Source organism: Streptomyces sp. NPDC006458, from assembly GCF_040612135.1.
GTDB lineage: Bacteria > Actinomycetota > Actinomycetes > Streptomycetales > Streptomycetaceae > Streptomyces.
In genome coordinates, this window is sequence record NZ_JBEXPR010000003.1 from 1 (window position 1) to 230686 (window position 230686).

The window sequence follows — 230686 nt, forward strand, 5'->3', positions numbered from 1 at the left end:
CCCCGCTGTTCGAGGACAGGGTGTATCCCTCGGCCCCCAGGCTGGACGGGCCGTTCGGGTCGAGCACAAGGGCCTGGGACTGCGGCTGCGAGCTGGTGACCACGGGCAGCGTGTAGCCCGTGGCCGGCGCCAGCAGTCCGGACAGATAGCTGCCGACTGCGACAGCGTCGGGGTCCGTCGAGACCACGTCGACGGGGGTCTGGGCGGTGAGCGTGAACCCGCTGCCCGACACGGCGGTCTCGGACACCGGCTGCGGCACGATCGCCGGCGGCGGCGGCAGGGTGGCCGCCACGGCACGGTGCTCGTCCACACCTGCCAGGAGGGGGACGGCGAGGGTGAGAGCGGCGAGGATGCCGAAGCCGCGGCTTCGGCTGTGCGACAGGCGCATGTACGTACTCCTTCGGAAACCCAGAGCGGGGTGAGGCCGTACGGCTGGAGGGATGGAGGGTCGATGGGGACGGTCAGGTCAGCCGTGACGAAGCGAGCGGGGCGGTGCCGGAGGGCAGGGCCGTGACGACATTCTCCCCGCAGCAAGCGACATTGGACCAGACTTGTGCGTGAAACTGCTTCCAACTGCTTAGTTCCAAGCAGCTTCGATCAAAAGGTGGCAGGAGCGGGGAAGGCGAGTCAACCCGTACCCGCCCGTAGTTTTCCGCCCCGACCGCACCGGGCCCTCACTCTTCGGCCGCCGCCCGGCCCCCGGGACCTCAGCCGCACGGAAGCCGACCCGCGAGCGCGCTGACGCCAACCAGCGGGAAAGTGACGCCACATTGGATCATCACGTTGGAGTGGCCTGCGGCAGGCGCGGCTCAACCGGGCGTCGGCGCGCGGATCACCGACGAAACCCAGGAGCAGAGGGTGCGCGCGGCGGTTTGCGCGCCGGACGGTCACGCTCGCGGCCGACGTGGCCCGCGCCGAGGAGCGCGAAACAACACAGACAGGAACGGGGGCAGGGCTGAGAGCCCTGCCCCCGTCGAGGTGCCGATGCGTCGGTCAGCGTCGCACCGGCCTGGGGCACCTTTCGATGCTTCCCCGTTCCCGTTTCCGGCGGGGGTGGGTCAGGAGACCGGGGCTCCGTACACCCCCATCTCGTACAGGGAGTAACCCCAGGAGGTCTTGCGGCGGACGCCCTGCATCCGGACGTACGTCACGGGTTCGCCGCTGGTGAGGCGTACGACGTCGTTGCCGCAGCCGTCCGGCTTCTGCGTGGACACGGTCGTCCACTCCGTGCCGTCGACGGAGGTCTGGATCGTGTACTCGGCGGCACAGGCGCCTTCCCAGGCGAGTGTCACCGCGGCGACCTTCGCCGGGGCGGCGAGCCGGATCTGGACCCATGAGTCGTCCGCGTAGCCGGAGGCCCAGCGAGTGCCCATCAGACCGTCGTTGACATGCCGGGCGGCCAGCCGGTCGAGGTTCTGTTCGACGCTGGAGGCGCTCGCCGTTCCGTTCAGGGCGAGGTTCTGGCCGCCCCCGGCGATGTCCCACAGCTGGAGCCGGACGTCGGCCTGGACGAGGAAGACGTCGAGGACGCCGTCGCCGACCTTGGCCTGTGCGCTGCCCCAGGTGTTGCGGGCGGGTAGCACGCGCACGGCACGCGCCTGCTCCTGGAGGGTCCGTGACCGGGCCAGCAGGGTTTCGGCGCGCTCCTTGTCACCGGACTGCCGGGCGTCGAGCGCGTCGAGCATGCCGGTCATGGCCTCACCCCACAGCGCGGTGGCGTCGAGCCACGGGGCGGCGTCGGCGGTGAAGCCGGGTTCGACCCGGCCGGCGCGTATGACCGAGGGGGCCTGCTGGATCGCCTCGGCGTACGCGCGCAGATCCGTCACGGCCCGGGCGCGGTCGCCGGAGTCCCATTCCGACCAGAACCGGGCGATGCGCTGGGTGAGTTCGGGTGCCTGCGGCTGCCAGGGCGTGGAGCCGAACGTCGGCGCGAGATGCTGGAGGTCGCCGAAGACGAGCAGCGCGTCGGTGGACGGCTGGTCGCCGCCGGCGAGGTAGGCCATGGCGCGCCGGTGGTTCGCGGCGGCGTCGTAGGCGGCGTCGTTCCAGGTGAAGTCCGCGACGCCGAATACGGCGACCTTGGAGGCGTACGGCTGGTTCATCGGGTTCGCCACGATGCCGGACAGATGCTGGGACAGGCCGGCCTCGCGCTTGTCGTACGGGGCGAGCAGCAGCCGTCCGCTGGTGTTGCCGAAGTCGTTGACCGGGTAGTTGTCCCAGACGAACACCTTGCGTCCGAACAGCGCCGACGCCCTGTCGGCCTCCTCGTTGGTGATCTTCGGCGGGACGACGTCGGTGCCGGTCCACATCACCACGACGGCCGGGTCCAGGGCGGCGCGCAGAGTCTGCTTGTAGGTGGTGTCGGTGAGGTCGCCGTACTCCGTCGGAACCATGTGGAGCGGCTGCGTACCGGGGTGGGTGGCGACGAAGTCGCGCTGCACGTCGTTGAGGAGGTCCACCTGGGCCCGGGCGGCCGCGGTCCGGCCGGGCGACCCGTACGCGGTGCGGTCGCCGGCGCAGTTCCACCGGGTGTAGCTGATGTCGTCCAGCGGGACGGAGAAGGCCCGGGCGCCGAGGTCGTAGAGCGCCTGGAGCTTGGTCTTGAGGGCCTGGCGGTCGGCGGGGTCGGAGTAGCAGATCGACTCGCCGGGCGAGACGGCGAAGGTGAAGCGGACGTGGTTGTCCGTCGCCCGGTGTATCAGTTCGCCCAGTTCGGCGAGCTTCTCCGCCGGGTAGGGTTCGCGCCACTTGCCGCGGTGGTAGGGGTCGTCCTTGGGTGCGTAGACATAGGTGTTGGCCTTGACGTCACCGTAGAAGTCCATCTGGTCCAGGCGCTCGGCATGCGTCCAGGGCAGGCCGTAGAAGCCCTCGATGGTGCCGCGCAGCGGCATGGCGGGGAAGTCACGGACCTCGGCGCCTGCCACGGTCCACCGCTCCTCCTCGCCTTCGTCGTCGAGGACGAACAGCTGACGAAGTGTCTGTACGGCGTAGAACTGGCCGGCCTCGTCGTGGCCGCCGAGCGCGATCTGGCGGCGGCCTCCGCTGCCTCCTGCGACGCGCAGGGCGTAACCCTCGGTTCGGGCGGGCGCGGCGGTGCCTTTGAGGGCGGCGGCGATGTCGGGCCGTGCGGCCGGGCCCAGCCGCACGGTGAGCAGGCCTGCCGCGGCTGCGGGCACGGCGTCCGGGGCCACGACGTCGACGCGGTCGGCGCCGTGGGACTTGAGTTCGGCGACGAGCCGTTGGCGAGCGGCGGTGTCGGTGTCCTCGTCGGCGACGACGAGCACCCGGCCGGTGACGACCGCGTCGGCGCCGGAGCGGGCGATGGACTGGGGGTTGGGCGAGACGGGGGGCAGCGGGGCGAGGGTGGCGGCGGACGCGTCGATGGCGTGGGCGGGCGGTACGAAGGAGAGCGCACTCAGGGCGAGAGCGCTCGCCAGGGCCAGGCATGTTGCGGTGGCAGCTCTTTGCTTCTTCACAGAACCTTCCGAACTGGTCTAGACCACTTGGGGGGCGTCCATCGTAGAACGCGCCGGGCTCCGCACTCAAGAGGGCGGTATGCAAGCGATGTTGAGCCGGCACCGTGCGAGGCCGGGGTGGACGCGGACGAGCCACCCATCACGGTCCGCGCGGAGATGCCATCGGCGGCAGCTCCGCCGACGGGGCCCCGCCCGCCCCTCGCCCGCAGGTGACCCGGGCTCCGAGGACCCGCCGACGCCAGGTCACAGCGGGTCACCGGCAGAGGGGCGACCCATCCGAAGCCTCGATGGCCGGACACCTGGAAGTCACCAACCAGAAAGGCAAGAGAAACAACAGAATTCAACACACCTTTGAAGCCTGGCCCGCTGCGCCGCACGTCACAGCCGCCGGCGCGGGCAGTCGCCGACCGCGCCCTCGTCTCGACGGCCCCCTGATGGCATGCTGAACCGATTCGCGACAGCTACGTAGACATGGCCTCTACTGCGGCACCCGAGTGCGGTCCGTCAGGTACCGGGTGGCTGTCCGTATGCGCAGGCGGCTGGTGCGGCAGCGTCGACCGGGACGGTGAGGACGGCTCCCGCGATACCCGGTTCGCACAGGCCGATCCTCGCTGTGGTGACCAGCAGGCGCCCACCCGCCGGATGCAGACATACCGAGGTGGGTTGGAGGGCGGGCAGGCGCACGGTGGCGTCGAGCGCGCCGCTGTCGTCGTAGCAGTGGACGGCGCCGTTCCCCCAGATGGCCACCCAGAGGCGGCCGCTGGTGTCCACGGTCATGCCGTCGGGCGAGCCGCCGTGGCCGACGCGGGCGAACTCGTCCCGGCTCGTGAGGTTGCCCTCGGTGTCGAGAGCGCAGCGGTAGATGACGCCTGCCGCGCTGTCGGCCAGGTAGAGCGTACTGCCATCGGGGCTGAAGGCGGGCCCGTTGACGATGGTCAGGCCGTCGAGTACGCGGTGTACGGACCCGTCGACGTCGGTGCGGTAGAGCGAACCGGCGCCCGGGGTTCCGTCGTAGGGCATGCTGCCGGCCCAGAACCTGCCGCGGGAGTCGCACACGCCGTCGTTCATCCGGGTGGGAACGGGCGAATGCTCTTCGGGGCGTGCCAGCCAGTCGGACTTTCCGTCGGGCGCGAGCAGAGCGATGCCGGTTCCGGCGGCCGCGATCCAGTGGCCGGGGCGCCCGGCGACGGGGGCGACGGCGCCGAGTGGCATGTCCAGACGCAGGAGCTCCCTGGCGTGGCGAGGCGCCTCGGCGGGAAGTTCGAGGAGGCGTCCGGACAGGATGTCGACGAAGACCAGTCGGCCGTCCACCCAGCGGGCTCCTTCGGCGAGTTCGAAGTCCCCCGGCGCCCAGACTTCGGCCTGCGGCACGGGACGTCGCATGGTGCCTCTCCTTCGTGGTGAACGCGGCTAACGCAGGGTGGTACCCGCGGGGCTGTCGAGGAGAGCGAGGTCGCGCCTGCCGGGAAGGTCCTCCCAGTCGCCACGGGTGGCGACCGAGCAGGCACCGCTGTTGATGGCGCGTTGGAGGCGGCCGTCGGTGTCGAGTCCGTCGAGCAGCCCGGAGAGGTAGCCGGAGACGAACGCGTCACCCGCGCCGACGACATCACGGACGGGCACACGGCGGGCGGGGACGCCGACGGTGCCTGCGGCGGCGGTGACACTGGCTCCGTCGCCACCGCGTGTGATGACGACTTCGCGTCGCCCCTGGGCGAGAAGCGCGGTGAGCGCGTCCTTCTCGTCGAGGGCCGGGTCGTCGGTGATGAGGTGGAGTTCGTCCGCCGATGCCACGACGATGTCGGCGTTCCGGGCCAGCGGCAGCAGTGCCCGCCTGGCTTCGCCCTGGGTCCACAGCCGTGCCCGGTAGTTGACGTCCAAACAGACCGTGGCACCCAGTTCCCGGGCTCGGGAGGCCGCGGCCTCGACCGCCTGGGCGGCCGACGGACCGAGGGCCGGGGTGATGCCGGTCAGGTGCAGGATGCGCAGCCCGGGACGCAGGGCGGCGAGCACATCCGGGGTCCGGATCGCCGAGCCGGCGGAACCGGCGCGATAGTAGCGCACCGTGACAAGGTCGCCGATGCCGTCCTCTCGTACGAGCAGGCCGGTGGGCCGCCCGTCGGTGTCGGTGCGCACATGTGTGACGTCGACCTGTTCGGCGCGCAGCGTGCGCAGCACGAGCGTGCCGAACTCGTCATCCCCTACGGCGCCGACCCAGCCGACGCGGTGACCGAGCCGGGCCAGTCCGATGGCGACGTTCGATTCCGCACCGGCGATCGACAGCTCCATGGGAGGCGCCAGCGGTATGGGCCCGGTGGCCCGCAAGGCGGCCATGGCCTCACCGACGGTCACGACTTCCGGCCCCGGGGCGGCGGTCATCCTGCCACCGCCTCGGCGAGGGCGGCGCGCCACCGTGCGGCGCGGACGCGCAGCGCCGCCAGGTCACCGCCGTCCGCGGCGTCGCCGATGAGAGGCGAGCCGACACCGACGGCGACAGCACCGGCGGCGAGGTAGAGGGCGGCGGAGGCGGCGTCGATGCCGCCTACGGGCAGGAAGGGAACCGACGGGAAGGGCGCGCGCAGTGCTGTCAGGTAGCCCGGCCCGCCGAGAGAGGCGGGGAAGAGCTTGACGGCGAGCGCTCCGCGTCCGGTGGCCGAGATGACCTCACTGGGTGTCAGCGCACCCATGAGAACGGGAAGTTCGCTCGCAGCGCCGTGCTTCAGATCGTCCACGGTTCCCGGGGTGACGAGGAAGCCGGCCCCGGCGTCGGCGGCTCGGGCGGCGTCCGCGGCGGTCAGAACCGTACCCGCGCCGAGTGTGGCGAGGCAGCCGAGTTCGCGGCGGGCCTGTTCGATCACCCAGGGGGCGTCGGCGGTGGTGAGGGACACCTCGGTGGCGGTGATGCCTTCCTCCGCGAGGGTGATGACCGTGCGCAGGGCGGCGTCGCGGTTGTTTCCGCGGACGATGGCGAGGGTGCGGTACGGCAGTTCGGTGAGCTTCATCCGGTGCTCTCGTCAGGGGCGGCGGCGGGGCCGCGGTCGGCGGTGATCCACAGTTCCCAGCGCAGTTCGCCGGACGACGGCACTATGGCCGCGTCGCCCGGTCCGGCCTCGGAGAGGTCGAAGACGGCGCCCAGCATCGGCTCGACGCCGATGCTCCGGTAGGGCGTACCGGTGCGGGGGAATCCGCGCAGGTTGCGCCACAGGGCGACGGACACGGGCACGTCGGCGTCGGTGCGCAGGGAGAGCGACAGCCGGTCGGAGCCGTCGATCACGGTGATGTGACGGCATCCTGTCAGTATCGCGCCCACCGCTGTGCCGTCGTCGGGGCCCAGGCGGTCCAGGCGCACTCCGAAGGGCGCGGGCCACGGGCCGGTCACATGGCGGGCCGTCACGGGCCACGGCGTGTCGATCAGAGGGAGTGACTCGGGGAACAGTCTGGTAGGTGTCGTTTCGGGCGCGACCAGGCGTGCGTCCTCGGTCAGGTCCAGCAGGGCGTGCGCTGCCCAGACGAGTCGGTATCCGGGCTCGGCGGACAGGTGGTACGCGGCGCACAGCGCACCCGCCGGGCCCGGCCGCAGGCGTCGGCGCAGTGTGAAGTCGGTGTGGTGGAGCGCGTCCGTGTCGCCTTCCCGCCGCCAGGGGCGCGACCACGCGTCGCCGTGGTCCGGGATGCCGCGCACCGTGGGGAGGCACTCCTCCAGGCCGCCCGCGTCGACGAACGCGTCGCCGGGTCCGACCGAGGCGCGGTCGGGGTCGGGTCGGTGCCAGAGCCACTCCCGTCCGCCGCCACGCAGGCTGGTCCACCGTCCGCCGTGGTCGAGGTCGGTCTCGGCGGACAGAACGACGTGATTCACCATTCCGCGAACGCTCCGTCCTCGTGCGACCAGACGGGGTTGCGCCAGCGATGCCCGTGCTCGGCCGCTCGACGTACGGCGTCCTCGTCGATGTCGATACCGAGCCCGGGCTTGGTGGGCAGAGCGGCATGCCCGTCGGTGAAGCGGAACGGTTCCGTGTCGAGGAGGTAGTCGAGCAGGTCGTTGCCGCGGTTGTAGTGGATGCCGAGACTCTGTTCCTGGATGAGGAAGTTCGGCGTCGCGAAGCCGATCTGCATGCTTGCCGCGAGTGCTATCGGGCCGAGCGGGCAGTGGGGGGCCATGGCGACGTCATGGATCTCGGCGAGGGCGGCGATGCGCCGGACCTCGGAGATGCCACCGGCGTGCGACAGGTCGGGCTGGGCGACGGCGATCCCCGTGGTGAGCACGTCACGGAAGTCCCAGCGGGAGTAGAGCCGTTCCCCGCAGGCGAGCGGCACGGTGGTCGCATCGACGAGGCGGCGCAGATCGCGGGCGTGCTCCGGCAGGACGGGCTCCTCCACGAACAGCGGGTGCAGCGGCTCCAGCAGGGGGAGGACGCGCCGGGACATGGCGGTCGACATCCGGCCGTGGAAGTCGACCGCCACGTCCCGGTCGTCGCCGAGGACTTCACGCACGGCAGCCACCCGGTCGACGACCGCCTTCGTCTGGGCGGGGGTGTCGATGAACCGCATCTGGGCGGATCCGTTCATCTTGACCGCGGTGAAGCCGGCTTCCACCTGTTCTTGTGCGAGCTCGGCGACGTGCGTGGGGTTGTCGCCGCCGATCCACGCGTACACGCGCAGCCGGTCGCGGACCGGGCCGCCCAGCAGCTGGTGCACGGGCACCCCGTACGCTTTGCCCTTGATGTCCCACAGTGCCTGGTCGATGCCGGCGACGGCGCTGGAGAGTACCGGCCCCCCGCGATAGAAGCCGCCCTTGGTGAGCACCTGCCAGTGGTGCTCGATACGCAGGGGGTCCTCGCCGATGAGGTAGTCGGCGAGCTCGTGCACGGCGGCACGGACGGTCTCGGCACGGCCCTCCACCACGGGTTCACCCCACCCCGTGATCCCTTCGTCGGTGGCTATGCGCAGGAACTGCCAGCGTGGCGCGACGAGAAACGTCTCCAGGCCTGTGATCTTCATCCGGTCTCCCTGGCGGGGTCGTGTATCAGGCTGTCGAGGTCGGCGGCGGCCTGGGCGAGCAGACGGTGGACGGCGCGCTCGGCGGCGTCCGGGTCCCGGGACCGCACTGCGTCCAGGACAGCGCCGTGCGCGGGGACGGCGTCCGCCCACTCGTCCCTGCCGTGCACCAGGTGGTCGCGCACGCGCAGACCCGCTTCGAGGACGACCTCCATGCGGGTGAGCAGTTCGTTGTGGGCGGCGGCCAGCAGAGCCCGGTGGAAGGCTAGGTCGGCCTCGACCATGGCATCGGTGTCACCGCCTGCCGCCGCCATGCGTTCCAGGGCATCGGCGAGTTGGGCGAGGTCGTCATCGTTTCGCCGCTGGGCGGCGAGACGAGCTCCGGCCGGCTCGACGATGGACCGCACCTCGCCGAGGTTGGCCATGAAGTTCTCGTCGGGGACACCGGTGCCCTGCCAGCGCAGGAGGTCGCCGTCGAGGAGGTTCCAGTCCGCACGAGGCCGGACGAACGTGCCGCGCTTCTGCCGTGAATCGATCAGCCCCTTGGAGGCCAGGACCCGGAACGCCTCGCGGAGCACGGTCTTGCTGACCCCGAGCTCCTGCTCCAACCGGTCCGGATAGAGCGACGACCCCGGCGGGTGGACACCACCGACGATCCGCTCACCGATGATGTCGACGATCTGCTGGTAGAGGCCGCGAGACGGCTGGTTCACAGGGGCTCCCCGTCCATGCGCCCGGTCAGGCTCCGCACGACCGGCGCGTCGATCTTGATGTGTGTCACGCGGAAGCCTTGACGACGGACCAGCCGCCGTCCACGACGAGGCTCGCGCCGGTGACGAAGGAGGCGTCGGCAGAGGCGAGGAACGCGACCGTGGCTGCCACTTCTTCGGGCGTGCCGAACCGCTTCGCGACCGTCTCGGCCACGCTGTCGGCGCGGCTGTCCTCGTCCACGCGGTCCCACGCCGCCGTCATGATCGGTCCGGGCACGACGGTGTTGACCCGCACCTGCGGCCCGTATTCGACGGCCAGTTGGCGACCGAGCGCGCACAGCGCGCCCTTGGCCGCAGCGTACGCGGGATGCCCGGCCAGACCGATCAGGGCGTGAACGGAGGAGGTGAGCACCACCGAGCCGCCGCTGTCCTTCAGGGTTCCGGCGAAGGCGCGCATTCCCAGCCACGCGGCCTTCAGTGTGACTGCCAGCTGGCCGTCCCACTCCGCCTCCGTCAGATCGTGCGCGGGTTTGACGACCACCGCGTAGGCGTTGCTGTGGAGGACGTCCAGCCGCCCGTACCGCGAGACGACGTGCCGCGCCAGCTCGTCCCACATGGACGCGGCCGTCACATCGCCGTGCCAGTACTCGGCCCGGCCGCCCTGCTCCGTGATCCCTTCCACGGTCGCGCGCCCCGCGGCGTCGGCGATGTCCACGACCACGACCGCCGCGCCCTCCGCGGCCAGACGTCGCGCGGTGGCGGCGCCGATACCGGAGGAGGCACCGGTGATCACCGCCACTCGATTCTCGAACCTGCGAAGGGTCTGCTCTGGCATGCCGCCAACATACAACGATGCATTAATTATGCAAATATCTTCCCGTCGGGTGCCTCGCGCACTCGAGATCGGCAACCGAACGACCCCCGAGCCACCACCGTCGAGCGCCCCTCGCCCGGGGCAGGCGATCGAACCGGGCCGGCCGTGGCACGGTGGGCCCTTCGCGGGGTCAGCAGGCGCGCAGGGCTGCCGCGGGGCCGATCACGCCGGGGCCGTACTCGGCGCGGATCCGGTCGACGGTTCGCTCCGCGGACGGCTGGGCTTTCCGGCCGGTACCCAGGCTGATCCGCTCACCCACCCGCTCGGCCTCGGTGAAGTCATCGGCCGCGAGGCCGAGTTGCCGCATCTGGCGACTGCGATGAAATCGCCCTGCCGGAGTCCGCCCACCAGGCGACACCCCAGCTCTCCCATGGCGGGCCGGCTGTCGCCCGGATCGCCACGTCCGTTCCGAGAGCGCGGAGCTTAGCAGCTAAGCTGTCAAATGCTGGCCGGGGGCCGGACACCCAGGTGCCACGGGTGACGGAACGGATGAGAGAGTGACCGCATGACGATCAGCCGGACGACCCTGAGCCACCATGTGGTGCAGGAGATCATCGAGGAGATCAAGCAGCGGGGTCTGCGCGCGGGCGACGAGATCCCCGCCGAGGCAGAGCTCGCCGAGCGGTGCGGCGTCAACCGGCTCGCCGTGCGGGAGGCGATCCGCACGCTCGTGGCCCGGGGGGTCCTGGTATCCAGCCAGGGCAAGCGCGCGAGGGTGGCCCTGCCCACTCCGGCGGTACTGGAGCAGATCCTCGACTTCCGCCTCAGCCAGGACGCCATGGACTTCCAGGACCTGCTGGACACCCGTCGGGTGATCGAAGCTGAGCTGGCCCGGCGGGCGGCGGCGCGGGTCGCGGCCGGCGAAGGCTCGACGAAGGATGCCGAGCGTGCGCTGGACGCGATGCGCGAGGCCACCGACGCGGAGGCGTTCATCGCCGGCGATCTCGCCTTCCACCAGGCGGTGGCGGACCTGGCGGTCTCCGGTCTCTTCTCGTTCATCCTCGCGGCCATGAACGGCGTGCTCGTCGAGGCCCGCCGGGCGAGCTACCGGGGCAGGGCGCGGCGCGGCGCCCGGCAGGACGCCACCGTGGAAGCGCACCAGCGCATCCTCGACGCCGTCGCGGCCGGCGACGAGGACGGTGCGGCCAAGGCCATGACCGATCACCTCACGGAGACGGGTCATGACCTCGGCCTGTAGCGGGCGGGCCGTCACCCCAGCAGGCGCACCCGGGCCGTGCCGGTCCATCCGGCCCACAGGCTGATCGACGGGTCCACGTAGTTGCCCCAGGCGAGGTCGGGGTAGTTCACGCGGGCGCTGACGATCAGGCCGACGGCGGCCGTGTCCATGCCGAAGGGGTCCCCGCCGAGCGCCTCGACGGCGTCGAGGCTGACGTAGGCGTCGGCGGAGGCGGCGTTCTTGCGGCCGGTCACCCGGACGGTCACGGTGTGTTCGCCTTGGCTCAGGCCGGTCCGTTCGAACACCCGCTGCTGGAACTGCTTGGCAGAGGCGTACAGGTCCACCTCGGTGACGGGCCCGCCGTCGACCGAGATCGCGACGATGCCGAGGTTGGGGCCCTTGGGGCAGATCACGCGCACGCCCGTGCCGTGGAACGCGGCGGTCGCCGTGTCGTCGGCGTTGTTGCTGAACGACTCGGTGTGCCCGAGGTCTTCGCTGGTAAACGGCTCCGACGCGTCCGCGTGGGTCCACGATCCGGCGTAGCGGACGCCGGGCGACGCGTCGTCGATCACCGTGCTCACCGCGCGGAAGGCGTCGACGACCACGAAGGTGTCCTTGGACTCCGCGTTCTTGGAGCCGGTGCACTCGACGGTGATGGTGTGCCGCCCGTACGGCAGCGCCGCGCTGCGGAAGACCAGTTGGGCCGGGAGCTTGCCCGGTCCGTACAGGTCGAGCAGGGCCTCCTGCCTGCCGTCCACGGAGATCTTCACGATGCCGAGGTTGTCCGCCTTCGCGGAGTAGAACCCGACGCCGGTGCCGGTGAAGGTGAACTCCGCCTTGTCCCCGGTGACGTTGGTGAAGGACTCCGTGCCGAACAGGTCGCCCGCCGTGTACCCGGCGCTGGGGTCCGCGTGTGTCCACGCGCCGGTGTAGACGATGGCGGGGTCGGCGTCGTCGACGAGCGGCGGTTCGACCGGGGCCAGTCGTACGGCGTCCTCCCCGTCCGACTCGACCTGTACACCGGGACCCGAGGCCCCGGCAGTCGCCTTGGCGATCCTGACGTTCAGCTTGGTGCTGCGGAAGTCGTTGGTCCAGTGCGCGGGGCTGTTCTTGCCGAAGAGGAAGTACGAGTGGGTGTCCTGGGCCCACGGCCACTGGGGCTGCGTGCCGTAGCCGTCGCTTCCGGACGCGCGGTGCTTCAGCGCGGTTCCGGACGCCCGGCCGATGTGGTCGTCGGGGTAGGCCGTCCACTGTCCGTCCCGCTGCCAGGTGAGGGTGTCGGTCCCGTCCGCCAGCACGTACCGCACGCCGACGTCGGTGACCTCACCGGAAGGCGGGTTGGCGATCGTGTACGTCGTGGTCAGCAGACCCCGGCCGTCGACCGCCACCTTGATCGTGGTGTCGATGTCGCCGAAGCGCCCGGTGAGGGTGACGACCGCCTGCCCGCCGGTCGTGGTGGCCGTGGCCGAGGAACCGGTCCACCGGCCCGGGACGGCACGCGAGATCACGAGATCGGGACCGTCGGTGATCACGCGCCGGCCGGCGGCCGTGGCCTCGGTCAGCCGCGCCGTGCTCTTGTCGAACACAACCGTGAAGGGCACGTCGACTCCGGTGACCACGATCCGGTCGGCGCTCTCCTCGACGGTGGGAGCGGCGCCGCCCGCCGGCGGGACGTCCGGTGTCCTGCGGCTGTTCAGCCACAGCCGGTACTCGTCGACCAGCGCTCCGCCTCGGCGGAAGGTCAGCCGGAGGGTGTCCCCCGCCGCCCAGGGGCCGGCCGGGACGGTCAGGGACCCGGTCTGCCGGGCCGCCACGTCGACGCCGGTGAGCGTTCCCGACCTCCCGCCGATCTGCCAGGTGATGGCGAGTTCGCTCAGGTTGCTGTGGTCGTACCAGTTCGTGACGGGCACGGTGATCGCGGCGCCCGGGCTCTGTCCCGTGAGGACGCCGTCGGCGATGCGGACCGGGGAAAACGCCTTCTGGGTCAGCCAGAACTCGGGCTTGCGGCGCCGCCACAGGTCGATGACACCCCATTCGCCGTAGCCGACCGGGCCGTTGGGCAGGTGGAACACCTCGTCGATCGCGGCCCAGATCGCGCCGCCGACCACCCCGCTCGTGGTGCGGAACTTCTCCGCGAACTTGTCGATGCTGTGGCCCCAGAAGTCCCGGGCTCCGGGGTCGGCCTGAAGCGTGGCTGTGTTGTAGCAGGCGACGTGGGCGAACTCACCGTACTGGATCGGCTGGTACCAGTTGCCGTTCGCGTTCCACAGGTTGGGGTAGTGACCGGCGTAGATGTCGGTCTGGTTGCCGCCGTTGCGCTGCTGTACGTCCTCGAAGACCGTGGGGCGCGACGGATCGACCTCGTGGGCGTAGGTGTTCTCCGCGGCGAAGTTGCGGCCCATGCCGCTCTCGTTGCCGACGGACCACTCGACGACACAGGCGTGGCTGCGGTCCCGCTCGATCATCTCGGCGAACTGGGACATGTACTGCTCGGTGTACGCCGGGTCGTCCACGGTGTCGTACTGGAAGCACACGGGCGCCTCCAGCTCGACATAGAGTCCGAGGCGGTCCGCCCACTGGAGCAGCGCCGGGGTCGGGGGGTAGTGCGAGGTGCGGATGAAGTTGCAGTTGGCCTCCTTGTAGAGGCGTACCGCCTGCTCCTCCAGGAGAGGGCCCGCCGAGCGCCCCTCGCCGGGCGAGATGCTGTGGTGGCAGACGCCGAGCAGGTGCACCGGCTTGCCGTTCACCAGCAGCTGGTTGCCCTCCGCCTTGACCTGGCGGAAACCGATCTCCCGCCGCACGGTCTGCGTCTGGTTGCCGGAGGTGTACGTGGCGGTGAGCGTGTAGAGGTTCGGGTGCTCCGCGTCCCACTTGCGTGGGGCCTTGACCGAGATGGCCGCCGTGTTCTGCGGCGTCGAGCCGGTCAGCCTGATGCGGGACGGGGAGAGCGCGACCGCTCGGCCCTGCGGATCGGTGAGGGCGAGGTCGACGGTGCCGTTCTGGCTTCCGGTGAGGGCTCCGGCCGCGGTGACGGTCAGCGTGGCGTCGGTGTAGGAGGCGTCGAACGTCGTGTCGGCGTGGAGCCGGGTGAGGTGCGCCTTGGGCAGCGCCACCAGGGTCACGTCGCGAAGGATGCCGCCGATGATGTGCTTGGCGTAGGCGGACTGTGCGGCGATGCTCGTCGGACGGTCGGTCACGCCCAGGGTGATGACGGCTTCCCGGCCCGGGCTGACGAGCGAGGTGATGTCGGCGTACCAGGTGGTGAATCCGCCGTCGTGGGTGCGCACCGCGGTGCCGTTGACCCACAGACGCGCGAAGCTGTAGACGCCGTCGAAGCGGAGCATCACGCGCCGGTTCGCGAAGTCGGCGGGGATGACGACCTTGACCGCATAGGCGCATTCGGCGTTGGACGGGACGGTCTTGCCCTGGAGCGCGGGTTCGCCCGGGACGGATACCGCGTCCCAGGACGAGATGTTGGTGCCGGACGTCCAGAACGACGCCGGCGGCGTGGACGTCCAGCGCCAGCCGGAGGTGAGGGGGATGCGCGGGGCGGCGACTCCCGAGACCGTCTCGGGAAGCGGCGGCACCACCGGGAGCGCCATGGTGGCGGCACTCGCGGGAGCAGCCGTGAAGATATCGCCGACGGCGGCGAGGACACCGGCCGCGGCCATGCTCTTCAGGATGTTTCGCCTGGTCAAAGCGCTAGGTGCCGACTCGCCGTCACGGCGGCCGGGGGATGCGCAGGAATCAGATGACGTCACGGTCGTGCCTTTCTTAGCAACATGGCTGCCAGGTATGTATAGGGCCCACTCCCCCTCTCGGACAAGGGCCGTGACACAGGTCGGTGCAGTTCGCCCGAAGCGAGGGATCCATGAAGTCGCCCCGCCGTCCACGCAACAGGTCTCAACACCACCTGATGCGACCGCCAAGAACCGGTCGCGCACATTCCGGGCCCGACGAGGTCTCCGTCGCGCTCGGCGCACCCCAGGGCTGGACCGTTGAGGCCATGACACAAGCAGCGGCGAGAGCGCGGTCGGCGACGGCAAGCCGCCCTCTCCGCGGCAAGGTCGTCACCAACGCCCTTGCCGCGCACGCCTTGAGCAGCGCCGGGTCTGCCAGCGGCGGGAAGTGCTCCGCGGAGGCCGCGAAGACCGGGCCGGGGTGACGAGATCGGGGTCTCGGGACGGCGGTCTTCGAGATCCTGGCGGACGGCAGGACGGCGAACGGCAAGGAAGCGGCCGGCATCGGAGGAAGCATGACCGGGCCATGACAACACATCCAGCGGCGCGAGGGTGCCGGCCGCTCCGGCGCTGCCCGAGGCCGACTGCAGAGACCCCTCCCGGTGGGTGCCGCCCGGATCCCGGATGAGGCGGGCCCCGCCGCCGACGGCGACGTCGGCGCACCCCCTGGAAACCGTCTTGAACGGACTGGCCGCCGAACCCACGGTGGTGTCGCGGCAACACCCTTTGCTCCGCACCACATGAGGGAGCGGATGGGAAGCAACGTCTGGGACTTGACCGGTCCCGTGGCCGAGGAGGTCTGAGCTGCTGAACTCGCCGCTCCGTAGCGCCTGGCGGTCGTCGGCCGCCACCGACCGTCCACGAGGCGTTCGGTGGCGGCCGGCCGGTCAGCGGTGAACGTCTCCGCCGCCGAGCAGCGACAGCTCGTTCCTGCGCGGCAGGCCCTCCCAGTCGCCCATGACGGCGACGGAGAAGGCTCCGCAGGTCGCCGCGGTACGCAGTCGCTCGATGGGCTCGGCTCCGTCCAGGTGGGCCGCCAGGTATCCGGCGACGAAGGCGTCCCCCGCGCCGATCGGGTCTACGGCGGTGACGCGGACCACGGGCTGTTCGACGACCGCACCGTCGACGACGGCGACGGCCCCGTCCGCCCCGAGCTTGATCACCGCCTGCCGAGGGCCGAGGTCGGCCAACGCCCGCGCCATGGACAGGGGGGAGGAGCCGTCGACGAAGAGTCGCGCCTCCTCCGGGCCGGCGAACACGATGTCCGCCCGGCGCACCAGTGAGCCGAGAGCCGCGGCGGCTTCGCCGCGGGACCACAGGAGCGACCGGTAGTTGACATCGAGCGACACCGTGACGCCGGCCCGGCGGGCGATGTCTGCGGCCTGTCGCACCGCCTCCAAGGCTGTGCCGCCCAGCGCGGGAGTGATACCGGTGATGTGAAGGAGGCGAGAGCCGGCCACGAGATGTTCGTCCACGTCGTCCGGGGAGAGACTGGAGCCCGCGAGTCCCCTGCGGTAGTAGGCCACACGGGTGTGATCGCTGGTGCGGCGCTCCCGCAGCATGAGGCCGGTGGGCAGGCTCGGCTCGACGCCGGCACCGGAGACATCGACTCCCTCCGCTCGCAGGCCCGCGAGGATCATCGAGCCGGCGGCGTCGTCGCCCACCTTGCCGATCCAGGACGCGGTGTGCCCGAGCCGACGGACACCTATGGCGACGGTCGCCTCGGCACCCGCGAAGGACAGCCGCGCGCTGTGCCCGGGGGCAAGCGGTCCCAGATCGGTCGATGCGACGACCGCCATGGCCTCGCCCAGGGTCACGAGATCGGTCATACGGGGAGTCCTTCCAAGAGGTTGATGAGCCGGGCGGCACGTTCACGCAGAGCGTCGAGGTCACCGCCGGCGCAGGCGTCTCCCACCAGCGGGCCGCCCATGCCGAGCGCTGCGGCGCCCGCGGCGAGGTAGGCCGGTGCCTCGTCGAGGGAGATGCCACCGGTGGGGACGAGCGGAATGTCAGGCAGAGGCGCCCGGACAGCGCGCAGGTATTCCGGGCCGCCGACGGACGCGGGAAACAGCTTCACCATCGCGGCGCCCGCCCGCCAGGCCGAGAGGATCTCCGTCGGGGTGAGGGCGCCGGGCAGCACCGGCACACCGAGGCGGCGCCCCTCCGCGATGACCTCCAGCGACGTGGCAGGGGTGATCAAGTAGGCCGCGCCGGCGGCCACCGCGGCCTCGGCCTCGCGCGGGGTCGTGACCGTCCCGGCGCCCAGGACGGTACCGTCCGGAAGGCTCTGGGCGTATTCACGCAGCGCGTCCAGGACATGGGGCGTGCTGAGGGTGAACTCGACGGCCCGGATGCCTTCCTGGCGCAGGGTGTCGGCAACCTCCGGGAATCGACTGGCGGAGGTGGACCGCAGAATCGCTACCACGGGTGCGGCGGCGAGGGCGGCGGCGAGGGGGGTCATGGGATCTCCTGGCGTGTGAGGTCGTCGAAGGGCACTGCGGGCAGCCCGGTGGATCCCGGTCTGCACACGAACAACCGACCGGCATCAGGTTGCGCACGACGCTCGTCCCGCGTGAGACCTTCGGCGGCGGTGGTGATGATCAAGATGTCCAGCCGCGGGCCGGCGAATGTCACGCTGGAGACCTGCGACGCGGGCACCGAAACCTGCGTGTGGGCGGTGCCGTCGGACGCGTACGCCCGCACCTGTCCGGCTCCCCAGATGGCGACCCAGAGGCTTCCGTCACGGTCGACCGTGAGTCCGTCGGGAACGCCGCCGCTGACTTCCACGAACGGTCTGCGCCGACTGGGCGTGGCGGTGGCGAGATCGTAGTCGAAGACGTCCACGCGCCCTGTCGCACTGTCCGCGTAGTAGAGCAGCTGTCCGCAGGGACTCCAGGCGAGGCCGTTCGAGACGGTCACGGACTCCATGAGGACGCGCAGCCCTTGAGGCTCGAGGAGGTAGAGAGCTCCCGCGCCGGGTACCACGTCGGTGGCCATCGTCCCGACGAGCAGCCTGCCGCGGGGGTCGCACCCCGCGTCGTTGAAGCGCCGCCGTATCCCGTCCGCGGGGAGCGGTGCGGTGGCGACTTCCTCCGCACGGCCATCGGTGAGGCTCAGCATCTGGATGGAGGTGCCGACGGCGGCGATGGTCGCGCCGCTGCGACAGGGATGGACGGCGCCGACGGTGCTGTCGAGCGCGAGTGTCGTCCGGCGCACGACGTCGGGCAGACCGGTGCCGTCACCGCGGGTGCCCAGCGAACCTCGGTGAAAAAGACCCGCGGTGATGTCGACCCACAGCAACTCCTGGGACCGCTGGTCCCACACAGGTCCTTCCGTCAGGCGGCCCGGGACGGGGCCGCAGGGAACGGCGCTCAAGTGCTGCATGCCCGGCTCCTCTCCTCAGAAGGGGTCAGTGAGGGAGTCCGACAGCGCGTTCCCCGCTCCGTCGTTGCTGGATGACGACGGCGATGACGAGGAGGGCGCCCTGGGCGACGTTCTGCCAGAAGGTGTTGATGCCTTCGACGGTGAGGCCGTTCTCCAGGCAGCCGAGGAGGGCGACGGCGAGGAGGGTGCCGCCGATGGAGCCCTTGCCGCCCTTGAGGGCGCAGCCGCCGAGCGCGGCGGCGGTGATGGCCTTGAGTTCGAGGCCCTCGCTGCCGGAGACGGGCTGGCCGGAGCCGGTGCGCGCGGTGAGCAGGATGCCGGCTATGGCGGCGACGACACCGATGAGGGCGTAGACGGCGATGAGGTACTTGTTGATGTTGATGCCGGCGAGGCGGGCGGCGGTGTCGTTGCCGCCGATGGCGTACAGATTGCGGCCGATGTCCGTGTACTTCAGCATCAGGTGCACGGCCAGTGCGGTGACGACGAGGATCCAGACCATGACGGGCAGTCCGGCGATCTTGCCCCGGCCGAGGAAAACGAAGAAGTCGTTGCTGAGGACGTAACCCTGCGCGCGGCCGTCGGACAGCAACTGGGCGAGGCCCTTGTAGGCGGCGAGGCCCGCGAGGGTGGCGATGGTGGGGTTGACCCGTCCGTAGACGATGACGAGGCCGTTGACGACGCCGACGAGCACACCGACGCCGATCGCGGCGAGCATGCCGACGACGGCGTTGGAGCCGGTGCCGGTGAAGACCATGGCGCTGACGACGGAGGCGACGCCGACCTGGGAGCCGACGGAGATGTCGAGGCCGCCGCAGATGATGACCACGGTCTGGACGACCGCGAGGAGACCGGTGATGGTCGCGGCCTCGGCGATCACCTGCATGTTGGACAGGCTGAGGTAGTTCTCGTTGAGCGTCCCGAAGAGGACGAGGACGAGGAGGAGTGCTCCGATGAGGCTGAGGTTCTGCCCGCCGAGGCCGGCGAACCGCTTCGGCCGCAGAGGTTCGGAGGAGTTCGCCGGGTTCTTCGTGTCGGGCGAGGTGCTGGTGATGCTCATGCGGAGGCTCCAGAGGCGTGGGCGCCGACGATGTCGTCCGCCATCGCGAGGGCGAGTATGGATTCTTCGGTGGCTTCGCTGCGGTCGAGTTCGCCGGTGATCCGGCCGCCCTGCATGACGACGACCCGGTCGGCGAGCCCGAGGAGCTCGGGCAGTTCCGAGGAGATGACGAGGAGGGCCACGCCCTCTTCGGCCAGGTCGGCGATGATCTGGTAGATCTCCGCCTTCGCGCCGACGTCGATGCCCCGGGTGGGCTCGTCCAGGATCAGCACCTTCGGCTTGCGGGCCAGCCAGCGGGCCAGGACGACCTTCTGCTGGTTGCCTCCGGACAGCTTGCGCACCTCGTGCTCGATGGAGGGGGTACGGACCCGCAGCCGGTCCACGTACTCCTGCGCGACCTTCTTCTCCGCCGCGCGCCGGACGAGGCGGAAGCGACGCAGCCGGTCCAGCACGACGGTGGAGGTGTTGTCGCGGATCGAGCGCTGGAGGAAGAGCGCCTGTGCCTTGCGTTCCTCGGGGGCGAGGCCCAGGCCGGCCTCGATGACCTGGCCGGGGCTGCCGAAGCGCAGCGGGGTGCCGTCGAGGGTGGCGGTGCCGGAACGGACCGGCAGGTCACCGGCGAGGGCAAGGGCGAGTTCCGAGCGTCCGGCGCCGATGAGTCCGGCGAGGCCGACGACCTCGCCGGCGCGGACCTGGAGGTCGATGCCGGTGACGTCGTCGGTGGTGACACCTTGGACGTCGAGGACGATCCGGCCGGGGGTGACGCGCTCGCGGGAGAACATGGCGGACAGGTCGCGGCCGACCATGAGGCGGACGAGCGCGGCTTCGTCGGTGTCGGCCGCGTCCTGGACGCCCGCGAGGCTGCCGTCGCGCAGGACGGCGATCCGGTCGGCGAGTTGGAAGATCTCCTGCATGCGGTGGGAGACGTACACGACCGCGATGCCCTGGTCCCGCAGCCGTCGGATCAGCGTGAAGAGCGCCTCCACCTCGTGCTCGGACAGGGAGGAGGTGGGCTCGTCGAACGCGATCAGCCGGAGCTCGGAGTCCCCGGTCAGGGCCCGCATGATCTCCACCAACTGCCGCTGGGCGGGCGTGAGCTGGGAGCCGAGCAGGGCCGGGTCGAGGACGCCGCCGAAACCGAGCCGCTCCAGATCCGACTCGATGCGGCGGCGCAACTCGGCGCGGTCGAACCCGCGGCCGCGCCGGCGGGGCAGTGCGCCGGCGTAGACGTTCTCGGCGACCGAGATGTGCGGGATGATCTCGGGTTCCTGCGGAATGATCCGGATGCCGGACGCGCGGGCCTTGGCGGGGGCGTCGAGTACGACGCGCTCGCCGTCCACGACGACGTGGCCCTCGGTGGGCTGGTGGTCGCCGGTGAGGATCTTCAGCAGGGTGGACTTGCCCGCACCGTTCTCGCCCATCAGGGCGGTGATCTCGCCGGCCGGGAAGTCGAGCGTGACGCCACCGAGGGCCTGGACGGCGCCGAACCGTTTGACGACCCCTGCCACGCCGAGGGAGACGGGAGAGTGCGGAGGGTCTTTCGGACGGGGTGCTGTGGTCATGTGTCGGTTCACCTCGAAGCTGTGGTGCGGTGGAGAAGGGGCCCCTGCCCGCCGCTCGGGACGGGGCGGGCCGGGGCGGAGGCCGGTGGTCGCGGCGGAGCGCGTCACCGGCCGGCCGGGGGTCAGCCGCAGCTGAGACCGGCCGACTTCCAGGTGCTCGCGTCGACCATGGTGGTCGGGGCGAAGGCCTCCGCGGGGAAGTCCTTGCCGTTCTTGAGCTTGTCGTACATGGTCTGGACGGCCAGGGCGCCGACGTCCTTGCCGTTGATGAACAGCGCGGCCTTCATGCCGGACGGCTTGCCCGACTGCCACTCCTTGCAGGCGAGGTAGGCCCCGAGGCCGACACCGATGATGTTGTCAGGCTTGATGCCGGCGTTCTGGAGCGCGGTGACGCCACCCGCGACGTTCTCGTCGTTGCAGCCCCAGACGACCCAGTTCTTGACGCCGGGGTTGGCGGTGAGGGTGGCGGCGATCTTGTCCTGGGCGCCGGTGGGCGTGTTGTCGGTGGGGACGTCGATGTTCTTGACTCCGGGGACGGCCGCTTCGAACGCCTTCTTCGCCCCCGTCACCCGGTCGCCGCAGACCGTGACGTCCTGCTTCCAGGCGGAGATGACACGGGTGTCGGCCGCCTTCCAGCCCGCCTTCTTGAACTCGGCGGCGGCCCGCTTGCCGACCTCGTCTCCCATCTGGGCGCCGCTGAAGCCGACGCGCGGGACGAGGTCGGTCTTGGCGCACGTGGCCGGGTCAGGGCCGGTGGTGCAGATCTGGTCGTCGGAGGTGAGCAGAGCGACCTCGGCGTCCCGGGCGGTCTGGACGACCTGCGGGCCCACGGCCGGGTCGGGGACGACGACGATGACGCCGTTGGCCTTCTGGGCGATGGACGACTGGACCTCGCTGATCGTCTTGTTGGCGTCGTTGCCGAGGTTCACCACCTTGAGGTCGATGCCCAGTTCGTCGGCCTTCGCCTTCGCGCCGGCCGCCTCGCCCACGAAGTACTCCTGGTCGCCCTGCTTCTGCAGATAGGTGATCGAGATCTTGCCGTCCACCTTCGCGACGGAGTCCTCCGCGGCGGTCTCCTTGCCGGAGGAACAGGCGGTGCTCAGCCCCAGGGTGAGCAGCAGTCCGGTGGCGATCACGACGTGTCGGCGGTTGGAACGGAACATGGTGGCTCCTTTGTGCTGTACAGCGACCGCCGACGTCTTGCACGTAACGGGGTCGTATGACGTGGGGGACGGGAAATGGGACAGCCGTAGGGTCCGGGGGCAGGGGTGATCGCGGGTGATCGCCCGTCAGGCGAATCGCGCGGAGACACCCCCGTCGACGGCCCAGTCCGCGCCTGTCACGAATCCCGCCGCGTCGGACAAGAGGAACGTGACGACGGACGCGACCTGCTCGGGCGTGCCGAGGCGTCCGAGGATGTGCTTGTCCAGAGCGGCGCGACGGACCTCGGGAGGCCGGCGTTCGAAGTACTCGGCCAGCAGGTCGGTCTCGGTGTAGCCGGGGCTCACCGCGTTGACCCGCACGCCCTGGGCACCCACCTCCAGGGCGAGGCTCCGGGTGAGGCCGATGAGCCCGGACTTGGCCGCGGCGTAGGGGAACATGCCGGGACACGTGAGCGTGGCGTGCATCGAGGCGATGTTCACGATCGCGCCGTTCCTGGCGGCCAGCATGTCGGGCAGCACCGCCCGGCTCATCAGCCACGCGCCCTTGAGGTCGACCGCGAACACCTCGTCCCACTGAGCGGCCGACATCGCCACGGGGTCGCCGTAGGCGTTCTTGCCCGCGTTGTTGACGAGCCCTGTCACGGGGCCGAGTTCGTCGCGCAGGGCCGTCACGGCTCGGGCGATGGACTGCTCGTCGGTGATGTCGCACACCGCCCAGGCGGCGGCCGGTCCGATGCGGAGCGCGGTGGCGCGAACGCCTCCCTCGTCGATATCGAGCAGACCGACGCGTGCGCCGGCGTTCGCGGCCAGGGTGGCGATGGATTCTCCGATGCCGCGCGCGGCCCCCGTGACGAGCACGACACCGCCAGTCAGATCGATCATGTTGCTCTCTGTCCGTTCCGTGGAGGCCGAAGGAAGTCGTCGAACTCTGTCAGGAAGCGCTCCACCACCGCGGCCTCCTGCTCGTCCAGTCGGCGCGCCGGCTTGCGGCAGTGGGCGGTGTCGATGAGGCCGCGTCGGGCCGAGATGAGCTTCTCCACCGCGATGATCAGTTCGACTTCCTGCATCCAGTAGGCGAGGTACGGGACGAGGCGGCCGTGCAGTGCCAGCGCGCCGTCCCGGTCCCCGCGGTGCCACTGCGTCCAGATCTGCTGGTAGATCTCGGTGAACGAGCATCCTGGCTGGACCCCGGCGATTCCTCGCTGCAGCCCGTCGGAGAGTTGCAGTCCGGCATAGCCGACGAACGCACGCAGCCCGTTCGGGCCCTTGGCCAGGGCTTGCGCGAGCCTGCCGGGAAGCGCCGTCTCGATCTTGACCGCCACCAGGTTCGTGTGCCGGGCCCGGAGGTCCCCCAGCGTCTGCGGGCTGAAGGACGACCCGGTCTGGGCGGGTGCGTACTGCAGGATCACGGGAGTCGGTGCGACGGCGGTGAGGACGGCCGTGACGTGATGGCGCACTTCGTCGGCGGGCGGCGCGAGGAAGTAGGGAGGCAGCAGGTTGAGAGCGTCGGCGCCGGCCTCGACGGCTGCGGTGGCCCGTTCGACCGCCAGGCGGGTCGCGTGGTCGGGCACGGAGACGACAGCCGCGACATCGGGGCGCCGCGCCGTCATGGCGAGCAGACGCCGGGTCAGAAGGTGGCGTTCGCTGTCGCTGAGCTTGTGGAACTCGCTGGCGAAGCCGGGGAACATCACCGCGGTGACGCCCGTCCCGAGCACATGGCCCACCATCCGGTCGAAGCTGTCGAGGTCGAGGCCGCCGTCGCCGGTGAAGGGCACCTCCAGCACGGGCATCACTCCGCTGAGGCGATCCGTCGACGGGGCGGCTTCGCGACCGTCGTGGCCGGCGGTGCCCATCAGAACGGCGCCTTGGCGGGACGGTCGCCGGAGCCCCCGACGAGGAAGTCCAGGTCGCACCCTCGGTCGGCCTGCTGCACGTGGTCCACGTAGAGCCGTGTCCATCCTCGCTCGGCCCACGGCGTGCGCGGGACGAACTCAGCGGCTCGTGCCGCCAGCTCGTCCTCCCCGACATCGAGGGTGAGGCTCCGGGCCGCGACGTCGAGCTCGATGACGTCCCCGGTGCGCACCAGGGCAAGTGGACCGCCGAGGGCGGCCTCCGGTGCGACATGCAGCACGACGGTGCCGTAGGCCGTTCCGCTCATCCGGGCGTCGGATATACGGACCATGTCGGTGACTCCCTGGGCCAGCAGTTTGGCCGGCATCGGCAGGTTGCCGAGTTCGGGCATGCCCGGGTAGCCACGGGGGCCCAGATTGCGCACGACGAGCACGCTGTCGGAGTCGACCGGGAGGGCCGGGTCGTCGGCCGCCCGCAGGTACTCCTCGATGCTGTCGAAGACGAGAGCCGGGCCGCGGTGGTTGAGCAGCTCCGGGGAGGCCGCGGACTGCTTGATCACGGCCCCGGCGGGTGCCAGGTTCCCGCGCAGTACGGCGGTCCCGCTGTCCGCCGTCTGCACGGGGTTGCTCAGCGGTCGGATCACCTCGTCGTTCCAGACCTGCGCACCGGCCAGGTTCTCACCGAGGGACCTGCCGGTCACGGTCATCGTCTCGCGGTCCAGCAGATCTCCGAGCTCTCCCATGAGCGCCGGCAGTCCACCCGCGTAGGCGAAGTCCTCCATGAGGAAGCGGCCGCTGGGCATGAGGTCGGCGAGCAGCGGGGTCCGCCGGGCGACGTCGTCGAAGTCTTCAAGGGTGACGGGCACACCCGCACGCCCCGCGATCGCCAGGAGATGCAGCACCGCGTTGGTGGAGCCGCCGATCGCCGCGTTCACGACGATCGCGTTGGTGAACGCGGCCCGGGTGAGGACGGCGGAGGGGCGCAGCTCCTCGCGGGCCAGTTCGACCGCCCGCGTGCCGGACTGCTCCGCGAGCTGCGCACGCCGGGCGTCGGCGGCGGGCAGCGCCGCGGCGCCGGGGAGGGACAGGCCGAGGGCCTCGGTGACGCAGGCCATGGTGGATGCGGTCCCCATCGTCATGCAGTGGCCGGCCGAACGGGCGAGGCAGCCCTCGAACTCGTCGAAGTCGTCCTGGGTGATCCGTCCGGCCCGTAGCTCCTCGCTCATCCGCCAGATGTCGGTGCCGGATCCAACGGTGCGGCCGCGGAACCGGCCTGTCAGCATCGGTCCGCCGGACAGGGCGATGACCGGCACGTCCACGCTTACCGCGCCCATGAGCTGGGCGGGCAGCGTCTTGTCGCAGCCGCCGAGGAGGACGACGGCGTCCAGGGGGTTCGCGCGGATCGTCTCCTCGACGTCCATGCTCATCAGATTGCGGAAGAGCATGGAGGTGGGGCGCATCAGGGGTTCGCCGATGGACATGGTCGGGAACTCGAGAGCGAGTCCGCCGGCGGCGGTGATGCCCCGACGCACCGATTCGGCCAGCACTCGCAGGTGCGCGTTGCACGGCGTAAGCTCCGACCAGCTGTTACAGATTCCCACCACCGGCTTGCCGCGCAACTGATCGCGAGTGAGGCCGAGTTGCCGCATGTGATGACGGGCGATGAACCCTGACTTGCCGGGGTCGTCCCACCATGTCGCGCTGCGCAGCCGAGTCATTTCTCCTCCTTGTTCACCCCAACCGGGGCGTAAGCATGCTTCAACTTAGCAGCTATGTTGTCAAGTGGTCTGGCAGCTCGGATTCCGGGTGGTCGCGCAGGGGGCCTGCGTCGCGGCAGACGGGCGGAGGGGAAGGTGACCGAGGGATGATCGGGCGACGGCACTGAGTCACCATGCGGGGCGCGAGATCATCGAGGAGCCCCGGGCGCCGGGGCCGCGAGCGGCGACGAGATTCCCGTGGAAGGGGAGATCGCCGAGCGTTGCGGAGTGGCCGGACCGCGGGATGACGCCCACCGTGACCGCCGCGTCCACTTGTCCCGCATCTGCACCTGGCCTGACCTGGTGACTGCCGTGACCACCGCCGCCCTCGCCGGTCTGACCAACGGCCCGGGGCGCGTCGGGCCGCTCAAACCGCTCGCCGGGCCGACCGCCGCCGGAGTTGAGGCCATCGCCTGAACGTGCCGCGCCTGTTCGCCCTGGCGGGACCTGTCGCTCCGGGTCTGCTGGCGGCTCGGTCCCCTGAGAGGATCGAGTGATGGCACGTCCGTCTCCCCGCGCTCCCGAGCGTCGTGAGCGCGCGGTGCGGGACTCGCCCCAACTTCCCGACGGAGTGGGCCGCGATGGAGGCGGCCGTCGTGAGGCTGGGCATCGGCGCCGCGGAGACGGTACGGATCTGGGTCCGCGATGCCGAAGTGTCGGTGCCGGCCGGCGTCCAGGTGTGACATCGGACGAGGCCGCGGGGATCAAGCGCCTGAAGCGCCGAGAACCCTACGCCCGGACCGACCGGACGGACGGATGCGGCCGGACGTCGGCGGGGGAACGTGTTCCGCTCGTGACGTGGCGTCTTCCGCAGTCCCGGCCGCGGCGCCCGCGTGGTCCTCGGCGCCCGCGGCCGGCGGCCATCCGCTGCCGTGCCGGTATGCGGTGAGACGGCGTGTCAGTTCGGGGGTTCCACGTGGTGCCGGATCTCCTCCAAGTCGTTCATGATGAGAAGTTCCATGACGTGCCGGTCCTTCTTCGGCAGCGCGCGAAGGACCTCGCCGGGAACACTCATGACGAACGACCGGGCGAGCGTCATCGCGTCACCCAGTGCGGCGTCGTCATGCATGTGCAGGGAGCGAAGCGCGTTGCGGATGTCACGCCGGCACATGTCATCGGCGTAGGTCTCGACGAGTTCGGGTGCGAGGGTGGTGATGACATCGAAGGTCTCCACCACCGACCGCATACACGCGGCGACGTTGTCCGGCTCGCGCATCCGTTGAGTGATCGAGGGCGGTCCCCATTCCCTGATACGCCAGTAATAGACGACCTCGGGCAGGACATCGACCGCAGTCGCCTCGATGTGGGCACGGATCATCACCGGCGCGTCCTCGTAGGCCGGCAGCGAGAACGAAAGGTTCTTCGCGTCCCAGAACGAGCGGCGGAACACCTTGTTCCACGCCATGCGGTCCCGCACCAGGGCTTTGTCCTGGCGAATATGCGTACGTCGTCGTTCATGAGCGAACAAGTCGTCGTATCCGGAGTGCGCGCGAATCCCGGCACTGTCCAGTCGGCGCGCGTCTCCTGACGCCATGTCGGACCCTGTGGTCTCGACGGACTCGACAAGCAGGGCGTAGCCGTCGGGAGAGACGACGTCGTCGCTGTCGCAGAAGGCGAGGTACCGCCCCCGCGCCGCACGAACTCCCGTGTTGCGAGCCGCGCTCAATCCGGCGTTCGGCTGCCGCAGTACGCGGATGCGGCTGTCCTCGCGCTGCCAGTCGCGGGCCAGGGAAGGGCTGGAGTCGGTGGACCCGTCGTCGACAACGATGATCTCGACGTCCGCGAGCCGCTGGTTCAGGAGTGACTGCAGACAGGCGGAGACATAGTGCTCGACGTCGTACATCGGCACGACCACACTCAACGTGGGGGACATGGAGAAGCTGCCTCCAGGACAACTATGGCTGGCTCCGGCAACGGCGGGTCAATGACCGCTGCTCTGGAAATGACGCGACTGCCGGCACCAGAAGCGGTAGGCGATGAGAAGGAGCACGACGCCGACGAGCGGTGAGAACCACGCCAGTTCGGGTGGAACCGACAGCTCGCCCGTTCGGTTGAGCAGGACGGTCGAAGGCAGGTAGGCGACGAAGGCGAGAGGGAAGACGAAGGTCAGGCCGAAACGCGCCGCCGGACCGAAGACTCCCATCGGGTAGTTGCCGAACTCGTTGAAGATCCCGTCGATGAGCTGCTTGACCGGCATGGTTTTCAGCAGCCGGAAGACCAGTGCGGACGCGGCCAGTTGGGTGGAGGCCTCGACCATGGCGCCACCGACGACGGCGAGAACCAGGAAAGCCACCGCGGGTGCCGACCAGTCGACGGGAGCCTGACTGCCGGCCACGGCCAGCAGGGCCAGGCCTCCGGCGAGGTCCCCCAGGGCGATCGGCCGGAACCGGCGCGTGAGGAGCTGAAGGAGCGGCGGGACCGGTCGCACGAGGTAACGCTCGTACTCCCCCTCCACCACGACTTGGTCGACGAAGATGAGCTGGTGGCCGGGGACGACCCACAGCCCGTGGGCGGCAAGGCGGAGCCCGTAGAGAAAGGCGATCTCCCCGAGTGACCATCCGCCGAGGTCGCCGAAACGGTCGAGCACCGCCCAGATGAAGGCCAGGCCGGCGCCCTGGTAGCAGAGACCGCCCAGGATATTGGCCAGCAGATTGCCTCGGTACTGCATCTCGGCGCGCCAGGCGGCCCCGACCAGGAGTCTGTAGGTTCTGAGCAGGCGCAGTGTTCTCACCCTCCCTGCACCACCACATGCCTCTTCGCCCGTGACCAGACGAGTGCCGCGAGCCCGCCGAGCAGCACGACCCATACGAGTTGCATGCCCAGCGCCTGTTTCATGGCGTTTCCCCGGACCTCGCCCAGGAAGATCGCGACCGGCGTGTAGGCGGTGGCCTGGAAGGGGAGCGCCTCGGCCACAGCCTTGAGGGGACCGGGCATGAACCAGAGGGGCACCAGCGTGCCGGAGAGAAGCTGGGCGGTGAACCCGTAGATCATGTCGAACCCGGTGGTCTCCAGGGTCCAGAACGACAACAGCGCTTTGGTGAGGAAGAGGAGTTGGTTGACCAGCATGCCGAGGAGCAGCGCGATACCGTAGCCGATGAGCGACCCCGTCGAGGAAGGGGCTTGCGCACCGCCCACCAGGAGCGCGAACGGCAGGGCGACGACGACCGCCGGCAGTGCGGAGAGTGCCCCGCCTACCTGCGACGCGAACATCTGGAGGGGGAAACCGACCGGACGCAGCAGGTCGACGGCCACTTTGCCCTCGCGGACACGCTGCGGGATGGGCGACGCCTGCAGGGGGTTGAGCAGTGTGTACTGGACGGCCGCCAGGGTGGCGTAGGCGATCATCGTGTGGAGGGTGACGCCGTCCACCTCTTCACGGCCCGCGTACATACCTGTCCATACCGTCTTCATCAGATAGATCTGAAGCATCAGCGTGGCGAAGGTCAGCAGGTAGGACCCGCGGTAGGCGGTGGCGGTGCGCCATCCGATACGGCCGCATGCCAGGAACGCGGTCACGGGCGGTCCGCGTAGATGTTGCGGATCACTGATTCGAGTTCCGGCTCGGTGATGGACAGGTCGCTGATCGCGTGACGGGCCAGGAGCGAGCCGATGAGGTCGGCGGCGGTCATCAGCCGGGGGTCGAAGCGCATGCATACTCGCCCGTCCTCCTGTCTGGTGACCGTGGCGCCGGGCACGTCGCTCACCTGGCTGTTGGTGTGCACCACGAGCTCGCGATAGGGCGCGTAACGGGACTTGAGCGTGTCGAGTCCGCCGTCGTACATGACGGCCCCCTGGTCGATGAGCACGATCCGGTCACATAGTTGCTCCACGTCGTCCAGGTCGTGCGTGGTGAGGATGACGGTGGTGCCGGACTCCCTGTTGAGTTCGCGCACGAAGGTCCGTACGGCTTCCTTCGCCACGACGTCGAGACCGACGGTGGGTTCGTCCAGGTAGAGGATCTTCGGGGCGTAGAGCATGGCGGCCGCCAGATCCCCGCGCATGCGCTGGCCCAGGGAGAGCTGGCGCACGGGGGTGTCCATGAACGGTGCCAGTCCGAGCAGTTCGGTGAACTGGCGCAGTCGGGTCTCGAAGAGGCCGCGCGGCATCTCGTACAGTTTTCCGATCAGCCAGAGGGAGTCCCGGAGGGGAAGGTCCCACCACAGCTGACTGCGCTGACCGAAGACGACGCCGATATTCCGGGCGTTTCGCTCTCGCTCGCGCCAGGGCGTAATACCCGCGACCGTGACCGTACCGGCGGTGGGTTCGAGAATCCCGGTGAGCATCTTGATCGTCGTGGATTTCCCGGCTCCGTTCGGGCCGAGGTAGCCCACGAGTTCACCGGCCTGGACATCGAAGGAAACACCGTTCACCGCCCGTTTCACGGTGTATTCGCGGGTGAGCAACGTCCGTATGGTGCGGAAGGAGCCGTCGTACTGTCTTGGCCGGCGGAACTCTTTGACCAGGTCCTCCACGTGAATGATGGACATAGCGGCCGATCATTACAGTCCGCCACCGGTCGCGTCAACCGGGCCGTCCCCTTGGGAAGTTGCTGGTGCGAGCGGCGCCATGGACTGCGTCAGGGCGTTGGTTTTCAGCCATAGCGGCATGCTTTGCGCGGGTTCCCAGTGTCTCCTTGACGTGACGCGTGAACCGTTGTTAGCGTAAACACGCCTGAATGCAGAATGCACTCATGCGGCCTGTTCGGCTGCCCGTGCAGCCTTGATCACCCCGGTGCCGATGCGCCGATCCACCGGCATGGACCGATCCTCCGGGCTTCCAATTCCCGGACCCCTGCCGCGGATTGCGTCACGCGTACCGAATTGTGGGTGCCGCATGCCCTGAATCAGCTACTCAAGGCAAAAAGATGAGGAGGACTGTGTCGCTCCCGCCTTCCACAAGAGACCCCTGGGCGAATGTCCAGAGCGTGCGCGGCTTTCAGTGCGACGAGCTCATCTCCGCCCTGCAGAAGTACATTCGCAGGGGAAATCTCGAAGAGGCGCTTCTTGTCGCCCGGGAGATGTACGAGACCAGCCAGGAACTGGAAGCACACCTATGGACCCGGTTGATGGTGATCTCCGCGTCCGACTGCAATGACGGAACGTTTCTTCAGACGCTCGTGGTCGAGTCCCTGCACCGCGTGAGCACCCGCGTGCAGCGGGGCACGGGCGAGCGCTGGCTGTTCCTCGTCCAGGCCGTCCGCTATCTGGTCTCCTTCCCGAAGGACATGACCACGGACGAGATCTGCATGTGGTCGCGCCACACGATGAACAACCACCTTCGCGAGCCGGTCATCCCGGACTACGCGCTCGACGTGCACACCAAGTCCGGCCGCGCGATGGGGCGAGGGGTCGGCCACTTCCTCGCCGAAGGAACAGTCATCAATCACCGGTACGAGGGTGCCGATCCCCTCTTCGGTGAACGGGTCCGGGAGATCGTGGCACGAGGTGATTGGGATGAGCATGCCTGAATTACCCGACCGCGCCCCGTCCCGGGCGACGATACCCGGACCCCGGCGAGCAGCCGGGAGCACGACCGGCGGGCCGGGGCCGACCGTCACGTTCCTCGGCCACGCCGGGCTGTCCGTGGAGACCTCAGCGTTCCGGCTCGTGTGCGACCCCTGGTTCGACAGCGCCGGCGCCAACCTCGGCTCCTGGCACCAGTACCCCCGAAACGACCATCTGGATCTGGAACCGCTGAAACAGGCGGACTGGATCGCGGTGACACACGAACACCTGGACCACTTCGATCCCTGGTTCCTGGCCCAACTCCCCTCCACAGCACGGGTGCTCATACCCCGCTACGCCGCCGCGGGCTTCCGCCGCAGGATCGAGCAGGCCGGTGTTTACACCATCGTCGAACTCGCGCCCTGGCAGCCGTTCCCCCTGGACGATCGCGGTTCCTGGATCACCGCGATCCCCGAGGTCTCACCGATGTGGCATGACGCGGCCTTCCTGATCGTCACGGACGGGTTCTCCGTACTGAACTGCAACGATGCCAAGCTCACCCCTGCGCAGACCCGGCGCGCCAAGCACATGGCGGGCGGAGCCCTGTCGTTGATGGCGCTGCAGGCCTCGCGCGCCGCATGGCATCCCATGGCCTACGACCACTACTCCAGCGACGAGGTCCGGCAGATCGCCTGGGAGAAGAAGCTCTCCAAACTGCGTGCCGTCGCACGGCTGGTGGAGGCGACGGAACCCGAACTCGCCGTGCCGTTCGCCGGCCCCCCGTGCTTCCTCGACCCCGAGTTGCGCGCGTACAACTGGGTGCTCGGCCCGGGGGCCGAGGGGGCGTACACCGATCCCGAGGAAGCCCGCGCCTGGCTGTCCCGCCGCCTTCCGCGGCAGCGGTGGGAGGTCTTCCGGCCCGGGGACCGGACAGACCTGAGCGACGGGACGGTGACTCGCGATCCGGTGTCCTCCTCGTTCCGAGCCGCGGACCGCGAAACCTACCTGGCGCGGTACGCGGACGACCGCGCCTCGGCCCTCGCCGCTGTCGCGGAGAGCTGTCCGCAGCCGGGTCCTGAGCTGCGAGCGCTGTTCACCGAGCACTTTGAACACCTGGGCCGGCTCAGCAAGCACTTCAACAGCCGCATCGACATGACCGTACGGTTCACCGTGGGCGGGCCGCACGGAGGCGAGTGGGACGTCGTACTGAACCACGACGGGGTTGCCGTCGGGGAGGCCCTGACCGACAAGCCGAGCTACCACCTCACCGTCGACGGCCGGTGGTTGCTGCCCGTACTCACCGGAGAACTGAGCTGGGAGGCTCTGCTGCTGTCGCTGCGGGTGCGCTTCCATCGCGACCCCGATGTCTACAACGACTACTTGATCGGACTCCTCAAGCACGCGGACGCGCAAGCGCTCAAGGCCGTGGAGAAGTACGACACCGCGCAGGACTCCGAGGAACGCATCACCGTCAGGGACAGCGGCGGCCGCGCCTTCGAGATCAACAGATACTGCCCGCACGCGGGCGAGGACCTGGCCGTGGGAGCCGTCGTGGAGGACCAGCGCCTCACCTGCCTGCGCCACAACTTCACATTCGATCTCGCGACCGGACAGTGCCTCAACGCCCGCAGCCCGCAGCTCGCGGTCCGCCGCGTGCCGACACCCGATCCGTCCTGACCCGGGAGCCCGTCGATGAGTCAACCCACGCTCTACGACCGGCAGCACTGGCCGGAAGTTCAGGTCTGGGCCAGTTACACGGAGCAGGTCCCGCCCGAGGAACTCGTGCAGAGCGTCCATGTCGTCGCCATGGACGCGGCAGGCAACATCTGCGTGTGCCAGGACGATCGGGGAAACACGTTCCTGCCCGGCGGCACCCGTGAGCCCGGGGAATCGATACTGGACTGCGCTCTCAGAGAGCTGCGCGAGGAGGCCGGCCTCAGCGTTCAGGGGCGTCCCCTCTGGTTCGGCGCGCATCTGGCCGACGGATACAAGACCACCCCGTACCGTCCTCACCTGCCCCACCCGAGAAAGGCCTGGCTGTGGGGGGTCTGTGACGCGGTGCGCGACGGGCCTCCGACCAACCCACCTGGAGCGGAGCACGTCACCTCCGTGCGGATGCTCCCGGTGGCCGACGCACAGCAAGCCCTGTCGCGGGTGAAGCCCTGGTATCCCGAACTGATCGAGCGCGCCTGCCACTTCCATCGGCTCGGCCCGGCCGCACCGGCTTCCGAACACCGTCAGGGGGAGACACAGCAACGATGAACACCTCGGTCTCACCCGAAGTGGACCTGGTCGTCGACACTGACATCAAGGGCGTCAACGACGATGCCTTCGCCCTCCACTACCTGCTCAGCCGGGACCGCGTCCCGTCGGCCATCACCACCTGCTCCGGCAACACCCTCGCCCGCGACAGTCTCACCGACGTCCGAGCCCTTCTCGCCTCCTACGCCGTCGAGACGCACACGTGGGCCGGCCCGGACAGTCCCCGAGGATGGACTCCGCCCGTCCACGCGTACCACCTTGAGCTGCGCGAGAAGCTGGGGTCATCGGCGTACCTGGGTGAACTGGGCAGCCCGCGTACGCGTGCCGCACCGGAGGCCGAGAGCCCAACCACAGGGTGGTCCGGCGCCCAGCCCCTCACAACCCCCACGGTCGACTACCTGGCTCTCGGCCCCCTCGGCAACCTTCATGACGCCCTCGCGTCCGAGACGCTTCCCGCCGAGCGGATCCGGCACCTCGTCTTCTCCGGTGGCGCGTTCGAAGTCCAGGGCAACATCGGCCGGTACGCCGAGTTCAACGTACTGGCGGACCCTCTCGCCGCGGCCCATGTGCTCGCGGCGCCCCTCCCCCGCATCACGGTCGTACCGCTGGACGTGACCACCGAACTCACCTACGGGCTGACCGAGTTCCTGCACATCACGTCAGGGCGGGGTCCGTTCAGCCGCGATCTGGCACGCACCAAGGGCCCGACCTTCGAGGCGAGACCCGACTTCCGGGAGCCGCTGTGGGATCTCGTGGCCGCCCTGGTGATGACACACCCGGAGATCGTCACCCACAGCGTGCGCGGTGAGGTGAGCGTGGACACGTCGCTCACCGCCTCGCTCGGCGCGACGAGGCTGCGGCCGTGCGCGGACGGCCGGGCGGAGGTGGTCCTGGAGGTCGACGCCGGTCAAGTGCTGCATCACATGGCTCACGCGTTCAAGGAGGATGCGCTGTGACAGCCGGGGACGAGCTGATCAGCCGTACGTCGGTCGTGATTCCCGTGAAGGACGACCCGTTGATCTTCCGCTGTCTGGAGTCGATCGACGAACGTGTCGAGGTAGTGGTGGTGACCAACGGCAGCACGCCGGCGTTCGTGCGGTGGGTAGCCTCTTTCGACCGGTTTCCCCTGGAGATCCTTTCATTGGAGGAGGCCGGGATCGGCGCGGCCTTCAACGCGGGCGCCGAGAAGGCCTCAGGCGACTTCGTCCTGCTCATGGACTCCGACTGCGTCTTCACCCCGGGAAGCATCCGGGCCATGGCCGCCGGCCTGGGCACCGGCTCCTTTTCCCGAGGGCGCACGGTCTTCAGCAGCCACAACTGGGCGACCCGGATGACCGCCCGGACCCGTGAGTACACCGAGGACGCTCTGCGCACCCGCCGTCCGAACGCCTACAGCCCTCCACTGCTCTACCGCAAGGACGTCATCCGGCACATGGGCGGCTACCACTTCGACACCCGCCTGACCTGGCGGGAGGATCGCGACTTCGAACTGCGCAGACGCGCGGCAGGACTGCCCGTCGCGTTCGTACCGGAAGGGACGGTGATCCACAAACCGCTGACCATCCGGGCCGATCTGGCCAGTGTGCGCAACTACGGGGCAGGTCAGCACCGCGGGGAATGCCTCGGCATACTCCCCGAGAGCTCCGCTCGGCACGAGTGGGCGAAGACCCTGCGCGCCGTCGCTCGCATCGCTGCGGGAACCCGAAACCCCTTGCCGGCGGTCTATCCCGTCGTGCGCCGGCTGGCCTTCATCCACGGATACCGGACGGCGGCCCGGTCCTGCGCGCCCGCCCGCCCCGGCACGGGCGAGCCCTCGTGATCATCGCGTGTGATCTCGACGGAACACTGACCGACGACCAGGGAGTCATCTCAGCGTCGAACGCCAGCGGGCTGCGCCGGGCCAAGGAGCACGGCGCCACCTGTGTGCTGGCCACCAGCCGCCCCTCGCGGTGTCTGGACCTGCCGAAGCGGCAGCTTGCGCTCTTCGACTGCGTCCTGACGTGCGACGGGGCGGAGCGAGTCTCCCCGGATCCGGCGGGAGTTCATCTTCCGCTGGCCTCGGCCGCGGTCCAGCGCCTTTCCCACGCGCTGCGGGCCGCATCCATCACCGGTGCCTACGCGGTCGAGTTCGGCACGAACCTGGGCCACGAGGACGGCTATACGGGGTGGCCCGCCACGGACACTGGTCCGCGGTTCCTGACCGGCCCGCTGCACGCGTTGTGCGCCCAAGGTGCGGTGGCCCGCGTCTTCTTCCGCCCCGACCCCCCGAACACCGCGCGCGCGGCGGTCGAAGTACTGGCCGCCGCGGCAGGTGACGACATCACGTTCGTGACCTCGGAGCAGCCGGAATCCACGGGCCTGGTGCAGATCTCCGGGCGGGCAGCCACAAAAGGGGCCGCCTTAAGGGCCTGGCTGACCGCCACCCGCCGACAAGGACGGCTGATCGCCTTCGGCGACCAGTTGAACGATCTGTCGCTGCTCGACCTGGCCGACGACGCCTTCGCCGTCGGCGACGCGCACCCGGAGCTGCTGCGGCGGTACACCCATCTGGCCAACGACGACAGTGCGGCCGTGGCCCGGGCGATTCACCGCATCCTGACACCGCTTCCCCGACGCAGCTCAGGACGACCCCACAGGAGCTGATCATGAACGACCCTCAGGCGTCCCGGGTGACACCGCGCCCCGCGCCGACGATCCGCCCCGCGCTGACCCGTCCCGTGTCACTGGCCGTGGCAGGAGACGACTTCGGCTGGGGAAGTGTCGGGCTGCTCGCCGCGATCCTCGGCGCGCTCGGGCTCCGGGAGAACGGCCGGAACCGCTATCTGGGACTGGACACGAACGGGGGCCGCCCCGTCCTCCGCCACCACGCCGTCCATCACTGGGCGGACACCTCCTCGCTCACGGACGCAGAGCTGCGGGACCTGCTGGCCCGGCACTCCGTGGAAGCCGCCCTGGTCGTGCTGAACGCCGAACTGGCCATGCGTCTGGAGGCCTTGGACTGCCGGGTGGTCTACGTCGACACCAATCCGTTCATGTGGACCGAGCACGAACTCGTGCCGCAGCACGTCACCCGCTACTGCGCGCAGTTGTGTCCGGCCCTGCCCCAGCCGTGCTGGCCGGTACTGCGCGGGATCTCGTCACTGCACTGGGTCGGTCGGATCATCGGCCCTCACCCGTCCGAGCCGGCCGCGCCCGTACCGGGCAAAGCGGTGCTCAACTTCGGTGGCCTCCACTCCCCCGCCACCTCGTCCGGCAGCATCGAGGCCTACGTGCGGCTCGTGGCCACCGCGATGTTGAGGGCGTTCCAGGCACACGGCTACGACCAGGTCGTCATCACCGGCAATCTGGACCCCGACCGGCTGCCGCTCCCGGCGGACCTCACCCGAGGCATGAAGCTCAGCGGCGGACGCCTGCCCCGTGAACGCTTCCTGAACGAACTGGCCACCGCGGACATCGTCGCCACCTCTCCGGGGCAGACGACACTGCTGGAGCTCGGCGCCCTGGGCCGGCGGGCCGTCGTGCTACCGCCGCAGAACCTCAGTCAGATCCTGCACGCCGCCGAGGTCGCACAGGTCGTGGACCCGGGAATCGTGGTGTCGTGGCCGCCCGGCACGGTGGACCAGGACCGCGTCGCCCGTGAACGGACCCGGGGCGAGGACTGGGCCATCACCACGATGTACAGCGAGATATCGGCCGCTGCCGCCGCCCGGCCCGAGGGCATCCCCCAACTGGCCCAGGCCTGTACAAGGGCCCTGACCTATGCCCGGAACAAGCAGGTCGATCTCACCCGACTCGGCGCCGTGACCGGGAACGAGGGCGCGGACACGGTCGCCGACATCCTCCACGACCTTCTCCGGTCACGCTGAAACGGGCCGGAAAGCAGAAGGTGCGCCGGAATCGCCACCGATCCGACACGCACGGCGTTCTTGGGTACGACAGCTCCGCTGCCCACCGTGGCAGGTGGACAGCGGAGCAATCAGGTGTGATCGGTGTCACCGGCCGGGGGGCCGGTGGTCCCCGTGGGTCAGAAGGTCAGCTTCCAGCTGTCGATGTAGCCGGTGTCGACTGTCGACACGTACGCGACATTGAGCTTCCAGGTGCCGTTGGCGACCTCGCTGGAGGCGTTCACCGCGTAGGTGTCGATCACGTTGGGGTCCGAGTCGTGGAGTTCGTGGTCCTTCAGGCGGTACAGCGTGCCGTCGGGGGCCACCAGGTCGATGACCAGGTCACCGCGCCAGGCGTGCTTGATGTCGACGCCCACCTTGAGCCTCTTCGGCGCGTTGCCGCTCTGGCCTATGACGTTGATGTTGGAGAACACCGCGACGCCCGTGTCGGGGATGGTCACGTCGGTGGTGTTCTCGAAGGTGGTGATCACGCTGGCGACGTTCCAGGTGAACGTGGTGGTGGAGGAGGCACCGGTGGAGTCGGTGACCTTGACGGTGACGTTGCTGGTGCCCAGCGTGGTCGGGGTGCCGGAGATCAGGCCGGTGGAGGCGTTGATCGACAGGCCGGCCGGCAGGCCGGTGGCGGAGTAGGTCAGCGCGCTGGGGTTGGTGGTGCCGGCCTGGATCTGCAGGCTCGCGGCATTGTTGACCAGGGCGGTCTGGTTGCCCGGGTTGGTGACCGTCACGCCCTGGGCGGTGCGGGGGCCGACGTTGATGCCGGCCCAGGCGTTGGCGGCGTTGACGTAGGTGCTGCTGCCCAGACCGTACAGGTCGGCGGCGGCGTTGAGCGTCGCGGCGCGGGCGCCGGCGTAGTTGGTGATGGAGGTCATGTAGGTGGTGAGCGCCCGGTACCAGATCTTCGCGGCGGCGTCGCGGCCGATCGCGGTGACCGGCAGCCCGTCGGAGGTCGGGGAGTTGTAGCTGACGCCGTTGATCCGCCCAGCGCCACCTCATCCTTGCCGCCCGCATCACAGCGCACTCTCGCGGCGGCCGTCAGCCGGGCAGAGCCGAACCCCTCCCGCGCTGACTACGACGACGCCCCCGGCCGACCGGACTCCTTCCAGGAAGCCTCTCTGGACCAGGAGTCCGACTGCGCCTGCGCGTCATGGGCGGCCGCTGGACGCGGAGATCCACTTCCAACACCGCGTCGCCACCGGCCACCGGCAACACGCCCGCACCCACCGCGTGACCCCCGGCCACCTCGGCGGCGTCCAGGTTCAGCAGGGACGCCTCGACGAGGCGTGCGCGCCACCTGGGACCGGGCGGAACCAGGCCCTCGACGCCGTCACCCGCCGGGCCGTCCGCGTCCCGGTCGGCCCGGACGGCCCGCGGGAGAGCGACACGGCCCGTGCCGACCACGCCGGCACGACAAGCACCGGCGCGGAGACCGCCAGTGTGCCTACTTGCCGAGCACGGCCACGGTCTCCCGCAGTCGCTCGCACGCCCAGTCGTACTGGCCGGTGTCGGTGTGCCCCCGGAAGTTCGTCTCGATGACCTGGACCAGAGCGAGGTAAAGGTTGTACAGCCGTCGGCGGGTCCGCTCGGCGGCGGTGAACGGCCCGTGGCCGTAGCCGCGGATGAAAGCCGTGGAGTCCCCGTAGGCGCTCGACTCGCTGCCGGTGAAGCCGAACTCCATCAGGGGATCGCCGTAGAACGCCCGCTCGTGGTCGATGATCGCCACGATCCGGCCCTCGCGCACCATGCAGTTGCCGGGCCACAGGTCCCACTCGATGAACCGGGGCTCTGTCACCTCGTCCAGCGAATCGGCGTGGGCGGCGACGACTTCGCGGATCACGTCGTAGTCGTGGCGCAGGTCGACGCCGCGTCGCTCGCCGTCGCCCAGCAGCTCCTCGACCATCCGCAGGAAGGCCGCGCGCCACGTGCTGGCGCCCGGCCCGCCCAGCGGGCCGAAGGCGGTGCCCGTGATGCCGTTCAGCTCGTGGGTGATCGCGCCGAGCGCCTCGTCGTACGCGTTGATCTCCGCCTCGGTCAGGGTGTCCGTGATGACGCTGAGGTTGTCCGCGTCGACGTACGTCATGAAGAAGTAGTCGGCGTCACACAGCTCACGGCTCTGATCGGCGAAGTCGACGGCCGGCACGGGGACCTTCGTGTGCTCCCGGATCAGCCGCATCGCCGCCAGTTCGGTGGCCATGGCACCGCGCTCGTAGGTCATGACCTCGACGTCCGGCGGCGGCGCGATCTTGAGGACGACCCGCGCGCCGGATCGCAGCCGGATCCGATAGGCCACGTTGAACCAGCCGTGGCTCAGTTCACTGACCCAGTCCTCGCCCTCGTCGCACACCTCCTCAGGGCCGTAGGCGCGGGCGACCATCGCGCGAAGCGACTCGATGGACTGCCGGTTCTTTGTGATGCTCTCCATCAATCCTCCGCCCGAAGCATGATCGGACGGTAGCACCGGGACGGGGTGGTGCGCTCAAGTGTCCTGCGACGTCCTGCTGTTGCTGACCTCTCGGCATCGTCGATCGCGGACGTGGGTGATCTGGCCACCTGGCACGCAGCGACAATCTGGTCACAGTGTGTGGCCCGAGCGGCGAGCCCCGCAAGGTGGACCAGCACGTGGACCGCGGACTGTCCTTGGTCCCGCTGGTGTGCTCGACGCGGTCCGTGGCGCGTCCACCACTCCCAGTAACGCTTCGCAGCACCGAGGACACACCCATGTCTCGTTAGGCCCGCCAAGCTATCGGGTACTCGGCGTTCCCTGACGTTGCCAGACCATCCGTTCCTTCCGGGAGGGCCGATGCCCGACTTCGCGTTCACCGACGCGGGACTCGACTCCGCATACGTCAGCCGGATCGGCAAGGAGCGGCAGGGCTTCTTCGACTGCCGCGGCACGAAGGCACTGTCGCGGCTTCGCGGCTGACCCGCCATCTGCGCGTCACCGTTCCCAAGGATGCCGTCGCCTCCATCCACCCGAACCTCGGATCCGCCGCACTGGAAATGATGGAGCGCAACATGGGTGCCCTGATCATCACCTCGCAGCAGATCGACTTCACCCGGTCGACCGCCGAACCGTAGCCGCGGAACGTCAGCCACGGTGTACCGCGCCTGACCCGCTCGTGACGCGACCTCGTCGCCGGCACACCAGGTCGCTCGCACCGCCGACCGGGCGGAGATCGACACCGACGTGCCCGTGACCGTCAACGGTTCCGCGCGGGCGCGGTGCGGCACCTCGGGCGCCCGCGCGGCTCCCGCTACCCCGAGCGGACCCCCTGCGGATACCCACACCGGCTTTTTCGACCCGCCCGGTGTCAGCGCCTCGGTGCCGGTCGTCGGGGGTGCGGGACCACCTTGGCGGAGAGCAGGCGGCACGCCGGGGACAGGGTTCACCCCGGCCCCGGACAGTGACACCGTCGCCCTCGGCGACGCCGTACGGTGGTAGTCGAACCCGGCGAACAGTCGCCGATCGGTTGGCTCTCGGGACGCATTCCGGCTGGTGAAGCCGACTGCCGCGGAGCTGGAGGCGCACGGGCGGCTGTGTCGCGGCCCGACTGCCCGAAGCCCGCGGCTGTGACGATCTTGCGAGGTGACGGGGTGAACGCGTCGGAACGCATGCTGAAGGGGCTCACCGGGATGCTCCGCGAGGGCCATCTGGTCGGCTTCGATCAGTTGGCGGACCTGGTCGCGCGGCACGCCCGGGTGGCAGGCATGTCGGATGCCCGCATCTTCCTCACCGATCTCCGCGAGCAGGTGCTGCGGGAGGTGACCGGGCGGGGAGCGGATGCCGCGGAGGGCGGTGAGACGTTCTCGGTGGAGGGCACGCTGCCTGGCCGGGTCTTCACCGCCAACCGGCGGCAGCGGGGCGGGGCCGGTGAGGACCGCCGCTGGTGGGTGCCCGTCCTGGACGGTACGGAGCGCCTCGGCGTGCTACGGGCCGACCTGCCCGAGGACTCCGCGCCCGAGGAACTTGAGGCGGTGGCGTCACTGGTGGGCATGCTGGTCGTCACCAAGCGGCAGAGCAGCGATGCCGCCGCCCGCCTGTCCCGCACCGAGACCATGAACGTGGCCGCCGAGCTGCAGTGGAATCTGATGCCGCCCCGGGCGTTCGCCAACCGGCATGTGGTGATCTCCGCGGCGATGGAGCCCGCGTACGAGCTCGGCGGTGACGCCTTCGACTACGCCGTCGCGGGCGACCATGTACATCTCGGGATCTTCGACGCCATGGGGCACGACAGCCACGCCGGGCTGGCAGCCAACCTGGCCGTCGCGGCCTGCCGCAACCAGCGCCGCCAGGGAGCCGATCTGGTCACCGTCGGCGAGCACACCGAGGAGATCCTGGTCAGACACTTCGGCCACGACACCTACGTCACTGCCATCCTGGCCGACCTCGACGCCGCCACCGGGCAGCTGAGCTGGATCAACCGCGGACACCCTCCCCCGGTACTGATCCGCGCGGGCCGCTGGGCAGCCCCCCTGCACTGCCCACCCGCACATCCGCTCGGCACCCAGCTGGGGATCGCGGCCACGCTGGGCCGCGAGCAACTCGAACCCGGTGACCGGATCCTGCTCTACACCGACGGCGTCATCGAGGCCCGCGACGCACGTGGCCAGGAGTTCGGCCTGCACCGTTTCACCGACTTCATCATCCGCCACCACGCCGACGGCCTGCCCGTCCCCGAAACCCTGCGCCGCCTGATGCGTGCCGTCCTGAGCCACCACAGCGGCAGGCTCAGCGACGACGCCACCGTAGTCTGCCTGGAGTGGCACGGGGCCAGCCGCAACAGGGAGCTGCGCCCCACCGCGCCACCTGCGGACACCGAGTACGACACCCCGTGAGCGACGCCCTCCCCCCACCCTCTGTCCCACGGTCCGCGAACCGGCCCGGCATTTCGTGGAGGTCGTCGGCCCTGGCGTGGCCGGGCGGAGGGTCCCACTTTGGCGGGGAGCCGGACCGGGCTCTCGACGAGGTGCCGGCCGGGCTCGCCCAGCCGGCATGGACGCTGTCAGAACTCGCGGATCGCAACGTTCCCCGCGCTTCACTCGGCGGGGGCCCCACCGTCACGGATCGCGCTTACCGCCGCGCCGAACTGCGTCCGCATCGTTTCGGGCAGCGTTTGGCCACGGACCGTCCTCAGGAGTTCCTCCGCGACGTGGTGCAGCTTGGTGTTGGTGTTCTGGGAGACCCTGACCAGGACGCTCCAGGCGTCTTCTGAGCTGAGTGAGAACGTGGCCATCAGAATGCCGGTGGCCTGGTCGATCTGCGGGCGCGTGAGCATGGCACGGCGCAGCTGCACGACCTCCTCCTCCAGATCCTCCTCACCGTCGCTCAGGACGTCCTCCTCCGGTTGGGTGCGGGTCAGCAGTGACCAGGTGCCTGTACGGGTCAGAAGACCTTCGACCGCGGGGCCCGCCGCCCGCACGCTGAGGGTCTTGCCCTGTGCCGCGGCATGCCGCTGTGCGGCAAGCATCACGTTCAGCCCGGAGCAGTCGCAGAACGTGACGCCGGTCAGATCGAGCATCACGTGAGCGCATCGGTCGACGGCCGCGTCGAGGGCGCTGCGGAGTGCGGGCCCGGCGGCGATGTCGAGTTCGCCGCTCACCTTGACCCTGACGTGGCCGTTCCGCTCGGACCTGACGACAACGGGCTCGCACGGCATGAGGGCCTGCGTGCCCTTCAGGGCATCGCCTGCCCCCGCGTCGGTGGTGCCGGCCCGGCGAGGGTGTCGGTGCTGGTACATCGCTCCTCCCCGCGATGTTCAGGGATGCCCTCCCAGGTTCCCCCGCCCATTCATTCACGTCAAGCGATACCTGAAAGCTTTTTCGCCCTTTTGGATGCGTGAATCAACTGCCCTAGCCTGGAGGGATGGGACAAGTGCCAGAACCGCACACCGGATGGACGTTTCTCACCAACCACGCCCGCGTGCTGGCCGCGATCGCAGGCAATCACTCCGCCCGCATCCGCGACATCGCCGCCCGGTGCCGTCTCACCGAACGCGCCGTACAGAAGATCATCACCGACCTGGAAGCCGACGGCTACCTCACCCACACCCGTGCAGGCCGGTCCAACCTCTACCTCATCCAGCCGCACACCCTCCTGCGCCATCCCGCCGACAGCGGGCTCACCGTCGCCGAACTCCTCGTCTTCCTTCTCCAGCACGACGACGCCCGCAGCACCCAGACCTCCGTCTGACCCCGTCCGCCCCGGTGGTGGCACCGCGAGCGGCATGTCCCTACCCACGCGCACCGCGAAGGCCGACCCTCCGCCTCCGTTGCCCCCGCGTGAGCGACGGGCCCAACCGCTTCACGTCCGGGCGGCGCTCGCCCCGTACCGGCACCCGTCGACGACGGCCGCGCGGGAAGCCGTTCCTCGGACCTGCCGCGTACGCCCTCACTTCATGCGCTTGCCGATGCCGGCGGCGTGGTTCCGTACCAGCCAGGGGTGTTGAGCGGTTCCAGGCCCAGCGCGTCACCGACGGCCGTGCAGTTGACGTTCCAGCCGAGCTGGATGGGGCCGCGCCCGTGGGCAGTCCGGCCGCCCGCGTCGAGCGGGCGCATCACAGAGCGGCCCGAGCGTTCCGCTCCCCGGCGGGCCGGGCCGCGAACGCGACGCGGCGGTGAGCCCGGCGCAGCGCGCGGCGGGCCATGTAAGGGTGGACCCGGCGCACCACCGCGGAGTAGAGCCGACCGCGTGTGTTGTGCAGCCGCACGGCGGTGGCCAGCGTCACGGAGTCTTCGTCGACCAGGACCGAGGCGCGGAAGTCCAAGTGGGACCCATCCTCGCCGAGCATGAGCTCGTGACCCTGCGCGCCCCGCTCCTGCCCGCGGTTCTGGACCTGTCCTGGCAGCAGGAGACCCGCGCGCGAGGCTGGACCGTCCACGACGGACAGCTCCACCCTCCCTGGGCCGGACGACGGACATCGGTTTCGCCGTCACCGGCGAGGGGTGTCGACCCCGACGGCGCATACCGCTCGTCGGCCATGAGCGCTGCTCGCCCCCAACAAAGACAGGACACCGGTCACCGCCGACTTCGACATCGGTGATGACCGGTGCTCCTGTCATCGTCCCAGCGGGGACAACCCTTCCCGGCGGCGCCTTCTCACCACCCGGTCCGCCCACCATCACACCGCGACCGCCTGACGCCATCTCGCGCACACCGCCCATGGGCCCGGTCACCGCGTCGTCGGCGAGAACGGGTCCGGTAAGAGGTACCGGCCAGCCGCACAGGGCCTGAGGTGAGGAGCGAACTCCCGTCCGGCAACGCTGTCGCCGGCCGAACGGTCGCGGACGCTGACGCTGTCGCTGTCGCTGTCGCTGTCGCGATGACGAACTACGCTCGCATGGCTTCGTCCTGAAACACCTGCATACAGGTCAGGCAGTGTCTGTCCGTCGATTCCCCTCCGTGCGTATCCTCCTGCTTCGCCATTCCACACAGTGTCCAGGTCTTGTCCGCCATCAGGACGTGCCACACCCAGCGTCCCGAGGTGTCGACGCCACGCCACATCTCGTGCATGATCAACTCCCTCCAGATCGACGCGGAAGACGCTTTCAGGGGAACACGGCGCGCGCGGGACGGCTTGCGGAGACGTCCGAGCGGGTGACGGGCGAATACCTGACGGGGCGCCCGTCCCAGCGGGCGTGGCGGCGGAGGGCCGCCTCCGTGGACCGGCCTCCGCCGCCGGAACCTCTTTCCGGCGAATCGGAAGCCGTCCACTGGCATCTCGGTCCAGCGCATGCCGCTACGGCGGCCTGAGTCATCGGCGGATGCAGCCCCGTGCACCGGGCGAGCGCAGAGTGTCCGGCCCAGCGGGGCGTCGGGACCCTCAGCTCGCGGCGCCTGCCGCCATTTTCGGCGGTGTGGCGGAAAGCAGCGTCGCCGTCGCCCTGGCATGCAGCGAATCCAGCGTCCTGACCTGGTCTTCCGCCCTGCGCAGCAGTCGTTCCAGCTGGTCCGACTCCAGGCGCGGCTCGTGTGCCGAAGCCGAGAGCAGGGTGCGCCACAGCAATACCTTGCCCTGCACGCCCAACCGCATGGTTTCGAGCTCGATGACCATCGTGAGACCGGTGCGGCGCAGCAGCCGGCCGTTGGGTTTCACCCGACCGATCTTCTCGCCCAGCCAGGCGCCGTACACCTTGTGGTGGCTCACAGCCATGTCGAGATCCGCCATGAGCCGCAGGAGGTGTTGCCGGTCGTCCGAGATTTCACGTGCCAGGGTTTTCAGCTCGCCAGCGAAGGCCGATTCCCGATGTTCTCCGACCATACGCCGGATGAACTCGGCACCGGCTGTCGCGCCTGCGAGGTGATCGTTCAGATAGACGTCCAGGAGTTCATGCCGACCTGGTTCATCGCCCGATCCGAGTGCTGTCAGTTTCATGGATACTCCCTCCGGGCGCCGAAACCATCACCGAGTACCCCGCCTGCGTCAGGCAACCGCCGCCGCTGTGCAGCGCAACAATCCGCATGCGGTCCGCAGCATGCCTGGGCTCCGCGGCGCGCCGGGGCGCTTCGGATGGACCGGCTCAGCGCGTCGAGCGCGGAACGGGCACGCCCCACGTGAGGGACGGCCGACTCCGGCGCCTCGCCTTTGGCGGCGCCGCCAGAACCAGTGCCGGGGCCGGCGTGAATCTTTTACTCGGCCGCACCGGGCAGACGTGATCCGACTTGCTCCCCCGGCCACCGCCCGACGCTTGCTGCCGGGGCCGACAGAGCCGCAGTGCCGTGCGTGCCGAACACCCGCAGCCACTCTCAGACCGAGCGACGGGAGCGCACTGCCCGGCGCAACCGTCCACACCGGCGGCGGGTCCGGAGCAGCCCGCCCACACCGGCGGCGGGTCCGGCCTCGCGGCTCTGCCCACCCGCTGACGGGCGCCTCCCGGCCTCGGTCGTGGTGTAGGCCAGAGCCGTGCCCTGACCGCAGGACCCCGGCCACACCGCATCGCGCCCACGACGTGTCTCAGGCCCCGTCGCCGCCTGTCGTCCACCGCGGGGCCGTCCAGGTCACGTATGGACGCGGCGGGCACGGGCACCCGGTGCGAACACCAGCGTCGGGGGACGCCGACAGCGCGCCGTGGGCCCTGGCGGGCCGGGCGTGGGAGGCGCGGCTGAGCGTCCACGGCACGACCGAGGCGGCACGGGAACTGCACGCGCACTTCGACCACACCGGCGGGCTGCACCACTTTCCCCACGCCGAGGGCTACGTCGGCGCCGGTGAACTTGCGATTGCCGACCGCTCGGCGATGCTGTGGTCCCGGGTGGGGACCAAAGTGCCGTCCACGATGAGCACGGTGTCCTTCGCGAACCGCCTGCGGGGCTGGTAGGCGAGCATCGGCCCGAGGTGGTTGATGATCCGGTCCGCCGCAGACTTCGACACCGAACAACAGGTACAGCTGCCGCAGGGTCAGGTTCGTTCGCCAGTAGGCCGCGACCAGCAGGGTCCGGTCCTCCAACGGAAGGCTCCACGGTCGGCCTTTGCGGGTCGTGTCCGCCCCCGCGCGCCGCAGAACCGTCACCAGCTTTCCGAAGGCGCGAGGGCTCAGCCCGGAGAAGGGAGTTATCCAGGACGGCTCCGCCGCCGTGATCACGCTAGCCACATCAAGATCATCACATCAGGGTCAGGCGGAGGGCCCAGCCCAACTCTCGCGGCGGACACGACCTCTGGTTGCCTACGCCGCCCGACTCACCAGCCGGGAGACGCCCGTCGCTCGGTTGGCCAAGTGCCCCGGCCCGCGGTTCCGCGCGTGCCGGGGCACTGGCGCCGGTGAGAGACCGGTCAGCGTTCGAGGAGAGCGATGCGGATGGCTCGTTCGACGTGTGCGGCGGTGTTGGCGTGTCCTTCACCGTTGGGGTGAACCAGGGTGACGCGCTTCTGGATGAGACCGCAGTTCAGCACGGTGCCAGGGAGCTTTGAGGGCCAGTACTCCGCGGCGTCGCCGCAGACTCCCTCGACCCACTTCGTGCCCGCGGGCTGGCAGGCGTCGTGGCCCACGCTGGAGGAGTAGACGTCGACGTAGCGGTCGCCGAAGAACGAGGAGACCTGCTGGATCTTGCTGTTCAGCGGCTTGAGGACGTTGTCACGGAGCCAGTCGATGTCGGCGTGCTTGATCGAGCCCAGCTCGGTGAGGGAGAGGCGGTTGCAGGCGCTGCCGTCCTCCGGCAGGACGGCCGGGTAGCCGACGGTGATCACCTTGGCGTTGGGTGCGGCCTGGTGCACCTGGGCCAGCATTTCGATGTACTCGTCCTGGACCCTGGCGAGCTTGTCCTGGATGCTCTCCTCGCCCTGGGGCGGGTTGGTGTAGTACTCACGGCAGGACTCCCCGGGCTTCGCGCCCAGTTCGAGGCACTTGAGGAGCATGCCGCCGAAGGGCAGGCTGTTGCCGCCGACGCCGATCGTGACAACGTCAGTCTGGTCGCTCAGCTTGGCCCGCTGGATCTGCGGGTCGACTGCGCTCCAGCCGTCGGCGGGGGGCTCGACCGGACTGATCGGCGTCTGCTTGACCGTGGCGATGTTGTCGATGGTGGCGTTGCCGCAACTGACGTTGGTCAGGTGGACGAACTTGCCGGGCGGGAACTCGTCGAGCTCCCGCTCCACAAGGCCGGGGTAAGCGCCGGTGGTGCGGTCGCAGCCGTCCCGCGACGCGTCGCCGAGCGCGGGCCGCGGGTCGCCGACGAAACCGCCGGCAGTGTACGAGTCGCCCAGCGCGGCCCACTCGTACTGATCAGCCGCACCAGCGGAGCCCGAAGGCACCAGCGCGGCCGCAGCCAGGGCGAGCCCGACCGCCAGCGCCCGCGTCCTGAGACGAGAGACAGGGTGTCGCATCAATCCTCCAGAATCGACAAAGAACGCCCCGGAGCCTCGATATGCCCCAAATAGGTGGCGCCTCGCCCAAGATCATCCACGCCGCCGGTCTACTGCTCGACCGAATCCGGCCTATCAGCCCCGATCGAGCTAAATGATCAGATCTTCGTGGCGCCACCTGCCGCCTGCTGGCGCAGACGCCTGATAGGTGAGCCAGCCGCACGGCGACCAGGCACCCACACACGGCTTGTAGACCATTTACGGGACAACCCCAGTTAGGGTCTTTACACGGCTCCGCGGGCGAGGACCGCCTCGCGAAGACTGTTCAGCGCGACTTGCTCGCGCCCCTGACACACCATCCGAGGCCGGACGTCACTGATAGGCGCTGACCGCGGCGAAGTAGAGCCCAAGGAAGCCCCCCACGGTGGCACCGGCCGCCAGCAGTGCCGCGGACGGGCCGGCACCGCTGCGACGGGCGAGAAGGCCCGTCGCGGTGCCCAAGTGAAGAGCCAGCGAGCACGCAAGCAGCAGGCACACCAGCTGAATCGTGGTCATGATCAAAATCCTCCCGTTTCGCGGCCGGCGTCAGTGGCTTCGCCTGCGGAAAGACTCGCTGTCCGGCGGGAGTGTCCGGCGGGAGAACTGTGGAAGTGGACAGCCATCGGGGTAAATGGACAGCCCATGGCAGGACCGACAGGATGGGGAAGATTGTTCCGGACAGCGGCCTCTCGGGGGGAACGACTCCAGGCGGCTGTACGCAGTGCGGGCTGCAACGGGGGGAAGTTCGATGCCGCATCCGGAGGACCTGCGAGGCCAACTGATGCGCCTCGCCGCGTTGCGAGGCACCAAGCTGCGCGGCCAGCCGTCCCTGCGCGCCCTGGCTCGCGCCGCAAGGAGGCGCTCTCCCACCGTCCCGGACTCCTGGCTGAAGGGGGATTCGCTGCCTCGCGGCAGCGACGCCCTGCTTGGCGTCATCAGCGCGATCCGGGCGGAAGCCGACCGTGCCGGAGTGCTGGACCAGGACGTCGACGTACCCGGGCTGACAGTGAAGGACTTCCTCCAGGACAGACGCTGGCAGGACCTGTTCGACTTGGTCCTGGACGCACGTGCTGAGGCCAAGCGCGAGGAGACCCACCGCCAACAGGCACAAGCAGTGCTGGACGCAAGGGACCACTGCGAATCCAGGGCCGCGTCGGCGGACGCGCCCCGCCCGCTCCGGGAACCGGCCGACGAAGGGCAGTGGAAGCGTTCGTATGACGACGCCCGTCCCCCCGGTCGGGCCGACGGCACACCGCACGGCTTCGACGCCGCGCGCCAGGCGTACCTCGCGCGGCTGCGCCGGTGGTACGCGCCCGTCGAGGTCCTGGCCTCGCGCAGCGATCCGGGCGCCCATCCGCCGCTCCAGCTGAGTGACGTGTTCGTCGCCCCGTCGGTCCGCAGGGATCCGCCGACGGTGGAGCTGCCGTACGACCTGATGGAGCGCCTGGTTGCTGCGGGCGAGGTCCGCCGGGACGATCTGACCGCGGTCGCCGACGTCGGCTCGCTGGACCTCGTCCGGCGGCCATACCGTGACCGCCCGGCCCGCCCCGTCCTGCAGCTGCTGGCCGCGGAGTCCGCTCAGCGGATCGTGCTGCTCGGCGACCCGGGCGCGGGCAAGTCGACGCTCGCCCGGTACGTCGCGCTCGCGCTCGCGGAGACGACGGACGCCGACTCGGACCTTGCCCCGCTCGCCGAGTCGCTGCCTCTCCTCGTGGAGCTGCGCGCGTACGCCGACCCGCGGTGGCGCACGGGTACTCTCCTTGATCTCGTCGACCGCCTGCACCACACCAACGGGCGGGGCCTGCCGAAAGACATGCTCGACGGGTACCTGCGCGCCGGTGGCCGCGCGGTGGTGATCTTCGACGGGCTCGACGAGCTGTTCGACCCACGACTGCGCGAGGAAGTCACCGGCGAGCTCGCCGGGTTCGCGGAGCGCTACCCGAGCGCCCGTGTCGTGGTGACGTCCCGGGTGATCGGGTACCCGCGGACGGTGCTCGAACGCGAGGGCTTCAGCACGTACATGCTGCAGGACTTCGATCGGGCGCGGATCGACGCGTTCGTGAGCGGCTGGTACCGGTCGGCCCTCCCGGCGCGCCCGGCCGAGGCGGCCCGCCTGCGCGAGCGGCTGCTGGCGGCCATCGACGACTCACCGGCAGCGGGTGAACTGGCCGGCAACCCGTTGATGCTCACCATGCTGGCCCTGCGCGGCGAGCACCGGGATCTGCCGCGGGACCGGCGCGGGGTGTACGAGCAAGCCGTGAGTGCCTTCATCGCACAGTGGGATCCAAGCCGGTACCTGCGCGACGAGCGGATAGCCGAGGACGCGGGCCGCCTCCGTGAGTGCGACCGGCTGGAGCTGCTGCGCCGCGTAGCCCATCGGATGCAGGACGGCCCGGTCGGTATGGCCGGAAACCTCCTTCCTGACCGGGAGTTGGCAGCCGAGCTCGATGACTACCTGCGCGAAAGCCATCGACTCCCGCCTGATCGCTCGATGGCGCTCGCCCGCGCGATGCTCGATGAGTTCCGCGCGCGGAACAGCGTCCTCAGCCACTTCGGCGCGCAGATGTACGGCTTCCTCCACCGCGCGCTGCTCGAGTACCTCGCCGCGGCGGAGATCCACCACCGGCTCACCGCCGAGCGCAGCCTGACCGGGGATGCCCTCATTCACCAGGTGTACGGCAAGCGCTGGGCCGACCCCGCCTGGCACGAAACCCTCGTCCTTCTCGCGGGAATGGTCGAACCGCGCGTCGCGGGCCGGATCGTCGACCACCTCCTCGCGGCGGATCCGCTGTGGTTCGTCCGGCGTCCCGGGTCGTCCTCGGGCGAGACGCCACACCACATCGTGCTCGCCGCCCGGTGTCTCGGCGAGGTCCGTGACCCCGGCGAACTACCCGGCCAGTGTTCCGCCGTCGTCAACGCGGTGATCGCGCTGATCGAGCACATGGTCACGGAACGGACGTTCCCCAGTTCCCCGGTCACCCGCGCGGTGGTGGAGACCCTGCCGCCTGTGCTCGGCCGGCTCGGCGCGCGCGACTCCACCATCCGTCGTCGATACCACGACTGGTACCTGGCGCGTGGCCAGTTCCTGAGCGTCATGAGGGAGGGAGAGAACTTCGCCTGGTTCCAGGTGCCGCCGGCCGCGCGGGTCGGCGCCGCGCTGTTACGCGACGACAGGGAGTTCCGCGAGAGCCTGGTCAGTCGGGCGGTCTTCGGCTCCGCGCCCGCCGGCAGGGAGGAGGCGCTCCGCGCGCTCATCCAGGAATGGCCCGACGATCCGCAGGTCGCTGGACTGCTCCGCGAGTTCGCCGAGACGGACCCCGATGGAAACGTCAGATACGGCTCCGTACAGCTGTTCGCAATGATCCGCCACCAGGACCAGTCCGCCGTGGAGTGGCTGCGGACATGCCTCGCCGACGACGACCCGTACCTGCGGCGGGGGGCGCTGACCGCGCTCGCCGACGGCTGGCGCAACGAGCCGGAGACGTTCGCCGTGGTACGCCGATTCGTGACCGGTGACCGGGACCAGTGGGTCCGTCGCACCGCGGTGACATGCCTCGCGGACGGCTGGCCGGGCGACCCGGACGCCGCGGCCGTGGTACGCGAGCGCGCCGCCCGCGATCCGGACCCGCATCTGCGGACCTCCGTGTTCGACATCCTCGTCAAGGGCTGGCCCGACGATCCGCAGACCGTGGCGCTGCTGCGTTCGGTCGCCGCCGACACGGGCAGCGAGGCGTGGGTGCGAGAGGCGGCGAAGCGGGCGCTCGTCCGCGCCGAGACCCGGCCCATCGGCCCTGCCGCGGCCCGGACGACGCTCCCACCACCTGCGGAGGACCCGCGACACGCCGCGCTGAAGCACCTCGTCGTCGACCGGCGCACCGATGCGAAGACACCCATGCTGCTGCGCGAACGAGCCGAGGCCGACCCTGACGACACGGTCCGGGTGGCCGCGGTGCGGGCGCTGGCCACGGGATGGCACGCCGATCCGCGGACGCTGCCGTGGCTGTGCGACCTCGCCACCTCCGACGCGAGCGAGCCGGTGCGACAGGCCGCGTTGCGGGCCATCGGCTCCGCCTGGCCCGGCTATCCCGACGCCGCGGCACTGCTACGCGGCGTCGCCAACGGGAAGGGCAAGTCGCAGGCCCGCGAGACGGCCGTCCTCGCCCTCGCCGCCGGATGGCGCGAGGACCCGGAAACCGGGTCGCTGCTTCGCAGACTGGCAGTCGCCGACGACGCCGGGTTCGTACGGGCGACGACAGTACGGACGCTCGGAGCCGGCTGGCGCGACCGCGACACCGTCGCGCTGTTGCGCGACAGGGCCGAGAACGACCCCGATCAATACGTCCGTGGGGCCGCGGTCCAGGCCCTCGTCACAGCCCGTCGCACCCCGCAGACCGCCGTCCTGCTGCGCCGACTCGCTGTCGCCGACCCCGACGAGCATCTGCGCGCGGGCGTCATAGACCTTCTGACGGCGGGCTGGCGCGACGACCCGGAGACCGGCGCTCTGCTTCGGCGGATCGTCACCGGCCGAGGCGACTCGATCAGCCGAGGCGCGGCGATACGGGCGCTCGGGGGCGGCTGGCGCGACGACCCCGTCACCGAGGCGCTGCTACGCGAGCGGGCCGCCGACGACTCCGACTGGGGCCTGCAGAAGGCGGCCGTGGAGACACTCGCCGAACGCTGGCCGTACGACCCGGAGATCCAGTCGCTCGCCGACCGCTTCTCCGACGACTGGTAGCGGTCAGGTCGAGCGGGCCGCCGGTCAGGGGCGAGCGGGCCGCCGGCCAGGGTTGAGCCGGCCGCCGGTTCGGCCCGGTGCCGAGAGCGCGTCGAGCCTCCAGCGGGAGACGCCGAGCCTGGCGGCGACGACGGCCCGGGCTTGTCCGCCCTGCGACTGGCCGACAAGGGTCGAACGTGCCATCAACCGCCTCAAAGGCCTGCGCGCCGTCGCCACACGCTACGAGAAACGGGCCTGCACCCATCTCGGCACCAGCACCCTCGCAGCCCTCATGATCGGGCTCCGCACAGGACCCGAGGAGCAGCGCCTAGATGTCGCGCTTCTCCAGTGGCCGCACGGCAGGTCCTTGGAGGATGCGGCCGTCCGGGGCGAAGCGCGAGCCGTGGCAGGGGCATTCCCACGCCTGTTCCGCCCGGTTGAAGGCGACCAGGCAGCCGAGGTGGGTGCAGCGGGCCGAGACGGCGTGGAGTTGACCGCTGTCGTCCCGGTGGACGGCGCACCGGTGTCCGCCCACGCGCAGGACGGCACCGTCTCCCGGGGCGAGGTCCTCAGGCGAGGGCGATGTGACGGAGGGCAGCCGGTCGCCGACGAAGTGCTTGGCCACGTGGGCCTGGTGGGTGAGCAACGATCCGCCTTCGCGGACCACGGAAACCAGTCGGCGCGGGTCGTACAAGCCGGCCCACTCGACCGCGCGGCCCTCGACGAGGTCGCCGATCAGCTGCCCGGCCATGATGCCGCCGCTCAGGCCCCAGCCGCCGAAGCCGGTGGCCACGTAGGTGTGGCGGCTGCCGGGGTGCAGGTGTCCGACGAGGGGCACGGAATCGGTGGAGTCGTTGTCCTGGGTGGCCCACCGGTGGGTGAGGGTCAGGCCCGGGAAGCGGCTGTCGGCCCAGGCGGCGAGCCGGTCGAAACGCTCCTCGACGTCGGCGGTGCCGGGGGCGAAGTGCTCCCCGGTGACGACCAGCAGACGGGTCCCGTCGGCGTAGGGCGCGCTGCGCACGGACCGGGTGTTCTCCTCGGTGGTGATGTACATGTCCCTGGGGGCCCGGTCCGCGTCGAGGGTCCCGGCGACGACGAGCTCGCGGCGCGGGGAGAGCCGGGTGAACAGCAGCGCCCGGTCGAAGACGGGATAGTGCGTGGCGACCACGACCTCGCGCGCCCGCACCTTCACGCCCGTGTCGGTCGACAGGACGCAGGGTTTGCCTTCGGTGAGGCCGGTGACGCGCGTCCCCTCGTAGACGGTGCCGCCGCGCCGGCACAGCTCGTCCGCCAGCCCGAGTAGATATTTCACGGGATGGAACTGCGCCTGGCCGGTCACCCGCACCGCACCGGCCACCGGGTAGGGCAGCTCCGTCTCCGTGACGAACTCGGCCGGCAAGCCCGCCTCGCGCGCCGCCTCGGCCTCTGCCCTCATTTTCTCGACGTCCTGTTCGTTCTGCGCGTATGTGCAGGCCGCGGCCTCCTCCCAGTCGCAGTCGATGCCGAGGTCGGTGACGATCTCGGCGGCTCGGTGGATCGCCGCCGACTGCGAGCGGGCGTACAGCCGCGCGCCCTCGCGGCCGCGGGTACGGCGCAGGTGGTCGTACACGAGGGTGTGCAGCGCGGTCAGCTTGGCCGTGGTGTGGCCGGTGACCCCGCCGGCGATCCGGCCCGCCTCCAGCACCGCCACCTCGCGCCCGCGCCGGACAAGCTCCCACGCGGCACTGAGCCCCGCCATACCGCCGCCGACCACCGCGACATCGACGTCGAGGTCCCCGGCCGGCGGAGGGGCAGGCGCCCCACCCGGCGCGGTCTCGATCCAGTACGACTCCCGAAGTCCCTGCTCAGCATTCATGACCGCCGAGTTCCCGGCCTGCGGGGGTGACACGCGTCGTCGTGCCGTGTGATGGCGGCACCAGGCCGGTGCGGAGCCGGGCGAGACGGCGGTGGCGCGAGCGGTGGCCGGCGCGCGGCCGCACATCTGGCCCGGAGATCCGGCTCGCCGTGAGGCGCGCCGCCCCACCGGGGGTGCGCCGGCGCGCCCCCGGTGCGCAGAGTCCGCAGAGTCTTGGGACGACCCGGCACCCCTCACCGTTTTGACCCGTTTCGCCGGAATGGAGCGTGGGGACACGGCAGGGACGGCACCAGCCTTGTCACCTCACCTGCCCTTCGGTCGCACGGACCGGAGTGGTGCGAAAGGAGTAGCCGTGAAAGCAGCTGTGTACGAGGGCCCGCGTACGGTGACGGTCAAGGACGTTCCGGACGCGAGGATCGAGCATCCCTGCGACATCCTCGTCAGGATCACCACGACCAACATCTGCGGTTCGGACCTGCACATGTACGAGGGCCGTACGTCCTTTGAGACGGGCCGCAGCATGGGGCACGAGAACCTCGGGGAGGTCGTGGAGGTCGGCTCCGCCGTCAGCAAGGTGAAGGTCGGTGACTACGTCGTCCTGCCGTTCAACGTCGCCTGCGGCTTCTGCAAGCAGTGCGAGCAGGGCCTCACCAACTACTGCCTGACGATGCAGCCGGAACCCTCGCTGGCCGGAGCCGCCTACGGCTTCGCCGAGATGGGGCCGTACGAAGGTGGTCAGGCCGAGTACCTGCGCGTCCCGTACGGCGACTTCAACGCCCTGCGCCTCGGCGAGGACGCCTTGGAGCGGCAGAAGGACTACGTGATGCTCGCCGACATCTTCCCGACCGGCTATCACGCCACCGAGATGGCCGGTGTCCGCCCCGGCGACCAGACCGTCGTCTACGGCGCCGGGCCGGTCGGGCTGATGGCCGCCTACTCGGCGATCCTCAGGGGCGCGGGACGGGTGTGGGTCGCCGACCATCTGCAGGACCGGCTGCGCAAGGCCGAGGAGATCGGCGCCATCGCGATCGACACGACCAGCGAGGACCCGGCCGAGGTCGTGAAGGAGGCCACGCTCGGGCTCGGCGCGGACAACGGCTGCGAGTGCGTCGGCTACCAGGCCCACGACCCGAGCGGACAGGAAGACGCCGCCCTCACCCTCAACGGGCTGATCGACTGCGTCCGCTTCACCGGCTCCCTGGGCGTGGTCGGCGTGTTCCTCCCGGAGGACCCGGGCGGCGCCGAGGCGCAGGGCGAGCAGGCGGCCCAGGGCAGGATCGCGTTCGACTACGGGCTGATGTGGTTCAAGGGCCAGCGGATGGGCACCGGCCAGGCTCCGGTGAAGAGGTACAACCGCGCCCTGCGCGACCTGATCGCCTCGGGCAGGGCCGAGCCCGGCTTCATCGTGTCGCACGAACTGAGCCTCGACGAGGCCCCGTCGGCCTACGAGCACTTCGACAAGCGGGACGAGGGCTGGACCAAGGTCGTCCTGCACCCGGACGGCCACGGCTGAGACGGGGCGAGTCGGGCCGCCGCATCGGGGAACCCGAGCGGGGAAACGGCCGGCGGCCACGCCCATGGCACGGACAAGGGGACAAAGGGCGGCGGAGTGCCCCCGACCCGCGGCCCGAGCATCCCTGAAGCCGTCACACCCATGCACGACCAGAGCCAGGAGGAGCATCATGCCTGCCGGATCGAGTCCCAAGCGGGAACGGCAGTACGAGCACATCAAGAAGAGTGCCCAGGACCGGGGCGAGTCGGCCGGGCGGGCCAAGGAGATCGCCGCGCGGACGGTCAACAAGGAGCGGGCGAGGTCGGGCGAGTCGAAGACGGCGAGCAGAACCTCGACCCGTGACCCCAAGTCCGCCTCCCAGCGCGGCGGCGAGCGCTCGCACAGCGGCGCGCAGGGACCGACCAGGGACCAGCTGTACGAGGAGGCCAAGAAGCGCAACATCCACGGCCGCTCCTCGATGTCCAAGAAGCAGCTGCAGGACGCCCTCGGCCGCTGAGCGATGGGTAGCGCAGTACCGGCTCGGTGAGGCGTTCGCCGGGGAGCACCGCGGGGATCCCAGGCGGATACGGCGTAACCGTCTCGCCGGCCAGCCGCCCTGCTGCGGCGTGCGTGGGTACGTCCTCATGAGGTCCGAAGTAGGCATCGCGCGGCAAGCGGGCCTGCTCCATCCGCAGCTCGGCCGGAGACGGCACAGCGACGTCAGGCGCGTCCCGCAACTCGTCGGCGTGGTCGGCGAGATCGCGCAGAGCGGTGAGCAACTGGGCGGTGGTCCGCTCGTCGTCGGCGTGGGTGAGCTGGGCGACCACCGACTTGTGGGCGTCCCGGCCGACGAGCAGGCCGCTGCCGGGACATGTCACCGACAGCATCACGGCTTTGACGGACAGCGAACTCCCGCAAGTCGAGAAAAACGTGTGCTCCGCGTGCACCGCGTCGGCCATCAGGTGGTGAGGAGTTCCGCGAGGTCGCCGAGCTCGGCCTCGGGCACCGCCTGCTCGCGCAGTGCGTGTTCCTCGGCCCGCTCCAGCACCCGCCCCGGGCCAGATGGTCGTCCAGTCCCCCGGTGGCCAGCGCGTCACCCAGATACACCGCGTCGCCCCAGGACAGCCCGGGCCCGTGGGTCCGCGCCTCGGGCCTGCTTGCGCCCCGGAGGGGAGAACCCCAGCTCAGCAGCCTCGTGGTAGCGGACGAGGGCAGCAAGGACAGGTGCTTCCTGATGATGGAAAGCCATGCCTGCGGAGTTCCCACGACACCTGCCCGCATGCCCTCTTGCCCGGTCCGTGAGCGGTGCGCCTGCGGGCTTCAGCCCTCGACTCCGGTGGATGTGTGGGCTGACGGGGTTGCGCCCGGTGATCGGGGTACCCGGGCAGCCGATCAGGCAGTGCGGCGAGAGACCGCCGAAGGGCCCGCCTGAACCGAGGAGGAAGATGCGCACCGATGACCAGGAACGCACCGGGTTCAAGGTCCTGCTCGCCGCCATCCCGCAAGGGGTGATCTTCGCCTCGGTCAGAGCCGCCCTCGACCGCCGCGGCGTCGCCGGAACCCGCCGTCCGACCGGCACTGGCCAGGCCGGCCCGGCCCGTCGACGCCCGTCGCACCCCCGGCCCGGCGAGCTGATGGGGCTTGCAGGAGGAAGGACACCACGGTGACCGCGCAACTCCCTCTCGCCTTCGCCGCGGCGGCCGTCACCGGCGCCGTGCTGGTGGTGCGCTGGTGGGCAACGCCTCGCAGGCGGCCCAGCCCCCGTCTCCGCTCGCTCTTCCTCCCGTGGAACCCTCACGCTCGCAAACTGCCTCGGCCCGCGGCCCGGTCCAGGGGCCTTCCCGAACATCCCCGGACTCAGGGTGCCGAAGCGGAGCGGGTGCTGCGGGAAGCCGAGCAGCACGTGAGCCGGCAGTGGGACCGGCTCCAGCCCCTCTACCATTACCCGGACGCCCCGAAGCCCCGCGGCGGGTAGACACCACCATCGCTCGTCATCGGGCTGCCGGGCGGCCGTCGAGCCCGCCGCGACGTCTGACGGCTCATCCGCCCTCGTGACCGCCACGCGCTACCTGACGTCAAGTCACCAGGGCCGGTCACCTCGGCACCCGACGACCGGATCACACAGTGGCCGCAGCGACATTCTGGCCGTACCAACCCTGGCCGACCGCCGAGGCAGGACCTGAGCCCGGGATGCGGGGCGACCGACCGCGGGTGAGGCTGGGGGCATGTCCAAACACCGGGTGATCGTCTGTCCGCCGAAGCAGACCGGTGGCCGGAAGGTACGGATCGACGACCGTACCGTTGGCACCGCACGCAGCCTGCACGACCTCACCGTGCTCCTGCGGAACGTCGGCCTCGCGGGCTGGGACGAGCTCGATGTGGCCGACTCGGATCTGGTCGAGTGGCACGAAGGCGGGCCTGAGATCTGGAAAGCCTGACGCGCCGGCGTGACGTGCCCATACTCGCTTCGTAGGCTCGCCGGGTCGGGCGATGGTCTGGGACTGGGAGCCGTGCTGTCCTTTCCCTGGCCCATGAGGTGGTCGCCGGCGCGATCTTCAGGCGACGGTCGACGCCCGCTGCCGGCGAACCCGGTGGAGAGAGTGGCCGTGCCATTCACCGCCGCGCCGTACCGCTGTGCGATCGTCCGGTCGCCGACCGTACAACTTTTCACGAAACAGGTTTCGTCCTTTTCGTCACGGGCATCTGTACCACGTGCTTCGGACCGGAGGCACGACCGTGGGACACCGCGCGTCGGCCCCCGGCGTCTCCGTGAGCCTCCGCGCACACCTCCCACGGTGCCCCCTACGGCACCCACCACGCTTTGGGAGGTGCGCCTCCGTGAGTGTCACCAGCAGAACGAACCAACACCCCCACGACGACGCCCCCGACACCGCCGCCGACTTCGACCGGCTGAGGCGACTGCCCGACGGGGCGGAGCGCGAGAACCTGCGCGACGACCTGGTCAGGGCCTGGCTCCCCATGGCCGAACGCATCGCCATCCGCTTCCGCGGCCGCGGCGAGAGCCTGGAGGACCTCTACCAGGTGGCGGCCCTCGGACTCGTCAAGGCCGTCGACCACTACGACCCCGAACGCGGCCACGCCTTCGAGGCGTACGCCGTCCCGACCGTCACCGGCGAGCTCAAACGGCACTTCCGCGACCACATGTGGACCCTGCACGTACCGCGCCGCGTCCAGGAACTGCGCAACCGGGTCCGCCGGGCCGCGAAGGAACTCTCCCAGACCACCACGGGCCGGGCACCGACCGTCACCGAGATCGCCCGGCACACCGACCTGACCGAGAGCGAGGTCCGCACCGGACTGGAGGCCCTGGACTGCTTCTCGGCCCTGTCGCTGGACGCCGAGCTGCCCGGAACGGACGGCTACGCACTCGGCGACGCCATCGGCGGGCCGGACCCGGGCTTCGAGCTGGTCGTGGACCGGGTGGCCGTACGGCCCTGTCTGCAGGCCCTCCCGGAACGCGAGCGCACCATCCTCTACCTGCGCTTCTTCCAGGGCATGACACAGAGCTCTATCGCCGAGCAGCTCGGCATCTCGCAGATGCATGTGTCACGGCTGCTCAGCGGCTGCTTCGCACACCTGCGCGAGGAGCTGCTCGCCGAGGCCGGCTGAGAGGCGGGATGCCGGGAAGCCTCACGAGGGTGACGCCGTCGACGACGGCCAGGGCACTGCGACTGTCACGCGCTTGTCAGGCAGCGCCCGCGTCCTGTCGGCCCGCCCGAGTCGGCTCATGGAGTGCGGCAGCCCGCGGCTCACCGCCCCGCGGCGGCCTGTCCCCGGCCGAAGCACCAACGCGGCATCGGCGAGTCCCTGGCCGGGATGGCCTACCGCGTGAAGCGCAGGCTGCTGACGCAGGCCGCCTTGAAGCACGTCGAGGTCAGCCGAGTTGCCCGATGGCCTCCGCAGCGATGCGCTCGAACACGGCCTGGTCGGCGGCGAAGTCCGAGTCGGGGATCGGCCAGTGGATCGCGATCTCCGTGAAACCGAGCTCGCGGTGGCGGCCGGCGAAGTCGACGAAGGCGTTCACCGACTCCAGCGGGCGGCCCCGGTCAGGGGTGAAACCGGTCAGCAGGATCTTGTCGAGTTCGGTCACGTCCCGGCCGGTCTCCGCGCACGCCTTGCCGAGCTTCTCGACCTGGCCGCGCAGGGCCTGCACCGACTGCTCCGGCGTGCCCTCCTCGTAAAGCTTCGGGTCACCGGTCGTCACCCACGCCTGCCCGTACCGGGCAGCCAGCTTCAGCCCGCGCGGCCCGGTCGCCGCCACCGCGAAGGGCAGCCGGGGACGCTGGACGCAGCCGGGGATGTTCCGGGCCTCCTCCGCCGTGTAGAAGTCGCCCTGCTGCGAGACGGCGCCCTCGGTGAGGAGCCGGTCGAGCAGCGGCACGAACTCGCCGAAGCGATCCGCCCGCTCCTTCGGCGTCCACGCCTCCTGACCGAGCGCGGTGGCGTCGAAACCGTTGCCGCCGGCGCCGATGCCGAGGGTGATCCGCCCGCCGGAGATGTCGTCGAGCGAGATCAGCTCTTTGGCGAGGGTCACGGGATGCCGGAAATTGGGTGACGTGACGAGGGTGCCCAGGCGCAGGCGGTCCGTGGCCGTGGCGGCGGCGGTGAGGGTGGGAAGGGCGCCGAACCAGGGGCCGTCGCGGAAGGTCCGCCAGGTGAGGTGGTCGTAGGTGTACGCGGCGTGAAAGCCGAGCTCCTCGGCGCGCTGCCACTTGGCACGGCCTCCCTCGTGCCAGCGGTCGACGGGGAGGATCACGGTGCTCAGGTGCAGACTCATGGCACCGAGCCTACGTCGGACTCGGCAGTGTCCCTGCCCCCGGTGGGCCGGAGCGTCACGGCCTCACGCTTCGAGCAGTGCTGCCTCCCGGGCAGCGGCGATCGATCCCAGATGAGGGGTCTCGCCGCTGCGAGCGAGAACCCCTCGTGAACAGAATGCACTCGTGATCAAGATCCATAGGAGAAGCGGGTGGCGTCGCGTCTTCCCGCGCACGGCCCGGTCGACCTCCCTCTCCGGCATCACTGCCAGACACGTTGGTGAGCGGTCACCAGCGTGTGCACAGGAACGCCTTGGCGACGGTTCCGGTGGGACCCGTTGCGAGCGAGAGGCGGTCGGTGAGTGTCCGGACCAGGTCCAGGCCACGGCCGCACACGACACCGTCATCAGCCGGACTGTGCCGGGGATCGGTTCTCGTGCGCCAGTCGCCGCGGTCACGCACCGAGATGATCAGATGATGCCGTTCCATGCCGACCAGAACCGCCACCGATTGGCTGCCGCTGTGCAGGACGGCGTTGGTGATCAGTTCGCTGGCGACCAGGCACGCCGTATCCCGGAGGTCCTCCGACAGACCGAGACGCTGAACGTAGTGCCCCACGAAATGCCTCAGTGCAGGCACGCATGCCCTGTTTGCGACGGCGCTGCAGGTCGCATGCGCAAGGGCGGTGTGCGTTTCCGGTTGTGCCTGGCTCGGCGGGGCGAGCGTGAGAGCAGTCATGTCGGTCTCCGCGGTGAGCAACTGCGGTGCGCTTCGACTGGGGGGCTCGGCGCCTTCTCTGGCAGGCGCCTGCCGCGCACACGGCAAAGGCGATCGGGGTGGGAGCTGATTCCGAGCTCCGTGTCGACGGCGGTGCCAGGTCGAGGACCTTGATCTCTCGTGTGAGGCCACTGCCGAGGATTGTTTAATTTTCGATCTCTCGTGAACGTTCACGTCCACTTGATTAGGACGGTATGCCCGGCAATGAGGAGTGTCAAGGGCGCCCGGGTCCGCAGTGGAACCACAGCGATCACGCCGCCCCAGGGTTCAGACGAGGACGGGCGGCGGCGGCCCGCTTGGGCACAGCGGGTACGGGCCGATGCTCCGTTCCCGCGGGCGGGATCGTTGCCCGATCCCGCCCCCAGGACGTCCATCAGCAGGTGAGCGTCGCGTCAGCCCAGTCGGCGTGGTCGTAGGAGATTCCGTCGCCTCCGTCCGTGACCACCAGTCGCATGGTTTCGGCACCCGCGACGGCGGCGGACAGTCGCTGAGCGGGAGTGGCGTTGGTCAGGATTTCGGTCGCCGTGACCTTGCGGCCGTCCACCCAGACCTCGAACGCCGCGGTCCCCCTCGTGCCGGTCTCGTCATCGAGACCCACCATCGCCTTGAAGGAGGAGCACTCCCCGCCGAGGTAGTACTCCACGACGCTCGGGGCGTGGGCTCCCAGCCCCTTGGTGTAGCGCGTACCGCCGATGGTGATCGGTCCGCCGTCGCCCAGCGCGGACTCGCCGACACTGCGGTCCTTCTCGACCGGCCCCCAGCCGTTGCTCACACTGAGCCAGGGGGTGTCGCTGAGGTAGGAGGTACCGTCCGGCGGGAGCACCACGACGCTGACGGCCAGGGGCTGGTCATACACCCGTGTGACGCCTTTGGGCCCCTCGTAGGCCGCTGACAGCGTGACGTCGTAGGTGCCCGGCCGGGTGCTCGGCGGCGCCTTCACGCTCCATGTCGTCGTCAGGGTCTTCCCCGCACGCAGCGCGCCGGACTCCGTCGGCGACGTCGGGGTGACGGCCCACCCCGCGGGGCCCGTCAGGTCGACCGAAAGCGACTTGGCCTTCTTGCGGCCGAGGTTCGTCACCGTGGTGCTCACCTCGGCGGGCACGCCGGCCTGGGTGAACCACGCACTCGACTGGCCCGCCTCCAGGGCCGGCGGGTAGGACTTCCAGTGCCTGTCGGCCCAGAGGCGGACCAGCACGGTGCCGTGCGCGGGTACCGTCGCGGCGACGGTGCCCGCGACGCTGGTGTCGGTGTGCCGCCACAGGTCTCGCATCCTGTAGCCGGCGGACTGCGGCAGGCCCACGTCCAGCGCCGTGGTCGCGATGCGCTGCGGCCGGTCGGACTCGTTGAAGAGTGCGACGGCACGGCTTCCCTCGGTCATTTCCTTGGCGACCACCCAGCGGCCGCCGTCGGAGCTGATGACCTTGCCCTGTCTGCCGAGCGGGTCCTGGTCGACGGCGACGACCTCGCGGTTGCCGAGGATCTCGAACGCTTTCTCGTCGGCCTTGCGCAGGTCGGAGCCTATGAGCAGCGGTGCGGCCATGATGGACCACAGGGAGAACTGGGTCCGGTACTCGGTGCCGGTCATGCCGCCGTTGCCGACTTCGAGCATGTCGGGGTCGTTCCAGTTGCCGGGCTTGGCGTAGGCATGGAGCGGCAGGTTCTTCTTCATGATCGCGAGGGTGGAGCCCCAGCTGTCGTTGATGTCGCCGGTGGTGCGCCAGAGGTGGCCGACGTCGGATGCCCACTCCCAGGGCTTGCTCTCGCCCCATTCGCAGATACTGAAGACCATCGGGCGGCCGGTCGCCCTCAGGGCGTCACGCATGGTCGTGTAGCGCTGCCTCGCGTCGACGCCCTGGTTCGAGCAGTTGTCGTACTTGAGGTAGTCGACACCCCAGTCGGCGAACTGCCGCGCGTCGCTGTACTCGTGACCGAGGCCCCCGGGGAAGCCGATTCGGTCGCAGGTCTTCGTGCCGGCGCTGGTGTAGATGCCGAACTTCAGTCCCTTGGAGTGGACGTAGTCGGCGACCGCCTTGATGCCGCTCGGGAAGCGCTGGGGGTCGGGGACCAGCTTTCCTTGGGCGTCGCGTTGAGGCAGTGCCCAGCAGTCGTCGAGGTTGACGTACTCGTAGCCCACCTCCTTCAGGCCTTTCGCGACGAAGATGTCGGCGATGCCCTTGACCATCGCCTCGTTGAAGTCCGCCCGGCAGTGCGTGGAGTTCCAGTTGTTGAAGCCCATCGGCGGAGTGAGCGCCAGTCCGTCACGCTCGACGGCCGCGCCTACTCCTCCGTAGGGGGGCGCTTGAGCCGGTGCGGCGAGCGATGCCGGGGCCGTGTAGACGGCTCCGGCGAGTACGACGCAGGCCAGCCCGGCGGCAACTCTGCGACTGTGGTTGGGGGGTAATGATCGCATGAACGGTCCTCCGTGACTGAGTGGGAGGGCAGCGATGAGCGCGGAGAGCGCGTCGCCGACAGTAGGGCGTCTTCCGTTCCAGCGCCATACTTCCAACAAAAACCATGATGTTACCTGTCGACTTTTGAGTGCTTGCCGGACTGATGTCGCGTCGGAGGCGGCCATGCGACACGACGACTGGACACGCCGCCCGACAACGGTGAACATCAGAGGCAGCGGGGCGGTGCGGAGCCCAGGTCGCGCCCTCTCGTGACCATGGTCGACGGCGGCTTCCGCCCAATGTTCAACTGACGTACCAGTTCGGGATGATGAGGGGTTTCCGTGACCGACCCAGGTGTGCTCCTGGCTGATCAGCGACGCCAGTTCATCCTGGAGAGGGTACGCCGAGACGGAGCGGTGCGCGTGGCCGAACTGGTCGACCGCCTTGCCGTCTCGGACATGACGATCCGGCGGGACCTGGACATACTCGCCAGGCGCGGGGTCCTGGAGAAGGTCCACGGGGGAGCCGTCGCCCTGACCGGGGCAGCTGGGTACGAGCCCGATTTCGAAAGCAAGTCAACGCGCGAATCCGCGGCGAAGGAATCCATCGCGCAGGCTGCGGCGGCACATGTGGAACCCGGCAGCGTCGTCGCCATTTCGGCGGGAACGACGGCCTACGAGGTCGCCACCCGGCTTCTTGACGTGCCTCGCCTCACGGTCGTCACCAACTCCCTGCCCGTAGCCGATCTTTTGCGCGCCTCCGCCCATGACCGGACATCAGCCGCCGTCCCCACGCTGATTCTCACCGGGGGATCGCCGACTCCGTCGGCCTCTCTCGTGGGACCCATCGCCGACCTCGTGATCACTTCCCTGCATGTCGATCTGCTGATCATGGGGACGTTCGGAGTCACGGAGCAGGCAGGACTCACCACCCCCAACCTTGCGGAGGCGCAGACGAACCGGGCCTTCGTCTCCTCGGCGAGCCGAGTCGTGATCGTGGCAGATCACAGCAAGTGGGGCGTCCAGGGCCTCAGTAGCTTCGCTCCCCTGAACGAGATCGACTGCTTCGTCACCGACGGGCAGTTGCCGGCCACGGCGCAGGCCGTCCTCACCAGGTCGGTCGGGGAGCTCGTGATCGCGGACTGAAGCCCCCTCCTCGCACGTCGGGGCCACCGCAGCGTGCGCCCCGGCGGCCCCCCACCGCGCCGCGCTCAACTGCCTTTGCCGCGCCATCAGTTGCCGAGCATCGCCGCAGGCACGTCGGATCTCGTTGAATTCAGATGTTCTTCGTTCATTCATGTTGACTTTGTGCTTCGCCTTGCAGCACAGTGCGTTTGCGCGGCCCTGCCATCTCGCCCAGGGGCGCCCCCGGAAACACGCGACTCCCCGCCTCGCACGGTCCCTTGATCGGCACGGCCCCCGCTACGCCACCTCGCACGGTTCCGCCCCTCAGGTACAGCCGCGGCTTCGTGCACAGCACCACGCCACCGCCGACAGGACGCTCGGCCGAGCGACGCTCGAAGACCCGATCCGGACGCGCGCGACGCGTTTCCTCCCCACACGACAACGACCGGAGGTTGTCCTATGGACGAGACCGGCACGAACCCCTCCAGTGGAACAAGCCGCAGACACGTCATCGCGGCCGGCGCATCGGCCATGGCCGTGCTGAGCCTCGGCCAACCCGGGCGGGCATTCGCGGTGACCGCGCCCGCCGTCCCCGGCATCACCGGTGCCCCGGCCGAGGCACCGGAGTACGGTGACGTCATGGGCGAGTCCCTGTCCCTCGCCGGACGGTGGGACTTCAAACAGGGCGCTTACGCCGCCGGCGACGCGTCCAGGCAACTGGGTGACAGCGTGATCCTGCCCGGCACCATGAACTCCAACAAGAAGGGCACGCCGGCCCCCGCGGAATCCGCGACGCTCGACCGGCTGACCAGCCTCTACGGCTACGTCGGCCCGGCGCTCTACCAGAGGACGTTCACCGTACCCTCCTCCTGGGCGGGGCGTCGCATCACCCTCCTGCTCGAACGGACCAAGGCGACTCGGGTCTGGATCAACGGCGTCGAGCAGAGCTCGTGCAACACCGCGAACTCCTACGGCGTGGCGCACGAGTACTACCTGTCCGGTGTCGAGGCCGACAAGGAGTACGTCCTCTCGGTCGAGGTCGACAACACTCTCCGCCGGTTCATGGCCAGCAGCCACATGCACACCGAGGAGACCCAGACCAACTGGAACGGCATCCTCGGGAAGATCCGACTGGTGGCCGCCACGGATCTGTCGGTGCGGGACGTCCGCGTCTACCCCAGCGTGTCCGCGAGGAGCGCGCGCGTAGAAGTCGTCGTGGCGAACATGACGGACGAGCCCGCGTCGTTCCCGCAGATCAAGATCACCGCGAAAAGCTACAACGCGGAGCCGGACACCACGCACCGCGCACCCACTTTTCACGGGCCGGGAGGCACCGTACCCGCGCGGTCACAGGAGACTTTCCGCTACGAGCTGCCCATGGGTGACCGTGTGCTGCTGTGGAGCGAGTGGGAGCCGAACCTGTACCGGCTGACCGTCAAGGCGGGCGCGAGCACGTACAGGACGTCGTTCGGAATGCGCGACTTCGCCACCGGCGGACCCCAGAACCAGCACTTCACCATCAACGGCAAGATCACCTACCTGCGCGGCGAGGCGAACTCCGCCGTGTTTCCGCTCTCCGGCCATCCGTACATGTCCAAGGAGGACTGGCGGCAGTTCCTCTCCACCGCCCAGGAACTCGGCATCAACTTCTTCCGCTTCCACTCCTGGATGCCTCCGGAGGCGGCGTTCGCCGCCGCCGACGAACTCGGCGTCTACATGCAGCCGGAGCTCTACAACTTCGGCGGTTCCCTCGCCGACTACTACGACGCCTGCCGGGAAGAAGCGGAGCTGATCGCCGCCTATCTGGCCAACCACCCCTCGTACGTGGCGATGACTTGGGGAAACGAGGTCAACAGCGGGCCGGGTGCGAAGCGGGATGCCTCGAACAGGCTCCGCACCCGTATGCGCGAGGTCGACCCAACGAGGCTCTACGCGGAAGGCACCAACGCCAACTACTGGGCCGTATCGCTCAACGCGGGCGACGACTACTGGGTCAGCTTCGCCACCGAGAAGGACGACATCAGGCTGTCGTTCTCCCAGCTGGACCGTACGGACGGCGGCGAGGGCGAGGCACAGCAGCCGAACTCCTCCTACACCTTCGCCCGGGGAACCGCGGGGTACCGACTGCCGATCATGTCGCACGAGGTCGGCCAGTACCAGGTGTACCCCGTCTTCGAAGAGGAAGTACGCAACTACCGCGACACCTTCGTCGACGAGGCCGGCGTGGAACGCGAGGGCGTCTTCGACGCCCGCAACCTGAAGAAGTACCAGCAGTTCGCCGAAGCGGCCGGTCTCGGCGGCATGACGCACAAGTTCGCCCTGGCATCGGCACGCGTGTCAGCTCTCGGCTACAAGGCGGACATGGAGACCTCACTGCGCACGCCCGGACTGGCCGGCTACCAGCTCCTGAGCATTCAGGACTTCCCCGGCCAGAAGACCGCCCTCGTCGGCATACTCGACTGCTTCATGAAAGAGCGGAGCGGCGGCCTGCCGAACGCGGTGTACAAGGGGTTCAACAACGACGTCTCCCTCATGGCGAGGATGGACACCTACCTCTACGGCAACACCGAGACGCTCAAGCCCGTCATCACGATCGCCAACTACGGGCCCCGCACGCTGCCGCGCGTGCGCATCGAGTGGACCCTCGGCCCCGAGACCGAGTCGATCGACGGATCCGGCGTCACGACACAGAAGGGCCCCGTCTACGCCTCCGGCTCGTTCACGGTGCACCGCCTCGGCCAAGGCACGGTCACGGACGTCAGAACGCTCAGCATCGCACTCGCCGGAATCACGAGGGCGACCAAGATGGTGCTGCGTCTCGCGAGCACCGAGGGCTTCACCGGCGAGAACTTCTACAACATCTGGGTGTACCCCGGCCAGGCCCCCGCGACGCCTTCATCAGCGGTCCTGGTGACCCGCGCGTTCGACCAGGAGGCGAAGGACCGCCTTGCCGGAGGCGGCCGCGTCCTGCTGGTCCCGGACCCCGAACACATGCCCCGCAGCGTTCGGGTGCAGTGGCGTACGGACTACTGGAGCAAGTTCTTCCACACGAGGCAGCCGAGCTACGACCGCCCCCAGCGATCCGGCAAGGACGGCACCGGCGTGCCGTACGCGGAGGAGGCATACACGATGGGCATGTACGTCGAGGACGCCCACCCGGTCTTCGCGGACTTCCCCACGGAGTTCTTCAGCGACTACCAGTGGTACAACCTCATGAAGGGCTCACGGGCACTCGTCGTGGACGAACTGCCACACGATCTGCCGCTCATCGCACAGAACATCGACCACATCGACCGGCATCACCGGCTGGGCAGCATGTTCGAGGCGCGGGTCGGAGCGGGATCGCTCTTCGTCTGCAGCTTCGACATCCTGGACCACGGGAAGTCGCCCGAAGTGAAGCAGCTCTTCAACAGCGTCGTGCGCTACGTCGAGTCGGCCGAGTTCGACCCGCAGTATCGCGAGCTGACCGCGGCACACCTCAGCCACCTCTTCGAGTGGCCCGTGCGGAATCCCTACACGAGGGTGGAGGCCGAGAGCTACGACACCGGCAACAAGGCGTTCACCATCGAATCCGGCAAGACGTCCGACGGCGCGAACGCCACCGCGATCGGCGGTATCAGCGGTGGAGAGTTCGCCACCTACAAGCGGCTGGCCTTCAGCTCCGGAGTGACGCGGATAGAGGTCAACGGGGCCAACGGGAACAGCCAGTCCGCCACCATCGAGATCCGCAAGGGCGGGTCGGACGGCGAACTCATGGGCACCGTGGCCTTCGCCAACACGGGAACGAGCTGGAAGACCTACTCGTCGCAGACCTTCAGCATGGCAACCCTGTCCGGCACAGCTGACATCACCCTCGTGTTCAAGACCGGCGGGATCGCGCTCAACTACGTGCGGTTCATCTCGTAGGACCGCCCACGCCCACCCGGAATCGGTCCGCGGTCGCCATTGCGCGGACGCCCTGACCACGACCGATCCCGGGCCGAGCGCGGATTCGTAGGGGCCGGCGCACAGGGAAGCCCTCTCCCCTGCGCGCCGGCCCCTACGGCGTAGGGCATCGCGCGGGGAAGGCACAGCCCGTGCCATCGCAGCAGCGCCTCACGTGCCTCGTGAGCGCCTTCGGCAGCCGTACTCGCCCTGACGGCCGCGCTATTCCCGCGCGGCGGCGTCATCCTCGATCACAGGTGGCCGACAGGCGTCGAGCCAGCGTTCGCTCCGGGCGATGTGGGCGGCCGCCGCGTTCGCGGCCGCGGTCGGGTCGCGTCTGGCCAGCGCTTCGACAATGAGGCGGTGATCCTCGTCGCCGGCACGCTTGAACTGCGGCCCCTCGGGCAGCGCGAAGACACTGTAGTAGCGCGAGCGGGAGCGAAAGACAGTCAGCAGAGCCTCCATGGAAGGGCTGCCCCCGATCCGAGCGATCTCGGCGTGAAACCGGTGGTCGGCGTCGGCGAACTCCGCGGGGTCGTCGATGGTCTCCATCTTCTCGAGGTAACCGTAGAGCGTCCGCAGCTCCTCGGGCGTGATCCGGGCGGCAGCCGTCGCCATGACATGTGCCTCCAGGACCCGCCGGATCTCGAACAGCTCCAACAGACCGTCGAGCGGCAGCAGTTCCACCGTCAAGGACAGCCTGCTCAGAAGGTCCTGTGGTCGTAGCTCCGAGACGAAGGTGCCGGCGCCATGCCTGACCTCGACCGCACCCAGGGCGGTGAGCATGCGCAACGCCTCGCGCAACGAACCCCGGGAGACCCCCAGTTCCTCGCACAAGTCACCCTCCGGAGGAAACTGCTGACCGGCAGCCATCCTTCCGCTGGAGATCATATGGCGCAGGCCGTGAAACGCCTTCTCGACTGCCGACATCCGATTCCCCTCCGACGGACCGACACAAGCTGAGCTGATCCCAGCCATTCATCGTATGCCTGCGCGGCTCATCAGATGACTGGGCTCTTCGACCTTGCGAATTGGGCGAGTTGGCACCAAACTTGTGGCAAGTCATCACACCTCTCCCAAGCTCTGTCTGATGTCAAGGGACACGGAGTCACGTGACTACGACCGATCTCTCCCCCGCGCCCCGGCCACTGGCACTGGCGGACGGCCGTCCCGCGGCGGCCGCCTGGTCGCTCCAGCTGGCGGTCACACACCTGAACCACGCCGCCTGGGGAGCGGTGCCGCTGGTGGCTCAGACGCAGCAGAACCGGCTACGTCGCCAGATGGAAGCCTCGCCCGGGCAGTGGTTCCCGGCGCTGCCGGGAAGGGTCACGGCAGCGCGGAGGTCGGTGGCCGACTTCCTGCAGATCTCCGCCGAGGACCTCGCACTCGTCTCCGACGCCGGCGCGGGCGCGAGCGTGGTCTACGCGAATGTGCCGCCGCGACCCGGCGGCGACGTCGTGGTCACCGATCACGCCTACGGCGCCGTGACACTCGGGGCGGAACGCCTGGCCCGGCGCTGGGGCGGCAAATTACGCAGGGCCCATGTGCCGCTCGACGCGGACGCCGACACCGCCTACGCATGCGTGGTCGCGGAGTTGGGGGAGGCCACCGGGCTCCTGGTCGTCGACCACATCACATCGGCGACCGCGCGGTCGATGCCGGTGGGGCGCATCGCTCGGGAAGCCCGCGGGCTCGGCATCCCGATCCTCGTGGACGGTGCGCATGCGCCCGGTCTGATCGAGGATCCGCTCGCCGGGCTCGACTGCGACTTCTGGGTCGGCGATCTCCACACGTTCGGCTGCGCCCCACGCGGAACGGCGGCGCTGGTGGCGCGCACCGACCTGCGCGAGGAACTCTTCCCGCTGATCGACTCCAGGGGCACTCCTGCTCCCTTCCCCGACCGCTTCGATTCACAGGGGACCGGGGACGCCACGGGTTACCTGGCCGCCCCTGCCGCCCTGGGCTTCGTCGAGGAGACGTGGGGCTGGAAAGCGGCCCGTACGTATATGCGCGAACTGGCGGACTACGGTGAGGAAATCATCGGCATGGCGCTGTCGGAACTGACCGGTGACGACTGTCGCGTGGACGTGGGCATGCCCGTCAACGCCATGCGGCTGGTACGGATCCCCTCTCCGCTGGCCGGCAGCCTCGCGGAGGCCGAGGTGCTGCGTGAACGGGTGGCACAGGAGCTCGGGGTGGCGGCGGCGTTCACCAGCTTCGACGGTGTCGGCTATCTGCGCCTGTCGACGCACGTCTACAACACTCCAGCGGATGTCGAGACCTTCGCCGAGCGCTGTGTCCCCGCGCTCTGGGCGTGGGCTCGCGAGCAGTCGCAGGAATAGGCAGTCGCCTGTTGCTTTCTGTTCAGACCGCCGTGCTACCCCACACCGCCACACCCGGCATGCCCGGCATGCCGGGAGAAGCCAGGTGCGGCTCACAGAACTCGCCTGAGAAACGTTCGAGTCTGTGAAGTGCCTGCTTTCGCGTCAACTCCCTTACTGCGCACGACGGTTACGGATCGATCTCGAAGCATCACCCTTCGGTCGAAGCCCTTGACTTCCACCAGAACCGAACGTTTACCTATGCGTCACATCGTTTGAAAGCGATGGTTTCTGAGTGATCATGTTGATTTTCATGGCTCCGTACAAGCACGACACAGGAGGCCCCCCATGCACCGCTCACCGATACGGCTGGCAGCCGCAGCCGGCCTCTGCATCAGCCTGAGCCTCACGGCCTGTTCCACCGGGCGGGAGTCCAGTTCGTCCCCGGTGTCCGCCACGCCTGTCACGGGAAAGATCTCGCTCACCTACCTTCAGAAGCAGGGCGACCAGGAGTACTTCATCGGCGAAGCCCAGGGCGCGAAGGCGAAGGCCGCCGAACTGGGTGTCGACCTCAAGGTCGTCAATCTGGGCAACGACGCCAACAAGGCGGTCAGCGAGGTCCAGGCGGCTGTCGCGCAGAAGTCGAACGGCCTCATCATCGTGGTGCCCGACCCCGCGGTGGGTCCACAGGTCGTGCAGGCGGCCAAGGACGCCGGCGTCGCCCTGCTGACCTCCGACGACCAGATCTGCGCCACCGGCCCGTCCCCCGTGGAGTGCGCCAAGGAGAACCTCGTCCCCCGCATCGGCTTCAGCGGCGCCCAGATGGGCGGCGAGGTCGGCAAACGCGCCGCCGAAGACTACGTCAAGGCCGGGTGGAAGCCCGCCGACACCCGCATCATCTCGGCCTGGAAGCAGGACGTCACGGTCTGCACCGACCGGGTCGAGGCAGCCGACAGCGCGTTCACCGCCACGGCCGGAGCGAAGATCCGGAAGATCGATGTCGCCACCGACAACACCCCCACCGGGGCACAGGACAAGGTCGCGGCCACCCTCACCGCGAACCCCGGTGTGAAGAACTGGATCGTCTGGGGCTGCAACGACGAGAACGTCCAGGGCGGCGTCACCGCCCTGGAGAACGCCGGCGTCAAGGCCGACAACATCATCGGTGTCGGCCTGGGCGCCTACCTCGCCTGCAAGAACTGGAGCGGAGACAAGCCCACCGGCATGAGGGCCGCCCTGTTCATCAACGGCCACGACGTCGGCGCCCTGGCCGTACAGACCATGTACGACAGGCTCAAGAACGGCAAGCCGTTCCCGGCCGAGGCGTTCGCTCCCACCACCATGGTCGACTCCACCAGCTGGAAGAGCGCCGGCGTCACCTGCGGCTGACCACACGTCACCCTCGGACGCTCCGTAGCCCGTGTCGCCTCCTGGTCGCTTCCCCGCCGGAGGCGACTCACCAACCCCCCGATCTTCGAGGTCTCATCATGAGCAGAGCGCACCGCTCACAGGACGGCCCGTCCGACACGGCTCGACTTCGAACAGCCTCCCCTTCCGGCATCTGCGTCCGGTCCGTCACCAAGCACTTCGGCGCGGTACGGGCCCTCAGCGGCGTCACTCTGGACTTCCCCGGTGGTCAGGTCACGGCGCTGATGGGCGAGAACGGCGCGGGCAAGTCCACTCTCCTGAAGATCCTCACCGGCGACCAGCAGCCGACCGCGGGGCACGTGGAGATGGACGGCACCCGACTGGACCTGCGGTCCCCCGCCGACGCGCGCGCCGTCGGCATCAGGATCATCCCGCAGGAGCCCGAGATCATCCCGCACGTGTCCGTGGCCGAGAACGTGTACGCGGGTGCTCTCCCCCGGAGGGCTGGCCGGCGTCTGGACCGCCGTGAGCTGAAGCGGCGTATCACCAGCGACCTCAGGCGTTTCGATTTCGCCGAGGTCCTCGACCCGTCCCTGCTCGGCTCGCAGTTGACCCCCGCTCAGCGCCAACTGGTCGAGATCCTGCGCGCGCTGACGGGCGAGGCCAAGGTCATCGCCTTCGACGAGCCCACCTCCTCCTTGTCGGAGCACGAGGTGGACGCGCTCTTCGCTCTCATCCGCAACCTGCGCGACCAGGGCATCGCCGTCGTCTACGTCTCCCACCGTATGAAAGAGATCTTCCAGCTCGCCGACCGTATCGCCGTCCTGCGTGACGGCGCGCTGGCAGGCGTCCAGGACGCTGCCGACACCAGCGACGGGGAACTCGTGCGCCTCATGGTGGGGCGAGACCTGTCCACGATGTTCTCCCGCACCCGCGTCGCGACCGACCGCCTCGTCCTCGACGTACAGGACGTCACCACCGACCACGTCCGCGGCATCAACCTGCGGGTCCACGCGGGCGAGGTGGTGGGTCTCGCCGGCCTCATCGGAGCGGGCCGGTCAGAACTCGCCCTCGCCCTCGCGGGCGACCTGCCCATCCGCCACGGCACCGTCACTCTCGACGGCCGGCGACTGCGCTCCGGCCGACCCGGGGACGTCATCAGGGCGGGACTCGGCCTCGCCCCCGAAGAACGCAAGGCACAGGCACTCTTCCTGCAACGCTCGATCCGCGACAACACATCCACCGTCGTCCTGGAACGGCTGCGACGGTTCCGCTTCGTGCGCCGCGGCGCCGAACGCGAACTCGCTCAGGACTACACCGACCGCCTCCGGGTAAGTACGCCCTCGATCGAGCACGAGGTCCGGAAGCTCTCCGGCGGCAACCAGCAGAAGGTCGTGCTCGCGCGCTGGCTTGCGCGCAAGCCCAGAGTGCTCATACTCGACGAGCCCACCCGGGGCATCGACGTGGGCGCCAAGGCCGAGATCTACCAGATCATCGCCGACCTCGCGGAAGAGGGCGTCGCCGTCCTGGTGATCTCCTCCGAACTCCCGGAAGTCCTCGGTCTCGCCGACCGCGTCGTCGTCATGCAGAACGGCCGCATCACAGGCGAGCTGGACCGCCGCGAAGCATCCGAGGAAGCCATCCTCGCCCTCGCCATGGCCGACGACCTCAGCGCCACCACACCCCCCGCTGGAGCATCCGCATGAGCACCACCACGACCACGCCCCGTGCCACCGCCGAGAACGACGTGGCGAAGAGACCCGGCACCCCCGTCCTGGCCTCCATCGGGGCTCAGAACCTCAGCCTCATCGGCGCCCTCATCGCCGTCCTGGCCCTGTTCGGCCTGCTCAACGAGAACTACCTCAGCCTGTCCAACATCCAGGTGATCGCCGAGGCCGCGACCATCACCGGCCTCCTCGCGGTCGTCCAGACCGTGGTCATCATCTGCGGCGGCCTCGACATCTCCGTCGGCTCCCAGGTCGGCGTCGCCTCCGTCGTCAGCGCCATGGTCTTCACCGGCACCGGCTCCAACGCCGTCGTCGGCATGCTCGCCGCCATCGGCGTCGGCGTGCTCGTCGGCGTCGTCAACGGCCTCGTCATCGTCCACGGACGCGTCAACCCCACCATCGCCACCCTCGCGGGACTCGCCGCCTACAAGGGCCTCGCCCAGCTCTTCTCCGACGGCCGCGCCCAGGGCTACGTACTCAACGACGACGTCTTCGTCTTCCTCGGCCGCGGCAAGATCGCCGGACTGCCGGCGATGGTCTGGATACTGATCCTCACCGCCGTGGCCGTCCACATCCTGCTGAAGTACACGGACATCGGCCGCAACCTGTACGCCATCGGCGGCAACGACACCGCCGCCCGCCTCGCCGGCATCAACATCAACAAGTACCTCATCGCCGTCTACGCCCTCATCGGTGTCGTCGCCGCCATAGCCGGCATCCTGCTCACCGCACGCACCGGCTCCGGCCAGCCCGTCTCCGGCAGCGAGGGCCTCGAACTCAAGGCCATCACCGCCGCCGCGCTCGGCGGCTGCGCCCTCAAGGGCGGCAAGGGCTCCATCGGCGGCACCCTCCTCGCCGTCGCCCTCCTCGGCTGCCTGGAGAACGGCCTCACCGTCGAAGGCATCAACACCTTCTGGCAGAACGTCGCCCAGGGCGCCCTCCTCGTCATCGCCGTCACCATCCAGCAGCGCCGCAGCGGGGAACGCGCCGTCGGACTGCCCCACTGACACCGCCGCCGCAGGGTTTCTGACGCTCCGGAGCTTCGACAGGACCCTGCTTCCCCCGCATCGTCGGCAGCACAGGAACGCCATCACGACCGAGCACGAGCGGTGTGAGCGAAGGAGGACGGGGCAGCCGGTGGAGCAGAAGAGGCACGAGTGCCCGCGTCCACCAAGCCTTGGAGACTGAGATGGTCATCGGCATCGTCATAGCCGCCTGTGTGGTCCTGGCCGTACTGGCGTTCCTGCTGCCGCGTCTGTCGCGGCACCCGCAGAACGGAGCCCAGCGCGGCCTCGGCGCCGGTTCACGCGCCGGATCGAAGGCGCCCGGCTTCCTCGGCCGTCTGCTGAGCAAGCCGTTCAGCTCCAGCTCCCGGGCGATGGGCCGAAGCGGTGCCGCCGGCCGCCAGGCTCGTCGCCGTATGCCGTTCTGAGCGGGGACGCCATGAGGTCGCAGGGCAGCGGACCGAATCCGTAGGGGTTCGGTCCGCTGCCGTTGCCGGAGTCCCGACCAGGTGTCTGCCGAGGAGACCCGGCGCCCGCAGCAGTCCACACGACCCGCACCAGGTGAGCCGTGTCTCACCCCGGCGGCGTTGCTATGCAACGAGGTGCATAAGAGGATCGGGCGCATGGCGCTCGACCACGCGATCCTCGTGTCCCTGCTGGAGAAACCGGGCTCCGGCTATGAGCTGGCCCGGCGGTTCGAGCGGTCCATCGGGTACTTCTGGACCGCCACCCACCAGCAGATCTACCGCGTACTCAAGCGCATGGAGACCGACGGCTGGGTCGACGTCCGGGACGTCCCGCAGTACGGGAGGCCGGACAAGAAGGAGTACTCCGTCGCCGGGCCCGGACGGGACGCGCTCTCCGCGTGGCTCCACGAACCGACCGAACCCGAGAGCGTACGGCACGACCTGGCCGTGAAGGTCCGAGGCGCCGCCTTCGACGATCCGGCCGCCCTCATCAGCGAGGTCGAGCGGCACCGGCAGGCGCACACGGACCGCCTCGCCCACTATCTCGCGGGCGAGGCCCGTGACTTCGGGGAGCCCGCGGCGGACGGTCCGCTCGACGCCGAACGGGAACTCCAGCACGCCGTGCTGCGCGGCGGCATCGCATACGAACGCATGATGATCGCCTGGCTCGACGACGTCCTCGCCACGCTCGCCCGCTTCGGCACCGATCGCTGACCGGCCGAGCAGGCCCCCTCCGGGACTCGTGCCCGCACCCACCCTCACCCTCCCAGCTCTGGGCGCTCGGCGCGGTCCGTCGCCCGGTCGTCGATGGGGCGCGTTCGGAGCGCGTCTGGCAGCGCGTCGAAGCTCTGTCAGCGGCGTACGAGACGATGCCCTGAGCCCTCGACGCGGCCTCCGCGGAGCGGGCCGGTGAGCTGGTCGAGAATGCCGGCCGGAAGTGCCGGGGCGGCCCGCCGGGTCACCGGCGTGGTCGGCCACGCCCACGCCGGTGACCCGGCGAAGTGCCTCAGCGGTGGAGACGGTCACGGTCAGGGTGGTCACTTCGCTGTCCTGTTCACTCGTGGTCCGGTGTGCTCGCCTCTCGGTGGAATCCGCGGCTCGACTCCGGCCCGCCCCGGTGCGACGGGCCGCGGGCCGGACCGGTCACGCGGCCCCCCTGCCATGGCGCGCAGATCAACACCACGCCGGCGAACCGTCGTGCTGCGCGGGGTGCGGCGTCCGGAGCCGGTCAGGGCCTTCTCGGGCTGGCGATCAGCTTCGGCTACGCCTCCATGCCCGCCCTCATCGTCGCCAGCGTCCCCGCCGACCAGACCGGCATCGCCAACGGAATCAACTCCATCTCCCGCTCCGTCGGCAGCGCTGTCGCGAGCGCCGTGATCACATCGCTTCTGGCGTCGAAGACCATCGAACTGCCCGCGGGTATGCCCGCCCTCCCCCAGGAAAGCCAGTTCACACTGAGCTTCGCGATCGCCGGAGCGGCGTTCGCCCTGGTCACCGCCGTCGCCCTCATCGGACTCAGAACGGCGCGTGCGCCGCGCACTCCCGTGGTGCGGAAGGTCGTCGCATCCGAGACGGCGGAACCCTCGACGACTCAGCCGGGGGACAGGCCTGTGCGATCAGGCCGACTGCTCAGGCCCTGACCGGGCCGGGCGGTTCGTACGGACCAGAAGTGGACCCCTCGCTCACCGGCAGCGTCAGGGCAGAGAAGCCCAGATCTCCAGCCGCTCGACGCGGCCACCCAATCAGTCGCTCACCCAAGCCGTCCCCGCAGAAGGGCAACCTTGATGAGTCTCTCGGACCACACGGACGACGGACCGGCTCAGATCGACCATCGCGCGGCGATAGCGGCGGAGACCGCCCGATTCGCCGCAGCGCTCGAGAACGCCGATCTGCGGACTCCGGTGCCGAGCTGCCCCGGTTGGACTCTGGCCGACCTGGTCAGGCACACCGGCAGCGTCCAACGCTGGTTCTCGGCGCTCCTGCACGCGCGCGTCCAGGAGCCCCCGCGTAGCCGCGAGGTGGATCTACGGCTCCCGGACCGGCAGGACGGCTACGTGCGCTGGCTGGCCGAAAGCGCGACCGTGGCCGAGGAGGCCTTCGCGGCCACCGACCCGGACCTGCCCATGTGGGCTTGGGGCGTCGACCAGCACGCCCGCTTCTGGACCCGCCGGATGCTGTTCGAGACCCTGCTGCACCGGGCCGACGCCGACCTGGCACTCGGCCTGCGGCCCACGATCGACCGGCCGATGGCGGTGGACGGGATCGACGAGTTCCTCGTCAATCTGCCCTTCGCCACGTCCTTCGCACCCAGGGTCGCCAACCTGCGCGGTCCCGGCAGCACCATCCGCTTCCAGGCGACCGACGGCGACGGCGACTGGTTCGTCCGCCTGTGGCTCGACGGTTTCGGCCTCAACACGACCCCCGAGAAGGCCGAAACCGCCGACGCGACGGTTCGGGGAAGCGCGGCCGACCTGTTGCTGCTCGTCTACGGGCGCACGCACCACGACGCGGAGGTCCTCACGCACGAAGGAGACAAGGACCTGCTGGCACTCTCGTTCGCCAACTCCGCGTTCTGAACGGGCACCTCGGGGCGCGGCGTTGTCGATGAATTCGTCGACGGCGCCGCCGGTTCGTGAAGCCGGGACCCGGCAGCCGTGTGGCTCCATGCAGCCGTCCAGAATCCAGCCTTTCCCGCCGTCACCGGCGACACGGGCCCACGAACTCATGCGCGGTTGGCGGTGAGACGGCGGGGAGCGTCCGCGTTCCGCCCTGCGGACACGGCATCTCCGCGTCTCGGGTGCGGGCCGTGACCACCACCGAGCCGCAGTCGTCCACCAAGTCCCCGACGGCCGTCGCCGGCAGACCGGAAACCACCGCCACCACAGATAAGTTGCCATCCAGCACAAGAGATCTCGGTCCCGGACGCCGAGGGCACCGGTGCCCCAACAGGCGACGGCTACTCGGCGTCACCACCGACTGCGGGCCAGAGCCGCTCGTTTGACGGACCCCGCCCTCCCCGCAGGCGCCAGGTGGCGCGCAGACCGCCCGACTTGTGGGTCCAGCTGGTCCCGGGCCGGGCCGCCGAGCGCGGACGCCGAACGGGTGGCGCAGTCGTCGGACGACGGGATCCAGGGTTCCGTCGGACGGCGGTAGCCGTCACGGGCGGGCGGAACACCGGGTGCTCCTGCCGTTCTCGTCGTCCGCGACGGACCTGACGTGGCCGATGGGGTCGTAGACGTGATCGATGTCGCTGGTGTAACCGGCGTTGGTCCGGTCGGCGGCGCGGGTGTCGGCCGGGCGGCGGGTGCCGCCCCCGTAGCGGTCGGGGACCTGCGGCTACTTGGCGCCGGTGGGGTGCCCAGCCGGGTCTTCTCGATCTCGCCGTACCGGGAGTAGCCGATGTTGTTGAGCCAGTTTCAAAGGTTAAGCACAAATTACACACACCCTCTCTTCATACTGGCCCCGATGGTCTAGATTGACCGTGCTTCAGCTGTTCCAACATGAACCGACCAATGATGATCTATGAGTCTGGCACTGCGGAAAGCCAGCAGTCGCGTCCCGGCGCCAGACGTGGGGGTGATCAATTCTTGGGGCCCGGCAGGGGGCTTTGGGTGCGGGGGCACCCGAGGTTTCGACGGGTTCCCGCGCACCTCGATAGTCCGGCAGGACATACGAGTCCGCTGCCGTCGGGGTGAGTTGATCAAGTAGCCCTGAAATAACCGGGCTGTAATGCGGGAGGCGGGGGCCTCCCGAGGGGAGGTGCGGTACGGGGGGCGGGGGCCCCGGGGGGAGCAACAGTGTTAGGCGACCACGTCGAACCACTGGGGACCTGGGGGATTCTGTGCGGCAAGGGGGACTTGTCAGTGCGTTTCCATCTGCGCGCGAGCGTCTGGCGAACGGTGCGATCAGCCAGCCGGCGAGCGACTGGGAGCAGCGGTACCGCCGTACCGTGATCATTAGCGACACCGTGGCCACCGCCTTCGTGGTGGCGGCCATCGGCAATTTCTTCGGGGCCAGGGACGCGGCCAACTGGCATGAGAAGTGGGGAATTCTCGCATTCGGCACCGAGCTTCTGGTACTGGGGACACTTGCCGTGAGCCGCTCATGGGCTCCGGCTGTTCTCGGCCAGGGCGCCGAGGAATTCCGCCGGCTCGGACGCTCACTGTTCACGGCGACCGTCGTACTTGCGCTCGGCGGGATCGCCCTCACCTCGCGCAATATCAAACTCTGGATCTTCGTCGCGATCCCCGCGATCGCACTCGTCACCATGACCGCGCGATATCTGCTGCGCCTTTGGCTGCACAAACAGCGGAAGGAAGGACGGTGTCTGCGGCCGGTGCTCGCTGCCGGGAGCCGGGCCACCGTGCACGACCTGATCGCCCGGACCCGCAAGTTTCCGCACCTCGGCTGGCGCGTGGACGCGGTGTGCACGACGCACGGTCCCGGGCTCGACGGTGACCAACTGGACGGAGTGCCGGTCGTCGGCCGACTGGCGGACGTCGCCCACCACGTCCGCCGCGACGGCTACCGTGTCCTCGCGGTCACCCCGGACCCGCACTGGACACCGGACCGGCTGCAACGGCTGGCCTGGAACCTCGAAGGCAGCGACGCCGAGATGGTCGTGGCCCCCGTGCTGATGGAGGTGGCCGGCCCGCGGCTGCACATCGACGCGGTGCTCGGGATCCCGCTGCTGCGGGTCAGCATGCCGACCTTCACCGGGGGCCGCCGGGCGGTCAAGGAGGTCGTCGACCGGCTGGGCGCGGCGATCCTGTTGCTGCTGTTCGCGCCGCTGATGGTGTTCGTCGCGCTGCTCGTACTGGTGGACAGCCGGGGCGGGGCGTTCTACCGCCAGCGCAGAGTCGGCAAGGACGGCCGCGAGTTCACCATCCTGAAGTTCCGCACCATGGTCGCCGGGGCTGACAGGGCACGTGCCGAGCTGGCCGACCGCAACGAGGGCGCAGGACTGCTGTTCAAGCTCCGCCGGGATCCGCGGGTGACCCGGGTGGGAGCGGTACTGCGCCGGTACTCGATCGACGAGCTCCCGCAGCTGTTCAACGTACTCACCGGATCGATGTCGCTCGTCGGCCCGCGGCCGCCGTTGCCGGAGGAGTCCGCTGCGTACGGCCCGGACATCCGGCGGCGGTTGCTGGTCAAGCCCGGACTCACCGGTCTGTGGCAGATCAGCGGACGCAGCGACCTGTCGTGGGAGGAGGCGGTCCGGCTGGACCTGCGGTACGTGGAGGACTGGTCGCTCGCCCTGGACACAGTGATCTTGTGGAAGACGCTGCGTGCGGTGCTCTACGGACAGGGGGCCTACTGATGCGCGGGAGTCGTCTTCCGGCCGGCGCACGGACCGCAGGCCCGGAGGGTCTGCCTGGGGGGTCTGCCTGGGGGGAGGAACGAGTCATGAGGGTCAGTGTTTTCGGGCTCGGCTACGTGGGCTGTGTGTCGGCCGCGTGCCTGGCCAGCATGGGTCACGAGGTCATCGGGGTCGACGTGAGTCAGGTGAAGGTCGACCTGGTCAACGACGGCAAGGCCCCGGTGGTGGAGGAGCGTATCGGCGAGCTCATCGCCGAGGTCGTGCGGAGCGGGGCGTTGCGCGCCACCGGCGACGTCCGCGAGGCGATCATGGACAGCGAGGTGTCGCTGGTCTGCGTGGGCACGCCGTCGGAGCCCAACGGCAGCCTGTGCACCACCTACTTGGAGCGCGTCACGGAGCAGATCGGCGCCGCGCTGGCCGAGCGGGGCGGGCGGCACACCGTCGTGTTCCGCAGCACCATGCTCCCGGGCACCTGTCTGAACCTGCTGGTGCCGATCCTGGAGAAGTACGTCGGCGGCACGGCCGGGGTGGACATCGGGGTCGCGGTCAACCCGGAGTTCCTGCGTGAGGGCACGAGCGTGCGGGACTTCTTCGACCCGCCCAAGACCGTCATCGGCGAGCTCGACCCGGCAAGCGGCGATGCGGTGACGGCGCTGTACGACGGCCTGCCCGGCGAGGTGTTCCGGGTGCCGATCCCGACGGCCGAGGCGATCAAGTACGCGGACAACGCGTTCCACGGCCTCAAGATCGGCTTCGCGAACGAGCTGGGCGCGGTGTGCCAGGCGCTCGGCGTGGACTCGCACCAGGTGATGGACGTGTTCCTGGCCGACCGCAAGCTGAACATCAGCCCCGCCTACCTGCGGCCCGGCTTCGCCTTCGGCGGCTCCTGCCTGCCCAAGGACCTGCGCAGCCTGGTCCACGCGGCGCAGCGGGCCGACGTCTCGGTGCCCATCCTCTCCCATGTGCTGCCCTCCAACTCCGACCACCTTCAGCGCGCGGTGGAGCTGGTCGAGCGCACCGGCAAGCGCCGGGCGGGCCTGTTCGGGCTGTCCTTCAAACCCGGCACCGACGACCTCCGTGAGAGCCCGCTCGTCGAGCTGGCGGAGAGGCTCTTCGGCAAGGGCTACGACCTGCGGATCTACGACGCCAACGTGAGCCTCTCCCGGCTGCTCGGCGCGAACCGCGAGTACATCGAGACCCGGCTGCCGCATCTCGCGCAACTGCTCGCGGACTCCGTCGACGAGGTGCTCGAACACGCCGAGGTGTGCCTCGTCGGGACCCGGGATCCGGCCGTCCTGTCGGCGCTGCCCCATGGCGACGGCACGGTGATCGTCGACCTCATCCACCTCCCCGACGCCGAGGCGCGCCGGGCCGAACCGGGGTACATGGGCCTTGCTTGGTGACACGACCAGCGCCGACCGGCCGGACCGGCGTGCGCTGATCCTCGTGGAGAACCTGTCGGTGCCGTTCGACCGGCGGGTGTGGCAGGAGTGCACGACGCTGCGCGACGCGGGCTGGGATGTGCACGTCATCTGTCCGCGGGGCGTCAAGCGGGACACGGAGGCGGAGGCGGAGATCGACGGGGTGCGGATCCACCGCTACCCGTTGCGCGCGGCCACCGGAGGGCCGGCCGGCTACCTGCGCGAGTACGGGTCGGCGCTGTGGCATACGGTCCGGCTGGCCCGGAAGGTCGGCCCCGTGGACGTGGTCCACGCCTGCAACCCGCCCGACCTGCTGTTCCTGCCGGCCCTGTGGCTGAAGCGGCGCGGAGCACGGTTCGTCTTCGACCAGCACGACCTGGTACCCGAGCTGTATCTCTCCCGGTTCGGCCGCGGCGAAGATCTGCTCTACCGCGCCGTGTGCGCGCTGGAACGGCTGACCTACCGCGCCGCGGACGTCGTACTCGCCACGAACGAGAGCTACCGGGACGTCGCGGTGCGCCGTGGCGGCCGACGCCCGGAGGACGTCTTCGTGGTGCGCAGCGCACCCGACATCGACCGCTTCCATCCCGTACCGCCCGAGCCGGAGCTGAAGGGCGGCAAGCCCCATCTGCTGTGCTACCTGGGCGTCATGGGGCCGCAGGACGGCGTGGACTACGCGTTGCGGGCCCTGGCGAAGCTGCGCGACGAGTTCGGGCGGAACGACTGGCACGCGGTGTTCGTCGGCGCCGGCGACACCTTCGACGCGATGGTGGAGCTGTCCCGGCGGCTCGGGCTCTCGGAACAGGTGGAGTTCACCGGGCGCATCGCGGACGCCGATCTGGTGCGCTATCTGTCCACCGCGGACGTGTGCCTCTCCCCCGACCCGCACAATCCGCTCAACGACGTGTCGACCATGAACAAGGTCCTCGAGTACATGGTGATGGGCCGTCCGATCGTCTCGTTCGACCTCCGGGAGGCGCGAGTCTCCGCCGGTGACGCCGCCGTCTACGCGCCCGCCAACGACGAGGCCGAGTTCGCCAAGCTCATCGCGCTGCTGCTGGACGACCCGGAGAAGCGGGCCCAGATGGGCGAGACCGGCCAGGAGCGGATCAGCGGGCCGCTCTCCTGGCGCAACTCCCAGCGATCGCTGCTCGCCGCCTACGCCGCTGCCTCCCGTGACCGCACTCCGGTATCGGCGAACCGCCCGGACCGGGCAAGGAGGAGACCGCTCCATTGAACGACGACACGATACGCCTGGTCACGATCGGACGAATTGTCCGTCGGCGCTGGCGGCTTCTCACCATCCTCACCGTGGTGGGTGCGCTCGTCGGCTACGGCACCTCTGTGCTGTTCCCGCCGCGCTACACGACCTCGGCATCGGTACTGCTGCCGGGGGCATGGGAGGAGCGCGAGCTGCTGACCCAGGCGGAGATCGCGACCAGTTCGGTGGTGGTCGACCGCGCCGCCGCCACGCTCGACTGGACCGGGGGCAGCGGCATCGAGCTGCGGGACCGGGTGAGCGCCGAGGCCACCGACGGGAACATCATCAAGATCTCGGGCACGGCCGACACCCCGGAGCGCGCACAGCAACTCTCCGACGAGGTGGCCCAGCAGTTCGTCACGTTCGCCGCGCGGATCGCGGGTGAGGACACCGACCCCGAAGCGGCGGAGCGGCCCGAGGCACTGCGGCAGATGGTGGTGACGGCCAGCCGCCGCATCACCGAGCTGGCCGACACCGCCGGTCCGGGGCAGACCGTGGAGAGCGTGCAGACGCGCACCGAACTCGCGAAGCTGCGCACCGCGTTGCAGGAGGCCGTCAACAAGCTCGACGAGGCCGACCCGGCTGCCAACCAGGCCAACCTGGTCGTCATGGGGCCGGCGGCCCGGCCGACCGGTGAGGCACCGCCGACGAGGATGCAGCTCATCGTCGCCGGGGCGCTGCTGTTCTTCCTGCTCGCGGTCATCGGCCATCTCACCGCCGCGCGGATGAGCCGCCGGCTGCGCACCGAACCGGAGATCGCCGCGGCGCTGGGCTCGGCGCTGTTGGGCAGCGTCGACGTACCCGGTGAACGGCCCGTGCACCGGCCGGACGGCCGTGGCCCGCGGGCCCGGATCCGCCGGCTGCTGGGCGTCGACATCCGGTGGGACATCCCCGCCCCGCGGACGTCCGGCGGCGAGGCCGACCGGCGGATCCGCTACCGGCGGGTGTGCGCCCGCCTGCGGGGCCAGCTGCCGGCCCCCCGGCGGCTGTTGGTCGTCGTCCCGGACGGCGACGAGATCGCCGGCCGGGCCGCCGGGCTGCTCGTCGCCGAGGCCGAGAGCGATCCGCTGCTGCGGGTGGTGCGGGTCTCGGTGTCCCAGCCCATGGTGCCGGACCGCGGCAACGAGTCCGGTGCGCTGGTCGTGCTCAGCGCGGGCAGCTGGACCGCGGGGGAACTCGCCGGTATCGCCGAGGCGTGCGCGGACGCCGGACACGAGGTCGTCGGCATCGTCCTCGCCGGCACGGTCTGGGCGCCTGCGACCCGGTCCGGCGGCCATCCTCGGGATGCCGCCGCGCCGTCGCTCGCGGTCGGCAGCGACGCGACGGGAGGTTCACGGTGACGACGAGTACAACTCCCCAGCCGTCGGCCGCCGCTCCGCTGCTGGACCTGCAGGTGCTGGTGGTGGCGGTGCGCAGGCGGCGCCGCCTGTGGTGCTCCGCGGCGCTGCTGGGGCTGCTGATCGGCGTGGCGGTCGCGGTCCTGCTGCCACCGCCGCCGACCGCGGTGACCAAGGTGCTGGTCGCGCATCAGGCGGACCAGCCGAACGACCCCGGAACGCTGATCCGCACCGACGTCGCGCTGCTGCACACCACGCGGATCGCCGACGAGGCCCTGCGGTCCCTTGAGTCCCGGGAAAAGCCAGAGGACTTCATGCGGGACTACGAGGGCATCGGCCTGACCAACAACCTGCTGCAGATCACGGTGACGGGTGACAGCGACGCCCAAGCGGCGGCCCGCGCCAAGGCGCTGGCCGACGCATTCGTCGCGGACCATGTGAGGCGGATTCAGGAAGCCGCGAACGCCGAGGCCAAGAGCCTGCTCGACCAGCGTGACCGCATGCGGGACGAACTCGCCGAGGTCAACGGGGCGATCGGAGAAGGATCGCCGGAGAGCGGGCCGAAGGCGTCGGCGGACATGGAATCGCTCTTCGCCCGCCGGGCCGAACTCACCTCCCGGATCACCGATTTCGGCCAGCGCGCCGCGGAGGCGCGCGTCGGCACACCCCGGCTCATCGCCGGCACACAGATCGTGGACGCACCGCGCGCGGTGCGGTACTCCCTGCCCAGGACCGCCGCCACCAACGGCGCGATCGGGCTCGTCCTCGGGCTCGTCCTCGGGCTCGCGGTGGCAGCGGTCGGCACGGTGGTGGCGGACCGCCCCGTGCTGCGCCGGCAGATCGCGGCGAACCTCGGCGCCTCGGTCATCGCGGAGCTCCCCCGCCGGCCGGCCAGGCTGTGGCGGCGCCGGCGGGTCCGGGCCGCACGCGAACGGCTCACCACGTCCCTGGCCCGCACCGTGCGCGTCTCCGTGGAACCGGTGTCGCTGCTGGAACTGGGCTGTGCGCGCAGCACGAGCGTGATCGCCCTGGACCTCGCCAGGGCACTGGCGGCGGAGGAGCCGGTGGTCGTCATCGACTCTCTGCCCGGCCCGCAGCTCGCCAAGCGCCGCCCGAAGCCGGCAGCCCCGGCCGTGGTCAGCGGCGAGCGTGCCGCGGCCGTGGCGCGGCAGGAACGCCGGCTCGGCGTCGGCTCGGTGGCGCCCGGCACGGCGTGGACCGACCTCCAGTACCTCGGCACTCGGACCGTGCTCGTCGTGCGTGCCGGACACGGCAGCGCCGCATGGCTGCACACCGTGGCGCGGCAGCTCGCGGACCAGCGCATCGCGGTCATCGGTGTGGTGCTGATCGACCCCGACCCGCGTGACCGGACCGACGGCACGCTGTGGGACGGGCCGCACACCGCGCCGCGCGGCCAGAACGAGCGGCCCGCCCGGCAGAACGGGACGGGCCGGCGGGGGACGGAGCGGCTGCCGATGCGGGCGGCGCGGGTCCCGGACAGCGACCAGGAGGCGCGGTAGGACATGTGTGGCATCGCAGGCGCTTACCGATGGCCGGACGGGAAGGCCGTCGCCGACCGGCTCACCGATACCCTCGCCCACCGCGGTCCGGACGGGGCGGGCCGCTACAGCCACCCCGCCGGTGACGGCGAGGTGCACCTCGGGCACCGTCGGCTGGCCATCGTCGACCTGTCCGAGACCGGCGCCCAGCCGATGGTCTCGGACGGCCTCGTCCTGACGTACAACGGCGAGCTGTACAACGCGCCCGAGCTGCGTGCCGAGCTGTCGGCCGCCGGGGTGCGCTTCCGCGGTACCTCGGACACGGAGGTGCTGCTGGAGGCCTGGCGGCGCTGGGGCACGGACTGTCTGCCCCGGCTGCGCGGCATGTTCGCGTTCGGGATCTTCGACGAGCGAACCGGTGACCTGGTGCTCGCCCGCGACCAGCTCGGCATCAAGCCGCTGTTCCTGCTCCGGCGCGGCGAGGGTCTGGTGTTCGCCTCCGAGCTCAAGGCACTCGCCGCCGTGACCGGCGGGTCGCTGGAGGTGGACCACGCGGCGCTGGTGGCCTCGCTGCTGTACTACTGGGTGCCGGACTCACGGTGCGCGTTCCGCGAGGCGGAGAAGCTGCCGCCGGGGAGCTGGCTGAGGTGCCGGGCCGACGGCCGGGTGGAGCGCGGCCGGTTCTGGCATCTGAAGGACGTCGCCGCCGAGGGCCGGGAGCGGGCCCTCAGCGGTGAGCGACCGGACCTGGCCGCCATCGTCGAGGAGTCGACCCGGCGCCACCTGCTCTCCGACGTACCCGTGGCGACCTTCCTCTCCGGCGGGCTCGACTCCAGCTACCTGACCGCGCTGGCGGCCCGCCACCGACCAGGGATCTCCGCCTACACGATCGGGTTCCGCGCCGAGGACGCCAAATTCGAGGCGATGCCGGACGACCTGCGCTATGCCCGGCGGGTGGCCGAGCAGTTCGGCGTCGACCTGCACGAGATCGAGATCGCTCCCGACGTGCTCGACCTGCTGCCGCGGATGACGTACCACCTGGACGAGCCGATCGGCGACCCCGCCGCGATCAACACGTTCCTGATCTGCTCGGCCGCCCGGGAGGCCGGGGTCAAGGTGATGCTCTCGGGAATGGGTGCCGACGAACTGTTCGCCGGTTACCGCAAGCACCTGGCCAACCTGCTCGCGCTGCGCTACCAGCGCGTCCCGCGACCCCTGCGGCGCGGCCTGTCCAGGGCCGTGGACCGGCTGCCGGTCGCCACGGCCCGCCGCGGGTACCGGTCGGTGCGCTTCGCGAAGCGGTTCCTCTCCTTCGCTGACCTGCCGGAGGAGACCGCCTTCCGGCGCAGCTACACCATGTACGACCGGGACGAGCTGCTCGCCCTGATCGATCCGGACCTGGCCGGGACGGTCAACGACGTGCTGACCGAGCACGCGGACATCTACCAGGACAACGACCTCGACGACTTCGTCAACCGCATGTGCCTGGGCGACGCCCGGATGTTCCTGCCGGGCCTGAACCTCGCCTACACGGACCGGTCGAGCATGGCCGCGTCGACCGAGGTGCGGGTGCCGTACGTGGACGTCGAGGTGGTCAAGGCGGCGTTCGCCGTGCCGGGTGACCGCAAGATCGCCGGACGGCAGGGCAAGGCCGTCCTCAAGGAAGCGGCCACCTCCGTCCTGCCCCGGGAGATCGTGTACCGGCCCAAGGGCCTGTTCAGCGCCCCGCTGCGCGCCTGGATGAGCCGGGACCTGGCACCGCTGGTGCGCGAGGTGGTGCACGACGGCGTGCTCGTCGGTTCCGGGCTGCTGCGCCGCGACGCGCTGGCGCGCATGGTCGCCGAGGACGCCGCCGGGCAGCGGGACTTCTCCAAGCATCTATGGCATGTGCTGACCCTCGAGTACTGGTATCGCGGCGCGACCTCCGGGTCCGGCCAGAACGCCACGGCGTAGAAATCAAGGGGACTTCGGTTGAAACAGGTTGTGCAGAACTACAAGAGCGGCGAGCTGACGGTGCTCGACGTGCCGGTGCCGGGGTGCAAGCCGGGCGGTGTGCTGGTGCGGACCGCCTACTCGCTGATATCCACCGGGACTGAGCTCATGAAGGTGTCCGAGGCCGGCATGTCGATGCTGGGCAAGGCCCGCTCCCGGCCGGACCAGGTGGCCAAGGTCATGCAGAGCGTGGCCACCAACGGGGTCCCCGCCACCTACCGCAAGGTGATGGGCAAGCTGGACTCCTACACGCCGCTGGGCTACTCGCTGTGCGGGGTGGTCGAGCAGGTCGGCGCCGGGATCGACGACGTGAAGGTCGGCGACCTCGTGGCCTGCGCCGGCAACGAGCACGCGCTGCACGCCGAGTTGAACTGGGTACCGAAGAACCTCTACACCCCGGTGCCGGACGGTCTCGCGCCCCGGCACGCGGCCTTCGGCACCGTCGGGTCGATCGCGATGCAGGGGGTGCGCCAAGGCGAGCCGCAGCTCGGCGAGGTGGCGCTGGTCGTCGGCCTCGGGCTGATCGGGCAGCTGGTGGTGCAGCTCCTCGCAGCCTCGGGAGTCCGCGTCGTCGGGGTCGACCCCGACCCGGTGCGCTGCGAGCTCGCCGAACGCCTGGGCGCCGCGGCCTGCGGCGATCCCGCGTCCGCGGCCGTGGAGACCGCCGTCGCCGAACTCACCGACGGTCACGGGGTGGACCAGGTGTATCTGGCCGCGGGCGGCGGCAGCAACCAGCCCGTCGAGCTGGCCGCGCGGCTGAGCCGGGACCGCGGCCGGGTCGTCGACATCGGCAAGTGCCGTCTGGACCTGCCGTGGAACGCGTACTACGAGAAGGAGCTCGACGTCCGGTTCTCGCGCTCGTACGGCCCCGGGCGCTACGACCCGGAGTACGAGCTCGAAGGGCGGGACTACCCGATCGGCTACGTGCGCTGGACCGAGCGCCGCAACCTGGCGTGCTTCCTCGGTCTCCTCGCCCGCGGCAGCGTCGACGTGGAGCCCTTGGTCTCCCACATCGCCGACTTCGATGACGCCGTCGAGACGTACCAGCGCCTGAAGGACGGCGACCTGAAGGCCGTGGCTGTGCTGTTCCGGTACCCCGGACAAGCGGAGGAAGCGGAGGCCCCGGCGGTGGCGGTGCCTGCGGTGAGACGCGGCGGCGGAGCGTCCACCCCGGCCCGGTCCGCCACGTCGCCGGTGCGGCTGGCGTTCGTCGGCGCGGGCAACTACGCGACGTCGATGCTGCTGCCGCACCTGGCGCAGCGCGACGGCGTCGAGCTGTCGACGGTCGTCACCACGACGGCGCTGTCCGCGGCCAACGCCCAGCGCAAGTTCGGCTTCGCCGAGGCGACCACCGATCTCGACACCATGCTCGGCGACAAGTCCATCGACGCGGTGTTCGTCGTCACCCGGCACAGCTCGCACGCCGAACTGACCCGCAGGGCACTGCTGGCCGGCAAGGCGGTGTTCGTGGAGAAGCCGTTGGCGCTCACCGAGGACGAACTGGCCGACGTGCTCGCGGCGGTGGAGGAATCCGGCAACGACCGGCTCCAGGTGGGCTTCAACCGCCGGTTCGCGCCGCTGTTGCAGGAGGCCAGGAAGCGGTTCGGCACCCGGACCGGTCCGGCGAGCCTGCGCTACCTGGTCAACGCGGGCAGGCTCCAGCACGGCAGCTGGTACCTCCGACAGGGCACCGAGGGCTCGCGCTTCGCCGGCGAGGGCGGGCACTTCATCGACACGGCGAGCTGGCTGCTGGAGGCCGACCCGGTGTCGGTGTACGCGACCGCCACGACCGGCAACGAGGACCTTCAGCTCGTACTGCGGTACCCGGACGGCTCCACCGCCACCATCAGCTACGTCACCACCGGGCCGTCCAGCTTCCCCAAGGAGACGCTGGACCTCGTCGCGGACGGCAGGGTCCTGAAGCTCGACGACTTCGTCCGTGCCGCTGTCTACGACAACCGCCGCAAGCGGTGGGTCAGTTCGCGGCTGCCCAAGGCCCGGGACAAGGGCCAGTCCGCCGAACTGGCCGCGTTCATCAAGGCCGTGCGGACCGGCGGGCCGATGCCGGTGCCGCTGGAGTCGCTGGTCGCCACCACGGCGGCCACCCTCGCTGTCCAGGCAGGTCTGGCCGGCGGCGCGCCGGTGACGTTGGCGAGGGCTCGATGACCGTGAACTCGGGGAGTCCGGGCTGGTACCTGCGGCGGCTGTCCCGGATGGGACCGCGGGAGGTCGGCGGCCGGGTGGCCGACGCGGTGCGCAGGCGGCGTTGGCGGTCGGCGCGGCCCGACTGCCCGAGCGTGGGCGGTGCCACGTTCACCGCGGTACTGCCTGCGGGGACGATCGCCGCGGTGCCGCCGGACGCCGCGAAACGCCTCATCGCCGAGGCGGACCGGCTGATGGCCGGGCACGCCGAGTACTTCGGGGTGGACCGCGACGACCTGGCCGACCCGGACTGGTGGTACGACCCGAAGACCGGGCGCCGGGCTCCGTCGGGCTACGCCTTCGACGTGCCGTACCGCGACGAGGACGCGGTCGGGGACATCAAGCAGATCTGGGAGCTGTCCCGGCATCAGTACCTCACCGTGCTCGCCGCCGCCTACGCCGTCACCGGCGACGAACGGTACGCCGAACGGGTGGCCGAGCATCTGTGGTCGTGGTGGGATGCCAACGCGCCCCTGCGCGGAGTGCACTGGACCAGTGGCATCGAGCTGGGGATCCGGCTGCTGTCCTGGGTGTGGATCCGCCGGCTGCTCGACGGCTGGCCGGGCGCGGCCGGGCTGTTCGAGGACAACCCGGTGGCGCTGAACCAGATCTGGCACCACCAGCGCTGGCTGGCCGCCTTCCCCAGCCGGGGGTCCTCGGCGAACAACCACGTCATCGCCGAGGCCGCCGGGCAGTTCGCCGCGGCCTGCGCGTTCGGATGGTTCCCCTCCTCGGCGCGCTGGCGTGCCGACGCGCTGCGGTCGCTGGAGCGGCAACTGCGCGACAACACCTTCGACTCCGGACTCAACCGCGAGCTGGCCACCGAGTATCACGGACTGGTGCTGGAGCTGGGCCTGGCCGCGGTGGCCGAGGCGGATGCCGCCGACGTGCCGGTCCCCGAGTCGGTCCGGCTGGTGCTGCTGCGGATGACGGACGCGCTCGCGGCCGTCATGGACAACCGGCTACGGCCGCCGCGCCAGGGGGACGCGGACGATGGGCACGGGCTGATCGTGGACGGAGGCGGCACGGACCGCTGGGGCTCGCTGCTGGCCACCGGGGACACCGTGTTCGGCCGGCTCGCCTGGTGGCCTGCGGTGACCGGCACCGATGTGCGCACCCCGCTGCTGGCCGCGCTCATCCGGCCGTACCCGAAGAACGGAACCGCACCGGCCGTGTCCCGGCCGGCGAGCCGGCCGGCCCATTTCGCCGACGCGGGCATGACCATCCTGCGTGGTCCGGCGCGGATCTGGTGCCGCTGCGACGGCGGTCCGCACGGATTCCTGTCCATCGCCGCGCACGCGCACGCGGACGCGCTGTCCGTGGAGGTCCGGCACGACGGGGTGGACGTGCTCGCCGACCCGGGGACGTACTGCTACCACGGGCAGCCCGAGTGGCGGCAGTACTTCCGGTCGACGCTCGGCCACAACACCCTGCAACTGGACGGCGGTGACCAGTCCGTCTCCGGCGGCCCGTTCCTGTGGACCCGCCATGCCCGCAGCCGCGTCCTGGTCGCGGACACGTCCGACGAGGCGGTGGCCCGCTGGTGCGCCGAGCACGACGGCTACCAGCGCTCCGTGCACCGCCGCCGGGTGGAGCTGACGGCGGCGAGCCAGGAGCTGCGGGTGGTCGACGAGGTGCGCGGCCCGCGCCGGGAGGTGCGCCTTGCGTTCCACCTCGGCCCGGCGATCACCGCGGACCTGGTGGGCGACCGGGCGGAGCTCACCTGGACCCGGGACGGCGAGGACCGCTCCGCGGCGCTCGACCTGCCCGGGGAGCTGAGCTGGCAGGCGCATCGCGGCGAGAGCGACCCGCCGCTGGGCTGGTACTCCGCCGGCTTCGGACGCAGGGAACCCGCCACCACGCTGGTCGGCACCGGCTTCACGGACGGCGCGCAGGGGTTCACCACCGTACTCACGTTCCGCGGCTAGGGAGGACGCTTGGGCATCAAGTGGCGGCACCGGGCGCTGCCGGCGGCATCGCTGGCGGTGGCCCTGCTGGCGGCGACCGGCTGCGAGAACACGCCGAGCGCGCTGCCGAGGCCGACCGCTGCGCCGACCACGTCCGTGGCCCGCGTGTGCGCCAGGCCGGCGGCCGGGCCGGCGAAGGCGCCGGCGGGCGCGGTGACGGTCGACCCCGCGGTGGCCGGTGACCTGGCTGCGAAGACCAAGAGCAGCCCCCCGCACACCACGTTCTGGCTCCGGCCGGGCAGGCACCGGCTCGATCCGGACCGCTACGCCCAGGTCATCCCCAAGGAAGGGAACACCTACCTCGGCGCGCCGGGCGCGGTGCTCGACGGCCGGAAGACCAACCAGTACGCGTTCGGCGGCGGCGCCCGCGACGTGACCATCCGCCACCTGACCGTGCAGGGGTTCGTCGCGCCGCACAACGAGGGCGTGGTCAACCACGACTCGGCCGACGGGTGGGTGATCGAGCACACGACGATCCAGCACAACTCCGGCGCCGGGCTGATGGCCGGTGCCCGCCAGCAGGTCCGCGCCAGTTGTCTGCGCGGCAACGGTCAGTACGGCATGAACGCGTACAAGGCGCCCGGCCGGATCAGCGGCCTGGTGGTCGAGGGCAACGAGATCGTGGGCAACAACAGGGACGACTGGGAGCGGCGGCGGCCGGGCTGCGGCTGCGCCGGAGGTGTCAAGTTCTGGGCCGTCGACGGCGCCGACGTACGCGGCAACTGGGTGCACGACAACCGCGGACCCGGGCTGTGGGCGGACACCAACAACAACGACTTCCGCATCGAGGACAACGTGCTGGAGGCCAACGACGGTGCCGCGCTGATCTACGAGACCAGCTACAACGCGGTCATCCGGAACAACACGATCCGGCGCAACAACTGGGTCGACGGCCGCAAGCACGCCGACCGCGGCGACAACTTCCCGTTCGCGACCGTCTACCTGTCCGAGTCCGGCGGCGAACCACGCGTCCCAGCCCGCACGGACAAGATCGAGATCTACCGGAACGTGCTGGAGAACAACTGGTCCGGGATCACCCTGTGGGAGAACGCCGACCGGTTCTGCAACAGCCCGGCCAACACCTCCTCCGGCGCCTGCACGTTGCTCGTGAAGAACACCGGCCGCTGCGCCAGGCCGGGTATCGCCACCGCACCGCTCTACGCCGACTGCCGGTGGAAGACCCAGCGGGTGGACATCCACGGCAACCGCTTCGTGCTGGACAAGTCCGTCGTGGACTGCACGGTGAAATGCGACCGCATGGCGGTGCTGGCCAACTACGGCACCTATCCGGACTGGTCGCCGTACCAGGGCGACCTGGTGGCCGAGGCGATCACCCGCAGGCAGCACAACCGCTGGCACGACAACGTCTACGTCGGACCATGGAAGTTCGTCGCCCACGACCCGAGCCGGATACTCGACCCCGTCCAGTGGCAGGGCACGCCGTACCGGCAGGACGCGGGCAGTACCTTCCGCGCACGGGACGGTGGTTGAGATGCGCGCGGACCACACGTCGAAGTTCGTCGGGACGGCCTGGGGGCTGCTGATCCTCAACACGCTCGGCTCCGCCGGGGCGAAGACCATCGTCCCGCTGCCCCGCTCCCTCATCCAGATGGCCACGATGGGCGCGCTGGTCGCCGCGTTCGCGCTGGCGCTGGCCATCAACCTCCCGCTGCGTGTCCGGCCCAGCGCCTTCCTGTTCCTGCTCACCCTGCTGCTGGTGCCGAGCGTGATCTCCAGCGCGGACCTGGAGTCCGGGTTCGGCGCGCTGTTCCGCTGCGGCCGGCTGGCTCTCTTCGTCGGCACGCTGTGGCTGCTCAGCCGCTGGTGGGACGGCGGCCCGACGTTCGTCCGGCACCACATCCGGATGTACTTCGCGGTCCTCGGGTCGGTGGCCGCCGGCGCGGTCATCTCGCCGGGCGCCGCCATGCCCGAGCTCTACGGCGGGCGGCTGGTCGGCGCGTTGTGGCCGCTCACCCCGCCGCAGATCGGACAGTACGCGGCGGTGATCATCGGGCTCACCGCGCTGCTCCTGCTGGGCCGCCGGACCGACAGGACGAGCGCGGCGGTGGTCATCGTGCCGTCCCTCGTCCTGCTCGCGCTGACCCATACCCGTACGGCCACGCTCGGCCTGCTCATCGGGCTGGCGCTGGCGATCGGCTCGCTCGTCCTGACCAGCGCCGCCGCCCGCCGGTTCTTCGCCTGGGCGGTGCTGTGCGCCGCCGTGGCCGCGGTGGGGTTCGGCTCCGCGCTCCAGGCGTGGTTCCTGCGCGGGCAGAGCCAGGAGAACTTCACCAGCCTCACCGGTCGGGCCAAGGTCTGGGAAGCCCTGCTGGCAGCGCCCCGGACGACCTCGGAGTACCTGTTCGGCGCGGGCCTGGGCGACAAGTCGTTCGGCGGGCTGCCGATCGACAACAGCTGGCTGGCCGTCTACCACGAGCAGGGCATGACCGGCGTCGTCCTGGTGGCGGCGATCATCATCGTGTTGGGCGGCGTCGCGTTGCTGCGGCCACCGTCGCTGTCGAGGGCCTGCGCGATCTTCCTGATCAGCTACTGCGCGATCGCGTCGTACACCGAGGCCGGGCTGGGCGACGCCTCGCCGTATCTGCTGCATCTGACCGTGGCCGCCTCGCTGTTGGCGGCGCCTGCCGCGGCCACTCCCCTCTCGGCACCCGACGTCCCTCGACGACGCATCCCGCGATGGGCCCAGAGATCGGAGATGACCTGAGCATGCACGTCCTCGTGGTGCACAACCGCTACGCCTCGGCGCAGCCGAGCGGGGAGAACAAGGTCGTCGACCAGGAGGTGGCGCTGCTGCGCGGGGCCGGCCACCGGGTCGGGGTGTTCGAGCGGCGCAGCGACGACATCGGCGCCCGGTCCCTGCTGGGCAAGGCCGCGATACCGCTGCTGGTGCCGTGGAACCCGGCGGTCCGCGCGGAGCTCGCCGCCCGGCTTCGCGCGGAGCGGCCGGACGTGGTGCACGTCCACAACGTCTTCCCGCTCCTGTCGCCCGCGGTGCTGGCCGCCTGCGCCGACACCGGTGTGCCCGCCGTCGCCACGCTGCACAACTACACCCAGGTCTGCCCGCCCGGCACGCTGCAGCGGGACGGCCGGCCGTGCGCCGAGTGCGTCGGGTCCGCGCCGCTGCCCGCCGTGCGGCACGGCTGCTACCGCGGCTCCCGGCTGGCGACGGTGCCGCTCGCGGTGAGCCTGTCGGTCAACCGGCGGCGGTGGTGGTCCGGCGTGGAGCGGTTCCTCTGCATCTCGGCCGCGCAGCGAGACGTCCTGGTGCGGTCCGGCATGCCGGCCGAGCGGCTGGCGGTGAAGCACAACTTCGTGCCCGACCCGGCCGCCCGCCGGGAGGGCGCCGGTGAGCATCTGCTCTATCTCGGCCGGCTCGCGGAGGCCAAGGGCGTGCGGCTGCTGATGGCCGCCTGGGACGAGATCGCGGCAAGCGGCGGTGTGGGTGTGCCGCTCGTCATCGCCGGGACGGGGCCACTGGAGGCAGAGGTGGCCGCCTGGGCGGCGGACCGGGACGACGTGCGGTACGTCGGCCTGTACGACCCGGCGCAGTGCCGGCAGGCCATCGCGCGGTCGGTCGCCGTGGTGGCGCCCTCCACATGGCTGGAGGCGTTCGGCCTGGTGGTCGTGGAGGCGATGGCGGCGGGGGTCCCGGTCGTCGCCGCCGGTCACGGCGCCTTCGTCGAACTCGTCGAGGACGGGGTGACCGGGCTGCTGCACCGGCCGGGCGAGCCCGCCTCGCTCGCGTCCCGCCTGCGCCGGATCACGGCCGGGCCGGCGCGCAACCGGGAGATGGGGAAGGCGGCCCGGCGCCGTTACGAGCAGGACTTCAGTCCGGCCGTCGGGCTGGAGCGCCTGGTGGAGGAGTACCGCACCGCGATCGCGGGTCGGTCCGGCGGCGGGGACAGCCCGCCGCAGGTAGGGGACAAGAGCACTGGCTCGCTGCGGGGGCACTCGCGCGAGCGGGATGGGGGCAGTAAGTGACACGATGCCGACTCTGCGGCTCTTCGGCGCTGGCGAGCGTCGTCGACCTGGGGGCGACCCCGCCGTGCGAGAGCTTTCTCGCCGCGGACCAACTGGACCGGCCGGAGCCCGCGTACCCGCTGCACCTGCGGGTCTGCACCGACTGCTGGCTCGCGCAGATCCCTCCGCTGATCACGCCGGAGGAGACGTTCACGCAGTACGCGTACTTCTCCTCCTACTCGACCTCCTGGGTGGAGCACGCGCGCACGTTCGTCGCCGACGCCGTGCAGCGGCTGGGTCTGGGCACCGACGCCTTCGTGGTCGAGGTCGCGAGCAACGACGGGTATCTGCTGAGGCACATGGTGGACCGCGGCATCCGCTGCCTCGGCGTCGAGCCCTCGGTGAACGTCGGCGCGGCGGCGCGGGACGCGGGTGTACCCACGCTCACGGAGTTCCTGGACCCGGCCACCGGCGCCGCCGTCCGCACCGAGCACGGCCCGGCGGACCTGGTCGTGGCCAACAACGTGTACGCGCACATCCCCGACGTGGTCGGGTTCACCCAGGGGCTGCGTGCCCTGGTCGCCGACGACGGCTGGGTCTCCGTCGAGGTGCAGCATCTGCTGACCCTGATCGAGGAGAACCAGTACGACACGATCTACCACGAGCACTTCCAGTACTACACGGTCGCCTCCGCGATCCGGGCCCTGGCCAGCGGCGGACTCGCGCTCGTGGACGTCGAGCTGCTGCCCACGCACGGCGGCTCCATCCGGCTGTGGGCCCGGCCGGCCGAGGTGGCCGGTGAGCCGTCCCGGCGGGTGGCCGACGTGCTGGACCGGGAGAAGGCCGCCGGGCTGCAGGAGCTGTCCGGGTACGCCGAGTTCTCCGCTCGGGTGGCCAAGGTGCGCCGGGACCTGCTGCGGTTCCTCATCGAGGCGGCCGAGCGCGGCGAGACAGTCGTCGGCTACGGCGCCCCGGGCAAGGGCAACACCCTGCTCAACCACTGCGGCATCCGGCCCGACCTGCTCGCGTACACGGTCGACCGCAACCCCTACAAGCACGGCAGGTTCACCCCGGGCACCCGCATCCCGATCCTGCCGCCCGAGCGGATAGCCGCCGACAGACCGGACTACGTCCTCGTCCTCCCGTGGAACCTGCGGGACGAACTGATCGAGCAACTGTCCTTCGTGCACACCTGGGGCGGCCGGCTGGTCTTCCCGATCCCGGAACTGAGCATTGTCGAGGTGAAGTCGTGAAGGTCGTACTGTTCTGCGGCGGTTACGGGCTGCGAATGCGCAGCGGAAGCTCCGACGACATGCCCAAGCCGATGGCGATGGTCGGCCCGCGGCCGCTGATCTGGCACGTGATGCGCTACTACGCGTACTACGGGCACACGGAGTTCATCCTGTGCCTCGGGTACGGGGCCCACCACATCAAGGACTTCTTCCTCAACTACGAGGAGACGACGTCCAACGACTTCGTGCTGCGGGGCGGGCGCACCGAGCTGCTGTCCACCGACATCGCCTCCTGGACGATCACGTTCGCGCAGACCGGCATCGAGTCACCGATCGGGGAACGGCTGCGCCGGGTGCGGCACCACCTGGACGGCGACGAGATGTTCCTCGCCAACTACGCCGACGTGCTCACCGACGCCCCGCTGCCGGAGATGATCGACCGGTTCGCCCGGCGCGACGCCGGCGCGTCGATGATGGTCGTGCCGCCGCAGTCCTCGTTCCACTGCGTGGACCTGGGTGAGGACGGCCTGGTGGGCGGCATCACCTCGGTGAGCGACATGCCCCTGTGGGAGAACGGCGGCTACTTCGTGCTCCGCCAGGAGGTCTTCGACCACATCCCGGAGAACGGGGACCTGGTCGCCGACGGATGCACCCAACTGGCCAAGCGCGGACGGCTGGCGGCGTACCAGCACCGCGGCTTCTGGAAGCCGACCGACACCGTGAAGGAGCGGGCCGCGCTCGATGCCGCCTATGCCCGGGGCGACCGCCCGTGGGCCGTGTGGGAACACGGCGGCGCGACGGCGGGCGCGGCCTGCGGCAGGGACGGGGCCGGGGTGAGGACCGCGTGATCCGTCTCGGCGCCGGGCGCCTGGACCGGATCGTCGCGGTGGGCGCGCACTGCGACGACATCGCCATCGGCGCGGGCGGCACGCTGCTGACGCTGTGCCTCGCGCGGCCGGGTCTCCGCGTCGACGCGCTGGTGCTCTCCGGCGGTGGCAGCGAGCGGGAGCAGGAGGAGCAGGCCGCGCTCGCCGCCTTCTGCCCGGGCGCCGACCTGCGGCTGACCGTGCACAAGCTGCCGGACGGACGGCTGCCCGCGCACTGGGACGAGGCCAAGTCCGCGGTCGAGGAACTGCGCCTGCGGACCGAGCCGGATCTGGTCCTGGCCCCGCGTACCGACGACGCGCACCAGGACCACCGCGGTCTGGCGAAGCTGATGACCACCGCGTTCCGCGACCACCTCGTGCTCGGCTACGAGATCGTCAAGTGGGACGGCGATCTCGGCCGTCCGGCGGCGTACCAGCCGCTGACGCCGGAGGTCGCCGAGCAGAAGGTGCGGCTGCTGCAGGAGCACTACCCCTCGCAACGGCACCGGCCCTGGTACGACCGGGAAGCCTTCCTCGGGCTCGCCCGGATCCGCGGCATCGAAAGCCACGCGCGCTACGCCGAGGCGTTCGCCGTCACCAAACTCACTCTCGACCTGGGGGACTGAACCTTGCGCGTACTGCTGACCGGACACCAGGGCTATCTGGGCACCGTGATGGCCCCCGTCCTCGCGGCCTCCGGGCACGAGGTCGTCGGCCTGGACGCCGGCCTGTTCGCCGACTGCGTGCTGGGCCCGGCCCCCGCGGACCCGCCGGGGCACCGGGTGGACCTGCGCGACGTCACGGCCGACCACGTGGCCGGGGCCGACGCCGTGATCCACCTGGCCGCCCTGTCCAACGACCCGCTGGGATCGCTGGCGCCGGAGCTCACCTACGACATCAACCACCACGCCTCCGTGCGGCTGGCCCGGCTGGCCCGCGACGCCGGAGTGCGGCGCTTCCTGTACGCGTCCACCTGCTCCGTCTACGGCGCCGCCGGGGGCGACGACCTGGTGGCCGAGGACGCCCCGCTGCGCCCGGTGACGCCGTACGCGGAGTCCAAGGTGCGGGTGGAGGACGACCTGCATGCCCTGGCCGACGGCGACTTCAGCCCGGTGTTCATGCGCAACGCCACCGCCTTCGGCTACTCACCCCGGCTGCGCGCCGACATCGTGCTGAACAACCTCGTGGGCCACGCGCTTCTGTCCGGTGAGGTGCTGGTGCTCTCCGACGGCACCCCCTGGCGCCCGCTGGTGCACGCCGCCGACATCGCACGGGCCTTCACGGCCGCGCTGACCGCGCCGCGGGACGCGGTGCACGACCGGGCGTTCAACATCGGCAGCGAGACCAACAACGTCACGGTCGCCGAGATCGCCGAACAGGTCGCCGAGGCGGTGTCCGGTGCGAAGGTGGTGATCACCGGGGAGAACGGTGCCGATCCGCGGTCGTACCGGGTGGACTTCTCCCGCTTCCGCGCCGCCGTGCCCGGCTTCGACTGCGAGTGGACGGTGAAGCGGGGCGCGCTCGAACTCGCCGACGCCTACCGGGAACACGGCCTGACCCGGGAGGGCTTCGAGCGACGCTTCACCCGGCTGGCCGTGCTGCGCGCGGCGTCCGACGCCGGCGCCGTCGACGACACCCTGCGGTGGCGCCGATGACCACGGCGGGCGAGGAGATGTACGAGCTGGTGGAGCGGCTGTACCCGCTGTGCCGGAGCATCACCGGCGACGGTGTGCGCGCCACCCTGGACATCGTCGGCGAGTACGTCCCGCTCCAGGTGCACGAGGTGCCGACCGGGACGCAGGTGCTCGACTGGACGGTGCCGCAGGAGTGGAACATCCGGGACGCGTACATCGCCGACACCACCGGGAACCGGGTCGTCGACTTCGCCGCGTCCAGCCTGCACGTGCTCGGCTACAGCGTGCCGGTGTCGGCGACCATGCCGCTGGCCGAGCTGCGCGGACACCTGCACACCCTGCCGGAGCACCCGGCCTGGGTGCCGTACCGCACCAGCTACTACAAGCCGGAATGGGGGTTCTGCCTGTCCCAGGAGACCCTGGACGCGCTGCCGGACGGCGAGTACGAGGTGCGCATCGACTCCACACTCGCCGACGGCCACCTCACCTACGCCGAGCACGTGGTCCCCGGGCAGGTCGCCGACGAGGTGATCGTCTCCTGCCACGTCTGCCATCCGTCGCTGGCCAACGACAACCTGGCCGGCATCGCGGTCGCGACGTTCCTGGCCCGGGCCCTGGCGGAGCGGACGCCGTACTACACCTACCGGTTCATCTACGCGCCCGGCACCATCGGGGCGATCACCTGGCTCGCCCGCAACGCGGAACGGACGGAGCGGGTCAAGCACGGGCTGGTGCTGGCCTGCGCGGGCGACCCGGGCCAACTGACGTACAAGCAGAGCAGGCGCGGTGACGCGGAGATCGACCGGGTGATGCGGCATGTGCTGGCCTCCTCCGAACGCCCGCACCACATCACCGAGTTCACTCCGTACGGCTACGACGAGCGGCAGTTCTGCTCACCGGGCTTCGATCTCGGCGTGGGCTCGCTCAGCCGGACCCCGTACGCCGGTTACCCCGAGTACCACACCTCGGCGGACAACCTGGACCTCGTCTCCCCGGAGGCGATGGCGGACACGCTCGCCCTGTGCCGCGAGGCGTTCGCCGTGCTGGACGGCAACCGGCGGTACGTCAACCTCAGCCCCTACGGCGAGCCACAGCTGGGCCGACGTGGGCTGTACGACTCGCTCGGCGGCCGCAGCGACGCCAAGCAGGCCCAGATGGCCATGCTGTGGGTGCTCAGCCTCTCCGACGGCGAGCACAGTCTGCTGGACGTCGCCGAGCGGTCCGGGCTGTCGTTCGACACCGTCGCGGCCGCGGCCGGCGCCCTGCACGGCGCCGGGCTGATCAAGACGTGACGCCGATGACCACCGAGGAGGAGAAGGCGACGAGCCCGGCCGGATCCGCCCGGCGGGCCCTCGTCGGCCGGCTGTCCTGGGGACTGGCCGACCAGGCGGCCTCCAGCATGTCCAACTTCGCGGTGGGCATCTACGTGGCCCGCTCGCTGGGGGTGACCGCGTTCGGCGTGTTCAGCCTCGCCTGGGTGACGTACGGCGTGGTGCTCAACGTCTCCCGCGGGCTGGCCACCGATCCGCTCGTGGTGCGCTTCAGCGGCGTACCGAACGCCTCATGGCGCGGGGCGGTGGCCCGGTCGACGGGTACCGCGCTCGGCGTCGGTACGGCCCTCGGCGCGGCGTGTCTGGTGGCCGGGCTCGGCCTCGGCGGCCGCGTGGGGACCGCGTTCGCAGCCCTTGCGGTCATGCTGCCGGGGCTGCTGCTCCAGGACGCCTGGCGGTTCTCGTTCTTCGCCGCCGGCGCCGGACGCAAGGCGTTCGTCAACGACGTCGTGTGGGGCGTCGCGCTCGTCCCGGCCATGGTGGTGGCGGCCCGCGTGGGCAGCGTGGCCGCTTTCGTGCTCGCCTGGGGCGCGTCCGCGACGGTGGCGGCGGGGTACGGCTGCGTCCAGTCCGGCATCCGGCCCCGGACGACCGAGGCCCGCGGGTGGCTTCGCGAGCAGCGCGACCTCGGCTACCGGTACCTGGTCGAGAACGTCAGCCTCAGTGGCGCGAGCCAGCTGCGGGCGTACGGGCTCGGCGCGATCGTCGGGGTCGGCGCGGTGGGTGCGGTGCGCGGCGCCGAGCTCCTGCTCGGCCCGTTCCTGGCGGTGCTCATGGGGCTTTCGCTGGTCACCGTCCCGGAGGCGGCGCGGGTGCTGCGGCAGGCCCCGCGTCAACTGGGCAGGTTCTGCCTCCTCCTTGGCGGGGGCCAGGCCGCCGGCGCGCTGCTGTGGGGCTCGGCGCTGCTGCTGATGCCCGGCCGGCTCGGCGAGCTGGTGCTCGGCGGCGTCTGGCACTCCGCCTCGCAGCTCATCGTGCCGGTCTCCCTCGGCGTCGCGGGCGCGGGCCTCGGCACCGGCGCGGCAGCCGGGCTGCGCGCGCTCGGCGCGGCCCGGCGCAGCCTGCGCTGCCAGCTGTTCGCCTCCGCCTGCTATGTCGGCGGCGGGCTCGGCGGTGCGGCCGCCGCCGGCGCGGTCGGCTCGGCCTGGGGCGTCGCCGCCGCGACCGTCAGCGGCTCGGCCGTGTGGTGGCTGCAACTGCGGTCCGCCCTGCGCGAGCACCACCGCAATCCCATCCCCGAAGTGAGGACCTCATGACCGCCCAACCCAGGCTGAGCATCGGCCTGCCCGTGTACAACGGCGAGGAGTACCTGGCCGAGTCGCTCGACGCTCTGCTCGGCCAGACCTACGAGGACTTCGAGCTGCTCATCTCCGACAACGCCTCGACCGACGGGACGCAGGACATCTGCCGCGAGTACGCGGCTCAGGACTCACGCATCCGCTACCTCCGTCTGCCCCGGAACATCGGCGCCACGCCGAACCACAACCGTGTGCTCGCCGAGTCCCGCGGCGAGCTGTTCAAGTGGGCCTCGCACGACGACCTGTACGGCCGGGACCTGCTGCGGCGCTGCGTTCAGGCGCTGGACGAGCGACCGGACGTGATCCTCGCGCACACCGGCCAGGCGGTCATCGACGGCGACGGCCAGGTGAAGGTCCCCTACGAGTACGGGCTCGCCACCGACTCTCCGCACGCGCCGGAGCGCTTCCGCAGTCTGCTGTTCGAGCCGGGTGGCGACGACTTCTACGGGGTGATGCGGGCCGACATGCTGCGCCGGGTGAAACCGATGGACAGCTACCACCACGCGGACCGCACGTACGTCGCCGAGATCACTCTGCACGGGCCCTTCCACCAGGTGCCGGAGCTGCTGTATTTCCGCCGCGACCATCCCACCCGCGCCGAGCGGGCGAACCCCTCCAAGCGCTCCCGGTGCGTCAACCTGGATCCGCGCCGGGCCGGCTTGCTGCACCCGACGCCCCGGCTGCTCGCCGAGTACATGTGGGGCTTCGTCGCGGCGGTCCGGCGGGCGCCGTTGTCCCCGGCCGACCGGCGCGCCTGCTACCGCCACCTGGCCGCATGGGCGACCAGCCGGGTCCGGCCGGGCGCCGGCGAACGGGTCGAGGACCGCGCCCCGGTCGATCCGGCCCTGCTCACGGTCTCCGTCGACGCGCTCGTCGCCGGCCGCGAGGGGAGGCGGACATGAGGCCCGCGAACGAGACTCCGGTGCGCGTCGGGGTGTTCGGCCTGCTCGGTTCCGGCAACCTCGGCAACGACGGATCGCTCGAAGCGGTGCTCGGGTACCTCCGCGCCGAACACCCGGAGGCGGTCGTGGACGCGCTGTGCGGCGGACCCGAGGCCGTGACGACCCGGTTCGGGATCCCCGCGACGCGGCTGCACTGGTACCGCGGGGAGTACCGGACCGCGTCGCGTGCGGGCGCGATCGTGGCGAAGGGCCTGGGCAAACTCGTCGACGTCTTCCGCACCGCTGCCTGGGTGCGCCGGCACGACGTGGTGATCGTGCCGGGCATGGGCGTACTGGAGGCCACGCTGCCGCTGCGGCCGTGGGGCTTCCCGTACTCGCTGTTCCTGCTCTGCGCGAGCGGCCGGCTGCTGCGCACCCGGGTGGCGCTGGTCAGCGTCGGCGCCGCGGCCATCGGCAACCGGCCGACCCGGGCCCTGGTGCGCTGGTCGGCGCGGCTGGCCGCGTACCGGTCCTACCGGGACGCGCAGTCCCGCGACACGATGCGGGAGATGGGCGTGGACACCGCGCGCGACGAGGTCTACCCGGACCTCGCGTTCTCCCTGCCGACGCCGCGGCCGGGCGCGCCCTCGGACCCGTCGGCCCCGCCGGGCCCGGTATGCGTCGGCGTCATGGACTTCCACGGCGGCAACGACGATCGGGCCCGGGCCGATGAGATATACCGGCGCTACCTCGACGGGACGATCCGGTTCGTCCGCGCGCTGGTCGATGAGGGCAGGGCCGTCCGGCTGCTCACCGGTGACGAGTGCGACGCGTCGGTGGTCGCCGCGATCCTCGACGCGGTGGACTCGCCGCTGGTCACCCCTGCCGAGCCGTCCTCGCTGGCCGACCTGATGAAGGAGATGGCGGCTGCCGACACCGTGGTGGCGATCCGCTACCACAACCTGATCTGCGCATTGAAGACCGGCACGCCAGTGCTCGCGCTCAGCTACGCGGCGAAGAGCGACGCGCTCATGGACCGGATGGGTCTCGGCGCGTACTGCCACCCGGCTCGTGAGGTCGACGCGGACCGGCTCCTCGAACAGTTCCGGGCGCTGGAGAAGCGATCGGCACAGCTGCGGCAGACCCTCACCGAGCGGAACGTGGCCGCGGCCCGGCAACTCGAGCACCAGTTCACCGCCTTGACCGCGGCGCTGTTCCCGGCGACCGGTCAAGCCCACGATGTACGGGAGGCCTCATGAAAGCGATCGACGTCCCTGAGATCGCCGGCGCGTATCTGTTCGAGCCGACGCCGTACTCCGACGAGCGGGGCTTCTTCTGCCGCACCTTCGACGCCGACGTGGTCCGCTCGGTGGGCCTCGACCCGGCCGCCTTCGTCCAGGACAGCGTGTCCCGCTCGGTCCGGGGTGTGCTGCGGGGCCTGCATCTGCGCTCCGGCGCGGGTGAGGCCAAGCTCGTGCGGTGCTCGTACGGGGAGATCTTCGACGTCGTCGTGGACCTGCGCCCGGACTCGCCGACCTACCGCAACGTGGCCGTCTTCGAGCTGTCCGGCGAGACGCAGGCGACCTTGTACATCCCGGCGGGGTGCGCGCACGGCTTCCAGGCGCTGAGCGAGACCGCCGACACCTCCTACCGGATCGACCGCCCGCACGATCCGGCCGAGGACGTGACGATCGCCTTCGACGACCCGGAGCTCGCCATCGCCTGGCCGCTGCCGGTCACATCGACGTCCCAGCGGGACCGAGGGGCGCCGAGCCTGGCCGAGGTCCTGAAACAAAGAGAAAGTTGAGGTTGCCGTGGTCAACGAAGACACCGAGACGTTCCTCCTGCCCCGGTCACGAGAGGCGAACGAGCGGCTGCACGCCCTGATCCCCGGGGGCGCGCACACCTACGCCAAGGGCGACGACCAGTACCCCGAGAACCTGGCCCCGGTCATCAGCCACGGCCGCGGTGCCCACGTGTGGGACGTCGACGGCAACCGCTACATCGAGTACGGCTCCGGTCTGCGGTCGGTCAGCCTCGGTCACGCGCACCCACGCGTGATCGAGGCGGTGCGGCGGGAACTCGACCGCGGCAGCAACTTCGCCCGGCCGTCCATCATGGAGGTCGAGGCCGCGGAACGCTTCCTGGCCACGGTGCCGACCGCGGAGATGGTGAAGTTCGCGAAGAACGGCTCGGACGTCACCACGGCCGCGGTCCGGCTCGCGCGCGCCGTCACCGGGCGGTCGCGGGTGGCCGTCTGTAGCGACCATCCGTTCTTCTCCGTCGACGACTGGTTCATCGGCACCACGCCGATGTCCGCCGGTATCCCGGCGGCCACCACCGAGCTCACCGTGGCGTTCCCGTACGGGGACCTGGCCGCCACTGAGGAACTGCTCACCCGGTACCAGGACGAGGTGGCCTGCCTCATCCTCGAACCGGCCGCTCACAGCGAGCCGCCGCCCGGGTACCTGGCCGGCCTGCGCGAGCTGGCCGACCGGCACGGCTGCGTACTGATCTTCGACGAGATGATCACCGGTTTCCGCTGGTCCGAGGCGGGCGCCCAGGGCCTGTACGGCGTCGTCCCCGACCTCTCGACGTTCGGCAAGGCGCTCGGCAACGGGTTCGCCGTCTCCGCTCTGGCCGGGCGCCGCGACCTGATGGAGCGGGGCGGGCTGCGGCACTCCGGCGACCGGGTGTTTCTGCTGTCCACCACGCACGGTGCGGAAACGCACTCCCTGGCAGCCGCGATGGCCGTGCAGACCACCTACGTCGAGGAGGGCGTCACGGCGCGGCTGCACGCCCTCGGTGAGCGGTTGGCCGCCGGAGTCCGCGAGGCCGCGGCCGGCATGGGCGTGGGCGACCACGTCGTCGTCCGGGGCCGGGCCAGCAACCTGGTCTTCGCCACCCTCGACGAGAACCGGCAGCCGTCGCAGCGGTACCGCACCCTGTTCCTGCGCCGGCTCCTCGCGGGCGGGGTGCTGGCGCCGTCGTTCGTGGTGAGCGGCGCGCTCGACGACGCCGACATCGACCGCACCGTGGACGTGGTGGCCGAGGCGTGTGCGGTGTACCGGAAGGCGCTGGACGCCGCCGACCCCGCCGCCTGGCTGGGCGGACGACCGGTGAAGCCCGTGTTCCGCCGCCTGGCCTGACGTGACGGTCAGCGGCGCTCCCGCTGACCGACGTCGGCCTTCCAGTCCGCCGTCCGGTCGACCAGCCACGCCGTCGCCGGGACCACCGCCAGCGCGGTGCACCAGCCGCCGAGGACGTCGGTCGGGTAGTGCGCGCCCAGGGCGACCTGCGCCCAGCCCATGGCGGCGCCGGCCAGCAGCGCCGCGGCGAGCACGAGCCACGCGGCGGCCGTCCTGCCGAGGCCGAGCCTGCCGGTCGCCAGCAGCGCCACCACGAGGGCGAGCGCGGTGAGGAAGGCGGTGTGTCCGCTCGGATAGGACAGGTTGTCATCGCCGTGGATGGTGCGTCCCACCAGGTACTTGAGCAGCGTCGTCGTCCCCACGGCCATGCCGACGCCGACGACGGCGAGCACCGCTGCGCGAGGACGCCGAAGCAGCAGGCAGACCGTCACGGTGGCCACGACCAGCGTCGCCGCTCCCACGGGCTCCCCCAGGAAGTCCGTGGCCAGAGCGATGCGCCGCCACGGCGGCCCCACACCGTCCACCGCCGCCGAGATCCGCGCGTCCACCGCGCCGGGTTCGCTGTCGTCGGCGTACAGGACCCCGAGCACGACGACCACCAGCGCGGCGAGGGCCGCCATCAGCCCGGACCACGCGCGCAACGACGGGGACAGCGCCGCGGGCGCCGGCGGGCCGGTCACACCCTCACCGTGTCCGGTCGGCCCGCGGTGCTGTGCCGTGACCGGCGGAGGGTGTCCCGGATCTTGGTCCTCTGAGGCACGGTGAGCGTACGGCCCTTGATCCGACCGATGGACAGCCATGAACCGGCGGCCTCCTGTTTCCCCTGTTCCAGGCCCTCTTGAGGACGGCCCGGCCTGCTTTCGGTGACCTTCACGTCTGCCATGCGCGGCAGTGGTTCACGCCCCCGTCGGACACGGCAGTGTCTTCGGCTTCCGTCGGCGCCGACTCCCCGCCGACGAGCCTCCGTCGGTGTCCTACCTGGCCCGTCCGGGAGCCATCAGCCTGTGCGGCCCCGAACTCGCCGGCCTGTCCATCACCCTGGTCAAGGGATCGGAATCAGTCCCTGCTTGTCACCCTAGCCAACTATGCGGTCGCGGCACACCGTCGTCGGAAAGTCCACCCGTCAACGCTCCGCGAACTGTGGTTCCGGGCCGCCGCTCCCTTGCTCCCGTCAGTCCCGACGACGCTGTGCCGACCGCTACCGCGACGGAGAACCGACCAGGGGGCCGTGGCGGTGAGCGGCGTCGGCCTCGTCTCCTGGAACGGGACCCGCAGGTAGCGTCTGGCGCCGTCGGTCCCGAGTGAGGGTGAGAACCCCGTGGTGGGCCGGGCCCGGCACGGCTTCGGGGTGGGCGGCTCCCGGGCCCGTCCCCTACCGGCAGTGCGCCGGACGCCGGACCCGCTGCCCCCTGTGCTTCGCCCGCTCATCCCTCCGGCCGGGCAGGTCGCGCCCCGGCTGGGTCCGCCCGTCCGTTTGGACCACCGACGGAAGCCTTTCCGGTGATTCACACCGGACTCGTGCCGACCTCATGTGCCAGGGCGGGTACGCCGTCCCCACACGACACGGCCCCGCGAACCATGAGGAGACCAGCCATGTACGCAGTGGTCCGGCGGTACGAAGGAGTCACCGACCCCGCCGAGGCAGGACGCAGGGTCAACGACGAGTTCGTGCCGCTCCTGCAGGAGGTCCCAGGCTTCGTGGCCTACTACTGGGTCGATGCAGGCAACGGAGTGATGGTGTCGACGGGCGTCTTCCAGGACCGGGCCGGCGCCGAGGAGTCGACCGACAGGGCACGGCAGTACGTACAGGACCGCCTCGCCTCCCTGCTCCCCCAGCCGCCCCAGATCACCGCGGGTGACGTCGTCGCCCACTCGTAGCACGGAACTTGTAGCCTTGCCACATGGTGACCGCGACTGTCCGTGAGTGGCACGAAGAGGAAGGGTGGGGTGTGCTCGACTCCCCCGAAACACCTGGCGGTTGTTGGGGCCACTACTCTCACATCCAGATGGAAGGCTTCCGCACGCTGTCGCCGGATCAGCGGGTGGAACTCCGCTGGGAAGCCCCTGGCTTCAAACAAGACGGGTACGGCTATCGAGCGGTGACCATCGTGCCCCGGCAGACCTGACATGCCCCGGTCGCGCGGCTTTCCGCAGGGAAAGGGTTGCCCGTGCGCACGGCGGTGAAGCCGCCTTCGGAACGTCCGGGCAGCGACGCGACGTGGCGGCGCCGAGTGCCCCGAGCCAGTGCCTGGATCCCGGCGCCGGTCACCAGCACGTCCGCACGCCTGTACTCAGATCCTGCGTGCCGAGCAGTCCGCGCAGGACCGCGACGCGTTCCTCCGCGAGCGCCGCGCCGTCCTGGAACAGCGAGTTGCGTCGCTGAGCCGGGCCATGGACGTCCTGGACGAGAAGATCGCCTACCACGGCTGAGCGCGGGGAGCCACGCTCGCGGCCGTCATGTGTGTCGGCCCTGCCCGAGCGACCCGGAAGTTGCGTGAGCCCCGGCCAAGGCGCGGATGAGGTTTGTACGTCATGCCCGGGTGCTCGACGAGCGGCCCGGCGGACTCCCGCCGCCGCGGAAAGCGGCGGGAGTCATGAGCGGGTCAGGCATGGAACTGGTTGGCCGGGACCGGGAGTCCGTAGTGTTCGCGCAGGGTCGTGCCCTCGTACTCCTCGCGGAACAGCCCCTTGCCCCGCAGGATCGGCAGTACGTGCTCGGCGAAAGCCGCGAGGCCCGACGGCAGGGCGGGCGCCATGATGTTGAAGCCGTCCGCCGCACCGCCCTCGAACCAGGTGATGATCGTGTCCGCGACCTGCTCGGGCGTGCCGACGAACTCGAAGTGACCGCGTCCACCCCCGAGTCGGGAGATGATCTGTCGGACCGTCAGCTTCTCGCGCGACGCGAGATCGATGATCAGGTCGGAACGGCTCTGCGAGCCTTCCAGCTTCGGCCTGGCGAGGATGAAGTCCGGTAGTGCTTCGTCGAGTTCGAAGACCGACGGCTCGGTCTCGAACACGGCGGCCAGCTGACGCAGCCCGTACTCCGGTACGCGCAGCTCGTCGAACTGCCTCGCGAGCGCCCGTGCCTCCGCCTCGGTCGAGCCGATGTACGGGACGATGCCCGGCAGGACGATCACACCTCGCGGGTCGCGCCCGGCGGCCCTGGTCCGTGCCTTGATGTCGGCGTAGAAGGCGGCGGCGCGTTCGTACGTCGTGTGGGCGGTGAAGATCGCCTCGGCATGGCGGGCCGCGAAGTCCTTGCCGTCCTCGGAGGAGCCGGCCTGGACGAGCAGCGGGTAGCCCTGCGGCGGACGCTCGACGTTGAGCGGGCCGGCCACCTTGAAGTACCTGCCGTCGTGTCCGAGGCGGTGCAGACGCTCGGGGTCGGCGTAGCGTCCCGTGGTCCTGTCCGCGACGACGGCCTCGGACTCCCAGCTGTCCCACAGCCCCTTGGCGACCTTCAGGAACTCGTCGGCACGGGCGTAGCGTTCGGCGTGGCCGGGGCGGTCGGACAGGCCGAAGTTGGCGGCCTCGTCCGCCCCTGCCGAGGTGACGATGTTCCAGCCGGCGCGGCCGCCGCTGACGTGGTCGACGGACGCGAGCCGGCGGGCGAGGTTGTACGGCTCGTTGTAGGTCGATGAAACGGTCGCGATGAGGCCGATCCTGCTGGTCGCCTGGGACAGCGCGGTCAGCAGGGTCAGCGGTTCGAGCTGGCCCGGCGGCCGGAACTCGCCGGTGCCGATGAGGGCCGGGCCGTCCGCGAGGAACAGCGAGTCGAACTTGGCGTTCTCGGCCAGCTGTGCCAGCTCGATCCAGTGCCGCAGGTCGAAGTCCGCCCGGGGATTGCTGTGCGGGAGCCGCCACGCCGCCTCATGGTGGCCCGCTTCCATGAGGAAGGCGTTGAGGTGGAGCTGCCGCCGTGTCGCGCTCATGAGGTGACCTTCAGCTCGGAGCTGTCGTAACCGGCCGGGAGGAGGTTGTCGGTGATCGACTTGACGTCGACCTCCTTGGTGATCTGCCCCGCCTCCAGGAAGGTGTCGGCGAGCTTCTGCTCCAGCTCGATGTCCGACTGCTCCACCGGAGTCACCCGGTTCGAGTAGGCGGCCAGGGACGCCTTGGCATCGGCCAACGGGATGCCCTGCTCCTGGGAGAGCGCCCGCGCGTACTGGTCGGGGTGCTTGACCGCCCAGGCGAACTCTCGCGAGAGCCGCTTCAGGACGTCCGTGAGAGCCGCACGCTTGGTCTTGTCCTTCAGCGACTTGTCACTCGCGACGTAGTAGCTGCTCGTCTGGTCGATGGGCGGGAGGCCCTTCACCAGGACCCGGGCGCCGTTCTTCACCGCGATGGCCGACTGCGGGTTCCAGATCGACCAGGCGTCCACCTTGCCGGTGTTGAACGCCGTCGCGCCAGCCGCCGGGTCGAGGAAGACGAGCTCCGCGTCCTTCGGGGTGAGGCCGACGCTCTTGAGCGCGTTCAGGGCCAGACCGTGGGCCGAACTGCCCTGCGGAACGGCGATCCTCTTGCCCTTGAGGTCGGCGGCCGTCCTCAGCTTCGAACCCTTCGGCACGATGATGTTCTCCACGGCCTGGTCGGGTGTGAGCGAGCGGTTGACGGCGACGATCTTGAAGCCGTACTCCTTCGCGGCCCCGGTGATCGGCGGTACGTTGCCGACGCTGCCCAGGTCGATGTCGCCCGAGGCGGCGGCCTGCACGAGCGGCGGGCCGTAGGTGAAGCGGGCGAACTTGACCTTGTAGGGCGCGTTGTCGAACACGCCGGTCAGCTTCGCCAGGGCCTCGCTGCCGTCGCCGCCGTTGTCGCCGATGGTGAAGGTGTACTTGCTCCATTCGGGGTGCTTGGCGTCGCTCGCTTCGGCGAAGTTGCTCAGCGGCGCGGCGGTGTCCGACTCCGATCCGCAGGCGACGAGGGTACTCCCGAGGGCGAGCAGGCCGACGAGGCCGAGGACTCCGGTGGTTCTGATGCTCATGAGTTGTCGTGCTTTCTGTGCTGGGTGAGGGTGTTCGGAGGGGTCAGTGCCGGCCGGCGATGCCGAGGTCGTCCAGGAGCCGGGCGCGGAGTTCCTCGCGTGCGGCGCTCGCTTCGCGGTCCGCGGCGGAGAGGTGAACCTCGTGCGAGGTGCTGATGCGGCCGTTGCCCATGACGACGATGCGGTCCGCCAGGGCGATCGCCTCGTCGACGTCGTGGGTGACGAGCAGCATGGCGGCGTGGTGCCTGGTCCGCAGCGCGCGGACAAGGTCGTGCATGCGCAGCCGTGTGATGGCGTCGAGGGCCGCGAACGGCTCGTCGAGCAGTACGAGTTCGGGCTCCGAGACCAATGCGCGCGCGAGCGAGACGCGCTGGGCCTCCCCGCCGGAGAGTTCCTTGGGCCAGGCTTTCTCTCGGCCCGCGAGTCCGACTTCGGCGAGTACGTCGCGGGCGCGCTGTTCCGCGTCGGGTCCGTGCAGGCCGAGTGTGACGTTGCGCAGGACCCGCTGCCACGGCAGCAGCCGGTCGGCCTGGAAGACGATCGCTCGCTTCGCCGGGACCTCCACCCGGCCTCCGTCGGGCCGGTCCAGTCCGGCGAGCAGACGCAGCAGGGTGCTCTTGCCGCAGCCCGAGGGACCGAGCAGGATCACCAACTCCTCGTCGGCGATGGTGAGGTCGAGGTGGTCGAGCACCACCCGGTCGCCGAACCGGCGGACCACCTGCTCGACGACGACCCCGGTCCGGCGACGGGGCTCCGTCGCGATCGTGCTGCTCATGACGCCTCGTAACTGGGTCGCCACCGCAGCAGCACCCGCTCAAGAACCCGGACGAACTGGTCGGCGAGCAGACCGAGGAGCGAGTAGATCACCAGCCCCACGAAGACCTGGTTGGTCTGGAGATAGGTCTGCCCCTGAGTGATGAGGAAGCCAAGTCCCGTGTCGGCGTTGACCGTTTCGGCGGCGACGAGGCCCAGGACGCTGTAGGCGAGGGAGAACCGGAGGCCGACGAGGAACCCGGGCAGGGCTCCGGGCACCAGCACGCGCGTCACCAGGCGCCAGGTGCCCGCGCCCGTCGTGCGCGCCATCTCGATCAGCCGCTGGTCCACGCCCCGAATCGCGGCGAACAGGTTGAGATACATCGGGACGCCGGCTCCGAAGGAGATCAGCAGTACCTTCGTGAGTTCGTCGATGCCGAACCACACGATCATCAGCGGCAGCACCGCAAGGAGAGGGATCGTGTTGAGCACCTGCACGACGCCGTTGAACAGGTACTCACCGCTGCGCAGCAGACCGCCGAGCACTCCGGTGACGATGCCCGCCGTCAGCCCGATCGCGAGACCGATGCCCGCCCGCTGCAGCGAAATGGCCAGGTCCGGGCCGAGGACGCCCTGTTGCCACAGGTCTACCGCGGACTTCACGATCGACGTCGGCGCCGGGGCGTAGGTCTTCGTCACCACTCCCGCCCGTGCGAACACCTCCCAGGCCAGAAGGATGACGACCGGAGTCGTGTAGATGCCCAGCGGCCAGCGCAGGCGCTCGCGGAGCGTATGGAGCGTCGTCCGGCGGCGGGTGTCGCGAGGCAGGAACACCTCGCGTTCGCGCACGCTCGTCGGCTCGGCGTCCTCGCCCTTGGTGACGGCCGGTGCCTTCACGCTGAGCTCGGTCATACCGCGACCTCCAGCACCTTGCTGTAGTGCGAGGCGTCGCCGACGAGTTGCTCGCTGCGGCGGGCGTCGACACCGACCGGCACCTCTCCCGCGACCGTCACCCGGTTGAGGCGGCGCGGGTGGTCGTCGTAGTTGTCCACTCCGTAGTGCTGGGTGATCCGGTTGTCGAAGATCAGCAACTGGTTCGGGGACCAGGTCCAGCGCAGGATGTTCTCCGGTCGCGTCACGTACGACTGGAGGACACGCAGCAGATCGGCCGAGTCGCTGCCCGGCAGGCCGACGATCCGTTTGGCGAACCCGCCGATGAACAGCCCGCGTTCGCCGGTCAGCGGATGCACCCGCACAACCGGGTGTTCGGCCTCGTAGGGCGTCGAGACGAAGACACGGTCGTACTCCTGTCGCCGCGCCGTCGTGGCCGAAGGGCGGGCGTAGTCGTACTGGTTGGTGTGCACGACGCGCAGCGTGTCCGCGAGGGCGCGCAGCGGTTCGGGCAGGTCGCGGTAGGCCGCTGCGGCGTTCGCGATGAGCGTCTCACCGCCGTAGGGCGTCGCCACGATGGACCGCAGCGTGGTGAGTTGCGGCGGGTTGACCACGAAGGTGACGTCCGCGTGCCACTCGTTGGCCTTGGACGTCTCGCTGTCGACGGCGAGCACATTGGTCGTGCCGTCCGCGGCCGGCACGTTCGGGTGGGCGGTGGTGAGTTCGCCGAACCACCTGGCCACGCGCTCCTGACCGGCGTTGTCGAGGCTCACGTCGTCGAACACGATCGCCTTGTGCTCGCCGAGGGCGTCTCGCAGCGTCCTGATCGTCGAGGGGTCGGGCGGCGCCGTCAGGTCGACGCCGTCGACGACCGCGCCGATGCGGCTGGTGAGCTTGCGAAAAGACACAGGCATGAGGAGGTCCTTGTCGTGGAAGTGGGCGCACCACCGGGTGCTGACGAGCGAAAGCGAGAGGGAACGGTCGGCTCGCGGGGGACGGCCACGCCGCTTCATCGGCCTGAGACGGCCGGCGGCCTGCCCGTTGCTCATCGGCCGCGTCGGCCCGCCCGAACAGCCCCCTCGCCCGTGCGATCCCCGGTGCCGCAGGCACTTCTCCCCGTGGCCGGGAAGGAGAGCCGTACGAAAGGGTTGGAGAAGGAGGGGTTCAGGAGACGGATACGACGATCCCGCAGGGCGGCACCGCGTCACGGGCGGCTTCGCGCCGCCGCTGCCCGGCGCGCACCATCGGGGCACACCGGCTGCCGACCACGCGCAGGGTCAGCGACAACAAAACGCGCTGGAGACGTGCGCCAGATCGATGTGGCGCCGCCTGGTCAGATCCACGCGCGGCTTCATGGGACGGGAGTTCAGCAGACCTCCACCCCATTGGTCAAGAACGTCCAGGACGGGTCTTGCATCGCGGACACGGTTCCGGCGCGGCGAAACGGGCCGAACCGGTCTGCGCCAGCGGGCGGGCTCCGATGCCGACGAGGGTGAGCGAATCGCCGGAGCCCCGCGTCGGCGCCTCGATCATCGAGTGGAGCGACATCTGTCGCAACGGTGCACCGGTCAGCGGTCCACTGCGGGCAGGCGGGCCAGGCCAGTGCCGAGCATGATGCGGTCGACGGTCTCGTACAGGGCGCTGTCGGCACCGATGACGGTCTCGTGCCCGTCGGGCAGCAGATCGCGCGGCCGGTACCAGTCGCGCAGTTGCGTCTCGTCGACGTCGTCGGCGATCGGCTTGGTGGCGTGCCGGGCGAGGGTTTCGTCGAACGGTACGTCGAGGTAGTAGCCGTGGGTCGGGCCGCGGTGGTCGGCACGGAGCCGGGCGAGCATGTCGCCATAGCGGTCGGCGTAGAGGATGCCTTCGACCACCACATGGAAGCCGGCGTCCAGGGCGTAGCGGGCCGTCAGGTCGATCAGGCCGATGTTCGCGGCGCCGGGCCGGTCGCGTTCGCGGAGCACGACGCGGCGTAGGTTGTCCTGGCCGACCAGGGCCAGGCCGCGGCCGAACCTCTCGCGCAGGCCCGCCGCGACGGACGACTTGCCCGAGGCGCTGTTGCCGCGCAGTACGACCAGCCGGGTTTCTTCAGTTCCCACCATCACGGCCCGCACGCTACCGACGGCCAGTGACATCGACGGGGGCACTGTCCGGCCCCGGCAGCGCCGACGCCCGGACCGGGGGACGATGCGCTGCGGCGAGACAGAATGGTCCCATGATGAGAACCCCTCGTCTTCCCGAGGCCCCGGCCCGGAAGCCCGATCTCGACGACGACTTCACAGCTGCGACGCTGGCAGTCCTGGGATGCCTCTCACAAAGGCCGCCCGCGATACGGACCAGTAACGGTCCGTGCCTGTTGCATTCGCAGAGCGTTCCCCTTCCGGAACGCCCGGCGTGATTGTCCTGTGTCCCTGCCGCCAGCGGGGTGAGGGCATGCGGGGCATCTGTCGGTCGAGGGTGTGTCCCGGATCCGGTCGCGGGGCGGCTGCAGGTCCGGATCCGGTCGCGGGGCAGCTGTAGGTCCGGATCCGGGGTGGTCTGTGCCGTGGCGGGGCTACTTCACGGCACCTGCGGTGAGGCCGGGGGTGAGGGAGCGCTGGAAGATGAGAGACAAGACCATCGCGGCGGCCCCTGTCCGCAGTTGGGGTCGGGCAGCGAGCGTGTCAGCCGGGTGCGAGCCGCTCCCGAGTCCCCATGGGGACGACGGTCGCGGGGAGTTGAGAGACTCCACACCACGGGATCTTGGGGAACTCTGGGGTCGGCACCGTTGTCTCTGGCGGGTGTCGCACTCGGCGCCGGCGGGTCGATCTTTGGCCAGTACCTCGTGTCGCGAGAGCAACGGGTGGTCGCGGACCAGGGGGTGATGGCCGCGCGGCTTCTGTGACGCCGGCTACACGCCGGTCCCAGGGTCGGTCCGGTCCTGGTCGAAGGTGTGCATCAGCAGGCGTGCGGCGTCCGCGGCCTCACGCGCCGGCTCGGGGGTGCCGGAGATCGCCGCGGTGGTGATCGCTCCTTCGGCGAGCAGGGTGAGGTGCCCGGCCAGCGCGACGGGTCGCCCGGAGGCTGCGACCAGGCCGGCGAGGTAGTCGCGGAAGGCTGCCTTGTGGTGCCGGGCCTGGTCGGCCACTTCGGCCGAGATGCCGCCCAGTTCGCCGAAGGAGTTGATGAAGGCGCATCCTCGGTAGTCCGGCTCCGAGAACCACTTGTGGAGCCAGTCGAACACCGCCAGGAGCTGTTCGTCAGGGCTCGTGTGCCCTGCGACGTAGTCGGAGAGGGCCTGTCGCCACCGGGTGTCCCGGCGGCGCAGGAATGCCAGCACGAGTGCCTCCTTCGAGGGGAACAGCTGGTAGAGGCGCTTGAGGGACACCCCGGCGGCGTTGCGCACCGCGTCCATTCCCACGGCCTGGATGCCCTGGGCGTAGAAGAGCTCCTCGGCCGCCTCGAGTACCTGCCGCTCGGCTGTTTCCTGATCCAGCATGTCCGCCCCTTGCACGGAGAACCATCGTTCTCTACTCTACCGGACAGGATGGAGAACGAGCGTTCTCCCGTGGGACGGGTTCACCGGTCCGGTGAACCGAGAACTGAGGAGCCGACATGACCGACACGACCCGCCCGCCGGTGCCGCCGTTCACCCGGGAAACCGCCATCGAGAAGGTCCGCCTCGCCGAGGACGCCTGGAACTCCCGTGACCCGCAGCGGGTCTCGCTGGCCTACACCGTCGACTCCCGCTGGCGCAACCGGTCCGAGTTCGCCACCGGACGCGAGGCGATCGTCGCCCTGCTGAAGCGCAAGTGGAACACCGAGCACGAGTACCGCCTGATCAAGGAGCTGTGGGCCTACGACGGCAGCCGCATCGCGGTGCGCTTCGCCTACGAGCACCGCGACGACGCCGGCAACTGGTACCGCTCCTACGGCAACGAGAACTGGGAGTTCGACGGGCAGGGCCTGATGCACACCCGTCACGCCTCCATCAACACCCTCCCGATCGCCGAATCGGAGCGGAAGTACTTCTGGCCGCTGGGGCGCCGCCCCGACGACCACCCGGGCCTCAGCGACCTCGGCTTCTGACCGCTGCCGCCTCCCCCACCGCCACACGCCTGGCCGGCGCGAACCGGGCGGCACCCCTGCTGGTCCGGTCAGGACTGCTCGACGGCGGCCTTGATCCGTCCGGCGAACGCGGGTGCGTCCTTGCGGGCCGCGACGAGGGCGAGGGGGGCCAGCAGCTTGCCCACCCCGTGCCCTTCGAGGTCGTTGTAGACATGCAGCCGCGTGCGGTGGCCGTCGTCGAGCGGATCCAGGTCGTAGCCGCCCTCGGCGGCGGTGACCAGGTTCTTCGACTGCTCCTCCCACCGGATGCGGTGCGGAGGGTCGAAGGCGCTGATGCGGAATTCCCGGTCCGTGGTCATCCCGGCGTCCTTGACCTTGCTCCGGTAGACGGTGCCCACATCGGTCGGCCCGTCGGTGGTCCGGGTCATCGACTGGACGCGGGGACTGAACTTGCGGTCGTTGTCGCCGTCGGCGAGGAAGGCGAACACCTCCTCGATCGGGCGGTCGATCTCCACCGTCGCCTCGAATCGGCCCATGATCAGCTCCTTGTTCGTACCCCGAGAGGTCCGCCTGGTCCTCTCCAGAGTCGCAAGACCAGCGCCGCCAGGCCACAGCAGACGTCGGAGCGCCTGGCCGGGCGCTCACGCCCGAGGGGTCGGCAAGCCTGTCGGGCGAGGTCCTCGAATGCCTCTCGCGTCATCGTTCCCCGGACGGTCAGGACCTCCCCGGCAGGCATGTCCGCGAGTTGTCGGGCGTCAAACGTCACTGAGGCGTTGTAGACGGTAGGAGTCATCGGGATCGCCGAACGCGAGCTCGTGCGAATAGCCCGGTCGCGGAGTCTGCGGACCACGGGTCTCGGCCGCGTATCGCCGGGGCCGCCCACGCAAAGCGCCCGGCTGGGAAACCCCAGCCGGGCGCATGCACAAACTGCTCGCGGCCTCATCAACACGACCACGTGTTGCGGACCCCTGGAAGCAGCCGTCGGGGGACCCCGTCTCAACTGGAGCCCGTGCCAAGGCTCGTCAGGGCCTCAGCCGTGGGCGGGGGTTCAGGGATTCAGGGGTTGATGGTGAGGGCCACGTCGTCGATCACGAAGGACGTCTGGTACCAGTTGTCCTCCGTGCCCGTGAACTTCAGGGTGACGCTCTGCCCGGAGAAGGCGGACAGGTCGTAGGTCTTCTTCACGTAGCCCTCGTTCGCGTCCAGGTTGGAGAACGAGGCGACAGTGGTCGCGTTGGCCTGGACCGTCAGCTGGTCGCGCACCGAGGTCATGGCCTCTTCGGTGTCGATGTGCTGCCAGTACGTCAGGCTCGCGCCGCAGCCGGCCGGGATGGTCACCGTCTGGGAGAGGGTGTCGGTGTGGGTGGAGCCGTAGCCGACCAGCCACGCCCTCCACGAACCGGTGTGCGCCGGCTGGACGGAGTAGTTGTCGATGACGCCGGGCGTGGCAGTCCACACGGTCCTACCGGACTCGAAGCCGGGGTTGCCGAGCAGCTGCTTCGGGTCGCAGGGGCCGGGCGTGTAGATCTTCCAGGTGAACGTGGCGGTGCCGGTGGCGTTGGTGGAGTCCTTCGCCGTGACCGTGACGTTACTGGTGCCCAACGTGGTGGCCGTGCCGGAGATCAGGCCGGTGGAGGCGTTGATCGACAGGCCCGCGGGCAGGCCGGTGGCCGAGTAGGTCAGCGGGCCGGGGTTGGTGCTGGTGGCCTGGATCTGCAGGCTCGCGGCGGCGTTGACCGCCGTGTACTGGCTGCCCGGGTTGGTCGCCGTCACGCCGAGGACGATGCGGGGGCCGACGTTCACGGCGGCCCAGGCGTTGGTGGCGTTGTTGTAGGTGGGGCTGTATATGCCGTAGAGGTCGGCGGCGGCCTGGAGGGTGGCGGTGCGGGCCTGGGAGTAGGTGGTGGTGGAGGTCATGTAGGTGGTGAGCGCCCGGTACCAGATCTTCGCGGCGGCGTCACGGCCGATCGCGGTGACCGGAAGTCCGTCGTAGGTCGGGGAGTTGTAGCTCACGCCGTTGACCGTCTTGGCGCCGCTGCCTTCGGAGGCCAGGTAGAACCAGTGGTTGGCCGGGCCGGAGGAGTAGTGGACGTCGATGTCGCGGAGGCCGGGGTACCAGAAGTCCTTGGACGCGCCGTCCTTGCTCGGCTTGTCCATGTAGCGCAGCGGGGTGCCGTCGCCGTTGATGTCGATCTTCTCGCCGAGCAAGTAGTCGCCGGCGTCGTTGGCGTTGTTCGCCCAGAACTCCACCGCGGTGGCGAAGATGTCGGAGGTGGCCTCGTTCAGGCCCCCGGACTCGCCGCTGTAGACGAGCTTGGCGGTGTTGGACGTCACGCCGTGGGTCATCTCATGCGCGGCGATGTCGATCGAGGTCAGCGGCTTGGCGTTGTTCTCGCCGTCGCCGTAGGTCATGCAGAAGCAGGAGTCGTCCCAGAACGCGTTGATATAGGCGCTGCCGTAGTGGACCCGGGAGTAGGCGGCCACGCCGTCGTTGCGGATGCCGTTGCGGGCGTGCACGTTCTTGTAGTAATCCCAGGTCAGCTGGGCGCCGTAGTGCACGTCCACGCCGGCGGTCTGGGCGTTGGCGGGCAGGCCGTTGCCCCAGACGTCGTCGGCGTCGGTGAACAGCGTGCCGGTGCCGGAGCGGCCGCCGTTCAGGTTGTAGGTCTTGTGACCGCCACGGGCGGCGTCGTTCAGGGTGTAGCTGCTGCCGGATTTGGCGGTGCCGATGGTGACCTGGCCGCTGTACTGGCCGGTTCCCGTGCCGTTCTTGACACCCTGGTACTCGAAGAGCTTGGCGCCGGTGGTGGCGTCGGTGATCACGTGCAGCTCGGAGGGGGTGCCGTCGTGCTGCAGCCCGCCGACCACGGACTCCCAGGCGAGCACCGGCTTGCCGGAGCCTGCCCAGACGACCTTGCGGACCGACTCGGCGGTGGGGGCCTTGGCGCCCTCGGCGCCGGCCCGGACCAGGGCGAAGGCCTTCGCCGACTCGGCGCTCTTGGCCGCGGTGGTGGAGGCGACGGTGATGGTGGCCTTGGTGGCCTTGGTGACGCTCTTGACCGTGCCGCTCGCGGCGGTGTGGACCACCAGGTCGCCGCCGAGGACCGGCAGGCCGGCGAAGGTGCGCTCGTAGCGGGTGTGCACGCTGCCGTCGGCGTCCTTGGTCACCGAACGGGGCAGCAGCGCCTCCTGCCCGCCCAGACCCAGGGCCTTGGCGGTGGCGGCGCGGGTGGCCTGGGCGTCGGCCAGCAGTGCCGCGCGCTCGGCCGGGCTGAGCTGGAGGGGCAGGGCGCCGGAGCGGGCCTGCGGCGTGGGCACCGGGGCCTGCGCTGTGGCTACCGGCGCCTGGGCCGGGGTGCTGGCGCTAGCGTTGCCGGGGAGCGCGACGGCGACCATCGCGGCGCCGGCGAGCAGCGCGCCCGCAGCCAGGACCTTGGGGGGGAGAAGACTCAACGGAACTCCTTGTACGGCGGCCGAGGGTTGAGGCCTGTGAAAGCCGGCTGAGTGGGTTGTGAGCCGGCCGGTAGAGCTGTGGAGCTGGTAACCCCCGCGATTTCCGCAGGGGTTGGTGCCGTTACTCATGCGCGTAACACGCACGAGAACTGACGCAAGGTTGTCAGATCTGACCCGTTCATGTCACTAGCGCGCACGAAATGTTGACGATCATGCAACACCCGGAGGGTCTCAACGGACCCCGCGGAGGCGGCCGTCCGCCCCGACCGCACGGTCGCATCGCGCTCAGGGGTGTCAACCGGCCGCACCCCGAGGCGCCGCCCCGCCGCCCCGCGGCCCTGGGTGGGGGGCCATGCACATGCAGTGTGGTTCGCCAGAATTTCTGAGGGCAATTCAGTTCCGGTCCCTGGCGGGGTGGTCGGCGACGGACATGACGATCTCGTCGGCGGTCTTGGTCCAGACGAAGGGACTGGGGTTTTCGTTCCAGGTGTCGATCCAGCTGCTCCGGTCTCCAGCGCAGTTGGAGATGGGCTGGATAAGCCCCGCAGCTCGGGTTCTGGCCGATCTTGCCCGTCTTGGGGCGGGGCGTGCGCTGCTCGGCTCGGCGATGGGCTGCCCGCGGCCGGTAGGCCCAGCAGGAGACGTCCTGGCGCAGCTGGCATGCCGGTGCGGCGTATCGCCCGGCTGACGGTCGACGGGCTGCATCCCGCACGCTCGGCCGCCTGGTCCAGACGGGCGATGCCAGCCTCGTTGTCGTGCGCGCTCGCGGCCAGGGCCACCACGCCGATGATCAGGCCCATTACGTCCACGGCGAGCCCACGCCTGCGGCCGGGCGTCTACTTGTTCGCGTCCAGTCCCGTCGTCTTCTTCGGCACCCCGGCCGTCACGCGGACGGACTGGGTGTCGATGATCACCAGGGACGGGTCCTCTGATCGTCTGGACCGCTCCCGCACCTGGCAGCGCAGAATCTTCTGGATCCGCCGGTCGAGGCTGTCCCGGCGCCACAGGATGAAGTAGGAGAACACCGCCGACCAGGCCGGGAAATCGTGCGGCAGGAGCCGCCACTGACAGCCCGTCCGGTTCTGGTGGAGCAGCGCGTTCACCACTTCACGCAGGTCACAGGAGCCCGGGTCCCCAGTCGCCGACCGTGCCGTCCAGCAGACGTGAGCACGACCGTCACTCAGCAGTGGGCCTGCGGCCCTGCTGACAACGCCTCCCGCTCGCGTCAGGGGCCACCGGTTCGGGGGCCGGGCAGACCGCACGTCCGGCACTCCGGCGGACCGTCCATGGTGGTCACGCACACTCGCACCCGGTGCCAGGAGGGCTGCCGCGTGACGAGGACGTGCCGGGCCAGGCCCTGGACGAGGAGCAGCCCTCGCCCGTGTTCGTCGTCCGCGAGGTCGGGCGTGCGGCGGCAGACCCGGTCGCCCGAGTCGATGACGGTGACGTGCAGCGGGCTGAGCCGCCCGAGTGCGAGTCTGACGGTCAGGTCGCTGCGACCGTGGAGGGCGGCATTGCCGGCGAGTTCACTGACGATGATCTCCGCGTCGTCCAGCACCTCACCCCGGAAGCCCCAGTTCCCCAGAACGGACCTGGTGAACCGGCGAGCCTGGGGGACGCTGGCGGCGACCGCGGGAAGGTGAAGGGACGACCGCAGCGTGGGAGGGGGAGCCAGACTGCTGATACCCGTTTCGGGACCGGATACGGGGAAGGTGTTCATCCGTTGGAACATCGGAGCCACCTCGTGAGTCTCGCCGGGGTGGCTGCAACGAAGTGGCGTTGGCTGACGGGTATGGGAGGCATCGGGGATCTCCCGTGGATCGTGGCACTGTGGGGACGTTCGATGATCTGTTGGTTGTTCTGCGCCTCCGTCGCCGTTTCCTGTGTGCTGACTGTGGGCCGTGCGGCCCGCCCGGTCGGGGCGGGCCGCACGCTTTCGTGCTGTGACCGCGGCGATGTTCGTCTGTGACGCCGACGGGGATCGGGTCAGTGGGACGGGCAGGCCGCTGTCAGGTCGGTGCCGTCATGTGTGGCGACCGCTGCCCTCTTGGTACGGGAGTAGAGGGAGAATCGCACCACACCGGAAAGGGTTCCGGTGGTCAGCATGAAGCCGTGCATGCGGTCTGGACTGTCCGCGATCCTGATGCGCGTACCGGCGAACGTCTCGTCTCCGTTGAGTCGTCGCTGCGGGATCAGTTCTCCCTCGCCGAGGAGGAGTTCGTCGGCCTGGAGGATCGCGACAGGGTGGCCGTCACGGGGTGAGAAGTCCACCGTGAAGTTGTGGCCGGCCGCGATGAAGGTGTCCTCGTCGAGCTGGAGCAGAAGGCCGTACCCGACCGCCTCGCCGTCGAGTCGCTCGCTGTGGACGCGGATCACGAAGTCATAGCCGCCGAGGGCGAGTGCCTGCTCCTCTCCGGACACCACCCGGAAGCCACGGATGCGGTCCCGGACCTGGGCTCGGAGAATCTCCTTCTCGAGCGCTGCCAGTTGGGTGTAGGTGCGGCGGACGTCGAGGGTGTCCTTCTCGTGGAGGGAGTCGAACCCGAACGGTGCGACACCGATGGCACCGTACTTGCCGATGGCGAGGAAGGTGTGGGAGACACCGTGGCTGTCCGCGCGCATCTCGGGGACGAAGAAGGTGGCGTTCGTGTCCGCGTATCCCTTGAAGGGGATCTCGAAGTCGCCGAAGTAGACGTCCGGCGCGAGGAATTCGATCGCGGGCGCGGCGAGCTTCCAGGCGAAGTCGACGTGCGGGAGGGGGCCGCCGCTGGGGTACACGCCGGGGGTCTGGCCGCCTGCGACGGCCAGGTCGTTCGGGTTCACCTCGTCCGGCACGCTGGAGTCGAGCCACGCGTTGGTGAACAGGGGGACGTCGTGTCGCTGGAGACCGGCCGCGGCGACGTATCCGGCGTACAGCGCGTAGTGCCAGGCCATGAAGAGTTCTGCCTTGCGGTCCTCGTCCCCGTCCAGGTCGCCCCAGCTCGGGTGGACCGAGCCGGCGGGGGCGGAGACGTGCGGCGAGGCCTTTTCGCGAAGGGCCTTCAGCAGCGTGGCGGGCACGGGCGCTGCCCAGGCCGCCAGGGCGTCCGGGCCGTAGGAGCGGGCCGGGCCGAGCAGGCCGAGCTCGTTCTCCACCTGCACCATGATCACTGTTCCCGAGCGGCTGTCCGCGTGCGACAGGTGCTCCATGAAGGCGGCGAACGCGGCGGCGTCGGCATCCCGGTTGGCCGCGCTGAACGGGCTGAGGTTGTCCAGCGTATGGCCCGCCTCGTCGGTCTGGAGGGGGAACCGCTCGGAGTCGAGCTTGACCCAGGACGGCGCGTAGCTGGACGAGCCGTTCTTCCAGCTTCCGAACCACAGGAGCACGAGCTTCAGACCGTGCTGGCGGGCGGCGACCAGAACCGCGTCCACCACACTGAAGTCGAACTCCCCTTCCCGCGGTTCCACCATCTCCCAGCTCACCGGGGCGAGGACGGTGTTCACTCCGGCGTCGACGAACTGCTGCCACAGGGGCTGGAGGTATTCCGGGCTGGACGCTGTGGAGTTGTGCAGCTCGATACCACGAATCAGGTACGGCTCGCCGTTCACCAACAGCTGGCCGGTCGTGGGATCGATCGTGTGGTCGGACAACGGGGCTTCCTATCGATGAGAAGGGTGTATGCGCGTTACCGGGTGTGGCGGCGGCCGGCGGGGGAGGAACCGGCCGCCGCCGGTCTGTTACTGGCCGAACTGCTGCTCGGCCTTCTCGACCGCGTCGGCGTAGGCGGCCGACGCGCTGTCGCCGTTGGTGGCGGCGTCCCGGATGGACTGCTGGAAGATCCCGTTGATCGCGTCCGTGTCGACGCCCTTCAGGATCCGCGGTGCCTTCTCAGAGATGCCGGCCAGAGTGGAGGCGGCGGGCTGGTCGCCGTAGAAGGCCTGCGGCTTGGTGAGATCGGGCGACTTGTACGCGCCGAGCGAGGAGGGGAAGAGACCGTTCTTCGTGTATCCGGTGGCCTGGTTGGTGGCGTTGGTCAGCCAGATCGCCACCTTGGTGGCGAGCGCCGGGTCGGTCGAGGTCTTGGGGACCATCAGCATGGAGCCGTCGGCGGCCGCGTATCCGTCAGGCGTCGCGGTGGCGACACGCCACTCGCCGGACTGGGCCTTGGCGGCGGTCTGGAGGCCGGCACCGCCCACCCACGGAGGCTGGAGGAAGCCGACGATGTCCTCGCGGCTCAGGCCGGAGTTCCAGTCGTTGGAGTACGCCGTCACGTTCGCGCACAGACCGCTGGACTGGAAGTCCATGGCGCGCTCCAGGGCGGTCTTGCCGATGCTGTTCTTGATGTCGGGCTTGAGCTCGTCGCCCGACTTCTCGTAGAAGCCGAAGCCCTTCGACCAGGTCTCGTAGTAGAACAGCAGACCCGGGTCGTCGCAGGCGAACTTGCCGTCGGCCTTGACCTTCTTGGCGAGGGCCCGGTAGCCGCTCCAGGTGGAGACGAGACGTCCGACGGCTTCCGGGTCGGTGGGCAGGCCGGCCGCCTTGAAGGCGTCGGCGTTGTAGTAGTACGCGAGCGGGCCGACGTCGATGGGGACACCGAGCTGCTCGCCCGAGGCCGTTCTGCCCAGGTCGACCTTCCAGCCCAGGTACGTCGCGGCCACCTCCGGGGTGAACCCGTTCTTGCTCACGTCCGTGAACTTGCTCGCCGTGGGGGCGTAGCGGATCGGGTCGGCGGTGACGATCGACGGCAGGTTCTTACCGGTGCGCAGCGCCGCGCCGAGCTTGGTGTCGACGTCGGCCGTCTTGATGAACTTGATCTTGGCGTCCGGGAAGGCCTTCTGTGCTCCGCTGATCGCGCTGTCGGCGAGCGATCCGGGACGGTACAGGATGGTGACCTCGTCGGAGCCGGAGCCCGCGTCGCTCGAACACGCGGTGAGCGCGGTGGTGAGGAGACTTGCGGCCAGCACTGACGTCAGCAGTTGCTTCGTGTTCATGATTTTCCAGTTCACAAGGGTGGATGGGGGTGAAAGGTGAGCTCGATTCGGGGCGGCAGGGGCTTGGGTCAGCCCTTGAGTGCCCCGCTCGCCGCGTTCTCCAGGACCGTTCGACGCAGAATGAGGAACAGCACCAGCAGCGGGATGGTGGCGACGAGGGTGCCTGCCATGACGACCGAGTAGTCGGTGGCCCCGTAGTTGCCGGTCAGTTGTTGCAGGGCGACCGGCAGGGTGAACTTGGTCGGGCTGTTGAGCACCAGCAGGGGCCAGAGGTAGTCGTTCCAGGTCCACATGACCTGGAAGATGCCGAAGGCGACCAGGGCGGGCCGCATGCAGGGCAGCGCCACGCTCCAGAACGTCCGGAGGAATCCGGCACCGTCCATACGGGCGGCGTCGACCAGTTCGTCCGGCACATTGGTCTCGGCGGCCTGACGCATCCAGAACACGCCGAACGCGGTGACCGCGCCGGGGACGATCAGCGGCAGGAAGGTGTCGATCCAGCCGAGATCTGTGTAGATCTGGAAGCTCGGCACGATGGACACACCGGTCGGGATGATCAGTGTGATCAGCAGGATCGAGAACAGCAGGTTGCGACCGGGGAAACGCCGTTTCGCGAAGACATAGCCCGCCAGCGCCGCCAGGAACAGCTGGATCGCGGAGCTGAGAGCGGTCAGCAGAAGCGAGTTGACGAAGGCGCGGGCGAACTCCGAGCCGGCGGTGACCTTTTCGAAGTTCGCGAAGAACTGGCTGCCGGGAACGAGGCGCGGAGGGCTGGCGAGGATGTCCGAGGTGGAGTTGGTCGCCATGACCAGCAGCCAGTAGAACGGGAAGGCGAAGACGAGGACGCCCAGGACGAGGATTGCCTGGCTCGCGACGCGTGCGAGCCGAAGGGGGGGTTGAGAGTTGCGGGACATGAGGCTCACCGACCTCCGAAGGATCTGCGCAGGAAGCGGTTGTTGACGAGGGCGAGCAGCACGAGCGCGATGAAGATGACCCAGCCGATCACAGCGGCGAAGCCGAGGTCGGGCTTGACGAGCTGGATCGTGCCGGAGCTGCCGATACCGCCCAGATACTCGTACTGGAGCAGCATCATCGTCAGACCGCCGTTGTTGGGGCCGCCGGGGCTGCCGGTCGCGCTGAACAGGACCTGCGGCTCGGTGAAGATCTGCAGACCCGCGATGGCCCCGGTCAGGGTCACGAAGACCATCGTCGGCGCCAGCAGCGGCAGTGTGATGGAACGGAAGACACGGACCGGGTTGGCTCCGTCGATCTGGGCGGCTTCGACCACGGACCGGTCGATCGCGGCGATTCCGGCCATGAAGAGGAGCAGGAAGAAGCCGAAGCCGCGCCAGATCACCATCAAGGCGATGACCGCCTTCATCTTCCAGGGGTCGGTGAGCCATTCCTGGGCTGGTAGGCCGAGGGTGTCGAGGATGTTGTTGACGAACCCGTACTTGTCCGCGAAGAGGGACTGGAAGACGATCGTGACCGCCACGACCGATGTCACCTGCGGCAGGAAGAACGCCGTCTGGTAGAAGCCGCGGAATCTCAGGCGCGGCTGCGACAGCATCGCCGCGGCGATCAGTGCTCCCAAGACGACCGGAATCTGCCCGAACAGAAAGATGAGCACCGTATTGCCGGCTGCCGTGACGACATCCGGGGTGTCGAACAATCGTGCCCATTGGTCCAGTCCGACGAACTCCGGGTCGCTGATCCCGTCCCATTGCAGTGTGCTCAGGTAGAGGGCATACAGCAGCGGGATGACACCGAAGGCCGCGAACAGGACGAAGAACGGTGCGATCGACGCGTAGTCGCGCCAGTGCTTGACCAGTGCGTTCTTCAGACGGTGCCATCGTGAGGAGTCAGCGGTGCCCGGCGGATTCTTGAAACGCTGAGAGCGTCTGTGTTTCGACGCCTCAGCCCTCGAGGTCGGCATTGAAATTTCCTAACATTTTCGCCCTTGTTCGGCTAAACAGGACGTGAACGTTCACGGGTCGCACGTGAGTAGCCCAGGTTGCCTCATGGCCTACTCGACGAGCCTTTCTGTTGCTGCGTTAAGAGCCGCCGTCGCCTGCGTCACCTCCTCCTGCGTTGTCGCGTCGAGACGGGCGTCCCGCGCCGTGCGGATGGCTCCGGAGAGCTCCGCGGCGGCACGGCCGGCCGGGTTGGTGGCCGTCGCCCGGTCCAGGACGATCTGCGCCGCCGCGATCGCCACGTCGAGGGGGGTGCTGTTCAGCCTGTACTCGATCTCGACCTTCCTGAGTCCGTCGAGTACGTAGCTGTTCTGCATGAACAGGCGCCAGAGGAGGCCGCTTCGGTGGTTCTCGATCGACACCAGGGCGGCGCCCTTGTCGAGCGCGAACTCCTCGTCCGAGACCCACGCGGGCTCCGCGTCGAAGTTCACCGCGTTCAGGAATCCGTACGTGCCCCACGCCTCGGGGTAGTTGTAGTAGCAGTTGTCCAGCACTCGGGTGACCGACTCGGGGTCCATCGCGAGGGATCCGCCGGCGCCGTCCGGGGAGACCGTACCGTCGTTCTGGTGCTGGTCGTTGGCATAGCCGGAGGGCGGCGCGCCGAGCGCCGAACTGTAGCTTCCGTTCGGAGTCATCGACGCGCTCATGCCCCACATGTCGGGGCCGAACGTCCGGAAGTTCGCGTCCTCACGGGTGGCGTATTCCTTGTGTGTCCTGGTGGCCAGGACGGCGTTCCTCCACCAGTCGACGCCCTTCCTGTCCTTCGAGTTGCGGAAGTCGGCGAAGATCTCCGCGAACTGGTACGTGAACAGCGATCCGAACCACGTGTTGATGAAGGTCGGGTACGTTTCGCCGTAGGTACCCTCGTGTCGCTCGAACGCGTAGAACATCTCCGGAGGGACCGGGTGCGTCGGCGAGCCGGCGCCGAGCACGTACATGAGCTTCGCCTCCGACGACCAGGACCAGAAGTACTTGAACTCATCGGTCTCGTCGAAATAGCTCATGTGGTAGAGATTCGTCTGCGCGTCCCGGAAGGAGGCCCAGTCGACTCTGCGGTAGAGCTCCTCGGCCTTGGTCTTGACCTCGCCTCCGAAGTACTCGCCGGCGACGATCACGCCGTTGAGCATGAGCTGCGTGTCGATGAGGCCGACTTCGCTCCGGCCCGCGTCGTCCCAGTAGTACACCGTGCCGTCGTCGCGGTTGTAGTAGTGGTACAGAACGCCGTACCGGTGTTCCAGCGACAGGAGGGTGTTCAGCGTTCCGAGCGCGCGGTCGTAGGCGGCCTCGCGCGTCACCCATCCTCGATCGGCACCGATCACCAGCGCGGCCAGGCCGAAGCCGGTGCCCGACGTGCTGGTCGGCTCGGGCCTGCCGGTCCGCTCGGTGATGAGGCCGAAGCCCCCGCTGTCAGGGTCGGTGTTGGCCAGCTCCCAGAAGTAGTCGAAGCTCTTCCTGGCCTCCAGGTCGAGGACGGATTCGTCCCGCGTGACGGTGCCCCTGACGTGCAGTGCGGAGACCGCCGTCGCGGTGTCCCTCGGCACGGTCACACGAAGGAAGCGGATGTGGTGCGCACGCAGCCGCCTCTTGACCTCGGAGTCCCGGGCCGGTCCACGGAACTTCACGGCCGGCACCCAGGTGTGGCCGTCCGAGGACACCTCGATGGTGTATCGATCGACCTTCGCCGGGTTCGTCCACATGATCTGGACACTCTGGAGCTGCGCCAGGCCGGCGAACTCCACCTTCCACCAGCGGACGTCCCCTTCGCGCTTGGTCCAGATCTTGCGGCCGGCGGCGAGGTTCCTCGCTGCCGAGAGGGCTCCGAGCACCTTCAGCCGCTGGATACCCGACTTGTAGCTGTCGTGCGCGGACGGCACGAGCAGCCGGACGAAGCGCACCTTCTGCGCGCTGACCTTGTTCCTGTTGAGGCTCTTGGCGGTGGTGGTGAGCAGGGACGTCCACTGCTCGTTGTCGGGTGAGACCTCGACCTTGTACGGACGGCGCGTGCCGAAGTCGCTCCACGCGACCTCGACGCCGCTGACGTCGAACTCCTGAAGCAGGTCGACCTTGTACACATAGGGGTCGCCGTAGCTCAGGAACTCGAAGGCTGTGGAGTCGGAGCCGTCGTTGCCCTGCTCGCGGTCGTCGTAGGCTGCCGCGTCGTTCGTGTACGTCGGCTTCGACAGTGCCGCGTTTCCGCCGTCCTGGCTGCCTTCGGAGGGCCGGCCGAGCACTTCGCAGGCGCGCAGCCCCGCCCACCAGCCTCCGGCGCCGACGAAGTTCACCCGCACGTAGCGCACGCCGGTCGCGGTGACCGTGTCGGAGTACGGCTGGGACGTCGAGGTGTTGGTGGAGCGGTCGACGATCCGGGTCCACGCCTGCTTGTCGGCCGAGGCCTCCACGGTGAACTGGTAGGCGGCGACCGCGGCCTCCCACCGGGTGCGGACGGTGTTCAGATCGTGCGGCGCACCGAGGTCCACCATCCACCACTGCGGATCACCGTCGGCCGCCACCCAGGTCGACTCCTGGTTTCCGTCGTTGGCCGCGGCCGCCGCGGAGGAGTTCGACGACGCGGAGGCGGGCTTGTTCAGCGCGACATCGGTCTTGGGCGAAAGCGTCCCGAGGACCTTGAATTCGCTGAAGCGGGCCTTATGACCGTCGTCCACACCGATCATCCTGAGCCTGACGAACATCACGTCCGACTCGGTGAAGGAGGCCGACTGCACCTTCGAGCGCGCGGTGTTCGCGGACCTGTCGACCACGGCCTTCCATGTCGCCTTGTCGGCCGACACCTCGACGACATAGTCGTACCGGACGCCGTCCTCGGCCCACGTCACCTCGACACCCGTGACGTCGTACTTCCCCTGGAGGTCCACGCGCCAGTAGAGGCCGTCGGCGGTCCACTTCGTGCCGTCCGAGCCGTCGATCGCGTTGGCGGCCTGATCGCCGCTGGACGCGTAGGCGATCTTCGCCAGCGCGACATCGCTTCCCGCGTGCAACTGCCCGAAGGCCTGGAAGTCGCAGAAACCCGCGACATCGGCACCACTCACGGCCAAGATGGTGACACGGACGAATCTCACGTTCGTCGCAGCGAATGCGTCCTGCCGGATTCTCGTGTCCACCGCGTCGTCCACCCGGTCGACGAATGTGCTCCACGTCGTTCCATCGGCCGAGGCCTCGATCCGATAGGTGTAGCGAGCGCCTTCCGACGGCCAGACGATCTGGGTGCCCGAGAGATCGAAATACCCCTCCAGGTCGACCTGCCACCACTGCGGGAATTGACCGTTCGAGGGCGCCCACTTGCTGAGCTCGTAGCCGTCGTTCCCGTTGAACGGGGTGTCCTTTCCGGCGACAGAACTGCTGGCCCGCGCCGGCTTCCCCGCGGCGACGTCGGGGAAGGGCGAAGCGTCGACCGTGACGTTCGGCCGGTACGAGTAAGGGACGGGACCGGCGGTGCCCGCCGCCCGCGCGGCCGCGCTCGCGACCCGCTCGCCTACACCTAGCCCGAGAGCCGATAGAAGAACCAGCGAGCCGCCGCCACGAAGGATGTTTCTTCGTGACATGGGGGAGCCGGAAAGCGGGGTGTTCAAGGTCAACCTCCAGGACGCCATTGCCGCTGGACTGTCTCATTCGCGAGTTCTCGTGAACGTTCACGGCCAGATGCTGCGGACACTACGTCTGTGGCTTTTGGGTGTCAAGAGATCGCGCAAAGCGGACGGGAAGTTCATGGCGATCAGGCTTTTGAGCAGATCAGATGGGGTTGACAAACCCAGCCAAGGCTGTCTCGGAGGCTCCCCCTCACCTTCGGGGCGCCGCCGCGGCACGTACCGCCCGATGGAAGGTTTCTCGCCATGGAGGCCGCGGGCCGACGCCCGAGGACCAGCACCCCGCAGCGGGACCCGCCGGGGCCCCGCGCGGGCCGGGCGGCAGCGCGGGACGGTGTCTGGGTGCACGGTCGCCGTCGATCACGCCCCCGCCGGACGGATGCGGGCGAGCGGCCACGTGGCGACATCCGAGTCACTGCGGCAGGGAGTGTCGGTTGCGCCTCGCCGGCGAAGGGGGCGCGCACTCGTCGGCGGCGTGAGCCCTGACGGCGGAGAATCCCGGGCGCCCGGCACGACGACAGGGGCGGCTCGGCATGTGCCCAGGAAGGGGGTTCGGAGCGGGAACGGCAGCGGTGGGCTGCATGTTTGACCGCTCATGTATCCTGACCGCGTGGAAAAGCGGGGAGCAGCAAAGCGTGCCGGCATTATCGAAGTCGCGGAACTCGCGGGCGTCTCCCGCCAAACAGTCACCCGGGCCATGAACGACATGCCGGGAATCAGCGCGGAAACCAAGAAGCGGGTCCTCGAAGCAGCCGAGCGATTGCGCTACCGGCCGAGCCGGTTCGGTCGCGAACTGGTTCAACAGTCCACACGGTCACTCGGCCTGGTCGTATCAGATCTGGCCAATCCGTACTTTTCGGAACTGGCATCCGAAGTGGCAAAGGTCGCGATTGCAAACGACTGGACCTTGGTCGTGATGGAGAAGCATCCGGGCCCCGAGTCGGGCAAGGAGGAGCTTCGAGCCCTGGCCGGCCAGGTCGACGCGGTCATCGCCTACGCCGATCTTCCCCCGCAGGACATCGACAGCGTCTTCGGCAGTCTTCCGCTGGTCCTCCTGGACACGTCCGAGCGAACCCTGGACGCACTCTCCCCCTCATATCCACGAAGCGCCCTCAACATCGACCTGGAGCCCGGTCTGGCGCAGGCAATCGACCACCTCATGGCCGGCGGCCGCTCACGGATCTTCCTCATCGACATCAAGTACCCCATGGGCGAGTCGGTACGGAGTGCGGTCTACTCACACCTGATGCGCGACCGGGGCCTGGAGCCGCACGTGCTCTCCATCGAGTCGAAGGACGACGATCTCTCCGTCGGGCGTTGCGCCGTGCAGATCGCGTTGAACGCGCCCACCCCGCCCGACGCCATCATCGCGTTCAACGACCTGTCAGCGTTCGGCGTCCTCAAGGAACTGAGGGTCCATGGGGTCAGCGTGCCGGACTCGTGTGCCGTCGTCGGAATCGACGGCCTGAAGATCGGGATCTTCGTCGAACCCGAACTCACCACGCTCCGGCTGGACTTCGCGGCCTTCGCGCAGATGGCTTTCGACAGTGTCGTGCAGATGTCCAACGCCCCTGCGAGCGGGCCGCTTCCGCAGATACGCAAGCACGCGGCTCACGAGCTGGTGGTCCGACAGTCCACTTGAGTTCGGGCCGGATGTGGTCGCCGGCAGCGCATCCGTCTGCGGACCGCGACACTGTCCAGAAGCCGGATGCGCCGTTCTCCTGCCGCGTGGCCGGGCCCGTATCCGACGAGGCCGACGAGGCCGACGAGATGCTGTACAGCGGTGACCGGGTCGACACCGAGGGCCGTCCCACGTCGGGCGAAGCGGACCGGCTCAGCTGGCGCTCCCTCGGGAGCGGCCGACTCCATCAGGGGCACGCGCCCACGCCGTCGAGCCCGGTGCGGCTCTCAGCTCGGCAAGCTGCCACGCACGACGCTCTCGCCGGAATGAGCCGGGTTGCCGTCGTTCGCCTGTGCCGAGACATCGATCAGCGGGTAGCGGGAGAGGTCGATGCCCGCGGGCAGCGGCAATGTGGCGCTGCCGTCCGGACCGAGCACCCCCATGGCGATGAGCTTCTTGTGGCCTCGGTCCATGAGCCACACCTCGTAGTAGCCGTCCGTCCGCGGCAGGCCGGTCACGCTCACCCTGACCGTGCGCTCGCTCTCGGCGCTGTCGAGAACTCGCACCGTACCGGCGGCCCGCGGGACGGACAGCGAGGCAAGGGGGTTCGCTCGGCTCACGTCGGTGTCGGGTGAGTCGTCGTCGAACCGCCACCAGGTGACGGCACTTCCCAGGACCGCGCCCACGACCAGGCTCGCGGCGGCGAGCAGCATGGCAGGGGTGCGCAGCCACGCACGGACGCGGGCGCGGTGCCCGTCCGCGCCGAGTGAGGTCCCGACCGCGACGGCATCCGTCTCCGCGGGCGGCGACGGGGCCCGGCCCGCAGCCGGCGGTGAGGATCCGGTCCCCAGGTTCAGCTCGGCGGCTATGGCGTGCCACACCTCGTCGGGTGGCGGGGTGAGGAGGTCGTCGGTCGACACCGACCGAGCGGTCGTGATCACTTCACGAAGCTGTCGCAGTTCTCGGCGGCACCGGGCGCATCGGTCCAGGTGGTCGTGCTGACGCGCGGTGGGCCGGGCACCGGGCCGGAGCGCGAGATCGGTCAGCTCGTAGGCGTCGAGGTGTTCAGCCATGATCCGCCTCCACACCCGCCGGGGCACGCGGGCCCGCGGTCGGTTCGGCAGCCGGAACGGGGCGCGATTTCGCGATCGCGGCCGAGTGCCGCTCGGCCGGTTCGAGGAGGGGCGGCCGACCGCCTTGGTCAGGCTGGGCACGCTGCCGCCGGGCCCGCACGATGCCCCGGGCGAGCGGGCGGGGAACCTCCTGGGCGCTGGGCCGGGCGGCGAGGGCCAACTCGCGCGGCTCAGGAGACCGGTGGGCGAACGTCTCGGCGGGCGCGCGGCCATCGCCGCGCGCGCAGGAGGCGGCGCGTCGCTGTTCGCTCATGGTCTCTTCCGGAGCGGGCACGTACGCAGCGTATGCACGGGAGGGCTTCCTCACCCGAAGAACGTCGTGTCAGACGGCCCCGGCCGGGACCGCCGTCACGATCAGGTTGCGCCGGTAGCCGCCTCGGTCCCGGTCGAAGGGCGGCGCGCAGGTGATCAGGGTCAGGGTCGGTCTGCCGGTCCTGGCGAAGGCCGAAGCAGGCAGTCGATCCTTGTCGACCCTGGCGCGGGCGACCACGCGGTAGGCCACGGAGGGCCCGGCGGCACGCCGTACGGACACCTCGTCACCCGCCCGCACGTCGAAGAGCGCGGCGAAGGCGCCGAGGTCTCCCGTGCGGGAATCGACGTGCCCGACGAGCACCGCGGAACCGGAGGGCTCCCCCGGGGCGGGGCCGAATCGGTACCACCCGACACGACCGGGATCCCGGGGGATCTCCGCGGTGCCGTCCACGGCCACTCCGACGGGTTCGATGGCAGCACTGAGGCCGACGCGTTCGACGTCGAGGCGAATCGGCGCCGCCGTGGACCCCGGTGCGGCCGCGGGGTCGGAGGTGGTGTCGGTCCGGGCCGGCGGAGCCGGGGGTGTGCGGTCCGCGGCCGGGACGGGCGACGGGGAACTCGACGCCCTTGTGTCGAAGTCGGCGGCCTCCGGAAGCCCCTCGACGGAGGCCGCCCACACCAGCGCCGCGGTCCCGGAGGCGGCCAGCAGGGCTGTCGCCGCTGTCTGGACACGCGGCCGGAACCGCCGGGGCGTTCTGGCGTCAGGCACGGTTTCGGGCCACCACGCGGCGGGCGGTGAGCGCGCCCGCGAGCGCGAGCAGGCCGACGCCGGCGGAGTAGGCGAACCACACGTCGGAGTCGTTGCCGCTCTGTGCGAGGCCCGCGTTCACGCCCGAGGGCGAGGAGTTCATACCGGTCAGCGTCTGGACCTTCAGTGCGAGGTCCTTGTCGTCGGCGCTGCCCCAGGCGTAGACGATGTTGGTGGTTCCTTCCCTGAGATCGAGGTCGGCGGGGCCGATGGCGACGTCGTCGGTGCCCGCGAGCACGACGTCCGCCGAAACCGTCCCGGCAGCCACGTCGGCGGTGTCCTCCTTCGGGTTCTCCAGCCCCTCGAACACGGGCTGTCCGCCCGCCCTGACGTCGACGGCCGGAGCGGCCGCGACATGACGGACCGTCAGCCGGGACTTGCCCGCCGCCACCTTCGAGGTGTCGTTGACGTAGGCGTCCAGTACGGGCTTGCCGTCGGCGGACAGATGGGCGACGACGGTCGCGTTGGCCCCGGCTGGCACCTCGACCGTCTTCTGGATGGCGGGCTCGCCCTTGGGATCCGCTCCGGCCTTGAACACCTTCAGGTCGTACGAGCCGGCCGGAAGGGGCTGCGGCTCGGTAAGCGTGCCCGGTTTGAAGTCGGGGAGCAGCTCGTCCCCGTTGGCGTACACATCGACCGTCAGACCGGGGACGGCGTGGAAGACGGAAACCATGGCTTCGTCGTCGGCGGCGGCGGAGGCGGATGCCGCGCCGCCGAGTGCGAGCGCGCACACCCCGACGGACACGAGTGCGACAGCAGAGGTCCGGGAGTACATAGCTGAATGTCCCTTCTGGCCGCTCACTTCCTGTGAGTGAGTTCAGAAGGCATTCCGCGGGTCCCCGAGCGCGGGATGCAGATCATTTTCAGGTCTCCTTGCGGACGGGCACCACACCCTGCTTGATCACCGAGACGCATCGGGTCGGCGCCGGGGCAATTCGATGCGCGAACGCTGCGAATTGCGATGTCGCAACGTTTGGGATGACGGTCGTCGTGGCAATGTTTCTCGGCCCGGGAGCGCACCATGGCTATCGCTCGAAACGACATCCCCATGAGTGCAGAGGCCGCGCGCAGCCAGCAGTGGCGCTCCGCGCCGGCCGGTGTTCCGGCTCCGCCGCCTGCGCGCGAGGAGCCGGACGACGACACGGAACTCGCCCGTCGCTTCCGTGCCGGTGACGAGTCGGCACTGACTTCGGCGTATCAGCGTTGGGCGGCACTCGTGTACACGCTCGCCCGGCGGTCCCTCAACGACACCCAGGACGCCGAAGACGTCACGCAGCAGGTGTTCCTGGCCGCCTGGCGCAGCCGCGCGGGGTTCCGGCCGGAGCGCGGTACGCTCGCCGGCTGGCTCGTGGGCATCGCCCGCCACGCCATCGCCGACGCGCACGCGGCCAGGGCCCGTCGGGCGGACGTCGAGAAGGTGTCCGCCGTACAGCAGGAGGAAGCCGTCCGGAACTGGGGTGTCGACGAGAGCGAAGCCGCCCTCAATCGCGTCCTCGTCCTGCAGAAGTTGGAGCGCCTGACTCCCGTACAACGTCGCCTGCTCGGCATGGCCGTCTACGGCGACATGACGCAGGCTCAGATCGCCGCACACACCGGCTTGCCCCTGGGCACGGTGAAGAGTCACATACGCAGGGGCCTGCAATCGCTGCGCCGGGTGATGGAGCGGCCCGGCTGACCCTCGCTCCGGGCCGCGTCCGACCCTCCCTCCGGACCCGCGTCCGACCCTCCCTCCGGGCCCGCGCGCGGGACTGCGGCGGACGCCCGCCGAGCCCTGCGTCGGCCTGCGGCCCGGGTGTCCTTTCGTCAGCCCCGCAGAAGTCGCGCCGCCTGCTGAAGCGCTCACGGTGGTCCCGAAGCGCATCCGCGGTCCGCCCGGAACGGGAACACCCCAGGGAACCCGATGCCGGGCAGCGGCCGTGGAGGCAGGCGATGGACGAGGACGAGGACCGCGACGCCGGGACCGGCGTCACGACCGGCGCGCTCGCTCGGAAGCTCGGCATCTCCCCGACCACCTTGCGTTCGTGGGACCGTCGCTACGGGCTGGGACCGGCGACGAGGATCGAGGGACGTCACCGGCGCTGGCGGGCCGAGGACGTCGCGATGGTGCGGGAGATGTGCCGCCTCACCGCTCAGGGTGTGCCCCCGGCCGAGGCGGCCCGCGCCGCGAAGGCCCGCACCTTCGATGCCCGCGCCTTCGATGCCCGGGTCCCGCGGGTCCATGTCACCGAGGAGACCACGGCCGTCGCCCCTCCCCGGCTGCTCGCCCCGGTCGGCGAGCCGCCGACCGGCCCGGACACGGATCCGGCAGACCGCCCGTCCCTGGCGGAGTCGCGCCGACTGTGCCGAGGGCTCGCCCGGGCAGCGGTCCGGATGGACGCCCGAGCGGTGCACGAGCAGATCACGGCGGCCGTCGAGGCGTACGGCCTGATCACCGCGTGGGAGGAGGTGCTCACCCCGACCCTGCGGTCCGTCGGACGCAAATGGGAGTCCTCCGAGGACCGGTACGTGGAGGTGGAACACCTGCTCTCCTGGCACGTCTCCGCTGCCCTTCGCCACGCCTTCGCCCGCTCCCTCACCCGGAACAGGCCGGCAGACGCGCGTCCGGTCCTCCTGGCGTGCCTGCCGAGCGAACAGCACACCCTCCCGCTGGAGGCACTCGCCGCCGTGCTGGCGGAGCACGGCCGTCGCGTGCTGATGCTGGGCGGCTCGGTCCCGGTCGAGGCGCTGGAGGGCACCGTACGGCGATTCGCTCCGGCAGCCGTGGCTCTGTGGTCGCAGTCCCGGAGCACCGCCGACCTTCCGCTGGCCCGTCACCTCGCGGCCATCCGGTGGGGCATCCACGGCGCCCGTACCCGCAGTTGTGTGCTGCTGTGCGGCCCGGGGTGGGGGCTGCGCTCGGATGCGGATCTGCTGCGGCCGCTCGGACTGGGCGACGCGGTCCGGATCATGCTTTCCGCGAGCCGCCTCGGCGACGACGCGCCTCCCGTCGGGGACGAACACGCGCCGGAGACGGCGTTGGAGGCATCCTCCCGAAAATCGACTACGCGATCTTCGCCGACACCGGATGGGAGCCCAAATCCGTCTATGACCATCTCGACCGCCTCGAACGCGAAATAGCAAAGCCCGCCGGTATACCTGTTCTCCGGGTTTCCTCCGGAAATATCCGCAACGACGCCCTGAACCCGGACCACCGTTTCGCCTCCATGCCCCTCTACATCCTCAACACGGACGGGCGTCCTGGGATGACCCGGCGCCAGTGCACCGGGGAGTATAAGGTGAAGCCGATCAAGAAGAAGATCCGCGATCTTCTCGGCTACCCGTATCCGACTCGGGTACCAAAGGGCGTTTTCGTCGAGCAGTGGATCGGCATATCCACCGACGGATTCCACCGTGCCAAGGACGCCGACGTGAAGTACATGCAGAACCGGCATCCGCTGATCGACATGGGCTGGTCGCGTTCCGACTGCGTTCGCTATCTCACCTCGCTCGATCACCTGGTCCGACGAGACGACCCACGCGATCCACGAGTCCCAGACCCTGCGCATCGAGCGCGTCCACGAAGCCCGCAAAGGCCGCTCAGGCGCACATCGAGTCCGTCGGCGGGAAGCTCCACGGCTTCTGGTACGCCTTCGGCACGCACGACGGCTACAACCTCTGGGAGGCCCCCGACAACGTGTCCATGGCTGCGGTTGCGCTGGCGATCAGTGGAGGCGGCGCGCTTGTCTCGTTCGAGACGACAGTCCTCCTGACCGTCGATGAAACCATGGATGCCCTGCGCAATGCCGAACGAGTCCAGTACCGGGCGCCGGGCGCGTGATGCGGGGTCCCGAGCCGTCGGTGCCCCCGGCTCTGCCGGACCCGCCGCGGGGCCGCCCGGCTACCGGTTGCCGACCGAGGCGGTCGCCGCCAACCGAGGGCGGTGGATCCTGTCAGTCCGGCTGGACTGCCTTGTCCCAGTTCTCACGGACAACCTTCAGGGCCTTCGTCAGCTGCTGCTCCGAAGGGAAGCTGATGCTGCCCTCGACAGTGGGCAGCCGGGCGGCCAGGGCCTTGTCGAGGGTGCCGTCCTTGGCCATGGCGTCCATCAGTACCGGGCGGGCGTAGTCGACCAGCCGCAGGTTCTGGCCGTCCCGGCTGAAGAGGTACTCCTCCCACAGGCGGGCCGCGGCCGGGTGCGGTGCGTCCTTGTTGATCGCCTGCGCGTAGTACTGGGTGAAGCTGCCGTCGAAGGGGATGGAGACTTTCCAGTCCACGCCCGTGCCGCGGAGCTGTTGGAGGTGGGAAAGGTTGAGGTAGTCCCACTCGATACTGATCGGAGTCTCGCCCCTGGCGATCGCGGCCGGCCTGGGGTTGCTGCGGTTGTAGTTGCCGGCCTTGTTCAGCCGGGCGAAGAAGTCGATGCCGGGTCGTATGTCGTCGAACGACCCGCCGTTGGCGATCGCCGCGGCGTACACGCCGGCAAAGGCCACCCCGGCGATGGTGGGGTCGCCGTTGAGCGCGACCTGGCCCCTGTACTCCGGTTTGAGCAGATCGGCGAAGGACTCCGGGCAGGTTTTGACCCGACTGGCGTCGCAGCCGATGGCGACGTATCCGCCGTAGTTGTTGTACCAGCGGGCCTGTGAGTCCTTCTGGTAGTCCGGGATCTGGTCGAAAGCGGCGACCCTGTACGGGGCGAGGAGTCCGTCGCGGGCCCCGGACGGGGCGAAGGCGTTACCGAGCTGGAGCACGTCGGGGGCGCGCTCCTTGCCTTTGTACCGCTTGACGTCGTCGAGCTCGTCCTGGCTGTGGGCATACGGCCTGTAGACGACGACGTCGATCCCGTACTTCTTCTCGAACCCCGCGAAGAGGGCGTCGTAGTTGGCCCAGTGGGGCAGGAGGGCGGTGGCATTGAGCCGGCCCTCCTTCTTCGCCTCCTTGATCAGGGCGCCCATGCCGCCCACGTCCGAGGCGGAGACCGCCGCCGACGGCGTCACCATCTGGGCGGGACGCGTCGCGCCGCAGCCACTGAGCACCAAGGCCACGACGCCCAGAAGAGCGACCACGCCGACACGGGATGCGGCCGGAGTGCCACCGGGACGAGGCGACTGGTCGCGGCTGTACGAGGTCCTACGGCGGTGCCGCTCTGCAGTGACACCGTCGACGTGGCGCGGAGGCCGCCGGTCAGTGTGCGTGCGACACCGTCGCCCCGGCCATGGGCGCATCGACATAAGGAAATAGTAGATCTTCTGCAAGTATTCAGAGGATAAGTGACATACAGGGCTTCCGTGGGGTCGGGCGAGGGTAACGCCGGGCCGCGTCGGGACAGGGGCCGGAAACGCCCGGTCTCCGTCGAGCCACTCGGCGCCACAACCACGGCATGAGCGCTCCACAGCCACACCCGGGCCCCCGGGTCTCCCGATCGTACGAAGGACCGGAATCAACCCGCCGACACAGTAAGGAGCGTTTCGGTCGACGGATGAGCGGGGCGGTTGGCGACCTTGGGCGCCGAGAGTCGGCGGAAGCGTTCATGGGGTTCTCTCACGCCGACTGTGTCGCCACCCCCTGAAGGGGCCGAATACTCCTCTGACCTGCGGCGCGCTCGTCACTGAGCGTTCGGCGAGAGCACTCGGGCTTCGCTGTGAGAGATCAGCTCGGCGGCGGGGTCCGGGGTGCTGTGCCGAGTGAACGCCCACAGCATGAGCCCGAGGCAGCTGAACGCGGCACCCAGTGCGCATACGGCGCCCCAGCCGGCCACCGTGTGCCGACAAGCGCTGGGCTCATGGCGAGGTCGTGCCCCATGGTCACCAGGAGCGGCTGGGAGAAGTACAAGTTGGCCACCGCGGCCCCGCAGGCGACGGCGAACAGTATGAAGACGCCACGGGATGGGACGGGCACGGCATCTTCCCCGCTTCGGGCCTCGGTCCGTCGTGTCACGGTCTCACCGTCGCCGGAGTCGGACGCCCCGGCCGTCGAATCGCCCCATGCCGCGGCGGGCATCCCGACCGGGATGTCGTCGTCATGTGCCGTCGGAGCCGCGTGCCCCGGCCGCCAGGTACTCCGCGGCCAGGGCGTCGGCCATGTCCGCGACCGAGTACCGGGCCTCCACCGTCCGGCGGGCGGGCACGCGAGGCTGACGCGACGCTCCTCCGGCAGGGAGGCCGGCCTGTGCAGGCCGGGACTCACTGGCGGCCTCGCGGGGGTGCCGACGCAGGACCTCGGGGCGATGTTCCTGCTCAGCGGCCTCGACCACATCCGCATCCTGGACCGGCCCGCCAACGGGCAGCTTGCTCGACATCCGGCCGTGCATGCCGAAGCACGCGATGAGCAGCCCCATGACGAAGCCGAACATGACGTTGGTCATGCCCAAGTCCCCTTCGCAGGACCCGAGTCCGCGTCCCGAGCGCCGCCGTCCCCCGGTGATCCGGTAACCACAGTTGCAGCGGGGTATCGCCCCGCGCGCCACCGGAGAACGCCGACGCGCCTGCCGGACCGGTTCCCGCCGACACGCCCTCAGCGGCGACGGGCAGACGGCTACCCGTCGTGCGCCCTGCCCGGCGGGGTAGCCGTCGAGGCACCGACCAGATGGTGTCGTCCATCCATCCATCCGGCCTCGCCGTCGACCGGCCATCGGTCTACGGCGGCCGCCGCGCCCATGGACCCGACGGCCTTTCATGTCGCCCCTCCCCCGCCCTGTCACGTGTGCCCCGCCTCGCGGACGCCGCGCTCAGCCGTCGGAGCGGGCCCGTTCGCGGGCCGGTGCCATCGCCCAGCGGATGCCCGCGGTCATCGCGGCTCCGAGCGGGCGTACGCACAGTTCCTCGGCCACCGGTATCCGGGGCAGCCGCAGTTCGCGGCAGGCCCAGGTGGGCAGGAGCGAGACGGCGTTGGCCGCCAGGACCGCGTACATCGGGCGGGCGAGCCAGGGAACCGGCGGCCGCAGCAGCAGGAAGCGCGCCGCGTCGCGCGCCGCGGGTGTCGCCCGCAGCTCACCCCGGTAGGCGGCCAGCCGTCGCGCGAGGCCGGCCCGGTCCGTCGGGGGGTCGGGAACGCCGAGCTCCGTGGCGATACGGGCCATGTCGGCCACGTAGCCGTCGCAGCCCGCGGCGTCGAGCGGCTGGGCGCCGTAGCGCTGGTGGGCCCGCAGGAAGCAGTCGGTCTCGGCGACGTGCACCCAGCCCAGCAGGTGCGGGTCGGCCGCCCTGTATGCCTGCCCCTCGGCCGTCCTGCCGCGGACCTGGTCGTGCACGGCACGCACCCGCTCGCATGCCTGGCGCGCGCTGTCGGCGGGACCATAGGTGGTGACGGCGAGGAAGGTACTGGTGCGTTGCAGCCGTCCCCAGGGGTCGCCGCGGAAGCCCGAGTGGGCGGCGACCGCGGCCATGGCGAGCGGATGCAGCGACTGCAGCAGCAGCGCGGCCAGTCCGCCGGTGAACATCGCGGCGTCCCCGTGCACCCGGCGGACGGGCCGGTCGGGGCCGAACCATCGAGGTCCGGGCGCGCCGTGGATGTGGGCCCGGTTCGCCGGGCCCTCGGGCCCCGCCACCCGGGAGAAGATCGCCTCTCCGACCCGCTCGCGCACGGGGCCGAGGTCCGTCGGCAGTCTCATGCGGTGGCCTCCTTCCCCGCGCCTCGGCGGCGGCTTCCTGCCGTACGCGTACCCATGCGCACGGCCCCTGTGCGGGACGCCTCGCGGCAGGGCCGGGCAGCCCCGGCTCAACGGCCGGCCCATCGTGCGAGCCCCCGCAGCAGGGGGCCGCGGCCCCGGTCGGGCACGGTCCACAGTGTCTGCCCGCGCACTCCCCACCGTTCCAGGAGAGCGTTGGCGGCGAGGAAGCCGGTGGTCGCGGCCCGCTCCATCAGCGCCACGGGCTGGTCAGTGCGCACCACGTCACCGGCGAGCACCAGGGCGGGGTCGCCGGTACGCACGGTGGGCCGGTCCGCGTAGCCGCCCACCGGGAACAGCGGGCAGTCCTCGCGCCACTCGTGGCGCACGTCGGCGACCGTCGCCGAACGCGTTTCAGGGTAGACGCGGTGCAACTGGTCGACGAGGTGCTTCTCCTCGACGTCGCGGGGCGTGCCGGGCGACACGGCGTAGGCGTGGAGTTCGACGACGGCGCCTCCGGTGCGCGCGGCCCACCGGGCCGCCTCGTCCTCCCAGCGGTTCAGCACGCTGATGTTGTCCAGGGAGCCGAATCCGCTCGTGCCGAGGAAGCCCGGCCGGTCCGGGGCGACGGGCCGGTCCAGCCACAGCCGGGTCACGAGGAAGGGCGGAGCGGTACGCAGACGTGCGACACGTTCGCGCCACCGCGGATCGCCCAGCCGGTCCGAGCGGGCGGCCAGGGACCGCAGCCCGGCGGCGTCCAGGGCGAGGACCACACCGTCGTACCAGCGCTCGTCGCCGTCGGTGGCGATCTCGTAGCCGCCGCCCCGCGCGGGCACGACCTGCTGGACGGGCGAGTCGGTGCGCACCTCGGCGTCGTGGCGCCGCAGGTAGCCGGCGAGGGGATTCCACAGGGCCGTGGGGTAGGGGGCGTTCGGCACGTCGAACAGCAGGCCCTCGGCGGAGCCGAGGAAGTAGATGTGGAACATCAGCGCCATCTCGGCCGCCGACAGCTGCCGGGGGTCGGCGAAGAAGCTGCGGGAGAAGACCTCGAACGCCAGGTGCCGGGCCCGCTCGGGGAAGCGGACCGCGTCGAGGAAGTCGTGCGCGCTGGTGGCGTCGAGCCGGGCGTACACGTCGGGCACGCGGACGTCGAGCAGCGGCAGGGCTGCCACGGGGTCCATGGCGCGCAGGTCGCGCAGCCGGAAGGAGCGGCTGAGCGCGACGAAGCCGAGGGCGCTCCACGGCGGGGTGCGCGGCACGTGCCGGAAGCTGTCGCGCAGGCCACTGCCGTGCAGCAGCGGATAGTCGGGCAGGGCCGTCAGCCGGGTGAGCGCGGGGTCGGTCCGGCGCAGCAGTCCCCGCAGGTTGTAGTACTGGCGGAAGAAGGCGTGGAAGCCGCGGCTCATGGTCGCCGTGCTGCCGTCGCCGAGCCGGGTCGGCCAGCCGCCGGCCCGGCCGCCGAGATAGGACTGCCGCTCGTACAGGGTGACGGTCACGCCGCGCTCGGCCAGTGCCGTGGCCGCCGCGAGTCCGGCGATCCCGCCGCCGATCACGGCGACCCTGGGCCGGCCGTGGGCGCGCCGGGCTCCCGGCGGGGCCGGCAGTACGCGGGCGCGCCGGTCCCGGCCACGCCGGCTGGCTTGCGGGCGCGGTGCGGGGCCGGTCATCGACCGGCCTCCGGCCGCCGGGCCACGAACGTGTGGGTGATGCCCGTCTGCCAGCCCGGCAGCGGCAGGGCTCGGACGCGGTCGAAGCCCGCCGCGCGGACCCGGTCGGCGAACTGTCCGGCGGTGTCGAAGTCGACGACGCTGCGCCACAGGTGCCGGTACAGCGGCCCGTCGCCGAGGGCGGTCGCCGCGGGCTCCACGATGCCGCGGCACACCAGGGTCCACACCAGCCGGTCCACGCGCCGTCCGCCGAGGGTGTACTCGTGCACGGCGAGCCGTCCGCCCGGCCGCAGTACCTCGTGGACCGCGGCCAGAACGGCGTCGGGGTCGGAGACGTTGCGGAAGAGGTACGCGGCGAAGACCGCGTCGAACGGTCCGCGCACCCCGGCCTCGGCCAGTCGCTCGGCCGGGGCGTGCACCAGGGTCACCGTGTTCGCCCAGGGCTTGGCCGCGGCCCGGGCGAGCATGCCGGCGGAGGCGTCCACGGCCGTGATGCGGGCGTCGGGCAGCAGGGAGCGCAGGGCGGCGGTCGAGGCGCCGGTGCCGCAGCCCAGGTCGAGCACGCGCGGCCCCTCTCCGCTGCCGGGCAGACCGAGGCGCCGTACCGAGCGGCGCAGATGGGCGTGGTATCCGGGGTTGGCTGCGACCAGGGCGTCGTAACTGCGGGAGGCGTGGTCGAAGGCGGCGGCGAGGTCCTCGTCGCGCAGCAGGGTCATGCGGGCTCCAGGGGCTGGTGGGGCGGGTCAGTCGTAGGGGCGGCGGGGCAGGCCGGGCAGTTCGATCGCGGTGCGCAGCATCGGGCCGACGGGGGTGCGCAGACCGATCGCGAGGTCCTCGTAGAGGGCGGTGCGTCCGTCGAGGAAGCGCAGCAGCCTGCGCATGGACACGCTGGAGAACAGCCGGCAGAACAGCGCGGGCCCGTCGATCCGGCCGCTGTCCAGGGCGCGCAGCAGCACGGCGTCCATGGCGCGGGAGCGCGCGGAGTGGGCGGCGGGCGGTACCGGCCTGCGTCCGAGCCGCAGGGCGGCGGCGACGCCCTGGGTCTGGCGTTGCAGTCCGGCGAAGGTGTAGCCGGTGGAGGGGCGGGTCGCGCCGCCCGCGGCACCGATCCGGAAGACGGAGGTCCCGATGCGCGGCGACAGCGGGGCGTCCGTCATCGGGATGACTCCGGTCTCGGTCGCGATGATCTCGGTGTCGCCGAGCCGCAGCACGTCGTCGGCGTAGTGCCGCACCGCGGCTTCGTAGCCGGCGGTCGTCAGCGGGCGTGGGGAGAACTCCGTGTACTCCACGAGGGCCTCGTGCGCGCCGGTGGGCAGGACGTAGCCGAAGGACAGGCCCTGGGCGGGCTGGGGCGTGCGGAAGTCCATCAGCTCGGCGGTGGCACGGTCGAAGACCGGACGCTCGGTGCGGACGAACCAGCCGTGGAAGTGCTGGAGCAGGGTGGTGCGGGCGGCCGGGAGGCCGGCGAGGGGCCGGGAGTCGAACACCCAGCGGGCTGCGAGCACGCGGGTGCGGCCGCCGGGTTCCGTGAGCAGGACCCGGGCCCCGCCCTCGATCTCCTCCAGCGCTTCGACGGTCGCCTCCAGCCGACGCACGTTCGGGCTGTGCGCCAGGTCGCGTGCGACCAGGACCTCGAAGTCGTCGGAGCGGATCATCTTGTACCGCAGGGGTGAGATGTCGTCCTCGACGGGGGCGCCCGTGGGGGGCCGCACGCGCAGCCGTCGCCAGTCGGCCCGCACCGCGAGGTCGAAGCGGCCGCGGCCGTGTTCCCAGAAGCACCAGGTGCGCGGCGGCGGACGCAGCGGGCCGGGCGGCGCGTCCACGAGGACCACGGAGGGCGTCCGCGTTCCCGGGACGTGTCCGCTCAGCCGGTGCGCCAGGGAAAGCCCCGCGGCTCCCGCTCCCAGGACCGCCACGTCCGTTTCGAACACATCGGCTTCCTTCCAGTCGGGTGCACCTTCCTGTACCGCACCTTCCTGTACTACCCGGCCGGGGGTCCCGGCGGATGCGCCCGGTCTTCCGCGTCCTCTCCCGCGCGCTCCCCGCGTCCTCCCCGCGTCCTCCCCGCGCGCTCCCCCGCACCCTCTGCCGCGCGGAAAGCCGCCGCACCGCCCGCGGAGCACCGCATCCGTATGCGGTGTCCCGGTCGAAGCACCATCCGAAGGAGCGATGCACACCGGGCACCGCATCCGTATGCGATGTCCCGGTCGAAGCACCATCCGAAGGAGCGATGCACACCGGGCACCGCATCCGTATGCGATGTCCCGGTCGAATCACCTTCCGAAGGAGCGATGCACACCGCCACGGAAGGAACCGGTATGCGCCCCACTCAGGCGAAGGACCGCCCAGCGGAAGCGCCGCCGCCCGTCCCCCGCCTGGCCCACCCGTCGCCCGCTCCCCGGCGGGGCCGATCGGGTCAGACAGTCACGGACGCGCCGTACGACGGAGGGGGCGGCGAGGCCCTCGCCCCGTCGCCGGCGTCCGTGGACGTGCGCCTCGTCGACGCTGACGTGCCCGCCGCCGTCGGCCGCGTCCTGGAGGAGGTCCTCGCCGACCGCCTGGCCCGTGCCGAGAAGGTGGACGCGCTGTTCGCACGCGACCTCGCCGGACAGGTCGACCGCTTCACCCGCGAGGGCGGCAAGCGCGTCCGCGCGCAACTGGTCTGGTGGTCCCTGCGCGCGTGCGGCGGCGACGGACGGTCCGCCACCGCCGCGTTGCGGATCGGGGCGGCACTCGAACTGCTGCAGACCTGCGCCCTGGTGCACGACGACGTCATGGACGGATCGACGCTGCGGCGCGGCCGCCCGGCCCTGCACACCGACGTGCGCGCCCGGTACACCGGTGCGGCGCCGGCCGGGCGTGTCGAACGCTTCGGGGAGGCGGCCGCGATCCTCGCCGGGGACCTGGCGCTGGCCTGGGCGGACGACACGGTGGCGGAGACCGTGCTCGGCCCGTGGACGGCGACCGTGGTGCGGCGCATGTGGAGCGACATGCGCACCGAGATGGTGGCCGGGCAGTACCTGGATGTACAGGGTCAGATCACGGGGGCGTACTCCCTGCCGCGCGCCCTGCGCGCCGCCTGTCTCAAGAGCGCGCTCTACTCCGTCGAACGGCCGCTCGCGCTGGGCGCCGCCCTGGCGGGCGCGGACGCCACCGTGACGCGGGGTCTGTGCTCCGCGGGGCGCGGTGTGGGCATGGCGTTCCAGCTGCGGGACGACCTGGACGACGTCTTCGGCGATCCCCGGCGGACGGGGAAGGCGTGCGGCGGGGACATCAGGGAAGGCAAGCCCACCTGTCTGGTCGCCCTGGCCATGGCCCGCGCGCGGACCACCGGCGACCGTCGCGCGCTGGCGGTGCTGGAGGGGGCACTGGGCGACGGCGGCCTGACGCCGGCGGGTCTGGACGAGGTGCGCGAGGTCCTGGTCGCGACCGGTGCGCGGGCGGCGGTGGAGACCAAGATCGACCGGCTGGCGGCGCAGGGGCTGCGGCATTTCGACTCCGTCCGGCTCGACCCGGAGGCGAAGGGCCCGCTGCGCCGGCTGCTGGCCGCCGCGGCCGGCCGGCCGACGCCCGAGGTCGTGGACGGCGGCCCGGCCACGCGCCCGCGCCCGGCCCGCGCCCCCGCGACGGTCTGTTCCGGCAGACCGGGGGCCCGCCGATGACCCGCACCGTGCCCGGCCGCACCGACCACGTCGTGATCGTGGGAGCGGGCCTCGCCGGACTGTCGGCCGCGCTGCATCTGCTCGGCGCGGGACGCCGGGTCACCGTCGTCGAGCGTGAGGCGCTGCCCGGCGGACGTGCCGGGCGCCTGGAGACGGGCGGCTACCGCATCGACACCGGACCCACCGTGCTGACGATGCCCGGCCTCGCCGACGAGGCCTTCGCGGCCGTGGGCGACAGCCTCTATCGGCGGCTGGAGCTGCTCCCGCTGCACCCGGCGTACCGGGCCTGCTTCGCGGACGGCGGCACGCTCGACGTGCACACCGACGGCGACGTGATGGCCGCGGAGGTGGAGCGTTTCGCCGGAACCGCTGAGGCGGCCGGCTACCTTCGGCTGCGGGAGTGGCTGACGAAGCTGTACCGGACCCAGATGAACCACTTCATCGACGCCAACTTCGACTCGCCCCTGGACCTGCTGACCGAGGACCTCGCCCGGCTGGCGGCGCTCGGTGGCTTCGGCCGCCTGGACCGGCGCATCGGGCGGTTCCTGAAGGACGAGCGGCTGCGGCGCGTCTTCTCCTTCCAGGCCCTGTACGCGGGCGTCCCGCCGGCGCGTGCGCTGGCGGCCTACGCCGTCATCGCCTACATGGACACGATCGCCGGCGTCCACTTCCCCAGAGGCGGCATGCACGCCCTGCCCCAGGCCATGGCGGACGCCGCCGCCGACGCGGGCGCGCAGCTGCGGTTCGGGGAGGACGTGGCCCGGCTGGAACGTACCGGCGAGCGGATCACCGCCGTGGTCACCGCCCGGGACCGCATCCCCTGCGACGCCGTCGTCCTCACGCCCGACCTGCCCGTCACCTACCGGCTGCTCGGCCGTGGTCCCCGCCGGCCGGTGCGGTTGCGGCACGCGCCGTCCGCGGTCGTGCTGCACGCGGGCACGAACCGCACCTGGCCACAGCTCGCCCACCACACCCTGTCCTTCGGCGCGGCCTGGGACCGGACCTTCGACGAACTCACCCGCGAAGGACGGCTGATGAGCGATCCCTCCCTCCTGATCACCCGGCCCACGGCCACCGACCCCGCGCTCGCCCCGCCCGGCCGTCACCTGCACTACATCCTCGCGCCCTGCCCCAACACAGACATCGGTCCCGGCGTCGCCGCCTGGGCCGACCTCGCCCCGCGCTACCGCACGGCGCTGCTGCGCGAGCTGGAACGGCGCGGACTCGACGGCCTGGAGGCGGCCATCGAGGAGGAGTGTCTGGTGACCCCGGCCGACTGGCACGCTCTGGGACACGCGGCGGGCACCCCGTTCTCGGCGGCCCACACCTTCCTCCAGACGGGCCCGTTCCGCCCCCGCAACCTGGTCCGCGGTACGCCCAACGCGGTGCTCGCCGGCTGCGGCACCACACCGGGGGTGGGCGTGCCGACCTCTCTGGTGTCGGGGAAGCTGGCCGCGGCCCGGATCACCGGCGGGACACGGCGTCCGCGTACCCGGGTCTTCGCCCCTTCGTCCGCTGAGGAGGCCTCCGCATGAGTGAGCGCGAACTGGACGCCGCGGGGATCACCGACCCGGCCCTGCGGGCGGCGTACCGCCGCTGCCGTGCCCTCAACGCGGCGCACGGCAAGACGTACTTCCTGGCCACCCGGCTGCTGCCGGCCGACCGCAGGCCCGCCGTGCACGCCCTGTACGGGTTCGCCAGGTGGGCCGACGACATCGTCGACACCTTCGACCCCGGCATGGACGCGGGCCGGCGCGTCGCCGCGCTGACGGCACTCGGGCACCGGCTGGAGCGGGGCCTGCGGGAGGGGCGCAGCGACGAGCCGGTGGTGCTGGCCGTCGCCGACACCGCGCGGCGCTACGCCATCGACCACGCGCACTTCCGCGACTTCATGACCGCGATGAGCGCCGACCTGGTGGTGACCGACTACCCGACCTACGCCGACCTGCGCGGCTACATGCACGGCTCGGCGGCGGTGATCGGCCTGCAGATGCTGCCGGTACTGGGCACGGTGGTGCCGCGCGAGCAGGCCGCGCCGCACGCCGCCGCGCTGGGTGTGGCCTTCCAGCTGACCAACTTCCTGCGGGACGTGGGCGAGGACCTGGACCGCGGCCGGGTGTATCTGCCGGCCGATCTGCTCGCCGGGCACGGCGTCGACCGGGAACTGCTGCGGTGGAGCCGGGACACCGGCCGCGACGACCGCCGGATCACCGCCGCGCTGCGCGAGTTCGAGGCGCTGACCCGCGGCGTCTACCGCGAGGCTGAGCCCGGCCTCGGCATGCTCGACCCGATCTCCCGGCCCTGCATCCGCACCGCGTACGTGCTGTACGGCGCGATCCTGGACGCCGTCGCCCGGGACGGCTACGCGGTACTGCACCGCCGCGCGGTCGTTTCGCGCCGGGAGCGCGCGGCGGTCGCGGCCGAGGGGCTCGCGCGGGTGGTGGCCGCACGGTTGCGCGGACAGGCCCGTTCCCGGGTCCCCTCGGTCGCGGAACCCGGCCGAGCCGTCTCCAAGGAGGTCGCGTGAACCCCGTACCGCCCCGTCGTGGGCGTCTGCCCCTCGCGCTGCGCCGCGCCGCCGTCCCGTGGGAGCGTCAGCGGCCCACGTGGCGCGAGGCCAAACCGGCGGTGATCGCCCGCGCGCTGAAGCGGGCACAGGCCCGGCCGTCGGGAAACTGGTACGTCGTGGGCGCCTCCGGTGCCCTGCGCCGCGACCGTCCCCTGGCGCTGACCGTCGCGGGGCGGGAAGTGGTGGTCTGGCGGGGCGCCGACGGGGAGCTGCGCGCCGGTCCGGGGGTCTGCCCGCATCTCGGGGCACCGCTGCGGGACAGCCCGGTGCGCTGCGGCACGCTGGTGTGCCACTGGCACGGACTGGCCCTGGACGGTGGGCCGTTCGCGGGCTGGGACCCGTTGCCGGCGCATGACGACGGCGTGCTCCTGTGGGTGCGGCTCGACGAGGCCGGCGGGGAGGAACCCCTGGATTCACCGGTCGTACCGGTCCGCCCCGCCGTCACGGACGCGCTGACGGCCGTGTACTCGGGCAGCGGGGTCTGCGAGCCGGAGGACGTCGTGGCCAATCGGCTCGATCCCTGGCACGGCGCCTGGTACCACCCCTACTCCTTCGTCGACCTCACGGTCGTCGGCTCCCCCGGCGACTCGGACGACGCCTTCACCGTCGACGTCTCCTTCAAGGTGGCGGGGCGGCTGGTGGTGCCGGTCCGGGCGGTGTTCACCGCTCCCGAACCGCGGACGGTCGTCATGCGGATCACCGAGGGGGAGGGCGTGGGTTCCGTCGTGGAGACCCATGCCACCCCGCTCGGACCGGATGAGCGGGGCCGACCGCGCACGGCGGTCGTCGAGGCCGTGGTGGCCGCCTCCGACCGCCGGGGCTTCGGGCTCGCCCGCAGGGCGGCGCCGCTGCTGCGCCCGGTGGTGCGCACCGCGGCGGGCCGGCTGTGGCGGGACGACCTGGCCTACGCCGAGCGCCGCTGGCTGCTGCGCTCGACGGGCCGGTTTCCCGGATGACGGCCCGTCACCGGCGCCTCGGCGCCTCAGGCCGTCAGGCGGTACGGCCCGAGGTGCCGGACCAGCGCGATCATCCGCAGGGGCCGACGATCAGCGCATCGGGCAGGACTCCCCGGGCCGCGACGGCGACGGCCGCGGCCGCTCACGGATCCTGTGCCGGAGCCGGGGCCTTCTCCACGCGGATCCCGTCGGCGTTCCGAGGCCGGCGCGTCGTCGCCTGTCTTCGACAAGGCGGCGATCGTCGCGAGCTGATCCGGGGTGTCGAGCTCGCGGTCGAGCGTACGCAACAGCACCGCGTGGGCGGGCGGACCGCCGGCCCGCTCGGGGGAGGCTGATGGGTTCGGCCGCATACCTCAAGCCTGATGTTACTCAATAGTTGAGATAGTTTATCGTCGAGAGACTTTTACTCAGCGGTGCCGTTGCGGTCTGGTGGCCGAGCCTGCTCGGACGCGCGGGCGCCCGCGAACACGCCGCGCTCGCGGCAGCCGAATCGAGCCGTGCCCACGAACCGCGCCCTGCCCACGAACCGAGCCGTGCCGACGAGGCCGAGCACTCCGCGGGCTGAGAGGAGCTCGAACACCGCCGGGCCGCGGTACGCCGTGCGTCGGCGCTGTGGGCACGCAGGGGCTGTCCGCTCCCCCGCGGAGGGCAACCCCTGCGTGCCCGTATCGCCCGTCGGCTGTCTGCCGGACTTCCTGTACCAGCCGACGGCCCGGGCGCCGTCACGGCGGTGATCGTGGAGTGCGCGGACCGCCTTCGGCACCTGTCGGCGGCCTCGGCGACCCAGTGCGTCAGGCTGCCGTCTCGCTTCAGGCTGCCTTCTCCGGCCGGACGATCACCACAGGGCAGCGCGCGTGCTGCGCGAGATGCTGGCTGACGGAACCCAGCAGAGCGCGGGCGAATCCACCACGCCCTCTGCTGCCCACCACCAGGACCTCGGCCCCCTCAGCCGCCCTGAGCAGCACGTCCACGGGATTGCCACGCACCACGAGCGCGCGCACCGACGCGGCTGACTCGTCACCGAGCACGTCCCGCAGTTCCTGGGCCAACGCCTGACGGGCGATGTCCTCGTCGACGTCGACGTCGACCGCGGGAGCCGACCATGTGTGCGCCCCGGGCAGATCCCAGGCGGCCACCGCGTCCACGGTGGCGCCGGCCAGTCCGGCGTAGCGGACCGCCCATCGCAGGGCGGTGCCCGAGGACGGCGAACCGTCGACACCCACCACGACCCGGGGCCCCACAGCAGCCTCGCCCATCAGTCCCACCTCTCCCGTGCCCGAGCTCTTCTCCCACGCTGCTCGATTCACGGCGCTGCCGCATCCCGGCGACATGCCGCTTGGACGCACGCCCGTCGTCGAGCGACCCTGGGAGGGACGGGGCGCCGCTGCGTCCGGGGCCCGCTCGGCCACGAAAGAAGAGTGATGCAATGCCCAAAGCATCGTGGACGACCACGGGGGTGTTCACCGGCCGCGGAGGCGTCCGGACCGACGAGGTCGGCATCGTCACGGGCGACCTGACCGTGCACACGGCATGGAACGGCGAGCAGGCGGAGGTGCACGTCCGGCACAGCGGCACATCCCAGTGGTTCACCTTCAGCGGAAGCCCGGTGCCCTGCTCCTCCGCGGAGGCCAGCCGCGAACTGCACCAGGCGGCCGTGGAGGCCGTACGGGCCGGCGGGGGCGCCCAAGTGCCGCGGCGCCCCCGATGGGAACCCGCCTGAGCAATCGAAGCCCGCCGACTGCTCCATGCGGGGCGACGCGGATGCCGCGGACCGCGACGGAGCCGGGCAGTCCGCGACGATTCGACTCCGTCGATGCGGGGCCGGCCGGCCGCACGCGAAGGACCGCGGCCCACCGTCACACGGTGATCCTGCGGCCGGTGATCGCCTGCGGCTCGAGTCGCACCCACAGATCGCGTCCGTCTCCCGTCCAAGGGCGGCTGTACGCGCTGTCTGTGAGGCGGTCCGCCTCACCCGGGTCGGTCACCGTGCGTGCCCGCCCGCGGACGAGCACGCTCCAGCCGCGGCTGAACGCGTCGTCGATACGGTCGACCTCGAAGGCCACCAGATGGTCCGCGGCCAGCGAGGGCGTCGTGCCGGGGGCCGTCCGGAAGACGATCGCGCCCTCGACGACGCTGTAGTTGACCGGTACCACGACAGGTCCCGAGTCGGTGGGCACCGCGATCCGCCCGACGCCGTGCCCACCGATGAGCGACCTGCATTCCTCCTCGCTGAGCCCGGTGAACTCGGGTGCCTGGGCTGCCTGTTCCGGGCCGGGCGGCAGGTCGGCGGTGCCGCCGGTGAGCGCTGAGACCGTGGTCTCCAGTGCCGCGGCCACGCCGAGGAGCGCGCCCCTGCTCGGCGTGGCGTCGGGATGCTCCTCAAGGTGCCTGAGGTAACTGGGGGCCATGTCCGCGCGGTCGGCCGTCTGCTGTCGTGTCAGGCCGAGTTCCGCGCGCCGGGCGGCGAGGCGCCGGCCCAGGTCGCCCTGCGGCGTCTCCACCACGGGGCCGTCGTGATCACGAGGTCCTTCGGTCATGGTCGTCACGTCCTTTCGTCGCGCCGCGCCCACGGCGGCGCACCCCGCGCGTACGACCGCAGCCGTGTGTCGGTGACGGCCGGGTTCTCGACCGCCGCCCGGACGGCCTGCCCGGCGGCATGGCACACATGGCTTTCATGCCGCTCCTCGCGCGGTCGCTGTGCGGCGCGACCGAGCCGGAGACCCCAGTGGCCGGGAGACCCCAGTGGCCGGGAGGGCCCCGGGCGCGCCTCAATGCCGGTACCGCCCCGCGACTCCAGCCTCACCCATCTGGACGGCGGGCGCTTGGGCCGGTCGGGCCCCTCTTCTCCGGTCAACGGGAAAGGGACCTTTCGCGAGGGACGGGCCGCCTGCCCGGCCGGGCTGCCGGCACCGTTCGGTGGTCGGGCGCGCTGACACCGGCCGTCGTGATCGTGGTTCACGCTACCGGTCGGCGGCCGGCGGCGGATCGGAATCGGAACCCGTCCACGGTCCGCCGGGTCGCGCCCAGGGCCGTTCGGCCCACGGGAGGGGACGGACAGCATCTGCCGGGTCCCGCGGGACTGCTCGAAGCTGGAGGTGCGTCGCGGCCGAAGCGTCGGTCCGACGTGCCGGTCCGAGCCCCGAGCCGAGGAGTGCCGCGTCATGGTCCCATACGTGTACGACTTCCGCGAGGGCCGTCGGGAGATGGCGGACCTGCTGGGCGGCAAGGGCGCGAACCTGGCCGAGATGACCCGGCTGGGCCTGCCGGTCCCGCCCGGCTTCACCGTCAGCACCGACGCCTGCCGGGCCTATCTGGCCACCGGCACCGAGCCACCGGGGCTGGCGGCGGAGGTCTCCCGGCATCTGGCGGCTGTCGAGGCGGCGGCGGGTCGGCGGCTGGGGCAGCGTGACGACCCGCTGCTGCTGTCCGTCCGCTCCGGGGCGCGGTTCTCGATGCCCGGGATGATGGAGACGGTGCTGGACATCGGCCTGGACGACGACTCCGTCCTGGGGCTGGCCAAGGCTTCGGGCAGCGACCGTTTCGCCTGGGACTCGTACCGCAGGCTCGTCCAGATGTTCGGCTCCACGGTCATGGGTGTCGACCCGGCCCTCTTCGCGCGCGCCCTGGCCCTCCTCAAGGAGGAACGCGAGGCACCCGACGACACCCACCTGGACGCGAACGACCTGGCCCGGCTCGTGGAGACCTTCAAAGGGATCGTCCTCGACGAGACCGGGGAGGAGTTCCCGCAGTCCCCCACCGACCAGCTGCGTCGGGCGATCCTCGCGGTCTTCCGCTCGTGGAACGGCGAGCGGGCCCGGCTGTACCGGCGGCGCGAGCACATCGGGGACGACCTCGGCACCGCCGTGACCGTGCAGCGCATGGTGTTCGGCAACCTCGGCCCCGACTCCGGCAGCGGGGTCGCCTTCACCCGCGATCCGGCCACCGGCCGGCCCGGCCTGTACGGCGACTACCTGCCCGACGCGCAGGGCGAGGACGTCGTCGCCGGCATCCGCAACGCCATGCCGCTGAGCGAGCTGGAGCAGCTCGACCCGCGCTCGTACGCGCGACTGCGCGGCCACATGGAAACGCTGGAGCGGCACTACCGGGATCTGTGCGACATCGAGTTCACGATCGAGCGCGGCACGCTGTGGATGCTCCAGACCCGGGTCGGCAAGCGCACCGCCGAAGCCGCCTTCACCCTCGCCGCCCAGCTGACCGACGAGGGGCTCATCACCGCCGACGAGGCCCTGGCACGGGTCGACGGCGACGGGCTGGCCCGGCTGATGTTCCCGGCGTTCGACACGTCCGCCGTCGGCGAGCCGCTCGCCCAAGGCGTCCCCGCCTCCCCCGGTGCCGCCGTCGGCGCGGCCGTCTTCGACTCCGCCGAGGCGGTACGACGTGCCGCCGCCGGCGAGAGGGTCGTCCTGGTCCGCCAGGAGACCACCCCCGACGACCTGCCGGGCATGATCGCCGCACAGGCCGTGCTCACCAGCCGCGGCGGCAAGACCAGCCACGCGGCCGTGGTGGCCCGGGGCATGGGCAAGGTCTGCGTCTGCGGCGCCGACGGCCTCGCCGTGGACACCGGGGCCCGGCACTTCACCACCCGGACCGGAGCCGTCGTCGAGGAGGGCACCGTCCTCTCCGTGGACGGCTCCTCCGGTGCCGTGTACCCGGGGGCCGTGCCGCTGGCCGACTCGGCGGTGATGCGGTTCCTGGAGACCTCACAGCGGTCGGCGGGTGTGGTCACCGCGGTGGCCCGCGCCCTCGAACACGCCGACACCCTGAGGCGGTTGGAGGTGCGGGCCAACGCCGACACCCCCGAGGACGCGGCCCGCGCCCGCCGGTTCGGCGCCCAGGGCATCGGACTGTGCCGCACCGAGCACATGTTCCTCGGCGAACGCCGCAAGCTGGTCGAGCGGATGATCCTGGCCCGCGACGACGCCGGGCGCGAACAGGCACTGGCGGCGCTCCTGCCCCTCCAGCGGCAGGACTTCACCGACATCCTGGAGGCGATGGACGGCCTGCCCGTCACCATCCGCCTGCTGGACCCGCCGCTGCACGAGTTCCTGCCCGACCGCACCGAACTCGCCGTACACATCGCGGCCACCGAGGCACGCGGCGAGCAACCCGACCCGCACGAGCGGGAGTTGCTCGACGCCGTCAGCCGGATGCACGAGGACAATCCGATGCTCGGGCTGCGCGGTGTGCGCCTCGGCCTGGTCATCCCGGGCCTGGTGGCGATGCAGGTACGGGCCGTCGCCGAGGCCGTCGTGGCCCGCACGCGGGCCGGGGGCACACCGCGCGCAGAGATCATGGTGCCGCTGGTCGGTGCCGTCGAGGAACTGCGCATCGAACGCGCGGAGGTCGAACGGGCCCTGGCCGAGGTGTCCGACGAGTCCGGCGTGCCCGTCCGCTGCCCGGTCGGCACGATGATCGAGCTGCCCCGGGCCGCGCTCACCGCCGGCCGCATCGCCGAGGAGGCGGAGTTCTTCTCCTTCGGCACCAACGACCTCACCCAGACCACCTGGGGCTTCTCCCGCGACGACGTCGAGGCGGCCTTCTTCTCCGCCTACCTCGACAAGGGCGTCTTCCCCGTCTCCCCGTTCGAGACCCTCGACCGCGACGGCGTGGGACGGCTCGTCCGGATCGCCGTCACCGAGGGCCGCGCCGCCCGCCCCGGCCTGAAGATCGGCGTCTGCGGCGAACACGGCGGCGACCCCGACTCCGTGCACTTCTTCCACACGGCCGGCCTGGACTACGTGTCCTGCTCGCCCTTCCGGGTACCGGTGGCGCGGCTGGAGGCGGGCCGGGCGGCGCTGCCCGGGACAGAGGGCAGCGACAGCAGGTGAGAAGCACCCACCTCTCACGGAACGACGACAGCGAGGAGCACGGCACATGACCGATACGGACCTCAGCGCACAGGACGCACTCGCCGCCCTCCGGATACACACGGACGGTGACGTGGGCGACGAGGAACTCACCTACATCCGGGCCAAGGTCGGCGCGGCCCTCGCCCGGCCCGGGCTGTCGTCCGTCAGCGGCCGGGTCACCGTGACCAGGGACGCCGCACACCACGTCCGGCTGCCGTGGGCGGCCGGAGCCGAGATCCGTCTGGGCGGCCACCTCATCGTCGTCCACGCCCGGGAAGCCGACGCGCACGCGCTCGCGGACCGGATCGAGGACCGGCTGCGTGCCCGGGTCGAGCGGGCGGCTCACCGGGCGGAGCAGATCCGCAGGTCTGCCGCTCCACCGCCGTGGCGCGGCGGAGCGGGGCAGGCGGGTCCCCCGCCCACCGAGGGCCCTTCGCCCACCGAGGACCTCTCACCCACCGAGGGCCCTTCGCCCGCCGCGTAACCACCGCGTGAGGCTTACCGGGCCGCACTCCGGGCCCATCGGCCCTTGGACGCGGCCAGGACCCCGAAGGACAGTGGAGGCAGGAGCGGCACCGGTCCCCCGCGGTGTCGCTCCGCCGCGCAGACCTGACAGCCCGACATCCGGCAGTCCGTGACATCACGCAGACACTGGTACGGCCCCCCTGGCCCACGGCTACGGCCCACCGGTCCGGCCGCGCCGCCGCATCGAGCTCGGCGGCGCCGAGGCGCTGCGACTGCTGGGCAGCGTGACCCTCGGTCGCGTGCCGGCCCTTGCGCGCCCCCCAGGCCGATCGACAGGGGGAGACCGCCATGTCGGCTCCCGAGGGCCGGGACGGCGCCGTCCGCATGATCAGCCTCGCGGGTTTCCGCCACCTGGCGTCCTTCCGCCGACGGGAGCCACTGCCGGCGCTCCGCTGCCCGGCTGCCCGGCTGTCCGGCTGTCCGGCAGGCCACAGATCCTCCGCGGCTCCAGGCCGTCGGACCAGGACCGTTCGGCCCGTGCGTCGGACGGCCCGTCGCAGATGAGGGCCGAGCGGCCCGCTCCGCGAGGCCGTCAGGCATCTGCCGCGGCCTCGGAGCTGCTCCGACGCTGGAGCCGTGCGGCAGGGGCAGTGGGAGGACCATTCCACGACGGCACCGAACGGCGGGCGGTACGTCCTGATTCGCGGGACATTCGGCCCCTGCCTCCGGTACGCGTCCGGAGGCAGCCTGGAGGAAGTAGGCAGGCCGACGTCCAGGATCCCCCCGGGGATCGGCGAACAGCTCGCCGCGACCGCCGGGAACCCGCGGTCCCGCCGCCCGGTGGGCGAATCCGCACAGCGCGGGGAAGGGAGTGAGCGTGATGCCTCACATCGTCGGCGAGGTGATGACCCGCGAGGTCGTCGAAGCCCGCCGGGAGACATCGGCCGGGAACGTGGCGCAGTTGCTGTACCGGAACCGGATCAGCGGACTGCCCGTGGTGGACGGCGACGACAAGGTCGTGGGAGTGATCTCCGAGACCGATCTGATCCGCTCCCAGTCGGCCCGGGCCGACCAGGGCCGGGCACGACGGCTGCGGATTCCCCCGCTGCGCCGCTCCGCCCGGCGCGGGGCCGCGCTCGCTCGCGCCACCACGGCGGAGGACCTGATGTCGACGCCCGCGATCACCGTCCATCCCGAGCAGCGCGTCGCCGACGCAGCGCGCATGATGGAACGCCACGGTGTCGAGCGCCTTCCGGTCGTGGACGAGGAGGACCGGCTGATCGGCATCGCCACGCGCCGTGACCTGCTGCGCGTCTTCCTGCGCACGGACGAGGAGGTCAGCCGGGAGATCCTCGACGGAGTGGTGAGCCGCACCATGGGCCTGCCGCCCCACACCGTGTTCGTCTCGGTCCGCGACGGCATGGTTACCCTGGAAGGACACCTGGAACGCCGCAGCGACATCCCGCTCCTGCTCCGGCTCGCCTACCGGGTGGACGGAGTGGTCGGGGTGATCAACAGCCTCACGTTCCGCGTCGATGACGCCCGGCCGTCGGACAAGCCCTCCGCCTCCGGGAACGATCCCGCATAGCCCCATGGCGGACGGGCCGTACGGTCCAACGGCGGCAAGGCCCCTCGGCCCCGGAGGACCAACGGGGCCTGCGCGAGGGAGCCTTCGACGGGCGACGCTACCGGCGGGGAGCGGCAACGGTCCCCCGCGGTGCACCCGCACCGCCGACCTCGCGGTTTCAGCTCTCTGCGACGGAGGCACGCCACATGACCCGCCACGACCGAACCGCTACCGCCGGCTCCGCTCGGGCACCGACGGACACCGCCATCGCCGTGGACGGGCTCGTGGCGAACGGGCTCAAGGGGCTCGCCGACTACGAGGCTCTCGACCAGGAACAGGTCGACCACATCGTGAAGAAGGCCTCGGTCGCCGCGCTCGACCGGCACACGGCGCCGGCACGCCTGGCCGTGGAGGAGACGGGACGTGGCGTCTTCGAGGACAAGGCCGTCAGGAACATGTTCCCGTGCGAGCACGTCACGCACGGCATGAGCACCCTGAAGACCGTCGGGGTCATGCCCGCGACGACATCGAGGACATGGTCGAGATCGCCGAGCCGGTGGGCGTGGTGTGCGCGATCACCCCCACGTCGTTCCAGGTCCTCGGCGTGGACGAACGCACCTTCCCCGGCTCCCTGCCCCAGCAGGCCCTCAATGCCTACGAGGACCAGTGCGCCCCCGCCGACCCGCGGATGCCCATGCTCGACGACATGCGGGAACTCATGCGCAAGGCCTACTACGGCCGCCGATGACACGGACCGAACGGCGGACGGACGGACAACGGACGGACGGACAAAGGAGTTGATCGACATGACTACCTTCACGCACACACCTGACCGCCCGGTCCGGGTGGACGCGGTGCTGGACGCGCCGCTGTCCCGATGGCTGTGGCTGGTGAAGTGGATCCTCGTCATCCCCCACTTCGTGGTGCTGTTCTTCCTCTGGATCGCCTTCACCGTCGTCAGCGTGATCGCGTTCTTCGCCATCCTGTTCACCGAGCGCTACCCACGCCCCCTGTTCGACTTCAACCTGGGCGTGCTGAGATGGTCCTGGCGGGTGTCCTACTACTCGTACGGCGCCCTCGGCACGGACCGCTATCCGCCCTTCAGCCTGGGCGCGGAACCCGGCTACCCGGCCCGACTGGACATCGCCTATCCCGACCGCCTCTCCCGCGGCCTGGTGCTGGTGAAGTGGTGGCTGCTGGCCATCCCGCAGTACATCGTCGTCGGCTTCTTCCTCGGCGGCTGGCACCTCGGCTGGTGGAACGGCGGCCTGGTGGCCGTGCTGACGCTGATCGCGGCCGTGATCATGGCCTTCACCGAGAAGTATCCCCGGGACCTGTTCGACCTCATCCTCGGCCTCAACCGATGGGTTCTGCGCGTGGCGGCCTACGCGGCCCTGATGACGGACGTCTACCCACCGTTCCGTCTCGACATGGGCGGCACGGAACCGGACCGCCATGACCCGGTGGGCGAGTACAGGTAGCCCAGCTGTCGTAGCGGGCACCGCAGCCGTCACGGCCGACACCCGGGGCACCGGTTGCCCGGGCGTCCCGCCAGGGCCACGGTGGAGAGAGCCTGCCGAGTCAGCCAGGGAGTGGATGAGCATGCGAGCTCTCGTCTTCCACGGTCCCGGGCAGATCTCCTGGGACACGGTCGCGGATCCGGAGATCGAGGAGCCGGCCGACGCCGTCGTACGCGTAGAGGCCACCACCGTCTGCGGCACCGATCTGCACATCCTGCACGGAGACCTGACCGAGGTGAAACCAGGAACGGTCCTCGGCCACGAGGCGGTCGGTGAGGTGGTGGCCATCGGCCGCGAGGTCCACTCCGTCGCTCCGGGCGATGAGGTGATCGTCTCGTCCGTCTCGGCCTGCGGCCGCTGTCAGTTCTGCCGGGACAGCATGTTCGGACAGTGCCGGGGCGGCGGAGGCTGGATCCTCGGGAACCTGATCAACGGAACCCAGGCGGAGTTCGTGCGGGTTCCTTTCGCCGACCATTCCACGCGGCGGCGGCCCGACTCCGTGGCACTCGGGGACTCCGTCCTGCTCGCCGAGGTGCTCCCCACCGCCTACGAGGTCGGGGTGCGCAACGGACACGTGGGGCCGGGAGACGTCGTGGTGGTCGTGGGCGCCGGTCCTGTCGGACTCGCCGCGGTCGTCCTCGCCCGGATCTACTCACCTCGCCGGATCATCGCGGTGGACTTGTCGTCGCCCCGGCTGGATGCCGCCCGCCGACTGGGTGCCGACTCCGCCGAAGTGCCCGGACGGCTGATCGCCGATCTGGCCGACGGGTCCGGCGCCGATGTGGTCATCGAGGCAGCCGGAACTCCGGAGAGCTTCGCCCTGTGCACACGAGTCGTACGTCCCGGTGGTCACATCGCCAGCATCGGCACGCCCGGCAAGCCGGCCACCCTGCATCTTGAGACCCTGTGGCGCAAGAACCTGACCATCAGCACCGGCCAGGTGGACACCTCCTCCACACCATGGCTGATGGAGCTGGTGAGGTACGGACGCCTGCCCGTTTCCGGGCTGATCACCCACACCTTCGGCTTCGACCGGACCGTCGACGCCTACGAGATGTTCACCGAGGGCCCCGCCACCGGCGCCCTCAAGGTCCTGCTGCAGCGCGAGTGAGCCCGCCCCCACGCCCCGGATCACCACGTCGGCCGTCGGCGTCCACGACAGCGCCGACGACCGTCCCGTCGGGCGGCCGGACATCGCCAAGGGCGCGGCCCCCGCGGAACATCGAGGTGAACGACATGGACGTCCTCGTGGGCTATGCGACCGCGCACGGCTCGACGCGCGAGATCGCCGAGCGGCTGGCCGCCATGCTGGGCAGGGCGGGCCTGACGGCCGAGGCCAGGGCCATGGAAGCGGTGGACGACGCCGACGCGTACGGCGCGTTCGTCCTGGGCAGTGCCGTCCACCGGCAGACCTGGCTGGCTCCGGCCAGGGACTTCGTACGTGACAACCTCGACGTGCTGCGCCCCCGACCGGTGTGGATCTTCAGCGTCGGCATGCCGGGCGCGCTCCGCGGACCGTGGAGGCGTATGGCGGACAACGAGATCCCGGTGATCGTCGAGAGCCTGCCCGGCGGCCAGTCGTACCGGGACCACCGGCTGTTCTCCGGTGTCGTCGCACGAGCCCAGCTGTCCCTGACCGGCCGTGTCCTGTTCCGTCTGATGGGCGGCCGGTTCGGCGACTACCGCGACTGGGAGGTCATCGACGCCTGGGCATCCGTGATCGCCGCCGAACTGGCTCACGGTTGACAGCCGGAGGCGGACCCGCGCGGGTGGGGGTGAAGGTGGGGGCGCGGTCCGGGACAGCGGGATGACGAAGGAACGTTCAGCAGGCGCGCGTCTACCGCGTGAGGGAAATTTTGTGGACGGTGGTGTCGTCGGGGTTCAGCCGCCGCCCGTCCGCAGACAGCACTTCCAGCGGGCGGAGTCGCTGTCCCTGCCGACGGTCGACCAACTGTGAGTGGGGTTCGCCGGGGGCGAAGAAGTTCTGTTCGCCCCACTGCCGCAGTGCCACGATGACGGGGAAGAGCGTCTTGCCCTTCGGAGTCAGTACGTACTCGCGGTAGGCGCTGCCGTCCGAGGCGGGGACGGATTCGAGGACACCGCCGGCGACCAGAGTGCGCAGTCGCGTGGCGAGGATGTTCTTCGCCACGCCGAGGCTGCGCTGGAACTCCCCGAAACGCCGGCTTCCGTCGAAGGCGTCCCGCACGATCAGCAGGGACCACCAGTCGCCGATCGCGTCCACCGACCGGGCGACGGGACATTCGCTGTCGTCGAAGCGCGTTCTGGTCACCATGGCGTTCCTCTCTCACGACGGTTGCAACATGCTACCAAAATGGTTACCGTCGCCACCGGTAGCAAGATGAAACCAGATATGCGGAGGGGTGCCGATGCCCGGCAAAGGCGAGGCTGTGACACGACGGACCAAGGCCCGAAGCGGGGAAGGTTCCGCGTTCGTCCTGTCCCGTGGTGTCGTCGTACTGTTCGCCGTCGCCTGCGGGGCCGCGGTGGCCAACGTCTACTTCTCCCAGCCGCTCCTGGTGACCATGGGCCAGGACCTCGCCATGAGCCCGGCGCTTGTGGGCAGCGTGGTCACCCTCACGCAGGTCGGCTACGGGCTGGGACTCTTCTTCCTCGCGCCGCTGGGCGACGTGGCCGACCGCAGACGGCTCATCGTTGTCCAGCTGCTGCTCCTCGTGGTGGCCCTGGCCGTGGTAACCGCCGCCCACACGGCAGCGATCCTGCTCGCGGGCATGGCCGCGGTGGGACTTCTCGCGGTCGTCACGCAAACTCTGGTGGTCTTCGCTGCGTCGCTGGCCCCTCCAGCCGAGCGCGGACGGGTCGTCGGTCTGGTCACCGGCGGTGTGGTCATCGGGATCCTGCTCGCCCGCACCGCATCCGGCCTCCTGGCCGATCTCGCGGGCTGGCGCTCCGTCTACCTCGCCTCGGCATCGCTCACCGCTCTGCTCGCCCTGGTCCTGTACCGAGTGCTGCCGCGCCACAGTCTCGCCGAGCCGACACCCCTGCGCTACGGAGAGCTCCTCCGCTCCACGATCACTCTGTTCGCACGGGGACGGCTGCTGAGGCTCCGGGCCCTGTTCGGTCTGCTGGTCTTCGCCGCCTTCAGCACCTTGTGGAGCAGCATCGCGCTGCCCCTCAGCGAGGCCCCGTACTTCCTGTCCCACAGCGCGATCGGGGCACTGGGACTGATCGGTGTCGCCGGCGCCCTGGCCGCGACGGTGGCGGGCCGTCTGAACGACCGCGGACTCTCCCGGCGGACGACCGGCATCGCCCTGGCGCTGCTCGCCGCCTCGTGGCTGCCCTTGTCCTTCACCCGCAGCTCGCTCTGGGCTCTGGTCGTCGGGGTGATCCTGCTCGACCTTGCCGTCCAGGCGGTCCATGTCACCAACCAGACCTTGATCTACGCGCTGCACCCGGAGGCGGGCAGCCGACTGATCGGCGGATACATGGTCTTCTACTCGATCGGCAGCGCCACCGGCGCCCTCGCCGCGACCTTCCTCTACACGCTGGTCGGCTGGGGCGCCGTGTGCGCACTGGGTGCCGCGTTCAGCTGCGTCGGGCTCGCACTGTGGGGCGTTACTCGACACAGCACTCCGGACCCCGCCGCCGAGGCCGCCTCTCGCGGTGATGACCGGCGCCCCACCAGTCGTCGTCGCGGTTGCCGCCGCTCAGCGACACCGCGAGCGGGATGCCCCGGCCGTCGGTGATGATGTGGTGCAACCTGTCTCGTCCCAGGCCGCCAGGCGGCTCCGGCTTCGGCTCGGGCTCTGACTCCGGCTCCGGCTCCGGCTCCGGCTCCGGCTCCGGCTCCGGCAGCAACGGCTCGATGAGCGACCACAGTTCGTCCGACACGATCCACGGCCGCGACCGACGTTTCCCCATGCCGTCATCAGCGAGCGACCAAGCCGACAGTCATATGATCAACTCGCTTTTGCCAGAGCCGGTAAGGCCCCGACCGGCCGCGGACAAGGACCGTTCGGCCCTATCCCCGTGCCCCCGCGCGCGGCGACCGTGACAGGAGAAGGCACGACGCACCCGTTCCACGCCTCAGGAGAGCGCGATGCGACAGTCCACGATCGGTCCCCCACACACGACGTGGCGTTCGTCGGCCCCGCCAGTGCCTTCCAGCAAGCGGCCCGCTTTCCGGCCGGGCACGACATCAGCGGGACGGTCGGCAGCGCACGAGGACGAACGGGTCCGGGTGTACCCGAGACCCGACACCGACACCGACACCGACACCGACACACACGGCAGCGCATCCGGTCGGGCGTCCCGGAGGAGGCCCGGCTCCCGGACGCCTCTCCGAGGACGCGAAGGGTGGCCACCGCCGGTGGACCTGCTCCCGGACGCCCGCAGGGACGACACCCTTCGCGTACGACATGGCCGCCGCCCCACCGGAGCGGCGCCTGGTGACCGGACCTCCACGAAGCCCGGTCCCCACACTCAGGCAGGGCAGTTCCCATGACACTCCACTCCCCCGGCACCGCGCTCGTGACCTCTCTCGTCGAGGACGCGACAACGGCCCCGTCGATGCACAACGCCCAACCATGGCGGTTCCTCCACCGCGTGGCCGGAGACACCATCGAGGTCTACGCCGATCCCGCGCGAAGCATGCCCCGTGCCGACCCCCGGCACCGCGCCCTGCACCTGGGCGTGGGCGCCGCCGTGTTCAACCTCCGGGTCGGTGCCGCCTGGCGTGGCTGGAGCGCCTCGGTGCGGCCCCTCCCGGACGCGGAGAATCCCTGGTTCCTCGCGGAGGTGACTCTGCGCCGCGCCACGGACCCAGGCGAGTCGGACGACCTCGCCGCCCTGCGTCCCGCTCTGTGGCGACGGCACACCAGCCGCCACCCGTTCTCCGACGAGCGCATCCCCGACGCGATCCTCGACCGCCTGCGGTCCGCGGCGCTCCTGGAGGGCGCCCACCTGCTCCTCCCGGGCCCCTGGCACACCGACACCCTGCGCGGCCTCGTGCACGACGCTGAACTGTCCGAGGCCATGGACGCGGCACTGCGCGCCGAGATCACCAACTGGACCCGGCTCCAGGACCGCCGAGGCGACGGCCCCGCCGACGGCATCCCCTCGTACGCCTTCGGTCCCCGGCAGCACGGGGTGAGCGCGCCGGTTCGCGACTTCGACATGCCCCGGCGGGTGACCGGGCGTTCGACGGCGGACTTCGAGCAACGGCCGCAGATCGTGATCCTCGGGACGGCCGACGACAGGCCCCTGGACTGGCTCAGGGCGGGTCAGGCCATGCAGCGGGTGCTGCTCCAGGCGACTTTCGACGGTCTGGCCACGTCGCCGATCTCCCAGCCTCTGGAGTGGCCGGAGCTGCGCGAGACGGCCCGCGACCCTCGCTCGGCCATGGGCTTCGTGCAGATGCTCATCCGACTGGGCTACGGCCCCGTCGGCGAGGCCACCCCACGCCGGCCGGTCGCCGACGTGCTGAACCTCGTGTGACCAGGACGCCGTCGTCACCTCCGTAGACCGCCACCGAAGGAACCCGGCACCGGCGATCAACGAGACGCCCGTCCGTGAGCGTCGACGTCACCGAGGGCGTAGTGCCCCTCAGTGGGACACTGCCGCGCCGGGCCTTCGGGCCCCGTGGTCGTGCGGCTGTGCGACGACGTGGACGGGGTCGTGCGGGTCGCCGACCGACTGCGGTACGACACCTGACCCGTAACCGCTGACCGCCGCTGCGAGGGCGACCACAGCGGCGGTTCTCATCGGCGGGCCGGCGGGCGCCGGCTACGGGCCGGATAGGGGTCAGACATCGTCGGGACCGGGTTCGGTGGGGCGCCGGCGCGTCCAGAGGGGTTCCACGTGCGTCCACTCGCGCTCCCACTCCTCGAACGTGTGGCTCTCCAGTCGCCGCAGGCGCGCGCCGACGACGCCGACCGCCGCGAAGGAGAGCAGGGCGGCGAGAAGCGTCCCGCCCCCGAGGGCGACGACAATGCCGTCGGCCGCAGCGCGCGGAGCGCGGGTCACGGCGCCGGTGTCGTCGACCCAGATCGTCACCGTGGCTCCTTCGGACGTGCGTGGCGGAACGTCGACCTTGCCGGAACGCGGTGCGCCGTCGGGAGCGCGCCAGGAGGCGTCGGCCCGGGCGGCCTGTGCGCTGCCGGGGCCGCTGAGTGGGTCCGTGGCTCGGGACAGGGTGACAGCCGCCGTCTCGTGCCGGTGGCGGGCCTGCTCGCGTGCGACGCGTTCCCCGTTCCGCCAGAGGGCCTGGGCTGCGATCATGCCGCAGACCACCGCGGCGACGACCGCGAGGGCCAGGCCCGCCTGCCATCGGGTGCGCGTCCGGTCACAGGGGCGTCGGAGCGGGTTGGCGGCCGTATCGGGGCGGGGGCTCTCCGGGCCGCGGTGCCATGGTCGCCCCGGCCTGGGTGCCGGGGTTCCGCCGTCTCGCATGGCACACCTCCTGGGCCGTGCCTCTGTCCCGCCGGGGCCCCGTGGGTCTCAGCGGGTCGTGGTGAGCTCGAATTGCTCCCGCGCGTCCAGACGCCGCGGCTGTCGGTCGACGCCGGGCACGGGCGGGAGGTCGTGCTGCTCGGCGGGGCTGTCCATCGGATCGCCGCCGAACAGCCCCACCGGCCGCACCCGCAGTTGTTCGGCGGTGCGCCGGGCACCCCGGCGTGCCGTGCCGTTCCAGTGCCCGGCGTACAGGGCACCGCACAGGACGACCCCGTCGTCGCCGCTGACATCGGTGACGGTGTCGGCGGACACGACGACCACGTCGAGGCCGTCCTCAGGCGGCGACCCGCCGATCTCCTCGGCGATGCCGGCGGTCGCGCCGGGCCGGCTGCCGTGCGCGACGAGCACCCGCCTCGACGTCACGGTGCCTCCCCGCCTCCTGCCGGGCCCGCCGCGCGGGTCACCGGGACGGTACGGGCTCCTGCCTCCCGGGGCTTGGGCATCGCCGCGCGGACGGTGAGGACGCCGTCGGCGTACTCGGCTCGGACATCCTCCGCCGTGATCGCCTGCGGCAGGCGGACGGTGCGGACGAAGGACCCGTAGCGGAACTCGGAGTGGTCCTTGGTCTCGCTGCTCTCCTCGTGTTCGGCGCTGACGATGAGCGTGTCGCCGTCGACCGTGATGCTGATGTCGTCGTCGGGGTCCATGCCGGGCAGTTCGGCCTTCAGCACGTACTCGGCTTCGCCCCTCGTCACCTCGATCGGGATGATGTGGCGGCCGAACGCGGGCCTCCGTGCGGGAAGCCGGGGGAAGTCCCCGAAGCCCGGGAAGTCGGAGATCCAGTCCGCGAGTTCGGGGAAACGGTTGCGGGAGTGTTCCAGACGGCCTGCCATGACCCTGCCCTCCTTGAGTGGTGCGTCGTTTCCTGTCCCCACCATGACGCCGCCGCGGGTGCGGCCCGAGTGCCGGATGGGACCGACGGGCGGGCCGAGCGGGTACCGGCTGCCGGACCGACCGGCCCCTGTCGCCCGTACGGCACCAAGGGCGTCGGGGCGTTGGCGCTGCCGCCCGGTGAGCGGCCCGGCCCTCGCCTGGTCGAACAGGGCGCTCGGCGGCACGGTGCTCACCCGGCGCCGGGGCCGGGATCTGGCAGCGGTGCCGTCGGGTGGACGGGGGTGTCGCTGGCCATGACTCCTCCTCGGACACGGGCGGTCCGAGCGCCGGACAGCGCGTCCCTGGGACACCTCCCACATTGGCATCCACGGGCCCCTCCGGGCATGGGCCACTTGGCCCCGATCGAGTCGCGACGCCCGGCCCGGGCCGCCGAGGGGACGTCGCATCGGGCTCGGCGACCGGGACGGCTCAGCATCACAGCCCCGGGCGCGGCGGCGACGGGGCAGGTCTCCGTCCGCCGATACGTGCGCGAGCCCGGCGACGAGGGCAGGCGGAGGGGTGCGGGGCCCGGTGCGCTCGTCGATGCCTGTTCGCGCAGTTCCCCGCGCCCCTTGAGAGGTGGCCGGCTGGGCTCAGGCGGCCCGGGAGCGCTTGGGGGCGCGGGGGAACTGCGCAGGCTTTCGGGGCACGGGGAACTGCGTGAACGGCCGGTTCAAACTCACCGACCCCAAGGGGGTCCAGGTTCAGAGACCGCCGACAGGTCCGAGCCTCACTCCGGGCCGGCCGTGCAGGGGCAGGGAGACGGCCGCGGGACCGGCCGCGTCGCGACGCCCGACCGATGGCCGCGGCATCTCTCAGCGGCGGTCGGCGCAGGACGTCACCCCTGCCTCGTGTCCGCGCCGCCGTGGTCCGCCGCGTACACGGTGATGATCCGGTCGGTGCCCGCGCGGGTGTGGAGGAAGCGGTCGTCGAGGATCACCGCGAGGTCGTCGAGGGCGGTTTTCAGGATCGCGCCGGCCAGGCGGACGTCCGGGTGCGAGGCCCGCCCGGCCTGCTCGGCCAGTTCGGCCGCGTGGGCGAGCTGGACGGGCAAAGAGGTGTTGTCGTCCCCGTCGTAGAAGTAGTACGACTCCGGGTACTGCATGAAATCGACCGAGGAGACCGAGATCGCGGTGGCGAGGGCGTCCAGGAGCGCGGCACCCCCGTCCGAGTCGAGCGCGGGACCCGGGACGTTGCTGCGACGCAGGTGGGACAGGCGCAGGGCGAGGGCCCTGCGCCGCGCCAGAGCCGGGTAGATGCCGAGAATCCAGGCCACGGTCGCCGACAGCAGGGCGAATCCGGCAAGGGCCTCGACGGGGGCGAGAACCCGAAGCCACCCCGCGGTCGGCGCGATGTCCCCCAGGCCGAGGGTGGCCAGGGTCACCAGGGAGAGGTAGAACGCGTCGAGCGGACGGGCGTGCTCGTCCGGGGACAGTCCCGCCGCGTACGAGAACTTCTCGGGCATGTGCGGCCAGTAGACGAGCGCCCAGCCCACCGCCATGGCCAGCGCCCATGCGGCGACGACAGCGACCATGCCCAGCGGACCCGTCAGCCCTGCGGGCTGGCGCCCCGGGCTGAGGCGGGTCGAGAGCCGCCACATGCAGGTCATCACCAGTCGGCTCAGCCCGCCGTGCCGCGTGGGGTGCCAGAGGGTCTGGAACACGTCTCGCAGGGCGCCCAGCACGAGGAGCGCGCCCCCCAGTGTCGGCAGCCACGTCATCGCCGCCCCCGCACGGAGGTGCCCGGTCCGGGAGAGAACTTCACTGCCCGCACAAAGGACAAGTCGCCGATATACCGCCTTCGGGGAATCACCATCCGTAGTGTGGCATGTGCGGCCCGGCGCGGGTCGGGTGCCGTCCTCCCATCGGCCCACACGCTCGCGACCGGCCTCTTCTCCCGACCAGGGGTTGCGGCCCGGCAGGCGTTGCACGCCGCGATGACGAACGTGCCCGAGGCGTCGCCGCCTGTCGAAAGCTAGCCGATGCGCGGGCTGCGGCGTTCGACGAGGACGACGTCGCGCCAGCGGCCGTGGTGGCGGGCGATGTGTTCGCGGGTGCCGATGACGCGGAAGCCGGCTCGTCGGTGCAGGGCCAGGCTCGCCGTGTTCTCGGGGAAGATCCCCGACTGGATGGTCCAGATCCCGGCCGCCTCCGTGGAGTCGATCAGAGCGTCCAGGAGGGCGCGGGCCACGCCTCGGCCACGGGCACCGGGGTGGACGTACACCGAGTGCTCGACGACTCCCGCGTAGGCGCAGCGGTCGGAGACAGAAGTGGCGGCGACCCACCCGAGGACCTGCCCCCCGCGCTCGTCCAGGGCGACGAAGCGGTGGCCGGGCAGCTTCGCCTTGTCGAAGGCGGCCCAGGCCGGGGGCTCGGTCTCGAAGGTGGCGTTGCCCTCCTCGATGCCCAGCCGGTAGATGTCCAGCACCTGTTCGGCATGGTCGGCGGTCAGCGGAACGACGCTGATGCGCTCAGCAGGCACGGCCGGTCTCCAGTCCCATGATCGCCCGTACGGCGGCGGGGAAGCACTGCAGGCATCTGTCGTTGACGGCGTACCGCGTGGAGGTGCCGCGGGCCTCGGCGAGGACGAAGCGCACCTCGGTGAGGATCTTGAGGTGGTGGGACACGGTGGACTGGCCGATCGGCAGATGTTCGACGATCTCGCCGACCGCCATCGGCCGCTTCTCGACGGCCAGCAGGTTCAGCAGCCGGACGCGCATGGGGTCGGCCAGTGCTTTGAACCAGCTGGCGTAGGTGGTGGTGTCCTCGTCGCCGAGCCGGTCCGGGGTGTGCGTCGATTCATTCATCGATCATCGACGATAGTCGATGAAAGGCGGAGGGTCGAGACGCGACTGCCGGGCTCGCGCTCGCCGTTCATGGGGTGAGGGCCGGATCGCGCCGGGCGTCCGGCCCTCACGGGGTGCGTCAGACCGCGTAGACCATCGGATCGGTCACGCATCGCCGGATACACCGCCCCCGCCCGGCCGGGGCCGCTCGTCTTCGGCGCCGTAGTCTTCGTCGGCGGCTCTCCCACCACGACCACCGATGACGATGACGTCGCGTATGCCGTCTCGGGCCGTGGGGCCGGTCCCGGGCTCACGCCTCCCGCTGGGCGTCGATCTCGGCGATCAGGGCCTCGATGCGGGTCTTGATCTCGTCGCGGATGGGGCGGACGGCCTCCACGCCCTTGCCTGCGGGGTCCTCCAGGGCCCAGTCCAGGTACTTCTTGCCGGGGAAGATCGGGCAGGCGTCGCCGCAGCCCATGGTGATGACGTAGTCGGATGCCTCTACGGCCTCGGTGGTCAGGACCTTCGGCTCGGCCGCGGAGATGTCGACGCCGACCTCCTTCATGGCCTCGACGGCGGCCGGGTTCACCCGGTCGCCCGGGACGGAGCCGGCGGAGCGGACCTCGATCCTGTCGCCCGCGAGATGGGAGAGGAATCCGGCGGCCATCTGCGAGCGGCCGGCGTTGTGGACGCAGACGAACAGCACGGAGGCGAGCGGGCTGGAGGACATCGTTCTTCCTTCGTCGGTGGATCGAGCAGGTTGTGCGGTACGGGTTCTGGTTCAGGTGCTCGGCAGGGAGGCGAGCGGGTCGGTGATGCGGGCGTCGGTCTCGTCGCGGATGCCGCGGACGACAGCGAGCGGGGCACCCTCGGGACGGTGACCGGCCGGTCCCGGGAGGTCCACCCCGGCCTTTGTCCGTACTCGCGCGACGACGGGCTCGACCTCGGCGACCGGGGGTGTATCCGCGTAGGAGACCGCGGCGTGGCCGTTCGCGCGACGGTCGGGCAGGGTGGCGGCCCGCTCGTGGCGCCCGGCGTCGCGGCCGCACAGGAACACGCGGGGCAGGCCGGTGCCGGTCGCACCCTCGATACGGGCGGGCGCGTCCAGCCGTTCGGCGGCCAGGCGTTCGGCCGCCACGACCAGGTGGGTGCTGATGCGGGCGTCGGCGGCGAGGTGTCCGGCCAATAGGACGGGGGGCCGGAGGGGCCGGGGTGCGGTCATGGGAAACCCCTTCAGGGGCACAGGTCCCACGGGTGTGGATACCGGTCCCAGGTTCAGCCTGAGCTGGTATCAGCTCGGAGTGATGTGACAGTATCAGCCCATGCTGACGTCAGTCGACACTGATCTGATGCGGGTACTGGCAGACCCGCTCCGCCTGCAGATCGTCACCCTGCTCGCCGAGGAGACGCTCTGCTCCACGCACCTGATCGAGGAGACGGGGGCCAGGCAGACCAACCTCTCCAACCATCTGAAGGTGCTGCGCGAGGCTGGAGTCGTGGAGACGGAGCCCTGCGGCCGCTTCACCTACTACCGGCTCAAGCCCGACGTCATCGCCACGGTCGCGGGCCAGTTCGCCGCCCTCGCGGAAGCCGCGCGCACCACCGCCGAGAACAACGTCAAGCGGTCTTGCCCCTGATCCCGGCGCCGGTCCGTCGCCGCGCCCCGTCGTTCCATATATCCACCGAGGAGTCCTGTTGAGCGCCGACAAGGCCACCGAGCACGACAGAGCCGGGGGCCCCGCCACGGCCTCCGCGACGAGCGGCAAGCCGCCGCAGCCCGCTCCGGGGGCCACGCCGCCCCAGGCTCCCCCGCTGCCCGCCCGGGCCGCAGCCGAACTGGTCGGCACCACAGCCCTGGTGGCCGTCGTGGTCGGCTCCGGCATCCAGGCCACCGAACTGACCGATGACATCGGCCTGCAACTGCTGGCGAACTCCCTCGCCACCGTCTTCGGCCTCGGCGTCCTCATCACCCTCCTCGGCCCCGTCTCGGGCGCGCACTTCAACCCCGCCGTCACCCTGGCCGAGTGGTTCACCGCCCGCCGCGGCGGCGCCGGGGTCACCCTTCGCGAGGCGGCCGCGTACGTCCCCGCCCAGATCGCCGGCGCGATCGCGGGCGCCGTCCTGGCGGACGCGATGTTCGGTGAGCCGTTGGTGAAGTGGTCGACCCACGACCGCTCAGCGGGTCACCTGCTGCTCGGCGAGGTCGTCGCGACCGCCGGCCTGATCCTGCTGATCTTCGGTCTGGCCCGCACCGACCGGCTCCGGTTCGCGCCCGTCGCGGTCGCCTCCTACATCGGCGCCGCGTACTGGTTCACCTCCTCCACCTCCTTCGCCAACCCGGCCGTGACCATCGGCCGCGCCTTCACCGACACCTTCGCCGGCATCGCACCCGGCTCGGTCCCGGGCTTCATCGGCATGCAACTCGTCGGCACCGTGGTCGGCCTGGCGCTGGTGGCCCTCATCTTCATGTCCGGGCGGAAGTCCACCGGGTGACACGTACGTCCCAGGTGGTGGTGATCGGCGGCGGCCATGCCGGACTCGCCGCCGGCCACCACCTCGGCCGCCTCGGCGTCGACGTCACCGTCCTCGACGCCCAGCACGTGGTGGACTGCCGTACCGGCTACGAGAAGCGCTACGAACTCGCCGTCCAGCGGCCCGTACACGGCCCGGCATCCGCCGGGATGACGCGTTCCTCAGGGTGGAGACCGACTCCGGCGCCCAGATCGCCGCAGACCTGACGTAGGACACGGACCTCACTCGGACCGCCCGGCGCCCGCCGCGCTTCCTCCCGGTCGACGGCACACGGTCGGTGGATGAGCCGGCCCGCGTCAGCTCGGCAACGACGACCGGACGGGCCCCGCCTCCCCGCGCCTCGTCAATCGCCTCGCGGTCCACGACCGGCTCGCCCGCAGACCTCACCCGCTCTCCGTACGAGCCGCACGCCGCGTCAGCCGACGGCGCCCAGCATCTGCCCCAACGCGGCAACCACCGACGGCTCCACCCGGTAGTACACCCAGGTACCGCGCCGCTCGGAGGTGAGCAGGCCGGCCTCCTTGAGCTTCTTCAGGTGGTGGGAGACGGTCGGCTGGGAGACGCCGACGTCGGAGATGTCGCACACGCACGCCTCGCCGCCCTCGTGCGAGGCGATCGCGGAGAACAGCCGCAAACGCACCGGGTCGCCCAGCGCCTTGAACATCGCGGCGGTCCGCTCGGCCTCCTCCGCGCTCAAGGGCCGCTCGGTCAGCGGCGGGCAGCACGGCACGGCGGCACCGTCGGCGACCTGGGGTTCCAGCAAGGGCAGCACCTTGATGTTCGACATACATCTATGTTGACACACGTCGAACCAGATCGACCAGGGCCTCACCCGGGTGCCGGCTTCCCGTCGAGCGACGCCGGGGGATAGAGGTCCAGCGCCGAGCGCCCCACGCCCCAGGCCCCACCTCGCAGATTAGATGAATGTCTATGTTGACGCCTATCGATACAAGTGCCATGCTGGCAGCACAGGAGATCGACAGATGTCGAAACAAAGGGGAATCCAGTGAACGCGCTCGCCACCGACCAGTTGCCCGTCGTGGTCATCGGCGCAGGCCCGACCGGCCTGGCCGCCGCCGCCCACCTCGTCGAGCGCGGCATCGAACCCCTCGTACTGGAGACCGGCCCGTCCGCGGCCGGCGCCGTACGCGAGTGGGCGCACGTACGGCTGTTCTCGGCCTGGGGCGAGGTCATCGACCCGGCCGCCGAGAAGCTCCTCGCCCCCACCGGCTGGGTCCGCCCCGACACCACCACGTACCCCACCGGCGGCGACTGGGCCGAGCACTACCTCCAGCCGCTCGCCGACGTCCTCGGCGACAAGGTGCGCTACGGAGCCACGGTGACCGGCGTCGCCCGCTCGGGCCGCGATCGCCTCGTCGACTCCGGCCGCGACGAGCAGCCCTTCACCGTGCACGTGGAACTCGCCGGCGCGGGCGAGGAGCGCATCACCGCCCGCGCCGTCATCGACGCCTCCGGCACATGGTCCGTGCCGAGCCCGATGGGTGCCGACGGCCTGCCGGCGCTCGGCGAGAAGGCGGCCGCCGACCACGTCTCCTACCGTGTCCCCGACCTCCGCGACCCCGCCGTCCGCGCCCGGTACGCGGGCAGGCGCACCGCCGTGATCGGCTCCGGCGCCTCCGCCTTCACCGCGCTCGCTCACCTCGCCGACCTCGCGGGGGACGAGCCGGGCACCCACGCCGCGTGGATCCTGCGCCGCGGGATCACGGGCTCGACGTACGGCGGCGGCGAGGCCGACCAGCTGCCGGCCCGTGGCGCGCTCGGCCTGCGGGCCAGGGCAGCGGTCGAGGAAGGCCATGCCTCGGCCGTGACCGGCTTCCGCACCCAGGCCGTGGAGCGCGACGGCGAGAAGCTCGTCCTGGTCGCGGAGGACGGCCGACGCCTGGACGGCGTCGACGAGGTCATCGTGCTGACCGGCTTCCGCCCGGATCTCTCCTTCCTCTCCGAGATCCGCCTCGGCCTGGACGAGCGCCTGCAGGCACCGACCGAACTGGCCCCGCTCATCGACCCGAACGTCCACTCCTGCGGCACCGTCTACCCGCACGGCGTGAACGAGCTCTCCCACCCCGAGCAGGGCGTCTACCTGGTCGGCATGAAGTCCTACGGCCGCGCCCCCACCTTCCTCGCCATGACCGGATACGAGCAGGTCCGCTCCGTCACCGCCGCGATCGCCGGCGACCGCGAGGCCGCCGAACGTGTCGAACTCACGCTGCCGGAGACCGGCGTGTGCGGCGGCGCGGGCCTCTTCGACGACCCCGACGCCGACCAGAGCGGCGAGGGCGGTGGCTGCTGCGCCGCCCCGGCCACCCTGCGGATCGGCATCGGCGCCCCGGCGGCCGCGTCCGGCGGCTGCTAGACACCCCAACCCATGCAGGAGGTTCGCCATGTCCCGCGTACAGCTCGCCCTCCGTGTCCCCGACCTCGACACCTCGGTCGCCTTCTACACCAAGCTGTTCGGCACCCCGCCCGCCAAACTCCGCGACGGCTACGCCAACTTCGCCGTCACCGAGCCCCCGCTCAAGCTCGTCCTCATCGAAGGCACGGCAGGAGAGGACACGCGGCTGGACCACCTCGGCGTCGAGGTCGACAGCACCGAGGCCGTGCACGCCGCCACCACCCGCCTGGCCGCGGCAGGCCTGGCCACGGACGTGGAGAACGACACGACCTGCTGCTACGCCCTCCAGGACAAGGTCTGGGTCCACGGCCCCGGCCAGGAGCCCTGGGAGGTCTACGTCGTCAAGGCCGACGCCGGCCTCCTGGCCAGGCAGCGGGGCAGCACCTGCTGCGCCGACCCGGCAGCGGCCCCGGCCGGTTCCGGCGCCGAGGAACCGGCCACCGCGGGCGGCTGCTGCTGACACGCGGATGACCGACGCGCCAAGTGGCCATCGCCGGAATCGAGTTCTTCGGCAGGTCCCAGTCCTGACGCGCGGCGCCCCTGGCCTGCCGATGGTGTGGGGGCGATCGGCGTTGCCGACGCGTAGGTACTCGACGTCGTCACAGGTGTCGCGGACCGTGTGCGAGTGACCCTTGCGTGGCGATCGAGCAGGCGTGTCGTCGCGCATCTCTCTCGCGACGCGCGGGCAGCGGTAGGTGCCGCGTCCCGAGACCGTCGATGTGATGCGGATCACTGCCCGGATGCTCCGGGTCGGACATGCACGATCATGACCGGATGGACGCTCGTTTCCTTGGCATCGCTGAGCTGGCCGAAGCCCCGTCCGTGGCGGTCGTGGTCGACGTCATGCGTGCTTTCACCGTGGCTGCCTGGGCCTTCGCCCAGGGGGCGGAGAAGATCGTGCTTGCCGAGTCGCTGGACGAGGCCCTGGCGCTCAAGGCTCGTCACCCGGACTGGGTGGCGCTCAAAGACGGTCCGCCCGCCCCCGGGTTCGACGCCGTCAACTCGCCGGGCCTGCTGCGGTCTGTCGACCTCGGCGGACGGACCGTCGTGCAGAAGACCACGGCGGGAACGGTCGGCGCGCTCGCGGCCAAGGACGCGTCGCTGGTGCTGTGCGCCAGCTTCGTGGTGGCGGAGGCAACGGCCCGGCTCTTGCGGACGCGCGCGAGTGACAGTGTCACGTTCGTGGTCACTGGCGAGGACGGGCAGGCCGATGAAGATCTGGCGTGCGCTCAGTTCATCGCTCGGAGGGTCACCGAGCCTGGGGCGGATGCCGCCGAGTTCCTCCGCCGAGCCGCCGAGTCGCGCGCCGCCACCGAGCTGACGGAGGGTGTGCGCCAAGGAGTCCATCCCGATGACGTCGCGCTCTGTCTTGAACTCGACCGGTTTCCCTTCGCCATGGTGGCGACCTTGGAGGGTTCGCTCATGATCCTCCGTCAGACCGCCGAACTTCCCTGACCGGCGGCGCGCCGATCTGACCGCTGGTGAGACCCCACTCCCCCAGGCGGGGCGGCCGAGGCCCTGACAGGAGAGCGGGGTGGGGCCCGATCCGGGGCCCTCGCACGAGGATCCGGAGGACTCCGCCGCCCCGACGGCCGACCGGGATCGGCTTGACCCTGACGTGCGGGTCAAGGGCTACCGTCACGTACCCCGCGGCGGACACGTGCCGCTGCCCGAAACCCGCCTGGGAGTCCACGAATGAGCGCAGCCCTGCCCCCCACCTCCCGCGAAGTCCGGCTCGCCGCCATCCCCGAAGGGCTGCCCAGACAGGAACATCTCGTCGTCACCGAGACGCCGTTGCCCGAACCTGACGCAGGTCAAGTACTGGTCAGGAACCGGCACTTCCTCGTCTTCCCGGGCCTGCGTACGTTGATGAGTGAGGAGGTCGACGGCGTGCCGCTGCCTCCGCTGCGCGTCGGTGACACTCTGTTCGGCCCCTGCGTAGGCGACGTCGTTGCCGCCCCGCCCGGCAGTCCCCTGCGCGCGGGCGACGTCGTGGCACACCTGCGCGGCTGGCGGGAGTACGCGCTGGTGTCGGCCGTCGAGTGCACGCTCTTGGACGACACGCTGCCCGATCCGGTGGCGCACCTCGCCCAGGGATCGGCGGCCTACGGCGCGCTGACCCGCCTTGCCGACGTCCGCCCGGGCGACGTCGTCTTCGTCACCGGAGCGGCGGGAGCGGTCGGCTCCCTGGCGGGCCAGATCGCCCGGCTGTTGGGAGCCGGGAGGGTGATCGGCAGCACCGGCTCCCCGCAGAAGGCGGAGCGGCTGGTGTCCGAGCTGGGCTACGACGCGGTCGTACTGCGAGGGAAAAGGCCCGTCGCGGACCAGCTCGCCGAAGCGGCACCCGAGGGCATCGACGTACTGGTGGACACCGTCGCGGGCGAGCAACTGAGCGCGGCGCTCGGTGCGGCGCGGCAGGGCGCGCGCTTCGCCTTGGTGGGAGCTTTGTCAGGGCAGCTGTCGCCGCAGCGGGCCGGCGGTAGCGCGCCGGTGGAGATCGATGCCTTCCGCCTCGTGGTCAAGGGCATCACGCTGCGCGGATACAGCGGTGCGGACCACCCCGATGTGGAGAAGGAGTGGCCCGGCCGCTTCGGCGAGTGGCTGCGCTCCGGCGAGATCAGTTTTCCGCACGTCCGGATCGCGGGCATTACTCGCGCACGGCAGGCGTTGCAGGAACGATCGAGGGCCGGCACTTCGGGGCCGTCGTCGTGGAGTTGTAGCCGCGGACGCGGCAGCGGCTCGGCAGCCTGGGCAGGAAGAGACGGGGAGTGGGAGACGATGCGGATCGGCGAAGCGGCGGCAGCCGCCGGTACCACCGCCAGAGCACTGCGGTTCTACGAGCAGCGCGGATTGCTGCCCCCGCCCCTTCGTACGCCCTCGGGGCAGCGGGAATACGGGCCGCGCGACGTCGCACGAGTCCGCGTCATCCGCGACCTTCTGGGCCTCGGACTGACCATCGAGGATCTGCGCGGCTGCGCCGACCGCCTCCATCTGCTCACCGAGGACCCGCCCCCGCGCTGTGGCTCCGTCGAACCCGGCGTCGCCGCCTCCGGGATCGTCGGCCGGAGGCTCGCCGCCCTCGATGCCGAGATCAGCCGTCTGACCGAAGTGCGCGAGAGCCTCGCGCGGCGGGCCGCCGGAGACTGACCTCGACCCTCATCCGAGCTCCTATCGCGGCGGGCCGCCGGAGACTGACGACCCTCATCCTTGGACAACCCCGCCGACGTCTCAAGACGGTGACTCAGTAACCAGTACATCTGTCGAACGAACGGCCCGTTGAGCCGCAACACTAGCGCGTCACCGTGCGGCTGGTGCCATCGCGTCGACCTGCGTCGTGACCGCCTTCACCGCGGTCAACCGCGTCACGCACCGAGCAGCCCCGAGACGTCCAGTTCCGCGCGTCGCGCCCCGATCCGCTCGGCGATCTACGCCCTTCCGACCAGCACGTTCGAAGACGGCGAAGGCTCTATGATGCAGCGGTGTTCGACTCCCGGCACGTGAGAACTTTCCACGAAGTGGTGCGGACCGGCTCGTTCTCGGCTGCCGCACGCGTCCTCGGTTACACCCAGCCGGCGATCACCCAGCAGATGAAGGCTCTCGAACGGGACATCGGCATGCCGCTGTTCGTCCGGGTGGGCCGCGGTGTGCGGCTCACCGAGGCGGGCGAGACGCTGGCGCGGCACGCCGGCGACATACTCGGCTCACTGTCGGCGGCGCGAGAGCAGATGAACGCCCTCGCCCGGCTGCACGCCGGACAGGTCCGTGTCTGCGCCTTTCCCAGCGCCAACTCCACGCTCCTGCCGGAGGCTCTGGCCCGTCTCTCGGCCGCCCACCCGGGCATACGTCGATCTGCTGGAGAACGAGCCGCCGGAGTCCCTGCGCCGCCTGGTGCGGGGCGAGTGCGACATCTCCCTCGCGTTCACCTACCCGGGGATGCACGAGCACATCCCGGAGGAACTGGTCGAGACCCCGCTCCTGGAGGACCAGTTGACCGTACTGCTGCCCGGCCGGCACCGGCTCGCCCGGCGCAGAGTCGTCCAGCTCACCGACCTGGAAGGGGAACGCTGGATAGCCGGCTGTCCGCGCTGCCGGGCCAACCTGCTGCACGAGTGCGCGGAGGCGGGCTTCGTACCCGACATCGCCTTCACCACGGACGACAACCTGGCGGTGCAGAGCCTGGTGGCGGAAGGACTCGGCGTCGCCATGGTGCCCGCGCTGGTGCTGACCTTCATGCACCGCGCCAAGGTGGCCGGCCGGCCGCTCCAGCCCGCCTCCCGCCGCAAGGTCTCGGCCTACGTCCTGCGGGAGCACCTGCGCATCCCCGCCACGGCGCTGGTCCTCCAGGAGCTGAAGGCCGTCGCCGCGGGCAAGACGGGCTGCTGACCGCTCAATCCATAAGCGTCGCTTGGGACATGCGAAGAAACTGTCGTTGGACGTGATGACAGGATCGGTTCGACGCTCTGTCCATGACTTCTGCGTCGACCGCTCCGGGTGCGTTCACCGCGGCACGCACCACCGACCGTCTTGGAACCCTGCTCGCCGGACTACGAGAAGACGTCGGGCGAGGCCTCCCGCCCGACCTGACCGCGCATCTCGTCGGTGAACGCCTCGCACCCCACCTGGGCGCGCCCGACCTGCTCACCGACGAGCAGCGGCAGAGCGATCCGGCCCGGTACCGGCAGCACCTGCTGCACGCGGAGCACGACGGGAGCTTCTCCGTCGTCGCGCTCGTCTGGCTGCCCGGCCAGGCGACCTCCGTCCACGACCACGTGTCCTGGTGCACGACGGGAGTGCACCAGGGCCGGGAACGCGAGCGGCGCTACCGGCTTCTCCCGGCGGCGGACGGCGCCGCCAGGCTCGTCGCCAACGCCGACGTGGTCAACGAGCAGAGCGAGTTCTGCGGCTTCGCCCCTCCCGGGGACATCCACCGGGTCTGGAACGCCGGCCCTTCCACGGCGATCTCGCTGCATGTCTACGGCGCGGACATCTCGCGCCTCGGCAGCAGCGTCCGACGGGTCTATCACCTGCCCGCCGACTGCTGATGGCCCTCCTCAGGGAACGTCCCGCGCAGCGGAGCCGGGTGCGCGAAGCGCCCGTCCGGCGCCAGGGGCTCCTCCTCGCGGCCTTCGCCCTCGCTCTCGCGCTCGCCGTACACCGGCTTCTTCCCGCCGTGCCGATGCTCACCGCCGCCGTGGTGCTCGGAGTCCTTGCCGCGCACCTGCCCAGGCTGCGTACCGTGGTACGGGGATCCGCCCGCCCGGGACTGTCCTACGCGGGCAGGCGGCTGATGCGCGCCGGCATCGTCCTGCTGGGGCTGCGACTCGGTCTCGACGACGTGGCCGGTCTCGGCTGGGCCACGGTCGTCATGACTCTGGCGGTCGTGGTGGCCACGCTGTCCGGGACCTGGTGGCTGGCGCGGCGTCTTGGCCTGCCGGGGGACCAGCCCCTGCTCATCGCCGCGGGGTACGCGATCTGCGGCGCCTCGGCCATCGGCGCGGTGGGTGAGGCGAGAGGCAGCGACGAACGAGACGCGGCCACCTCGGTGGCCCTGGTCACCCTCTGCGGCACGCTCGCCATCGCCGTACTGCCCCTGCTCCAGGGGCCCTTGGGGCTGGACGACGCCGAGTTCGGGCGCTGGGTCGGCGCGAGCGTGCACGATGTCGGCCAGGTCGTCGCCACGGCGCAGACCGCCGGTGACGCGGCCCTCGGCGAGGCGGTGCTGGTGAAACTGATGCGGGTTGCCCTGCTCGCGCCGCTCGTCGCCGCCGTCGCGCTGTCCGCGCGACGCCGCAGCTGTGACGCGGCCGGCCCGGGCGAGCCGGGCCGCAGGCGGGCGCCGCTGATACCGCTCTTCGTCGTCGGCTTCCTCGCGGCGGTGACCCTGCGCAGCACCGGACTGCTGCCGGGCGACGTCCTGGAGACGGCTCACACCGGGCAGGAACTCCTCCTGGCCGCGGCCCTGTTCGAGCTCGGCAGCGCGGTCGACCTCCCCTCGCTCACACGCACCGGCGCGCGAACGGCGCTGCTTGGCCTCTCGGCCTGGCTGGTCGTGGCGGGCGTCTCGTACGCCGGGGTGCTGCTGGTCGCGCGGTGACGCAGGTCCGGTCGGGCCACGCATGACCGCATCGTCGGCCGCGCGGGTAACCGGCCACGTGCAGCGATAGATCAGCCGGTGGGTGTCTGCCTCTTCGTCCAGCTGGAGAAGGGCTTCTTCCGGGTCCGTCGCCTGGGCATGAGGTTCATGAGTGCCCAGTTGGGTGGGCTCGCTCCTCTCCTGCCAAATCCTGCATGGGAGTACCCGGAGCGGGGCAATCGGTCGTCCCTGGGGATTTGGAGGATTCCATGGCCATGGTGAAGCAGCCGGTCGAGTCGGCGGGGGAAGACGTCAACTGCTGTGCGCGGCAGACCGGTGACCGCTCTGGATCTGGCTCCGAGACTCCGGAAACAGCGAGCGAGCGGGTCAACCGCCGCTGGAACGAGATCCTGCAGGAGACACGGGTCACCCAGACCGGCGTGCAGATCCTGTTCGGATTCCTGCTCAGTGTGGCCTTCACCCCCACGTTCAGGGAACTGGGGACACTGGACCGCGCCATCTTCGTCACCACCGTGGTGCTCGGCGCGTCGGCCACAGGGTCGCTCATAGCGCCTGTCTCCATCCACCGCTTCCTGTCCGGTCAGCGCATGAAGGACGAAGTGGTGGAAGCCGCAGGCCGCTTGATGATGTGCGGCATGGTCCTCCTCGCACTGACCATCGGCTGCACACTTCTGCTGATCCTGCGTTTCGTGATTCCCGGGATCCTCGCCGAAGTGCTCGTCGGCGGGGTCATGCTGTGGTTCGGTCTGTGCTGGTACGTCCTGCCTCTGCGCCTGCGCCGCCGCGCCAACCGGACCCCCCGCACCGACGACGCGTAGCGCACCACCGACGCGGACGCACAGGACGTCGGGTCGTACGCGGTGGTGACCGTGCAGGGGGCGGGGGTGCCGGGCGGCTGGTCGTTCTGGCTGTTGACGGAGTTCAGGCGGCAGTCGCGGCGCGCCGGGGTGGGGACGCACGGAAGGGGATGCGCCCCGCCTGCCTCATTCGCGGAACTCGGCCGGGGGCGAGGCAGATTGGCCCGCCGCGAGGCGGATACGACATCCGTCCTGGGTGATCGGAAATGGGTTGCCGTTCGAACAGTGCGCTGTGCCAGACTGCGGCGCATGTCGGTTCGATATCCGCGCCCTCTGCGTCCCGGTGACCGTATTGGCGTCACCGCTCCTTCGAGCGGGGTTCCGAAGGAAATGTGTGAGCGGCTTGAGTTCGCCGTCCGTGACGTGCGGGCACGCGGGTACGAGGTCGTCGTCGGAGCATGCATGGACGGAACCGGGCACGTCAGTGCCTCGGCCGCCGAGCGCGCGAGCGAACTGATGTCGATGCTCACCGACGACACCATCCGGGCGGTCGTACCCCCTTGGGGCGGGGAGACCGCGATCGACCTGATCCCCCTGCTCGACTGGAGCCGGTTACGCGAGGCGGAGCCGACCTGGCTTGTCGGCTTCTCCGACATCTCGACCCTGATGACACCGCTGACCCTGCTCACCGGGACGGCGACCATCCACGGCAACAACCTTATGGACACGCCTTACCGCGTCCCCGAAGGACTGCTGTCGTGGCTCGACCTCGTGGCCGCACCCGCCGGCCACCGGTTCACCCAGCGCTCACCGGGCCGCCACCGGACCACCGGCTTCGACGACTTCGTCGCTCATCCCGAGATACGTGACTACACGCTCGACGCGGCCGGCACGTGGACCCGGCTCGACGGCGCCGGTGACGTGGAGGCTGAGGGCAGGCTGATCGGCGGCTGCATCGAAGCTCTGTGCAACCTCACGGGATCGGGCTACCTCGATCTGGCGGCCTTCGCCCGCGACGAGTCGCCGGAGGGACTCCTCGTGTACGTGGAGGACGCGGGCAGCGACATCTTCACGATCTGCCGGAACCTGCACGGCATGAGACTCGCCGGCTTCTTCGACCGTGCGAACGCGATCCTCGTCGGCCGGATGAGCGCGCGGGGCCACAGCTCCCTCGGCCGGCACGAGGCAGTCCTCGACGCGCTCGGCTCCCTGAACGTGCCGATCATCGCCGACGTCGAGTGCGGCCACATTCCGCCGTACATGCCGATCGTCAACGGGGCACGTGGCCGGATCGTCCACTCGGCGAGCCGCAGCGAGCTGACCCAGACCCTGAACTGACGCTTCAGGCCGCACCACCGAGGTCCAAGCCCAACCGACCTTCCGCGACTCGGCGGTCGGCCGAGCGGCGAGGCTCTCCACGAGGCCGTTCCGGGCGATGCCGTTCACCATGCGTCGCACGACGCGCCGGCTGAGCGGCTGTGTCCGTCCCGTCGTGCGCCCGGCGGGCGGACCACCACCGTGCCCGAGGCCGCGCACCATCCGACATCAGAATCCCGGAGACGACATGAGCAGCGCTCTTCTCGTGATGGACGTCCAGCAAGCCATCGTGGACATCGTCAGCGACGACTCCAGTTATCTGCCACGCCTGCGGAGGGCGATCAACGGGGCCCGGGCGGCAGACATCCCGGTGATCTACGTGGTCATCGCGCTACGTCCCGGCTTCCCGGAGGTCGGCACGCGCAACAGGGCTCTCGATGCGATCGCACGGGCCGGCCTCTACGTCGAGGGCGCCCCGGGCACCGAGATCCATCCCGAGGTCGCCCCCCGGCCGGGCGACGTGGTGGTCACCAAGAAGAGGGCCAGCGCGTTCTCGGGCAGCGATCTCGACATGGTGTTGAGGGCCCGCGGCATCGACAGCCTCGTGCTCACCGGGATCGCCACCAGCGCGGTGGTGCTGTCCACCCTGTGCCAGGCGAACGACCTCGACTTCGGCCTCACCGTCCTCTCCGACGCCTGTCTGGATCCCGACCCTGAGGTGCACCGGGTCCTCATCGAGCGACTGTTCCCGCAGTGGGCGGATGTCGTCACCGCGGACGACTGGGTCCAGGCGATCGCCACTTCGTAGGGGCCGACCAGGCGAACGACCCACGGGTGCAGCGGCCTGGTCGGGCGGGGCAGTTCGGTCCAGACCGAGGCGGCTTGCGTACGGCGGCTGAACCGCTGGAGATCTTCGACACCGAGGGCGTCGACAGTGCCTTCGTGTTCCTCTTCGCGCTCTACAACCTGCCCCACCGCCCTGACGGCGATCCCCGCGACGACCTCGACCTGGCCAGCCTCGGCATCGTCAAGATCCTCGAAGACCGCCACGGCGACACCTACCCTGGTCTGCCCTGGGAGCCCAAGGCCGCCTTCGCCGCGATCGCCGACCACTACCGCGGCGGCTGATTCGGCGCTCGGCTTCTTCGCCCGGGCCCGGTTCGGCGAGAACCCGCTGGACCGGCAGCGCTCCTTGTCCGGGCCCGTCCGGGTCTCCCGATCGCGCGAAGGGCCGGAATCAACCCGCCGACAAGGTAAGGAGCGCGTTTCCCAGTCCCTGTGGGAGTCGCCTCTCGTGCAGCCCGGCCGACGCCGCAATGGCCCCGCTCCGGACGGCCCGAGGCACGTCCGGAGCGGGGAGAGAGGGGCGCTTCCGGCGGATCGACGGTCAGTCGATCGTCCAGTGCTGCAGCGCCGAGCCGGTGTCCTCCTGCTGGGTCACCTTGGCGCCGTCGGCGGAGGCGGCGGCGGTGAGCAGCAGACCGCTCCTGGCGGAGGTGATGGTGTGGTCGCCGTCGTCGAGCTCCGTGACCTTCCAGCGCTGCCCGGCCTCACCCGTGCACGTCCGCTGCACGATGGCGGCACCCGCGGCGTCGCCCGCCTCCACGCACTTCCCGGAGGCCTTGTTGGTGATGGTGTAGGAGCCGTCGGACTGCTTGGCGAATGTAAATGTCTGGTTGTTCCCGCGGTTCGGGGCCCACATGACCAGTCCGGTGCCGTCGGAGGTGGAGCCGCCCGGGTTGTCCAGGGCCTTGCTTCCGGTCACCAGGCTGTGCGCGCCCTCCACGGCCTTCACGACTCCGGGCCAGGGAACGCCCGGGGCGGCGTGGTAGCCGATTCCGGCCGCGGTCCAGCGCGGTCCGTGCTGGGCCAGGCGCTGGCGGAAGTCCTTCCAGTCACGGGCGGCCCGGGGCGTCCATCCGACCTCGGCGAGGGCGGGCAGCCGGGGGAAGCTCATGTACTCCGCGTATTCGTAGGGGGCGGGCCAGCGGGTGCTGGGGGTGGGCAGGGCGTTGCTGCCCTCGTACGCGCGGTCGGCCCACAGGGCTGCCTCGACGCCGGCGATCTGCCCGGCCGGAACGACCGCGCCGGTGCCGTCCAGCTTCGCGGTGGCCGTCTCCGGGTCCCACTCGTAGGACCGCTGCACCGGCACGTATCCCGACCAGCTCAGCCCGTAGGGGGTGGACACGTCGTACTTCATGTCCAGGTAGGCGTGGTCCGAGGGCGACATCACGAACTCGGCGCCCTGGGCGGCCCCGTTGCGGACGACGCGGATGGTCTCGGTCTCCTTCGAGGTGCCGATGCTCTTGCGGTCGTCCTCCTCGCCCCAGTACTGCATGATGCTGCCGGCCGGGACCGTGGACCGGCCGAGCTGGTGCCAGCCCATCGGGATCTTCTTGTGCGCGATGGTCGAATCCGTCGCCGCCTTGACGTAGGCGGCGTACTGCTCGGCGGTGGCCTGCGGCGTCTCGTCGCCACCGAGGTGGATGTAGGGGCCGGGGGTGAGCTCGGCCACCGCCTTGATGACGGTTTCCATGAAGTCGGCCATGTTGGCCCTGTGCTGCTCGTCCGCCAGACAGAAGAGGCTGATCTTGACGTCGAATCCGGAATAGGGCTGCTGCGCCTTGTCGTCACAGTTCAGTCCGGGCACCGACGCCTGGGCGGCCCGGGTGTGGCCGGGGCCGTCGATCTCCGGAACCACGGTCATGAAGCGGGACTCGGCGTAGGAGACGATCTCCTTGTAGTCCTTCGCCGAGTAGTACCAGTCGGTGCCGCCGGTGTGACCGCTCTGGGTGCTGGCTCCGATGGTGGTCAGTTCCGGTATCGCGTCGACGGCGATACGCCAGCCCTGGTCGTCGGTCAGATGCAGATGAAGGGTGTTGATCTTGTATGCCGCGGCCTGGTCGATATAGCGCTTGACCTGGGAGACGGGGAAGAAGCGTCGGGCTACGTCCAGCATCACACCGCGGTACTCGTACCGCGGCGAGTCGGAGATCTTCGCGGGAGAGACGGTCCAGGTCCGGGACTGCGTGCTGAGGGACTCCACCTCGGCCGGCAGGAGCTGGCGCAGTGTCTGCACGCCACGGAACAGGCCCTCGGCTCCGTGTGCCGTCACCACGACCCCGTGCTTGGCGGAGGTCAGCGTGTATCCCTCGGACCCCAGGTCCTCAGGCCCGTTGGGGTCCAGGACCAGGGCGTTCTTCTGCACCCGCGTGCGGTGGACGACCGGGAGCGAGTAGCCGGTGGCCGGAGCAAGGACCCGCGACAAGTAGGTGCCGACACCCACAGCCTTCGGCGCCTTCGACATCACGGCGATCGGGGTGTCGGGGGAGAGGGTGAATCCGCTGCCCTCCACCGCCTCCTGGGAGACCGGCTGCGGCACCAGGGCGTAGGGGGCGGGGGACGGCGTCGGCGGAGCGGTCGCCGCCTGGGAGACCGCGGTCGGCAGGGGCAGGGCCAGGGCGACTGTGGCGAGTGCGGCGAGGCGTCGGCCTCGTGGGCGCAACCAGCGCATGGTTGACTCCTTCGGACGGAAGGCGCGGGGCCGCACACCAGGTGGACGGCCGGAGGAGAGCGCGATGAGCGCGGGCGACGGCGGTTGTGACGCGTGGGGCCCGTATCCGGGGCATCGGACCGCTGTGGTCGTCCCGGGTGTACGGCGCCGGCGCACCTGCGCTGTCGGCATCCTGTCGCGCTGCGAGCCGCTGCTGATGCGGCGGCGAGTCACGCGAAGCGCGACAGATCATAGATCTTGCTTGAAGCTGCTCTAAATTCTGCTGCTGTGCGCAACTTCAATCAAAAGGTGTCAGGGGGTGGGGTGGGCGTCAAGACCTATGCGCTCGTATTTTTTCCGCCCGCTCGATGTGCGGGTCGGGGCCGGGCCACCAGCCTGTCCCCGCGCCGAGCAGGTCTCGGGCCAGAAGCGCCGCGCCCATGCATCCTGTCAGGTCCCCGAACCGGGCGGGTCTCAGTTCGGGCACGGCCGCGCCGGTGAGCCGGCCGGCAAGCGCTTCCCCCAGCGGCGCGAGACGCTCCGCACCCGCCTCGGCCGGCTCACCGCCGATGACCAACCTCTCCGGCGCGTACCGGCCGACAGCCGTCGCCAGCACGTCGGCCAGCGCGTCCACGGCCTCTCCGCAGACCGCGAGCGCGGCCGGGTCACCCGCGTCGGCACGGTGGTACACCTCGCGGGCGCTGATCCCGCGCCATCCGGTGGCCCGCCCGTAGCGGCGGGCGACGGCGGCGGCCGAGGCCACGGTCTCCAGGCATCCGGAGCCGCCGCAGTGGCACGAGTCACCTCCCAGCCGGACCGGGGTGTGGCCGAGCATGTCGGCCCCGCGCTGCGCCTCCGAGACCGCCAGGCCGTTGCGGACGACCGACGCGGCGATGCCGTCGCCCATCGAGACGAACAGGAAGTCGCGGCAGTCCCGGCCGGCTCCCTCGCGTGCCTCGGCAAGACCGCCGGTACGCCCGTCGTGGCCGACTGCCACGGGCAGGTCCAGATGCTCGGCCGCCCAGTCCCGGACCGGGGTGCCGTGCCATCCCAGGGCGGTGGCGTACACCGCCTGGCCGGCGTCGACGGTGCCGGGGACGACAATGCCCACGGCCGTCGCACGGCACCGTTCGGCCAGTGTGGCGGCGCAGGCGAGGACGCTCTCCAGGACGGCGTCCGGTCCGCGTTCGGGGCGGGTGAACCAGCGCTCCCTGTCCCGCGGGACCCCGTCTGGGCCCAGGGCGCACCCCTTGATGTACGTGCCGCCCACCTCCAGCGCGATCACGGTCCCGCGGTCCGGTCCGCGCCGACGGGGCACTGTCGGCGGACCGGTGCCGGCCGGGGCCGCCAGTGCGCTCGACGCGGTAGGCGCGCGGGTGAGGGCGTCGGGGTGTGGTGGCACGGTGTTCCCTAGTTTCCGGGAGCCGCCCGCGGCGGGGCCGCCGGCCGGCACAAAGGGCGGGCCCGCCCCCTGCTGGGGAAGGGCAGGGAGCGGGCGTTCGAGGGGGTTACTTGACGGACCCCGCGGTGAGACCCGAGACGACCTTCCGCTCGATGAGCGCGAAGAGGACGACGACGGGCACGATGGCGATCACCGACCCGGCGAACAGGTAGTTCCACTGGACGGTGTAGTTGCCGATGAAGCTGTTGATCCCGACCGTCAGCGGCTGGCTCTCCGGAACGGTGGAGAGCGTCAGGCCCATGACGAACTCGTTCCACGCGGCGATGAACGTGAAGATCATCGCGGTGACGACGCCGGGCAGCGCGAGCGGCAGGGTGATCCGCAGCAGCGCTCCTGCCCTCCCCAGCCCGTCGATCATGGCCGCCTCCTCCAACGCCTCCGGGATGGAGGCGAAGTAGGCGGTGAGGATCCAGATCGCGAAGGTCAGGTTGAAGGCCGCGTTGCACAGGATCAGCGTCCACACCGAGTTGAGCATGTCGAGCTGGTAGAACTCGCGGTAGAGACCGACCAGCAGCGACGTCGGCTGAAACATCTGCGTGACGAGCACCAGCAGCAGGAACAGCTTGCGGCCCCGGAACCTCATGCGCGCGGTGTAGTACGCGGCGGGGATGGCGACCAGCAGGACCAGCAGGGTGGATCCCCCGGCGACCAGGAGTGTGACCCGGAGATTGTCCCCGAGGTTGGACTCGCGCCATACGTTGACGAAGTTCGCCCACTCGAACTCGGTCGGCAGATAGGAGGCGTCGCGCAGTTCGTTCGCCGGCCGCAGGGCGGTGATCACCATTTCCACGTACGGCAGCAGGAACACGGCGGCCAGCAGCCAGGCGACGGCGGCGACGAGCAGGGTGCGCGGGCGCAGCGTCCGGGGGCTCGGCGTGGTATTGCGCCGCGTGCCGGTGGAGGCGTGGCGGGCTGCGGAGGCCGGCCGGGCGGCCTTGCGGTCGGCGAGAGTGTGCTGGGCCATCAGCTCTCCTCCTGGTTCCAGCGGCTGGCCTTGAGGAAGACGACGACCATGACCACCACGAGGGCGAAGTTCACGACGGACATCGCCGCGGACTGGCCGATGTCGGCGTTCTTGAGCTGGTACATGAACACGGTGGTGGTGGCGGTGGCGCTGTCGGGGCCGCCGCGGGTCATGCTCCAGATGATCGGGAAGGAGTTGAAGACGTTGATGAGGTTGATGACGACTCCGACGAGGAACGCGGGCCGCAGCAGCGGGAGGGTGATGCGCAGATACGTCTGCCAGGTGGTGGCGCCGTCCACCCTCGCCGCCTCGTAGACCTCGCCGGGGACGGTCTGCAGTCCCGCGAGAAGGGTGTACGTGGTGAACGGCAGGGAGACGAACACGGCGACGAACATCATCCAGGGCCAGGCCGTCGCGGGGTCCCCCAGCCAGTCCTTCGGACCGTCGATCAGCCCCAGGTCGGTCATCAGCGTGTTCAGGACGCCGGCGGTCTGGTTGAGCATCCACTTGAAGCCGATGGCGGTCATCACCACCGAGGCGGCCCAGGGGGCGATCAGCGCCCAGCGCGTGAGGCGCCGGCCCGGGAACTTCTGGTTGAAGAGCTGAGCCAGCGCCAGGGAGATCACCATGGTGGCCGTGACCACGACGACGGTCCACACCACGGTCGACAAAACGACCGAGGGCAGTGACGGCTCGTCGAGGAGCTGCTTGTACTTGTCGAACCCGGCCGAGCCGCGGACGAATCCGCTGCTGCTGATCTTCAGGAACGACGTGCGGACCATCTCATAGACCGGCCAGAGTACGACCAGGACGATGAGCAGGACGGCCGGTCCGATCCAGGGCAGCGGCCCCAGCCGGGCCAGGCCGCCCCGGCCGTTACGGCCGGAGCGGGCGGTGGATGAAGTGGGGGACACGAAGGTGCCTTCCGTGACAGTGCGGTTCGCGGGGTCTACTGGTCGGAGACCGCGTCCTCGGCCTTCTTCTGCAGCTGGCCCAGCGCCCCAGCCGGGTCGTTGACGGCCGTGCCGCCGCTCTTCTTGATCTCGGCGGACACGGCGTCCCAGGTGGTGTCGCCCAGCGGGTAGAACACGGCGTTCGGCAGCAGGGCGAAGAAGGGCTCGAGGTCCTTGTGCCTGCCGTTGCCGGTCATCTCCTGCAGGGTGTCCTTCGTCACCGGCATCAGGTTGTACATCTCGTCGAACTTCAGCGTGTTCTCCTTCGAGTACGCGAAGTCGAGGAAGGCGCGGATCTCTTCCTTGTGGCCGTTGTCCTTGAACGCCATCGTCCAGTCGGCGACACCCAGCGTGGACTCCAGCGCACCGGTCCTGCCGGGGATGGGCGCGACCCCGTAGTCGACCTTGCCGTCCTTGGACATCTGGATCAGGGAGGGGTGGCCGTTGAGCATCGCGGCCTTGCCGGCGGCGAAGTCCGCGAACGCGGTCTTGCGATCCGTCGTGGCGGGGTTGGCGTAGGTCAGGCCCGGTTCGACGAGGTTCGTCTTCAGCCAGCTGAACGCTTCGACGTTGGCCTTGCTGTCGAGCGTGTACGTGCCCTTGTCGTCGGTGAACCCGCCGCCGTTGCCGAGCTCCCAGATCAGCGACTCGCCCTGGGCCTCCTCGGGACCGAGCGGCAGCGCGTACGGGGTCACACCCGGCACCTTCGCCTTGATCTTCTTGGCGGCGTCCCGGAGGTCGTCCCAGCTCTTGGGCGCCTCGGTGATGCCGGCCTTGGCGAAGACCGCCTTGTTGTAGAAGAAGGCCCGCGCCGAGGAGACGAACGGTATGCCGTACTGCGTGCCGTCGACCTCACCGGCCTTGGCGAAAGTGTCGATCAGATTGGCGCGAGTCGTCGGCGACAGCACCTCGTCCGCCTTGTACAGCAGGTCGTCGGCGACCTTGTCCGCGTAGCCGCCGGTCTGCAGGACGTCCGGGACGTTGCCGCTCTGAATCATCGTCTTGACCTGCGTGTCGATGTCGTTCCAGTTGATGACCTGGACGTCGACCTTGATCTTCGGGTTGGCGGCGGTGAAACGCTGCGCGACGTCCTTCCAGTAGGCCGTCGAGCTGTTGGAGGCCTTGTCGCCGTAGTCGGCGGCCACCAGCTTCAGGGTCACGCCCTGGTCACCCGATGTGCCGCCGCCACCGCTGCCGCAGGCCGAGAGGGCGAGGGCCCCGATGGTCGAGGCGCAGGCCACCACGAACAACCGCTTGTTCATCGTCAGTACCGCCTTGTCTCCTGGCCGGTCACAGGGACACGGCCCCTGGGGTCTGGGGAAGGAAGCAGATTCCGGAGCGTGCGCACATCTGAATGAATCATTCAGGTTTCGCTCATTAACGAGCATCTGCTGTGGGCAAAGTAAACACCAGAGAGGGGGCAAGGACCAGGCCCGTGACCCAAAATATGCCAACTGTTCAGCCGCCGGCCCTGCCAGGAGGGCACGAGAGTGCAGGTCGGAGCCGTCCGGGCGGTGCCAGGTACGGCAGGAGTCAGATTTTCAGGGATGGCACAGCGTACGCCGCCGCTGATAGCTGTCCACCGGATCAGGCCACGACGGGCTGTTCGCACGCGGTGACGTGGTGACAGCGGTGCCGGCGTACGGCCGGCCGACGGCACGGGGACGCGCCATGCGCGGGGGCGGGGAGGAGGGGGCGGGCACGCCGGGACGGCGGCGCAGCGGCGGGCCGGGCGCGTTTCCGTCCGTGCAGCGCAATGGCGCGTTTCCGTCCGTGCGGCGCAAGGGGCCTCCGCGCGCCTCGCCTCGGCCTCGGCCTGGAGCCGTCGGCCGGCCTCGCCGGTCAGCCGCTCGGCCTCCGCACGGGCGGCCGCGTTTCCGTCCATGCGGCGCTGGGGCGCCCCATCGTCCGTCGGAGAGGTCGCCCGCCCCGCAAGGACAGCCTCGGCCGTGGGCGCGGTCATGGGGACGTCAGACGCTGACGACCTCGATACCCGCCTCGGTTAGCCGCGCGGCCATGTCCGGGTCGAGGCCGGAGTCGGTGACGAGCATGTCGACCCGGTCCAGGCCGCAGATGCGCGCGAAGGCCCGCTTGCCCATCTTGGACGAGTCCGTCGCGATGATCACCTTGCGGGCACGCTCGGCGAAGAGCCTGCTGATTCCGGCCTCGTCCTCGTGGTGCGTCATGATTCCGAGCTCCGGGTCCACCCCGTCGACGCCGAGCACGGCGACGTCGAGGACCACCTGGTTCAGAACGCCTTCCGTGAGCGGGCCGACCAGTTCGTAGGTCTGGGGGCGCGCCACGCCGCCGGTCATGACGGTCTTGAACTGCGGACGGACCGCCAGTTCACCGGCGATGTTCAGGGCGTTGGTGACGATGGTGTACGTCGGTCCGGAGTGGTTCTCCCCCCGCTCCGCCACTCCCGCGCCGACCCGGAGCACCAGGGCCCGGGCCACCTCCGTGGTGGTGGTGCCGCCGTTCAGGCCCACGACGGTCCCTTCGCCCAGAAGATCCGCCACGGCGTTCGCGATGCGCTGCTTCTCGGACACCCGGCGCGAGGACTTGTAGCGCAGCGGCAGCTCATAGGAGACGCCGTGCGCGATCGCTCCTCCGCGCGTGCGGACGAGCAGCTTCTGCTCGGCCAGCTCGTCGAGATCGCGCCGGATGGTCGCCGGGGACACCGCCACCGAGACGGCGGCCTCCTCGACATCCAGCCTGCCGTCGACCGCGAGCAATTCCAGCAGCTTGCTCCACCGCTCCTGCTTGGACATGCGCCGCTTCCCCTCCGCGTCCTGGAACGTCATCACCGCACACCGGGAGACCGGCGCCGGCCTGAGCGGCCGACCTGTCTTCAGAGGTATGCGCGAAGTTGATCGTAGCGCCGTGCGATCGCGCACCGGGGGCGGAGGTCGATATGAGCACGCGGGGGAACGTCAAGGGGTCGAAACCCTGGACGGGAAGGCTTCCACACTGGATACTTCGCTCATCTGTCATGCTTGAACTTGCTCATTCAGCACGCGCTCCAAGCACATCCGCTCACCCGGAACGGTTCGAAGGCGATGAACAGAAGCACTCCTCCACCCATGACCGGACCCATCCTCCTGCCTGAGGTCCGGCGCGCGGCCACCGGCCCGACGGACCCCCGCGCACTCCCCCACAGCCGCCCTCACGGCCGCCACCACCCGCCGGGCCACCACGACCGGTTCACCGGCCTCACCCGGACCCGGCATCTCGCCGCGCCGACCGCGCCGGTCCGCGGCCACGCCCTCCCCCTCACCTACGGGAGCACCACCCATGGCCGATGACCTTCGCCGGCACGGTTGCGTGATCGGCCTCGACGTCGGCGGCACCGGCATCAAGGGGGCGGTGCTCGACCGCGGGCTGCGGCCGCTGGCCACCGTGCGCCGGCACACCCCCCGCGCCGACGGGCCGCAGGCGGTTGTCGACGCCGTCACCGACGCCCTGCTCACCCTGAACCGGGAGGCGGCCCGACGCGGACTGCCGGTGCACCGGGCGGGAGTGGTCGTCCCCGGCATCGTCGACGACGACCTCCAGCGCGCGGTCTGGTCGGCCAACATCGGCTGGCGCGACCTCCCGCTCGCCGCGATCCTCGGAGCACGCACCGGGCTCTCCGTGACGCTGGGCCACGACGTACGCGCGGGCGGCATGGCCGAATGCACCCTCGGCGCGGCCCGCGACGTACGGAACGTGCTCTTCGTGGCCATCGGCACCGGCATCGCCGCGGCCCTGCTCTGTGACGGCGCACCGGTCCGGGCCGACGGACACGCCGGTGAGCTCGGGCATGTCGTCGTCGGCACCGAGAAGACCCCCTGCTCCTGCGGCGGCTTCGGCTGCCTGGAGACGGTGGCGTCGGCCACCGCCGTCGCGGCCGCCTACACCGCACGCACCGGCCGGACCGTCACCGGCGCGGCCGACGTCGCGGCCCTGACTGCCGAGGGCGACCCGGTGGCGGAAGCGGTCTGGGCGCGTGCGGTCACGGGCCTCGCGGACGCGCTGGCGACCACGACCGCGCTGCTCGCACCGGAGCTGGTCGTGCTGGGCGGCGGTCTCGCCGAGGCCGGACCCCTCCTGCTCGACCCCGTACGCGCCGCTCTGGAGGAACGCCTCAGTTTCCACCGCCGCCCCGTACTCGTGCGGGCCGAGCTGGGCGACCGGGCCGGCTGCCTGGGCGCGGGCCTCGCCGCCTGGCAGGCGGCCGGACATGCCCCGGCAGCCCGGCGGACAGGAGTACCCGTCGCATGATCCTCACTGTCACTCTCAATGCCGCCCTCGACGTCACCTGGGACGTCGAGAGCCTGCGGCCCCGTGCCTCCCACCGCGTCGACGCCGTGCACGAACGGGCGGGCGGCAAGGGGATCAACGTCGCCCGGGTCCTCACCTTCCTCGGCCATACGCCGGTGGCGACCGGTCTCGTGGCCGGAGCCACCGGCCGTGTGATCCGCGACGGTCTGCGCACGGCGCAGATCCCGGACGCGTTCCTCGAAGTGGCCGGCGACTCACGGCGGACCCTGGCCGTCGTCTCGCGCGACGACGGCGACGCCACGATCTTCAACGGGCGAGGACCGCACGTGGACCGGGACGCGTGGGAGCTGTTCTCCCGGCACTTCGCCGGACTGCTGGACGGGGTGGGCGTGGTCGTCCTGAGCGGCAGCACCCCGCCGGGTCTGCCGCCGGACGCCTACGCGCAACTGATCCGCACGGCCAGCGCGGCCGGCGCGTTCACGGTGCTCGACACCAGCGGCCCCGCACTCCTTCACGCCCTGTCGGCCCGCCCCGACGTCATCAAACCCAACGCCGCCGAGATCACGGCGGCCACCGGCTGTGAGGACGTCGCCGAGGCCGCCGCCGTCCTGCGGGCACGTGGTGCCCGCACGGTCGTCGCGTCCGCAGGCCCCGAGGGGCTGTACGCGATCACACCCGAGGGCACCTGGCGGGCCGCGCCGCCCGAGCGGCTCTCCGGCAATCCGACGGGCGCCGGAGACGCCTGCGTGGCCGCCGTCGCGGCCGGACTGGCGGACCGCTCCGCCTGGCCGCACATCCTGCGCGCGGCGGTGGCTCTCTCGGCCGCCGCGGTGCCCTGCCCGGTCGCCGGCGACGTCGACGCCGCTGTCTACCGCCGCTTCCTCACGGAAGTCCTAGTCGAACCCCTCGACGCACCCTGCTGATCCTCCGAGTGCTTGTTACTGCTCGATAGCTTCACTTTGCGAGCAATAATTGACATCCTGGATGCTCGTAGGACAGCATTCTGAAATATCCGACCCCTTCCCCCGGCCACTCCCGAGCGCAAGGAATCCGTGTGACCACCTTCGAGACCTCCCGCACCTCGCTCGAAATCGCCTCGCAGCCCGAAACCTGGAGGCAAGCAGCCCAGTCCGCCGGCGCCGCGGCCGGAGCACTGCCCCGAAACGGCGAGCGCGTCGCCGTCGTCGGCTGCGGCACGTCCTGGTTCATGGCCCACGCCTACGCACAACTGCGCGAGCAGGGCGGCCACGGCGAGACCGACGCGTTCGCCGCCTCCGAATTCCCCACCGGCCGCTCCTACGACCGGATCGTGGCCATCACCCGCTCCGGCACCACGACCGAGGTCCTCGACCTGCTGAACCGGGTCAAGGGCACCGTCGCGACCACCGCCCTCACGGCCGACCCGGCCACGCCCGTCATGACGGCCGCGGACCACGCCGTCGTACTCGACTACGCCGACGAGAAGTCGGTCGTACAGACCCGCTTCGCCACCACCGCCCTCGTGCTGCTCCGCGCCCACCTGGAGGCCGAGAACGCCCTGCCGCCCGGCCTGCGTCCGCTCGCCGACGCCATCGAGGACGCCGAATCCGCCCTCGCCGTCCCGCTGCGGCCCGAGGTCCGCGCCGCCGAGCAGTTCACGTTCCTCGGCACGGGCTGGACCTATGGCCTCGCCCTGGAGGCGGGCCTGAAGATGCGTGAGGCCGCCGGGGCCTGGACCGAGGCGTACCCCGCCATGGAATACCGCCACGGCCCCATCAGCATCACCGGTCCCGACCGCGTCGCCTGGCTGTTCGGCCCCGCCCCCCAGGGCCTCGCCGACGACATCGCCCGCGTCGGCGGCCACTTCCATTCGGTGTCGACCGACGCCCCCGGCGACCTCGACCCGCTCGCCGACCTGATCCTCGCCCAGCGCCTGGCAGTCGACCTGGCCGAAGCCCGCGGCTACGACCCCGACCGGCCCCGCAACCTCACCCGCTCCGTCATCCTCGACACCACCCCCGCGTAAGGCGCACCCGCACCCGGCTGCCCGCCTGGCCCGCGCGAGGCCAGAACATCCCCGACGGGTGACCGATCCCGTCCACGGCCCGCGACACCGACGCCCCGGCCGCACCACCGCCTTCGTGGAGACCCCCATGCCTCTCACACCCACCGACGACATCGTCGGCCCCGCATACGCCGACGCCACCGGCGTCGGGGCATTCAACGTCGTGCAGATCGAACACGCCGAGGCCATCGTCGCCGGAGCGGAGCAGGCCGACCTGCCCGTCATCCTCCAGATCAGCGAGAACACCGCCCGCTACCACGGCTCGCTCGCCCCGATCGCCCTGGCGTCCCTCGCCATGGCCCGATCGGCGCGCGTTCCGGTCGCGGTCCACCTCGACCACGCCGAATCTCCCGAACTGGTCCTGGAAGCCGTCGAACTGGGCTTCACCTCCGTCATGTTCGACGCCTCCCGGCTCCCCTACGACGCGAACGTCGAAGCCACCCGCGCCGTCGCCGAGCACTGCCACCGGGCCGACGTCTGGGTCGAGGCGGAACTGGGCGAGGTAGGCGGCAAGGACGGCGCCCACGCGCCCGGCGTACGCACCGACCCCGACGAAGCCCGCGCCTTCGCCGCCGCCACGGCCGTCGACGCCCTGGCCGTCGCCGTCGGCAGTTCCCACGCCATGCTCACCCGCGACGCCGTCCTCGACTTCGAACTGATCGCCCGGCTACGGAACTCACTCGACGTCCCTCTGGTCCTGCACGGATCCTCGGGCGTCGGCGACGCCGAACTCGCCAAGGCCGTCACGTCCGGCATGACGAAGGTCAACATCTCCACCCACCTCAACAGACTCTTCACCGACACCGCGCGCCAGTGCCTCCAGGAGGCACCCGGCGTCGCCGACCCGCGCACCTACCTGGGCCCGGCACGAGACGCGGTGGCAGCCGAAGTGGCCCGTCTGCTGGTGGTCCTCGCCGGCCGATGACCCGGCCCGCGCCGGCCTGACGGGATGGTGACCAGTCGTCGAGCCCGTCCGGGAGGAACCGTGTGGCCGTCGGGGACATGTCTCTGACGGCCGTACCAGCAGCCCGATGTCCGAACACGGCAGAGGCCCTCGTCCGCAGCCGAGCGCGGGAACCGGGTGGCTCACCCGTGGTGCCAGCTCCGCTGCTGCCGACGGAAGTCCGTGGGGGGCGCCCCGACTTCCCGGGCGAAGACCCGGGTGAAGTAGGCCGGATCGTCGTAGCCCACCGCCCGCGCCACCCGGGCGATCGGCCAGTCGGTGTCGGCGAGCAGGACCTTCGCACGGCTGATCCGCTGCCGGGTCAGGTAGTCGCTCGGTGTCGTACCGGTGATCCGCCGTACCGCGTTGGCCAACGTGTCCCGGGAGACAGCGAGTTCCCGCGCGACCGCGCCGATGGCGGGCGGGCGCGCGAGGTCGCGGGTCAGCAGGTCCACGGGAGTGCCATGGCTTCGGCGAGGGTCCGCGCCCCGGCGGCGATCCCCTGCCGGGCTCACAGGGCTCGACGCGGAGTCGACACGGCGTAGTTCGCACCGATGGGGGCCCGGCTCCGAGGAGCGGGCCCCCTGGACGGCGTGGGATCAGAGGGCGACGATCGTCCACTGCTGGCTTGCCGCACCACTGGCGGGCATCTGGACGATCCTGGCGCCGTCGCTCGTGGAGCCGTTCTCCACGTCCGCGCGCAGCCCGCTGGAGCCGTTGACCAGGTGGTAGACACCGCTCGTCCCGGTCGGCACCAGCCTCCACCACTGGTTGGGGCTGTCCGTGTCGGTCCACTGGTCCAGCGGCTGACCCTGCGTCGTGGAGGCGCCGGGGTTGTCGAGGACCTTGCCGCTGTTGACGTTGGACAGGCGGAAGGAGCCGTCGTAGTCGGGCAGCAGACGCCACTGCTGGTTGGTGCCGCCCGACCAGGGCCACTGGATGACCGAGCCCCCGTCGGCCGTCGACTGGTTCGCCACGTCGAGCGCCTTGCCGCTGGCGCGGTTGACGACGCGGTAGGTCCCGGCGAACAGGCTCACGGTGACCTGGGTGCGGGTGCCGGCGGTGAGGGACAGCTTCCTGGCGTGGTCACCGAGCGGGGAGGCGGCCACGGTCGCCGTGGTGGACAGCGATGTGATGCCACGGCGGCAGACGAAGCTGATCTGCTGGGTGATGTCCGAGACGAGCGTCACCGTGGCGGTGCGGGCCGCGAGATCCCAGGTGAGGCTCTCCACCAGGATGCGGTTGCGGCCCCGCACCCCGCGGATCGTGCCCCGGGCCAGCTCGTCCGGCAGGGCCGGGAGGATCTCCAGGAGGCCCGGCCGGGTGTGGACGAGGGACTCGGCGATGATCGCCGGGAGGGCGTTGGCGGCGTCGGTGTTGTAGATGTGCAGGTCGGGGTTGTGGGAGGTGACCAGCGAGCGCCAGACCATGTTGCTGCCGAGGATCTTCCTGACGTTGTCGTAGACGCCGGCGCCGTCCTTCAGCCGGCTCCAGGCCAGGGCCCGGTGGAGGCTGCCGTGGGCCGAGTAGTTCTCGTCACCGCGCAGTCGGAGCGCCTTGCGTGCGGAGAGCACCAGGTCGGGCTTGTCCTCGGGGTTGATCTCGTGCAACGGCCAGGCGCCGTACAGGTGCTGGACGTGCCGGTGGTTGTAGCGGTCGTTCAGACCGGGCCAGGACCACTCGGCCAGGGCGCCGTCGCCGTTGACGGTGTACTCGGGCAGCTTGTCCAGCAGCGCGGTCCAGCGGGCGACGCCCTGCCCGGCGCCCTGCTCCACGTTCAGCGTGTTGGCCGCGTCGATGGCGGCCTGCAGGGCGTGGCGGCCGGCCATGATGTCGCCGGTGGCGTTGACGGAGAGCATCTGGCCCGTGTTGGAGGGCGAGTTCTCCATCGAGAACGAGGGTACGAAGACCGCCTTGCCGCGGGAGTCGGTCCTGGTGAGGAAGTCCTCGTAGAACAGGGCGAGTTCCATCAGGGCCGGACCCAGCTTGTCGCGCAGGAAGGCGCTGTCGCCGGTCACCTGGTAGTACTCCACCAGCGGGTACAGCATCCAGTCGGCGCCGCCGGTCCAGCACTGGCCGGGGAAGTCGGAGTCGTTGAAGTGGAGCATGTGGCCGTACTCGCCGTCGGTGCGGGACGGGGCGAGGAACCCCCGGGTGCCGTACAGGTTGGCGGCGTTCCGGCGCCAGTCGTCGAGCTGCCCGAGGACGAGGTCGAAGTAGCCCTGCATGGCGTTGCCGTGGCTGAGGATGTTGCCGCCGGCGACCTGGAGGTTGATGTTGGCGTCGGTGGTGAAGTCGTCGGCCCAGGCGCCGTTCCAGCTGCCCGACCAGATCCCGGTCAGCCGTGGGGGCAGCACCCCGCTGGAGCAGACGAACAGATATCTTCCCGAGTCGTACATCCGCTCCAGCAGCGCCAGGTCGACGACCGAGCGGTCGGCGTTCTGCCGCGTGGTCAGTTCGGTCGTGGACAGTTGACGGTCGGCCGCGGAGACGCCGAGGTCCAGGCTGGAGCCGTCGAACATGGCCTGGTGCAGCGGTGCGTGACGGCCGAGCAGGGTCGCGTAGTCGGTGGGCAGCGCGGCCAGGGCCGCGTGCAGCGGCTTGGCGTTCCAGTCGCCGGCGTTCTCGTACCGGCCCAGCTTCGTCAGCAGCACGACCTTGGCCGCGCGGGAGACGACCAGCGTGTTGCCGCTGACGCTGACCGATGCCCGGCTGCCGGTTACCACGACCCGGGTGACACCCTCGTACCCGAAGGCGCCCTGACCAGCGGGATAGGTGCCGCGCAGATTCAAGTACCCCTGACCGCTGGTGACGGTGGCGGTCGTGGTGAAGGAGACGTTCCCGGGCACGCCTTCCAGGTTGGTGTTCACCGCGATCGTGGTGTCGACTGTACGGCTGCTCGCCGGGAGCAGTTCGTGGACGACGACCTTGTCGGCGCGGGAGACGAAGATGCGGCGCTTCCAGGTGCCGGCGCTGTCGGTCCAGGTGTGGGTGACCTCGCCGGTGCGGAAGTCGGTGATCCGGGCGTAGTTGTTGGTGGTGGTCGCTCCCGGGGTGCTCAGCTGCAGTTCGTAGCCGGGGTGGAAGGTCTGGGTCCAGCGCAGAGACCATCCGGCGGCGAAGGTGCCGGCCGCGCCCCAGTAGTCACCGGCCAGCGCCTTGTCCCGCACCGTGTCCAGGCGGTCTGCGAGGACGGGAGCTTCCACGTCACGCGTGCCGTTCGGCAGCACGAAGCGGTGGTGGTTGAGAACGGTCTTCTCCAGCTTCGGCGTCCCGTGGAGCACGGCCCCGTACTCACCGTTGCCGGTGACGAAGCCGTCGGTCCATGTCGACGCCGGCGTGGTGTCGTAGATGCCGCGCTGCGGAAGCGTGACCTGGGGCGGGACGGCGGCCGTGGCTCGCGTGGACAGGATGCCGCCGGGAAGCACCACCGCGCCCGCGGTCAAAGTGGCTGCCGTCAGGAACCTTCTGCGGTTGAGGGGAGTGTCGTGGGAGGCCATGGGATGACTCCTTCACCAGGAGAAGAGGGGGAGATGAGGGGAACTGAGGAGGGATGAGGGGGTGCCGGAACGGCTGTGAGCGGCGTGCGATGCATGTGGACCCGGACGGGCACGCCTGACGCCGGTTCGTCACGGGTGTGATCGGGGCGAGTGAGCCGCGAGGTGGTGCGAGGCCCGGCGGACAGGGCGCCGTACCGGTCGGAGGGTCGTGCGATGCCGCGTCTGGTCGGCGCCGCCGTTGCGCGTCCACTGGACGAGCGCGGCATCGCAGGCGGCTCAGCGGTCAGCCGCGTCGGCGCATCCGCCACTGTCGCGGCCGTCGGAGTCTGCCACGTGCCGAGGCGGCCCTTCACCGTGCCCGCGGCGGTGTCGACGGTGATCTCGGAGGGAGACGCAGCGGCGGCCGGAGGTACTGGAAGTCGCTGACCGCGCCCTGGGAGTTGCCCCAGCGGTCGCCCGTGTACGGGTGGTGGCTGGTGCCCGCCGCCCCGCGCCGACGGGACGTACGCGATCCGCGTGCCGTACGTGGTCCGGTCACCGACGTCCTTCGGGCCGCTCCAGGTACCGGTGACACCGGTGGCGTACTTCCGCGGGTCGGGGGCTCAGCCGACGGCGCCGGGGGTGAGCGGGATGCGCACGCCGTCGCGCCCGACCGTCCCGGGCGCCTCGCGGCCCGGGTGCGGACGTGGCTGCGGAACTCTCAGGTCGTGAGGTCCGTCGAGCGGTACGCGGAGACGTGGCGGAAGGTGTCGTCGGCGTTGTGGTTCTCGCCGGACCGGCAGCGGCACTGTACGACCTTCACGACCCCGCAGCCCTGGGCGTGCACGGGACTGCCGGCCGGACCGGCGAACCGACTCGCCGGTGATGGCGGCCGGCGCGGCGCGGGCGGCGCCGAGACCTCTGAGCAGGGAGAGAAGAACGGCGGACAGTGCGGTGGACACCGCAAGCGCGCTTGAGGGGACTGGTCGCATGATCGCGTACCTCGTGGGGCGGGAGGGGCGGACGGGGCGGGAGGAGGCAGGTGCCGGTGCCGTCTGCCGTGCGGGAAGGACGGACGCTTGCGGGACACGCGGCGGGGCGCGGTCGTATCGAGGCTCTCCGATACGGCTGCGGAGGCGACCGGCATGTGTCGCTGGGTTGCCACCAGGGGTGTTTGCGTAAACACCAAGTGTCGTGGAGAGTCTGGGAGGGGCCGAACCGGCTGTCAAGACATCGCACGGCATCCGACTCGGCCGACCATGGCCGCGGTGTCCGGCCGTCCCTTCACGGTCCGGAGGCCGGCGCACCGTCCGGTCCGCGCGTGCAGGCAGGCCGCGCAGCCAGGAGCGCAGGCTACTGAACGAGCCTTGGATTGATGGGATGTCTCATCACCCAATGCTCGCTACAGACACCCACTACGCCCGGTAATGACCCACATCTTCCCTTGAGAATGCCGTCAAGGGCTAGACACCCCCTCCTCGCCTCGCTATAAACATCCCATCTCTTCGACGTGGCGACACAGGATTGACGCTCACGCGAAACATCTCCCCCTCGGGACCAGCGCGAGGAAGTACCGATGAGACTCAGAAACGCCCTCTTCTCCAGCGCCTCCGCCCTGTCCGCACTCGCACTGCTCAGTGCGTGCGGCGGGTCGGGCGCGTCCACCGCGTCGAACGGCGAGCCGCTCGTCGGTGTCGACTACCCCCGCTCCGACACCGACTTCTGGAACTCGTACATCAAGTACACGCCCGAGTACGCCGACGAGCTGGGGCTGTCGCTCAAGACCACCAACTCGCAGAACGACGTGGCCAAGCTCACCGCCAACGCCCAGACGTTCATCAGCCAGGGAGTCAAGGGCCTCGCGATGGCCCCCCAGGACACCGCCGCCATCGCGCCGACGCTGGCGCAGCTGGAGGCCAAGAACATCCCCGTCGTCACGGTCGACACCCGCCCCGACAGCGGCAAGGTCTTCATGGTCGTGCGCGCGGACAACAGGGCGTACGGCGAGAAGGCCTGCCACTACCTCGGCACCCAACTCGGCGGCAAGGGCAAGGTCGTGATGCTCCAGGGCGACCTCTCCTCCATCAACGGCCGCGACCGCACGGAGGCGTTCAACGACTGCATGAAGAAGGACTACCCCGGCATCAAGGTGCTCGGGGAGGCCACCAACTGGGACGGCGCAGTCGCCGCGCAGAAGCTGCAGACGGACCTGACCGCCCACCCGGACATCAAGGGCATCTACATGCAGTCCAGTTTCGCCCTGTCCGGCACGTTGCAGGTGCTCAAGCAGAAGGGCCTGCTGGTCGACCCGAAGGACGACAAGCACGTGTTCGTCGTCTCCAACGACGGCATCCCCGAGGAACTCAAGTCCATCGCCGAGGGCAAGATCGACGCCACCGTGTCCCAGCCGGCCGACCTCTACGCCAAGTACGCCCTGTACTACCTGAAGGCCGCGATCGACGGAAAGACGTTCAAGCCCGGCAAGACCGACCACGACAGCACCATCGTCGAGGTGGGCGACGGCCTGCTGGAGGACCAGCTCTCCGCCCCGCTCATCACGGCCGACGGCGGCACGTACGGCGGCGTCCCCAGTCTGAAGAGCACCGACACCTCCCTGTGGGGCAACAACCTCGGCTGACCACGGCCTCGGTGGATTCGACAGATGACAAGCACAAGGCGGTTGAGATGAGCGACGGGGAACGAAGGCACACCCCCGCGCCCGCCCCGGCAGGGAACGGGCGGGTCCCGGCGGACCCTCCGGTCGTCGAGGCGACGGGCATAGTCAAGCGATTCGGTCCGACAGTGGCCCTGAACGGCGCCCGGATCACCATCGGGCCGGGCGAGACACACGCGCTCGTCGGGCGCAACGGAGCCGGGAAATCGACCCTGGTGTCGGTGCTCACCGGCCTCCAGGCGCCGGACGAGGGGACGGTGACCTTCGGTGGCCGTCCGGCGCCCAAGCACACGGACCGGGACGCCTGGCGGCAACGCGTCGCCTGCGTCTACCAGAAGTCCACGATCATCCCCACCCTGACCGTCGCGGAGAACCTCTTCCTGAACCGGCAGGATCGGGGCCGCAACGGGCTGATCAGCTGGCGGGACGTGCGCCGACGGGCCCAGGACCTGCTGTCGACCTGGTCCGTGGACGTCGATCCGCAGACTCCGGCCGACGACCTCAACGTGGAACAGCGGCAGTTCGTGGAGATCGCCCGCGCACTGTCCTTCGGGGCCCGGTTCATCATCCTCGACGAGCCGACGGCCCAGCTCGACGGGGCCGCCATCAACCGGCTCTTCGATCGCATCCGTGACCTTCAGCGCCAGGGTGTGACGTTCCTCTTCATCAGTCACCACCTTCAGGAGATCTACGAGATCTGCGACATGGTGACGGTCTTCCGGGACGCCCGGCACATCCTGACCGCTCCGGTCGCCGACCTCCCCCGCACGGAGTTGGTGGCCGCCATGACCGGCGAGGCGGCCGTCGACCGGCACCAGGAGCGCCGCAGCACGCTCGACGCCACCGCACCCGCCGCCCTGGACGTCCGCGATCTGTGCGGTCCGGCCCACGACGACGTCACCTTCCGGGTCGGCGCGGGCGAGATCGTCGGACTGGCGGGGGCCGCGGGCAGCGGGCGCACGGAGGTCGCCGAGACCGTCGTGGGCCTCAGGTCCGCCGACAGCGGGGAGGTGGAGATCTCCGGCCGGCGGCCGCGGCCGGGCAGCGTTCCGGCCGCGCTCGCCGCGGGCGCCGGGTTCGTCCCGCAGGACCGGCACCACCAGGGTTTCGTGCCCGACATGTCGATCGCGGACAACGCCACCCTCTCGGTGCCGCGGCGGCTCGGGCGCAACGGGTTCCTCAGCCGCGCCCGCCGCGACCGGCTCGCCTCCTCGATGATCGAGAACCTCGCCATCAAGACCCCCGGCCCCGAACTGCCGGTCTCCTCGTTGTCCGGGGGCAACCAGCAGAAGGTCGTCATGGCCCGGGCACTGGCAGACGATCCCCGGCTGCTCGTGCTGATCAATCCGACCGCGGGCGTGGACGTGCGCTCCAAGGAGTTCCTCCTCGGCAAGGTCGAGGAGACCGCGGCCACCGGAACCGGAGTGCTCATCGCCTCCGACGAACTCGACGACCTGCGCATGTGCGACCGGGTCCTGGTGATGTTCCAGGGCCGGGTCACGACCGAGATCGCCCGCGGCTGGCACGACCACGACCTCGTGGCCGCGATGGAAGGAGTGGACCTCAATGCCTGAAACCGTCCTCGCGGACACGCCCACGCCGAAGAGCACCGAGCAGCCTGAGCCCCGGCGTACCGGCCTGCTCGGCGGCCGCATCCCGCTGGCCCGGCTGCGCGACCTGGCGCTCGTGCCCGCGATCGTGGTCATCGCGATCGTCGGCCAGATCGTCAACCCGGTCTTCCTGCAGACGGACAACCTGATCAACGTCCTGCAGACCATGTCGGAGATCGCGCTGCTGGTCCTCGCCCAGACGATGATCCTCATCGTCAAGAAGATGGACCTGTCGCTGGAGTCCACCATGGGCCTCGCCCCCGGGATCGCCGCCTGGCTGGTGGTTCCGGTCGGCGCGGGCCACGGGCTCGGCCTGCTGCCCGGTGCCTGGGCCATCCCGGCCACCCTCGCCGTCGGCGCTCTCATCGGCGTCGTCAACGCCCTGCTGATCATCCGCTTCGGGCTCAACGGCTTCATCGTCACCCTCGGCATGCTGATCGTGCTGCGCGGTGTGCTGACCGGCATCTCCGGCGGCCAGACGTTCTTCCAGCTGCCGTCGTCGATGCTCTACCTCGGCACCGCCCAGTGGTTCGGCGTGCCGGCCTCGATCTGGATCTGTCTGGTGCTGTTCGCCGTGGCCATAGTCGTCCTCGGCTGGACCAGCTTCGGCCGCTCGCTGTACGCCATCGGCGGCAACGTCGACGCCGCGAAGGCCGCCGGCATCCGTACCGACCGAGTGCTGTGGACCGTCATCGTCGCCGGCAGCCTGCTCGCCGCCCTGGCCGGCCTGATGCTGTCCGGGCGTCTCGCCTCCGTCGCCTCCGCGCAGGGCAACGGCTACATCTTCACCGTGTTCGCCGCCGCCGTCATCGGCGGTATCAGCCTCAACGGCGGCAAGGGCACCATGTTCGGGGCGTTCAGCGGCATCCTGCTGCTCTTCATGATCCAGAACGTGCTCACCCTCGCGGGCGTCCCCGCGCAGTGGATCGGCGCACTCAACGGCCTGATCATCCTGGTCGCGCTGACCATCTCGCGCATCACGGGCGGCAAGGCCCAGGAGTGACCCCGGCGGCCGTCGCCGGCCCCACGAGCCGCCGCACGGCCCCCGGCCTCCTCCCCATCACCGTCTCCATCCCCTTCTCGTCGCAGGGCACGCCCCTGCCCCCACAGGAGTCACCATGCCCTCCGCCATGCCCCCGACCGCCCGCATCACCGCCCTGCACGTGCTCGACGTCCGCTTCCCGACCTCCGAACACCTGGACGGCTCGGACGCGATGAACCCCGAACCCGACTACTCCGCCGCCTATGTCGTGCTGCGCACCGACGCGGGCGACGAGCTGGAGGGCCACGCCCTGGCCTTCACCACCGGCCGCGGCAACGACGTCCAGGCAGCCGCCATCGCCGCCCTGGCCCCCCACGTGGTCGGCCTGTCCGTCGACGAGCTCTGCTCCGACCTCGGGGGTTTCGCCCGCTCCCTCGTCCACGACCCCCAACTGCGTTGGCTGGGACCCGAGAAGGGCGCCATCCACATGGCCACGGGCGCCGTCGTGAACGCCGCCTGGGACCTCGCCGCCAAGCGCGCGGGCCTGCCCGTCTGGCGCTTCCTCGGCGAGATGGCACCCGAGGAACTCGTCGCCCAGATCGACTTCCGCTGGCTGACCGACGCCCTCACCCCCGAGGAGGCACTGGAGATCCTGCGCCGCGCCGAACCGGGACGCCAGGAACGCATCACCCGGCTGCTGGAACACGGCTACCCCGCCTACACCACCACCCCCGGCTGGCTCGGCTACTCCGACGAGAAGCTGGCCCGGCTGGCGCGCGAGGCCGTCGCGGACGGCTTCACCCAGATCAAGCTCAAGGTCGGCGCGAACCTGGAGGACGACGTACGGCGCATGCGCACCGCCCGTGAGACCGTCGGCGCGGAGATACGCATCGCCGTCGACGCCAACCAGAGATGGGACGTGCGGCCGGCCATCGAGTGGATGAGTGCCCTGGCCCCCTACGACCCGTACTGGATCGAGGAGCCCACGTCCCCCGACGACATTCTCGGCCACGCCGCCGTCCGCGAGGCCGTCCATCCCATCAAGGTCGCGACCGGCGAGCACATCGCCAACCGGGTGGTCTTCAAGCAGCTCCTCCAGGCGGGCGCGCTCGACATCCTCCAGCTCGACTCGGCACGTGTCGGAGGCGTCAACGAGAACATCGCGATCCTGCTGCTCGCCGCGAAGTTCGGTGTGCCGGTCTGCCCGCACGCCGGGGGCGTCGGACTGTGCGAGATGGTGCAGCACCTGTCGATGTTCGACTACGTCGCCGTCTCCGGCACCGTCGAGGACCGGGTCATCGAGTACGTCGACCACCTGCACGAACACTTCGTGGACCCGGTCCGCATGGCCGACGGGCACTACCTCGCGCCGACGCTGCCCGGACTGAGCGCCCAGATGCACCCGGAGTCGCTCAAGGAGTACGTCTACCCCGACGGCCCCGTCTGGTCCTCCCGTGTCTGAGGCACCGCTTCTCGTCGATGCCCACCATCACGTGTGGGATCTGCGGCATCGGCCCCAGCCCTGGCTCGACGACCCCGCCCACGAAGTGATCCGACACAGCTTCGGCCCCGAAGACCTGCGTGCGGCCGCCACCCGGCCGATCGCCGGCCGGTCGCTCGACGCGACGGTGGTGGTCCAGTGCGTGCCGTCGGTGCCCGAGACCCGCGAACTGCTCCACCTGGCCGACGAGGACCCGCTGATCGGCGCGGTCGTCGGCTGGGCCGATCTGGCCTCCCCGGCGATCGGCGACGTGCTCGACTCGCTGCTCGCCGGGCCCGGCGGACGGTATCTGCGTTCCGTACGCCATCTGGTCCAGGACGAGCCGGACAGCGGGTGGCTGCAGCGACCGCCCGTGGAACGCGGGCTGCGCGCGGTGGCCGGCCGCGGACTCGCGTACGACGTGCTGATCCGCAGCCACCAGTTCCCCCAGGCCGTCGCCCTGGCGGAGCGGATGCCCGAGCTGCCGCTCGTCCTGGACCACGCCGGCAAGCCTCCCCTCGCCCGGCGCTCGCTGGACGACTGGGAGCGGCACATCCGACGGCTCGCCGCTCACGCGCACGTGAGGTGCAAGGTGTCGGGTCTGGTCACCGAGGCCGACCACGGCTCGTGGACCGTCGACGACATCAGACCGGCCTGGGAGGTCCTGCTGGACGCCTTCGGCCCCGACCGGCTGATGTTCGGCTCGGACTGGCCGGTGTGCGTCCTCGCGGGCGGCTGGAACCGCTGGGCCGCCACCGTGGAGGAGCTCCTCGGGGACTGTGCCGACACCGAGGCCGCGGCCGTCCTCGCCGGCACCGCGGCCGACTTCTACCAGCTCAGCCCACTCGACCGGAAGGACCGGAAGGACCGGAAGGAGGGGACACCGTGCTCCTGACCGATCTGCTGCACCCCGGCATCCTTCAGGCACTCGCCGGTGCCGGTCACGGCGCCCGTGTGCTGCTCACCGACGGCCACTACCCCGCCAGCACCGCCGTCGCGCGACGGGCCACAACCGTGCATCTGAACCTTGCTCCGGGGCTGCTCGACGTCACCACCGTGCTCGACGCGCTGCTGCCCGCGCTGCCCATCGAGTCGGCACACGTGATGGTGCCGCCCGAAGGCGAACCGGAGCCGCCCGCGATCACCGAGTACCGGTCGCGGCTGAACCCCGTACCCGTCGAGGGGCTCGGCCGCTTCGAGTTCTACACCGCCGCGCGCTCCCCCGATCTCGCGCTGGCCGTCGTCACCGCCGATGTCCGCACCTACGCCAACCTCCTGCTGACCATCGGTGTCCGTTCGAAAGAAAGCCTGATCTCGCCATGACACTCGCTGTCCGCTACACCGGGGCTCGAGCCCTGGACACGGCCCCCGTAGAGGTCTCCGCCCCAGGTCCGGGCGAGGTGGAGCTTGCCCCGGCCTACGTCGGCATCTGCGGCACCGACCTGCACATCTTCCACGGCGACATGGACGCGCGGGTCGGCACGCCCGCCGTCATCGGACATGAGATGTCCGGCCGCGTCGTCCGCGTCGGCCCCGGTGTGCAGGGGCCACGGCCCGGCGACGCGGTGACGGTCATGCCGCTGCGCTGGGACGGCACCTGCCCGGCCTGCCTCGCCGGCCACCGGCATGTCTGCGCCCACCTCGACTTCATGGGCATCGACTCGCCGGGCGCGATGCAGCAGCGCTGGACCGTCCCCGCGCACACGGTGATCCCCCTGCCCGGCGCGCTTCCCCTGGACCGGGCCGCTCTCGTCGAACCCACGGCGGTCGCCGTCCACGATGTCGGCAGGGCCTGCGTACGGGCCGAGGAGAAGGTCGTCGTGGTCGGAGGCGGACCCGTCGGCGTTCTCATCGCCCTCGTCACGCGGGCCACGGGCGCGGACGTCCGGCTGGTCGAGCTCAGCGCCCATCGTCGCCGCCTCGCGCAGGAGCTGGGGCTGGTCGCGCTCGACCCGGACGCCGTCGACGTGTGCGAAGCCGTCCGGCAGTGGACGGGCGGGGCCGGGGCCGATGTCGCTTTCGAGGTCTCCGGCGCCGCGGGCGGAGTGACGACCGCGGTAGAGGTGCTGGGCGTGCGGGGGCGACTGTGTCTCGTGGCCATCCACGCCCGGCCCCGCGAGATCGACCTGCACCGCTTCTTCTGGCGTGAGCTCACTCTCGTCGGCGCCCGGCTGTACGACCGTTCGGACTTCGAGCGGGCGGTGGCGCTGGTGGCCGACGGCACGGTCCCGGTGGAGCGGCTGATCAGCAAGGTGGTGCCGCTCGTCGAGGCGGCCGACGCGTTCGCGGCCCTGGAAGGCGGCGCGGACGTGATGAAGATCCTCGTCGACTGCGGCGACGACCTTCAGGAAGGCATGGCATGACAGCGTTCGACCTGACCGGACGGCTCGCCGTCGTCACCGGCGCCCGCCGCGGCATCGGCCGGGCCATGGCCCGCGCGCTCGCCTCGGCCGGCGCGGACGTCATCGGCGTCAGCGCGAACCTGGAGTCGTCCGGCAGCGACGTGGAGAAGGACGTCGTGGCCGCCGGACGCTCCTTCGAGGCGATCCGCGCGGACTTCGCCGACCCGGAGGCGGTGCGGGCCCTCGGCGCCGAACTCGCCGGACGTGACCGGCCCGTGGACATCCTGGTCAACAACGCCGGCACCATCCGGCGCGCCCCGGCCGCCGAGCACACGGACGCGGACTGGGATCTGGTCCTCCAGGTCAACCTCGGCGCCCAGTTCGCGCTCACCCGTGCGATCGGCGGGCGGATGGTGAGCCGTGGCCGGGGGAAGGTCGTCTTCACGGCCTCGCTGCTCAGTTTCCAGGGTGGCATCACGGTCCCCGGCTACGCCGCCGCCAAGCACGGAGTCGCGGGCCTGACCAAGGCGCTGGCCAACGAGTGGGCACCCTACGGAGTCAACGTCAACGCGATCGCCCCCGGCTACATCGCCACCGACAACACCCAGGCGCTCCAGGACGACCCGGCCCGCAGCGCGGCGATCCTCGACCGCATCCCGGCCGGGCGGTGGGGCCGATCCGACGACCTCGCGGGCGCCACCGTGTTCCTGGCCTCGGACGCCGCCGCGTACGTCCACGGCGTCGTCCTGCCCGTCGACGGCGGATGGCTGGGCCGATGACCGGCGACTTCGAGTCCTTGCTGTCGGGCGCCAGACTCCTGCCTGTGCTGTCCGTGCCCTCGGCGGTGACGGCCGCGCCTCTCGCGGAGGCGCTCGCGGCGGGCGGAGCGCGGTGCGCCGAGGTCACCTTGCGTACCCCGGACGCCGAGCGGGTACTCAGGACCATGGCGGCGCACGGCGGGCTGACGGTCGGCGCCGGCACGGTCGTCACCGCCGAGCAGGCGGAGCGGGCCGTGGCCGCCGGGGCGCGCTTCGTCGTCTCGCCCGGCTTCGACGCGGAAGTCGTGGGCAAATGCCGGGAGTTGGGGGTGCCCGTCGTACCGGGGGCGGCCACCGCGACGGAGCTGATGCGGGCCCTGCGGGCCGGCCTCGACACGGTGAAGCTGTTCCCGGCCGAAGCCCTGGGCGGGCCCGCGATCCTCCGGGCCCTGGCCGCGCCCTTCCCCCAGGTGCGCTTCGTGCCGACCGGCGGCATCACCCATGAGCGCATGGCGGACTACCTCTCCGCACCCGCCGTCCTCGCGGTCGGCGGCAGCTGGATGGCGGCCTCCGGTCTCCTGGAACGCGGCGACTACCCGGAGATCCGACGGCTGACCGCCCGCGCCGTGGAGAGGAGCCTCGGATGACCGGCCATGCCTGGGACGTGCTCGCCCTGGGCGAGGTGATGCTCCGCTTCGACCCGGGCGAGGGACGGATCCGAACGGCCCGGTCCTTCCAGGTGTGGGAGGGCGGCGGCGAGTACAACGTGGTCCGCGGTCTGCGCCGCTGTTTCGGTCTGCGCACGACCGTCGTGACCGCGTTGGCCGACAACGCGGTGGGGAGGCTGGTCGAGGACCTGATTCTGCAGGGCGGCGTCGACGCCTCCCTCATCCGCTGGCTCACCGCGGACGGCGCCGGCCGTGACGTCCGCAACGGCCTGAACTTCGTGGAGCGGGGTTTCGGTGTACGGGGCGCGCTCGGCGTCAGCGACCGCGCGCACACGGCCGTCTCCCGGATGCGTACGGGGGACGTCGACTGGGACGCCGTCTTCTCGGCGAGGCCTCGCTGGTTCCACACCGGGGGTGTCTTCGCCGCGCTGTCCGACACCACCGCCGACGTCGCGGAGGAGGCCATGGTCGCGGCGCGTCGACACGGCGTGACCGTCTCCTACGATCCCAACTACCGTGCCAGTCTCTGGCACGGCCGGGGCGGAGCCGACCGTGCGCGCGAGGTCGACCTTCGGCTCGCCCGGCACGCCGACGTGGTCGTGGGAGCCCTGGGACTGGCCGGAGAGCGTCCGGACGCGGCCCGCTTCGCCCCCGGCCAGGCGCCGGACGCGCTCGCCGCCGTGGCCGATCTGCTGCCGGGAGCGAAGGTGCTGGCGACGACGCTGCGCGAGGTGCCGTCCGCCGACGTGAACAACTGGTCGTCGGCGGCCTGGTCGCCGACCACCGGATATGTCGAGGGCCCCGCCATGCCGGGTCTGCGCGTTCTGGACAGGATCGGCTCCGGCGACGGCTTCGCGGCCGGTCTCATCTTCGGCCTGCTGAGCGCGGGCGCGACAGGGTGCGAGGATCTCGGCGTCGGCCGCGTGGAGCGGGCGCTCGCCTACGGCACGGCCCATGGCGCCCTCACCATGACGACCCCGGGTGACGTCTCCATGGCGTCACTCAACGAGGTCGAAGCACTCATCGCGGGCGGCTCGGCCGCGGTCAGCCGCTGACCCGCCGCTCTCCCGACAAACACCTCTCCAGGAGCACACCTTGCGACACAGAAGGATCGCGGACACCGGGGTCGAGCTCACCGGACTCGGCTTCGGCGGATCTCCCCTCGGCAATCTGTACCGGAAGACCTCGGCCGCCGATGCGACGGACGCGATCGAGGCCGCCTGGTCGGCCGGCGTCCGGTACTTCGACACGGCACCGCACTACGGCCTCGGGCTCTCGGAGCGCAGGCTCGGCGCGGCCCTGCGGCACCGTCCGCGCGCCGAGTACGTCGTCTCCTCGAAGGTCGGGCGTCTGCTCGTACCCAATGAGCACCCGCGGGGCATGGACACCGAGGGCTTCGCCGTCCGGGACGATCTGCGCCGGGAGTGGGACTTCAGCCGGGACGGAGTGATGCGGTCCATCGAGGCCACCCTGGAGCGCATGGGCCTGGATCGCCTGGACGTCGTCTATCTGCACGACCCGGACGACCACTGGCGGCAGGCCGCGGAGGAGGCCATGCCCGCCCTGGCGGAGCTGCGCGACCAGGGGGTCGTCGGGGCCGTCGGGGCAGGCATGAACCAGTCGGCCATGCTCGCCCGCTTCCTGCGCGAGACCCCGACCGATGTGGTCATGCTCGCCGGGCGCTACAGCCTGCTCGACCAGTCGGCCCTGGACGACGTCCTGCCGGCCGCGCTGGAACTCGGCAAGGGCGTCGTGGCGGTCGGTGTGTTCAACTCTGGGCTGCTCTCCCAGGACCGGCCCGACCAGGGCATGAAGTACGACTACCGGATCGCACCTCCCGCCCTGGTGGACCGGGCCCGCGCGATCGCCGAGGTCTGCACCGCGCACGGCACGACCCTGCCGGCTGCGGCGATCGCCTTTCCGTACAGTCACCCCAGTATCATCAACGTCACCGTGGGCATGCGGAGCGCCGAGCAGGTGGCGCGCAACGTGGAGCTCCATCGCCGGCACGTCCCCGACGCTCTCTGGGGCGAGCTTCGCGCGAGGGGTCTGATCAGATCGGACGTGCCCACCGATTACGGCCGTGAAAGGAGTTCGCGTTGTCCCTGACGGACAAGGCCATCGCGCAGATCCGTGAGCTGATCCGTACCGGAGCGCTGCCGCCGGGATCGAAGCTGCCTCCCGAGCCGGAACTGGCCGCTCAGCTGGGGCTGTCGCGCAACCTCGCCCGCGAGGCCGTCAAGTCCCTCGTCGTCGCCCGCGTCCTGGAGATCCGGCGCGGCGACGGCACGTACGTGACCAGCCTCCAGCCGAACCTCCTCTTCGAGGGACTGGGCGGCGCCGTGGAGTTGCTGGAGGGCGACTCCGAGGCCCTGCAGGACCTGATGGAAGTCCGCCGCCTGCTCGAACCGGCCGCCACCGCACTGGCCGCGACACGCATCACCGACGAACAGCTCGCCGAGGTGAAACGGCACCTCGACGCCATGCGCGAGGCCCGCGACGACGTCGAACAGCTCAACGCCCACGACGCGGCCTTCCATCACGCCGTCATCTCGGCCACGGGCAACGACACGCTGCTCACCATCCTGAGAGCCATCTCGGGGCGGACGCTGCGCGCCCGCATCTGGCGTGGCCTGGTCGACGCGCAGGCCTCGCACCGGACCCTGTCCGAGCACGAAGCGATCTACGACGCGTTGTGCGGCCGAGACGCGGCGTTGAGCCACGCGGCCGCCCTGATGCACGTCAGCAACACCCAACGGGGACTGAGGGAACACCTGCGCACCGCCGACACCGCTCCCCCCGAGGCGTCGACACCGAAGTCGGCCGGGACGTAGGGATCGAAGCGGTCCACGTGTCCGTCCACCCCGTCGCGGGTCCTGCCCCTCATGGGGACGGCGACGTCAGGTCCAGCCGGCCGCCGCCCGCATCAGTGCTGCCGTGCGCGGGTCCGCCGGGAAGAACGTCTCGACGGCGATCTCGTCGAGCGTCACGTCCCGAGGCGAGCCGAACACCGTCGTCGTGTACAGCAGCGCAAGCTCGCCGTGCTCGGACGACAGTCGCAGCGGCACCACCAGATCGTCCTCCGGCCGGCCCGTCGAGAGTTCGCCGGCGTCCGTCCGCGGAACGGGATACCCCTCCAGTTCCTCGAGCAACTCCGCCAGACCGGCAGCCGAGGTCCGCTCGGCCTGGCGGCGGACCCGGCGCAGGACATGCGCGCGCCACTGGGCGAGATTCCGGATCCGCCGGGACAGGCCGTCGGGATGCAGCGTCGCCCTCAGCACGTTGAACGGCGGCCCCGCCCACTCCCCCGCCACGTCGCCCAGGAACAGACCCACGGCCCGGTTCGCCGCCAGCAGCTCCCAACGCACGTTCACCGCGAGTGCCGGATTGGGCTCGTGTCCGGTCAGTACGGGCGCCCTCCGGCCGGCTCCCCGACCACTCGGTCAGCGTCCTCCTTCCATCAATACATGGGATGTATCAGGAGAGCGAGCACGCCGACACCGACGCGGCAGCCACAAGCAGTCGACCTGAGCTTCGACACATTCCATCTGACAGCGATCCCAGTTGAGATTCTTTCGGTTCCTCGCCTTGCAAGTCGCGGATCCGGCTCATAGGGTCCTCATACCGCGAGTCATCCCATGACTGAAGGCCAAAGCCGCCGCATCCGGCACGGTCGGCCGCAGCCAGGGGATCTGTCCGCCTCGATGCACGCAGACAGCTGCGCGGGCCCTCACCGCTTCCGGCACGGGGCACAGCCTCTTCGTCGATCCGGACGGCCCCAGCCTCAACCGCCCCGACATCTCAGCCGAGGACATCAGCACCATGAAGCTTCGCTTCTCCACAGGCGCGGCCGCGGCCGCCACCGTGGTCGCAGTGGCCGGCCTCGCCACAGCCTGCGACGGCGGCAGTTCCGACACGGAGTCCGATCCCAAGCCGCCGGTCGGCATCGACCTGCCGCACGACGACTCCGACTTCTGGCACTCCTACTCCGCGTACGCATCATGGGAGGCCAAGGAACAGCACGTGCGGGTGCTGCCGGTGACCAACTCCGAGAGCTCCTTCAGCAAGCTCGTCGCCAACGTCCATCTCCTGCGGAGGACCGGCGCGAAGGCCATCGTCATGGCCCCGCAGGACACCACCGCGATCGGCACCACACTGGACCGTCTCGCCGCGGAGGAGATTCCGGTCGTCAGTGTCGACACCCGCCCCGACAGGGGTGACGTCTACATGGTCGTGCGCGCCGACAACAAGGCGTACGGCACCAAGGCGTGTGAACACATCGGCGAGCAGATGAACGGCACGGGCACGGTCGCCGAGCTCCAGGGGGCACTCAGCTCCATCAACGGCCGGGACCGTTCGGAGTCCTTCGCCGCATGCATGAAGAAGAACTTCCCCGGCATCCGGCTGATCGAGCTCGCCACCGAGTGGAAGGGCGACATCGCCCTCCGCGCAACTGCGGTCCACCCTCGACACCCACCCCGACCTCAAGGGCATCTACCTTCAGGCCGGCGGCGCCTTCCTCCAGCCCACCCTCGAAGTCCTCCGGGAGAAGGGCCTGTTGAAGCCCGTCGGCCAGGCCGGCCACATCACCGTCGTCGCCAACGACGGCACCCCGCAGGAACTCAACGCGATCCGCGAAGGCCACATCGACGCCACCGTCTCCCAGCCCGCCGACCTCTACGCCAGGTACGCCCTGTACTACGCGAAAGCCGCCACCGAGGGCAGGACCTTCAAGCCCGGTCCCACCGACCACGACTCCACCATCATCTCCCTGCCGAACGGCCTTGAGGACCAGCTCCCCGCTCCCCTGGTCACCAAGGACAACGTCGACGACACCTCACTGTGGGGCAACGCCATCGGCTGACACCTGGCCGACCGGGCCGCCGTCGGTACGGCGTCAGCGGAACTCCTCGACGTACGTCTGGACTCGGGCCGCGCGCAGAGCGGAAGTCGTACGCCTGACGCCTTCCCGGTCGCGGCCCACCGCCGGTGTCTCCAACTGGTCCTTGACCAAAGCCCCTTGAGCCGGTGAGCTTCACCACGTCCCTGCCGAGGCCGATCGTCCACTGAGTATGGTGACCGACGGTGATCGACGGCGAGGAGTGACCGCGTGGAAGCCACACGCCCGCACCGGAAAACTTCCGCCCCGACAGGGAACTGACATACCTTCACGCGAGGGTCGGGCGGCGAGCCCGAGCGATACAGTCACAGCGCCCGAGGAACCGGAAGGCGCCGTCGCGGACCTCGTAGAGGAAGCTCGTGTCGTCCGCGTCGAGGAGGCGTGTCCTCGGATCGAAGCTGATCGTTTTGGCGACGCCCTCGTAGCGCTGGCGGAACAGTGCTCCGGCGAGGACGCCCCGGCCCACCGGATCCTCACCGGCCAGCCCCGTGAGGGTCTGGGCGACCAGGCCCACGGCGTCGTACGCCTCCGCCGCCCAGGGCTCCGGCTGCGCGCCCCAGCGCTCGCGGTGGGCGGAGGCGAACCGGGCGGCGGGGCCGGAGGCGGCCTCGGTCGTGGTGGTACGGGCGGAGCAGAGGACCCAGCCCTCGGCCCCCTCCTTGGCATCGCGCAGGAAGACCGGGTCCATGATCTGGTCGACCGTGACCTTCGCCCCCGTGAAGCGCGCTTCGGCCAGCCGCCGGGCCACTTGGGCGGCGCGGCGGGGCGATGTTCCGGCGTAGACCACCCCGCCGGGACGTGTGGCCAGGGCAGCGGCGACCGCGGCCCTGACGTCGTCCTCGCCCGCGTCGGCCTCGACGGGGTGCACCGTGGTCGTCCCCTCGGAGGGGGGTGCTTCCATCAGGTCGGTGGTCAGTCCCTCGGCGACCGCGCCGCCCGCGCGATCCCGTACCACGGCGACCCGGCTCACCGAGCGCACGCTGGTCAGGTAGTACAGCACGGGCATGGTCTGCATCGCCTGGGTCGCCCGGGTCACATAGAGGGTGGGCGTCACCATCGGTGACAGGCCGCCGCCGTCGCAGGACACCAGCACCATCGCCGCCCCGGCCGCCGTGTACAGCGGCTCGGCGGCGGTCAGGGTCGCCTCGGACATGGGGCCGATCACGGCCGTGACCGGGGACGCCCCGGACAGCAGGCCTTGAGCGGCGGCACCGGCCCGGCCCGCCTCACCACGGTCGTCGGCGGTGCGCAGGGCGAGCCTGAACGGCGCGTCGGAACGGGCGTTGTGGATCTCGACGGCCAGCAGGGCACCCCGCCGGGTCGCCTCCCCCGTCGCCTTCTTGTCCGCGGCACGCACGAAGTGCCGGGTGAGGGTCGCGAGCACCCGTTCAGGCAGCGGTTCGCGTTGCCAGACGCAGCTCTCGTCGAGCACCGACCAGGTGTCCGGATCACTCTCGTAGGGCGAGGCCCGCCTCGCCTCGGAGCCGAACAGTTCGGGTCCTGCGATCACCTGGCCGATCAGCCGTCTGGCCGCGTCCTTCGTCTGCGGCACCTTGGCCGGGTCGGCCTCCACCGTAGGCACCGGGGCGGGCACGGGGTCGTCCTCGCCGCCGCTTGCCCGCGTCGCCGCAGGCATCCCCGTGGCGCTCGTCTGCCCCGTCCCGCCGCCTTCGGATCCCTTGTCCGCCTTCGCCCCCCCGGCAGTACAGCCGGATGCCAACATCGCCGCCGACACCACCGCCCCCACCGCGCATCGAAGTCCCGCCGACCGGTGCCTCATCCGTTCCGCCCCCCGCAGTTCGTTCCCCCGTGCCTGGTCGGCCTGGCCGCCGACAGCATGCAACTCTGCGATCAGCATGCACTGTCGTGACTCTCTCAGGTCACCGGGTCACCGAAACCGGCGGCCCAGCCGGTGGGGCGTGCGAAGGATTTGCAGCGTCCCTCCCGGACACCGGCGTCGACCCGGTGTACGCGATCGATTCCGAGCGGTCGGAAGAAGGCCCGGGGGTACGGGACTTCGCGCGGCCGGCCGATGCCTGGCACGGCCGCCCGGCGCGGCGGGCGCCTGGTGGCGAGGGCGTCATCGTGACGGTGGGAGAACGTGACGGTGGGAGAGCGAAGCGAAGCGCCCGTACCTCCGGTGGTGCTGGAGGTACGGGCGCTTGTCCTGGACTCAGGACTGGAGCTTCATGCCCTTGGGTGAGGTGAGGCCCCTTTCCGGGTGGGCCCGGAACGTCGCCGTCCAGACGGTGGGCGAGCAGGACGCGCCATTGGGTTGTCGCGCCGTCAGTCTGGCGCGGGTGCTGTCCTCGACGACCGTGTCGCCGTTCTTCACGGAGGTCACGGTGAGCCGCACCGGCACGGTAACCGCACCGATTTCATCGGGGAGTTGGACACTCACCATGGCGAACGGGTCCTCAGTTGGGCCCGAAGTCCGCTCCTTGCAGGTGCCGTTCACGCAGAACCGGATCGTCACCGCGTCCGGGCCGCCGAAGTCGGCGGGCCGCCACATGGCGGAGACCCGCGAGTCCGCGTCGGCCTGGGTGCACAGCGTGTCCGAGCCGAGGAGCGAGCAGCCGGTCAGGGCCGCCGCCAGCAACGGTGTGAGAAGGGCGCGGCGCATGTCAGTACCTCGCTACGGTGCCGGGGAAGGCGCTGTTGGCCAGCCCGATGTCGGTGAAGACCAGCGAGCACGGGTCGAAAAACCCGCCGCTGTGGCCACTGCCACTGCCACCGCCACCGCCACCGCCACCGCCACCGCCACCGCCACCGGAGATGATGCCCTTGGCGTAGGCGCGTCCGGCGCTGTCGACGGTGTAGACGGGGCCGCCGGAGTCACCCTTGATCGTGCAGGCTCCGGACGTCTTCCTGGCGACGACCATGTTCTTGGCCGTCGTACCGAAAGTGTAGTGGACGGTCGCCTGCGTGGCGGTCACCTTCCAGCCGCATTGCTCGCCGGTCATCATGCCGCCTGTGCAGACCTTGTCACCTTCTTGCGCCCAGCGTCGCCAATAGTCGTGGACGGCCCGGGACGAACTGGATGTCTTGCCGCCCTTGTAGATCCGGGCCGAGGCGAGACTGGGGCCCTCGACGCGGTACAGCGCCCCGCGTGAGCGTCGACCTCTCTCTCGTCGCCGAAGAGGCCGCAGAAACCCTGCTCTCCCTCGCCGAGCGGCGCGGGATCACGCTCGACGTCACCGGCACAGCGGCCCGGACCAGCGGCTCCGCGGAGCTCCTCCTGCGGATGGTGACGAACCTCGTCCAGAACGCCATCGTCCACAACCTGCCCGTCGGCGGCACCGTGACCGTCCACACCGAGGCACAGGGCGACGCGAGCGTGCTGCGGGTCGAGAACACAGGTCATCCGCTCCCGCCGGAACTGGTGCCGACCCTCACCGAACCCTTCCAACGCGGAACGGAACGCGTGCGCACCGACGAGCACGCCGACGTCGGGCTCGGCCTGGCCATCGTGCGCAGCGTCGTCCGCGCCCACGACGGAACCCTCGACCTCGTCGCCCGCCCCACCGGCGGCCTCCTCGTCACGGTCCGGCTTCCCAACATGCCGAGCCACACCGGGAAATGAGCGGCACGAACCCCCTCGCCGAACGGGTTCTCCACCTGGGACGATGCAGGTCATCGGGGGCAACGAGTTGTGTGTCGACTGGCATCCTCCCGGTGAGGACCGGGACGTACTCGTGCAGCATGGTCGGCCGGCGGCCGAACAGCCAGGTCAGCACGTTGGAGTCGCCGGTGATGCCGTAGCGGCCGCAGTGCCCGAAGAGGCGGTACATGATGCTGCGTGCCGCTGTGCCTTATGAGTGAATCCGGCAATCCGAGGATGGGGAGCGGGCGTGGCAGCGGGAAGGTCAGTCTGCGTACCAGTCGAGTCACGGGCAGGGAGCGCCTTCATGCCGAAGTTCCTCATCCAGGCCACCTACACGCCCGAAGGGGCGAAGGGCCTGCTCAAGGAAGGCGCAAGTGGCCGCCGTGCCGCGGTCGAAGACGTCGTCGCGGGCCTCGGCGGGTCGGTCGAGGCCATGTACTTCACCTTCGGAGAGGACGACCTCGTGTGCATCCTCGACTTCCCCGACTCGGTCTCCATGGCCGCCGTCAGCCTCGAAGTCAAGGCGAGCGGTGCGCTGCACACTCGGGCCACTCCCCTCCTCACCGTCGACGAGATCGACGAGGCGGCCCGGCGGCAGGTCTCCTTCCGTCCGCCCGGCGCGTAGGCCAAGGAGGCCCGGCGTGACAGCCCGGCCGGACGGCCCAGCAGGTGCCAGCCGCGGGCCGTACCGGTGGCGAGTCCGGTGGATGAACCTCTATTGCGGGGCGGACAACGGCTGAAGCTGTGTCAGATGTGGTTCCGCACCCATACCGCGAGGAGACCGACGACTGCGGTTCCGATGCCTGCGCAGGCTCCGCGCAGGACGAGCCCTGTGGCCTCCCGGCGCCGCCCAGCCGTCCAAAGGGTCGCGCGCTCCCGGCGCGTTGGGGAGTTCCGCGTTGGCGAGTTCGGGGTCGGCGAGTTCCGGGTCGGCGAGTTCATTGGCTGCTCCGAGATCGGTCCGGACGAGTCGAGCCCGAGTGCTTGCCGGCACCCCGAGATGGGCTCGAATCAAAGGATTCCCTCGGCCGACCGGAGCGGGCATCGTCGCCGAGGACGACTCGAAGTCATGGATCTCAGGGTTTTCCCTGATGTCCCTTGCGGGGTCGAGACGGCATGCTGGCACTACGAAAGTCAGCGGCTCGCCGGTCCGGACGAGCCGCTCAGGTCTCTCGTTGCCGCGAGAGACCCATGTGACCTCTCACTCGGGCGGCCGGGGCCTGGCGGGTGTGCCGTGGGGCCGCCTGACGCCCCACCCGTCCCGCTTCGCGCGCCGACGAGCACAACTGTGCGGGGCACGAAGTGTCGTCGGCGGCGTGTCTGCCGGGCGTGGCTGAGGCGAGTGGCCGTTCTGAGGGGGCAGAGGCCGCCGGTGTACAGGAGGCGGTTGGGGCTGCCGACGCTCAGGAAGGACAGGCGGTCCTGGGTGGGGCCGGTCAGCAACCGGGTGTAGATCTCCTCCGGCCCCGGCGTTCGGGTGGGCCTGCTCGTACAGGGCGGCGGCGCCCGCGACTTGCGGCGCGGCCATCGACGTCCCGATCAGGGAGACCGAGCCACCGCCGAGCCGGGCCGAGAGGACGAGGACTGATCCTGCGCACCCGACCCGTTGGGCGCCGGCAGGGTCGTTCGTCTCCACGGGGAGGGCATCGTGAGCGACGCGAGAGCGACATCGCGGCAGTTCCGGCAGCGGCTATCGGTGTCGGTATCGGTATGGGGTGAGGATCGTCGCTCCGTGCCTAGTGCCCCGGCAGGCAGCGTTTGCCCGTCAAGGAGCGGCGTCCGGCGCGTGCTCTCGGTGTGCCGGGTGCAGGCCCTCGTACTGGATGTACTTGGGTCTGTGCCCGGTGCGGCGAGAGGGCGTGCCGGGCGTCGCGACGGGGCGAACGTTGCCTGTCGGGGCACTAGATCAAACCGCCTCGCAGAACACGATCGAGCGCTGCCCGGCCCGCGGGTCCCCATGTCGGCTTGCCGCCAGGAAGGCCCCGGTCTCCGTTCTGGCCCATCAGCATGAGGAACAGGCTTTTCAGAGCAGCCAGGCCGCGGGCACGCCGGATCGTCGCCTCGTCCGCACGCGCGTACACGTCGAAGAACCGTGAGGCGGCGCCCGCAGGAAGCACGACCCATGCGGCCGCGAGGTCCCACGCCGGATCGCCGGCGAACACGGCACCGAAGTCGATCACGCCAGAGAGCGTCCCGTCCGAGACGACGACGTTCGCGGGATGGAGGTCGCCGTGCACCCAGACCGGCGGGCCCTGCCACTCGGGCGCGGCGACGGCGTCGTCCCAGACAGCCCTGACGTCGTCGGCGATGTCGTCGGGAACGACGGCGCGGAAGAAGTGGTCGAAGCCGTCCGTGCACTTCTTGGGGTGGTCGCCACGGTCTTCGCTGACAGGCGCGTCAGCGGGCGCCTGCACGTGGAGCGCTATGAGGAAGGCCGCCAGAGTGTCGGCCGCGTGGTCGCCGCGGCTGATCGAGGTGTAGTCCAGTGGGTCGCCGGGGACCCACGTCATGATGGTCCAGGGCTTCGGGAAGCGCGCGGACGGTTCACCGAGCCGTACCGGGACCGGGACTGGGAGCGGCAGTCGCGGGGCGAGGACGGGCAGCCATCGGCGCTCCTTGCACTGGAGGTCCGGGGCTTGTTCTGTACGCGGCATGCGCACAGCCAGGTCGTCCCCAAGGCGCCACTGCTGGTTGTCCCACCCGCCCGCGACTTCCCGGATGGCCAGCCCCGCAAGGTCAGGATGCTGCTCCCGCAGCAGGGCATGGACCAGGTCTGCGGTGATCTCGATCTCGGAGTCGGTCATGCGAAGCCACATTACTGGGGCGGGGCGCCACCCCTGGCCCCGTTCGTGATCGGTGACTGGCTAGCCGCCTGAGCCGGCAGCCGACAGCGGTACCTCGACGACAAAGAACAGGAAGTTGGGATTGGTCGAAAGCTCCTGGAAGGCGTCCGGGAACAGCTCGCGGGCGGCCGGGTCGGGCTGCGGCTCGCTGATGACGGAAAGACGGAAGCCGGCGGTGGTGAAGGCATCGGTCATCGCGTGCAACGGCCTGCGCCAGAACTCCATCGGGACGGACTGCCCGTTGAGAGTCCAGGCGAAGGTATAGCTGGTGGTCGCGTGGTAGTCGGGCCGTGGATCTCGGTGCGCGTAGGCCACGAAAGGGTGGCTCACCGACGCGATCAGTCGGCCGCCGGGCCGGAGTACCCGCCGCAACTCGGCCAGCGTCGGACCCCAGTCCTCCAGGTAATGCAGGACCAGCGACGCGACCACGTCGTCGAACGTGGCGTCGTCGAACGGCAGAGGGTCGCACAGGTCGACTACGTGCAGGGCTACATCGTCACCGAGCCGCCGCCTCGCCAATGCCAGCATCCCGGCGCTGGCGTCGATGCCGGTGACGACGGCACCGCGGTCGCGTAGTGCAGCGGACAGGGGGCCCGAGCCGCAGCCGGCGTCCAGGATCCGACGGCCGGTCACGTCTCCGGCCAGGGCCAACATCGCGGGCCGCTCGTAGTACGCGTTGACGAGGCTGCTCTCGGTCTCCGCCGAGAACGCTTCGGCGAAGCTGTCATAGTGGTTCGCCTGGTCCCGATCTGCAGACTGCATCGTCGCAGCCTAGTAGTCACATGATCCGCCGGACAGCCCCATGCCCCCACGCCCCCACGCCCCCACGCCCCAACAGCACTCAGCCTTCGCTGCGAGAGATCACACGCGTCCCGGCCGCCGCCCGACCGCCACGCGGGGCGGAGTGTCGTTCACCTGTCCGGGAGCCGACTCCCCTTCCCTGAAGGGGGTGAGCGTGCGGGCGCGCCGCGGTGAGGTGACGGCCCTGGTCGGGGCGAACGGTTCGGGTCCTTGACCAAGGTGTTGGCCGGCCTGCTGCCTCGGACGGGTGCTGTGGTGGGAGTGAGAGTCAGGCGAGCCGGTCGAACTCCGCGAGGCGGAGCGCGCCCAGGTGTTCACCTCGGTCGAAGTGCCGGCGCACGACTTCCCCCGCTGGGAGATGACCGCCGCCGCGAACGTCGCCATCGGTGCCGGCGACCGCCCACGGGTGCCCGGGAGGGCCACGCGGTCGTACTCGTCACCCACCGGCCGGCCGCGACCATGAACGCCGACCGCGTCTACGTCCCGCGGCCTGCCTTCCCTGCCACCGGCCCCGTTGAGGGCGACGAGGCGGTCGCGGCGGCCGGGCAGGGCGGGTGAACGCCGGACCACCCGTCACGCCAGGCTCCGGCCCCCGCTGTCGGACGACCTCGCGGCACGGTCGCGCGCACCTTCAGGCATCCTCGTCGTCCCGGATCTCGTCGTCTCGGACCTCGGGGGATCTGTCCTTGAGGGATCTGTCCTTGAGGGATCTGTCCTTGAGGGGCCCGTCTTTGGGGGATCTGTCCGCGGGAGATGTGTCCTCGGGAGACCGCTTGTCGAGGACTCCGACACACGCCGAGGCGACGCGGGCGACGGCGCGGTCGTCGTCGTGGGCCAGTTGACGCAGAACTTCCCGCGGGGCGGTCCCCGACAGCTCGACCAGGGCCTGGGTCAGGCGGATCCGCGTCGCGGAGTCCGCGGTGGGCGCGGCGAGCGCGTCGGCCAGCGCGCCCAAGATCCGGTTCCCGCGCGCGGGGTCCTGGGACAGCGCTCCCAGGACCTCCGCCGCGTCGACGTCGTTGAAGCCGTCGACCACCATGGCGACGAGCGTCGGCACAGCCTCGGCCACGCCGCGTCCGCCCAGCGCGAGAGCCGCCTGCCGGCGCACGGTCGTGTCCGGGTCCCCGAGCGCGTCCGTCAGGGCCTCGGTCGCACCCGGGGCCTCGGACAACTCGGCGATCGCCAGCACCGCGCGCCGCCGGATGTCGACGTCCTTCGAGCGCGCGCCGGCGGCGAGTGCCGCCACTCCGTCGCCGCCCGACCGGGCGAGCGCCCAGCGCAGGGCGCCCGCGACGATGGGATCGGATTCCGCCAGGACCGCCTCGGCCAGCAGCTCGGCGGGAACCGACACGCCCTCCGGCGGGGCCAGAACGGCCTGCTGTCTGCGTGCGGCGCTGGTTGAGCTGAGCCCTTGCATGAGCTCGACGATGCGCAGGACGTCCTGCCAGCCGCCCGGCGCCGACGCATCGATCGCGCGGAGCCGCTCAAGCAGCTCCCGATCCCGCTCCAGGCGGTCTTCCGTCCACCGAATGAGGTCGCTGACCAGGCCGGACGGCGTGAAGGCCGGATCCTCCAGGGCGCGCCCGATCTGCTTGAGCGAGAGCCCGAGTGACCGCAGGCTCTCCACGTGGAAGATCCTGCGGACGTCCTCGGCGGAGTACTCGCGATAGCCGCCGACGGTGCGGCCGGTCGGGCGCACCAGGCCGAGAGCGTCGTAGTGCCGGAGCATCCGGGGACTCACTCCCGAGTGGCGCGCCACTTTCCCTATCCTTCGCGCCCCCCGGAGCATTCACGCCCCCCGCAGCCTTCCCGACCCCCGCAGCATTCGCGCCCCCCGCAGCCTTCCCGACCCCCGTGGACTCGGGTGTCTCCGTACGTCCTGCGGGCCGCGCGGCGTCAAAGGTCTCGGTGGTCTCGGTGGTCTCGGCGACTTCTGCCTCGGCCGTGTCCGCGGCAGCGGCTCGCTCCGGGCCGAGGGCGACGACTCGCTTCGCCTCCTCGATCGCCGTGTCGAAACAGGCCTCCGGGTTCTGCCGGAGCAACTCGGTGGCATGGGCGTGCGCAGCCACCGCCGGGTCGGGGTTCGCCACGGCCTTCTCCAGGGCGAGCCCGGTCACGTCGCCGAGTTCGACGAGGGCGCGGCTCAGGCTCAGCCGCACATCGCGGCCGCCCCGGCCGAGCCGCATGACAAGGTCGTCCACCAGCACCGCTTTCTCCTCCTCGGGTACGAGGACGACCGCGACGCGCCACGCGGTCCGCGCGACCTCGTCGTCGGCGTCGCGCAGCAGGTCGCGCGTGATCCAGGCCCACGCGCGGCTGTCGCCGATCTTGGAGAGCGTGTGCAACGCCTGACTGCGGGCCTGAGCGCGCTCGGAGTCGAGTTCCGCACGGATCCGGGGCAGGGTGATCTCCGGCGAGAGGCGGGTCAGCGCCCAGGACAGCATGTCTCGCACGAAGAAGTCAGGCTCGACCGCGCATCGCTCGACGAGCGGCTCCAGGAAGCCGGGGTCGGGGTTCGAGCCGACCGCCAGGGCCGCCTGAAGCCGGACCGACGAATACTCGGCGCTCAGGGCGTTGGCCAGGTGGGTGTACTGCGGGGTTCCCTGTGTCGTGTTGATGGGACCACCTCCTGCACCCAGGGCACACGTTATCAACGTGTCAAGGTCAAGCCCGTGCCCGACGAATCAGTGGATCTCCGATCCGGACGCCGCCGCGCCGGAGGCGTCAGGCCGGCATGGTCCGGCCGCACAGGCCGCCGCGGCAGAGCCCTTCGCGGGCGCGCGGAACCCGATTGTCAGACCCCTACGCAATGATCAATGGCATGACGACTGCCGCACCCGCCGTTTCGCTGACCGACCGTGCCGCCTACGACGACGCGGTCGAGCAGGCCCTTGCCGCGAGCGCGGCGTACTACGGGGACGGAAGCACCACGCTCGACGACGCTTCCTACGACGCCCTCGCTCGCGGCATCGCCGCCTACGAACAGGCGTACCCGGATCACGTCCGGGCCGACTCCCCCATCGGCAAGGTCGGCGGCGGGGTGGCGCCGGCGGGCGAGGTCGCGCACACCGTGGCCATGCTCTCCCTCGACAACGTCTTCGACGCCGAGGGCCTGGTGAAGTGGGACGCGTCCCTGGCCCGCCGGATCGACCACCCGGCGGAGGGCGGCTAGGCGGTGGAGCCGAAGCTGGACGGGGCGGCGATGGCGGCGCGCTACCGCGACGGGCGCCTGGTGCAGCTCGTCGGACGCGGCAACGGCACACACGGCGAGGACCTCAGCCACGCGATCGGCTCGATCGTCGGCCTTCCCGTCGAGGTGCCCGGCGGTGCCACCGTGGAGATACGGGGTGAGGTCCTGCTGACCCGGGACCAGTTCGAGACGGCGAACGAGATCCGCGCCGCGCACAACGCGAAGGTCTTCTCCAACCCGCGCAACGGCACGGCCGGAACCCTGCGGGCCAAGGACCGGCCGTACACCATCGAGACCACCTTCTTCGCCTACGGGGCCGTCGATCTGGACGGGGCCGGCTTCCTCACCGGCACCAGCCACGAGGCCGTCATGGGCCAGGTCGCCGCGCTGGGCGTGCAGACCACTTCCGCCACCGACATCGGACTGCGTGTGTACGCCACGCTGGCCGAGGCGCAGGCCCGCGTCGAGGAGATCCAGCAACTGCGCCCCGAGCTGCCGTTCGGGATCGACGGGGTGGTCGTCAAGGCGAACGACCACGCCGAGCAGCAGGCCGCCGGCTCCGGCACGCGCCACCCGCACTGGGCCATCGCCTACAAGCTGCCCCCGGTGGAGGCGCAAACCACGCTCCTCGCCGTCGAGTGGAACGTCGGCCGTACCGGTCACATCGCCCCGCGCGCCGTGCTGGAGCCGGTGGAGGTCGACGGCAGCACCGTCACCTACGCGACGCTGCACAACCCGGCCTTCATCCGCAACAACGGCCTGAAGGTGGGCGACACGGTCCTGCTCTACAAGGCGGGGGACATCATTCCGCGGGTGGAGGCGCCCGTGGTGGCGCTGCGTACGGGCGAGGAGACCGACATCGTCCTGCCCGAGGCATGTCCGGGATGCGGCGGGGACATCGACAAGTCCGGTGAGCGCTGGGAGTGCGCGGGCGGGGCGAGCGGCGGGTGCGGGAAGCTGCCCTCCCTGAAGTACGCCGTGGGCCGCGACCAGCTCGACATCGACGGTCTGGGCGTGACTTACCTGGAGGCTCTCGTCGAGGCCGGTCTGGTCGACGATGTCGCCGATCTGTTCTTCCTCACCCGGCGGCAACTCGCCGAGGCGACCGGCAGCGACAAGCGGGCAGACTCGCTCCTGGTCCAGCTGGCCAAGGCCAGGGAGCAGCCTCTGAACAGGGTGTTCTGCGCACTGAAGGTGGTGCGGACCGGCCGGACGCTCTCGCGGGAGATCGCCCGTCACTTCGGCACGATGGACGCCATCCGGGCTGCCACTCCGGACGAACTGGCGCAGGTCCACAAGCTTCCGGGGGCCAACGCCCCGAAGATCGCGGCCCACATCGCCGCGCTGGGCCCGGTCCTGGACAAGCTGGCCGAGGCCGGGGTGAACCTGGTCGAGCCGACCGCCGACGACACGGACAGGGAGAGACTGCCGCTGGTGGGCGAGGCGGTCGTCGTCACGGGCGGCATGCACGGGCCGCTGGCCGGGCGCAACCGCAACGAGATGAACGAACTCATCGAGCGCGCGGGCGGCACCGCCTCCAGCAGCGTGTCGAAGAAGACGACCATCCTCGTCGCGGGCGAGGGCGCCGGATCCAAGCTCGCCAAGGCCGAACAGCTCGGCACGAGAGTGCTCACCGAGGACGAGTTCGCCGCGCTGGTCGCCGACCACCTCGCCTGACCCGTCCTTCACCGAAGGCGGGGCGGTCGGCCGACCACTCCGCCTTCGCGCGTGCGCGAGGCTTGCGAAGGCCGAAGGCAGACCACCCTGGCCTCACCGCCCGGCCCGCTGCGCGGGATCGGCCTCCCTGATGCAAATGGGCCCTGGCGCCGGGTACTTGAGCCGTATGCTGCTCGGCAGAGCGCAACAAGGGGGGCGCGAGGCACATGGCGCAGTACACCATCACTATCGGTCCGAACGGATCCGGTCCGAACGGATCCGGTCCGGACGCCGAGCCGGACGGCGACCGAGCGTTACGGTCGCTCGCGAGGTGGCTCAGGGACGACGACGCGATCCGCACCGAGGCGATCGTCGAGCTGCAACAGGCACCCCCGCCGCCCGGAGCGATGGGCAGCGCGTTCGACGTCATCCAGCTC

The 230686-nt window shown here is 70.6% G+C and carries 189 protein-coding genes and 17 pseudogenes (1 of these 206 cut by a window edge); 111 read left to right on the forward strand and 95 right to left on the reverse strand.

Translation table 11 applies throughout. The features are described from left to right. The 10 genes from ABZZ79_RS05320 to ABZZ79_RS05365 form a co-directional block, all read right to left on the reverse strand. On the reverse strand, positions 1–388 hold a 388-nt coding region (locus tag ABZZ79_RS05320; protein WP_356686692.1), incomplete at its 3' end, for a glycoside hydrolase family 20 zincin-like fold domain-containing protein. A gap of 670 nt (positions 389–1058) precedes the next feature. Then, entirely contained in the window at positions 1059–3476 is a 2418-nt protein-coding gene (locus tag ABZZ79_RS05325) for a beta-N-acetylglucosaminidase domain-containing protein (RefSeq protein WP_356686694.1), read from the reverse strand. 504 nt (positions 3477–3980) lie between these two features. Continuing rightward, entirely contained in the window at positions 3981–4859 is an 879-nt protein-coding gene (locus ABZZ79_RS05330; protein ID WP_356686696.1) for an SMP-30/gluconolactonase/LRE family protein, read from the reverse strand. Positions 4860–4886: 27 nt separating this feature from the next. Continuing rightward, the gene (locus tag ABZZ79_RS05335) at positions 4887–5852 is read right to left on the reverse strand and encodes a sugar kinase (protein ID WP_356686698.1); all 966 of its coding nucleotides are present in this window, start codon (positions 5850–5852) and stop codon (positions 4887–4889) included. Further along, the gene (locus tag ABZZ79_RS05340; RefSeq protein ID WP_356686700.1) at positions 5849–6475 is read right to left on the reverse strand and encodes a bifunctional 4-hydroxy-2-oxoglutarate aldolase/2-dehydro-3-deoxy-phosphogluconate aldolase; all 627 of its coding nucleotides are present in this window, start codon (positions 6473–6475) and stop codon (positions 5849–5851) included. Before ABZZ79_RS05340 ends, ABZZ79_RS05335 begins: the two co-directional genes overlap by 4 nt. Next, positions 6472–7332, reverse strand: coding sequence for a hypothetical protein (locus ABZZ79_RS05345; RefSeq protein ID WP_356686702.1), 861 nt, complete (start codon positions 7330–7332; stop codon positions 6472–6474). The genes ABZZ79_RS05340 and ABZZ79_RS05345 overlap by 4 nt, the downstream gene beginning before the upstream one ends. Continuing rightward, entirely contained in the window at positions 7326–8471 is a 1146-nt protein-coding gene (gene dgoD / locus ABZZ79_RS05350) for a galactonate dehydratase (RefSeq protein ID WP_356686704.1), read from the reverse strand. The genes ABZZ79_RS05345 and dgoD overlap by 7 nt, the downstream gene beginning before the upstream one ends. Then, positions 8468–9181 carry a FadR/GntR family transcriptional regulator gene (locus ABZZ79_RS05355; RefSeq protein WP_356686706.1) on the reverse strand — a complete coding sequence of 238 codons (714 nt, stop codon included), beginning with the start codon at positions 9179–9181 and terminating at the stop codon, positions 8468–8470. Before ABZZ79_RS05355 ends, dgoD begins: the two co-directional genes overlap by 4 nt. Positions 9182–9245: 64 nt before the next feature. Next, positions 9246–10013: an SDR family NAD(P)-dependent oxidoreductase gene (locus ABZZ79_RS05360; protein WP_356686708.1), complete on the reverse strand. Its 768-nt coding sequence runs from the start codon at positions 10011–10013 to the stop codon at positions 9246–9248. Between the two features lie 169 nt (positions 10014–10182). Next, a complete protein-coding gene (locus ABZZ79_RS05365) occupies positions 10183–10359 on the reverse strand; it encodes a hypothetical protein (RefSeq protein WP_356686710.1) in 177 nt (58 codons plus the stop codon). Between the two features lie 198 nt (positions 10360–10557). Between ABZZ79_RS05365 and ABZZ79_RS05370 the strand changes: the two genes are divergently transcribed. Further along, the gene (locus ABZZ79_RS05370) at positions 10558–11250 is read left to right on the forward strand and encodes an FCD domain-containing protein (RefSeq protein ID WP_356686712.1); all 693 of its coding nucleotides are present in this window, start codon (positions 10558–10560) and stop codon (positions 11248–11250) included. A gap of 11 nt (positions 11251–11261) precedes the next feature. Here the strand turns inward: ABZZ79_RS05370 and ABZZ79_RS05375 are convergent, their stop codons facing one another. From ABZZ79_RS05375 to ABZZ79_RS05440, 14 genes are all read right to left on the reverse strand, one after another. Beyond that, positions 11262–14900, reverse strand: coding sequence for a glycoside hydrolase family 2 TIM barrel-domain containing protein (locus ABZZ79_RS05375; protein WP_356686714.1), 3639 nt, complete (start codon positions 14898–14900; stop codon positions 11262–11264). 956 nt (positions 14901–15856) lie between these two features. Further along, complete coding sequence (locus ABZZ79_RS05380; protein ID WP_356686716.1) at positions 15857–16798, reverse strand: sugar kinase; 942 nt, start codon at positions 16796–16798, stop codon at positions 15857–15859. Then, on the reverse strand, positions 16795–17430 hold the full coding sequence (locus ABZZ79_RS05385) for a bifunctional 4-hydroxy-2-oxoglutarate aldolase/2-dehydro-3-deoxy-phosphogluconate aldolase (RefSeq protein ID WP_356686718.1): 636 nt from the start codon (positions 17428–17430) through the stop codon (positions 16795–16797). Before ABZZ79_RS05385 ends, ABZZ79_RS05380 begins: the two co-directional genes overlap by 4 nt. Beyond that, positions 17427–18353, reverse strand: coding sequence for an SMP-30/gluconolactonase/LRE family protein (locus ABZZ79_RS05390; protein WP_356686720.1), 927 nt, complete (start codon positions 18351–18353; stop codon positions 17427–17429). Before ABZZ79_RS05390 ends, ABZZ79_RS05385 begins: the two co-directional genes overlap by 4 nt. Before the next feature lie 25 nt (positions 18354–18378). Beyond that, positions 18379–19410, reverse strand: a complete 1032-nt coding sequence (locus ABZZ79_RS05395; protein ID WP_356686722.1) for an ABC transporter permease — start codon at positions 19408–19410, stop codon at positions 18379–18381. Further along, positions 19407–20972: a sugar ABC transporter ATP-binding protein gene (locus tag ABZZ79_RS05400; RefSeq protein ID WP_356686724.1), complete on the reverse strand. Its 1566-nt coding sequence runs from the start codon at positions 20970–20972 to the stop codon at positions 19407–19409. The genes ABZZ79_RS05395 and ABZZ79_RS05400 overlap by 4 nt, the downstream gene beginning before the upstream one ends. 122 nt (positions 20973–21094) lie before the next feature. Next, on the reverse strand, positions 21095–22135 hold the full coding sequence (locus ABZZ79_RS05405; RefSeq protein ID WP_356686726.1) for a substrate-binding domain-containing protein: 1041 nt from the start codon (positions 22133–22135) through the stop codon (positions 21095–21097). Positions 22136–22261: 126 nt separating this feature from the next. Continuing rightward, positions 22262–23017, reverse strand: a complete 756-nt coding sequence (locus ABZZ79_RS05410) for an SDR family oxidoreductase (RefSeq protein WP_356686728.1) — start codon at positions 23015–23017, stop codon at positions 22262–22264. Then, complete coding sequence (locus ABZZ79_RS05415; protein WP_356686730.1) at positions 23014–23988, reverse strand: dihydrodipicolinate synthase family protein; 975 nt, start codon at positions 23986–23988, stop codon at positions 23014–23016. The genes ABZZ79_RS05410 and ABZZ79_RS05415 overlap by 4 nt, the downstream gene beginning before the upstream one ends. Then, on the reverse strand, positions 23988–25703 hold the full coding sequence (locus tag ABZZ79_RS05420) for an IlvD/Edd family dehydratase (RefSeq protein WP_356686732.1): 1716 nt from the start codon (positions 25701–25703) through the stop codon (positions 23988–23990). The genes ABZZ79_RS05415 and ABZZ79_RS05420 overlap by 1 nt, the downstream gene beginning before the upstream one ends. Positions 25704–26640: 937 nt before the next feature. Beyond that, positions 26641–27615: a glycosyltransferase gene (locus ABZZ79_RS05425; protein WP_356686734.1), complete on the reverse strand. Its 975-nt coding sequence runs from the start codon at positions 27613–27615 to the stop codon at positions 26641–26643. A gap of 48 nt (positions 27616–27663) precedes the next feature. Beyond that, positions 27664–28473, reverse strand: a complete 810-nt coding sequence (locus ABZZ79_RS05430) for an ABC-2 family transporter protein (protein WP_356686736.1) — start codon at positions 28471–28473, stop codon at positions 27664–27666. Then, complete coding sequence (locus tag ABZZ79_RS05435; RefSeq protein ID WP_356686738.1) at positions 28470–29258, reverse strand: ABC-2 family transporter protein; 789 nt, start codon at positions 29256–29258, stop codon at positions 28470–28472. The genes ABZZ79_RS05430 and ABZZ79_RS05435 overlap by 4 nt, the downstream gene beginning before the upstream one ends. Continuing rightward, positions 29255–30229: an ATP-binding cassette domain-containing protein gene (locus ABZZ79_RS05440; protein ID WP_356686740.1), complete on the reverse strand. Its 975-nt coding sequence runs from the start codon at positions 30227–30229 to the stop codon at positions 29255–29257. Before ABZZ79_RS05440 ends, ABZZ79_RS05435 begins: the two co-directional genes overlap by 4 nt. Before the next feature lie 437 nt (positions 30230–30666). On the opposite strand from ABZZ79_RS05440, the gene ABZZ79_RS05445 reads away from it, so the two are divergent. The 7 genes from ABZZ79_RS05445 to ABZZ79_RS05475 are packed head-to-tail and all read left to right on the forward strand — an operon-like array spanning position 30667 to position 37314. Next, a complete protein-coding gene (locus ABZZ79_RS05445; RefSeq protein WP_356686742.1) occupies positions 30667–31209 on the forward strand; it encodes a hypothetical protein in 543 nt (180 codons plus the stop codon). Further along, the gene (locus ABZZ79_RS05450) at positions 31202–32863 is read left to right on the forward strand and encodes a Rieske 2Fe-2S domain-containing protein (protein WP_356686744.1); all 1662 of its coding nucleotides are present in this window, start codon (positions 31202–31204) and stop codon (positions 32861–32863) included. Before ABZZ79_RS05445 ends, ABZZ79_RS05450 begins: the two co-directional genes overlap by 8 nt. A 15-nt stretch (positions 32864–32878) precedes the next feature. Then, on the forward strand, positions 32879–33448 hold the full coding sequence (locus ABZZ79_RS05455) for an NUDIX domain-containing protein (protein ID WP_356686746.1): 570 nt from the start codon (positions 32879–32881) through the stop codon (positions 33446–33448). Continuing rightward, positions 33445–34404 (forward strand): nucleoside hydrolase, encoded by a 960-nt coding sequence (locus tag ABZZ79_RS05460; RefSeq protein WP_356686748.1) that lies wholly within the window; start codon positions 33445–33447, stop codon positions 34402–34404. The genes ABZZ79_RS05455 and ABZZ79_RS05460 overlap by 4 nt, the downstream gene beginning before the upstream one ends. After that, positions 34401–35267 (forward strand): glycosyltransferase family A protein, encoded by an 867-nt coding sequence (locus tag ABZZ79_RS05465; protein WP_356686750.1) that lies wholly within the window; start codon positions 34401–34403, stop codon positions 35265–35267. Before ABZZ79_RS05460 ends, ABZZ79_RS05465 begins: the two co-directional genes overlap by 4 nt. After that, positions 35264–36091: an HAD hydrolase family protein gene (locus ABZZ79_RS05470; protein WP_356686752.1), complete on the forward strand. Its 828-nt coding sequence runs from the start codon at positions 35264–35266 to the stop codon at positions 36089–36091. The genes ABZZ79_RS05465 and ABZZ79_RS05470 overlap by 4 nt, the downstream gene beginning before the upstream one ends. 2 nt (positions 36092–36093) lie before the next feature. Then, positions 36094–37314 carry a hydroxymethylcytosylglucuronate/cytosylglucuronate synthase gene (locus ABZZ79_RS05475; protein WP_356686754.1) on the forward strand — a complete coding sequence of 407 codons (1221 nt, stop codon included), beginning with the start codon at positions 36094–36096 and terminating at the stop codon, positions 37312–37314. Between the two features lie 158 nt (positions 37315–37472). Here ABZZ79_RS05475 and ABZZ79_RS05480 read toward each other — a convergent pair whose 3' ends face one another. Both ABZZ79_RS05480 and ABZZ79_RS05485 read right to left on the reverse strand, forming a co-directional pair. Further along, positions 37473–38327, reverse strand: a complete 855-nt coding sequence (locus tag ABZZ79_RS05480) for a putative Ig domain-containing protein (RefSeq protein ID WP_356687228.1) — start codon at positions 38325–38327, stop codon at positions 37473–37475. A 464-nt stretch (positions 38328–38791) separates the two neighbouring features. After that, a complete protein-coding gene (locus tag ABZZ79_RS05485) occupies positions 38792–39772 on the reverse strand; it encodes an aminoglycoside phosphotransferase family protein (protein ID WP_356686757.1) in 981 nt (326 codons plus the stop codon). A 378-nt stretch (positions 39773–40150) separates the two neighbouring features. On the opposite strand from ABZZ79_RS05485, the gene ABZZ79_RS05490 reads away from it, so the two are divergent. The 3 genes and pseudogenes from ABZZ79_RS05490 to ABZZ79_RS05500 all read left to right on the forward strand — a co-directional run bounded on the left by ABZZ79_RS05490 (position 40151) and on the right by ABZZ79_RS05500 (position 42186). Beyond that, entirely contained in the window at positions 40151–40273 is a 123-nt protein-coding gene (locus ABZZ79_RS05490; RefSeq protein WP_356686759.1) for a hypothetical protein, read from the forward strand. 2 nt (positions 40274–40275) lie between these two features. Then, positions 40276–40428, forward strand: a pseudogene (locus ABZZ79_RS05495) (cysteine hydrolase); the annotation flags it as partial. 516 nt (positions 40429–40944) lie between these two features. Then, positions 40945–42186 (forward strand): PP2C family protein-serine/threonine phosphatase, encoded by a 1242-nt coding sequence (locus ABZZ79_RS05500; protein ID WP_356686760.1) that lies wholly within the window; start codon positions 40945–40947, stop codon positions 42184–42186. A gap of 200 nt (positions 42187–42386) precedes the next feature. On the opposite strand, the gene ABZZ79_RS05505 is transcribed toward ABZZ79_RS05500, so the two are convergent. Further along, entirely contained in the window at positions 42387–43088 is a 702-nt protein-coding gene (locus tag ABZZ79_RS05505; RefSeq protein ID WP_356686762.1) for an STAS domain-containing protein, read from the reverse strand. A 125-nt stretch (positions 43089–43213) separates the two neighbouring features. Between ABZZ79_RS05505 and ABZZ79_RS05510 the strand changes: the two genes are divergently transcribed. Beyond that, the gene (locus ABZZ79_RS05510; RefSeq protein WP_356686764.1) at positions 43214–43540 is read left to right on the forward strand and encodes a helix-turn-helix domain-containing protein; all 327 of its coding nucleotides are present in this window, start codon (positions 43214–43216) and stop codon (positions 43538–43540) included. A 364-nt stretch (positions 43541–43904) separates the two neighbouring features. Here the strand turns inward: ABZZ79_RS05510 and ABZZ79_RS05515 are convergent, their stop codons facing one another. Then, positions 43905–44228, reverse strand: a complete 324-nt coding sequence (locus tag ABZZ79_RS05515; RefSeq protein ID WP_356686766.1) for a DUF2867 domain-containing protein — start codon at positions 44226–44228, stop codon at positions 43905–43907. A 942-nt stretch (positions 44229–45170) separates the two neighbouring features. After that, the gene (locus ABZZ79_RS05520) at positions 45171–45722 is read right to left on the reverse strand and encodes a hypothetical protein (protein WP_356686768.1); all 552 of its coding nucleotides are present in this window, start codon (positions 45720–45722) and stop codon (positions 45171–45173) included. Between the two features lie 655 nt (positions 45723–46377). Between ABZZ79_RS05520 and ABZZ79_RS05525 the strand changes: the two genes are divergently transcribed. Further along, positions 46378–46665 carry a hypothetical protein gene (locus ABZZ79_RS05525; protein WP_356687259.1) on the forward strand — a complete coding sequence of 96 codons (288 nt, stop codon included), beginning with the start codon at positions 46378–46380 and terminating at the stop codon, positions 46663–46665. Here ABZZ79_RS05525 and ABZZ79_RS05530 read toward each other — a convergent pair. The 3 genes and pseudogenes from ABZZ79_RS05530 to ABZZ79_RS05540 form a co-directional block, all read right to left on the reverse strand. After that, a pseudogene (locus tag ABZZ79_RS05530) lies at positions 46575–46938 on the reverse strand (transposase family protein); the annotation flags it as partial. The gene ABZZ79_RS05525 and the pseudogene ABZZ79_RS05530 sit on opposite strands and share 91 nt — an antisense overlap. A 179-nt stretch (positions 46939–47117) precedes the next feature. Continuing rightward, entirely contained in the window at positions 47118–48164 is a 1047-nt protein-coding gene (locus ABZZ79_RS05535) for an SGNH/GDSL hydrolase family protein (protein WP_356686770.1), read from the reverse strand. A gap of 351 nt (positions 48165–48515) precedes the next feature. Then, on the reverse strand, positions 48516–48698 hold the full coding sequence (locus ABZZ79_RS05540; protein ID WP_356686772.1) for a hypothetical protein: 183 nt from the start codon (positions 48696–48698) through the stop codon (positions 48516–48518). A 232-nt stretch (positions 48699–48930) separates the two neighbouring features. Between ABZZ79_RS05540 and ABZZ79_RS05545 the strand changes: the two genes are divergently transcribed. Then, complete coding sequence (locus ABZZ79_RS05545; RefSeq protein WP_356686774.1) at positions 48931–52917, forward strand: HEAT repeat domain-containing protein; 3987 nt, start codon at positions 48931–48933, stop codon at positions 52915–52917. Between the two features lie 144 nt (positions 52918–53061). Next, positions 53062–53164, forward strand: a pseudogene (locus ABZZ79_RS05550) (IS5/IS1182 family transposase); the annotation flags it as partial. 60 nt (positions 53165–53224) lie between these two features. Here ABZZ79_RS05550 and ABZZ79_RS05555 read toward each other — a convergent pair. Continuing rightward, positions 53225–54751, reverse strand: coding sequence for an FAD-dependent oxidoreductase (locus tag ABZZ79_RS05555; RefSeq protein WP_356686776.1), 1527 nt, complete (start codon positions 54749–54751; stop codon positions 53225–53227). 352 nt (positions 54752–55103) lie between these two features. Between ABZZ79_RS05555 and ABZZ79_RS05560 the strand changes: the two genes are divergently transcribed. Both ABZZ79_RS05560 and ABZZ79_RS05565 read left to right on the forward strand, forming a co-directional pair. Further along, positions 55104–56264, forward strand: a complete 1161-nt coding sequence (locus ABZZ79_RS05560) for a glutathione-independent formaldehyde dehydrogenase (protein ID WP_356686778.1) — start codon at positions 55104–55106, stop codon at positions 56262–56264. A gap of 169 nt (positions 56265–56433) precedes the next feature. Next, the gene (locus tag ABZZ79_RS05565; RefSeq protein ID WP_356686780.1) at positions 56434–56760 is read left to right on the forward strand and encodes a plasmid stabilization protein; all 327 of its coding nucleotides are present in this window, start codon (positions 56434–56436) and stop codon (positions 56758–56760) included. 7 nt (positions 56761–56767) lie between these two features. Here the strand turns inward: ABZZ79_RS05565 and ABZZ79_RS05570 are convergent. After that, positions 56768–57492, reverse strand: a pseudogene (locus tag ABZZ79_RS05570) (hypothetical protein); the annotation flags it as partial. A gap of 196 nt (positions 57493–57688) precedes the next feature. Here ABZZ79_RS05570 and ABZZ79_RS05575 point away from each other — a divergent pair. From ABZZ79_RS05575 to ABZZ79_RS05585, 3 genes are all read left to right on the forward strand, one after another. Further along, on the forward strand, positions 57689–57910 hold the full coding sequence (locus ABZZ79_RS05575) for a DUF4235 domain-containing protein (protein WP_356686782.1): 222 nt from the start codon (positions 57689–57691) through the stop codon (positions 57908–57910). A gap of 558 nt (positions 57911–58468) precedes the next feature. Beyond that, entirely contained in the window at positions 58469–58681 is a 213-nt protein-coding gene (locus tag ABZZ79_RS05580; protein ID WP_356686784.1) for a hypothetical protein, read from the forward strand. Positions 58682–59081: 400 nt separating this feature from the next. Then, positions 59082–59873, forward strand: a complete 792-nt coding sequence (locus ABZZ79_RS05585) for an RNA polymerase sigma factor SigF (RefSeq protein WP_356686786.1) — start codon at positions 59082–59084, stop codon at positions 59871–59873. 265 nt (positions 59874–60138) lie between these two features. Here the strand turns inward: ABZZ79_RS05585 and ABZZ79_RS05590 are convergent, their stop codons facing one another. The 3 genes from ABZZ79_RS05590 to ABZZ79_RS05600 all read right to left on the reverse strand — a co-directional run bounded on the left by ABZZ79_RS05590 (position 60139) and on the right by ABZZ79_RS05600 (position 64205). Beyond that, positions 60139–61041, reverse strand: a complete 903-nt coding sequence (locus ABZZ79_RS05590) for an LLM class flavin-dependent oxidoreductase (protein WP_356686788.1) — start codon at positions 61039–61041, stop codon at positions 60139–60141. A 265-nt stretch (positions 61042–61306) separates the two neighbouring features. Beyond that, positions 61307–61756, reverse strand: coding sequence for an ATP-binding protein (locus ABZZ79_RS05595; protein WP_356686790.1), 450 nt, complete (start codon positions 61754–61756; stop codon positions 61307–61309). 412 nt (positions 61757–62168) lie between these two features. Further along, complete coding sequence (locus tag ABZZ79_RS05600; protein WP_356686792.1) at positions 62169–64205, reverse strand: NPCBM/NEW2 domain-containing protein; 2037 nt, start codon at positions 64203–64205, stop codon at positions 62169–62171. 321 nt (positions 64206–64526) lie between these two features. On the opposite strand from ABZZ79_RS05600, the gene ABZZ79_RS05605 reads away from it, so the two are divergent. Next, positions 64527–65330 (forward strand): DeoR/GlpR family DNA-binding transcription regulator, encoded by an 804-nt coding sequence (locus ABZZ79_RS05605; RefSeq protein ID WP_356686794.1) that lies wholly within the window; start codon positions 64527–64529, stop codon positions 65328–65330. 438 nt (positions 65331–65768) lie between these two features. Next, positions 65769–69215, forward strand: a complete 3447-nt coding sequence (locus ABZZ79_RS05610; protein WP_356686796.1) for a carbohydrate-binding protein — start codon at positions 65769–65771, stop codon at positions 69213–69215. Between the two features lie 240 nt (positions 69216–69455). Here the strand turns inward: ABZZ79_RS05610 and ABZZ79_RS05615 are convergent, their stop codons facing one another. Beyond that, a complete protein-coding gene (locus tag ABZZ79_RS05615; RefSeq protein WP_356686798.1) occupies positions 69456–70163 on the reverse strand; it encodes an FCD domain-containing protein in 708 nt (235 codons plus the stop codon). Positions 70164–70345: 182 nt separating this feature from the next. On the opposite strand from ABZZ79_RS05615, the gene ABZZ79_RS05620 reads away from it, so the two are divergent. The 29 genes and pseudogenes from ABZZ79_RS05620 (at position 70346) to ABZZ79_RS05760 (ending at position 107491) form a co-directional block, all read left to right on the forward strand. After that, positions 70346–71575 carry an aminotransferase class V-fold PLP-dependent enzyme gene (locus tag ABZZ79_RS05620; RefSeq protein ID WP_356686800.1) on the forward strand — a complete coding sequence of 410 codons (1230 nt, stop codon included), beginning with the start codon at positions 70346–70348 and terminating at the stop codon, positions 71573–71575. Between the two features lie 327 nt (positions 71576–71902). After that, positions 71903–72943, forward strand: coding sequence for a substrate-binding domain-containing protein (locus tag ABZZ79_RS05625; RefSeq protein WP_356686802.1), 1041 nt, complete (start codon positions 71903–71905; stop codon positions 72941–72943). Between the two features lie 98 nt (positions 72944–73041). Beyond that, positions 73042–74628 carry a sugar ABC transporter ATP-binding protein gene (locus tag ABZZ79_RS05630; protein WP_356686804.1) on the forward strand — a complete coding sequence of 529 codons (1587 nt, stop codon included), beginning with the start codon at positions 73042–73044 and terminating at the stop codon, positions 74626–74628. After that, entirely contained in the window at positions 74625–75656 is a 1032-nt protein-coding gene (locus tag ABZZ79_RS05635; protein ID WP_356686806.1) for an ABC transporter permease, read from the forward strand. Before ABZZ79_RS05630 ends, ABZZ79_RS05635 begins: the two co-directional genes overlap by 4 nt. Positions 75657–75838: 182 nt before the next feature. Further along, positions 75839–76081 (forward strand): DUF6411 family protein, encoded by a 243-nt coding sequence (locus tag ABZZ79_RS05640; protein ID WP_356686808.1) that lies wholly within the window; start codon positions 75839–75841, stop codon positions 76079–76081. A 195-nt stretch (positions 76082–76276) separates the two neighbouring features. Further along, positions 76277–76834 (forward strand): PadR family transcriptional regulator, encoded by a 558-nt coding sequence (locus ABZZ79_RS05645; RefSeq protein WP_356686810.1) that lies wholly within the window; start codon positions 76277–76279, stop codon positions 76832–76834. A gap of 506 nt (positions 76835–77340) precedes the next feature. Then, positions 77341–77760: pseudogene (locus tag ABZZ79_RS05650) on the forward strand (MFS transporter); the annotation flags it as partial. Between the two features lie 144 nt (positions 77761–77904). Continuing rightward, positions 77905–78696: a maleylpyruvate isomerase family mycothiol-dependent enzyme gene (locus ABZZ79_RS05655; RefSeq protein WP_356686812.1), complete on the forward strand. Its 792-nt coding sequence runs from the start codon at positions 77905–77907 to the stop codon at positions 78694–78696. A 1265-nt stretch (positions 78697–79961) separates the two neighbouring features. Continuing rightward, entirely contained in the window at positions 79962–81440 is a 1479-nt protein-coding gene (locus tag ABZZ79_RS05660; protein ID WP_356686814.1) for a sugar transferase, read from the forward strand. Positions 81441–81526: 86 nt separating this feature from the next. Next, complete coding sequence (locus ABZZ79_RS05665) at positions 81527–82843, forward strand: nucleotide sugar dehydrogenase (protein WP_356686816.1); 1317 nt, start codon at positions 81527–81529, stop codon at positions 82841–82843. Beyond that, positions 82833–84098 (forward strand): glycosyltransferase family 4 protein, encoded by a 1266-nt coding sequence (locus ABZZ79_RS05670; protein ID WP_356686818.1) that lies wholly within the window; start codon positions 82833–82835, stop codon positions 84096–84098. Before ABZZ79_RS05665 ends, ABZZ79_RS05670 begins: the two co-directional genes overlap by 11 nt. Next, positions 84095–85462 carry a Wzz/FepE/Etk N-terminal domain-containing protein gene (locus tag ABZZ79_RS05675; RefSeq protein WP_356686820.1) on the forward strand — a complete coding sequence of 456 codons (1368 nt, stop codon included), beginning with the start codon at positions 84095–84097 and terminating at the stop codon, positions 85460–85462. Before ABZZ79_RS05670 ends, ABZZ79_RS05675 begins: the two co-directional genes overlap by 4 nt. Next, positions 85459–86979: a Wzz/FepE/Etk N-terminal domain-containing protein gene (locus ABZZ79_RS05680; protein WP_356686822.1), complete on the forward strand. Its 1521-nt coding sequence runs from the start codon at positions 85459–85461 to the stop codon at positions 86977–86979. Before ABZZ79_RS05675 ends, ABZZ79_RS05680 begins: the two co-directional genes overlap by 4 nt. A 3-nt stretch (positions 86980–86982) precedes the next feature. Beyond that, positions 86983–88911, forward strand: coding sequence for an asparagine synthase (glutamine-hydrolyzing) (gene asnB / locus ABZZ79_RS05685; RefSeq protein ID WP_356686824.1), 1929 nt, complete (start codon positions 86983–86985; stop codon positions 88909–88911). A gap of 18 nt (positions 88912–88929) precedes the next feature. Then, positions 88930–91116 carry a bi-domain-containing oxidoreductase gene (locus ABZZ79_RS05690; RefSeq protein ID WP_356686826.1) on the forward strand — a complete coding sequence of 729 codons (2187 nt, stop codon included), beginning with the start codon at positions 88930–88932 and terminating at the stop codon, positions 91114–91116. After that, the gene (locus ABZZ79_RS05695; RefSeq protein ID WP_356686828.1) at positions 91113–93080 is read left to right on the forward strand and encodes an alginate lyase family protein; all 1968 of its coding nucleotides are present in this window, start codon (positions 91113–91115) and stop codon (positions 93078–93080) included. The genes ABZZ79_RS05690 and ABZZ79_RS05695 overlap by 4 nt, the downstream gene beginning before the upstream one ends. Before the next feature lie 9 nt (positions 93081–93089). Continuing rightward, on the forward strand, positions 93090–94610 hold the full coding sequence (locus tag ABZZ79_RS05700; protein WP_356686830.1) for a right-handed parallel beta-helix repeat-containing protein: 1521 nt from the start codon (positions 93090–93092) through the stop codon (positions 94608–94610). A 1-nt stretch (position 94611) separates the two neighbouring features. Next, positions 94612–95844, forward strand: coding sequence for an O-antigen ligase domain-containing protein (locus ABZZ79_RS05705; RefSeq protein ID WP_356686832.1), 1233 nt, complete (start codon positions 94612–94614; stop codon positions 95842–95844). A 2-nt stretch (positions 95845–95846) separates the two neighbouring features. After that, positions 95847–97121, forward strand: a complete 1275-nt coding sequence (locus ABZZ79_RS05710) for a glycosyltransferase (RefSeq protein ID WP_356686834.1) — start codon at positions 95847–95849, stop codon at positions 97119–97121. Further along, positions 97118–98353 (forward strand): class I SAM-dependent methyltransferase, encoded by a 1236-nt coding sequence (locus ABZZ79_RS05715; RefSeq protein ID WP_356686836.1) that lies wholly within the window; start codon positions 97118–97120, stop codon positions 98351–98353. Before ABZZ79_RS05710 ends, ABZZ79_RS05715 begins: the two co-directional genes overlap by 4 nt. Further along, positions 98350–99180, forward strand: coding sequence for a glucose-1-phosphate cytidylyltransferase (locus ABZZ79_RS05720; protein ID WP_356686838.1), 831 nt, complete (start codon positions 98350–98352; stop codon positions 99178–99180). The genes ABZZ79_RS05715 and ABZZ79_RS05720 overlap by 4 nt, the downstream gene beginning before the upstream one ends. Further along, entirely contained in the window at positions 99177–99824 is a 648-nt protein-coding gene (locus tag ABZZ79_RS05725; RefSeq protein ID WP_356686840.1) for a PIG-L deacetylase family protein, read from the forward strand. The genes ABZZ79_RS05720 and ABZZ79_RS05725 overlap by 4 nt, the downstream gene beginning before the upstream one ends. Before the next feature lie 3 nt (positions 99825–99827). Further along, positions 99828–100853, forward strand: a complete 1026-nt coding sequence (locus ABZZ79_RS05730; RefSeq protein WP_356686842.1) for an SDR family oxidoreductase — start codon at positions 99828–99830, stop codon at positions 100851–100853. Continuing rightward, positions 100841–102124, forward strand: coding sequence for a DUF4910 domain-containing protein (locus tag ABZZ79_RS05735; protein ID WP_356686844.1), 1284 nt, complete (start codon positions 100841–100843; stop codon positions 102122–102124). The genes ABZZ79_RS05730 and ABZZ79_RS05735 overlap by 13 nt, the downstream gene beginning before the upstream one ends. Positions 102125–102129: 5 nt before the next feature. Further along, a complete protein-coding gene (locus ABZZ79_RS05740; RefSeq protein ID WP_356686846.1) occupies positions 102130–103419 on the forward strand; it encodes a hypothetical protein in 1290 nt (429 codons plus the stop codon). Beyond that, positions 103416–104363: a glycosyltransferase family 2 protein gene (locus ABZZ79_RS05745; RefSeq protein WP_356686848.1), complete on the forward strand. Its 948-nt coding sequence runs from the start codon at positions 103416–103418 to the stop codon at positions 104361–104363. Before ABZZ79_RS05740 ends, ABZZ79_RS05745 begins: the two co-directional genes overlap by 4 nt. Next, a complete protein-coding gene (locus ABZZ79_RS05750; protein ID WP_356686850.1) occupies positions 104360–105601 on the forward strand; it encodes a polysaccharide pyruvyl transferase family protein in 1242 nt (413 codons plus the stop codon). Before ABZZ79_RS05745 ends, ABZZ79_RS05750 begins: the two co-directional genes overlap by 4 nt. Further along, the gene (gene rfbC, locus ABZZ79_RS05755) at positions 105598–106149 is read left to right on the forward strand and encodes a dTDP-4-dehydrorhamnose 3,5-epimerase (RefSeq protein WP_356686852.1); all 552 of its coding nucleotides are present in this window, start codon (positions 105598–105600) and stop codon (positions 106147–106149) included. Before ABZZ79_RS05750 ends, rfbC begins: the two co-directional genes overlap by 4 nt. Positions 106150–106156: 7 nt before the next feature. Continuing rightward, entirely contained in the window at positions 106157–107491 is a 1335-nt protein-coding gene (locus tag ABZZ79_RS05760; RefSeq protein WP_356686854.1) for a glutamate-1-semialdehyde 2,1-aminomutase, read from the forward strand. A gap of 8 nt (positions 107492–107499) precedes the next feature. Here the strand turns inward: ABZZ79_RS05760 and ABZZ79_RS05765 are convergent, their stop codons facing one another. Continuing rightward, positions 107500–108171 carry a phosphatase PAP2 family protein gene (locus ABZZ79_RS05765; RefSeq protein ID WP_356686856.1) on the reverse strand — a complete coding sequence of 224 codons (672 nt, stop codon included), beginning with the start codon at positions 108169–108171 and terminating at the stop codon, positions 107500–107502. Between the two features lie 913 nt (positions 108172–109084). Between ABZZ79_RS05765 and ABZZ79_RS05770 the strand changes: the two genes are divergently transcribed. The 3 genes from ABZZ79_RS05770 to ABZZ79_RS05780 all read left to right on the forward strand — a co-directional run bounded on the left by ABZZ79_RS05770 (position 109085) and on the right by ABZZ79_RS05780 (position 109921). After that, complete coding sequence (locus ABZZ79_RS05770; protein WP_356686858.1) at positions 109085–109369, forward strand: hypothetical protein; 285 nt, start codon at positions 109085–109087, stop codon at positions 109367–109369. A gap of 23 nt (positions 109370–109392) precedes the next feature. Beyond that, positions 109393–109617 carry a cold shock domain-containing protein gene (locus tag ABZZ79_RS05775; protein WP_356686860.1) on the forward strand — a complete coding sequence of 75 codons (225 nt, stop codon included), beginning with the start codon at positions 109393–109395 and terminating at the stop codon, positions 109615–109617. A 118-nt stretch (positions 109618–109735) separates the two neighbouring features. Beyond that, on the forward strand, positions 109736–109921 hold the full coding sequence (locus ABZZ79_RS05780) for a hypothetical protein (protein ID WP_356686862.1): 186 nt from the start codon (positions 109736–109738) through the stop codon (positions 109919–109921). 173 nt (positions 109922–110094) lie between these two features. Here the strand turns inward: ABZZ79_RS05780 and ABZZ79_RS05785 are convergent, their stop codons facing one another. From ABZZ79_RS05785 to ABZZ79_RS05815, 7 genes are all read right to left on the reverse strand, one after another. Next, positions 110095–111423, reverse strand: coding sequence for an LLM class flavin-dependent oxidoreductase (locus ABZZ79_RS05785; RefSeq protein WP_356686864.1), 1329 nt, complete (start codon positions 111421–111423; stop codon positions 110095–110097). Continuing rightward, positions 111420–112475: an ABC transporter substrate-binding protein gene (locus ABZZ79_RS05790; protein ID WP_356686866.1), complete on the reverse strand. Its 1056-nt coding sequence runs from the start codon at positions 112473–112475 to the stop codon at positions 111420–111422. The genes ABZZ79_RS05785 and ABZZ79_RS05790 overlap by 4 nt, the downstream gene beginning before the upstream one ends. A 43-nt stretch (positions 112476–112518) precedes the next feature. Beyond that, on the reverse strand, positions 112519–113250 hold the full coding sequence (locus tag ABZZ79_RS05795; protein WP_356686868.1) for an ABC transporter ATP-binding protein: 732 nt from the start codon (positions 113248–113250) through the stop codon (positions 112519–112521). Further along, entirely contained in the window at positions 113247–114140 is an 894-nt protein-coding gene (locus ABZZ79_RS05800) for an ABC transporter permease (protein WP_356686870.1), read from the reverse strand. Before ABZZ79_RS05800 ends, ABZZ79_RS05795 begins: the two co-directional genes overlap by 4 nt. Then, the gene (locus tag ABZZ79_RS05805; RefSeq protein ID WP_356686872.1) at positions 114137–115033 is read right to left on the reverse strand and encodes a TauD/TfdA family dioxygenase; all 897 of its coding nucleotides are present in this window, start codon (positions 115031–115033) and stop codon (positions 114137–114139) included. The genes ABZZ79_RS05800 and ABZZ79_RS05805 overlap by 4 nt, the downstream gene beginning before the upstream one ends. A 654-nt stretch (positions 115034–115687) precedes the next feature. Continuing rightward, on the reverse strand, positions 115688–116221 hold the full coding sequence (locus ABZZ79_RS05810) for an AAA family ATPase (protein WP_356687230.1): 534 nt from the start codon (positions 116219–116221) through the stop codon (positions 115688–115690). Positions 116222–117009: 788 nt separating this feature from the next. Then, the gene (locus ABZZ79_RS05815) at positions 117010–117597 is read right to left on the reverse strand and encodes a TetR/AcrR family transcriptional regulator (RefSeq protein ID WP_356686874.1); all 588 of its coding nucleotides are present in this window, start codon (positions 117595–117597) and stop codon (positions 117010–117012) included. 116 nt (positions 117598–117713) lie between these two features. On the opposite strand from ABZZ79_RS05815, the gene ABZZ79_RS05820 reads away from it, so the two are divergent. After that, positions 117714–118187 (forward strand): nuclear transport factor 2 family protein, encoded by a 474-nt coding sequence (locus tag ABZZ79_RS05820; RefSeq protein ID WP_356686876.1) that lies wholly within the window; start codon positions 117714–117716, stop codon positions 118185–118187. Positions 118188–118255: 68 nt separating this feature from the next. On the opposite strand, the gene ABZZ79_RS05825 is transcribed toward ABZZ79_RS05820, so the two are convergent. From ABZZ79_RS05825 to ABZZ79_RS05865, 9 genes and pseudogenes are all read right to left on the reverse strand, one after another. Beyond that, positions 118256–118705 carry an SRPBCC family protein gene (locus ABZZ79_RS05825; RefSeq protein ID WP_356687232.1) on the reverse strand — a complete coding sequence of 150 codons (450 nt, stop codon included), beginning with the start codon at positions 118703–118705 and terminating at the stop codon, positions 118256–118258. A 517-nt stretch (positions 118706–119222) separates the two neighbouring features. After that, complete coding sequence (locus ABZZ79_RS05830; protein ID WP_356687235.1) at positions 119223–121562, reverse strand: M4 family metallopeptidase; 2340 nt, start codon at positions 121560–121562, stop codon at positions 119223–119225. A 767-nt stretch (positions 121563–122329) separates the two neighbouring features. Then, a pseudogene (locus ABZZ79_RS05835) lies at positions 122330–122770 on the reverse strand (transposase); the annotation flags it as partial. Positions 122771–122844: 74 nt separating this feature from the next. Further along, positions 122845–123351 (reverse strand): ATP-binding protein, encoded by a 507-nt coding sequence (locus ABZZ79_RS05840; RefSeq protein ID WP_356686878.1) that lies wholly within the window; start codon positions 123349–123351, stop codon positions 122845–122847. A gap of 254 nt (positions 123352–123605) precedes the next feature. Then, a complete protein-coding gene (locus ABZZ79_RS05845; protein WP_356686880.1) occupies positions 123606–125249 on the reverse strand; it encodes a DUF5597 domain-containing protein in 1644 nt (547 codons plus the stop codon). An 87-nt stretch (positions 125250–125336) separates the two neighbouring features. Next, on the reverse strand, positions 125337–126590 hold the full coding sequence (locus tag ABZZ79_RS05850; RefSeq protein ID WP_356686882.1) for an ABC transporter substrate-binding protein: 1254 nt from the start codon (positions 126588–126590) through the stop codon (positions 125337–125339). A gap of 68 nt (positions 126591–126658) precedes the next feature. Then, positions 126659–127504 carry a carbohydrate ABC transporter permease gene (locus ABZZ79_RS05855; RefSeq protein ID WP_356686884.1) on the reverse strand — a complete coding sequence of 282 codons (846 nt, stop codon included), beginning with the start codon at positions 127502–127504 and terminating at the stop codon, positions 126659–126661. Positions 127505–127509: 5 nt separating this feature from the next. After that, complete coding sequence (locus ABZZ79_RS05860) at positions 127510–128526, reverse strand: sugar ABC transporter permease (RefSeq protein WP_356686886.1); 1017 nt, start codon at positions 128524–128526, stop codon at positions 127510–127512. Positions 128527–128616: 90 nt separating this feature from the next. Next, a complete protein-coding gene (locus ABZZ79_RS05865) occupies positions 128617–132123 on the reverse strand; it encodes a discoidin domain-containing protein (protein ID WP_356686888.1) in 3507 nt (1168 codons plus the stop codon). Positions 132124–132775: 652 nt separating this feature from the next. Here ABZZ79_RS05865 and ABZZ79_RS05870 point away from each other — a divergent pair. After that, positions 132776–133807 carry a LacI family DNA-binding transcriptional regulator gene (locus ABZZ79_RS05870; protein ID WP_356686890.1) on the forward strand — a complete coding sequence of 344 codons (1032 nt, stop codon included), beginning with the start codon at positions 132776–132778 and terminating at the stop codon, positions 133805–133807. Positions 133808–134073: 266 nt separating this feature from the next. On the opposite strand, the gene ABZZ79_RS05875 is transcribed toward ABZZ79_RS05870, so the two are convergent. The 4 genes from ABZZ79_RS05875 to ABZZ79_RS05890 are packed head-to-tail and all read right to left on the reverse strand — an operon-like array spanning position 134074 to position 136754. Then, on the reverse strand, positions 134074–134859 hold the full coding sequence (locus tag ABZZ79_RS05875; RefSeq protein WP_356686892.1) for an anti-sigma factor: 786 nt from the start codon (positions 134857–134859) through the stop codon (positions 134074–134076). After that, complete coding sequence (locus ABZZ79_RS05880; protein WP_356686894.1) at positions 134852–135193, reverse strand: hypothetical protein; 342 nt, start codon at positions 135191–135193, stop codon at positions 134852–134854. The genes ABZZ79_RS05875 and ABZZ79_RS05880 overlap by 8 nt, the downstream gene beginning before the upstream one ends. Positions 135194–135241: 48 nt before the next feature. Beyond that, positions 135242–135940 (reverse strand): class F sortase, encoded by a 699-nt coding sequence (locus ABZZ79_RS05885; RefSeq protein WP_356686896.1) that lies wholly within the window; start codon positions 135938–135940, stop codon positions 135242–135244. Further along, the gene (locus ABZZ79_RS05890; RefSeq protein WP_356686898.1) at positions 135933–136754 is read right to left on the reverse strand and encodes a DUF4397 domain-containing protein; all 822 of its coding nucleotides are present in this window, start codon (positions 136752–136754) and stop codon (positions 135933–135935) included. Before ABZZ79_RS05890 ends, ABZZ79_RS05885 begins: the two co-directional genes overlap by 8 nt. Before the next feature lie 246 nt (positions 136755–137000). Between ABZZ79_RS05890 and ABZZ79_RS05895 the strand changes: the two genes are divergently transcribed. From ABZZ79_RS05895 to ABZZ79_RS05910, 4 genes and pseudogenes are all read left to right on the forward strand, one after another. After that, positions 137001–137654, forward strand: a complete 654-nt coding sequence (locus tag ABZZ79_RS05895; protein ID WP_356686900.1) for a sigma-70 family RNA polymerase sigma factor — start codon at positions 137001–137003, stop codon at positions 137652–137654. Between the two features lie 254 nt (positions 137655–137908). After that, the gene (locus ABZZ79_RS05900) at positions 137909–139096 is read left to right on the forward strand and encodes a cobalamin B12-binding domain-containing protein (protein ID WP_356686902.1); all 1188 of its coding nucleotides are present in this window, start codon (positions 137909–137911) and stop codon (positions 139094–139096) included. Then, positions 139003–139467: pseudogene (locus ABZZ79_RS05905) on the forward strand (hypothetical protein); the annotation flags it as partial. The gene ABZZ79_RS05900 and the pseudogene ABZZ79_RS05905, both read left to right, overlap by 94 nt. 98 nt (positions 139468–139565) lie before the next feature. Then, positions 139566–139796 carry a GYD domain-containing protein gene (locus ABZZ79_RS05910; protein WP_356687237.1) on the forward strand — a complete coding sequence of 77 codons (231 nt, stop codon included), beginning with the start codon at positions 139566–139568 and terminating at the stop codon, positions 139794–139796. Between the two features lie 112 nt (positions 139797–139908). Here ABZZ79_RS05910 and ABZZ79_RS05915 read toward each other — a convergent pair whose 3' ends face one another. From ABZZ79_RS05915 to ABZZ79_RS05945, 7 genes and pseudogenes are all read right to left on the reverse strand, one after another. Further along, complete coding sequence (locus tag ABZZ79_RS05915) at positions 139909–140955, reverse strand: extracellular solute-binding protein (protein ID WP_356687239.1); 1047 nt, start codon at positions 140953–140955, stop codon at positions 139909–139911. A 763-nt stretch (positions 140956–141718) separates the two neighbouring features. Further along, a pseudogene (locus ABZZ79_RS05920) lies at positions 141719–141955 on the reverse strand (hypothetical protein); the annotation flags it as partial. A gap of 19 nt (positions 141956–141974) precedes the next feature. Next, on the reverse strand, positions 141975–142319 hold the full coding sequence (locus ABZZ79_RS05925) for a hypothetical protein (RefSeq protein ID WP_356686904.1): 345 nt from the start codon (positions 142317–142319) through the stop codon (positions 141975–141977). 363 nt (positions 142320–142682) lie between these two features. After that, positions 142683–143564: an oxygenase MpaB family protein gene (locus ABZZ79_RS05930; RefSeq protein ID WP_356686906.1), complete on the reverse strand. Its 882-nt coding sequence runs from the start codon at positions 143562–143564 to the stop codon at positions 142683–142685. Between the two features lie 107 nt (positions 143565–143671). Next, positions 143672–145228 (reverse strand): FAD-dependent oxidoreductase, encoded by a 1557-nt coding sequence (locus ABZZ79_RS05935; RefSeq protein ID WP_356686908.1) that lies wholly within the window; start codon positions 145226–145228, stop codon positions 143672–143674. After that, positions 145225–145944: a methyltransferase domain-containing protein gene (locus ABZZ79_RS05940; protein WP_356686910.1), complete on the reverse strand. Its 720-nt coding sequence runs from the start codon at positions 145942–145944 to the stop codon at positions 145225–145227. The genes ABZZ79_RS05935 and ABZZ79_RS05940 overlap by 4 nt, the downstream gene beginning before the upstream one ends. Before the next feature lie 27 nt (positions 145945–145971). After that, entirely contained in the window at positions 145972–147159 is a 1188-nt protein-coding gene (locus ABZZ79_RS05945) for a lycopene cyclase family protein (protein WP_356686912.1), read from the reverse strand. Positions 147160–147546: 387 nt separating this feature from the next. On the opposite strand from ABZZ79_RS05945, the gene ABZZ79_RS05950 reads away from it, so the two are divergent. Genes ABZZ79_RS05950 through ABZZ79_RS05965 form a run of 4 tightly spaced genes read left to right on the forward strand, consistent with a single transcriptional unit; the run spans position 147547 to position 152415 of the window. Then, the gene (locus ABZZ79_RS05950) at positions 147547–148890 is read left to right on the forward strand and encodes a polyprenyl synthetase family protein (protein ID WP_356686914.1); all 1344 of its coding nucleotides are present in this window, start codon (positions 147547–147549) and stop codon (positions 148888–148890) included. Next, on the forward strand, positions 148887–150425 hold the full coding sequence (crtI, locus tag ABZZ79_RS05955; protein ID WP_356686916.1) for a phytoene desaturase family protein: 1539 nt from the start codon (positions 148887–148889) through the stop codon (positions 150423–150425). The genes ABZZ79_RS05950 and crtI overlap by 4 nt, the downstream gene beginning before the upstream one ends. Beyond that, positions 150422–151417: a phytoene/squalene synthase family protein gene (locus tag ABZZ79_RS05960; RefSeq protein WP_356686918.1), complete on the forward strand. Its 996-nt coding sequence runs from the start codon at positions 150422–150424 to the stop codon at positions 151415–151417. The genes crtI and ABZZ79_RS05960 overlap by 4 nt, the downstream gene beginning before the upstream one ends. Further along, the gene (locus ABZZ79_RS05965; RefSeq protein WP_356686920.1) at positions 151414–152415 is read left to right on the forward strand and encodes a DUF5914 domain-containing protein; all 1002 of its coding nucleotides are present in this window, start codon (positions 151414–151416) and stop codon (positions 152413–152415) included. The genes ABZZ79_RS05960 and ABZZ79_RS05965 overlap by 4 nt, the downstream gene beginning before the upstream one ends. 809 nt (positions 152416–153224) lie before the next feature. Here the strand turns inward: ABZZ79_RS05965 and ABZZ79_RS05970 are convergent. Further along, complete coding sequence (locus tag ABZZ79_RS05970) at positions 153225–153671, reverse strand: universal stress protein (RefSeq protein WP_356686922.1); 447 nt, start codon at positions 153669–153671, stop codon at positions 153225–153227. 170 nt (positions 153672–153841) lie between these two features. On the opposite strand from ABZZ79_RS05970, the gene ABZZ79_RS05975 reads away from it, so the two are divergent. Continuing rightward, on the forward strand, positions 153842–154135 hold the full coding sequence (locus ABZZ79_RS05975; RefSeq protein WP_356686924.1) for a hypothetical protein: 294 nt from the start codon (positions 153842–153844) through the stop codon (positions 154133–154135). 136 nt (positions 154136–154271) lie between these two features. Here ABZZ79_RS05975 and ABZZ79_RS05980 read toward each other — a convergent pair whose 3' ends face one another. Next, positions 154272–154952 (reverse strand): pyridoxamine 5'-phosphate oxidase family protein, encoded by a 681-nt coding sequence (locus tag ABZZ79_RS05980; RefSeq protein WP_356686926.1) that lies wholly within the window; start codon positions 154950–154952, stop codon positions 154272–154274. Between the two features lie 624 nt (positions 154953–155576). On the opposite strand from ABZZ79_RS05980, the gene ppdK reads away from it, so the two are divergent. From ppdK to ABZZ79_RS06015, 7 genes and pseudogenes are all read left to right on the forward strand, one after another. Then, positions 155577–158264, forward strand: a complete 2688-nt coding sequence (ppdK, locus tag ABZZ79_RS05985) for a pyruvate, phosphate dikinase (protein WP_356686928.1) — start codon at positions 155577–155579, stop codon at positions 158262–158264. Between the two features lie 46 nt (positions 158265–158310). Next, a complete protein-coding gene (locus ABZZ79_RS05990; RefSeq protein ID WP_356686930.1) occupies positions 158311–158769 on the forward strand; it encodes a hypothetical protein in 459 nt (152 codons plus the stop codon). 861 nt (positions 158770–159630) lie between these two features. Next, the gene (locus ABZZ79_RS05995; protein WP_356686932.1) at positions 159631–160338 is read left to right on the forward strand and encodes a CBS domain-containing protein; all 708 of its coding nucleotides are present in this window, start codon (positions 159631–159633) and stop codon (positions 160336–160338) included. 185 nt (positions 160339–160523) lie between these two features. Further along, positions 160524–160900, forward strand: a pseudogene (locus tag ABZZ79_RS06000) (bifunctional acetaldehyde-CoA/alcohol dehydrogenase); the annotation flags it as partial. Between the two features lie 223 nt (positions 160901–161123). After that, positions 161124–161798, forward strand: a complete 675-nt coding sequence (locus ABZZ79_RS06005; RefSeq protein WP_356686934.1) for a DUF4389 domain-containing protein — start codon at positions 161124–161126, stop codon at positions 161796–161798. 121 nt (positions 161799–161919) lie between these two features. Continuing rightward, the gene (locus ABZZ79_RS06010) at positions 161920–162948 is read left to right on the forward strand and encodes an alcohol dehydrogenase catalytic domain-containing protein (protein WP_356687241.1); all 1029 of its coding nucleotides are present in this window, start codon (positions 161920–161922) and stop codon (positions 162946–162948) included. Between the two features lie 125 nt (positions 162949–163073). Next, positions 163074–163583 (forward strand): flavodoxin domain-containing protein, encoded by a 510-nt coding sequence (locus tag ABZZ79_RS06015; protein WP_356686936.1) that lies wholly within the window; start codon positions 163074–163076, stop codon positions 163581–163583. A gap of 91 nt (positions 163584–163674) precedes the next feature. On the opposite strand, the gene ABZZ79_RS06020 is transcribed toward ABZZ79_RS06015, so the two are convergent. Further along, positions 163675–164130: a helix-turn-helix domain-containing protein gene (locus ABZZ79_RS06020; RefSeq protein WP_356686938.1), complete on the reverse strand. Its 456-nt coding sequence runs from the start codon at positions 164128–164130 to the stop codon at positions 163675–163677. Between the two features lie 94 nt (positions 164131–164224). On the opposite strand from ABZZ79_RS06020, the gene ABZZ79_RS06025 reads away from it, so the two are divergent. Beyond that, positions 164225–165562: an MFS transporter gene (locus ABZZ79_RS06025; RefSeq protein WP_356686940.1), complete on the forward strand. Its 1338-nt coding sequence runs from the start codon at positions 164225–164227 to the stop codon at positions 165560–165562. A gap of 754 nt (positions 165563–166316) precedes the next feature. Next, the gene (locus tag ABZZ79_RS06030; RefSeq protein WP_356686942.1) at positions 166317–167312 is read left to right on the forward strand and encodes a nitroreductase family protein; all 996 of its coding nucleotides are present in this window, start codon (positions 166317–166319) and stop codon (positions 167310–167312) included. A 306-nt stretch (positions 167313–167618) separates the two neighbouring features. Here ABZZ79_RS06030 and ABZZ79_RS06035 read toward each other — a convergent pair whose 3' ends face one another. The 8 genes from ABZZ79_RS06035 to ABZZ79_RS06070 all read right to left on the reverse strand — a co-directional run bounded on the left by ABZZ79_RS06035 (position 167619) and on the right by ABZZ79_RS06070 (position 173209). Next, a complete protein-coding gene (locus ABZZ79_RS06035) occupies positions 167619–168266 on the reverse strand; it encodes a hypothetical protein (RefSeq protein ID WP_356686944.1) in 648 nt (215 codons plus the stop codon). A gap of 48 nt (positions 168267–168314) precedes the next feature. Continuing rightward, positions 168315–168692: a flavodoxin domain-containing protein gene (locus ABZZ79_RS06040; protein WP_356686946.1), complete on the reverse strand. Its 378-nt coding sequence runs from the start codon at positions 168690–168692 to the stop codon at positions 168315–168317. Beyond that, entirely contained in the window at positions 168689–169162 is a 474-nt protein-coding gene (locus tag ABZZ79_RS06045; protein ID WP_356686948.1) for an Hsp20/alpha crystallin family protein, read from the reverse strand. Before ABZZ79_RS06045 ends, ABZZ79_RS06040 begins: the two co-directional genes overlap by 4 nt. Positions 169163–170040: 878 nt before the next feature. Further along, positions 170041–170922, reverse strand: a complete 882-nt coding sequence (locus tag ABZZ79_RS06050; protein WP_356686950.1) for a potassium channel family protein — start codon at positions 170920–170922, stop codon at positions 170041–170043. Between the two features lie 254 nt (positions 170923–171176). Then, on the reverse strand, positions 171177–171683 hold the full coding sequence (locus tag ABZZ79_RS06055; protein WP_356686952.1) for an N-acetyltransferase family protein: 507 nt from the start codon (positions 171681–171683) through the stop codon (positions 171177–171179). Next, entirely contained in the window at positions 171673–172008 is a 336-nt protein-coding gene (locus ABZZ79_RS06060) for a metalloregulator ArsR/SmtB family transcription factor (protein ID WP_356686954.1), read from the reverse strand. The genes ABZZ79_RS06055 and ABZZ79_RS06060 overlap by 11 nt, the downstream gene beginning before the upstream one ends. Before the next feature lie 289 nt (positions 172009–172297). After that, the gene (locus tag ABZZ79_RS06065) at positions 172298–172717 is read right to left on the reverse strand and encodes an arsenate reductase ArsC (RefSeq protein WP_356686956.1); all 420 of its coding nucleotides are present in this window, start codon (positions 172715–172717) and stop codon (positions 172298–172300) included. 51 nt (positions 172718–172768) lie between these two features. Further along, positions 172769–173209 carry a hypothetical protein gene (locus tag ABZZ79_RS06070; RefSeq protein ID WP_356686958.1) on the reverse strand — a complete coding sequence of 147 codons (441 nt, stop codon included), beginning with the start codon at positions 173207–173209 and terminating at the stop codon, positions 172769–172771. Positions 173210–173309: 100 nt separating this feature from the next. On the opposite strand from ABZZ79_RS06070, the gene ABZZ79_RS06075 reads away from it, so the two are divergent. From ABZZ79_RS06075 to ABZZ79_RS06085, 3 genes and pseudogenes are all read left to right on the forward strand, one after another. After that, positions 173310–173624 carry a metalloregulator ArsR/SmtB family transcription factor gene (locus ABZZ79_RS06075; protein ID WP_356686960.1) on the forward strand — a complete coding sequence of 105 codons (315 nt, stop codon included), beginning with the start codon at positions 173310–173312 and terminating at the stop codon, positions 173622–173624. A gap of 58 nt (positions 173625–173682) precedes the next feature. Then, positions 173683–174480 carry an aquaporin gene (locus ABZZ79_RS06080; RefSeq protein ID WP_356686962.1) on the forward strand — a complete coding sequence of 266 codons (798 nt, stop codon included), beginning with the start codon at positions 173683–173685 and terminating at the stop codon, positions 174478–174480. Beyond that, a pseudogene (locus tag ABZZ79_RS06085) lies at positions 174477–174727 on the forward strand (NAD(P)-binding protein); the annotation flags it as partial. The gene ABZZ79_RS06080 and the pseudogene ABZZ79_RS06085, both read left to right, overlap by 4 nt. A gap of 207 nt (positions 174728–174934) precedes the next feature. Here ABZZ79_RS06085 and ABZZ79_RS06090 read toward each other — a convergent pair. Then, positions 174935–175306 carry a metalloregulator ArsR/SmtB family transcription factor gene (locus ABZZ79_RS06090; RefSeq protein ID WP_356686964.1) on the reverse strand — a complete coding sequence of 124 codons (372 nt, stop codon included), beginning with the start codon at positions 175304–175306 and terminating at the stop codon, positions 174935–174937. A gap of 219 nt (positions 175307–175525) precedes the next feature. On the opposite strand from ABZZ79_RS06090, the gene ABZZ79_RS06095 reads away from it, so the two are divergent. From ABZZ79_RS06095 to ABZZ79_RS06150, 12 genes and pseudogenes are all read left to right on the forward strand, one after another. Continuing rightward, entirely contained in the window at positions 175526–176893 is a 1368-nt protein-coding gene (locus ABZZ79_RS06095) for an NAD(P)-binding domain-containing protein (RefSeq protein ID WP_356686966.1), read from the forward strand. A gap of 28 nt (positions 176894–176921) precedes the next feature. Further along, entirely contained in the window at positions 176922–177392 is a 471-nt protein-coding gene (locus tag ABZZ79_RS06100) for an ArsI/CadI family heavy metal resistance metalloenzyme (RefSeq protein ID WP_356686967.1), read from the forward strand. 314 nt (positions 177393–177706) lie between these two features. Further along, on the forward strand, positions 177707–178387 hold the full coding sequence (locus ABZZ79_RS06105; RefSeq protein WP_356686969.1) for a 2-phosphosulfolactate phosphatase: 681 nt from the start codon (positions 177707–177709) through the stop codon (positions 178385–178387). Positions 178388–178627: 240 nt separating this feature from the next. Further along, positions 178628–179652: pseudogene (locus ABZZ79_RS06110) on the forward strand (NADP-dependent oxidoreductase). A 58-nt stretch (positions 179653–179710) separates the two neighbouring features. Next, positions 179711–180079, forward strand: coding sequence for a MerR family transcriptional regulator (locus ABZZ79_RS06115; protein WP_356686971.1), 369 nt, complete (start codon positions 179711–179713; stop codon positions 180077–180079). A gap of 332 nt (positions 180080–180411) precedes the next feature. Beyond that, positions 180412–181315 (forward strand): annotated as a pseudogene (locus ABZZ79_RS06120) (LysR family transcriptional regulator). A gap of 83 nt (positions 181316–181398) precedes the next feature. Then, a complete protein-coding gene (locus tag ABZZ79_RS06125; RefSeq protein ID WP_356686973.1) occupies positions 181399–181974 on the forward strand; it encodes a cysteine dioxygenase family protein in 576 nt (191 codons plus the stop codon). Then, complete coding sequence (locus ABZZ79_RS06130) at positions 181974–183026, forward strand: putative sulfate exporter family transporter (RefSeq protein ID WP_356686975.1); 1053 nt, start codon at positions 181974–181976, stop codon at positions 183024–183026. Before ABZZ79_RS06125 ends, ABZZ79_RS06130 begins: the two co-directional genes overlap by 1 nt. 248 nt (positions 183027–183274) lie before the next feature. Further along, the gene (locus ABZZ79_RS06135; RefSeq protein WP_356686977.1) at positions 183275–183844 is read left to right on the forward strand and encodes a DUF6328 family protein; all 570 of its coding nucleotides are present in this window, start codon (positions 183275–183277) and stop codon (positions 183842–183844) included. Between the two features lie 288 nt (positions 183845–184132). Continuing rightward, positions 184133–185161 (forward strand): S66 peptidase family protein, encoded by a 1029-nt coding sequence (locus ABZZ79_RS06140; RefSeq protein ID WP_356686979.1) that lies wholly within the window; start codon positions 184133–184135, stop codon positions 185159–185161. Between the two features lie 226 nt (positions 185162–185387). Further along, positions 185388–185948, forward strand: a complete 561-nt coding sequence (locus ABZZ79_RS06145; RefSeq protein ID WP_356686981.1) for a cysteine hydrolase — start codon at positions 185388–185390, stop codon at positions 185946–185948. Between the two features lie 86 nt (positions 185949–186034). Next, a pseudogene (locus ABZZ79_RS06150) lies at positions 186035–186268 on the forward strand (hypothetical protein); the annotation flags it as partial. 259 nt (positions 186269–186527) lie between these two features. Here ABZZ79_RS06150 and ABZZ79_RS06155 read toward each other — a convergent pair. From ABZZ79_RS06155 to ABZZ79_RS06180, 6 genes are all read right to left on the reverse strand, one after another. Next, positions 186528–188654, reverse strand: a complete 2127-nt coding sequence (locus tag ABZZ79_RS06155) for a family 20 glycosylhydrolase (protein ID WP_356686983.1) — start codon at positions 188652–188654, stop codon at positions 186528–186530. Between the two features lie 310 nt (positions 188655–188964). After that, positions 188965–189918, reverse strand: coding sequence for an ROK family protein (locus ABZZ79_RS06160; protein WP_356686985.1), 954 nt, complete (start codon positions 189916–189918; stop codon positions 188965–188967). Positions 189919–190141: 223 nt separating this feature from the next. Continuing rightward, positions 190142–191059 carry a carbohydrate ABC transporter permease gene (locus ABZZ79_RS06165; protein WP_356686987.1) on the reverse strand — a complete coding sequence of 306 codons (918 nt, stop codon included), beginning with the start codon at positions 191057–191059 and terminating at the stop codon, positions 190142–190144. Then, positions 191059–191973 (reverse strand): sugar ABC transporter permease, encoded by a 915-nt coding sequence (locus tag ABZZ79_RS06170; protein WP_356686989.1) that lies wholly within the window; start codon positions 191971–191973, stop codon positions 191059–191061. The genes ABZZ79_RS06165 and ABZZ79_RS06170 overlap by 1 nt, the downstream gene beginning before the upstream one ends. A gap of 35 nt (positions 191974–192008) precedes the next feature. Beyond that, complete coding sequence (locus ABZZ79_RS06175) at positions 192009–193274, reverse strand: extracellular solute-binding protein (protein WP_356686991.1); 1266 nt, start codon at positions 193272–193274, stop codon at positions 192009–192011. A gap of 708 nt (positions 193275–193982) precedes the next feature. Then, positions 193983–194783, reverse strand: coding sequence for a DeoR/GlpR family DNA-binding transcription regulator (locus tag ABZZ79_RS06180; RefSeq protein ID WP_356686993.1), 801 nt, complete (start codon positions 194781–194783; stop codon positions 193983–193985). Between the two features lie 312 nt (positions 194784–195095). On the opposite strand from ABZZ79_RS06180, the gene ABZZ79_RS06185 reads away from it, so the two are divergent. The 5 genes from ABZZ79_RS06185 to ABZZ79_RS06205 all read left to right on the forward strand — a co-directional run bounded on the left by ABZZ79_RS06185 (position 195096) and on the right by ABZZ79_RS06205 (position 199244). Next, positions 195096–195317: a hypothetical protein gene (locus ABZZ79_RS06185; RefSeq protein ID WP_356686995.1), complete on the forward strand. Its 222-nt coding sequence runs from the start codon at positions 195096–195098 to the stop codon at positions 195315–195317. Next, positions 195307–196275 carry an ROK family protein gene (locus tag ABZZ79_RS06190; RefSeq protein WP_356686997.1) on the forward strand — a complete coding sequence of 323 codons (969 nt, stop codon included), beginning with the start codon at positions 195307–195309 and terminating at the stop codon, positions 196273–196275. The genes ABZZ79_RS06185 and ABZZ79_RS06190 overlap by 11 nt, the downstream gene beginning before the upstream one ends. Further along, positions 196272–197198: a 1-phosphofructokinase family hexose kinase gene (locus ABZZ79_RS06195; protein ID WP_356686999.1), complete on the forward strand. Its 927-nt coding sequence runs from the start codon at positions 196272–196274 to the stop codon at positions 197196–197198. Before ABZZ79_RS06190 ends, ABZZ79_RS06195 begins: the two co-directional genes overlap by 4 nt. A 131-nt stretch (positions 197199–197329) precedes the next feature. Further along, positions 197330–198280: an SIS domain-containing protein gene (locus tag ABZZ79_RS06200; RefSeq protein ID WP_356687002.1), complete on the forward strand. Its 951-nt coding sequence runs from the start codon at positions 197330–197332 to the stop codon at positions 198278–198280. 127 nt (positions 198281–198407) lie between these two features. Then, the gene (locus ABZZ79_RS06205) at positions 198408–199244 is read left to right on the forward strand and encodes a class II fructose-bisphosphate aldolase (protein ID WP_356687004.1); all 837 of its coding nucleotides are present in this window, start codon (positions 198408–198410) and stop codon (positions 199242–199244) included. Between the two features lie 161 nt (positions 199245–199405). Here ABZZ79_RS06205 and ABZZ79_RS06210 read toward each other — a convergent pair whose 3' ends face one another. Both ABZZ79_RS06210 and ABZZ79_RS06215 read right to left on the reverse strand, forming a co-directional pair. After that, positions 199406–199717: an AraC family transcriptional regulator gene (locus ABZZ79_RS06210; protein WP_356687006.1), complete on the reverse strand. Its 312-nt coding sequence runs from the start codon at positions 199715–199717 to the stop codon at positions 199406–199408. Positions 199718–199861: 144 nt separating this feature from the next. Continuing rightward, complete coding sequence (locus ABZZ79_RS06215) at positions 199862–202762, reverse strand: RICIN domain-containing protein (protein WP_356687008.1); 2901 nt, start codon at positions 202760–202762, stop codon at positions 199862–199864. Between the two features lie 1555 nt (positions 202763–204317). On the opposite strand from ABZZ79_RS06215, the gene ABZZ79_RS06220 reads away from it, so the two are divergent. The 12 genes from ABZZ79_RS06220 (at position 204318) to ABZZ79_RS06275 (ending at position 216089) form a co-directional block, all read left to right on the forward strand. Continuing rightward, positions 204318–205379: a sugar ABC transporter substrate-binding protein gene (locus ABZZ79_RS06220; RefSeq protein WP_356687010.1), complete on the forward strand. Its 1062-nt coding sequence runs from the start codon at positions 204318–204320 to the stop codon at positions 205377–205379. 47 nt (positions 205380–205426) lie between these two features. Further along, positions 205427–206989: a sugar ABC transporter ATP-binding protein gene (locus tag ABZZ79_RS06225; RefSeq protein ID WP_356687012.1), complete on the forward strand. Its 1563-nt coding sequence runs from the start codon at positions 205427–205429 to the stop codon at positions 206987–206989. Beyond that, on the forward strand, positions 206982–208028 hold the full coding sequence (locus ABZZ79_RS06230; RefSeq protein WP_356687014.1) for an ABC transporter permease: 1047 nt from the start codon (positions 206982–206984) through the stop codon (positions 208026–208028). The genes ABZZ79_RS06225 and ABZZ79_RS06230 overlap by 8 nt, the downstream gene beginning before the upstream one ends. Before the next feature lie 115 nt (positions 208029–208143). Next, on the forward strand, positions 208144–209469 hold the full coding sequence (locus tag ABZZ79_RS06235; RefSeq protein WP_356687015.1) for an L-fuconate dehydratase: 1326 nt from the start codon (positions 208144–208146) through the stop codon (positions 209467–209469). Further along, positions 209462–210382, forward strand: a complete 921-nt coding sequence (locus ABZZ79_RS06240) for an amidohydrolase family protein (protein ID WP_356687017.1) — start codon at positions 209462–209464, stop codon at positions 210380–210382. Before ABZZ79_RS06235 ends, ABZZ79_RS06240 begins: the two co-directional genes overlap by 8 nt. After that, positions 210373–210810: an RbsD/FucU domain-containing protein gene (locus tag ABZZ79_RS06245; RefSeq protein WP_356687019.1), complete on the forward strand. Its 438-nt coding sequence runs from the start codon at positions 210373–210375 to the stop codon at positions 210808–210810. The genes ABZZ79_RS06240 and ABZZ79_RS06245 overlap by 10 nt, the downstream gene beginning before the upstream one ends. After that, positions 210807–211850: an alcohol dehydrogenase catalytic domain-containing protein gene (locus tag ABZZ79_RS06250; RefSeq protein WP_356687021.1), complete on the forward strand. Its 1044-nt coding sequence runs from the start codon at positions 210807–210809 to the stop codon at positions 211848–211850. Before ABZZ79_RS06245 ends, ABZZ79_RS06250 begins: the two co-directional genes overlap by 4 nt. After that, positions 211847–212608: an SDR family oxidoreductase gene (locus tag ABZZ79_RS06255; protein WP_356687023.1), complete on the forward strand. Its 762-nt coding sequence runs from the start codon at positions 211847–211849 to the stop codon at positions 212606–212608. The genes ABZZ79_RS06250 and ABZZ79_RS06255 overlap by 4 nt, the downstream gene beginning before the upstream one ends. Beyond that, the gene (gene eda, locus ABZZ79_RS06260) at positions 212605–213234 is read left to right on the forward strand and encodes a bifunctional 4-hydroxy-2-oxoglutarate aldolase/2-dehydro-3-deoxy-phosphogluconate aldolase (protein ID WP_356687024.1); all 630 of its coding nucleotides are present in this window, start codon (positions 212605–212607) and stop codon (positions 213232–213234) included. Before ABZZ79_RS06255 ends, eda begins: the two co-directional genes overlap by 4 nt. Continuing rightward, complete coding sequence (locus tag ABZZ79_RS06265) at positions 213231–214310, forward strand: sugar kinase (RefSeq protein WP_356687026.1); 1080 nt, start codon at positions 213231–213233, stop codon at positions 214308–214310. The genes eda and ABZZ79_RS06265 overlap by 4 nt, the downstream gene beginning before the upstream one ends. 40 nt (positions 214311–214350) lie before the next feature. Then, positions 214351–215364, forward strand: coding sequence for an aldo/keto reductase (locus ABZZ79_RS06270; RefSeq protein ID WP_356687028.1), 1014 nt, complete (start codon positions 214351–214353; stop codon positions 215362–215364). After that, on the forward strand, positions 215355–216089 hold the full coding sequence (locus tag ABZZ79_RS06275) for a FadR/GntR family transcriptional regulator (RefSeq protein ID WP_356687030.1): 735 nt from the start codon (positions 215355–215357) through the stop codon (positions 216087–216089). The genes ABZZ79_RS06270 and ABZZ79_RS06275 overlap by 10 nt, the downstream gene beginning before the upstream one ends. 66 nt (positions 216090–216155) lie before the next feature. On the opposite strand, the gene ABZZ79_RS06280 is transcribed toward ABZZ79_RS06275, so the two are convergent. Beyond that, a complete protein-coding gene (locus ABZZ79_RS06280; protein WP_356687243.1) occupies positions 216156–216662 on the reverse strand; it encodes a hypothetical protein in 507 nt (168 codons plus the stop codon). A 415-nt stretch (positions 216663–217077) separates the two neighbouring features. Between ABZZ79_RS06280 and ABZZ79_RS06285 the strand changes: the two are divergent. Beyond that, a pseudogene (locus ABZZ79_RS06285) lies at positions 217078–218119 on the forward strand (sugar ABC transporter substrate-binding protein). A 304-nt stretch (positions 218120–218423) separates the two neighbouring features. Here the strand turns inward: ABZZ79_RS06285 and ABZZ79_RS06290 are convergent. The 3 genes from ABZZ79_RS06290 to ABZZ79_RS06300 form a co-directional block, all read right to left on the reverse strand. After that, complete coding sequence (locus tag ABZZ79_RS06290; RefSeq protein ID WP_356687032.1) at positions 218424–219791, reverse strand: hypothetical protein; 1368 nt, start codon at positions 219789–219791, stop codon at positions 218424–218426. A 537-nt stretch (positions 219792–220328) separates the two neighbouring features. Next, positions 220329–220778: a hypothetical protein gene (locus tag ABZZ79_RS06295; RefSeq protein ID WP_356687034.1), complete on the reverse strand. Its 450-nt coding sequence runs from the start codon at positions 220776–220778 to the stop codon at positions 220329–220331. Between the two features lies 1 nt (position 220779). After that, positions 220780–221121 carry a hypothetical protein gene (locus ABZZ79_RS06300; RefSeq protein WP_356687036.1) on the reverse strand — a complete coding sequence of 114 codons (342 nt, stop codon included), beginning with the start codon at positions 221119–221121 and terminating at the stop codon, positions 220780–220782. Positions 221122–221270: 149 nt separating this feature from the next. Here ABZZ79_RS06300 and ABZZ79_RS06305 point away from each other — a divergent pair. Both ABZZ79_RS06305 and ABZZ79_RS06310 read left to right on the forward strand, forming a co-directional pair. Beyond that, a pseudogene (locus ABZZ79_RS06305) lies at positions 221271–221738 on the forward strand (ATP-binding protein); the annotation flags it as partial. Positions 221739–222063: 325 nt separating this feature from the next. Then, positions 222064–222384, forward strand: a complete 321-nt coding sequence (locus ABZZ79_RS06310; protein WP_356687038.1) for a GYD domain-containing protein — start codon at positions 222064–222066, stop codon at positions 222382–222384. 576 nt (positions 222385–222960) lie between these two features. Here ABZZ79_RS06310 and ABZZ79_RS06315 read toward each other — a convergent pair. From ABZZ79_RS06315 to ABZZ79_RS06335, 5 genes and pseudogenes are all read right to left on the reverse strand, one after another. Continuing rightward, complete coding sequence (locus ABZZ79_RS06315; protein WP_356687245.1) at positions 222961–223287, reverse strand: hypothetical protein; 327 nt, start codon at positions 223285–223287, stop codon at positions 222961–222963. Between the two features lie 373 nt (positions 223288–223660). Beyond that, complete coding sequence (locus ABZZ79_RS06320; protein ID WP_356687040.1) at positions 223661–224563, reverse strand: aminoglycoside phosphotransferase family protein; 903 nt, start codon at positions 224561–224563, stop codon at positions 223661–223663. 60 nt (positions 224564–224623) lie between these two features. Continuing rightward, the gene (locus ABZZ79_RS06325) at positions 224624–225364 is read right to left on the reverse strand and encodes a class I SAM-dependent methyltransferase (protein WP_356687042.1); all 741 of its coding nucleotides are present in this window, start codon (positions 225362–225364) and stop codon (positions 224624–224626) included. A 670-nt stretch (positions 225365–226034) separates the two neighbouring features. Next, positions 226035–227192 (reverse strand): MerR family transcriptional regulator, encoded by a 1158-nt coding sequence (locus ABZZ79_RS06330; protein ID WP_356687044.1) that lies wholly within the window; start codon positions 227190–227192, stop codon positions 226035–226037. 157 nt (positions 227193–227349) lie between these two features. Next, a pseudogene (locus ABZZ79_RS06335) lies at positions 227350–228047 on the reverse strand (HEAT repeat domain-containing protein); the annotation flags it as partial. Positions 228048–228224: 177 nt separating this feature from the next. On the opposite strand from ABZZ79_RS06335, the pseudogene ligA reads away from it, so the two are divergent. Then, positions 228225–230270: pseudogene (ligA, locus tag ABZZ79_RS06340) on the forward strand (NAD-dependent DNA ligase LigA). Between the two features lie 206 nt (positions 230271–230476). Next, positions 230477–230686 carry the 5' portion of a hypothetical protein gene (locus ABZZ79_RS06345; protein WP_356687046.1) on the forward strand. 177 nt of this gene lie beyond the right edge of the window, so only the first 210 of its 387 coding nucleotides appear in the window; the start codon lies at positions 230477–230479; its stop codon lies beyond the right edge, outside the window.

Bases quoted from the DNA above. Each gene is read 5' to 3' on its own strand.
- ABZZ79_RS05330 (WP_356686696.1), bottom strand. From the start codon at position 4,859: ATGCGACGTCCCGTGCCGCAGGCCGAAGTCTGGGCGCCGGGGGACTTC.
- ABZZ79_RS05335 (WP_356686698.1), bottom strand. From the start codon at position 5,852: ATGACCGCCGCCCCGGGGCCGGAAGTCGTGACCGTCGGTGAGGCCATG.
- ABZZ79_RS05340 (WP_356686700.1), bottom strand. From the start codon at position 6,475: ATGAAGCTCACCGAACTGCCGTACCGCACCCTCGCCATCGTCCGCGGA.
- ABZZ79_RS05345 (WP_356686702.1), bottom strand. From the start codon at position 7,332: ATGGTGAATCACGTCGTTCTGTCCGCCGAGACCGACCTCGACCACGGC.
- dgoD (WP_356686704.1), bottom strand. From the start codon at position 8,471: ATGAAGATCACAGGCCTGGAGACGTTTCTCGTCGCGCCACGCTGGCAG.
- ABZZ79_RS05360 (WP_356686708.1), bottom strand. From the start codon at position 10,013: ATGCCAGAGCAGACCCTTCGCAGGTTCGAGAATCGAGTGGCGGTGATC.
- ABZZ79_RS05365 (WP_356686710.1), bottom strand. From the start codon at position 10,359: ATGCGGCAACTCGGCCTCGCGGCCGATGACTTCACCGAGGCCGAGCGG.
- ABZZ79_RS05370 (WP_356686712.1), top strand. From the start codon at position 10,558: ATGACGATCAGCCGGACGACCCTGAGCCACCATGTGGTGCAGGAGATC.
- ABZZ79_RS05375 (WP_356686714.1), bottom strand. From the start codon at position 14,900: ATGGCCGCGGCCGGTGTCCTCGCCGCCGTCGGCGATATCTTCACGGCT.
- ABZZ79_RS05380 (WP_356686716.1), bottom strand. From the start codon at position 16,798: ATGACCGATCTCGTGACCCTGGGCGAGGCCATGGCGGTCGTCGCATCG.
- ABZZ79_RS05385 (WP_356686718.1), bottom strand. From the start codon at position 17,430: ATGACCCCCCTCGCCGCCGCCCTCGCCGCCGCACCCGTGGTAGCGATT.
- ABZZ79_RS05390 (WP_356686720.1), bottom strand. From the start codon at position 18,353: ATGCAGCACTTGAGCGCCGTTCCCTGCGGCCCCGTCCCGGGCCGCCTG.
- ABZZ79_RS05395 (WP_356686722.1), bottom strand. From the start codon at position 19,410: ATGAGCATCACCAGCACCTCGCCCGACACGAAGAACCCGGCGAACTCC.
- ABZZ79_RS05400 (WP_356686724.1), bottom strand. From the start codon at position 20,972: ATGACCACAGCACCCCGTCCGAAAGACCCTCCGCACTCTCCCGTCTCC.
- ABZZ79_RS05405 (WP_356686726.1), bottom strand. From the start codon at position 22,135: ATGTTCCGTTCCAACCGCCGACACGTCGTGATCGCCACCGGACTGCTG.
- ABZZ79_RS05410 (WP_356686728.1), bottom strand. From the start codon at position 23,017: ATGATCGATCTGACTGGCGGTGTCGTGCTCGTCACGGGGGCCGCGCGC.
- ABZZ79_RS05415 (WP_356686730.1), bottom strand. From the start codon at position 23,988: ATGGGCACCGCCGGCCACGACGGTCGCGAAGCCGCCCCGTCGACGGAT.
- ABZZ79_RS05420 (WP_356686732.1), bottom strand. From the start codon at position 25,703: ATGACTCGGCTGCGCAGCGCGACATGGTGGGACGACCCCGGCAAGTCA.
- ABZZ79_RS05425 (WP_356686734.1), bottom strand. From the start codon at position 27,615: ATGTCCCCCACGTTGAGTGTGGTCGTGCCGATGTACGACGTCGAGCAC.
- ABZZ79_RS05440 (WP_356686740.1), bottom strand. From the start codon at position 30,229: ATGTCCATCATTCACGTGGAGGACCTGGTCAAAGAGTTCCGCCGGCCA.
- ABZZ79_RS05450 (WP_356686744.1), top strand. From the start codon at position 31,202: ATGCCTGAATTACCCGACCGCGCCCCGTCCCGGGCGACGATACCCGGA.
- ABZZ79_RS05455 (WP_356686746.1), top strand. From the start codon at position 32,879: ATGAGTCAACCCACGCTCTACGACCGGCAGCACTGGCCGGAAGTTCAG.
- ABZZ79_RS05460 (WP_356686748.1), top strand. From the start codon at position 33,445: ATGAACACCTCGGTCTCACCCGAAGTGGACCTGGTCGTCGACACTGAC.
- ABZZ79_RS05475 (WP_356686754.1), top strand. From the start codon at position 36,094: ATGAACGACCCTCAGGCGTCCCGGGTGACACCGCGCCCCGCGCCGACG.
- ABZZ79_RS05485 (WP_356686757.1), bottom strand. From the start codon at position 39,772: ATGGAGAGCATCACAAAGAACCGGCAGTCCATCGAGTCGCTTCGCGCG.
- ABZZ79_RS05490 (WP_356686759.1), top strand. From the start codon at position 40,151: ATGCCCGACTTCGCGTTCACCGACGCGGGACTCGACTCCGCATACGTC.
- ABZZ79_RS05505 (WP_356686762.1), bottom strand. From the start codon at position 43,088: ATGTACCAGCACCGACACCCTCGCCGGGCCGGCACCACCGACGCGGGG.
- ABZZ79_RS05510 (WP_356686764.1), top strand. From the start codon at position 43,214: ATGGGACAAGTGCCAGAACCGCACACCGGATGGACGTTTCTCACCAAC.
- ABZZ79_RS05520 (WP_356686768.1), bottom strand. From the start codon at position 45,722: ATGAAACTGACAGCACTCGGATCGGGCGATGAACCAGGTCGGCATGAA.
- ABZZ79_RS05535 (WP_356686770.1), bottom strand. From the start codon at position 48,164: ATGCGACACCCTGTCTCTCGTCTCAGGACGCGGGCGCTGGCGGTCGGG.
- ABZZ79_RS05540 (WP_356686772.1), bottom strand. From the start codon at position 48,698: ATGACCACGATTCAGCTGGTGTGCCTGCTGCTTGCGTGCTCGCTGGCT.
- ABZZ79_RS05545 (WP_356686774.1), top strand. From the start codon at position 48,931: ATGCCGCATCCGGAGGACCTGCGAGGCCAACTGATGCGCCTCGCCGCG.
- ABZZ79_RS05555 (WP_356686776.1), bottom strand. From the start codon at position 54,751: ATGAATGCTGAGCAGGGACTTCGGGAGTCGTACTGGATCGAGACCGCG.
- ABZZ79_RS05565 (WP_356686780.1), top strand. From the start codon at position 56,434: ATGCCTGCCGGATCGAGTCCCAAGCGGGAACGGCAGTACGAGCACATC.
- ABZZ79_RS05575 (WP_356686782.1), top strand. From the start codon at position 57,689: ATGCGCACCGATGACCAGGAACGCACCGGGTTCAAGGTCCTGCTCGCC.
- ABZZ79_RS05580 (WP_356686784.1), top strand. From the start codon at position 58,469: ATGTCCAAACACCGGGTGATCGTCTGTCCGCCGAAGCAGACCGGTGGC.
- ABZZ79_RS05590 (WP_356686788.1), bottom strand. From the start codon at position 61,041: ATGAGTCTGCACCTGAGCACCGTGATCCTCCCCGTCGACCGCTGGCAC.
- ABZZ79_RS05595 (WP_356686790.1), bottom strand. From the start codon at position 61,756: ATGACTGCTCTCACGCTCGCCCCGCCGAGCCAGGCACAACCGGAAACG.
- ABZZ79_RS05600 (WP_356686792.1), bottom strand. From the start codon at position 64,205: ATGCGATCATTACCCCCCAACCACAGTCGCAGAGTTGCCGCCGGGCTG.
- ABZZ79_RS05610 (WP_356686796.1), top strand. From the start codon at position 65,769: ATGGACGAGACCGGCACGAACCCCTCCAGTGGAACAAGCCGCAGACAC.
- ABZZ79_RS05615 (WP_356686798.1), bottom strand. From the start codon at position 70,163: ATGTCGGCAGTCGAGAAGGCGTTTCACGGCCTGCGCCATATGATCTCC.
- ABZZ79_RS05625 (WP_356686802.1), top strand. From the start codon at position 71,903: ATGCACCGCTCACCGATACGGCTGGCAGCCGCAGCCGGCCTCTGCATC.
- ABZZ79_RS05630 (WP_356686804.1), top strand. From the start codon at position 73,042: ATGAGCAGAGCGCACCGCTCACAGGACGGCCCGTCCGACACGGCTCGA.
- ABZZ79_RS05635 (WP_356686806.1), top strand. From the start codon at position 74,625: ATGAGCACCACCACGACCACGCCCCGTGCCACCGCCGAGAACGACGTG.
- ABZZ79_RS05640 (WP_356686808.1), top strand. From the start codon at position 75,839: ATGGTCATCGGCATCGTCATAGCCGCCTGTGTGGTCCTGGCCGTACTG.
- ABZZ79_RS05645 (WP_356686810.1), top strand. From the start codon at position 76,277: ATGGCGCTCGACCACGCGATCCTCGTGTCCCTGCTGGAGAAACCGGGC.
- ABZZ79_RS05655 (WP_356686812.1), top strand. From the start codon at position 77,905: ATGAGTCTCTCGGACCACACGGACGACGGACCGGCTCAGATCGACCAT.
- ABZZ79_RS05665 (WP_356686816.1), top strand. From the start codon at position 81,527: ATGAGGGTCAGTGTTTTCGGGCTCGGCTACGTGGGCTGTGTGTCGGCC.
- asnB (WP_356686824.1), top strand. From the start codon at position 86,983: ATGTGTGGCATCGCAGGCGCTTACCGATGGCCGGACGGGAAGGCCGTC.
- ABZZ79_RS05695 (WP_356686828.1), top strand. From the start codon at position 91,113: ATGACCGTGAACTCGGGGAGTCCGGGCTGGTACCTGCGGCGGCTGTCC.
- ABZZ79_RS05705 (WP_356686832.1), top strand. From the start codon at position 94,612: ATGCGCGCGGACCACACGTCGAAGTTCGTCGGGACGGCCTGGGGGCTG.
- ABZZ79_RS05710 (WP_356686834.1), top strand. From the start codon at position 95,847: ATGCACGTCCTCGTGGTGCACAACCGCTACGCCTCGGCGCAGCCGAGC.
- ABZZ79_RS05740 (WP_356686846.1), top strand. From the start codon at position 102,130: ATGACCACCGAGGAGGAGAAGGCGACGAGCCCGGCCGGATCCGCCCGG.
- ABZZ79_RS05745 (WP_356686848.1), top strand. From the start codon at position 103,416: ATGACCGCCCAACCCAGGCTGAGCATCGGCCTGCCCGTGTACAACGGC.
- ABZZ79_RS05750 (WP_356686850.1), top strand. From the start codon at position 104,360: ATGAGGCCCGCGAACGAGACTCCGGTGCGCGTCGGGGTGTTCGGCCTG.
- rfbC (WP_356686852.1), top strand. From the start codon at position 105,598: ATGAAAGCGATCGACGTCCCTGAGATCGCCGGCGCGTATCTGTTCGAG.
- ABZZ79_RS05770 (WP_356686858.1), top strand. From the start codon at position 109,085: ATGTACGCAGTGGTCCGGCGGTACGAAGGAGTCACCGACCCCGCCGAG.
- ABZZ79_RS05775 (WP_356686860.1), top strand. From the start codon at position 109,393: ATGGTGACCGCGACTGTCCGTGAGTGGCACGAAGAGGAAGGGTGGGGT.
- ABZZ79_RS05785 (WP_356686864.1), bottom strand. From the start codon at position 111,423: ATGAGCGCGACACGGCGGCAGCTCCACCTCAACGCCTTCCTCATGGAA.
- ABZZ79_RS05790 (WP_356686866.1), bottom strand. From the start codon at position 112,475: ATGAGCATCAGAACCACCGGAGTCCTCGGCCTCGTCGGCCTGCTCGCC.
- ABZZ79_RS05795 (WP_356686868.1), bottom strand. From the start codon at position 113,250: ATGAGCAGCACGATCGCGACGGAGCCCCGTCGCCGGACCGGGGTCGTC.
- ABZZ79_RS05800 (WP_356686870.1), bottom strand. From the start codon at position 114,140: ATGACCGAGCTCAGCGTGAAGGCACCGGCCGTCACCAAGGGCGAGGAC.
- ABZZ79_RS05805 (WP_356686872.1), bottom strand. From the start codon at position 115,033: ATGCCTGTGTCTTTTCGCAAGCTCACCAGCCGCATCGGCGCGGTCGTC.
- ABZZ79_RS05810 (WP_356687230.1), bottom strand. From the start codon at position 116,221: ATGGTGGGAACTGAAGAAACCCGGCTGGTCGTACTGCGCGGCAACAGC.
- ABZZ79_RS05815 (WP_356686874.1), bottom strand. From the start codon at position 117,597: ATGCTGGATCAGGAAACAGCCGAGCGGCAGGTACTCGAGGCGGCCGAG.
- ABZZ79_RS05820 (WP_356686876.1), top strand. From the start codon at position 117,714: ATGACCGACACGACCCGCCCGCCGGTGCCGCCGTTCACCCGGGAAACC.
- ABZZ79_RS05830 (WP_356687235.1), bottom strand. From the start codon at position 121,562: ATGGTCGCCGTCGCGCTCCCCGGCAACGCTAGCGCCAGCACCCCGGCC.
- ABZZ79_RS05840 (WP_356686878.1), bottom strand. From the start codon at position 123,351: ATGTTCCAACGGATGAACACCTTCCCCGTATCCGGTCCCGAAACGGGT.
- ABZZ79_RS05850 (WP_356686882.1), bottom strand. From the start codon at position 126,590: ATGAACACGAAGCAACTGCTGACGTCAGTGCTGGCCGCAAGTCTCCTC.
- ABZZ79_RS05855 (WP_356686884.1), bottom strand. From the start codon at position 127,504: ATGTCCCGCAACTCTCAACCCCCCCTTCGGCTCGCACGCGTCGCGAGC.
- ABZZ79_RS05860 (WP_356686886.1), bottom strand. From the start codon at position 128,526: ATGCCGACCTCGAGGGCTGAGGCGTCGAAACACAGACGCTCTCAGCGT.
- ABZZ79_RS05865 (WP_356686888.1), bottom strand. From the start codon at position 132,123: ATGTCACGAAGAAACATCCTTCGTGGCGGCGGCTCGCTGGTTCTTCTA.
- ABZZ79_RS05875 (WP_356686892.1), bottom strand. From the start codon at position 134,859: ATGGCTGAACACCTCGACGCCTACGAGCTGACCGATCTCGCGCTCCGG.
- ABZZ79_RS05890 (WP_356686898.1), bottom strand. From the start codon at position 136,754: ATGTACTCCCGGACCTCTGCTGTCGCACTCGTGTCCGTCGGGGTGTGC.
- ABZZ79_RS05895 (WP_356686900.1), top strand. From the start codon at position 137,001: ATGGCTATCGCTCGAAACGACATCCCCATGAGTGCAGAGGCCGCGCGC.
- ABZZ79_RS05900 (WP_356686902.1), top strand. From the start codon at position 137,909: ATGGACGAGGACGAGGACCGCGACGCCGGGACCGGCGTCACGACCGGC.
- ABZZ79_RS05915 (WP_356687239.1), bottom strand. From the start codon at position 140,955: ATGGTGACGCCGTCGGCGGCGGTCTCCGCCTCGGACGTGGGCGGCATG.
- ABZZ79_RS05925 (WP_356686904.1), bottom strand. From the start codon at position 142,319: ATGACCAACGTCATGTTCGGCTTCGTCATGGGGCTGCTCATCGCGTGC.
- ABZZ79_RS05930 (WP_356686906.1), bottom strand. From the start codon at position 143,564: ATGAGACTGCCGACGGACCTCGGCCCCGTGCGCGAGCGGGTCGGAGAG.
- ABZZ79_RS05935 (WP_356686908.1), bottom strand. From the start codon at position 145,228: ATGACCGGCCCCGCACCGCGCCCGCAAGCCAGCCGGCGTGGCCGGGAC.
- ABZZ79_RS05940 (WP_356686910.1), bottom strand. From the start codon at position 145,944: ATGACCCTGCTGCGCGACGAGGACCTCGCCGCCGCCTTCGACCACGCC.
- ABZZ79_RS05950 (WP_356686914.1), top strand. From the start codon at position 147,547: ATGCGCCCCACTCAGGCGAAGGACCGCCCAGCGGAAGCGCCGCCGCCC.
- crtI (WP_356686916.1), top strand. From the start codon at position 148,887: ATGACCCGCACCGTGCCCGGCCGCACCGACCACGTCGTGATCGTGGGA.
- ABZZ79_RS05960 (WP_356686918.1), top strand. From the start codon at position 150,422: ATGAGTGAGCGCGAACTGGACGCCGCGGGGATCACCGACCCGGCCCTG.
- ABZZ79_RS05970 (WP_356686922.1), bottom strand. From the start codon at position 153,671: ATGGGCGAGGCTGCTGTGGGGCCCCGGGTCGTGGTGGGTGTCGACGGT.
- ABZZ79_RS05975 (WP_356686924.1), top strand. From the start codon at position 153,842: ATGCCCAAAGCATCGTGGACGACCACGGGGGTGTTCACCGGCCGCGGA.
- ABZZ79_RS05980 (WP_356686926.1), bottom strand. From the start codon at position 154,952: ATGACCGAAGGACCTCGTGATCACGACGGCCCCGTGGTGGAGACGCCG.
- ppdK (WP_356686928.1), top strand. From the start codon at position 155,577: ATGGTCCCATACGTGTACGACTTCCGCGAGGGCCGTCGGGAGATGGCG.
- ABZZ79_RS05990 (WP_356686930.1), top strand. From the start codon at position 158,311: ATGACCGATACGGACCTCAGCGCACAGGACGCACTCGCCGCCCTCCGG.
- ABZZ79_RS05995 (WP_356686932.1), top strand. From the start codon at position 159,631: ATGCCTCACATCGTCGGCGAGGTGATGACCCGCGAGGTCGTCGAAGCC.
- ABZZ79_RS06005 (WP_356686934.1), top strand. From the start codon at position 161,124: ATGACTACCTTCACGCACACACCTGACCGCCCGGTCCGGGTGGACGCG.
- ABZZ79_RS06010 (WP_356687241.1), top strand. From the start codon at position 161,920: ATGCGAGCTCTCGTCTTCCACGGTCCCGGGCAGATCTCCTGGGACACG.
- ABZZ79_RS06015 (WP_356686936.1), top strand. From the start codon at position 163,074: ATGGACGTCCTCGTGGGCTATGCGACCGCGCACGGCTCGACGCGCGAG.
- ABZZ79_RS06020 (WP_356686938.1), bottom strand. From the start codon at position 164,130: ATGGTGACCAGAACGCGCTTCGACGACAGCGAATGTCCCGTCGCCCGG.
- ABZZ79_RS06025 (WP_356686940.1), top strand. From the start codon at position 164,225: ATGCCCGGCAAAGGCGAGGCTGTGACACGACGGACCAAGGCCCGAAGC.
- ABZZ79_RS06030 (WP_356686942.1), top strand. From the start codon at position 166,317: ATGACACTCCACTCCCCCGGCACCGCGCTCGTGACCTCTCTCGTCGAG.
- ABZZ79_RS06035 (WP_356686944.1), bottom strand. From the start codon at position 168,266: ATGCGAGACGGCGGAACCCCGGCACCCAGGCCGGGGCGACCATGGCAC.
- ABZZ79_RS06045 (WP_356686948.1), bottom strand. From the start codon at position 169,162: ATGGCAGGCCGTCTGGAACACTCCCGCAACCGTTTCCCCGAACTCGCG.
- ABZZ79_RS06050 (WP_356686950.1), bottom strand. From the start codon at position 170,922: ATGACGTGGCTGCCGACACTGGGGGGCGCGCTCCTCGTGCTGGGCGCC.
- ABZZ79_RS06060 (WP_356686954.1), bottom strand. From the start codon at position 172,008: ATGAATGAATCGACGCACACCCCGGACCGGCTCGGCGACGAGGACACC.
- ABZZ79_RS06065 (WP_356686956.1), bottom strand. From the start codon at position 172,717: ATGTCCTCCAGCCCGCTCGCCTCCGTGCTGTTCGTCTGCGTCCACAAC.
- ABZZ79_RS06070 (WP_356686958.1), bottom strand. From the start codon at position 173,209: ATGACCGCACCCCGGCCCCTCCGGCCCCCCGTCCTATTGGCCGGACAC.
- ABZZ79_RS06075 (WP_356686960.1), top strand. From the start codon at position 173,310: ATGCTGACGTCAGTCGACACTGATCTGATGCGGGTACTGGCAGACCCG.
- ABZZ79_RS06090 (WP_356686964.1), bottom strand. From the start codon at position 175,306: ATGTCGAACATCAAGGTGCTGCCCTTGCTGGAACCCCAGGTCGCCGAC.
- ABZZ79_RS06100 (WP_356686967.1), top strand. From the start codon at position 176,922: ATGTCCCGCGTACAGCTCGCCCTCCGTGTCCCCGACCTCGACACCTCG.
- ABZZ79_RS06105 (WP_356686969.1), top strand. From the start codon at position 177,707: ATGGACGCTCGTTTCCTTGGCATCGCTGAGCTGGCCGAAGCCCCGTCC.
- ABZZ79_RS06115 (WP_356686971.1), top strand. From the start codon at position 179,711: ATGCGGATCGGCGAAGCGGCGGCAGCCGCCGGTACCACCGCCAGAGCA.
- ABZZ79_RS06125 (WP_356686973.1), top strand. From the start codon at position 181,399: ATGACTTCTGCGTCGACCGCTCCGGGTGCGTTCACCGCGGCACGCACC.
- ABZZ79_RS06130 (WP_356686975.1), top strand. From the start codon at position 181,974: ATGGCCCTCCTCAGGGAACGTCCCGCGCAGCGGAGCCGGGTGCGCGAA.
- ABZZ79_RS06135 (WP_356686977.1), top strand. From the start codon at position 183,275: ATGGCCATGGTGAAGCAGCCGGTCGAGTCGGCGGGGGAAGACGTCAAC.
- ABZZ79_RS06140 (WP_356686979.1), top strand. From the start codon at position 184,133: ATGTCGGTTCGATATCCGCGCCCTCTGCGTCCCGGTGACCGTATTGGC.
- ABZZ79_RS06145 (WP_356686981.1), top strand. From the start codon at position 185,388: ATGAGCAGCGCTCTTCTCGTGATGGACGTCCAGCAAGCCATCGTGGAC.
- ABZZ79_RS06155 (WP_356686983.1), bottom strand. From the start codon at position 188,654: ATGCGCTGGTTGCGCCCACGAGGCCGACGCCTCGCCGCACTCGCCACA.
- ABZZ79_RS06165 (WP_356686987.1), bottom strand. From the start codon at position 191,059: ATGGCCCAGCACACTCTCGCCGACCGCAAGGCCGCCCGGCCGGCCTCC.
- ABZZ79_RS06175 (WP_356686991.1), bottom strand. From the start codon at position 193,274: ATGAACAAGCGGTTGTTCGTGGTGGCCTGCGCCTCGACCATCGGGGCC.
- ABZZ79_RS06180 (WP_356686993.1), bottom strand. From the start codon at position 194,783: ATGTCCAAGCAGGAGCGGTGGAGCAAGCTGCTGGAATTGCTCGCGGTC.
- ABZZ79_RS06185 (WP_356686995.1), top strand. From the start codon at position 195,096: ATGACCGGACCCATCCTCCTGCCTGAGGTCCGGCGCGCGGCCACCGGC.
- ABZZ79_RS06190 (WP_356686997.1), top strand. From the start codon at position 195,307: ATGGCCGATGACCTTCGCCGGCACGGTTGCGTGATCGGCCTCGACGTC.
- ABZZ79_RS06195 (WP_356686999.1), top strand. From the start codon at position 196,272: ATGATCCTCACTGTCACTCTCAATGCCGCCCTCGACGTCACCTGGGAC.
- ABZZ79_RS06205 (WP_356687004.1), top strand. From the start codon at position 198,408: ATGCCTCTCACACCCACCGACGACATCGTCGGCCCCGCATACGCCGAC.
- ABZZ79_RS06215 (WP_356687008.1), bottom strand. From the start codon at position 202,762: ATGGCCTCCCACGACACTCCCCTCAACCGCAGAAGGTTCCTGACGGCA.
- ABZZ79_RS06220 (WP_356687010.1), top strand. From the start codon at position 204,318: ATGAGACTCAGAAACGCCCTCTTCTCCAGCGCCTCCGCCCTGTCCGCA.
- ABZZ79_RS06225 (WP_356687012.1), top strand. From the start codon at position 205,427: ATGAGCGACGGGGAACGAAGGCACACCCCCGCGCCCGCCCCGGCAGGG.
- ABZZ79_RS06230 (WP_356687014.1), top strand. From the start codon at position 206,982: ATGCCTGAAACCGTCCTCGCGGACACGCCCACGCCGAAGAGCACCGAG.
- ABZZ79_RS06235 (WP_356687015.1), top strand. From the start codon at position 208,144: ATGCCCTCCGCCATGCCCCCGACCGCCCGCATCACCGCCCTGCACGTG.
- ABZZ79_RS06250 (WP_356687021.1), top strand. From the start codon at position 210,807: ATGACACTCGCTGTCCGCTACACCGGGGCTCGAGCCCTGGACACGGCC.
- ABZZ79_RS06255 (WP_356687023.1), top strand. From the start codon at position 211,847: ATGACAGCGTTCGACCTGACCGGACGGCTCGCCGTCGTCACCGGCGCC.
- eda (WP_356687024.1), top strand. From the start codon at position 212,605: ATGACCGGCGACTTCGAGTCCTTGCTGTCGGGCGCCAGACTCCTGCCT.
- ABZZ79_RS06265 (WP_356687026.1), top strand. From the start codon at position 213,231: ATGACCGGCCATGCCTGGGACGTGCTCGCCCTGGGCGAGGTGATGCTC.
- ABZZ79_RS06290 (WP_356687032.1), bottom strand. From the start codon at position 219,791: ATGCCTGCGGCGACGCGGGCAAGCGGCGGCGAGGACGACCCCGTGCCC.
- ABZZ79_RS06295 (WP_356687034.1), bottom strand. From the start codon at position 220,778: ATGCGCCGCGCCCTTCTCACACCGTTGCTGGCGGCGGCCCTGACCGGC.
- ABZZ79_RS06300 (WP_356687036.1), bottom strand. From the start codon at position 221,121: ATGATGACCGGCGAGCAATGCGGCTGGAAGGTGACCGCCACGCAGGCG.
- ABZZ79_RS06310 (WP_356687038.1), top strand. From the start codon at position 222,064: ATGCCGAAGTTCCTCATCCAGGCCACCTACACGCCCGAAGGGGCGAAG.
- ABZZ79_RS06315 (WP_356687245.1), bottom strand. From the start codon at position 223,287: ATGGCCGCGCCGCAAGTCGCGGGCGCCGCCGCCCTGTACGAGCAGGCC.
- ABZZ79_RS06320 (WP_356687040.1), bottom strand. From the start codon at position 224,563: ATGACCGACTCCGAGATCGAGATCACCGCAGACCTGGTCCATGCCCTG.
- ABZZ79_RS06325 (WP_356687042.1), bottom strand. From the start codon at position 225,364: ATGCAGTCTGCAGATCGGGACCAGGCGAACCACTATGACAGCTTCGCC.
- ABZZ79_RS06330 (WP_356687044.1), bottom strand. From the start codon at position 227,192: ATGCTCCGGGGGGCGCGAAGGATAGGGAAAGTGGCGCGCCACTCGGGA.